194 protein-coding genes and 1 riboswitch (1 of these 195 only partly in view) are annotated in these 230,686 nt (G+C 37.9%); of the genes, 33 read left to right on the plus strand and 161 right to left on the minus strand.

Features of this window, described 5'->3' with window-relative positions; all coding sequences use genetic code 11:
* Positions 1 to 2: 2 nt before the first annotated feature.
* Entirely contained in the window at positions 3 to 971 is a 969-nt protein-coding gene (locus tag I573_RS00870) for a diacylglycerol/lipid kinase family protein (protein ID WP_016184669.1), read from the plus strand.
* 12 nt (positions 972 to 983) lie between these two features.
* On the opposite strand, the gene recD2 is transcribed toward I573_RS00870, so the two are convergent.
* The 4 genes from recD2 to I573_RS00890 all read right to left on the minus strand — a co-directional run bounded on the left by recD2 (position 984) and on the right by I573_RS00890 (position 5,687).
* On the minus strand, positions 984 to 3,425 hold the full coding sequence (recD2, locus tag I573_RS00875; protein WP_016184670.1) for an SF1B family DNA helicase RecD2: 2,442 nt from the start codon (positions 3,423 to 3,425) through the stop codon (positions 984 to 986).
* Positions 3,426 to 3,447: 22 nt separating this feature from the next.
* On the minus strand, positions 3,448 to 4,098 hold the full coding sequence (locus tag I573_RS00880; RefSeq protein ID WP_016184671.1) for a histidine phosphatase family protein: 651 nt from the start codon (positions 4,096 to 4,098) through the stop codon (positions 3,448 to 3,450).
* Positions 4,099 to 4,111: 13 nt separating this feature from the next.
* A complete protein-coding gene (trmL, locus tag I573_RS00885) occupies positions 4,112 to 4,615 on the minus strand; it encodes a tRNA (uridine(34)/cytosine(34)/5-carboxymethylaminomethyluridine(34)-2'-O)-methyltransferase TrmL (protein ID WP_016184672.1) in 504 nt (167 codons plus the stop codon).
* Between the two features lie 226 nt (positions 4,616 to 4,841).
* On the minus strand, positions 4,842 to 5,687 hold the full coding sequence (locus I573_RS00890; RefSeq protein WP_016184673.1) for a putative RNA methyltransferase: 846 nt from the start codon (positions 5,685 to 5,687) through the stop codon (positions 4,842 to 4,844).
* An 89-nt stretch (positions 5,688 to 5,776) separates the two neighbouring features.
* On the opposite strand from I573_RS00890, the gene I573_RS00895 reads away from it, so the two are divergent.
* Positions 5,777 to 6,406, plus strand: a complete 630-nt coding sequence (locus I573_RS00895) for a copper homeostasis protein CutC (RefSeq protein WP_016184674.1) — start codon at positions 5,777 to 5,779, stop codon at positions 6,404 to 6,406.
* A 42-nt stretch (positions 6,407 to 6,448) separates the two neighbouring features.
* Here I573_RS00895 and mgtE read toward each other — a convergent pair whose 3' ends face one another.
* From mgtE to yjbM, 4 genes are read right to left on the minus strand one after another with little or no spacing between them, the layout of a single operon-like run.
* Positions 6,449 to 7,813: a magnesium transporter gene (mgtE, locus tag I573_RS00900; RefSeq protein ID WP_016184675.1), complete on the minus strand. Its 1,365-nt coding sequence runs from the start codon at positions 7,811 to 7,813 to the stop codon at positions 6,449 to 6,451.
* A 15-nt stretch (positions 7,814 to 7,828) separates the two neighbouring features.
* Entirely contained in the window at positions 7,829 to 8,725 is an 897-nt protein-coding gene (locus I573_RS00905) for an RluA family pseudouridine synthase (protein ID WP_016184676.1), read from the minus strand.
* Positions 8,726 to 8,727: 2 nt separating this feature from the next.
* On the minus strand, positions 8,728 to 9,534 hold the full coding sequence (locus I573_RS00910; protein WP_016184677.1) for an NAD kinase: 807 nt from the start codon (positions 9,532 to 9,534) through the stop codon (positions 8,728 to 8,730).
* Positions 9,500 to 10,201, minus strand: coding sequence for a GTP diphosphokinase (gene yjbM / locus I573_RS00915; protein WP_016184678.1), 702 nt, complete (start codon positions 10,199 to 10,201; stop codon positions 9,500 to 9,502). The genes I573_RS00910 and yjbM overlap by 35 nt, the downstream gene beginning before the upstream one ends.
* A gap of 205 nt (positions 10,202 to 10,406) precedes the next feature.
* Here yjbM and I573_RS00920 point away from each other — a divergent pair, with 205 nt between their 5' ends.
* Complete coding sequence (locus I573_RS00920) at positions 10,407 to 10,988, plus strand: CYTH domain-containing protein (RefSeq protein WP_016184679.1); 582 nt, start codon at positions 10,407 to 10,409, stop codon at positions 10,986 to 10,988.
* A gap of 23 nt (positions 10,989 to 11,011) precedes the next feature.
* On the opposite strand, the gene pepF is transcribed toward I573_RS00920, so the two are convergent.
* The 7 genes from pepF to I573_RS00955 form a co-directional block, all read right to left on the minus strand.
* A complete protein-coding gene (gene pepF / locus I573_RS00925; RefSeq protein ID WP_016184680.1) occupies positions 11,012 to 12,823 on the minus strand; it encodes an oligoendopeptidase F in 1,812 nt (603 codons plus the stop codon).
* Positions 12,824 to 12,921: 98 nt separating this feature from the next.
* Complete coding sequence (locus I573_RS00930) at positions 12,922 to 13,860, minus strand: competence protein CoiA (RefSeq protein ID WP_016184681.1); 939 nt, start codon at positions 13,858 to 13,860, stop codon at positions 12,922 to 12,924.
* 67 nt (positions 13,861 to 13,927) lie between these two features.
* A complete protein-coding gene (locus I573_RS00935; RefSeq protein ID WP_016184682.1) occupies positions 13,928 to 14,659 on the minus strand; it encodes an adaptor protein MecA in 732 nt (243 codons plus the stop codon).
* A 209-nt stretch (positions 14,660 to 14,868) separates the two neighbouring features.
* Positions 14,869 to 15,267: a transcriptional regulator SpxA gene (gene spxA / locus I573_RS00940; protein ID WP_035020428.1), complete on the minus strand. Its 399-nt coding sequence runs from the start codon at positions 15,265 to 15,267 to the stop codon at positions 14,869 to 14,871.
* A gap of 380 nt (positions 15,268 to 15,647) precedes the next feature.
* Positions 15,648 to 17,369: an ABC transporter ATP-binding protein gene (locus I573_RS00945; protein WP_016184684.1), complete on the minus strand. Its 1,722-nt coding sequence runs from the start codon at positions 17,367 to 17,369 to the stop codon at positions 15,648 to 15,650.
* A 49-nt stretch (positions 17,370 to 17,418) separates the two neighbouring features.
* Positions 17,419 to 20,580 carry a DEAD/DEAH box helicase gene (locus I573_RS00950; protein ID WP_016184685.1) on the minus strand — a complete coding sequence of 1,054 codons (3,162 nt, stop codon included), beginning with the start codon at positions 20,578 to 20,580 and terminating at the stop codon, positions 17,419 to 17,421.
* Between the two features lie 91 nt (positions 20,581 to 20,671).
* Positions 20,672 to 21,319: a lysophospholipid acyltransferase family protein gene (locus I573_RS00955; RefSeq protein WP_016184686.1), complete on the minus strand. Its 648-nt coding sequence runs from the start codon at positions 21,317 to 21,319 to the stop codon at positions 20,672 to 20,674.
* Between the two features lie 129 nt (positions 21,320 to 21,448).
* Between I573_RS00955 and I573_RS00960 the strand changes: the two genes are divergently transcribed.
* Together I573_RS00960 and I573_RS00965 are read left to right on the plus strand one after the other, a co-directional pair.
* Positions 21,449 to 22,198, plus strand: coding sequence for a tRNA1(Val) (adenine(37)-N6)-methyltransferase (locus I573_RS00960; protein ID WP_016184687.1), 750 nt, complete (start codon positions 21,449 to 21,451; stop codon positions 22,196 to 22,198).
* Positions 22,191 to 22,466: a GIY-YIG nuclease family protein gene (locus I573_RS00965; protein WP_211213386.1), complete on the plus strand. Its 276-nt coding sequence runs from the start codon at positions 22,191 to 22,193 to the stop codon at positions 22,464 to 22,466. The genes I573_RS00960 and I573_RS00965 overlap by 8 nt, the downstream gene beginning before the upstream one ends.
* A 14-nt stretch (positions 22,467 to 22,480) precedes the next feature.
* Here I573_RS00965 and I573_RS00970 read toward each other — a convergent pair whose 3' ends face one another.
* The 10 genes from I573_RS00970 to I573_RS01015 all read right to left on the minus strand — a co-directional run bounded on the left by I573_RS00970 (position 22,481) and on the right by I573_RS01015 (position 29,761).
* The gene (locus tag I573_RS00970) at positions 22,481 to 23,695 is read right to left on the minus strand and encodes a chloride channel protein (protein ID WP_016184689.1); all 1,215 of its coding nucleotides are present in this window, start codon (positions 23,693 to 23,695) and stop codon (positions 22,481 to 22,483) included.
* Between the two features lie 60 nt (positions 23,696 to 23,755).
* Positions 23,756 to 24,319 (minus strand): elongation factor P, encoded by a 564-nt coding sequence (gene efp, locus I573_RS00975; protein WP_016184690.1) that lies wholly within the window; start codon positions 24,317 to 24,319, stop codon positions 23,756 to 23,758.
* A gap of 111 nt (positions 24,320 to 24,430) precedes the next feature.
* On the minus strand, positions 24,431 to 25,246 hold the full coding sequence (locus I573_RS00980; RefSeq protein ID WP_016184691.1) for a MetQ/NlpA family ABC transporter substrate-binding protein: 816 nt from the start codon (positions 25,244 to 25,246) through the stop codon (positions 24,431 to 24,433).
* Positions 25,247 to 25,258: 12 nt separating this feature from the next.
* A complete protein-coding gene (gene emtB / locus I573_RS00985; protein WP_016184692.1) occupies positions 25,259 to 25,930 on the minus strand; it encodes a metal ABC transporter permease EmtB in 672 nt (223 codons plus the stop codon).
* Positions 25,930 to 26,649 carry a methionine ABC transporter ATP-binding protein gene (locus I573_RS00990; RefSeq protein ID WP_016184693.1) on the minus strand — a complete coding sequence of 240 codons (720 nt, stop codon included), beginning with the start codon at positions 26,647 to 26,649 and terminating at the stop codon, positions 25,930 to 25,932. The genes emtB and I573_RS00990 overlap by 1 nt, the downstream gene beginning before the upstream one ends.
* Before the next feature lie 12 nt (positions 26,650 to 26,661).
* Positions 26,662 to 27,678 carry a lipoate--protein ligase gene (gene lplA, locus I573_RS00995; RefSeq protein WP_016184694.1) on the minus strand — a complete coding sequence of 339 codons (1,017 nt, stop codon included), beginning with the start codon at positions 27,676 to 27,678 and terminating at the stop codon, positions 26,662 to 26,664.
* 166 nt (positions 27,679 to 27,844) lie between these two features.
* A complete protein-coding gene (locus I573_RS01000) occupies positions 27,845 to 28,711 on the minus strand; it encodes a glycoside hydrolase family 25 protein (protein ID WP_016184695.1) in 867 nt (288 codons plus the stop codon).
* Positions 28,712 to 28,763: 52 nt separating this feature from the next.
* Complete coding sequence (locus I573_RS01005) at positions 28,764 to 28,976, minus strand: DUF2922 domain-containing protein (RefSeq protein ID WP_016184696.1); 213 nt, start codon at positions 28,974 to 28,976, stop codon at positions 28,764 to 28,766.
* Positions 28,977 to 28,988: 12 nt separating this feature from the next.
* Positions 28,989 to 29,207 carry a DUF1659 domain-containing protein gene (locus tag I573_RS01010; protein ID WP_016184697.1) on the minus strand — a complete coding sequence of 73 codons (219 nt, stop codon included), beginning with the start codon at positions 29,205 to 29,207 and terminating at the stop codon, positions 28,989 to 28,991.
* A 74-nt stretch (positions 29,208 to 29,281) separates the two neighbouring features.
* Positions 29,282 to 29,761, minus strand: a complete 480-nt coding sequence (locus tag I573_RS01015) for a hypothetical protein (protein WP_016184698.1) — start codon at positions 29,759 to 29,761, stop codon at positions 29,282 to 29,284.
* A 194-nt stretch (positions 29,762 to 29,955) separates the two neighbouring features.
* Here I573_RS01015 and I573_RS01020 point away from each other — a divergent pair, with 194 nt between their 5' ends.
* Positions 29,956 to 30,735, plus strand: coding sequence for a competence protein ComK (locus I573_RS01020; RefSeq protein WP_016184699.1), 780 nt, complete (start codon positions 29,956 to 29,958; stop codon positions 30,733 to 30,735).
* A 181-nt stretch (positions 30,736 to 30,916) separates the two neighbouring features.
* Entirely contained in the window at positions 30,917 to 32,539 is a 1,623-nt protein-coding gene (locus I573_RS11260; protein WP_016252700.1) for a LysM peptidoglycan-binding domain-containing protein, read from the plus strand.
* 685 nt (positions 32,540 to 33,224) lie between these two features.
* Here I573_RS11260 and I573_RS11430 read toward each other — a convergent pair.
* From I573_RS11430 to I573_RS01065, 7 genes are all read right to left on the minus strand, one after another.
* A complete protein-coding gene (locus tag I573_RS11430; RefSeq protein WP_016184703.1) occupies positions 33,225 to 33,395 on the minus strand; it encodes a helix-turn-helix domain-containing protein in 171 nt (56 codons plus the stop codon).
* Between the two features lie 176 nt (positions 33,396 to 33,571).
* The gene (locus I573_RS01040; RefSeq protein WP_016184704.1) at positions 33,572 to 34,906 is read right to left on the minus strand and encodes a helix-turn-helix domain-containing protein; all 1,335 of its coding nucleotides are present in this window, start codon (positions 34,904 to 34,906) and stop codon (positions 33,572 to 33,574) included.
* A gap of 146 nt (positions 34,907 to 35,052) precedes the next feature.
* Positions 35,053 to 35,373, minus strand: coding sequence for a DMT family transporter (locus tag I573_RS01045; RefSeq protein ID WP_016184705.1), 321 nt, complete (start codon positions 35,371 to 35,373; stop codon positions 35,053 to 35,055).
* Between the two features lie 139 nt (positions 35,374 to 35,512).
* A complete protein-coding gene (locus I573_RS01050) occupies positions 35,513 to 36,109 on the minus strand; it encodes a VanZ family protein (RefSeq protein WP_016184706.1) in 597 nt (198 codons plus the stop codon).
* Between the two features lie 129 nt (positions 36,110 to 36,238).
* Complete coding sequence (locus I573_RS11435; protein WP_016252701.1) at positions 36,239 to 46,054, minus strand: Cna B-type domain-containing protein; 9,816 nt, start codon at positions 46,052 to 46,054, stop codon at positions 36,239 to 36,241.
* 429 nt (positions 46,055 to 46,483) lie between these two features.
* Positions 46,484 to 47,584, minus strand: coding sequence for a UDP-galactopyranose mutase (gene glf / locus I573_RS01060; protein WP_016184711.1), 1,101 nt, complete (start codon positions 47,582 to 47,584; stop codon positions 46,484 to 46,486).
* 29 nt (positions 47,585 to 47,613) lie between these two features.
* Positions 47,614 to 48,669 carry a GGDEF domain-containing protein gene (locus I573_RS01065; RefSeq protein WP_016184712.1) on the minus strand — a complete coding sequence of 352 codons (1,056 nt, stop codon included), beginning with the start codon at positions 48,667 to 48,669 and terminating at the stop codon, positions 47,614 to 47,616.
* A gap of 308 nt (positions 48,670 to 48,977) precedes the next feature.
* Between I573_RS01065 and I573_RS01070 the strand changes: the two genes are divergently transcribed.
* Genes I573_RS01070 through I573_RS01080 form a run of 3 tightly spaced genes read left to right on the plus strand, consistent with a single transcriptional unit; the run spans position 48,978 to position 54,080 of the window.
* Entirely contained in the window at positions 48,978 to 50,039 is a 1,062-nt protein-coding gene (locus I573_RS01070; protein WP_016184713.1) for a bifunctional glycosyltransferase family 2/GtrA family protein, read from the plus strand.
* A 2-nt stretch (positions 50,040 to 50,041) separates the two neighbouring features.
* A complete protein-coding gene (locus I573_RS01075) occupies positions 50,042 to 52,285 on the plus strand; it encodes a glycosyltransferase (RefSeq protein ID WP_016184714.1) in 2,244 nt (747 codons plus the stop codon).
* Positions 52,263 to 54,080, plus strand: a complete 1,818-nt coding sequence (locus tag I573_RS01080) for a hypothetical protein (protein WP_016184715.1) — start codon at positions 52,263 to 52,265, stop codon at positions 54,078 to 54,080. The genes I573_RS01075 and I573_RS01080 overlap by 23 nt, the downstream gene beginning before the upstream one ends.
* Positions 54,081 to 54,244: 164 nt before the next feature.
* On the opposite strand, the gene I573_RS01085 is transcribed toward I573_RS01080, so the two are convergent.
* The 26 genes from I573_RS01085 to I573_RS01210 form a co-directional block, all read right to left on the minus strand.
* Entirely contained in the window at positions 54,245 to 54,943 is a 699-nt protein-coding gene (locus I573_RS01085; RefSeq protein WP_016184716.1) for an EAL domain-containing protein, read from the minus strand.
* Positions 54,931 to 56,022 (minus strand): GGDEF domain-containing protein, encoded by a 1,092-nt coding sequence (locus I573_RS01090; RefSeq protein WP_016184717.1) that lies wholly within the window; start codon positions 56,020 to 56,022, stop codon positions 54,931 to 54,933. Before I573_RS01090 ends, I573_RS01085 begins: the two co-directional genes overlap by 13 nt.
* A 127-nt stretch (positions 56,023 to 56,149) precedes the next feature.
* Positions 56,150 to 64,864, minus strand: a complete 8,715-nt coding sequence (locus tag I573_RS01095; RefSeq protein WP_016184718.1) for an Ig-like domain-containing protein — start codon at positions 64,862 to 64,864, stop codon at positions 56,150 to 56,152.
* 228 nt (positions 64,865 to 65,092) lie between these two features.
* Complete coding sequence (locus I573_RS01100) at positions 65,093 to 66,076, minus strand: immunoglobulin-like domain-containing protein (RefSeq protein WP_016184719.1); 984 nt, start codon at positions 66,074 to 66,076, stop codon at positions 65,093 to 65,095.
* Between the two features lie 182 nt (positions 66,077 to 66,258).
* The gene (locus tag I573_RS01105) at positions 66,259 to 66,942 is read right to left on the minus strand and encodes a CpsD/CapB family tyrosine-protein kinase (protein WP_016184720.1); all 684 of its coding nucleotides are present in this window, start codon (positions 66,940 to 66,942) and stop codon (positions 66,259 to 66,261) included.
* 120 nt (positions 66,943 to 67,062) lie between these two features.
* Positions 67,063 to 67,746, minus strand: a complete 684-nt coding sequence (locus I573_RS01110) for a CpsD/CapB family tyrosine-protein kinase (protein WP_016184721.1) — start codon at positions 67,744 to 67,746, stop codon at positions 67,063 to 67,065.
* A gap of 21 nt (positions 67,747 to 67,767) precedes the next feature.
* Complete coding sequence (locus I573_RS01115; RefSeq protein WP_016184722.1) at positions 67,768 to 68,547, minus strand: YveK family protein; 780 nt, start codon at positions 68,545 to 68,547, stop codon at positions 67,768 to 67,770.
* Between the two features lie 20 nt (positions 68,548 to 68,567).
* A complete protein-coding gene (locus I573_RS01120) occupies positions 68,568 to 69,416 on the minus strand; it encodes a hypothetical protein (protein WP_016184723.1) in 849 nt (282 codons plus the stop codon).
* Positions 69,417 to 69,448: 32 nt separating this feature from the next.
* Positions 69,449 to 70,168 carry a class D sortase gene (locus I573_RS01125; protein ID WP_245555052.1) on the minus strand — a complete coding sequence of 240 codons (720 nt, stop codon included), beginning with the start codon at positions 70,166 to 70,168 and terminating at the stop codon, positions 69,449 to 69,451.
* Positions 70,143 to 70,715: a hypothetical protein gene (locus I573_RS01130; protein WP_016184725.1), complete on the minus strand. Its 573-nt coding sequence runs from the start codon at positions 70,713 to 70,715 to the stop codon at positions 70,143 to 70,145. Before I573_RS01130 ends, I573_RS01125 begins: the two co-directional genes overlap by 26 nt.
* 269 nt (positions 70,716 to 70,984) lie before the next feature.
* Entirely contained in the window at positions 70,985 to 72,151 is a 1,167-nt protein-coding gene (locus tag I573_RS01135; protein ID WP_016184726.1) for a nucleotide sugar dehydrogenase, read from the minus strand.
* 92 nt (positions 72,152 to 72,243) lie between these two features.
* A complete protein-coding gene (galU, locus tag I573_RS01140; protein WP_016184727.1) occupies positions 72,244 to 73,116 on the minus strand; it encodes a UTP--glucose-1-phosphate uridylyltransferase GalU in 873 nt (290 codons plus the stop codon).
* A gap of 11 nt (positions 73,117 to 73,127) precedes the next feature.
* A complete protein-coding gene (locus I573_RS01145; protein ID WP_245555053.1) occupies positions 73,128 to 74,546 on the minus strand; it encodes a lipopolysaccharide biosynthesis protein in 1,419 nt (472 codons plus the stop codon).
* 39 nt (positions 74,547 to 74,585) lie between these two features.
* A complete protein-coding gene (locus I573_RS01150; RefSeq protein WP_016184729.1) occupies positions 74,586 to 75,701 on the minus strand; it encodes a glycosyltransferase in 1,116 nt (371 codons plus the stop codon).
* The gene (locus I573_RS01155) at positions 75,698 to 76,882 is read right to left on the minus strand and encodes a hypothetical protein (RefSeq protein ID WP_016184730.1); all 1,185 of its coding nucleotides are present in this window, start codon (positions 76,880 to 76,882) and stop codon (positions 75,698 to 75,700) included. Before I573_RS01155 ends, I573_RS01150 begins: the two co-directional genes overlap by 4 nt.
* A 25-nt stretch (positions 76,883 to 76,907) precedes the next feature.
* Positions 76,908 to 77,792, minus strand: a complete 885-nt coding sequence (locus I573_RS01160) for a capsular polysaccharide synthesis protein (RefSeq protein ID WP_016184731.1) — start codon at positions 77,790 to 77,792, stop codon at positions 76,908 to 76,910.
* A 1-nt stretch (position 77,793) separates the two neighbouring features.
* Complete coding sequence (locus tag I573_RS01165; RefSeq protein ID WP_016184732.1) at positions 77,794 to 78,744, minus strand: glycosyltransferase family 2 protein; 951 nt, start codon at positions 78,742 to 78,744, stop codon at positions 77,794 to 77,796.
* A complete protein-coding gene (pssE, locus tag I573_RS01170) occupies positions 78,741 to 79,217 on the minus strand; it encodes a PssE/Cps14G family polysaccharide biosynthesis glycosyltransferase (RefSeq protein WP_016184733.1) in 477 nt (158 codons plus the stop codon). Before pssE ends, I573_RS01165 begins: the two co-directional genes overlap by 4 nt.
* A complete protein-coding gene (gene pssD / locus I573_RS01175; protein WP_211213387.1) occupies positions 79,217 to 79,666 on the minus strand; it encodes a PssD/Cps14F family polysaccharide biosynthesis glycosyltransferase in 450 nt (149 codons plus the stop codon). The genes pssE and pssD overlap by 1 nt, the downstream gene beginning before the upstream one ends.
* 15 nt (positions 79,667 to 79,681) lie before the next feature.
* Positions 79,682 to 80,386, minus strand: coding sequence for a sugar transferase (locus I573_RS01180; RefSeq protein ID WP_016184735.1), 705 nt, complete (start codon positions 80,384 to 80,386; stop codon positions 79,682 to 79,684).
* A gap of 13 nt (positions 80,387 to 80,399) precedes the next feature.
* Positions 80,400 to 81,164: a tyrosine-protein phosphatase gene (locus I573_RS01185; protein ID WP_016184736.1), complete on the minus strand. Its 765-nt coding sequence runs from the start codon at positions 81,162 to 81,164 to the stop codon at positions 80,400 to 80,402.
* 21 nt (positions 81,165 to 81,185) lie between these two features.
* Positions 81,186 to 81,896 carry a CpsD/CapB family tyrosine-protein kinase gene (locus I573_RS01190; RefSeq protein WP_016184737.1) on the minus strand — a complete coding sequence of 237 codons (711 nt, stop codon included), beginning with the start codon at positions 81,894 to 81,896 and terminating at the stop codon, positions 81,186 to 81,188.
* 14 nt (positions 81,897 to 81,910) lie between these two features.
* Positions 81,911 to 82,738, minus strand: coding sequence for a YveK family protein (locus I573_RS01195; RefSeq protein ID WP_016184738.1), 828 nt, complete (start codon positions 82,736 to 82,738; stop codon positions 81,911 to 81,913).
* A 26-nt stretch (positions 82,739 to 82,764) separates the two neighbouring features.
* Positions 82,765 to 83,712, minus strand: a complete 948-nt coding sequence (locus tag I573_RS01200; protein ID WP_016184739.1) for an LCP family glycopolymer transferase — start codon at positions 83,710 to 83,712, stop codon at positions 82,765 to 82,767.
* Between the two features lie 39 nt (positions 83,713 to 83,751).
* Positions 83,752 to 84,840, minus strand: coding sequence for a hypothetical protein (locus I573_RS01205; RefSeq protein WP_016184740.1), 1,089 nt, complete (start codon positions 84,838 to 84,840; stop codon positions 83,752 to 83,754).
* A 351-nt stretch (positions 84,841 to 85,191) separates the two neighbouring features.
* Complete coding sequence (locus I573_RS01210; RefSeq protein ID WP_016184741.1) at positions 85,192 to 86,388, minus strand: 3D domain-containing protein; 1,197 nt, start codon at positions 86,386 to 86,388, stop codon at positions 85,192 to 85,194.
* A gap of 327 nt (positions 86,389 to 86,715) precedes the next feature.
* On the opposite strand from I573_RS01210, the gene I573_RS01215 reads away from it, so the two are divergent.
* Together I573_RS01215 and I573_RS01220 are read left to right on the plus strand one after the other, a co-directional pair.
* Positions 86,716 to 88,431 (plus strand): ABC transporter ATP-binding protein, encoded by a 1,716-nt coding sequence (locus I573_RS01215; RefSeq protein WP_016184742.1) that lies wholly within the window; start codon positions 86,716 to 86,718, stop codon positions 88,429 to 88,431.
* Complete coding sequence (locus I573_RS01220; RefSeq protein WP_016184743.1) at positions 88,428 to 90,179, plus strand: ABC transporter ATP-binding protein; 1,752 nt, start codon at positions 88,428 to 88,430, stop codon at positions 90,177 to 90,179. The genes I573_RS01215 and I573_RS01220 overlap by 4 nt, the downstream gene beginning before the upstream one ends.
* A 41-nt stretch (positions 90,180 to 90,220) precedes the next feature.
* Here the strand turns inward: I573_RS01220 and I573_RS01225 are convergent, their stop codons facing one another.
* From I573_RS01225 to I573_RS01240, 4 genes are all read right to left on the minus strand, one after another.
* Positions 90,221 to 92,611 (minus strand): immunoglobulin-like domain-containing protein, encoded by a 2,391-nt coding sequence (locus I573_RS01225; protein ID WP_016184744.1) that lies wholly within the window; start codon positions 92,609 to 92,611, stop codon positions 90,221 to 90,223.
* Between the two features lie 147 nt (positions 92,612 to 92,758).
* Positions 92,759 to 93,946: a glycoside hydrolase family 3 protein gene (locus I573_RS01230; protein ID WP_016184745.1), complete on the minus strand. Its 1,188-nt coding sequence runs from the start codon at positions 93,944 to 93,946 to the stop codon at positions 92,759 to 92,761.
* Positions 93,947 to 94,088: 142 nt separating this feature from the next.
* Complete coding sequence (locus I573_RS01235) at positions 94,089 to 95,300, minus strand: M20/M25/M40 family metallo-hydrolase (RefSeq protein WP_016184746.1); 1,212 nt, start codon at positions 95,298 to 95,300, stop codon at positions 94,089 to 94,091.
* A 125-nt stretch (positions 95,301 to 95,425) separates the two neighbouring features.
* Positions 95,426 to 96,295 (minus strand): YitT family protein, encoded by an 870-nt coding sequence (locus tag I573_RS01240; RefSeq protein ID WP_016184747.1) that lies wholly within the window; start codon positions 96,293 to 96,295, stop codon positions 95,426 to 95,428.
* A 210-nt stretch (positions 96,296 to 96,505) separates the two neighbouring features.
* Here I573_RS01240 and I573_RS01245 point away from each other — a divergent pair, with 210 nt between their 5' ends.
* Positions 96,506 to 96,931, plus strand: a complete 426-nt coding sequence (locus I573_RS01245; RefSeq protein ID WP_016184748.1) for a GNAT family N-acetyltransferase — start codon at positions 96,506 to 96,508, stop codon at positions 96,929 to 96,931.
* A gap of 10 nt (positions 96,932 to 96,941) precedes the next feature.
* Here I573_RS01245 and I573_RS01250 read toward each other — a convergent pair whose 3' ends face one another.
* From I573_RS01250 to I573_RS01330, 17 genes are all read right to left on the minus strand, one after another.
* On the minus strand, positions 96,942 to 97,619 hold the full coding sequence (locus tag I573_RS01250; protein ID WP_016184749.1) for a cyclase family protein: 678 nt from the start codon (positions 97,617 to 97,619) through the stop codon (positions 96,942 to 96,944).
* Between the two features lie 119 nt (positions 97,620 to 97,738).
* Positions 97,739 to 98,305, minus strand: a complete 567-nt coding sequence (locus I573_RS11550; protein ID WP_016184750.1) for a hypothetical protein — start codon at positions 98,303 to 98,305, stop codon at positions 97,739 to 97,741.
* A 43-nt stretch (positions 98,306 to 98,348) separates the two neighbouring features.
* Complete coding sequence (locus tag I573_RS11555; RefSeq protein ID WP_016184751.1) at positions 98,349 to 98,915, minus strand: hypothetical protein; 567 nt, start codon at positions 98,913 to 98,915, stop codon at positions 98,349 to 98,351.
* A gap of 120 nt (positions 98,916 to 99,035) precedes the next feature.
* Positions 99,036 to 100,004, minus strand: coding sequence for a LacI family DNA-binding transcriptional regulator (locus tag I573_RS01265; RefSeq protein WP_016184752.1), 969 nt, complete (start codon positions 100,002 to 100,004; stop codon positions 99,036 to 99,038).
* A gap of 24 nt (positions 100,005 to 100,028) precedes the next feature.
* Positions 100,029 to 103,313, minus strand: a complete 3,285-nt coding sequence (locus I573_RS01270; RefSeq protein WP_016184753.1) for a GH36-type glycosyl hydrolase domain-containing protein — start codon at positions 103,311 to 103,313, stop codon at positions 100,029 to 100,031.
* Between the two features lie 25 nt (positions 103,314 to 103,338).
* Positions 103,339 to 105,489 carry a glycoside hydrolase family 3 N-terminal domain-containing protein gene (locus tag I573_RS01275; RefSeq protein WP_016184754.1) on the minus strand — a complete coding sequence of 717 codons (2,151 nt, stop codon included), beginning with the start codon at positions 105,487 to 105,489 and terminating at the stop codon, positions 103,339 to 103,341.
* A 20-nt stretch (positions 105,490 to 105,509) separates the two neighbouring features.
* Positions 105,510 to 106,259, minus strand: coding sequence for an endonuclease/exonuclease/phosphatase family protein (locus I573_RS01280; RefSeq protein WP_016184755.1), 750 nt, complete (start codon positions 106,257 to 106,259; stop codon positions 105,510 to 105,512).
* A 7-nt stretch (positions 106,260 to 106,266) separates the two neighbouring features.
* Positions 106,267 to 107,178 carry an acetylxylan esterase gene (locus I573_RS01285; protein ID WP_016184756.1) on the minus strand — a complete coding sequence of 304 codons (912 nt, stop codon included), beginning with the start codon at positions 107,176 to 107,178 and terminating at the stop codon, positions 106,267 to 106,269.
* Positions 107,153 to 107,773: a DUF624 domain-containing protein gene (locus I573_RS01290; protein ID WP_016184757.1), complete on the minus strand. Its 621-nt coding sequence runs from the start codon at positions 107,771 to 107,773 to the stop codon at positions 107,153 to 107,155. Before I573_RS01290 ends, I573_RS01285 begins: the two co-directional genes overlap by 26 nt.
* A 70-nt stretch (positions 107,774 to 107,843) precedes the next feature.
* Positions 107,844 to 109,448 carry a type 2 periplasmic-binding domain-containing protein gene (locus tag I573_RS01295; RefSeq protein ID WP_016184758.1) on the minus strand — a complete coding sequence of 535 codons (1,605 nt, stop codon included), beginning with the start codon at positions 109,446 to 109,448 and terminating at the stop codon, positions 107,844 to 107,846.
* Between the two features lie 25 nt (positions 109,449 to 109,473).
* Positions 109,474 to 110,355, minus strand: coding sequence for a carbohydrate ABC transporter permease (locus I573_RS01300; RefSeq protein ID WP_016184759.1), 882 nt, complete (start codon positions 110,353 to 110,355; stop codon positions 109,474 to 109,476).
* Between the two features lie 12 nt (positions 110,356 to 110,367).
* Entirely contained in the window at positions 110,368 to 111,279 is a 912-nt protein-coding gene (locus I573_RS01305; RefSeq protein ID WP_016184760.1) for an ABC transporter permease, read from the minus strand.
* A gap of 202 nt (positions 111,280 to 111,481) precedes the next feature.
* A complete protein-coding gene (locus I573_RS01310; RefSeq protein WP_016184761.1) occupies positions 111,482 to 112,021 on the minus strand; it encodes a folate family ECF transporter S component in 540 nt (179 codons plus the stop codon).
* A gap of 35 nt (positions 112,022 to 112,056) precedes the next feature.
* Positions 112,057 to 112,154: riboswitch (THF riboswitch) on the minus strand.
* Positions 112,155 to 112,227: 73 nt separating this feature from the next.
* The gene (locus I573_RS01315) at positions 112,228 to 112,827 is read right to left on the minus strand and encodes a hypothetical protein (protein WP_016184762.1); all 600 of its coding nucleotides are present in this window, start codon (positions 112,825 to 112,827) and stop codon (positions 112,228 to 112,230) included.
* A 117-nt stretch (positions 112,828 to 112,944) separates the two neighbouring features.
* Positions 112,945 to 113,826: a 16S rRNA (adenine(1518)-N(6)/adenine(1519)-N(6))-dimethyltransferase RsmA gene (rsmA, locus tag I573_RS01320; protein WP_016184763.1), complete on the minus strand. Its 882-nt coding sequence runs from the start codon at positions 113,824 to 113,826 to the stop codon at positions 112,945 to 112,947.
* Entirely contained in the window at positions 113,823 to 114,389 is a 567-nt protein-coding gene (rnmV, locus tag I573_RS01325; RefSeq protein WP_016184764.1) for a ribonuclease M5, read from the minus strand. Before rnmV ends, rsmA begins: the two co-directional genes overlap by 4 nt.
* A 1-nt stretch (position 114,390) precedes the next feature.
* The gene (locus tag I573_RS01330; RefSeq protein WP_016184765.1) at positions 114,391 to 115,161 is read right to left on the minus strand and encodes a TatD family hydrolase; all 771 of its coding nucleotides are present in this window, start codon (positions 115,159 to 115,161) and stop codon (positions 114,391 to 114,393) included.
* Between the two features lie 153 nt (positions 115,162 to 115,314).
* Here I573_RS01330 and I573_RS01335 point away from each other — a divergent pair, with 153 nt between their 5' ends.
* Together I573_RS01335 and I573_RS01340 are read left to right on the plus strand one after the other, a co-directional pair.
* Positions 115,315 to 115,911, plus strand: coding sequence for a hypothetical protein (locus I573_RS01335; RefSeq protein ID WP_016184766.1), 597 nt, complete (start codon positions 115,315 to 115,317; stop codon positions 115,909 to 115,911).
* Between the two features lie 116 nt (positions 115,912 to 116,027).
* Positions 116,028 to 116,936, plus strand: a complete 909-nt coding sequence (locus tag I573_RS01340) for a metallophosphoesterase (protein ID WP_016184767.1) — start codon at positions 116,028 to 116,030, stop codon at positions 116,934 to 116,936.
* Here the strand turns inward: I573_RS01340 and I573_RS11365 are convergent.
* Positions 116,933 to 118,696 carry a metal ABC transporter solute-binding protein, Zn/Mn family gene (locus I573_RS11365; protein WP_016184768.1) on the minus strand — a complete coding sequence of 588 codons (1,764 nt, stop codon included), beginning with the start codon at positions 118,694 to 118,696 and terminating at the stop codon, positions 116,933 to 116,935. The two genes, I573_RS01340 and I573_RS11365, sit on opposite strands and share 4 nt — an antisense overlap.
* Positions 118,693 to 119,427, minus strand: coding sequence for a metal ABC transporter ATP-binding protein (locus I573_RS01350; protein WP_016184769.1), 735 nt, complete (start codon positions 119,425 to 119,427; stop codon positions 118,693 to 118,695). The genes I573_RS11365 and I573_RS01350 overlap by 4 nt, the downstream gene beginning before the upstream one ends.
* Before the next feature lie 210 nt (positions 119,428 to 119,637).
* Between I573_RS01350 and I573_RS01355 the strand changes: the two genes are divergently transcribed.
* The 3 genes from I573_RS01355 to I573_RS01365 all read left to right on the plus strand — a co-directional run bounded on the left by I573_RS01355 (position 119,638) and on the right by I573_RS01365 (position 122,488).
* Positions 119,638 to 120,258 carry an FMN-dependent NADH-azoreductase gene (locus I573_RS01355; RefSeq protein ID WP_016184770.1) on the plus strand — a complete coding sequence of 207 codons (621 nt, stop codon included), beginning with the start codon at positions 119,638 to 119,640 and terminating at the stop codon, positions 120,256 to 120,258.
* Positions 120,259 to 120,362: 104 nt separating this feature from the next.
* Positions 120,363 to 121,748: an aldehyde dehydrogenase gene (locus I573_RS01360; protein WP_016184771.1), complete on the plus strand. Its 1,386-nt coding sequence runs from the start codon at positions 120,363 to 120,365 to the stop codon at positions 121,746 to 121,748.
* Between the two features lie 95 nt (positions 121,749 to 121,843).
* Positions 121,844 to 122,488, plus strand: coding sequence for a VTT domain-containing protein (locus I573_RS01365; protein ID WP_016184772.1), 645 nt, complete (start codon positions 121,844 to 121,846; stop codon positions 122,486 to 122,488).
* Between the two features lie 24 nt (positions 122,489 to 122,512).
* Here I573_RS01365 and I573_RS01370 read toward each other — a convergent pair whose 3' ends face one another.
* The 15 genes from I573_RS01370 to gnd all read right to left on the minus strand — a co-directional run bounded on the left by I573_RS01370 (position 122,513) and on the right by gnd (position 136,989).
* Positions 122,513 to 123,445 (minus strand): CAP domain-containing protein, encoded by a 933-nt coding sequence (locus I573_RS01370; RefSeq protein ID WP_016184773.1) that lies wholly within the window; start codon positions 123,443 to 123,445, stop codon positions 122,513 to 122,515.
* Entirely contained in the window at positions 123,442 to 125,010 is a 1,569-nt protein-coding gene (locus I573_RS01375; RefSeq protein ID WP_016184774.1) for a hypothetical protein, read from the minus strand. The genes I573_RS01370 and I573_RS01375 overlap by 4 nt, the downstream gene beginning before the upstream one ends.
* 3 nt (positions 125,011 to 125,013) lie before the next feature.
* On the minus strand, positions 125,014 to 125,748 hold the full coding sequence (locus I573_RS01380; protein ID WP_016184775.1) for an ABC transporter ATP-binding protein: 735 nt from the start codon (positions 125,746 to 125,748) through the stop codon (positions 125,014 to 125,016).
* A gap of 70 nt (positions 125,749 to 125,818) precedes the next feature.
* A complete protein-coding gene (gene metF, locus I573_RS01385) occupies positions 125,819 to 126,706 on the minus strand; it encodes a methylenetetrahydrofolate reductase [NAD(P)H] (protein ID WP_016184776.1) in 888 nt (295 codons plus the stop codon).
* A complete protein-coding gene (metE, locus tag I573_RS01390; protein ID WP_016184777.1) occupies positions 126,660 to 128,963 on the minus strand; it encodes a 5-methyltetrahydropteroyltriglutamate--homocysteine S-methyltransferase in 2,304 nt (767 codons plus the stop codon). Before metE ends, metF begins: the two co-directional genes overlap by 47 nt.
* A 137-nt stretch (positions 128,964 to 129,100) precedes the next feature.
* Positions 129,101 to 129,952, minus strand: coding sequence for a MurR/RpiR family transcriptional regulator (locus tag I573_RS01395; RefSeq protein ID WP_016184778.1), 852 nt, complete (start codon positions 129,950 to 129,952; stop codon positions 129,101 to 129,103).
* A gap of 154 nt (positions 129,953 to 130,106) precedes the next feature.
* Positions 130,107 to 130,811, minus strand: coding sequence for an HAD family hydrolase (locus tag I573_RS01400; protein WP_016184779.1), 705 nt, complete (start codon positions 130,809 to 130,811; stop codon positions 130,107 to 130,109).
* An 8-nt stretch (positions 130,812 to 130,819) separates the two neighbouring features.
* Positions 130,820 to 131,458, minus strand: coding sequence for a bifunctional 4-hydroxy-2-oxoglutarate aldolase/2-dehydro-3-deoxy-phosphogluconate aldolase (locus I573_RS01405; RefSeq protein ID WP_016184780.1), 639 nt, complete (start codon positions 131,456 to 131,458; stop codon positions 130,820 to 130,822).
* Positions 131,448 to 132,524 (minus strand): mannonate dehydratase, encoded by a 1,077-nt coding sequence (gene uxuA, locus I573_RS01410; RefSeq protein WP_016184781.1) that lies wholly within the window; start codon positions 132,522 to 132,524, stop codon positions 131,448 to 131,450. Before uxuA ends, I573_RS01405 begins: the two co-directional genes overlap by 11 nt.
* 14 nt (positions 132,525 to 132,538) lie before the next feature.
* Entirely contained in the window at positions 132,539 to 132,979 is a 441-nt protein-coding gene (locus I573_RS01415) for a PTS sugar transporter subunit IIA (RefSeq protein WP_016184782.1), read from the minus strand.
* A gap of 13 nt (positions 132,980 to 132,992) precedes the next feature.
* Positions 132,993 to 133,811 (minus strand): hypothetical protein, encoded by an 819-nt coding sequence (locus I573_RS01420; RefSeq protein ID WP_016184783.1) that lies wholly within the window; start codon positions 133,809 to 133,811, stop codon positions 132,993 to 132,995.
* A gap of 19 nt (positions 133,812 to 133,830) precedes the next feature.
* Positions 133,831 to 134,337 (minus strand): PTS sugar transporter subunit IIB, encoded by a 507-nt coding sequence (locus I573_RS01425; RefSeq protein ID WP_016184784.1) that lies wholly within the window; start codon positions 134,335 to 134,337, stop codon positions 133,831 to 133,833.
* A 16-nt stretch (positions 134,338 to 134,353) separates the two neighbouring features.
* A complete protein-coding gene (locus tag I573_RS01430; protein ID WP_016184785.1) occupies positions 134,354 to 135,208 on the minus strand; it encodes a PTS system mannose/fructose/sorbose family transporter subunit IID in 855 nt (284 codons plus the stop codon).
* Positions 135,209 to 135,226: 18 nt separating this feature from the next.
* Positions 135,227 to 136,060 carry a PTS mannose/fructose/sorbose/N-acetylgalactosamine transporter subunit IIC gene (locus I573_RS01435; RefSeq protein ID WP_016184786.1) on the minus strand — a complete coding sequence of 278 codons (834 nt, stop codon included), beginning with the start codon at positions 136,058 to 136,060 and terminating at the stop codon, positions 135,227 to 135,229.
* Positions 136,061 to 136,074: 14 nt separating this feature from the next.
* On the minus strand, positions 136,075 to 136,989 hold the full coding sequence (gene gnd, locus I573_RS01440; protein WP_016184787.1) for a phosphogluconate dehydrogenase (NAD(+)-dependent, decarboxylating): 915 nt from the start codon (positions 136,987 to 136,989) through the stop codon (positions 136,075 to 136,077).
* Positions 136,990 to 137,523: 534 nt separating this feature from the next.
* Here gnd and I573_RS01445 point away from each other — a divergent pair.
* Positions 137,524 to 138,822, plus strand: a complete 1,299-nt coding sequence (locus I573_RS01445) for a trypsin-like serine protease (RefSeq protein WP_016184788.1) — start codon at positions 137,524 to 137,526, stop codon at positions 138,820 to 138,822.
* 33 nt (positions 138,823 to 138,855) lie between these two features.
* Here I573_RS01445 and I573_RS01450 read toward each other — a convergent pair whose 3' ends face one another.
* From I573_RS01450 to I573_RS01480, 7 genes are all read right to left on the minus strand, one after another.
* Positions 138,856 to 139,683, minus strand: coding sequence for a VanW family protein (locus I573_RS01450; protein ID WP_016184789.1), 828 nt, complete (start codon positions 139,681 to 139,683; stop codon positions 138,856 to 138,858).
* Between the two features lie 104 nt (positions 139,684 to 139,787).
* Entirely contained in the window at positions 139,788 to 140,177 is a 390-nt protein-coding gene (locus tag I573_RS01455) for a tautomerase family protein (protein WP_016184790.1), read from the minus strand.
* 75 nt (positions 140,178 to 140,252) lie between these two features.
* A complete protein-coding gene (locus I573_RS01460) occupies positions 140,253 to 141,266 on the minus strand; it encodes a YeiH family protein (protein WP_016184791.1) in 1,014 nt (337 codons plus the stop codon).
* Positions 141,259 to 141,903, minus strand: coding sequence for an SGNH/GDSL hydrolase family protein (locus I573_RS01465; protein ID WP_016184792.1), 645 nt, complete (start codon positions 141,901 to 141,903; stop codon positions 141,259 to 141,261). The genes I573_RS01460 and I573_RS01465 overlap by 8 nt, the downstream gene beginning before the upstream one ends.
* Before the next feature lie 91 nt (positions 141,904 to 141,994).
* Positions 141,995 to 142,288 (minus strand): rhodanese-like domain-containing protein, encoded by a 294-nt coding sequence (locus tag I573_RS01470; RefSeq protein ID WP_016184793.1) that lies wholly within the window; start codon positions 142,286 to 142,288, stop codon positions 141,995 to 141,997.
* A complete protein-coding gene (locus I573_RS01475) occupies positions 142,281 to 143,930 on the minus strand; it encodes an FAD-dependent oxidoreductase (RefSeq protein WP_016184794.1) in 1,650 nt (549 codons plus the stop codon). Before I573_RS01475 ends, I573_RS01470 begins: the two co-directional genes overlap by 8 nt.
* Positions 143,931 to 144,242 (minus strand): rhodanese-like domain-containing protein, encoded by a 312-nt coding sequence (locus I573_RS01480; RefSeq protein WP_016184795.1) that lies wholly within the window; start codon positions 144,240 to 144,242, stop codon positions 143,931 to 143,933. It abuts the gene before it with no gap.
* A gap of 175 nt (positions 144,243 to 144,417) precedes the next feature.
* On the opposite strand from I573_RS01480, the gene I573_RS01485 reads away from it, so the two are divergent.
* Positions 144,418 to 144,687, plus strand: coding sequence for a metal-sensitive transcriptional regulator (locus I573_RS01485; RefSeq protein ID WP_016184796.1), 270 nt, complete (start codon positions 144,418 to 144,420; stop codon positions 144,685 to 144,687).
* Between the two features lie 176 nt (positions 144,688 to 144,863).
* Entirely contained in the window at positions 144,864 to 146,237 is a 1,374-nt protein-coding gene (locus I573_RS01490; RefSeq protein WP_016184797.1) for an amino acid permease, read from the plus strand.
* A gap of 41 nt (positions 146,238 to 146,278) precedes the next feature.
* Here I573_RS01490 and I573_RS01495 read toward each other — a convergent pair whose 3' ends face one another.
* The 8 genes from I573_RS01495 to I573_RS01530 all read right to left on the minus strand — a co-directional run bounded on the left by I573_RS01495 (position 146,279) and on the right by I573_RS01530 (position 156,923).
* Positions 146,279 to 147,685, minus strand: a complete 1,407-nt coding sequence (locus I573_RS01495) for a glycoside hydrolase family 1 protein (protein WP_016184798.1) — start codon at positions 147,683 to 147,685, stop codon at positions 146,279 to 146,281.
* Positions 147,686 to 147,691: 6 nt separating this feature from the next.
* Positions 147,692 to 149,554, minus strand: a complete 1,863-nt coding sequence (locus tag I573_RS01500; RefSeq protein WP_016184799.1) for a beta-glucoside-specific PTS transporter subunit IIABC — start codon at positions 149,552 to 149,554, stop codon at positions 147,692 to 147,694.
* Positions 149,555 to 149,675: 121 nt separating this feature from the next.
* A complete protein-coding gene (locus I573_RS01505; RefSeq protein WP_016184800.1) occupies positions 149,676 to 150,392 on the minus strand; it encodes an MIP/aquaporin family protein in 717 nt (238 codons plus the stop codon).
* Positions 150,393 to 152,225, minus strand: coding sequence for a type 1 glycerol-3-phosphate oxidase (gene glpO / locus I573_RS01510; protein ID WP_016184801.1), 1,833 nt, complete (start codon positions 152,223 to 152,225; stop codon positions 150,393 to 150,395).
* A gap of 15 nt (positions 152,226 to 152,240) precedes the next feature.
* Complete coding sequence (gene glpK / locus I573_RS01515; RefSeq protein ID WP_016184802.1) at positions 152,241 to 153,740, minus strand: glycerol kinase GlpK; 1,500 nt, start codon at positions 153,738 to 153,740, stop codon at positions 152,241 to 152,243.
* A 164-nt stretch (positions 153,741 to 153,904) separates the two neighbouring features.
* Complete coding sequence (locus I573_RS01520) at positions 153,905 to 155,383, minus strand: AcpB/EbpR/MafR family transcriptional regulator (RefSeq protein WP_016184803.1); 1,479 nt, start codon at positions 155,381 to 155,383, stop codon at positions 153,905 to 153,907.
* A 12-nt stretch (positions 155,384 to 155,395) separates the two neighbouring features.
* On the minus strand, positions 155,396 to 156,619 hold the full coding sequence (locus I573_RS01525; RefSeq protein ID WP_016184804.1) for an FAD-dependent oxidoreductase: 1,224 nt from the start codon (positions 156,617 to 156,619) through the stop codon (positions 155,396 to 155,398).
* A 103-nt stretch (positions 156,620 to 156,722) separates the two neighbouring features.
* Positions 156,723 to 156,923, minus strand: a complete 201-nt coding sequence (locus I573_RS01530; protein WP_016184805.1) for a cold-shock protein — start codon at positions 156,921 to 156,923, stop codon at positions 156,723 to 156,725.
* A gap of 548 nt (positions 156,924 to 157,471) precedes the next feature.
* On the opposite strand from I573_RS01530, the gene I573_RS01535 reads away from it, so the two are divergent.
* Entirely contained in the window at positions 157,472 to 158,323 is an 852-nt protein-coding gene (locus tag I573_RS01535) for a MurR/RpiR family transcriptional regulator (protein WP_016184806.1), read from the plus strand.
* 42 nt (positions 158,324 to 158,365) lie between these two features.
* Here I573_RS01535 and I573_RS01540 read toward each other — a convergent pair whose 3' ends face one another.
* The 4 genes from I573_RS01540 to anmK are packed head-to-tail and all read right to left on the minus strand — an operon-like array spanning position 158,366 to position 162,877.
* Positions 158,366 to 159,454 carry a DUF871 domain-containing protein gene (locus I573_RS01540; RefSeq protein WP_016184807.1) on the minus strand — a complete coding sequence of 363 codons (1,089 nt, stop codon included), beginning with the start codon at positions 159,452 to 159,454 and terminating at the stop codon, positions 158,366 to 158,368.
* Positions 159,451 to 160,353 (minus strand): N-acetylglucosamine kinase, encoded by a 903-nt coding sequence (locus tag I573_RS01545; RefSeq protein WP_016184808.1) that lies wholly within the window; start codon positions 160,351 to 160,353, stop codon positions 159,451 to 159,453. Before I573_RS01545 ends, I573_RS01540 begins: the two co-directional genes overlap by 4 nt.
* Before the next feature lie 59 nt (positions 160,354 to 160,412).
* Complete coding sequence (locus tag I573_RS01550) at positions 160,413 to 161,714, minus strand: PTS sugar transporter subunit IIC (RefSeq protein WP_016184809.1); 1,302 nt, start codon at positions 161,712 to 161,714, stop codon at positions 160,413 to 160,415.
* Between the two features lie 17 nt (positions 161,715 to 161,731).
* Positions 161,732 to 162,877, minus strand: a complete 1,146-nt coding sequence (gene anmK, locus I573_RS01555; protein WP_016184810.1) for an anhydro-N-acetylmuramic acid kinase AnmK — start codon at positions 162,875 to 162,877, stop codon at positions 161,732 to 161,734.
* A 247-nt stretch (positions 162,878 to 163,124) separates the two neighbouring features.
* Here anmK and I573_RS01560 point away from each other — a divergent pair, with 247 nt between their 5' ends.
* Positions 163,125 to 163,934: an aldo/keto reductase family protein gene (locus tag I573_RS01560; protein WP_016184811.1), complete on the plus strand. Its 810-nt coding sequence runs from the start codon at positions 163,125 to 163,127 to the stop codon at positions 163,932 to 163,934.
* A gap of 190 nt (positions 163,935 to 164,124) precedes the next feature.
* On the plus strand, positions 164,125 to 165,216 hold the full coding sequence (locus I573_RS01565; protein WP_016184812.1) for a PTS sugar transporter subunit IIC: 1,092 nt from the start codon (positions 164,125 to 164,127) through the stop codon (positions 165,214 to 165,216).
* 33 nt (positions 165,217 to 165,249) lie between these two features.
* On the opposite strand, the gene I573_RS01570 is transcribed toward I573_RS01565, so the two are convergent.
* From I573_RS01570 to I573_RS01580, 3 genes are read right to left on the minus strand one after another with little or no spacing between them, the layout of a single operon-like run.
* Entirely contained in the window at positions 165,250 to 166,179 is a 930-nt protein-coding gene (locus I573_RS01570; RefSeq protein WP_016184813.1) for a family 20 glycosylhydrolase, read from the minus strand.
* On the minus strand, positions 166,176 to 168,842 hold the full coding sequence (locus I573_RS01575) for an alpha-mannosidase (protein WP_016184814.1): 2,667 nt from the start codon (positions 168,840 to 168,842) through the stop codon (positions 166,176 to 166,178). Before I573_RS01575 ends, I573_RS01570 begins: the two co-directional genes overlap by 4 nt.
* Before the next feature lie 12 nt (positions 168,843 to 168,854).
* Positions 168,855 to 170,144, minus strand: a complete 1,290-nt coding sequence (locus tag I573_RS01580) for a glycoside hydrolase family 125 protein (protein WP_016184815.1) — start codon at positions 170,142 to 170,144, stop codon at positions 168,855 to 168,857.
* Between the two features lie 122 nt (positions 170,145 to 170,266).
* Here I573_RS01580 and I573_RS01585 point away from each other — a divergent pair, with 122 nt between their 5' ends.
* Both I573_RS01585 and I573_RS01590 read left to right on the plus strand, forming a co-directional pair.
* Entirely contained in the window at positions 170,267 to 171,322 is a 1,056-nt protein-coding gene (locus tag I573_RS01585) for a GntR family transcriptional regulator (protein ID WP_211213380.1), read from the plus strand.
* Positions 171,315 to 173,468 (plus strand): GH92 family glycosyl hydrolase, encoded by a 2,154-nt coding sequence (locus I573_RS01590; protein ID WP_016184817.1) that lies wholly within the window; start codon positions 171,315 to 171,317, stop codon positions 173,466 to 173,468. The genes I573_RS01585 and I573_RS01590 overlap by 8 nt, the downstream gene beginning before the upstream one ends.
* A 40-nt stretch (positions 173,469 to 173,508) precedes the next feature.
* Here I573_RS01590 and I573_RS01595 read toward each other — a convergent pair whose 3' ends face one another.
* The 8 genes from I573_RS01595 to I573_RS01630 form a co-directional block, all read right to left on the minus strand.
* Positions 173,509 to 174,363, minus strand: a complete 855-nt coding sequence (locus tag I573_RS01595) for an ROK family protein (protein WP_016184818.1) — start codon at positions 174,361 to 174,363, stop codon at positions 173,509 to 173,511.
* Positions 174,364 to 174,365: 2 nt separating this feature from the next.
* Positions 174,366 to 175,742: a glycoside hydrolase family 1 protein gene (locus I573_RS01600; RefSeq protein ID WP_016184819.1), complete on the minus strand. Its 1,377-nt coding sequence runs from the start codon at positions 175,740 to 175,742 to the stop codon at positions 174,366 to 174,368.
* Between the two features lie 14 nt (positions 175,743 to 175,756).
* Complete coding sequence (locus tag I573_RS01605; RefSeq protein WP_016184820.1) at positions 175,757 to 177,199, minus strand: response regulator transcription factor; 1,443 nt, start codon at positions 177,197 to 177,199, stop codon at positions 175,757 to 175,759.
* Positions 177,174 to 178,910 carry a sensor histidine kinase gene (locus tag I573_RS01610; RefSeq protein WP_016184821.1) on the minus strand — a complete coding sequence of 579 codons (1,737 nt, stop codon included), beginning with the start codon at positions 178,908 to 178,910 and terminating at the stop codon, positions 177,174 to 177,176. The genes I573_RS01605 and I573_RS01610 overlap by 26 nt, the downstream gene beginning before the upstream one ends.
* Positions 178,903 to 179,517: a YesL family protein gene (locus tag I573_RS01615; protein WP_016184822.1), complete on the minus strand. Its 615-nt coding sequence runs from the start codon at positions 179,515 to 179,517 to the stop codon at positions 178,903 to 178,905. The genes I573_RS01610 and I573_RS01615 overlap by 8 nt, the downstream gene beginning before the upstream one ends.
* A 140-nt stretch (positions 179,518 to 179,657) precedes the next feature.
* On the minus strand, positions 179,658 to 181,124 hold the full coding sequence (locus I573_RS01620) for an ABC transporter substrate-binding protein (protein WP_016184823.1): 1,467 nt from the start codon (positions 181,122 to 181,124) through the stop codon (positions 179,658 to 179,660).
* Between the two features lie 22 nt (positions 181,125 to 181,146).
* Complete coding sequence (locus I573_RS01625; RefSeq protein WP_016184824.1) at positions 181,147 to 182,073, minus strand: carbohydrate ABC transporter permease; 927 nt, start codon at positions 182,071 to 182,073, stop codon at positions 181,147 to 181,149.
* An 18-nt stretch (positions 182,074 to 182,091) separates the two neighbouring features.
* Entirely contained in the window at positions 182,092 to 183,036 is a 945-nt protein-coding gene (locus I573_RS01630; RefSeq protein WP_016184825.1) for an ABC transporter permease, read from the minus strand.
* A 181-nt stretch (positions 183,037 to 183,217) separates the two neighbouring features.
* Here I573_RS01630 and I573_RS01635 point away from each other — a divergent pair, with 181 nt between their 5' ends.
* Positions 183,218 to 183,907 (plus strand): YjjG family noncanonical pyrimidine nucleotidase, encoded by a 690-nt coding sequence (locus tag I573_RS01635; RefSeq protein WP_016184826.1) that lies wholly within the window; start codon positions 183,218 to 183,220, stop codon positions 183,905 to 183,907.
* 87 nt (positions 183,908 to 183,994) lie between these two features.
* Positions 183,995 to 185,197 carry an MFS transporter gene (locus I573_RS01640; RefSeq protein ID WP_016184827.1) on the plus strand — a complete coding sequence of 401 codons (1,203 nt, stop codon included), beginning with the start codon at positions 183,995 to 183,997 and terminating at the stop codon, positions 185,195 to 185,197.
* Positions 185,198 to 185,234: 37 nt separating this feature from the next.
* Here the strand turns inward: I573_RS01640 and I573_RS01645 are convergent, their stop codons facing one another.
* The 8 genes from I573_RS01645 to I573_RS01680 form a co-directional block, all read right to left on the minus strand.
* A complete protein-coding gene (locus I573_RS01645; RefSeq protein ID WP_016184828.1) occupies positions 185,235 to 187,055 on the minus strand; it encodes a monovalent cation:proton antiporter family protein in 1,821 nt (606 codons plus the stop codon).
* Between the two features lie 128 nt (positions 187,056 to 187,183).
* Entirely contained in the window at positions 187,184 to 188,125 is a 942-nt protein-coding gene (locus I573_RS01650) for an NADP-dependent oxidoreductase (protein ID WP_016184829.1), read from the minus strand.
* Positions 188,126 to 188,252: 127 nt separating this feature from the next.
* The gene (locus I573_RS01655; RefSeq protein ID WP_016184830.1) at positions 188,253 to 189,257 is read right to left on the minus strand and encodes an ABC transporter substrate-binding protein; all 1,005 of its coding nucleotides are present in this window, start codon (positions 189,255 to 189,257) and stop codon (positions 188,253 to 188,255) included.
* Positions 189,254 to 190,033: an ABC transporter ATP-binding protein gene (locus tag I573_RS01660; RefSeq protein WP_016184831.1), complete on the minus strand. Its 780-nt coding sequence runs from the start codon at positions 190,031 to 190,033 to the stop codon at positions 189,254 to 189,256. Before I573_RS01660 ends, I573_RS01655 begins: the two co-directional genes overlap by 4 nt.
* Positions 190,034 to 190,039: 6 nt before the next feature.
* A complete protein-coding gene (locus tag I573_RS01665; protein WP_245555059.1) occupies positions 190,040 to 191,071 on the minus strand; it encodes a FecCD family ABC transporter permease in 1,032 nt (343 codons plus the stop codon).
* Positions 191,072 to 191,105: 34 nt separating this feature from the next.
* Positions 191,106 to 192,146: an NAD(P)/FAD-dependent oxidoreductase gene (locus I573_RS01670; protein ID WP_016184833.1), complete on the minus strand. Its 1,041-nt coding sequence runs from the start codon at positions 192,144 to 192,146 to the stop codon at positions 191,106 to 191,108.
* 201 nt (positions 192,147 to 192,347) lie between these two features.
* A complete protein-coding gene (locus tag I573_RS01675) occupies positions 192,348 to 193,742 on the minus strand; it encodes a glycoside hydrolase family 1 protein (RefSeq protein ID WP_016184834.1) in 1,395 nt (464 codons plus the stop codon).
* Positions 193,743 to 193,756: 14 nt separating this feature from the next.
* Complete coding sequence (locus I573_RS01680) at positions 193,757 to 195,070, minus strand: PTS sugar transporter subunit IIC (RefSeq protein ID WP_016184835.1); 1,314 nt, start codon at positions 195,068 to 195,070, stop codon at positions 193,757 to 193,759.
* A 149-nt stretch (positions 195,071 to 195,219) separates the two neighbouring features.
* Between I573_RS01680 and I573_RS01685 the strand changes: the two genes are divergently transcribed.
* Complete coding sequence (locus tag I573_RS01685; protein WP_016184836.1) at positions 195,220 to 195,918, plus strand: GntR family transcriptional regulator; 699 nt, start codon at positions 195,220 to 195,222, stop codon at positions 195,916 to 195,918.
* A gap of 89 nt (positions 195,919 to 196,007) precedes the next feature.
* Here I573_RS01685 and dhaL read toward each other — a convergent pair whose 3' ends face one another.
* From dhaL to I573_RS01780, 19 genes are all read right to left on the minus strand, one after another.
* Positions 196,008 to 196,595, minus strand: coding sequence for a dihydroxyacetone kinase subunit DhaL (gene dhaL / locus I573_RS01690; protein ID WP_016184837.1), 588 nt, complete (start codon positions 196,593 to 196,595; stop codon positions 196,008 to 196,010).
* An 11-nt stretch (positions 196,596 to 196,606) separates the two neighbouring features.
* A complete protein-coding gene (gene dhaK / locus I573_RS01695; protein WP_016184838.1) occupies positions 196,607 to 197,593 on the minus strand; it encodes a dihydroxyacetone kinase subunit DhaK in 987 nt (328 codons plus the stop codon).
* 1 nt (position 197,594) lies between these two features.
* Positions 197,595 to 197,993, minus strand: coding sequence for a dihydroxyacetone kinase phosphoryl donor subunit DhaM (dhaM, locus tag I573_RS01700; RefSeq protein ID WP_016184839.1), 399 nt, complete (start codon positions 197,991 to 197,993; stop codon positions 197,595 to 197,597).
* Between the two features lie 115 nt (positions 197,994 to 198,108).
* Complete coding sequence (locus I573_RS01705; RefSeq protein WP_016184840.1) at positions 198,109 to 199,734, minus strand: peptide ABC transporter substrate-binding protein; 1,626 nt, start codon at positions 199,732 to 199,734, stop codon at positions 198,109 to 198,111.
* Positions 199,735 to 199,747: 13 nt separating this feature from the next.
* A complete protein-coding gene (locus I573_RS01710) occupies positions 199,748 to 200,455 on the minus strand; it encodes a gamma-glutamyl-gamma-aminobutyrate hydrolase family protein (protein ID WP_016184841.1) in 708 nt (235 codons plus the stop codon).
* A 189-nt stretch (positions 200,456 to 200,644) separates the two neighbouring features.
* Positions 200,645 to 202,393: an ABC transporter ATP-binding protein gene (locus tag I573_RS01715; protein WP_016184842.1), complete on the minus strand. Its 1,749-nt coding sequence runs from the start codon at positions 202,391 to 202,393 to the stop codon at positions 200,645 to 200,647.
* On the minus strand, positions 202,377 to 204,134 hold the full coding sequence (locus tag I573_RS01720; RefSeq protein ID WP_016184843.1) for an ABC transporter ATP-binding protein: 1,758 nt from the start codon (positions 204,132 to 204,134) through the stop codon (positions 202,377 to 202,379). The genes I573_RS01715 and I573_RS01720 overlap by 17 nt, the downstream gene beginning before the upstream one ends.
* 260 nt (positions 204,135 to 204,394) lie before the next feature.
* A complete protein-coding gene (locus I573_RS01725; protein ID WP_016184844.1) occupies positions 204,395 to 204,784 on the minus strand; it encodes a YxeA family protein in 390 nt (129 codons plus the stop codon).
* Between the two features lie 110 nt (positions 204,785 to 204,894).
* Positions 204,895 to 205,809: a homocysteine S-methyltransferase gene (gene mmuM, locus I573_RS01730; protein WP_016184845.1), complete on the minus strand. Its 915-nt coding sequence runs from the start codon at positions 205,807 to 205,809 to the stop codon at positions 204,895 to 204,897.
* Entirely contained in the window at positions 205,806 to 207,197 is a 1,392-nt protein-coding gene (locus tag I573_RS01735; RefSeq protein ID WP_016184846.1) for an amino acid permease, read from the minus strand. The genes mmuM and I573_RS01735 overlap by 4 nt, the downstream gene beginning before the upstream one ends.
* Before the next feature lie 136 nt (positions 207,198 to 207,333).
* The gene (locus I573_RS01740; RefSeq protein ID WP_016184847.1) at positions 207,334 to 208,098 is read right to left on the minus strand and encodes an ABC transporter permease; all 765 of its coding nucleotides are present in this window, start codon (positions 208,096 to 208,098) and stop codon (positions 207,334 to 207,336) included.
* Complete coding sequence (locus I573_RS01745) at positions 208,095 to 209,018, minus strand: ABC transporter ATP-binding protein (RefSeq protein WP_016184848.1); 924 nt, start codon at positions 209,016 to 209,018, stop codon at positions 208,095 to 208,097. The genes I573_RS01740 and I573_RS01745 overlap by 4 nt, the downstream gene beginning before the upstream one ends.
* On the minus strand, positions 209,018 to 209,227 hold the full coding sequence (locus I573_RS01750; RefSeq protein ID WP_016184849.1) for a PLD nuclease N-terminal domain-containing protein: 210 nt from the start codon (positions 209,225 to 209,227) through the stop codon (positions 209,018 to 209,020). Before I573_RS01750 ends, I573_RS01745 begins: the two co-directional genes overlap by 1 nt.
* Position 209,228: 1 nt before the next feature.
* Positions 209,229 to 210,344: a helix-turn-helix transcriptional regulator gene (locus I573_RS01755; protein ID WP_016184850.1), complete on the minus strand. Its 1,116-nt coding sequence runs from the start codon at positions 210,342 to 210,344 to the stop codon at positions 209,229 to 209,231.
* Between the two features lie 133 nt (positions 210,345 to 210,477).
* A complete protein-coding gene (locus I573_RS01760; RefSeq protein ID WP_016184851.1) occupies positions 210,478 to 211,698 on the minus strand; it encodes an MFS transporter in 1,221 nt (406 codons plus the stop codon).
* Between the two features lie 115 nt (positions 211,699 to 211,813).
* Positions 211,814 to 212,335 (minus strand): PadR family transcriptional regulator, encoded by a 522-nt coding sequence (locus I573_RS01765; RefSeq protein WP_016184852.1) that lies wholly within the window; start codon positions 212,333 to 212,335, stop codon positions 211,814 to 211,816.
* Between the two features lie 174 nt (positions 212,336 to 212,509).
* Complete coding sequence (locus I573_RS01770; RefSeq protein ID WP_016184853.1) at positions 212,510 to 213,235, minus strand: DUF4767 domain-containing protein; 726 nt, start codon at positions 213,233 to 213,235, stop codon at positions 212,510 to 212,512.
* Between the two features lie 44 nt (positions 213,236 to 213,279).
* Positions 213,280 to 213,648, minus strand: a complete 369-nt coding sequence (locus tag I573_RS01775; protein WP_016184854.1) for a YccF domain-containing protein — start codon at positions 213,646 to 213,648, stop codon at positions 213,280 to 213,282.
* Positions 213,649 to 213,667: 19 nt separating this feature from the next.
* Positions 213,668 to 214,657: a DUF1002 domain-containing protein gene (locus tag I573_RS01780; RefSeq protein ID WP_016184855.1), complete on the minus strand. Its 990-nt coding sequence runs from the start codon at positions 214,655 to 214,657 to the stop codon at positions 213,668 to 213,670.
* Between the two features lie 185 nt (positions 214,658 to 214,842).
* On the opposite strand from I573_RS01780, the gene I573_RS01785 reads away from it, so the two are divergent.
* The gene (locus I573_RS01785) at positions 214,843 to 216,411 is read left to right on the plus strand and encodes a bifunctional aspartate transaminase/aspartate 4-decarboxylase (protein WP_016184856.1); all 1,569 of its coding nucleotides are present in this window, start codon (positions 214,843 to 214,845) and stop codon (positions 216,409 to 216,411) included.
* 20 nt (positions 216,412 to 216,431) lie between these two features.
* Here I573_RS01785 and I573_RS01790 read toward each other — a convergent pair whose 3' ends face one another.
* The 3 genes from I573_RS01790 to I573_RS01800 all read right to left on the minus strand — a co-directional run bounded on the left by I573_RS01790 (position 216,432) and on the right by I573_RS01800 (position 220,574).
* Positions 216,432 to 219,263, minus strand: coding sequence for an endo-beta-N-acetylglucosaminidase (locus I573_RS01790; protein WP_016184857.1), 2,832 nt, complete (start codon positions 219,261 to 219,263; stop codon positions 216,432 to 216,434).
* A gap of 132 nt (positions 219,264 to 219,395) precedes the next feature.
* A complete protein-coding gene (locus I573_RS01795) occupies positions 219,396 to 219,893 on the minus strand; it encodes an STM3941 family protein (RefSeq protein WP_016184858.1) in 498 nt (165 codons plus the stop codon).
* Between the two features lie 12 nt (positions 219,894 to 219,905).
* Complete coding sequence (locus tag I573_RS01800; protein WP_016184859.1) at positions 219,906 to 220,574, minus strand: cyclic nucleotide-binding domain-containing protein; 669 nt, start codon at positions 220,572 to 220,574, stop codon at positions 219,906 to 219,908.
* 80 nt (positions 220,575 to 220,654) lie between these two features.
* On the opposite strand from I573_RS01800, the gene I573_RS01805 reads away from it, so the two are divergent.
* On the plus strand, positions 220,655 to 221,296 hold the full coding sequence (locus tag I573_RS01805; RefSeq protein WP_016184860.1) for a YczE/YyaS/YitT family protein: 642 nt from the start codon (positions 220,655 to 220,657) through the stop codon (positions 221,294 to 221,296).
* A gap of 11 nt (positions 221,297 to 221,307) precedes the next feature.
* On the opposite strand, the gene I573_RS01810 is transcribed toward I573_RS01805, so the two are convergent.
* From I573_RS01810 to I573_RS01820, 3 genes are all read right to left on the minus strand, one after another.
* Entirely contained in the window at positions 221,308 to 221,859 is a 552-nt protein-coding gene (locus I573_RS01810) for a hypothetical protein (RefSeq protein ID WP_245555054.1), read from the minus strand.
* Between the two features lie 166 nt (positions 221,860 to 222,025).
* A complete protein-coding gene (locus tag I573_RS01815; protein ID WP_016184862.1) occupies positions 222,026 to 222,568 on the minus strand; it encodes an acyl-CoA thioesterase in 543 nt (180 codons plus the stop codon).
* Between the two features lie 391 nt (positions 222,569 to 222,959).
* A complete protein-coding gene (locus I573_RS01820; RefSeq protein WP_016184863.1) occupies positions 222,960 to 224,795 on the minus strand; it encodes a P-loop NTPase fold protein in 1,836 nt (611 codons plus the stop codon).
* Positions 224,796 to 225,605: 810 nt separating this feature from the next.
* Here I573_RS01820 and I573_RS01825 point away from each other — a divergent pair.
* Positions 225,606 to 226,109 (plus strand): hypothetical protein, encoded by a 504-nt coding sequence (locus tag I573_RS01825; RefSeq protein ID WP_016184864.1) that lies wholly within the window; start codon positions 225,606 to 225,608, stop codon positions 226,107 to 226,109.
* A 335-nt stretch (positions 226,110 to 226,444) separates the two neighbouring features.
* Here I573_RS01825 and I573_RS01830 read toward each other — a convergent pair whose 3' ends face one another.
* Together I573_RS01830 and I573_RS01835 are read right to left on the minus strand one after the other, a co-directional pair.
* Positions 226,445 to 228,223 carry a UvrD-helicase domain-containing protein gene (locus I573_RS01830; protein ID WP_016184865.1) on the minus strand — a complete coding sequence of 593 codons (1,779 nt, stop codon included), beginning with the start codon at positions 228,221 to 228,223 and terminating at the stop codon, positions 226,445 to 226,447.
* A 12-nt stretch (positions 228,224 to 228,235) separates the two neighbouring features.
* Positions 228,236 to 230,236, minus strand: coding sequence for an ATP-dependent nuclease (locus tag I573_RS01835; protein ID WP_016184866.1), 2,001 nt, complete (start codon positions 230,234 to 230,236; stop codon positions 228,236 to 228,238).
* A gap of 211 nt (positions 230,237 to 230,447) precedes the next feature.
* On the opposite strand from I573_RS01835, the gene I573_RS01840 reads away from it, so the two are divergent.
* A protein-coding gene (locus I573_RS01840) for a spr1630 family ClpXP-sensitive toxin (RefSeq protein ID WP_016184867.1) crosses the window boundary here: on the plus strand, positions 230,448 to 230,686 show its 5' portion. The gene runs 529 nt beyond the window's last position; the window shows 239 of its 768 coding nt (coding positions 1–239); it begins with the start codon at positions 230,448 to 230,450; its stop codon lies beyond the right edge, outside the window.

A 230,686-nucleotide genomic window follows, 5' to 3' on the forward strand; every position in this document is an offset into this window, starting at 1 on the left:
GCATGAAACGAATCTTTCATATCCTTGTGAATCCTGCTGCTGGCGGTGGACAAGGAGCAAAAACAGCAAAACAAATCATTTCTATTTTAAAAGAATATCGCTTCACTTATTTTCTTTACGCTACCGAATATCCTGGACATGAGCTTGAATTAACGCAAAAGTTGCTCCAAACAGAAAAAATCAGTCCTTTCCCTGTGGACGGCAACCTTGCAGAACAAGAGATCATCCCCATCTTGGTCGTCATTGGTGGAGATGGCACCTTACACCAAGTGCTCAACCAACTTCATGCGTATAGTACCCGTTATCCAGTAGCCTATATTAAAGCTGGAAGTGGAAACGATTTTGCACGCGCATTTCACTCTGCAAAAACTCCTGAAGAAATCTTTTGGGGCTTTCTAGAACGACAAGTTCCCCTAGAAGTACCGATTTTACGCTATCAAGAAGCGGTAACAAATCAAACCGGGGTCTTTTGTAATAACTTAGGGATCGGTCTTGATGGAAAAATCGTAAAGAAAGTCAATTTAAGCAAACGAAAACATTGGTTCCATTCGCTTCATATTGGAAAATTCAGCTATTTTTCTAGTATCTTAACGAGCTTTTTTCAACAGCGTCCATTCCCGATTCGCGTCGAATTTAATGGACAAGAACGGATTTTTCGTAAAACGTTACTCTTTACGGTAACCAATCATCCTTATTTTGGTGGAGGAATCGCTATTGCTCCTCATGCAGAGTTAACAGATGACACCTTTAAACTAGTCGTCGTTCAAAAAATGGCGTTTGTTAAACTTCTACACCTGTTTTATCTGATTTTGCGCAAAAAGCAACTTCGCTCAAAACATTTTAAACACTATTCATTAAAAAAATTACGCGTACTGGCGACAACGCCTCAAGATGTGCATCTCGATGGAGAATCACTTGAAGGAAAAAGCTACGATCTCACCATTACACTTACTTCACAATTATTTTGGTAAAAAAACCAATGACTAGTAGTCATTGGTTTTTTCGTATTCTTGTGGTCTCACATCCCCCATGCCGATCATGGGGTCTATCGCACGACTTTCAATTAGTTCAAGCGTTAAAATCGATTCTTTTGACTCAGATGCATAGTCTTGAGTAGTTTCTTCTACTTTATCTGCATGATTTTCAACGACTTCCTTTGTTGAAGGTGGAGCTAAAGTGCGTCCTTTTCCTTCTACTTCTAGTAAACGCTCTTTTAATGTTGTCGCACGTAAATTTGACTCTTGCTGCACACAACGGGCATACGCCTCGACTTCTCCAAGTAAAATCAATTTTTCTTTACTTCGCGTAATCGCCGTGTACAATAAATTTCGTTGTAACATACGTTGGTATTGTTGCACCATCGGCAAAATGACCATTTTAAATTCGCTACCTTGTGACTTATGGATCGTACAGCAATAAGATAGTGTGATTTTCTGCCAATCGTTACGGCGATACGTCACTTCATTTGCATCAAATTGAATCACGAGCTCATCGACTTTGTCTTCAGAATCTTTTGCATAGACGATTCCTACGATTTGACCCATGTCCCCGTTAAAGACATTGTCTTCTGGTGAATTGACCAATTGTAATACTTTGTCTCCGATACGATAGACAGTATCATTGAATTTCACTTCTTTTTTACGCCCATCATTTGGATTAAAGATTTCTTGCATCATTTTATTTAACGCATCGACTCCAGCTGCACCTTTATACATAGGAGCTAAAATCTGGATATCTTGGGCAGTAAATCCTTTTGCCTTAGCTTTTTGTACGATCTGGGCAATGATCGGCTCGATTTGGTAGGCATCACATGCAAAAAATGAGCGATCCGACTGATTTTGAGTAAAATCTTGTGGCAAGCGACCATTTTTAATTTCATGCGCTAAAGAAATCACACTTGACCCATCACCTTGACGGTAGATCTCTGTGAGTTCATATTTTGGTAAAAATGGCGTTTGCAATAAGTCGTGGAGAACTTGTCCTGGTCCAACAGAAGGCAGTTGATCTTTATCCCCTACTAGAATAATTTGCATATTAGTCGATAATGCTTTAAACAATGTATTGGCTAACCACGTATCGACCATCGACATTTCATCTACGATCAATAAACCGCCTTCCAATTCTTTAGTCTCCATCTCGATATCTTGTTCTTGATTATTTAAACCTAGTAAACGATGGATCGTTCCACTAGGAAGTCCTGTTGTTTCATTCATTCGTTTGGCTGCTCGGCCAGTAGGTGCAGCTAATAAGATTGGGAAAGTTTCACTCGTATACTGACTTGGATCCAATTCTACTTCATGTAAATGGGCAAACATATGCACGATCCCATTGATCACTGTTGTTTTCCCAGTTCCAGGTCCTCCAGTAAGCATAAAAAAAGGCGAACGGATCGCTTCTTTGATCGCCTCTTCTTGAGAAGCCCCATAGCGTATCCCTAATTCTTTTTCCACTTTTTTAAAGGTTTGATCCAATTCTTTATCCGTAAATTTGATTGCCTGTTTGCGTTTCATCAAGCGATGAATCGACTGGGCGATTCCGATTTCTGAAAAATACAAGCGTTTTTCGTAAATCGCAGTGCCTTCTTGATACACTTTTCCTTCTTCTACTAGTTCGATCAATCCATCTGCGACTTGATCGACCGACATTTCAACTGGTCGACTCGTTTCAAGTAACGAAATCGTTTGTTCTAACAACCGTTTTGCTTGAACATAGGTATCTCCTGTTTGAATCGATACTTGCATCAATTGATGAAATAAAGCTGCTTTGATTCGAGCGTTTGCATGCGGTGTGATCCCTAGTTGTTCAGCAATCAAATCGGCTTTTTTAAAACCGATCCCTTCAATATCTTCTACCAGTTGATACGGATTTTCTTGAATGATCTCCAAAGCTTCATTGCGATATTTTTGATAGATGGCAAACGATAAGCGACTTCCGAAACCATATTCCGTTAATCCTACAATAACTTGATCCATTCCATGATTCAAACGTAAGGTCTCTACGATCATATCACGCTTTTTTTTATTCAAATGTGGCAAAGTTTGCAATAAACTAGGATCTTCTAAAATTTTTTCAATTGCTTGTTCGCCAAATGCATCTACAATAGTTTGCGCCGTTTTTTTACCAATTCCAGGAAATTTATCACTTGATAAATAATGAACGATCCCTGCAGCCGAAGTCGGTTGCTCTTTTTGATACGTTTCAACACTTAATTGTTTTCCGTATTTTGGATGCTCCACTAATTGTCCATGAAACCGATACGTTTCTTCTTCTTGAACATCGCCAAAACTTCCTGTGACTACGATTTCTTTTTCACGATAATCTGCTGTGGTCTCGTCAACTTTTACCAGCAACACTTTGTAAAAATTAGTCGGATTTTGATAAAAAATAGCGGCTACCTTGCCGATAAAAACTTCTTTTTCTGGCATAGGTCTCCGCTCCTTTCTTTGATTAGAGTAATGAATCTGCACTAGTTGGATCTGACAAAAAGGAGACGTCATTCCATTTCACTAGTGTATAAGGTAATACTTTATGTTCTGTTTCTAATATCGTCAAACTATTATTGTATAAGCCACCCATGTCACGTAATTGCGATACTGGCTTGCCAATTAACGCTTGAATCGCAGCTGTCATCGACGTTCCATGACCTACGAATAAGATCGGGCCTTCATGTTGCGTCACTTTTTCAGTGATCGTATGCATCATACGTACTAACATTTCACTAACTGTTTCACCATCAAAGGCAGTAGGATCGTATTGATCTAAATGATAACGCATATTCTCAAGTGTCGGACCATATAGCAAACGCATCTCATCGATTAATTGTCCCTCCAAAGAACCATACCCCATCTCTAGCAATCCATCCTCTGCAAAAATAGGCACTGCATGTTCAAGTTGTGCTTCGATTGCTTGCGCTGTATCACGAGCACGTTTGGCGGTACTACAATAGATCGCTTCAAAAGGCACTGTTTTTAGTTCTCGACCTAGACTAGCCACTTCTTCATAACTACTTGCTAATAAAGGAGAATCCCCCTTCATCCCCTGAAAACGGCGTTCCAAATTCCACTCGGTTTTTCCGTGTCTCGTAAAATAAAGGTACATCTCATTTCTCCTTTTAATCGATTTTATCGTTTGGATAGTGGTGTGTCCGTTCTAAATTTGGAAAATCTTGTTGGCGTAGCGCTTCGTATAAAATCAGCGCTGCCGTATTTGAAAGATTTAACGAACGCACATGTTCATCGTTCATTGGAATACGTAAACATTTGTCTGCGTGTTCACGCATAAATTCTTCTGGTAGTCCTGTCGTTTCTTTTCCAAACAAGAAGAAATGATCTTCATTGTCATTAAAATTCACGTCTGAATAGGTTGCATTCGCAAATTTTGAGATCAAGTGCAATTGGCGATCACCTAAATAGTCCATAAACGCATCAAGACTTTTATGATACGTAATATCAACAGCTTCCCAATAATCTAATCCTGCACGTTTTAATTGTTTATCATCTGTTGAAAATCCTAATGGTTCAATAAGATGTAACGGAGAATTTGTCGCGGCACATGTACGCGAGATATTTCCGGTATTGGCTGGAATAAGTGGTTCAAATAATACGATATGGTTCACAAAAAAGGACTCCTTCAATAGTCAACTATGCTCAAGGCATGTGTGTTTAAAATAAAAAAAACGTACCAACTCGGTGATCAAGCACGGCGAGTCGTTACGTTAGTGAAGCTCTCTTCACTAACTTTTATCAGAACAGGATGCTGATAAAAACTAATGAAAAATGACTTGAAATTAATATATCACTCTCATGTTATTTATGCAAGCATAAAGTGAAAAAAAACAGAAATTATTTGCTCTTTTTACCGATTAAAATTTCTAAATCTATGGTTACTTTCGTTAAGGGTGCATGTTGTAGCGCTTTTTTTCGTTCTTCTGACGCGCCCCACTCTAATGGAGACATTTCTAAAATATCGAATTGACGTGCCGTTGGGATATCAAATACATAAGTCAAATGGTGTTTTTCCACTTGTTCAAATGCTTGTTCAAATTTTTCTACTACACGTTCATTGGAGTAATGCTGCTTTTTCTCATCGTCTGGGTAAAAAGCTTTTCGTAATTCATTCAAGTAAAGTGGTCCAGGAACAACTTTGATCAACTGGCCACCTGGTTGTAGTACACGATCAAATTCTTGATAATTAGAAGGAGAAAAAATATTTAATAATGTCGTAAAACTGTGATCGGCAAAGGGTAGATTCGTTAAATCCGCAGTACACCAAAAACTATCTGTTGCCTGATTGGTCGCTAGATAGACACCTTCTTTTGCAATATCAAATCCCACACCGACTTTGATGTTTGCCTGTTGGGTCAACTGGGCCAAAAAGCTTCCTTCTCCACACCCGATATCCAGGACACAAGACGGATCGATTTTTTGTGCCATTAACTCGACCAAGGGCAGGTACATGCCAGATTCGATCATTCGTCCTCTTGCTTCAAACAAATGCTGATCATAGTCACTAGCAATCGGCTTCGTTAGAAAATGAATCGTTCCTTTTTTGGATACATCAAAGCGATGCCCATTCCCACAGACTACTCCACTTTCACTTGTTGCCATCGTTTCATGACATAATGGGCAACGAAATCGGGTAGCTTCTTGTTGTAAAAACAATTTTGCCCGATCGATTTTTTTTAACATAGACTTCCCTCGACTTTCTTCTTTGACTACTTTAGCATAAATTTATGCTAAAATGCTAGACAGAACGTTAACTTTAAGGAGGATCTTTTATGATCAAAGAATTCTGTGCCGAAAATTATACACACATTCCAAAAGCCATCTATAATGGTGCCAATCGTATCGAATTATGTGACAACTTAGCCGTGGGCGGAACGACACCAAGTACTGGTGTATTAGAAGAAGCATTCCAATACACTTCTGAAAAGTCGATTCCCTTAATGGTGATGATTCGTCCTCGTGGTGGTGATTTTATTTACAACGATACTGAATTAAAAATCATGCACACCGATTTGATTGAAGCAAAAAAACTCGGTGTAGACGGCGTCGTGTTTGGCTGCCTGACTCCAAGTAATTGGATCGATGAAGAAGCGATGGAATTGTTACTGGACGTTTCTGACGGGCTACAAGTAACGTTCCATATGGCATTTGATGCGATTGAACCTTCACGACAAAAAGAAGCGATCGATTGGTTGATTGCTCATCAAGTCGACCGGATCTTGACTCATGGCGGACCTATGGATACACCTGTAGAAGAACACTTCACTAAGCTTCATGAATGGATCGACTATGCAGATGATCAAATTACGTTTGTTGTAGGCGGCGGTGTCACAACAGCAAACGCTCAAGCTGTATGTGAACAAACTGGAGCTTCAGAAGTTCACGGAACAAAAATCGTCTAAACACAATAAGGTGTGACAGAAGTCTGTCACACCTTATTCGTATTAATTCAGAAAATAACTCATAAAAATACTGGCAATATTGAAATAGATCAAGACACTCGTTAGATCACTAAGCGTTGTGATAAATGGTCCACTCGCCACCGCTGGATCAAATCCTAATTTATCCATCAACATCGGGATCAAACTTCCCGCTAGGTTAGCTACAGTAATCGCACACATCATCGCCATTCCAATCACAAATCCTAAAATTGGGTTGCCTTTCCAGATCGCTACGATCAAAAAGATCGTCACCCCTGTAATCAATCCCGTAAATAACCCGGTGATGACTTCACCTACAATCGTTTTCCAGATTCCTGCTTCTTTATTGTCACTCATCGCCAAACGACGAACCGCGACGGCTAGTGATTGCGTTCCAGCGTTCCCAGCCGTTCCAGTGATCAACGAAATAAAGACGGCTAAAATACTCGCTTTACTAACCAATTGCTCATAATGACTGATTAAAGTTGCTGTAGCCATTCCTAAGAAAAGTAACGTGATCAACCATGGTAACCGACGATTTGCCGATTTGATTGGATTTTCACTGATCTCTTCTACGTTTACCCCGGCTAAACCAGAGTAGTCGCTCGCCGCTTCATCATCGATGACATCGATAATATCATCAACCGTGACGATCCCTAAAAGGTGATCATCATAATCGGTAACAGGTAGCGCTAGAAAGTCATAATCACGGAATGTTTGGGCGACATCTTCTTGGTCATCGCCCACATGGACCGACATGACCCGTTCGCTCATAATCTCTTGAATCATTTGATCATCGTCATTGATAATCAAATCCCGCAAAGAGATAACCCCCACTAAGCGCTCTTCTTGATCGATGACATAAATATAATAAATCGTCTCCGCTACAGCAGCTTCTGATTTTAAGACATACATCGCCGAACGAACCGTCTGATTGGCTACGATCGAAACATATTCTGTTGTCATGATCGAACCAGCTGTATCGTCTTCATAATGAAGCAAGTCTTTAATCTCTGTTGCGGCTTCGGTTTCCATCAAGGTTAAATACTGTGCGACTTGCGGTTTTGGAAGAGTATTAAGTAAATCGACCGCATTATCGGTATACATCTCTGCCAACATTTCTGCTGCATAACTTGGTCGCATTTCGGCCAAAAATTCTTTGATTTCATCTTTATCTTCTTCTAATACGTCAAACATATCTGCCAATTCTTTTGGCGATAAATAGGCATAGACTAAATTACGCTGAGCCTCATCAAGAGATCGGTAAAACTGTCCTTGCTCATAAATATGCAATTCTAAAAACTGTTCACGGAACTCCTGCAGACGATTTCGTGCTAAGTCCTCTCGTAATTGTGCAAAACGTTCTTCTAATTCTTGTGTTTCATCCAATCTCTCTCACCTCGCTTAAAAAGTCGCCTGGATCAATGTCGCCATATCCTCAGGAAGTGTCTGATAAAAAGACAACGGCTCGTGTGTGAAAGGGTGTGTAAATTCTAAATGGTAACAATGCAACGCTTGACGTTGCACACTTAAATCCATACGTCCCCCATACATGTCATCCCCCACCAAAGGACAGCCAATCGATTCGAAATGTACCCGAATCTGGTGGGTGCGTCCAGTGTGCAATTTGATATCGACTAAAGCACAGGTAGACGTCTTTTTTTGTACCCAATATTCTGTTCGCGCAGGTTGCCCGTCCTCACGTACTTCGCGTTTTAAAATCGAGCGCATATCGCGTCCAATTGGTGCGTTGATTTCTTCATGGGCATTTAAGCGTGCTAATTCCCCACAAACTAGCGCTTGATAATGTTTATGTAACCTTTTTTCTCGTAGTTGTACATCTAATTTTGCATGGGCAAACCCATGTTTAGCAAACAACATCAATCCTGTTGTATCACGATCGAGTCGCGTGACAACATGAACGACTTGATTGGCATACCCTTGGCGCTTGTAGTACCCTTTCACACGATTAGCCATCGTTTGATTTGGATGGTATTGTGCTGGGATCGATGAAATATTACTAGGTTTATTGACAATCAAGAGATGTTTATCTTCAAATACAATATCTAGTGGTGCGTCATCGGCAAGCAATGTTTCGTGTTCTTTTTCGTCAGGTATAACAACCGTCACTATATCGTGTTCTTGTAAAAAATACAAGACATTTTGAACATGGTCGTTAACTAAAATCTGTCCCCCTTGAAACTTTACTTTTGCCAGTAGACCTTTAGAGATCCCTTGTTCTTTTAAGAAATATTTAATTTGTTGTGGTTCTGATTTTTCAAATGGATAACTAAACCGCATGCTTATGACTCCCCAATAAACGCATCGCGAACACGACGCCAAAAATGTGTATGACGATACGATGCAAATTGAATATTTTCATCGGCAATTTTATAATAGATCGAATCGATTTCATCTTGTTGTAAACGAAACTGATCGATCGTGATCACACATTCGTCACTTTCTTGCAAGCGAACTTCGATCCATTCGTGACTGCCAATCACCATTGGCGAACCCAGTGTTCGAAATACGCGATTGTTCAATGAGGCGATCTCTGTCAATTGGATCGCATTGATCCTTGGATGCAATACCGCTCCCCCGATACTTTTGTTATACGCTGTAGAGCCAGTTGGTGTCGCAATCGATAAACCATCTCCACGAAAACGTTCAAAGAATTCATCTTTGATATAAATATCCGCCACCATCGTCGAATCATTGCGCTTGATGGTCGACTCATTTAATGATAAAAAGTGTTTCGGCTCTTTGCCATTACGATACGTGATGCGCACATCAAGCAAAGGATAGCGGACACTCGCTTCTTGTTTGGTATTCAAAGAAGCGACCAATTCATCTAATTCATAATCGCGCCAATCGGTATAAAATCCTAAATGTCCTGTATGGACCCCTAGAAAACGCACTTGATCTAATTTATGATTAAATAAATGAAATGCGGAAAGGAGTGTACCGTCTCCTCCTACTGAAATGACTAATTCAGGTTCCGTTTGATTGATTTCATGACCGGATGCAATCAACTTTTGACTCAACTCACTCATGACTTTTAGCGATAACGGTGTTTTATTGTGGATGATCGCGATTTTCACTTTCTCCATCGTGTTCTTCCTTTCCTTGACCCAATAGACGCGCATGGCGCTCTTCAGATCCTTTTCCTCTAGCAAATAAATGTTGTGCTTCTTGGATTTCTTCTCGAATATTTGACATTTCTTCATCCAATTGATAAGCGGCCTCAGCTGCGCGACGCAACCGTTCGCCGATTTCTTCAGGAAAAACCCCTTGATATTTATAGTTTAATGAGTGTTCGATCGTGGCCCAAAAGTTCATGGCTAACGTTCGAATTTGGATTTCAGCGTAAATCATTTTTTCACCACTCACCAATTGCACAGGATACTCGATCACTAAATGATATGAACGATAACCACTCGCTTTTTGATTGGTAATGTAATCCCGTTCGATCACGACATTCATATCTTTACGATTACGAATCAATTGTACGACTTGATGAATATCTTCAACAAATTGGCACATAATCCGTAGACCAGCAATATCGGACATCTCTGTTTCCAAACGATCGAGTGGAATATTACGTAAACGACTTTTTCCTAAGATACTATCTACTGGTTTGACACGTCCAGTCACAAATTCAATCGGTACATGGCGATTTTGTTCCCGAAATTGCTTTCTGATCCCACGTAATTTTACTTTTAATTCAGAAACCGTCTGTTCATACGGTGCTAAGAATTCTTCCCAATCCGGTTGCATCAGTATCCCTCATTTCTAAATAATAGCTAGACGCTTCTAAACGAGATGCTTTTCAAGACATTCAGCTATTTCTAAAATAACATACAAGCTTATCTTATCACAGTTTCGTATAAACCTTTAGCCTTGAGAGTTGATTTTTTTGTTTTTTTACTAGTTGACGAATGATGTAGAATACAGTAAAAATAAGGCTAAAGGAGTGTCTATAATGAGCCAAGAACTAGAAATCGAATTTAAAACTTTATTAGAAGAAGAAACGTATACTCGCTTACGTCAAGATTTTCCAACAAGTACGTGTTACAAACAGACCAATTATTATTTCGATACACCAGATTTCCAATTAAAACAGCTTGGTTGTGGACTACGCATTCGTGTTTTTGACACTTATGGAGAATTAACGTTAAAATCTCCACAAACTACGGGCTTACTCGAAACTACCGATCGCTTAACACTTGAAGAACTGACCGATTATCTTGAACACGATACGATCAAACCAAACGGAGAAGTCGCGACGTATTTAAAAAAACTAGCCATCGAGGCTAACGCTGTACATTGTTTTGCTGATTTGGCGACGACTCGGTGTGAGATCACACTTGAAGAAGGCTTATTGGCATTAGACGAAAGTCGATACGGTACTAGTGGACATGATTACGAATTAGAATTAGAAGTCGATGCCAAACACGCAGATGATGAACATTTTTATGCCTTTTTAAAAAAATATAACATCGTGTATCAACCTGCTCAAAATAAGATCCAAAGGGCATTTGCGGAACGTAAAAAAAACCAATAGCCCACGCTATTGGTTTTTTCGTCTTACAAAGTTTCAATCAATGCTTCAAGCTCATCTAAGCGTTTTTCAAATACCGTAAAGGCATTTTCGATATACGCAGCTTTCGTCATATCTACTCCAGCTTTTTTCATCACGTCAACAGGGTAATCACTTGAGCCTGCTTTAAGATAGGTCAAATAATTTTCTAGAGCTTTTGGCCCCTCGTGTAAAATCTTTTCAGCTAAAGTCGCTGCAGCAGAAAATCCTGTTGCGTATTGGAACACGTAATAATTATAGTAAAAATGTGGGATACGTGACCATTCTAAACGGATCTCCGGATCTTTTGCCAATGCTTCTCCATAATATTTATGGTTTAACGCGCCATAACTTTCACTTAAAAAGTCTGCAGTCAACGGTGTACCTTTTGCATCTTCTTCATGCATGAAATGCTCGAATTCAGCAAATTGTGTTTGACGGAAAACGGTTCCTTTAAACCCATCCAAATAATGATTTAAGACATACGCACGTACCTTAGGGTCTGTTTCTGTTTTCAATAGATACTCCGTCAGTAAGTTCTCATTAGTTGTTGAAGCGATCTCAGCTAAGAAAATCGGATAATCCCCATACACATACTCTTGATTCGTACGTGTAAAGTAGCTGTGTACACTATGTCCCATTTCATGAACTAAGGTAAACAATTGGTCCAATGTATCGTGCCAGTTCATTAAAATATACGGTTTGGTATCGTATGCACCAGATGAATACGCACCGCTACGTTTGCCTTTATTTTCGACCACATCGATCCAACGAGAATGGAACGCTTCTTTAACTACCGCTAAATATTCATCACCCATTGGTGCTAATGCTTCGATTGCCTTTTCTACTGCTTGCTCATACGTATACGTAATTGGTGCTTCACCTAATAACGGTGTATATACGTCATACATGTGTAACTCGTCAACAGCCAACAAGCGTTTACGTAGTTTCATATAGCGATGCAATAATGGTAAATTTTGATTCACGACGTCGACTAAAGTATCATACACTGCTTCTGGCACATGGTTATTGCTTAACGCTGCTTGTCGTGCACTTTCGTAATGACGCGCATTTGCTTTAAAATTGTGTGCTTTCACATTTGTACTCAATGTCGAGGCAAAAGTGTGCTTGAATTGTCCGTAAACTTCATATAAACCTTTAAATGCATCTTCACGTACTTGACGGTTCGTATTTTCCATCAATTGTCCGTACACACCATGTGATAATTGTATCTCATTGCCATGTTCATCTTTGATGGTTGGAAACTGTAGATCTGCATTATTTAATACAGAAAAAATCGTACCTGGAGAACCAAAAATCTCCCCTGCACTAGCTAAAAGTGCTTCTTGTTCTGCTGGCAATACGTGCGCACGGGCAGCAACAAGCGTTTCGATATAATGACGATAGTGCTCTAATTTAGGCTCTTCTTTAACATAACGCGCAATAACATCGTCTGCTAAAGACAACACTTCTGGTTCAAACCAAGACAAACTTGCCGAAACTTGCGAAGCTAGACTGCTTGCTCGTGCATAAAGTGCTTGATACGTCGTATTGGTAGTGTCTTGGTCATTTTTTAAATGGCTGTAGACATATAATGTCTCTAATTTTCTAGAAATATCAAGGACATACGTTAACGCATCTAAAAAAGCCGTGGCGCCATTTGCTAATGTTCCTTTATATGAATCGGCCGCTTTTACTTCTTCTAAAACGACTGCATAAGCTTCTTCAAAAGCTTGATCATCGGCAAAAATCGATGTCAAATCCCAAGTGGCATGTTCTGGTACCTGTTCTCTTGTTGGCAATTGCGTTGTTTCTGACATACTGTACACTCCTTTTTTTCACTTGCTTTCTGCATAAAATGATAATCATCTCATTTACTAACAGAATACTCTCATTTTAGCACAAGAAAAAAGGTTCGTCATGAAAAAGTCCTTTTTGACAATCGAATACACTCTAAAAAAAATGCGTGCAAGACGACTTCTCGATCTAAAAATGGATAGGTCCACGATATGACTTCATTCGTCATCAGCGCGCGCCATTCAACATAGGAAGCTGCTTTTAAAAACAATATCCGATAATACAACACAGCATGTTCAAACAACAGTCCAAATGTGCTTTCTTGATAGATCCACTCTGCTAAATAACATAAATGTTGATTGTGTTGATAACATTTTCCTTGTAACTGTACGATATCTTTACGCTTTGTCGCCAATTGTTGTTGTAGCCACTCGCTATAAGAAAATCGTGAAGATCGTCGAGTGGATTTGACACTTTTTTGTTGTTGTCGTGTCAAATTAGTAGCAATTTTTTGATAAGACAATCCTGTTTCGTACGACCAGTGTACGTAGCGAAAGAGTAAAAAATGTTGATGGGTTACATCTAGACCATACAAATAAAACCCTTTTTTAGCTTCAAATTGCAAACAAGCTTTTTGTAATTGTGTGAGTTTATGTTCTGGCTGTAACGCTTTACCGAATATCCAAACCGGCTGATACCCACTGGCTAAATAGCCATAGGTTCGTTCTAAAAAACGAGGAAATGACAATGGACTACATTGAAATTCAAGTGCACGAATTTCCCACAACAAATCGGCACGTTGTTTTAATTCAGGTAAATAAACTTCTAATTGAAATTGCGGGAAAAACAGTTGCAATAACACCTTTCCGGCTAGATGTTCAGGTGTTTCTGCTTCACTGGAAATACAAGTTGCCGTACTTTGATGTGCAAAATGAGGAATAATTTTTGTGCCAAGTTTCAAAATGACTTTGGTTTGACAGACGGGACAACAATACGCTTTTTTACGATTTAAGTCGTGGTGTGCGACAATCAATTCAGATCCAAGTTGTGCAACTAGCATAAGCAATCTCCTTTTACACTTACATACGCAAAAAAAACCAAATCAATTAAGATTTGGTCTTTTTTGATTATTTTTTCGTATCCGGTGCAAAGTAAGTACGCAATGTTTCGAGTGCATCGTTTTCAATAATCAACTCGCCGTGTTCTGCTAAGACATCATCCGTGATCGATACTTTACGACCGAATTCACCTAAATGTGCTGTGTAATTGCGAATTGCTTTTTCAGATAGATCTTCATCTTCAAATTTCACTACCAAATAATACACGTGGTCCATCAAATATAGTGTTGAAGAGATATCATCGATCGTCACTTCGTTTGCCAACCAAATCGCCAGTTCAAAATTGGCAAATTCAATGACTACGGGTTTATGTTCTTTAGGCAATTTACTTTTATCCACCTTGCCTTCTTCACTATCTAGTTTTTCACTAAAGATTTTTTTGATCTCATCATCCGAAAGTTCTTCAAAAGCTTTGGTTGTGTCGATATTGTCATCGCTCTCCCACCATTCTGCTTCCGCTTCTTCTTTTTGGAAATCTTCAAATCCATCCATCGCATCTTGCGGGAGACTTTTACTAATAAACAATTCTAAGCCATCACCTTTTGGTAAGACTTGAAACGTTACGGCTTCGCTTCCTTTAAACTCATCATCAATATCTACTTCTTCTAAAATACTATAGAAAAAACTTTCAATTTCTTTTTGATTGCCTAACAAATCTAAAAAAGTGAATCCTCTAGCAGCTAAATCTTCGCTTTTAATCAATACACGTATGGTATTTTCGTTAATATGCTCCATTTCCATGTTAGCCACACCTCACTTTACCTATTTCTACTCTTAATGCCGAGTATCTTTAACTTTATTCTACCGAATCCATGCTAAATGTAAAGTAATTCCTCTTGTATTTAGTTGACAAATCGGTTCTCTTTTCCATTTAAGCATTACAGTATTTCGGTTTTTGAAACAAGGTACGAAAAAGGCAAGTGACGAGTCACTTGCCTTTTACTTAACTTTTACAAACCTGCCATCAATTGCGCTTGACGCAATTCTAATTGGCGTACATCACGCGGCAAGAAACGACGAATTTCATCTTCATTGAATCCTACTTGTAAACGTTTCTCATCGACCATGATTGGTCTTCTAAGCAATCCAGGATTTTCTTGGACTAATTTTAGAAGCTCATTCAATGGAAGCTCATCAAGATCCATGTTCAATTTTTGAAAGACCTTAGAACGAGTGGAGATAATCTCTTCTGTACCATCTTCTGTCATTTGCAAAATCGTTTGCAATTCATGACTTGTTAACGGTTCAGAAAAAATATTCCGTTCAACAAAAGGAATTTCGTGCTCTTGCAACCAAGCCCGGGCTTTTCTGCATGACGTACAACTTGGGGAAGTATAAAGTGTCAACAACGTAATCACTCCTTTATTTTGAAAAATGACGAAGTAGTTCGCCATTTCACTTTGTTGTTTCATTATACAAGATTAATCAGAATAATACTACCTCTTTTTTCGATGGCCTCTGAAATGACGAACATTAAAAACAGGTACAAACGTTATCGTACCGGGTTTATGAATAGATTAAGAGTTTTTTAAGAACTTAAATTATTTTTTAATTTTCTCATTTTAAAAAAAAATAACTTGTGTACTTAATCGCATTTAGAAAGCGTTCCCTTTGTTATTGAATCTCACTTTCAACAAAAGTTCGTACATTTTATCACGAGAGGATTTTATTCTCATTTGAATATTGTATATATGTTATTTGTTTTTAGATTATCTGTCAACTAAGTTGTCTAGGCCAACGTTCGAAATTGTGCATCGTACAGTTTTTGATAGGCCCCTTGTTGTTTCAAGAGTTCTTCATGACTGCCTTGTTCAAGGATTCCATTTGGACTGACTACAATAATACGATCAGCATGCTGAACTGTAGCCAAGCGGTGTGCAATGATCAATGTCGTACGACCATGTGCTAAAGTATCTAAGGATTCTTGGATCACTTGTTCTGTTTCGGTATCTAAAGCGGAAGTGGCTTCATCTAAAATCAAGATCGGCGGATTCTTTAAAAACATTCGTGCAATCGCTACACGCTGTTTTTGCCCTCCTGATAATTTCACGCCACGTTCTCCAATTACGGTATCTAGTCCTTGTTCCATTTGTGAGATCACTTGATCTAAATGAGCCAATCGTACAGCTTGTGAAATCTCTGCGTCTGTTGCACTTAATTTTCCATAGGCAATATTCTCTCGTATCGTACCTGGAAATAAAAAGACATCTTGTTGAACGGTTCCGATCTTACGACGCAGTGACTCTAATGTAAAGGATTGGATATCCTCTCCATCAATTGTAATCGCACCATCTGTCGCTTCATAAAAACGCGGAAGTAGATTACATAAGGTCGTTTTTCCTGAACCGCTCTCTCCAACGAATGCTACGGTCTCTCCTGCTTTGATCGTTAAGGACAGATCTTGTAGGACTTGATGAGATTCTCCATATGAAAATGATACATGATCGTAGACGATATCGCCTTTAACTGTGCTCAATTCTTTGGCATCCACACGATCAGTTACCATCAACGGACGATCGAGTTCTTCGATAAATCGTTTAAACCCAGCGATTCCTTTTGGATAGCTTTCGATCATCGTATTGATTTTTTCGATTGGGCGCACAAAGACATTAGCTAGTAAAATAAAGCTGACAAATTGTCCTGTCAACAATTCTCCCTTGATCGTATAGTAAGAACCAAATAATAACGCAAATAAATTGATCAAGCGAATAAATAAATAATTATACGAAGAGCTGACCGCCATCACTTGATAAAAACGGATCTTAGCCTGACGATAACGCTCACTCAATGCACGAAAACGTGTATTTTCAAATGGTTCATTAGCAAAAGATTGAGTCACCCGTACACCACTTACTGCCGCTTCGACTCCTGAATTGAATTCACCGATCGTATCATAGATATCGGTGTTGACTTGTGTCATTTTTTGATTAAAAAAATATAACGCTAAAATAATGAAGGGCACTAAAATGATCGTTGCGATCGCAAGTGCTGCATGCATTTGATACATTAAGAAAAACGCACCGGTCATTGTCATGATCGTAATAAAAATATCTTCTGGACCATGATGCGCGACTTCTGAAATTTCAAACAAATCGGTCGTTAAACGACTGATCAATTTCCCCGTTTTTTGATTGTCATAATACGTAAACGACTGTTTTTGTAAATGTGTAAACAATTCTTTACGCATATCTGTTTCAATATTGACTCCTAATTTATGCCCGAAATATACGACGATATATTGTAAGCCTGTATTGATCAAGTAAAATAAAAATAAACCTAAACAAGCAAGTAAAATGTAACGAAAATTATTCATCGGCATGATGCGATCGATGACAACATTTACCGACACTGGAAATGTCAACTCAAGTAAACCAGCTAAAACAGCACATCCAAAATCCAATAAAAATAATTTCCGATACGGCCGATAATAACTAAAAAAACGTTTCAACACCTAATTCCCCCTATAATGAAAACCGCAGCTAGATTCAGCTGCGGCTCTTTTATTCTTCTCCAATACTTAAAATCAAACGAATATCTTCTTCTGTCATTTGCTGCAATTGTGTTTCATTGCCTTGAATGACTTTTTGGAAGAGTTCGCGTTTTTCATTTTGTAAAGTATTCATGCGCTCTTCGATCGTTCCTTCCGCGATCATGCGCCATACTTCGACAACTTTTTCTTGTCCCATACGGTGTGCACGACCTGCGGCTTGTTCTTCGACCGCTGGATTCCACCATAGATCATATAAAATCACGGTATCTGCTCCAGTAAGATTCAAGCCAGTCCCCCCTGCTTTTAGCGAAATCAAGAATACATCGCGATCGCCTTCATTAAATGCATCGACCATCTCAATACGGTCTTTAGGCGGTGTACTACCGCGTAAGTAAAAATGCGATAAGCCGATTTCATCTAATGCTTGTTCGATAATCGTTAACATACTCGTAAACTGAGAGAACAATAATACACGACGATTGTTTTCTTTAGCCGCTAACAATAGATCCTTCACTTGATCTAATTTACCAGAACCACCTTCGTAATCGTCAATAAACAATCGTGGATCACAACATATTTGACGCAAACGTGTCAAGCCAGCTAAAATGCTGATTCGATTTTTCTTGAAGGTCGCTGAATCCATTTGATTGATCTCATCTTGCATTTGTCGTAAATAAGCAAGATAGATCGTTTTTTGCTCATTCGTCAAGCCACTATAATAATTGGTCTCGATTTTTTCTGGCAAGTCTTTTAATACAGTCGCTTTATCTCGACGTAAAATAAACGGTTGAATCATTTGCGCGATTTCAGAAGTGGCCAGTTGGCGATACGTTCCCCGATTTGGGAAAAATCCCGGCATGATCATTTGAAATAGTGACCACAGTTCATCAAGATTATTCTCAATTGGCGTTCCGCTTAAAGCAAAACGATGAGCCACTTGTAATGAGCGTAGTGCTTGTGCCGTTTTAGTCCCACTATTTTTGACCATTTGTGCTTCATCTAAAATCAAGTAGTCCAACTGTGCCACTTGGTAATGATCGATATCACTGCGCATACTAGCATATGACGTGATATAAATATCTACTGGTTGCGCCAATTGGTGTTCTCGCTCTTCCTTTGTTCCACTTACGACCATAATCGATAGCTCCGGCGCAAATTGTTTGATCTCTTGAGACCAGTTATACGTTAAACTTGCTGGAGCTACGATCAATGTACGAACCTGACCTTGTTCTTGCTTTTCAGACAACAAATAACAAATCGTCTGTAACGTTTTCCCAAGTCCCATTTCATCTGCTAAGATCCCACCAAATTGATAATGGCTCAACATTTTCAACCAACGAAATCCTGTGACTTGATAATCACGTAAAGTAGCATTCAATCCTTTTGGTAACGTAACGTCAAATTTTTCTGGATGCAATAGATCTTGTGTCATTTGTTTAAAAGAAGATCCATATTGGACGTTTTTCCCCAGTGTATCTTCTAAAAGTAAGCCTTGGTTTTTAGGCACTTTGACGACACCATCTTCTAACTCAAATCCTTGACGTAGTTGTTGCAAGACTTGAGCTGTTTCTTCAAAGGCTTCGGTTTCAAATGAAACGATTTGACCATTTTCTAGCGTATAAAATTGATCTTGTTGCAACAGACTACGTAAAACCGCATCGACTTCATGCTCACCGATTCCACTGACATCAAATTTAACCGCTAACCAAGAAGACTCTTCATCCACGGAAATCTCCGGTGTGACAAAACGTGCATCTAGATACAATTCACGCAATTTTTTCCCCATTCGTACATCGCCCATTTCGCGTAGATAGGGAATTTCCATAGTAAAAAAGCGAAATAGAGCTTCTTTTTGCGGAATCGGTTTTTCATACCCAGTCTCTGTTGCAACAAACCCTAGTTTGTGCATCCGTTCGCGCGCTTGCTGCTCACGTTTTAAATCGCGCAACACTTCTTGATGCGAATCTGATACCTGATTTTCTTGTTCGTCTGTCGAAAAAAGTGTATCTTCATAGGCAAAATGGATTTTCGCATCGATCAACTGTTTACGTTTTTTCAATAGATATGTGATACGTAAAGGAAATTCAGCTACGACTTCATGGACTTCTGGTGCTATCGTTACTTCTGCGATTTCTTCTAATAATGGCACGATTTGTCGAAACATCTCAGACAAATTCTCTTTGGTATATCTAACTTTAGGTTCATCTAATCGTTTACGCAATTGATCCATCGCTAAATAAACGGTGACTTGACGTGGTGTTAACACGTACCATGTTTGGCCCATCATGGCTAGATTGTAATGTTGGAATAACTGGTCAAACTTCTCATCTAAATGCAAGACAAATTGATCTTGATCTTTTACGACAGAAAAATGTAGCGGACGTACACCTTCGACTAATTGCGGATGAAAGAGAACTTGTTCTTTTGTTTGAAATACGCAGTCTACATTACGACACGTTTCAAGCAGCGTATGCAATTGTTCAACTGGCAATAAGAAATACTTTTTATCTAGTTTTCCTTTGACTTGGATCCCCATTTGTCCTAGTAATTGTTGGGTCTGCGTAATGTCATTAAAGTAGGACAATACTCGTCTGGTCTCTTCATCAAATACATCATGCGTTAATGTAAATGTATGTTTTTTATTCGCCACATAGCTTTTTTCTTCCATATAGACTTGTAAAAATTTAAACACATTTTTAACCACATACTGGCGTTCACCGACAAGTCCAACTTTTAAACTCACACCTAATACATCAAGTTCACTATGATAAGGATTTGTTTCTAGACCTTCGATTATGACTTCGATCGATAATTTAGGATGGTTTTTTTCTGCTTCAATATGCAAGCGACTTAATCCATTGGTAAACATGTCTGAAGTTGAAAATGTCACGGGTGTTGCTTCTTTGGGCAATTGACGTGTTTTACCTTCTTGACGCAAATATAATTCTACTGCTACCGTATGCTTACAGTAATGGTGTTCTTCCCAATAAGGACACTGACAAAAATCCTCTTCTTTAGCTGTTGCATCTAAATCTACTTGGTACAACTCGCTGCCAAGGACTTGGGCATGCCATACTTGTTGCGCAGGATCAGGGGTCACAGAAAGGACACGATCATTTTCGAGGTATTTTCTCCCCTTGGCAATGATTCGTTCTGGAATACTCCACTTCATTCGTACTACTCCTTTCGTCTACCTTATAAAAAAGATTCTCCTGATATTATACCATCTCTTGGCAAAAGAAACAGAAAAAGCCCAGTGAAAATCACTCGGCTTTGTCTTTTTTCGCTTCATTTGCTTCAATTTGATACACAAAATTCGGATCGATCGCTTGATCTAGGCCATCAAAAGCTTGTTGGATTCGGCGTTCCACTTCCATCAATCCTTGTTCATCGACTTTTTTGATATCACTAAGATCGATTGGCTCACCAAATCGTACCGTCACACGTTTTCGTAAAAATAACCCTTTTAGTGTTAATGGTCCTTGATAGACACAAGGGACGACACGAACTTTTGCCATTTTGGCGATCAATGTCATACCACCTTTTAATTCAGTAGAATGTCTTGTCCCACTTGGAAACATGATCAAACTAAGATCCGTATTTTTTAAAATTTTAACGGGTGTTTTGATCGCACTAGGCCCTGGTTTTTTGCGGTCAACAGGAAATGCATTGGCATGACGTAAGATAAACGCTAGAACTGGATTTTTAAATAGTTCGATTTTCGCCATGAACGCAAATTTCTTTGGCCGACCAGCCATCGCTAAGTACAACGGATCCCACCACGTACGATGTGGCGCAACTAAAATATAATTTTCATTTTGAGGTAGGGCTTCCTTATTCTCATAATGGGCATTGCCATTGATGATCAAAAAGACAAAGCGAACTACCCCACGCATAAATGTAAAAAACATGGGCATTTCCTTTCTCGTTTCTACCAGTAAGTATGCAAGAAATTCTTCTAGTTGACAAGTACTTTTATCGTTTCTTATTTATAAAAAACACGTTATAATGGCTAGCGTAGATTAGAAAGGAGCCAATTCATGGTAACACTTTACCCAAACGAACGAATCGACCAACTCTATGCCAATGATCGAAAAATCATTCAAAGTGATGAGGTCTTTTCATTTTCTTTAGATGCAGTCTTATTAGCCAATTTCCCACGTGTTCCAAAGCGCGGAAGAATCGTAGATCTTTGTGCTGGAAATGGAGCTGTTGGATTATTTTTAAGCCAACGGACAAACGCTCAGATCATCCAAATCGAGTTACAAGAACGTCTAGCCGATATGGCAAAAAGAAGCATCGACTTGAACCAGTTAGAACACCAAATGACTGTCCATACGCTAGATTTAAAAGATAGCTTGACCGTCGTGCCACATGATTCAGTCGATCTTGTGGTGTGCAATCCACCTTATTTTGTCGATGCACCTGATCATAAAAAAAATCCCAATCCCTACTTGGCCATCGCGCGTCATGAATTGACGACATCACTGGATCATGTAGTAAAAAGCAGTAGTCAATTGTTAAAAACAAATGGGCGGCTTGCTCTTGTTCACCGTCCAGAGCGATTTTTAGCGATTCTTGAAACGATGAGCAAATACAATATTATTCCTAAACGCGTGCAATTCGTTTATCCTAAACGTCATAAAGATGCGAATATTTTATTAGTCGAAGGCATCAAAGGTGGAAAAAAAGAAGGGTTTATCGTCAGTCCCCCACTTTTCACACACAATGAGCAAGGTGAGTATTCAAAAGAAATGCATGCGATGCTCTATGGTCCAGCAAATGAGTAATCTTCATTATTTTTATGTCTTACGTTGCAAAGACAATAGCTTTTATGCTGGATATACGATCGAGCCTGCACGACGTCTGTTAGAACACAACGAAGGACGTGGTGCAAAATATACGCGACTGGCATCCAGACGTCCACTGGATATGATTCATCTAGAACAGTTTGACACGCGCTCACTGGCAATGAAAGCCGAAGCTGCCTTTAAACGATTAACCCGAAAACAAAAAGAACAGTACTTACAAAAAACCGTTAGTTTGCCTATACCCTAGACAAACTAACGGTTTTATTTTTCAGTTAACCATGCGATTTTTTGTTGGCCATAAATACTCTGATTAAAATTAAAAGCATAAGAGAAGGCACATACAATAAAGAAAAATGGCAAGGTTTCATAGCCAAATACTTCTGCTCCAATAAAGACTGGAGCCAATACCGTATTGGTTGCACTCCCAAAAACACTCGCGTATCCCAAGGCAGCCACCAGTAAAACAGGTAATCCTAATACCGATGCCAACACGACTCCTAATGTCGTTCCAATGGCAAATAACGGCGTTACTTCGCCTCCTTGAAAGCCTGCACTTAACGTTAAAACTGTCAGCAATAGTTTGAGCAACCAATCATAGGATGTAATCGACTCAAGTGCAAATGTCCCTTCGATCAAGTTCATTCCAAGACTCGCATAACGTCCTTGGAAAAAGAGAATGATCAATCCTCCAGCTAATACTCCGACAATGAAAATACGCCATAAAGGATTTGGAAATAGTCGCTGCGTAAATGATTTACTTTGCTTTAATAAATACGCAAATAACGCTCCGCATAATCCAAATGCAATGCCACAGATCGCTAACTTGATTAACACAAGTGGCGTCAATGTCAGGTCTGGAACAATCTCAAAATGAAATTTTTCTAAGCCTAAAACATGAGACAAATTACTCGCAATAAACGACGCAACTAAAGTCGGAATCAACACTTGATAGCGCATATGACCAATCACTAGCACTTCTAATGCAAAAAAGATAGCGGCAATCGGCGTCTGAAAAAGCCCCGAGAATCCTGCAGCCATCCCAATCACCACAAATTCGCGTCGATCGATCCGTTTTGAAAGCGAGCCAAACCATTGACCAATCGTGCCCCCAATTTGAATCGCCACTCCTTCACGCCCTGCACTTCCACCAAAGAAATGAGTGATCCATGTCCCGATAGTTACAAATAATACCATTCGTTTGGGAATATCGACATCTTCTCCATGTCCTGCACGAAAAATCAAATTCATTCCTTGAGTGCTTTCTTTACCGTAACGTAAAAAGATAAACATAAATACAATTCCTGCTGGTCCCAATAACAAAGGAATCCACGGCATAAGCTCATGCGATGTCGCGATCAGCGATAGTAATACTCGGCCAAACAGCACATCTAGACCACTGACTACGACTCCAATCGCAATGCTAATGAATAATAAACTTGCCCAACGATCGATTCGATCTTTTAACAACTCTTTCACTGGATTGACCTCCAATTAAAAAAGCTGACCGCCCCCATTGCGGCACAGTCAGCTTTTCTATTATTTACTTGCGCGTTTTACGTAAGTACCTTCTGTTGTGTTGATTTCAAGTGCTTCACCAGCTTCTACGAAATCAGGTACGTTTACGACTAATCCAGTTTCCATTGTTGCCGGTTTACCAGAACCAGTTACGGTAGCGCCTTTGATCGATGGTTGCGTTTCAGCAACAGTTAACACGACAGTTGTTGGCAATTGGATCCCAATCACTTCATCACCAAAAAATTGGATTTTTACTTCCATGTTTTCTAGGATATATTTCATTTCGTTTTCCACAGTGTTTACCGGGATTTCGTATTGATCATATGTACCTAGATCCATAAAGAATGCTGTATCATCCATAGTGTATAGATATTGTACAGTATTTGTGTCGATATGTGCTTTTTCAAATTTTTCTTCTGGGCGGAATGTTGTATCATAAGTCGCGCCAGAACGCACATCGCGCAATTTCATACGCATAACTGTATTTCCTTTACCTGGTTTATGGTGACTTGCGTCGATTACTTTAATTAATTTACCGTCCTGAACAAATGTCATTCCAGCTTTTAAATCGCTTGCTGATATCATGTGAACGTCTCCTTTATGTTTAAATAGTCCTTAGTCATTGTACCAAAAAGTCCAGTATTACGCTAGTTTCATTCGCTATTTTTCACAAAAGAGCCATAATGATCATTTCGATTAAACGGCAACTAATAAGGTATCGCTATGTTGCTCTTCTAAGAATTTTTTCACAGCATCACTTGTTACCGCTTTTTTCAATGCTTTGATTTTCTCAGAATCTTGATTGTCTTCACGTGCAACAAGCTGGATTGAAAAACGGCTATCCGGTGTTTTTTCTAAAAATAGCGCATCACTTGGTTTTAAGCCGATTTTAGCAATGTATGTTGGGTAGTTATATACCATCGCCACATCTGGCTCGCTATAAGCTTCCGCTAGATTTAATAAATCAACAGACATAAATTCAAAATTTTTCGGATTAGCTACGATATCTTTGACCGTACCATTGGCACCCACGCCCTCTTTTAAGGTGATGACACCATAATCATTTAAGATCGCTAATGCACGACCTTCATTTGATACATCACTTGGCAACGCGATTTTACTATTTTCAGGTAAGGCATCGATCGAATCATAATCTTTTGAATAAAACCCAACTTTTGCATCATAGATTGGTTGTAACGCAACTAACGTAGCATTTTTTTCTTGATTGTATTTTTCCATAAATGGTTTGTGTTGCGCTAAACTCGCATCCGCTTCTTCTCCCATGACCATGTCGTTGTAGGCTACATTGTCATTGACTTGAACCAATTGAATATCCCAGCCATCTTTTTTCGCTTCTTTGGCAGCTACTTTAACGATATCTGTCATTGGGGGTGCTTGTGCAGCTACTTTAATGACTTTATCTTCACTTTTACTTTCTTTTTGATCGTTTCCACATGCACCTAATCCTACTACTGCTGCAAGTGCTAAAGCACCTAATACCCATTTCTTCATGTTTCTTTCTTCCTACTTTCTTTTATCTATTTTTCTAGCTAGTGCGTTTCCACCTAGCTGGATCACAAATACAGAGGCGATCATCCATACGATCGCGACATACATAATGCCATACTCATAACGCTGGTATCCATAGCGAATCGCAAAATCACCGATTCCACCACCACCAACGATTCCCATGACTGTCGAATAACTGACCAAACTTACAGTGGTCGTTGTAAAGGCTAAGACGATCCCACTTCTGGCTTCGACTAATAAAAAATGCCAAATCAATTGCCAACGGGTTACACCTAAAGAATCGGCTAATTGTTGTGTAGATTCAGGTAAATCTAATAACACTTGTTCGACTAAACGCGCAAAAATGGCGATCGCAACCAAACTCAACGGCACTGCAGCAGGAATAGGACCAAATGCACGTCCGACGACCATTCGTGTTACTGGAATAAGTGTCACGACCAACAATAAATACGGAAATGAGCGAATCAAGGTAATAAAAAAATTTAAACTATAATAAATTAAGGGATTGTAAGATTTCTGGGAGGGGTTTACTAAATAAAGATATACGCCTAAAGGCAATCCAATGACGAGACAAAAAAGTAGTGAGATGCTCATCATAATTGCAGTCTCTTTTAATGAGACGACTAATTCAGGCCAATAATATATCACTGTGTTCCAAGTATCCATTATAAAAACCTCGCTTTCACAGTCTCAAAGTAATTGAGTTCATTCTGTTCAGCAATTTCAACGCGATTATGAATCTCGCCTAGATACTGGCTATTTTCAAAGACAAACACACGAGTACACAGTTGTTTTACTGTTTCTAATTCGTGACTAACAAATAAAATCGTGGGGGAAAATCGTTGATGAACTTTTTTTAATAGTGTGATGATTTCGTTTGTATTGGCTTCATCTAAAGCACTCGTTGCTTCATCACAAAGTAAATACTTCGGTTGCCTTACAAGTGCTCTGGCAATCGCAACACGTTGCTTTTCACCACCAGATAATGAAGCGGGATACATCTTAGCTTTTTGTGTCAAACCAACAAAAGCAAGCAATTCTGCTACAAGTTCGGGATTTTTTTGCCGCTGTAATTTTAGCGGTAAGGCGACATTTTCTGTGACGGTCAAATTATTCAACAAGTCAAATTGTTGAAAAATAACTCCCATCTGTGCTTTTTGCTGCCTTAGTTCTTCTTTTGATAATGCTTGTACATGTTGGCCATCTAGATAGATGCGGCCGGTTGTGGGGGATTCGACCCCATTGATCAGACGCAGTAACGTACTTTTTCCAGAACCACTTTTTCCAACGATCCCTACGATTTCATGGTCTGAAATCGTAAGGTTCACCGGAGCTAGTGCTTGCGTCGTCTGATACGTTTTACTTAATTCGACTAATTCGATCATAATTTTTCTCCTTTAAGAAAACAGTAACGATAAACACTCTTCATTCGTCAAATGTAAGATATAATCTGACAAGGTCAAAGTATTCAATACATCTGAAATTGCTTGATAACGAAAAGCTTTTCCACATAATTTCTTTTCGAGCTCAGATACAGGTAAACTTCCAAAGAAATCTCCTAAAAAACGAATATGGGAGATACGGCCTTCTTTTGTTGCGACTTGAACCTCTACGATCCCAACTTTTGGAATACGTACACGATTTTTTAACTCAAAGGCTGGTGATTTCCCAAAGATCCAATCGGTATTCGCATATTTTTTACGAAATAAAGCTTCGATTTCTCGTTCATCTTCTGCAGATAGTCGCAATACTTTATCTTTGATTTTAGAAAAAGTATCTACATGGTACAGTTGCAAAATCAATTGATCGCGAAATGCTTCAGTTGTATTCGTTTGGTAATCGGGAGTTAATAACGGCTTGAGATTCGTGACATTTTTACGAACAGAGGGAGTTGCTTTTGAGGCGATTTTTTCTTTATTGACAGTGAGAATTTGTTGCAACACGTCTAAATCCACATCATACATCAATGTACCATGGGAATACGTACGATCATTTTTACTATACATCGCATTTCCAGAGAACTTTCGACCCTTATGATACAAATCATTTCGGCCACCAGCATACACGTCTTTTGCACCCATTTCTTTTAGTGCGTTTAGGATTGGTGTGGTCACACCTTGATAATCCCCAAACGTTACGTCTCCTTTGCGACTCACAAAACTAAAACTTAAGTTTCCAAGGTCATCATACACTGCACCACCACCTGAGATTCGGCGCGTCAATGTGATATTTTGTTCTCGTAGATACGTTAAATCGATCTCTTCATATACATTTTGATTACGACCGATTATAACACAAGGATTCTGTATATATAACAGTAATAACGGTTCATCTAATGGTGCATGATCCATCAAATATTCTTCTGTCGCTAAGTTACGACGAATATCACGACTAGGCATTATATAATAGCGCATAATTTCCTACTTTCTCGTTTGTGGTCCTACTATTCAAAAGAAAACACCAAACAAACTGTACTTATTATTCATTAGAACTGTATCATCTTATGTTATAAAAAACAAGCGTTTCATTCTAAAAAAACCTAAAAAAAACGTACCCCAAAATGGAGTACGTTATCAGGATCTATAAAAACTGACCGTAACTCTTAAATGTCCCTAAAGCCAAATATCCTTTACTTCCATCTGCTCGAGGTTGTTCGCCCCATAGATAGCCTTCTTGTTCATAAATATTTTGAATTCGCACCAATGCATCTTTTGGTAACAACGTAATTTCTTTTGACGTCACAGTCGGCTTCGTTCTTAGATAAATCGGTGCTTGCAAGCGAAATGTTCGCATCTGGATCCCTTCCTTTTCGTTTTTTTCTTGTGTTGATACGGTGTTCGATACAATCGGTGTTGGACCAAATAACTGTTCGAACGTCCCGTTTGTCAAACGATTTAGATCAAGTGCTCCATCATAACCAGCTAAATGTCCAGTTGACGTATATTGATGAAGGTCATATCGTGTCGTAGCTGTTGGTAAGCTACCTTCAAAAATGCCTGTATTTCGTCCGTATGTCGGCATCCAGATGGCATCGAATTTCGTTGTATCTAAATTAAACTGGCTATAAAGATGATTGGCAATATACGCACCGACTTTTTTAGCGCCTAATTGTTTTAAGGTCTGACGATACACTTCACATCCTCTACGCATATCTGGCATGGAGTGTTCTTCTACATCGAGCCACCAAAAAACTGGATCAAATGCATGTGCGCGTTCATAAAAAGCTCGAGCTTCTGCCGCCATCTGTTCTTCTGAACCACCCCTTACCCACGCATAGACTGCACAAGGAATCTGATATTTTTGGAACGCATGCAAATGTTCTTTAAAAAAATCATCTTCTTTAGTTAGTCCATACTGTACCCGAATGATCACTCCCGTGACTTGTGGTGCTAATTGTGCCATATTGATTTGATCCGGTCGTTGCCATTCACTAATATCGATTATCATAGACTGCTCCTTTCAAAAAAATCCACGTGCACTCCACACGTGGATCCTACCGTTAAAATAACTCAGTTTCAATCGTTTCAACATATTTTGCGGCTTCCGCTTTTTGATACAATAAGATCCCATCTTTCGCAAAAAGATTTAAACTGGCTAGTTTATCTGCTGCAGCTTTTACCTCTTGTGCATTTAAAGTTTCAGATGCCACACTTGGACTCCATGAATGTTTTTTCCCTGCTTCGTTTAAGAACGTCACTTGTAATTTTTTCATCTATTCTTCCTCCTATTCGTTCGTGTCTTTCAAGATTTGGTATTCTACAACTTGATATGTCCCCTGGATATCTGCCTTTTCTTTGGCTAATTCGCCGACAACTTCTGCCAAGGTCAGTAATGCTTCATCTGATTGATCTGCTCGGACATTTGAAAAATTTTGCTTCACGATTTTTTGAGTATCTTGATCCGTCATTTCGATACGTACTCCCGTTTTCTCTGTTACTTTCATTGTCAATTCCTCCTTAGTGGTTGTTGTAAGTTGCGCGCCTTACACTCTTATAAACGAAACAACTCCTGAAAATGTCAAAAGAACTTTATAAATTCTTGAAATTTTTTTCGTAAGCTTTTTCGATAGTACCCACGCATCTGACGTGATAATTCATTTCCTCCTAATAAAGCATGTAATTTTTCTTGATCTTTGCTCACTAACGTGTAATAAAATTCTTCGATCAACAGTTTAGTATCTTCTTGGATCAAGACATCTTTAGCTAACACTGCAGCCCATTCTTCTGGCTGGAGTAACTCATGTCCTTGTTTTTGTTCTTTACGTCTTAAATCGACTAATGACCATTTCAATTTACGATACAGATAAGATAAAGGGTATTCCTGCTCAAATTGTTCCATTGAAAGAAAAGAGTCTACTAATTGAACGAGTACCAGTTTCAATTCTTGCTCCCAATCTTGATAAGAAGGATTTAGTAAAAAAATCCGATTATCAGATAACACTTTATAAATCAAACGCTCATATTTTTGAATGACTTCTTCTGCTAATGTTTGTTGCATATCGCCACGTCCTTATTTTGTTTCCTCGAGGTAATTCTAGTCTACAAAAAAGGGCGAAATAGGAGTTTACGTAAATTGATCAATTTCAGATCAAATTTCTTGTTGCCGCTTCCAATTTAATAAAAAGTATGCTATTAATATAAAATAACAACAAAAATATAACATTTAAAATGTGTCTGGAGGATTATTTTGCAATGACAGAAGTATACAATAAAAATACCGAATTGAATTTTGCGATTTCCTATAATAAGTTGAAAGAGCAACAGAGTTCATCTTGGATCAATGAAGAATGGCTAAAATGTTGTATTTCTTTATTGGAAATCACCCCGTATCTTGATTTTCGCTCTGAGATCGTCGCGTTGCTTCCTTATAAAAAACAAGAAACGATATGCACACTTGTCTTATTTAAAGATTATATTCAAGTTATCGATCAATCTAGCCTTATGGTCATCAATGCTTGGCTTCAATCTTTTAATCTAGATTATGAACATTACCGAGAACTTTATTTAAGTGCTCACCCCCATAAAACCTATACGATTCCAGTAAGCAATGGACATTTCAGCTTATTCCCACTAGAAAACATCCAACATTCTACTACGATTTGGTTAAATGCCGGTCAAATCGACGCTCTCGACAAGCAAAACTATCATACCCGTATCACACTTCATAATGGATTATTTCTGGATGTCACCAAACAGATCCCTTCATTAGAACAACATATCCTACGTGCTATTCATTGTTTATTACTCTTTAGACCCATTCAAGAACTTTCCAATACAATCATCACTCAACCAACCAATTTACTAGAGTACTTAAAACTCCCCTCAACTGTCATCACCCGAAAAGTAACACGTCTGCTTCCCTTTACTTTAAATGCTAAAGAAGAAAATCGCTTCCGATTAAATTATTTTGGGATGACACAAGAATATCAACGCTATTTAGAACAAAAGCAACAAAAATACCCGTTTCTATGATAATTTGTATCAATTTATGTCATATCTTACGAAATTGTTCGTTGCTTTTTTGCTAGAAATGTTACAAATAAAAGTCAAATGGACATTTTTTTAGCAAAAGATATCATTTCGGCTTATAATGGGTGAAGATTAAGAAATCTTAAAACTTATAAAGCTTGACTTAAGGAGTGATAAACCAGGTATGAAAAAACAATTGATTGCTACAATGGCTGCTACAACGCTTGGCGGAATTACCGTCGCATTAGAGAATCAAACTGTCCGTGCTGACGAAACAATTGATGTCAATCAGACGGCAACGACTCAAACCCTGACACATACGGTTCAAGCAGGTGATACCCTAAGTGACCTTGCTAAAACCTACAGCACCACTGTCGCGTCACTAGTTGAACAAAATTCAATTCAAAATCAAAATTTAATTATTGTGGGTCAAAAATTAGTAGTTGGTACTACTACCCAATCAACTATTGAAACAAGTACACCTACTGAAACCGCCAAAACAAAAATTTCGTATACTGTACAAGCCGGTGATACCGTTAGTGCGATTGCGAATCGATTTAACGTTAGCGTCAACGAAATTGGTCAATGGAATAAACTAGCTAATATTCATTTAATTTTTATTGGTCAAACATTGACGATCGAACAAAGCGCAGAAACTCCAGCTCCGGTGGAAACTCCGGCTGAAACGCCTGTCGCAGAAACTCCAGCTCCAGTGGAAACACCGGCTGAAACGCCTGTCGCGGAAACTCCGGCTCCAGTGGAAACTCCGGCTGAAACGCCTGTCGCGGAAACTCCGGCTCCAGTGGAAACTCCGGCTGAAACGCCTGTCGCGGAAACCCCAGCTCCAGTGGAAACACCGGCTGAAACGCCTGTCGCGGAAACTCCGGCTCCAGTGGAAACACCGGCTGAAACGCCTGTCGCAGAAACTCCGGCTCCGGTTGAAACACCTACTGAAACGCCTGTCGCAGAAACTCCGGCTCCGGTTGAAACACCTACTGAAACGCCTGTCGCGGAAACCCCAGCTCCGGTTGAAACACCTGCTGAAACGCCTGTGGCTGAAACTCCAGCTCCGGTTGAAACACCTACTGAAACGCCTGTTGCTGAAACTCCGGCTGAAACGCCTGTCGCGGAAACTCCAGCTCCGGTGGAAACACCGGCTGAAACTCCAGTGGCTGAAACTCCAAAACAAGAAAATGTTGCTGTTAATGGAATTTATACGGTTCAATCTGGTGAGACAATTGGCATGATCGCAGATAAAAATGGTGTCTCTGTGGATGATATCGTTTCTTGGAATAATTTAAGTAACGTCAATATGATTTTTGTCGGTCAAAAATTAACTGTTGTTGGGACTACAACCACAGCACCTAAAGAAGAAACAACTGTGGTCGTGACACCCTCAACACCGAATCAAGACAAACCAGTAATTATTGATACGAATACAAATACAAACACACCAACAAATACGGTTGTCTCAAGTGACGCTACGTTGAATGCGTTAAATGACTTGCGTGTATCAAAAGGCTTGAATCCTGTTGTTTGGGATGCTGATCTAGCTGCTACTGCAAATGCTCGTGCTTACACGATGGCAAATAACGGCTACAATATCCCAAATGACCACTGGCGCCGTGCAGACGAAGTAATCGCCTTTTACTACGCTCCTGGTGTTCAAGTGATCAATGCTTGGTATTATGAAACTAATATGATTACTGCAAGTGGTACTGGTCACCGTGATTGGGAATTAAATCCTAATATTACACGTGTAGGTTTTGGCTACAGTGGTAACGCAATTGTTGGACATTCAAGATAAAACAAAAAAAGAACAACACCTTTTGATCAAGGTGTTGTTCTTTTTTTATACTTTAAGAAATATATGAACTAAAATAATTGCATAGCAACTATTGTTTTAAATCAGCTCGCAGTAAATGAGACATTCGGGATAAAAATAAATCTAAATTTTCCTTTCGATGTGGATATGTATAAAGCATTTTTCTAACAAAGTAATCTTGACGTAAATCTAAAACTTTCATGCTATATGGGAATAATTGCAAATGAAAAGCAGTTTTCATAAGTAGTTCAATTAATCGTTCTCTTTTCTCGTATATAATTTTATCATAAAGTAGAGTGTGTACAATGTGTGTAAATCGCTCACGATTTGTTTCTTCATTTTCTCTATACTTAGACTTTAAAAATTTATCCATACGATTAAATGTAATCTTTTCTCCAATATGACTAGTTCCTCTGACCCTACATTGTAATTGTCACATCAAAGCAAAAACATGAATATTATTAAATAATTCCGCTTCAAAAGGATAACTTGAAAATTTAAATTCGGAATAGTCAATATTTTTTATTTTTTTTAATTTTGAAGCTCCACCTAAAGCAATGATTATATTATAAATTTCTTCTTGATCTGTTTTGAACGAACTTACTATGTATGAGAATAAAAATACAATTTCTTTCAGTGCATAAACGTTATAATAAGTGCCATTATACTAATATTCTTTGTATAATTCATTGATTTCTTCTGTATATCGTTTCAAAGTTGAATTTGATAAGTTTAGCTCATTTATCAAGAATTCTGTATCCACTTCTCCCCGATTGATGTAAAGATATTCTGCTAATTGAATCTTTTTTTCAATAAATGGTTCGATAAATTTCAACATTTCATATTCCTCCTGCACTTCATTGTAAAACACTGCTTATTTTATTACAAACTATTTACATTTCATTTTTCATTTAAATTTATTTAAAATAAATGCTATTTTACTTAATATTATTAGCAAAAAACAGAATGCGCTCTTCATAACTACTTTGAAGAAGGCATTCTGTTTTATTTCGATCAAGCTGGGTAGCTCAGCTTATGTGTTGTCCGTTCCCTTAGCCAAACACTAAATTGTAAAAATTCGGTTAGTGTTAGATAATCGCTAATGATGTATTGCTTGTCTGTGGGATACGTCTCAAAAACTTCGTTAGTCAATAAAATAATATCTTGATGTGTATCCAATAACTCGAGATCTTTTAGCTTTTTGATTACGAAAGGTTCTGAAAAGAATTGGCGCAATGGTCCTAATTCTTTCACAAGAAAATCTGCGTGTTTTTCTCCTAAAGTAGAATGGACATATAAATGAAACCCATATTGCTGTTCAAACGTTAAAATATTTTCGGATACTAAAAAATAAATGATGCTGATTTCACGTTGAAACAAATCGACGTTTAATAATTGAGACATTTGCTTCATAAACGGTTCGATCATAGCCCGACGATGTGGATGCGTATGATACATTTTTCTAACAAAAAAATCTTGACGTAAATCAAAAATCCTCATTTTATAAGGAAATAGTTTTAAATGAAAATTGGTTTTGATAAACAATTGAATCAATAGTTCACGTTTCTCATACGAAACTGTATCATGACACATCGTATGTACGACATGTGAAAAACGTTGATGTGCTTCTAGCTCATTTTCTTCATACGCATTACGTAAAAGATTCGTGACGACATCGACACTTACTATCTCTTCTACACCTATTTTTTGATTGAATTGAAATTGACGTAGTAATGAGAACAAATATAAATGTTCGAAAAATTTTTCTTCAAACTGATAATTCGAAAATTTATAAAATGTAAAATCGAATGTTTCTAATTCAGCCAATTGTGCTTGACCGCCGAACTCACTCACTAATTCTTTAAGTTCGTTTGTATCTAGTCCAAATGAACTTGCTAGATAAGCAAATAACATGATTTCTTCTTGTTCATTTTTGCCTTTGATCCAATATCCATTGTCTTGGAGAATCTCCATATTGAAATGACGTAGGTCGCCTTTGATCTGCCCTAAAACTCTGGCAAAGGTAGCAGGAGCCATCAACGTTTTCTTTCGATAAAATTCACTAGACTCACCTGGATAAAATACTAAATGCCTCAATAACGCTAACTTTGCGGACTGTTGGACGAGAAAACGAATGATTTTATTTAATGCATACACATTGTAATGAATCCCATTCACGTATTCTGCTTGATATAATTCTTCAATTTCTTGTACGTATCGTTTAAACGTGGAATTCGATAATTCTAAATCTTTTTGCATGTAAACTGGATCGATTTCACCACGTTGAACATATAAATACTCTGCAATTTGAATTTTTTTGGAGATCGACGCTTCAACAAACTGTAACATATAGATCACTCCTTTGATAAAAACAAAACAACTATTATGTAATATGTTTTATTTTATACCATTAAGCAGTCATAATGTGACTGAAAACACTTTAAATAAAGCGCGTTTTTTATATCGATTTATGAAAAAAAAGAGCCTTTCCTATTCTAATGCTTACTTGTGACCTTGATTCCAATGATTCCGATAATCAATAGTCCAACAAAAAACCATGTAGCAAGCGATAATTTTTCTTTATACAGCCAAACACCGACTAAAATCGACCCCACAGCACCGACACCCGTCCAAATCGGATAAGCTAGATTCATCGGTAACGTTTTTAATGCTCGTGCTAAAAAGTAAAAACTTGCCACCATTCCAACCACAGTCGCGATACTAAATCCTAATTTCGAAAATCCATCACTTGCTTTCATTAACGTCGCCCATACTACTTCAAATACTCCTGCGATTACTAAATAGATCCATGCCATGTCTTTTTCCTCCTCAAAATAAAAAGAGCCTATTCTATTCCTCCAAAGACCTATGGGAATAGAGTAGACTCTTCGCTACCCGGTAGTAGCTTTTTATAGTTGTATGTTTACAGCCTAGATTCTAGCACACCTAATTTCTTCAGGCAACTTTTTTAGGATGTTGAATTCTACGATATCCTAACCATTTCACTAAACTATAGCCAATTGTACACCCGATAAAATTCAGCAAAATGTCACTAAACGCAAATGTTCCAACATAAAACACATATTGTAAGGTTTCAATACCTAAAATCGTGAAAAAAGCGATTACGACAAATTCCCACGGTTTTGCTTTGAATGCATATAGACCACCTAACGGAACAAAATATAATGTATTTAATACAGCTTCCATGATTGTACGTTTATCTCGAACTACAAAATCAAATAAATCAAACGAATAGGAATGATAATTACTTGCTTTTCCAAACAACACTACAAAAAGTAAAAATAAATAAATGCTATACACTAAATATAAATAGATTGCAGAAAAATAACGATATTCCCATTGTAAGAAAAATAAAAAAGCACTTAAGAAGAAAAAGAATAACAGCGTCTCTTGCGTATACGCAAATCGATCCATCGCATGTGCTAATCTTGGATAACTTACTAAAGTAGGATAAGCTAAATAATGAATAACGATAATAGATCCTACTATTGATGCAATCAGGTATATTGCCAAACGGAGTAAGCGAAACATAAAGGACCTCCTTTTTATTAGATAACTTTAGCGTATCATAGTTTAAAAACACCGACCAGTTTAGAATGTAAATTTTCAAGAAAATTAAAAAACATCTTCTCTTATAGTCTAGAGAAGATGTTTTTCATATTACTGTTGTTGACGTTTATAGAATAGTACACTCCAAATCGTCAATGCAATCGCTACAATAACCATTCCAATAATCATTAAGAAACGTTGTGTTTGTTCATTTGCTTGCGGTAACGTCTTCGCAGCATATGGGTTTACTGAAGAATTATTTTCTAACAATGAAGATGAAGTTATCCAATTTGAATCTGTTGATCCAGATTCATTTTGAGATACTTTTTCATTAGGAATAGATGGTACGACTGGTATGGTTGGTTCTGTTGGTTCTGTTGGTTCTGTTGGTTCTGTTGGTTCTGTTGGTTCTGTTGGTTCTGTTGGTTCTGTTGGTTCTGTTGGTTCTGTTGGTTCTGTTGGTTCTGTTGGTTCTGTTGGTTCTGTTGGTTCTGTTGGTTCTGTTGGTTCTGTTGGTTCTGTTGGTTCTGTTGGTTCTGTTGGTTCTGTTGGTTCAAGTTTAACGAAACCAAAGTCTAAGGTGTTATCGACTTGACCATTTTTTGTCAATTCTTTAGAAGTTGCAATCCAAGTTGAGGAATTTTCTTCACGTGTTCCTTGACCTTCAATCGTTGGCTCCAAGTTTGCTAAAGCGTCTTTTGATGCTTCTTTATCGATACTTACTTGGTATTGACCAGCTGGTAAACGATCAAAATGATAATATCCATTTTTATCTGTTTTCGTTGGTTGAACAAGATTTCCATCGATATCTTTGACAGGTTTTCCGTCCATATCAGTCAGAATCAGCACAACATCTGCGATTCCTGGTTCACCTTTATCTTGTTTACCATTTTTGTCTTCATCTAACCAGACAAAATCGCCCACGCTAACTTCGATTGGTTTTGTTGGTTTCTCTGTTTCACTTGAATCTGTTGATTCGCTCGTGCTTGTTGATTCACTTGAGCTTGTTGATTCACTTGAGCTTGTCGTTTCACTTGAGCTTGTCGTTTCACTTGAGCTTGTCGTTTCACTTGAGCTTGTCGTTTCACTTGAGCTTGTCGTTTCACTTGAGCTTGTCGTTTCACTTGAGCTTGTCGTTTCACTTGAGCTTGTCGTTTCACTTGAGCTTGTTGGTTTATCACTTTCATTTGGCTCATCTTTTTCAACTTTAACGAAACCAAAATCCAATGTGTTATCGACTTGACCATCTTTAGTCAAGTTTTCTGAAGTCGCGATCCAAGTTGAGGAGTCTTCTTCACGTGTTCCTTGACCTTCAATCGTTGGCTCCAAGTTTGCTAAAGCGTCTTTTGATGCTTCTTTATCGATACTTACTTGGTATTGACCAGCTGGTAAACGATCAAAATGATAATAGCCATTTTTATCCGTTTTCGTTGGTTGAACAAGATTTCCATCGGTATCTTTAACTGGGTTTCCGTCCATATCAGTAAGAATTAGCACAACATCTGCGATTCCTGGTTCACCTTTATCTTGTTTACCATTTTTGTTTTCATCTAACCAAACAAAATCTCCCACGCTAACTTCGATTGGTTTTGTTGGTTTCTCTGTTTCACTTGAATCTGTTGATTCGCTCGTGCTTGTTGACTCGCTTGAATTCGTTGATCCAGTTGAGCTTGTTGATTCACTTGAGCTTGTTGGTTCGCTTGAGCTTGTCGTTTCGCTTGAGCTTGTTGTCTCGCTTGAGCTTGTTGTCTCGCTTGAGCTTGTTGTCTCGCTTGAGCTTGTTGTCTCGCTTGAATTCGTTGGTTCACTTGAGCTTGTTGATTCGCTTGAGCTTGTTGTTTCACTTGAACTTGTTGTTTCACTTGAACTTGTTGTCTCAGTTGAACTTGTTGTCTCAGTTGAACTTGTTGTCTCAGTTGAACTTGTTGTCTCAGTTGAACTTGTTGTCTCAGTTGAACTTGTTGTCTCAGTTGAACTTGTTGTCTCAGTTGAACTTGTTGTCTCAGTTGAACTTGTTGTCTCGCTTGAACTTGTTGATTCACTTGAGCTTGTTGTCTCGCTTGAGCTTGTTGTCTCGCTTGAGCTTGTTGTCTCGCTTGAGCTTGTTGTCTCGCTTGAGCTTGTTGTTTCACTTGGGCTTGTTGTCTCGCTTGAATTCGTTGGTTCGCTTGAATTCGTTGTTTCACTTGAGCTTGTTGATTCACTTGTACTTGTTGATTCACTTGAGCTTGTTGGTTTATCACTTTCATTTGGCTCATCTTTTTCAACTTTAACGAAACCAAAATCCAATGTGTTATCGACTTGACCATCTTTAGTCAAGTTTTCTGAAGTCGCGATCCAAGTTGAGGAGTCTTCTTCACGTGTTCCTTGACCTTCAATCGTTGGCTCCAAGTTTGCTAAAGCGTCTTTTGATGCTTCTTTATCGATACTTACTTGGTATTGACCAGCTGGTAAGTGGTCAAAATGGTAATACCCATTTTTATCTGTTTTCGTTGGTTGAACAAGATTTCCATCGATATCTTTGACAGGTTTGCCATTCATATCAGTCAGAATCAGCACAACATCTGCGATTCCTGGTTCACCTTTATCTTGTTTACCATTTTTGTCTTCATCTAACCAAACAAAATCGCCCACACTAACTTCGATTACTTTGTGTGTATTGGTAATCATGTTGCCATCGATTGTCGTTGTATATCCTTTTACAGCTTCTTCTGTTACAGCATAATGAATCATTTTACCATCGCGATACGTTGGTAGATTTTTAAATTCTGTTTGCCAATTCTCTTCCGCGGTTACTTTACGTGTTTGCACTTCTTTATCATCTGCAAGTAAATGGATCGTGATCATTTCTGGACGAATCTGATCTAGATCATCACGGTCATCCCAAATTTTTACAACTGGTACTGAAGTTGTCTTTGGAATATGTGTATTCGTGATCGTTGTGCCATCGACTGTCATTTCGTATCCTTCAACAGCCACTTCGCTTAGCGTATACTCGATTACTTGACCAGCTTCATATTTAGGTAAATCTGTAAAGGTCGTTTTCCACTCTTCATCAGCTGTTACTTTTTGTGTAGCCACTTTTTGCCCATTTGCTAGCAACTCGATCTCGATACTTTCTGGACGAAGACCATCTTGATCATTTTCGTCTTCCCAAACTTTGGTTGCATCGACTTTCGTCATTTCTGGAACATGCGTATTCGTGATTGTTGTGCCGTCAATTGAACTTTCGTAAGAAGATACTGCTTCTTCTTTAATGGTGTAAGTAATTTCTTTGCCATCTTTGTATTTAGCTAACCCTTGAAGAACGGTTTTCCATTGCTCTTCTGCGGTTAAAGTTACTTGACCGATTTCCTCTTTATCACTAAATACCGTAACTAGGATTTTCTCAGGACGTAGCCCGTCTTGATTATTTTGATCATCCCAAGTTTTCACGATGGGTAGATCGATCGTTTCAGCATTATGTGTATTGGTGATGATCGTTCCTTCAATTGCTTGCGTGTAATCTTTGACTTCATCTTCAGTTACAGAATAGGTGATCAATTGACCATCTTTATATTCTGGAAGGTCTGTAAATGCAGTTTTCCACTCTTCTTTTTCAGTCAATTTACGAGAATCGATTTCCTCGCCATTAGCCAATAAATGAATCGTGATCTCAGATGGACGTTTGCCGTCTTGATCGTTCTGATCATTCCATTGTTTTTCTACATCAACAGTTTTTAGACTTGGACTATGTGTATTCGTAATCGTAAATCCATCGATTGTCGTCTCATATCCTTCAACAGCTTTTTCTTTAATCGAGTAACTGATTTCTTTCCCATTTTCTTTTTTAGGAAGATCTTTAAAAGTTGCTTGCCAGTTATCTTCTTGAGTTATCTGTTTAGTCGCAACTTTTTCATCATTGCCATACAATTCTACTTGAATATTTTCAGGGCGAAGACCATCTTGATTATTGGCATCATTCCAATTTTTAGTAACGTTGACCTCAGTCGTTTCTGGAACATGAGTATTTGTAATCGTTGTGCCCTCAACTGTTGCTGTATAACCTGGAACTTCTGTCACTTCTTTTGCAGTATAGTCGATCTCTTTAGCTGCTTCGTATTTTGGTAAATCAGTAAATGTTGCTTTCCAATCGGTTTTTGCTGTTACAGTTTGTTTCCCAACAGAAACATTGTTTGCAAACAGCTCTACTTCAACTTCTTCAGGACGAATACCGTCTTGATCTTTTGCATCGTGCCAAACTTTTGTCACATCCACACTAGTTGTTTCAGGAGTGTGCGTATTGGTGATCGTTGTGCCATCGATTGTAGTCGTATATGCTTTAGTTTCAGTGATTTCTTTGATCGTATACTTGATTTCTTTATCTTTTGCGGAACGTTTTTCAAAGCCAGTAAATGTTGTTTTCCAATCATCTGCTGCTGTGATTTCTTTTGTTGCTACTTGCTCTCCATCGGCAAACAAGGCAACCTCGATTTTAGCTGGACGTTTGCCATCTTGGTTATTGGCATCTTCCCAAACTTTTGTTACTGGGATATCGATCGTTTCTACATTATGTGTATTCGTGATCGTTGTGCCATTGATCGCTGTTGTATACTGAGGAACTTTATCTTCTTTTACAGTATATTGAATATCCTGTCCATTTTCTTTTGCATCTAAATCGGTAAATGCAAACGTCCAATTGTTTTCTTTTGTAACCACTTGTGAAGCAACTTCTTTTTCACCCTTCATCAAGCGGACCGTGATCGAGTCTGGACGTAAACTGTCTTGATCGTCTTTATCTTGCCAAATTTTAGTTCCTTCAACACTCGTTTTTTCTACGTCATGTGTATTCGTCAACTCAAATGTAATGTCATTCTTTTCTACTTTAGAGGTAACACTTGGCGTATACCCGTCCACTGCATCTTCTACGATACTGTACTCGATGATTTCTCCAGCAGCTTTTTTAGGTAAATTCTCTACTGTCACTTGCCAGTTGTTCTCACTAGATAATACGTGTGTTTGATCGGCTAATTTTTGACCATTTGCTAAAATATGAACGGTTACTTGATTTTTTCTTAACCCATCTTGGTTATTCGCATCATGCCACGTTTTGGCAATCGCTAATTTTGTAGTTTCTGGTGTATGGGTGTTCGTAATCGTTGTCCCGTCGATTGTGCTAGTGTAATCTGCTACAGGTTGTTCGGGTAACGTGTACTTGATTTCTTTCCCATTTTCATATTTTGCTAAGTTTTTAACTGTTGTTTGCCAGTCTTGATCAGCCGTCACTTCGATCGTTTTGACTAATGTATCATTTGCAAGTACGTCGACTTTAACCATTTCTGGACGAAGACCATCTTGATTATCGGCGTCTTTCCAAATTTTAGTAACAGGCACTTCTATCGTTTCAGGAATATGCGTATTGGTGATCGTCATCCCCTCGATAGTCGTTTCATATCCTGCTACACTTGTTTCTTTCAGTGTATACGTGATCTCTTTACCTTGCTCGTTTACTGGTAAATTTTTAAAACTTGCTGTCCAATTTTGGTCTGCTGTAACGACTTGTTCCGCAACTTGTTTGTTATTAGCTAATAATTGAATATTGATTTTATCCGGTCGGATTCCATCTTGATTATCGGCATCTTTCCAAATTTTAGTTGCTTCAAGTGTTTTCGTATCAATAGCATGTGTATTGGTTAGTACCGTCGTCATAGTCTCTGTATTTAATTCAGTATTTACTGTGTAGCCATCTGCAACCGCTACTTCTCTAAATTCATAGATATTTTGGTCTGTCCCATCATGACTTGGTAAATCCTTGATCGTTAACTTCCAGTCATTTTCTTTATCCAACGTATATGTTTCTATAATTTGCTCACTATCGTTCGATTTTTTATCATGATATTTCACTAATTGTACTTGGATTTTTGTTGGACGAATTCCATCTTGATCATCGCGATCGTCCCATTGTTTGATGACACTTGCAGCAATTTTTTGCTGTGTATTGGCCACTTCTTTGACGATCACGTTTTCTTGTTTATTCGCATATTTTTTATTGACATCCACTTTAAATGGTTCACCTGCAGTGTAGCCGATCGGCGCAGTAGTTTCTTTTACTGTATATTCACGTAAGGGGAGATTACTGATGCTTACTTCCCCATTTTTAGTGGTATACGTCCCAAATAACGTTGGGTTGTCATTTAACATATAATACAAGTCAAATGTTGCTTCATTTCCCCCTTTGATGAGCTCGTTTGAAGCACTATCCACTTTTTTCAGGTGCAATACGCCTTTTTTAGGATCCATTTGTCCATCGATACTTGCAAATGCTGTTGCAGTAATTTCTGAACTCTCGATTTCTTTTTTTTCAAAATTTGAACCCTCTAACGAAACAGTATTTGAAATTTGTCCATCTTTTGTTAAAACGACTGTGGCATAACTCAGTACTACATGTTTTGTTAATGGATTTTCAAATTCCAATACTAATGTTTGATTTTCTGTAGTCAGTGTATAATCGGTACCTAGTTCGAATTCCTTACCCGTTTCTTGATCTTTCACTACTAAAGAATCTTGTTTATAGACATGACCGTCACTGATCGTATCTGTTATGACTGCATTATTGATAACGGATAAACTATTGTTCACGTCAACTGTCCAAGTGATTTCATCACCGGTATAGGCTTGATTATTTTCAGCATTTGATGTTTTCGTTAAAAATTGTTCTGAGCGATCATATTTGATTGTACTCGTGTAAGAAGACGTTTTGCCATTTGCGATTAAGCTAGCTTTATTGGTGTACTCAGCTAATGATCGTTCTGGAACCGTCGCAGTATACGTAATCAAATACGGTTTTTCAACTGTGTCGTTAAACTCGATCGTCAGCGTATTGCCTTTTTCAGAGATTTCAGGTGTTTTAAAGCCCGTTGTCACTTGGTTGCCTTTTGTTACTTCTCCATCTTTGTTGACAATATATTCATAGACTTGGACATTTTCGATTTTCCCATCAAAACCTAACGTATCTGTAAATTGTACATTAGACCCTAAGTTTTGACGTTGATAGTTGGTATACACTTCATAGTTGATTTTACGATCAGAAGCATCTTTTAAATCAGTTGCAAATGTTCCCGATTTATAGCCACCGTTCCAAGAGTCTTCTCTTACTACTTGTGTAGCTTTAGCTTCTTTGTCAGATGTAAAATCAATTCCTGATTTTGTTTTACCAGCAAATGTTGCAAGATTGGTATACTTATTTTTGCCTGTTGGTTCGCTTGTTTGAGAATCTGCAGCTACCTTATTGGGATCAAATGAAGTCTTATAAGTGATCACTAACTTTTCATTTAATAGATTACTTGGACTAAATTCATTAAAGTTTAAAACAAAGCCATCCATAACCCGTGAGAGTTCATAAGCAGTATAGACTTTTCCGCCTTTTGTTACTGTCAAATCATTAGGTGAAAAAACTTGGCCTTTATCTACAAACGAATCTGTAATCGTCAGTGATTGCATCGCTTCACGTGTCGGATCGACTGTAATTTCCCAACCGATTGTTTGGTTCTCATAATCAATACCCGTTGCTCTTTTGGTAAATTGATTTTCTACAATGCCCACGCCTTGACTTGCTGTAGCGGTCTCCGTACCGATCCCTTCTCCTGAGATGGTTGCTTCATTCGTAAACGTTCCTTGACTAAAATCAGTGATTTCTGTTTCATACTCGATGGTTACTTTTTTTGTGCCCACCTTTTTTAAATTGATTGGAAACTGAGATTTTGTTGCATCTTTTTCCCCTTCGACTTTAACTAAAATATCTCCAGTCAACTTCAAGCCATTAGGAATCTTATCTTGGATCATTACATCTTTTAAATTTTGTTTTGCGGCATTGATCGTTAATGTCCAATGAATTTTTTTCGTATCGTAATCGACTGTCGCGTTTCCAAATTTGGTCAACAACGGTGAACGATTGATGTCTACCGTCGCTTTGGCATTATTGATCGCTGTTTGACCATCTGATAGCGTTGCTTGATTTTCAAAGCGATTGTTTTGTTGATAGACGCCATTATTTATCTGACTATAATCCACTTTTGTACGATAAGTAACGGTATAAATATCATTTTCTTCAATTTTACCTAATACTAATTTAGTTGGAAATTGATTGTTTTTACTCGAAACCGTAACCGGTTCTGTATTGTTTTTCGTAATCACTAAAGAATCTTTGACAAGCGTATTCCCCGCAGGTAACGTATCGCTTAAAATGGCATTCGTAACGCCACTACCATTACGGTTTAGGGTCAATGTCCATTCGATAATATCCTCAGTTCCATCTACTTGTTTTCCAGATTTTTCTAAAGTATCCGTACGTGTCAACTTGTCGATCGTCGATTTTACAGGAGCAGAAGTTTCTCCATTTGCTGTCACGGTTACTTGATTTTCAAATGTTGTTTTTGTACGATCATCGATCGCTGTTTCATATTGGATTCGATAGCCCGCGTACCCTTTTACGTCAGGTAAGGTGAGGTCAAATCCTTGTGCTGTATTTTTTTTCGGGGTGATCTTGATCGCTTGCCCTTCACGAACAGTCCCATCGCCACCAATAGTTAGTGGAATGACTACAAATGAAGTAGCGGCTTGTACACCAGCGGGTAATACATCTTTTATCGTTGGACTATTTACAGTAGCTGCACTTGAGTTCAGGTAGTCGATCGTCCACTTTAGATTACGTGCATTTTCCTGGCGATCGGCTTCTCCTTTTTTAGTTAACTCTGTAATCGTCGTACTAGGCTTCATCGCAATCGTCAATGTCTTATCTTGCGTATCGTGAAACGGTACTTCTTGTAACGCTTGTTCCTTAAATTTTGATTCATCGAATTCTAACTGTAATGTAAAGGTTCCATTTTTAATGTCATTTTCTTGTGCTTCTTCATTAAAGGTCAATGTCAATAATCCATTTTTTACGATATACGTCCCAACTTGAATGCCATCTACAATAACGGGTTGTACTGGAGTAGTCACTTGTTTGAACACATCCGGCAATTGATAGCTTGCGGTGTCGTTATTCACAACACCATCTTTTTGGTTTTCCGTATCCCAAGTTAAGGTTAATGCCACTTTAGAGTTTGATGTAACTTCAATCGTTGTCTCGGAGGAAACATCTTTATCGTCAATTTTCAAACTATCAAACGTAAATACATTTTCCAGTTCTTTAGGGTCACGCATGCTTGCAGATTGGACACGTGGTTGTGTTGCTTTTGATGTACTGCTTGATGTACTGCTTTCTTCTGTCGCACTTGTTGAACTAACTGTACTTTCAGGATCAGGGTCAGCTTCAGCATCTTCTTTTGGTGTAGTTTCCGTAGATGCTTGTGCACTCGTTTGACTTTCACGTGTCGTGCTTTGAACAGTTGCACTTGAGTTTGTTGTAGTACTTGAAGTCGCAACTGCATTAGAACTTGTAACACGACTTGAATCAGTTGCGACACTAGAAGCTGTAGATTCCGTAGTCACTGTTTTACTTTGATAAGGTGCACTTAAGGTCACTTCACTTACTTTAGTGTTACTTGTCAACGTAAATTTTCGATCAGGTACACGATTTGGATCCATAGTAAACGTCACGACGATTTCATTTTTAGTCGTTTTTGGTACCACTACTTGAAGTGTCGTGTTGCTTGGTTGCGTAATCGTGCCAGTTTCACTTTTGGCTGTCATGGCCGTGTTCGCCTCTAAATCTACTGTTTCATCTGTTTCTGTAGTGTTTGCGAGTGCTAAAACAGCTTTGATCTGTACTTCATTTTCTGTTTGTCCACTTTCTGTTAAGCTTTTGACAGTTACAACTGCGTTATCTTTTGTTTCCTCGACACCCTCGGCAACAACTGTTAAAGTCGGGACCAATGATTGTAACGCTAACACGATTAGTGCAAGCCAAACAGATACCTTACGTGTCTTTGTTGAATGCAATTCCATATAACTTCCTCCGATAAATATAAAATTATTGCCTGTTCTTTTTACAAAATAAAAGATCATCTATTGTTCTTCTATTTTGTAAAAAGAAAACTAAATCACAGATTTATAAGTCGTTCTGCTTTGACAATGACCAAATCGTAGCATGGAATAGCCAAAAACTAAGACACAAAAAATTCACAATTCTTTATTTTCACATACAGATTTGTGAATCGATTTTTTATAGTGTTATTTTATTCTAAATAAAAAACAATGAATATCTTATATTATCAAGTTCATCGATGATTTTAGCATAGACTTTAAACGTGCTATTTTTTTATTATATTTTTTGTTATTTTAAACTAATTTTTTGACTTTCAAAATTTATTTTTGATAGTTTTTTCTTATTGACACAAAAAAATAGACCTCGTAGCATTTACGAGATCTGTTTTTTTATTTAAATTTTCGTGCACAATGCAACGCTTGATGAATAATTTGATCCATATCACAATAACGATATAATCCTAATCTTCCACCAAATGTCACATGGGTTTGCTCTTTCGTTAAGTCAAAATATTGTTTAAACCGTACGGTATTTTCCTGATCATTGACAGGATAATACGCTTCTTGTCCAGGAGTCCATTCTAGTGGATATTCTTTTGTGAGTACAGATTGCCTTTGCGTTCCAAATTCAAAATGTTTATGTTCAATGATTCGCGTATAGGGAACACTGGAATCGGTATAATTGACCACTGCATTTCCTTGCACATTCTCACAATCTACTAGGTCATGTTCAAAGCGCAAAGAACGATATGCTAATGGGCCATATCGATAATTAAAGTACTGATCGATCATCCCGCTAAAAATAATATGATCTGCAGCAGCTTCAAGTTCTGCTTTTTGCGCAAAAAAATCCGTATTTAATTCGACTGTAATATTGGAATGATCCAACATGTTTTCGATCATTTTCGTATAGCCACCAATTGGGATCCCTTGATACAAATCATCAAAATAATTGTTGTCATACGTAAAGCGAACAGGCAACCGGCGAATAATAAATGCCGGCAATTGTGTACACGGTCTTCCCCATTGCTTTTGTGTATAACCCTTGATCAAACGCTCATAGATATCTGTTCCCACTAACGAGATCGCTTGTTCTTCTAAATTGGCTGGCTTTTTATTCCTTAAATGTGCCCGCTGCTCGTCGATCTTTGCTTTTGCTTCATCTGGCGTCACAACGCCCCACAATCGATTAAAGGTATTCATATTAAACGGCAAATTATAAAGCTCTCCACGATAATTCGCTATTGGCATATTGGTGTAACGATTAAATTCAGCAAACTGTTGCACATATTTCCAGATTTCTTGATTCGACGTATGAAAAATATGTGCACCATATTGATGCACCTGTATCCCCGCTATCTCTTTGGTATAAATATTTCCTGCAATATGATCGCGTTTTTCGACGATCGTCACATGATGACCGTTTTGAGCAAGCTCATGCGCGACGACAGATCCAAATAATCCTGCACCAACAATCAGAATGTTCATCATTTCACTCTCCAAACGAATTAAAATTTTAATTACGCCGTACGTATAGTATTTCTACCAGCATCTTTTGCTATATACATAGCTTTATCTGCACGTTGAATAATTTCTGCTACAGGTACTGTTTTCATACACTCTGTCACACCCACTGAAATCGTGATCGGCCATTGGTTGCCTTTAGAATCTAGCAAACCACTATCCATTGCAGCAATACTTATTCGTAATTCTTCTAACTCTAAAGTCGCTTGTTCAATCGTTTTCTCCTGAATCAAACAAATAAATTCTTCACCACCCATACGATAAATACAAGAATGGTTAGACGTAAACTGTTTAAATTTTGTCGTTACTTTTTTTAATACCTCATCACCAGCTAAATGTCCAAAATTTGTATTCACTTCTTTGAAAAAATCAATGTCGATCACTGCCAGATACAATGATTCTTCTTTTTGGATCCTTCTCTGATAATCCGCGTAAAATTTACGATTATTCGGTAAGGTTGTTAAATAATCAATTTCCGCTCTCTTTTTTAGCTCATTGATTCGTTTTAAAATAAATAGCAGGACAGTCATCATCGCGATCCCTGTTACAACCAGTTGAAAATAAGTCCCAACGTTGCGAAAAAGCACATGATCAAACAATAGATTCACTATGATTCGGATAACGACTGAATAGAAAATTAGTAGGACCAACTGAAGCACGTCACGTGAAATGTAACATTTTATCCACTTGAATACTGGATAAATGGAAATTAAAAAAAACAAGCTAAAAGTAAATGAACTAAAAGCTGTAGCATCGAATCCCCATAAAAAGCGAATCAATGCAATAAAAAAAATACTAGGCAAGGTTACTTTTGGGCCTAAATATTTAATGCAAAAAATATATAGTAAAAAACGATAATCGTATAATATTCCGTCGACTACAACGGAATACAGCATCAAAAAAATACCTACAGTCGTGACATAGCAAATATAAAAAATTGTTTCCAAATTAAACTTCTTCACTGGAATGCTATTTCCTTGTCGAATAAAAAAGAGGAGTAAAATAGCTAGAAGCAAGATTGCCATATTTGCTAAAATAGCTGTTGTTAACATCTCGATTTCCTTTCTATTTTTCTCTAATCTTTCTTATGATAAGTCAGATTCAAAAAACTTGCAATTTTATCTGACTTTTTTTAATTGAAACACGATTTTTTAAATCGTTTTAATTCACTGGAAAAGAAACACTAAGAATTTTTTTATTTTATTTTTATTCTACTTAATTCTATTCCTTTACAATACATACTTGCTTTATTTAAACTAACTGAATTTTCTGTAAAATTTTTTCTTTTTCTTTTCTTAGTCTAGATTTTTAGCGAACGATGGTTATAATATAGTATAGTTTCAGTTAATTAAGGGGAGAAATGGGGATTTTTATGAATGATGTATTGCTTGTAATACCTTCACTAGAACCAGATTTAAAATTAGTCCAATTAGTCCAAACGTTACGTCAAAAAGTCACGACTACCTTTCCAATTTTAATTATAAATGATGGCAGTTCATCGGACTACGATTTCATTTTTAATCAGACATTGGCATTTGAAAATGTTCGTATCGTAAAGCATGATTTGAACAAAGGAAAAGGTGCTGCATTAAAGACGGCTATGAATCAGATGCTAAATCACTATCCAGAAGCTGATTTTTTCGTTACTGTCGACTCGGATGGCCAACACTTAGCTAAAGATATTTTTGCTTGTATTCATCGTGCACGCCAATCACCTAATCAAGTTGTCCTTGGTTCAAGATATTTTGGTAAAGATGTTCCCTTTAGAAGTAAATTTGGAAATCTCTTAACAAGTAAACTGCTTGCACTGACAACAGGAATCAAGATCCCTGATACTCAAACAGGTTTACGAGTCATTCCCAGATCACTTATTCCACAATGCTTAACTGTTCCAGGTGAACGTTTTGAATACGAAATGAACATGCTCGTTGCTACTGAAAAAGCTGGATTTCAGCATGTAATCGAACCAATTGATACAGTCTACATTGAAGAGAATGCCTCATCACATTTTCGTATAGTCAAGGACTCAATAGCCATCTATAAAGTTTTTCTGCGTTACTTTTTTTCTTCAGTCTTCTCATTTTTGGTTGATGTAGGAGTATATGCTTTATTAGTCTTTTTCACACCTAACTTGTCATATCTTTCTATTTTAAATGCATCTGTGATTGCACGAGTGATTTCAGCTATTGTAAACTATTTATTAAACCGCTCATTTGTCTTCAAACAAGAAGGTTCACATAGCGCTTTGAAATACTTTGGCTTAGTCGGCGTACAAATCATATTATCTGCTACAATTGTTTTTATATTGTATACAATTTTGCCAATCGGAAAATCAGTAACATTGAAGCTAATCGTGGATAGTGCTCTTTTCTTTTTTAGCTACCACGTTCAGAAAAAATATATTTTTGTAGACAAGGAGTGATCATGATTAAACAAAATAGTTTGAAAAAAATTCTTTATTTTTCTGCATTTGTTTTCACACTAATCTATTTAACTTGGCGTGGATTATATACTTTGCCGATACAAGGTAGTTGGTTTGCTTTAATTTTTGGTATTTTACTTTGGTTTAGTGAAATTGTTTCTAATTTCACGGCAATGATTTTAGTTTGGAGCAAAAGTAAAACGAAAACAGTGCAAAAACCAATCGTAGATCCACAAGATTTTCCAGATATCGATGTCTTAATCGTCACACACAACGAGCCAGCTGATTTATTGTTAAAAACCGTCAATGCTGCTTGTCACATGGACTATCCAGATAAAAATAAAGTCCATATCTATTTATCTGACGATATGGCGCGTGCTGAAGTCGAATCATTAGCTAAGAAATTTTCGATTGGTTATATTCCCTTAACAAACAATACGGAAGCTAAATCAGGAAATATCAACAATGCACTAAAACACACATCTTCTCCGCTCGTTGCTACGTTTGATGCAGATATGATTCCTTATACAGAATTTCTAATGGAAACAGTTCCTTACTTTATTGAAAATGTACAGCAAAGACTCGAAGATGAACAAGTCAAACCTTTGGGATTTGTCCAAACACCGCAAAGTTTTTATAATCCTGATGTGTTTCAATATAATTTATTTTCAGAAGATAACATCCCAAACGAGCAAGATTTCTTTTCAAAAGAAATCAATGTGTTTAATAATGCACACGATACAGCAATCTACACAGGATCAAATACTGTTCTTTCAAGAGAGGCTATTGCTGCAGCAGGTGGCTTTCCTACAGATACGATTACAGAAGATTTTGAACTTGGAGCATTGATTAACAGCGAAGGCTATAAGAGTATTTCAACTTTAGAACCGATGGCTAGCGGCCTCACACCATATGATATCCCAAGCGTAATCAATCAACGGATTCGTTGGGGTCGTGGTGTGATTCAAAGTGTGCATAATCTACACTTATTGACCAATAAAAAATTAAGCTTGCCGCAAAAATTAATTTTTTTAAACAGTTATTTATATTGGTGGGCATTTTCAAGACGAATTTTGTATATTTTAGCACCTATCTTATTTACTGTATTCAATACTCAAGTCGTTGTGGCCAATTTTTTTCAACTGGTTGCATTATGGCTACCAAGTTATATACTGGTCCATCTATCCATGCGCGATGCCTCAAATCGTATTCGAACACAACGATGGGGCGAAGTTCAAGAAACGATTTTCGCACCATTTTTAGTACTTCCGATTTTACTGCAAACTTTTGGCATCAAGATGAAAACCTTCAAAGTAACCAATAAAAATGCTACATCTTCTAAACGAGATTTACTTTATGCACTTCCACCAGCTATCTTATTATTTTTGTCGATTCTAGGAATCGTTACCTTTAACTACGGAAAATTCGGTTCTGAAATCATGTATGGCAGTATTATCACATTTTGGTTATGTACAAATATTTTTAATCTATCCTTTTCAGTTTTGTTCTTTCTAGGTAGACCTATCTATCGTGCAAGCGAGCGTTTTTTAACTGAAATACCAATACAAGTTTTTGAAAACCAAGTTTGTTTACTTGAAACAAAAACTTATAATATCTCAGAGAATGGATTGGCCTTTTCCTCCACAGAACCTTACTATATTAAACCAGACACAGTTTTAACATTTTACCTATTCGACAAATATAATAAACGTATTAAACGACAAGGAACGATTGCTCGAGTACAAAAATTAGGCGACTCTTGGTTATATGGCGTGAATTTGGTTGAAGCAGATGAAGCGAGCTATCTAGAGTATTTATTGTTGATTTATAGCGCATATAATCACTCGCTCCCTCAGACTCGAGATCCTTGGGTAACAAACTTTGATCGATTTATCGTCAATATCAAAAATCGAATACAGCAAGCGAAGCCTAGAGCATACAAGCCAAGTTACTATCCTGCTGCTCATTTGGCAATTCCAATCCAAAATGAAGAGTTAGAATGGACATACTTCGATTATGAAACTTTAGTATTTTCAAGTACTATATCTACTACAGAAAATGTATTCCATCGCTTACACGTTGATTCATTCACGCTGATTTTAGAATTTATCGAAGAGGAAGCACCTCAACGCTATCGTTATCGAATAAAAAATATAGAAGAGCTCTATCAAGACCATCATTTTAGAACTTACATTCAAACACTTATTAAAGGAGAACAAACACATGCTGATGTTCTTGCGTATTAGTCTTTGGTTATTTTCTTTTTGGGGATTACAAAAAGGGATTCAACGATTAGGAAAAATCGACAGTCAGTTAAGTTATTTTTTTACAGCTTGCTCGATTATTTTATGTTTGTATTTTGGTGCTTATTTACAGGCGCTAGCTATTGTAGCTTACTTTTTATTGATTAGTGGTATATTGCTAGGAATTTTGGCATTTTTGGATCGAAAAAATACTATGCTTATTACGTTTTCAGTAGAAAGTAGCTTACTTTTTATTTATTTTGTGATTTTAGTTAGTGTATTGTGGAAAACGAATCTTGTTCACTACGATAATTTTTCACACTGGGCTACAATCGTTAAATTTCTAGTAACTCAAAATCGCTTACCAGATTCGATGGATACAATTATTAGTTTTACTTCTTACCCAATGGGTAGCGCGCTATTTTTATATTATACGACTAAATTCATCGGTTATTATGAACCCATACTATTAATTAGCCAAGCCTTTCTTATCTTTACTTGTTTCTATGCATTTTTTGCTTGCTTAAAAGATCGAACGCGTACATTGTTTATTATGATTTTATTTACTGGAATTGTAAGCTTCAACTATTTTAATATTGCAATCAGAATGGATAATTTACTTGTCGATTTTTTATTACCGCTTATTGCTTTAGCAAGTATTTCCGGCCTTTCAGCGCTCCGCTCTCGACCAATCATGCAAGCTATCTATTTTGTTGCGACTGTAGGTGTATTAGGTATTATTAAAAATAGTGCCATTTTTTTCGTCATACTTGTAGCGGCGTATTATCTTTATTTACACTTAACCAAAGAATCAAAATGCTCAACTAGAACTCATACTTTGTTACACTTTTTACTTCCTGTAATTGCAGCTGTATTACCTTCTAGATTATGGTCTTGGCATGTTTCGCACCATTTTACTCAGTCTAAACACCAAGTAAATCTTTCGGAATATCAGCAACTATTTCAAGAAAAAGATGCTAGTATTCGGTCCACGATCCACGAGAAATTTTTACACACAGTGTTTTCATTCGATACGCTTTCGACTCAGGGAATCATCTTGACATTTGCTTTACTGATTATCAGTTATTTTGTGATCCGACTATACTTAAAGCGCCAAACACATCTGCTCAGATGGATCGTAATCGAAGCTTTGATCGTCTTCTTTTATTATCTCGGAATCTACGCGATGTTTTTATTTTCAATGCCCACACAAGAAGCAATTGTATTGGCCGGATTCGAACGCTATGCTTCTAGTATCGTCTTCTTTTGTTTAGGATCTAGTTTATTTGTTCTAGTACGAACCTTTGATGACTTGCTTTATGAACCAGTATTTGCAAAACGCACCTATCGTAGTTTCGCCTCACTAAAAAGCAAACAACTCTATCAAATTAGTACACTATTGCTCGTCTTCTGTTCATTATTATTGATTCTTTCTGAAACAAACGGCATTTTATTCACAAATAAAACATACGATACTACCATTCCTGGACAATTTCAAGCAATCAATGCAGATACGATGGAGCTTAATCAATCACGCTATCTCGTAGTTTCAGCGGATAAATCCTCTGTTGATAGCTATTTGGTGCAATCAGTTGGAAAATATACATTATTCTCACCAAACGTCGAGGCGCGTGAAAACTTTATAATGGATGATAAAGAGTTTAACGCACTATTATCACAATACGATTATATCGTGCTATTAGATGATCATTATACATTTAATAAAATGATTGAAAAACTTATTGATCATCCACTTCAGCCAGGTGTCTATTCCGTTACTAAGCTTATAACCAAATAAAAAAATTCCCTCTATCATCAAATGTTAGAGGGAATTTTTCTATTGCTTTATCAGAACACACTTTCATTCTTTAGTATTGTAATTCATTATTGCTCGGCCTAAAAAATTGCGTGTATCTTGATTCTACAAAATTTAGCCACTTTTTCATCTTCACTTTCTCCTTACTACTCACAACTTAGGCAACTCCCTTTGCCAAATAAATATCCTTGTTGTAAGCAGATGCCTTGTTCACTTAAATATTTTGACACACAGCTTGATTCAATTCCTTCGACTACGAATTCTTTTTTATACATTTTGGCAACATGACGCCACCCTTCTAATAATGAAGCCAGGTTAGCTGGTGATAATTCTTTAAAATGTAATAACGAAAATTTTAATCGATAGACTTCACTAGCATATTGTTCAAGTAGCTGCAGATTGTTTCGTCCCGTATTGACATCATCTAAGGCGATTAAAAATCCTTGCGCTCGAATTTGGGCAAAACAGGTGTCGATTTTTTCTTGCTCTAAAAACTGTGGTTCATGCTCCGTCATTTCAATAATGACTCGTGTAGCATAAGGGGCTAAGATCTCCAAAAAATGGCGTGTCCCTTCATGACAAAATTGATCCAATTGAACATTTACTGAAACACTGATCTCTGGACACTCAATCAATTTTTGTTCAAGTGTTTTAGCATACCAAAGCATGAATGCTGAGTATTCAGTCTCTGAACGTAATAATCTATCGAATATTTGCTTAGGAAAACGGTGTGTTTCTCTTGATCGCAATAACACTTCATACTCACGTGTATGATGTTCTAGATTTTCTGAAACAAATACGATCGGTTGATATACCAAATAAAACTGCTCGTTCATTGTAGCCATTCGACTTCCCCATTTCGTGTACTAAATTGATCTGCCACAACTAATTGATTTCTTCCATTATCCTTCGCCTGAAATAAAGCTTTATCCGCTGCCTCAAGTGCCTCTGTAATTGGATTTTTTCGATTTACTGTCGTCACGCCTGCTGAAAATGTGACATGAAAAGTAGTTCCCTCTTTTGTTTTTAATCCACTATCTAATTGTGAGACTTCTTCTCGTAAAGTTTCTAATAAACTTTTGGCTTTTTCTAAGGACTTACCATAAATCAAACACGTAAATTCTTCACCACCCATTCGATAAAAAACAAATGAGTCACGTTCAAATTCTAAAAAGGCTTTGGTTACCATTTGCAAGACGTGATCACCAGCCAGATGTCCGTAAACGGTATTGACTTGCTTAAAGTAATCGATATCGATCACACTAAGAACCATCTCTTTCGTCTCACGTTTCATATCCGAAATATCTTGATAAAACCGTCGACTGTTCCGTAACTTTGTCAAAAAATCGATTTCTGAGCGTTCTTGAATCTGTACGATACGTGAAAACACTACAAATAAAATTCCAAACATCACAATACTTGACGCAACCAATACCATGTATAACTCAAAATCTCTGGCAATATTTTTATAGATGATGACGTTTAGTACTATTCTGATTGCGAAAATATACAAAATCAAACCAATCACTTGCTGGATCGGTCCAACATATTTTTTTAGAATATTGTACATGATACCGATCGTCAACATCAAAATCACACCAAAAGCCAATGCACTAAGCGAGTTCACATCGACTCCCCATACAAAACGAAACAGTGTGATCACACCGATACTTGGTAACGTGACTTTTGGTCCAAGGTATTTGATCGATAACGCGTACAATAAAAAACGATAGTCGTATCTCGCCCCAGAAACCACTACCGAATACCGCATCAATAATATTCCAACAACCGTCACCCCAACAAAATAACCAAACTGTTCTAGCGGCGCATTCACGTCTTCTAATACTTTTCCTTTTCGTAAAAAGAAAAACAATAAAATCGCCAATAATAAAATCGCCATATTTGCTAAAATAGCCGCACTCATCACAAATCCCTCCCATCGAGATCGTTACCTAATGATACAGTAAATCAGACCTAGCTACAATCATGAAAAAATAAAAATCGACCATAGCTATGAGCTATGGTCGATTTTTTTTCCTATATATTTTTAATTACTCTTTACGTTTGTTTCTTGAGAAGATCGCTAAAGCAAAACTTGATAATACAGCGAATGCGCCTGCAATCGTCGTACCGATAGAGACTTTCTCATTTGTTGATGGTAATGATTTGTAAGATGTCGTACTTGGTTTGTATCCAGTACTTGATCCACTTGCAAAAGGATTACTATTGGTAGAAGTACCTGAACCTGTATTGGTTAAGTGACCAAATCCAGTTCCGGATAATTTTGATCCAACTGTAACTTTTTGTTGTTCTCCGTCATTAGATGAAATCGTGATTTCTTCACCTAGTGTTAATGGACGGTTCAAGTTGATCACAAATTGACCTTTGGTGTCTACCGTTCCAGTTCCTAATGTTGTTCCAGTTTTATCGATTACTATAATCGTAGTACCTGGTTTACCAGTTCCACTGATTGATGTATCTCCTGTAACTGGTTTTTTCACAGTTAGAGAATCATCTTGAGCAGCTTTCACCGTTACATTAGCCACTGGACCTTTGTTGTCGCCAGTACTTGGTGTGATCGCTAATTCTTCACCAGTTTTGACTTCACGATCTAGTTCAACTGTAAAGTTTCCATCTTTATCGACAGTGCCTTCACCAAGTTTATTACCGTCTTTATCGGTTACTGTCACGTTGTCGCCTGGTGTTCCTTTACCTGTTACGACTTTATCGCCAGCAACTGGTGTTGTTGGAGTTACTTTGTGGTCTGCGGCATTGTATTCTGGTGTTGTGTCTTTCACCGTTACATTAGCCACTGGACCTTTGTTGTCGCCAGTACTTGGTGTGATTGTTAGTTCTTCACCTGGTTTGACTTCACGGTCTAGTTCAACTGTAAAGTTCCCATCTTTATCGACAGTGCCTTCACCAAGTTTGTTGCCGTCTTTATCCGTTACTGTCACGTTGTCGCCTGGTGTTCCGGTTCCTGTTACGACTTTATCGCCAGCGACTGGTGTTGTTGGAGTTACTTTGTGGTCATTTGTATTGTATGTTTTTTCTTGAACGATTTCATCAATACTTTCGCCAGCTTTGCCATCTGTTACTGCTGTTGCGGTAATCGTTTCATTTGCTATAAGTGGTCGATTGACTGAAACAGTATAATTTCCATCTGCATCCACTACAGCTGTACCTAATTGATTTCCTTTAGCATCTGTAATGACGATCGTATCTTCTGGTATGCCAGTTCCACTAACAGTCGTTGCACCTTCAAGTGGTTTTTCGATCGTCAATTGATCAGCTACATCAACGGGTGCTGATTCTTCTTCAACGATTTCTTTCGTTGTAATACCTGCTTGACCGTTCGTTACCGGTGTCACGTTGATTATTTCGTCTTTTACTAATGGGCGTACTGAAACGCTATAATTTCCATTGGCATCGACAGTACCTGTTCCAATTTGTTTTCCATTCGCATCCGTAACGACTACTGTGTCTCCTGGTGTTCCAGTTCCTGTTACTTCTGTGTCGTTTTCAATTGGTTTATCTACAACGACTTTATGTGCTTCTTCAACTGGTTTCGCTTTTTCATCAACGATTTCTTTTGTTGCGATTCCCGCTTGTTCTCCAGTCATTGGTGTTACAACGATCATCTCGTTTGCAGTTAATGGACGACTTACTGGAACTGTATAATTTCCATTTGCATCCACGACACCACTCCCAAGTTGATTGCCATTTGCATCCGTGATCACGACTTTGTCTCCAGGTACTCCCGTTCCACGTACACTTGTATCGCCTTCTATTGGTTTTACTACGGCAACTTTATGTGCTTCTGGAGTTGTTGCTTTTTCATCAACGATTTCTTTTGTTGCGATCCCTGCTTGTTCTCCAGTCATTGGTGTCACAATGATACCTTCATTTTTAACTAATGGGCGACTCACTGGGACTGTATAGTTTCCGTTCGCGTCCACGACACCACTTCCAAGTTGGTTACCATTCGCATCCGTGATCACGACTTTATCTCCAGGTACTCCAGTTCCGCTAACACTTGTATCGCCCTCTGTTGGTTTTACTACAGCAACTTTATGCGCTTCTTCAACTGGAGCTGCTTTTTTATCGACGATTTCTTTTGTCGTAGTTCCCGCTTTTTCTCCAGTCATCGGCGTCACACTGATAAGTTCATCAGCAACTAAGGGACGACTTACTGGTGCAGTATAGTTCCCGTTCGCATCGACAGTACCTTTACCGATTTGGTTACCCGCAGCATCTTTAATGATGACTGTATCACCTGGTGTTCCAGTTCCGCTAACACTTGTATCACCTTCTGTTGGTTTTGCCACAGTTGCTTTATGTGCTGGCTCAACAGGTGTAGATTTTCCATTTACAATCTCATTTGTTGGAGTTCCTTTGTTGTCACCTGTAGAAGGGGTCAACGTTACGACTTCATCTTTCACTAATGGACGATTGACTGGAATCGTAAAGCTGCCATCAGGATTTACTGTACCACTTCCGATTACCGTACCAGCTTTATCTGTTACCGTTACTGTATCGCCTGGTGTTCCAGTTCCACTAACGCTCGTATCGCCTTCTGTTGGTTTTGTCGCACTGATAACGTGTTCAGCTGGGTTGTATGTTGCCGGTTTTTCATTTGCTACAACGGTTGCTGCTGGACCTTTATTATCTCCAGTACTTGGTGTCACAGTCAATGCTTCGCCTGGTTTGACTTCACGTCCTAGATCAACTGTAAAGTTTCCGTCTTTATCCACAGTCCCTTCGCCAAGTTTGTTGCCATCTTTATCCGTTACGACGACCGTATCACCTGGTGTTCCAGTTCCGCTAACACTTGTATCGCCTTCTGTTGGTGTCGTTGGCGTTACTTTATGGTCATTTGGATTATAAGTTGCCGGTTTTTCATCTGCTACAACGGTTGCTGCCGGGCCTTTATTATCTCCAGTATTTGGTGTCACAGTCAATGCTTCGCCTGGTTTGACTTCACGATCTAAATCAACGGTAAAGTTTCCGTCTTTATCAACGGTCCCTTCACCAAGTTTGTTGCCGTCTTTATCCGTCACCACAACTTTATCACCTGGTGTTCCAGTTCCACTAACACTCGTATCGCCTTCTGTTGGTGTTGTTGGCGTTACTTTATGACCATCTGGATCATATGAAACCGTTGTATCCGTTGGTGTTCCTTTATTGTCACCGGTATTTGGTGTCACAACTAATTCTTCACCTGGTACTAATGGACGTGTGGTTGTGATAGCATAATTTCCATCTTTATCAACCGTTCCTGTCCCGATTTCTTTTCCATCTTTATCGGTTACAACGATCGTGTCTCCTGGTACTCCAGTTCCCGTTACTTCGGGTTTTGTATCCACTGGTGTCTCTACTGTTGGTTTGTGTGTATCTTGATCATACTTCGGTGTCGTTGTTGTTGGAGTTCCGACATTGGTTCCAGTATTCGGTGTCAAGGTCAACTCTTCACCTGGTTTGACTTCACGATCTAGATCGACTGTAACATTTCCATCTTTATCGACGATTCCTTCACCAAGTTTGTTGCCGTCTTTATCTGTTACCACAACTTTGTCACCTGGTGTTCCAGTTCCACTAACACTCGTATCGCCTTCTTTTGGTGCTTCTGGTGTTACTTTATGGCCATCTTTATCATATGAAACCGTAGTATCGGTTGGTGTTCCTTTGTTGTCACCGGTATTTGGTGTCACGGTCAAGTTTTCGCCTGGAACTAATGGACGTGTGGTTTCGACAATGTAATTTCCGTCTTTATCAACCGTTCCCGTTCCGATTTCTTTGCCATCTTTATCCGTTACGACAATGGTATCACCTGGTGTTCCACTTCCCGTTACTTCTGGTTTCGTATCCACTGGTGTCTCTACTGTTGGTTTGTGTGCATCTTTATCATATGAAACCGTTATATCGGTTGGTGTTCCTTTGTTGTCACCGGTATTTGGTGTCACAACTAATTCTTCACCTGGTACTAATGGACGTGTAGTTTCGACAGTGTAATTTCCATCTTTATCAACCGTTCCGGTCCCGATTTCTTTGCCATCTTTATCGGTTACAACAATCGCATCACCTGGTGTTCCGGTTCCCGTTACTTCTGGTTTCGTATCTGTTGGGGCATTCACAGTTGGCTTGTGTCCAGCTTCATCATAGTCTACTGTAGTATCGGTTGGTGTTCCAATGTTATCACCTGTACTTGGTGTCACAACTAATTTTTCACCTGGAACAAGTGGACGTGTTGTTTCGACTACAAAATTACCATCTTTATCGACAGTACCTGTTCCGATCTCTTTGCCATCTTTATCCGTTACGGTTACCGTATCACCAGCTACACCTTTACCTGTTACTTCTGGTTTTGTATCGACTGGTGTATTTGGTGTCACTTTATGCGCGGCTTTATCGTAGTCCGCTTCAACAGTAGTTGGTGTTCCTTTGTTGTCACCGGTATTTGGTGTCAAGGTCAAGTCTTCACCTGGTTTTACTTCGCGATCTAGATCAACGGTAAAGTTCCCATCTTTATCGACAACTCCTTCACCAAGTTTGTTGCCATCTTTATCCGTTACAACAACGGTATCGCCTGGCGTTCCCGTTCCACTAACTGCTGTATCGCCTTCTTTTGGTGTTTCTGGTGTCACTTTATGACCATCTTTATCGTACGAAACAGTTGTATCCGCTGGTGTTCCAGTATTATCACCTGTTTTTGGTGTAACCGTTAAGTTTTCACCTGGCACTAATGGGCGTGTGGTTTCGATAGCGTAATTCCCATCTTTATCAACCGTTCCCGTTCCGATTTCTTTTCCATCTTTATCCGTTACGATAATGGTATCACCTGCTACTCCAGTTCCCGTCACTTCTGGTTTCGTGTCGACTGGTGTTTCTACAGTTGGTGTATGTCCAGCTTTATCATAATCGACTGTTGTATCCGTTGGTGTTGCCACATTATCGCCAGTACTTGGCGTCACTGTCAAGCTTTCACCTGGAACAAGCGGACGTGTCGTTTCGACTACAAAATTGCCATCTTTATCAACTGTTCCGGTCCCGATTTCTTTTCCATCTTTATCCGTTACAGTGATCGTATCGCCTGCGACACCTTTACCTGTCACTTCTGGTTTTGTATCGACTGGTGTATTTGGTGTTGCTTTATGACCATCTTTATCGTATGAAACAGTTGTATTTGTTGGTGTCCCTGTATTGTCACCAGTACTTGGTGTGACCGTTAATTCTTCACCTGGAACAAGTGGACGTGTGGTTTCGACTACAAAATTACCATCTGTATCAACCGTTCCCGTTCCGATTTCTTTTCCATCTTTATCCGTTACGGTTACCGTATCTCCTGGAACTCCTTTACCTGTGACTTCTGGAGTCATATCGTTTGGTGTATCAGCTGTTACTTTATGACCATCTTTATCGTAAGTGACAGTCGTAGGCGCAGCGGTTCCGATATTGCCATCGGTACTTGGTGTTACTGTTAAGTTTTCACCTGGAACTAATGGACGTGTTGTTGTAATCGCAAAATTACCATCTGTATCGACCGTTCCCGTTCCGATCTCTTTTCCAGCTTTATCCGTTACCGTTACCGTGTCGCCTACAATCCCAGTACCTGTGACTTCAGGTTTCGTATCCACTGGCGTATTTGGTGTCACAGTGTGTCCAGCTTTATCATAGTCCACTGTTGTTGCAGTTGGTGTACCTTTATTGCTTCCGGTACTTGGTACCAACGTCAAATCTTCACCTGGAACAAGTGGACGTGTTGTCGTAACCGCAAAGTTTCCTTCAGAATCGACTTTCCCTGTTCCGATTTCTTTTCCATCTTTATCTAGAACCGTCACCGTATCGCCTGCTACACCGGTACCTGTAACTTCAGGTTTTGTGTCGACTGGTGTATTTGCTTTTACTTTGTGCGCATCTTCATCGTACTCGACGGTCGTAGGTGTTGCAGTCCCTTTATTCTCTCCAGTACTTGGCGTTACTTGCAATGTTTCGCCTGGATCTAATGGACGGTTTGTTTCGACAACAAAATTCCCTTGATCATCCACAAAACCTGTACCAAGTTCTGTTCCATTTTTATCCGTTACAGTGATTGTATCTCCTGGAGTTCCTTTACCTGTTACTTCTTGGACCATATCTGTTGGAGTATTAGGTTGTACAGTATGCTTCGTTGCATCATACAATACAGTCGTTTCTTCAGATTTTCCAGCTTGAGTCGTTTCTGATTTTAAATCAGGCGTCAATACCGTCGTCACTGGTGTTGCAGTCAATTTTTCATCTGCTTTCAATGGACGATTAGTGGAAACAGTATACGTACCCTCTACGACGACTGCACTTCCTAATACCTTACCTTCAGAATCTTTAATTTCAACCGTATCGCCATTTTTACCAGTACCCGTCACCACAGTTGTTTTTTCTTTTGGTTGGTCGATCGTTACGTTGTGTAAACTTTCAACGTAACCAACTGTTTTTTCTGACGCGATCCCAGTTTTTTCACCTTCACTTGTTTGGGTCGTTGGGGTCACGATCACGCCATCTTTGGCAGTAAGTTCGCGATTGGTCGTCACACTGTACGTACCATCTTCTGCAACTTTCCCTTCACCAAGTACATTACCGGCTGCATCCGTTACAGTGACAGTATCACCAGGAGTTCCAGTACCCGTTACTTTATTCGTACCTTCGACTGGTTTGTTGACGGTCACGATGTGTTGACCACTATCGTAAGCAACTGTTTGTCCTGCTTCATCACCTTTATGCGTTCCATTTGTCGTTGGTGTTGCCGTCCATTTTTCATCCAATACGACTGGTGTATCAAGAGGAATCGTATACGTACCATCTGGATTCACTGTGGTCGTTTTAGTAACGGAACCGTTTGTGACCGTGATAACATCGCCCGCAGTTCCTGTACCCGTTAATTGTGTCGCACCTTCTGCTAACGGATCGATCGTTACTTCGTGTTGTGCTTTATCATATTGTACCGTCGTATCACCTGGTGTTCCGGTTTCTTTTACGACTGTACCATCTAATTGTGTAACTTCTGTAGTTGGTGTTGCTGTAATTTTTTCATCTACATTTAATGGACGTGTTAACTTATCGATCGTGTACGTGCCATCATCTTTGACGACAGTTGTTCCTAATGTGTTTCCATCAGCATCTTTCAATGTGATCGTATCACCTTTGACTCCCGTACCCGTAACACTTGTTGCGCCTTCTTTCGTGTCACCGATTGTTGCAACATGACTTGCTTTATCAAAAGCTACCGTCGTATCAACTGGTGTTCCAGCATTTGTACCAGTCATAGGTGTCGCAGTAAGTGTTTCATCCGCAATCAATGGACGTGAAAGGTTATCGATTGTATAGGTGCCATCTGCTTTAACAACAGTAGTACCAATTGTATCTCCATTAGCATCTTTTAAGACGATCGTGTCTCCTGGAGTTCCTGTTCCAGAGACACTTGTATCTGTATTTTTAGGTTGAGTTAACGCAATCGCATGGTCAGCGGGATTGTACGCTTTAACAGTTTGCGTAGCAGGGTCACTTTCCGTTATTTTCCCAGTAACTTCGTCTGGTTTTGAAACAGCAACTGCAGTGATTTTTTCATCTTTTACTAAGGGGCGACTTAGTTCAGGTTCACCGTCTCCACCAAAGCTATACGTACCATCTTCTTTGACTGTCGTACGTCCCAGTACTTCTTTTTTACCATCCGCATCGACTCCACTACCGTAAATGACGATATCATCTCCAGGAATCCCTGTACCACTTAGTGTTTTGGTGTTTTCTACTAATGTATCGTTCAATGTTGGTTGATGTTTCGTACGATCAAACCCTTGCGTATACGTTAAAGAATCAACTTCTATCGACTGAGGATTTTTATTTCCACCGGTACTAGCTGATGCCATAAAGTAAACTGGATCCGTATTGTCAAAAAATGCAGGTAAATCTTTATTATTTATCGACCAAGTCGTCTTAAAGCCTTGATTGTTACTTTCATCATAGGTAATCGTTAACGTTTTTAATTTGGTTACATTACCATCCGCATCAGTTTGATCTTCTACAGTGTAAGAAAAAAGAATATCTCGATACATGTCTAAAGGTCTAGAAACATCCGCTGGGAAGGTTGTACCACTTTTTGTCCCTTCTGTACGATTATCAAAATTTCGTACTTCCCCAGCATCATTATTTCGAATGATGCTTCCGTAGGCTTTTGAAGCTGGATTGTAATCTGCACTATTATGGTACGTGTCTACTTTAAATCCAACAAATCCAGTGAAATTATCGATACCATCGCGTTTGTCTAGCCCCATTCCTTCCCCTTTAGAAAGTGATGACGCTGCTAATTCAGACTCAGACTTTGAAAAAAGCGGACCACGAGCAAAAACTAAGGCGATCCCGTCTCCTCCACCTTGATTATCTGCTTTAGGACCGGTATTGATTCGAGCCTTTACTGTAAACGGATGCTCTAACGAAATCGGATCACGATAAACGATAGCTCCTCCTTGTTGATCAAGATTTTCAGTCAAACGATACTCACTTTTTGCATCGGGATCGTTAGTTGGATCTGTAAGTGGCTTAGAATCTCCAATATTTGTCAGCATCTCAGAAATCTTTACAGGCTCTGTTACTGTTTTTTGCACATTATCTGCTGCATAAGCTGTAATGTAGCGTTCCCCATTTGTGACGATTTTGTAAGGTGTCATCGATAAATCCAACGTTATACCCCCAAGCATAACAGTTGTTGCGATAATCACACCAAGTTTATTCTTTTTCATAGACTTCCCCCATTAAATTTTTTTAATGCTTTATTAATTTTTACATAATAATTTTATGAAAACAACGAGATTTTTTTATATAACAAATAACATATATTATATATAAATTGCTATTTTAAAACGTTTTAAAAATAAATAAAATAACGATATAAATAGAACTTAAAATATTCCATTTCAGCACAAAAAAGCAAACGAGCATATATACACTCGTTTGCTTTTGTAGTGATACTAATAAACTTGTACTGTTGATTTTTCGATTGTTTCGTTTCCGAATTCGTCAACTTCAGAATAGCGAATATAATAGTAACCTTTTTTACTTGTATCTACTGTTCCCAATACGTTTACTTTTAAAGATTTACCTGCATAATCCTTAGCTGATACACCATCTAGTAAATCGATTGTTTCATTTACATTTACAGAATGATAAGTATCATATCTAATTTCCGGGCTAAACACCTTTGTAATTGTTACATCACGTTTGATAATCGTAGATTGGTTCAAACTATCTGTAGCAGTATACGTTTCTTTATATACGCCAGGTTTTTTCGCATCTACATTGCTTTCTAATTTGACTTTAAGTTCATTTCCAAAAAAGTCATAGGCTTTGATCTCATCTAACGGTTTGTACGGTTTTAATGTTTGCTCATAAGAAACATTATACTGAGACGTGCCATCATAGTAAGACATGCCTTCAAATACAGGAGCATTCGTCGCTAAGCCATACCACGCAATACCCTCATCTTTCCAACCTAAATTCACTAAGTTTTTATGCTCACCATCACTTAATATGTAGTTATGACTTCCAGCTTTTACATTAGGATTATATTCGCGATAAAGCGGTACTGTTTTTCTATACTCTTCCTTTGGAGAATACCAGCCAATCCCTTCAACCGACCAACCAACTTGAACCAATTCATTTTTTTCTTTAGCACTCATCGTATAGTGATGATCGCCAGCATTTTTATTGTATAAACGATAAACTGGTGAACCAGACTCTGGTCCATACCAACCTGTTCCTTCAGCACTCCAGCCTGCATTGATTAATTCTTGTTGCTCACGTTTATCTTTCGTATAAAAATGTTCGCCGCTATTTCCATTATACAAACGATACATTGTATATCCTGTTGTCTCATCTGCTGAAACAGTCATCGACACCGCTGCAAGACTCGCTAAAATCGCTGCTGTACTAAGAAATTGTACTTTTCTCCCCAAATGTATTTCCCCTTCAACTTTTTCAAAGTTGTATTGCTTTATGATTATACCAAGTTATTTATATAAAAAAACACATTTTATAAAAATAAAAAAAACAAATCATCAGACAGGGCATAGGTTTCCTGTCTAATCATTTGCTTTCGACTTATTATACACTAACCGGTAGTCATATTATGACTATCTCAACCATAATAGTAATAATTATCAGTATTTTTTTTCACGTTATTGTACACGACACCGATAACATTGGCTTTTGCCATTTTTAATAACTTTACGGATTGTAAAAAATCTTGTTTTTGTGTTTGATTTTGTCTTGCGACTAGCACTGTTGCATCTGCTTTTGCGGCGATAATTTGCGCATCGGTAATGATTGAAACGGGCGGAAGATCGTAGATAATAAAATCAAATTCTTTTTTAAATTCATTCATTAAATCAGTCATTCTTTGTGAACCTAACATTTCACTTGGATTGGGTGGTTTCGGACCACTGGTTAAAATAGATAGATTATCGATACCACTCTCGTGGACGAAGTCTTCTATTTTCTCCGTTCCTTTCCCAATAAGATTCGTCAATCCATCATGGTTCCATTGTTTAAATGTCAACGCTACAGTCGGACGTCTTAAGTCACAGTCTACAAGTAATGTCTTCTTGCCACTATCAGCGAAGACAACAGCTAAATTAGCGGCCACGGTAGACTTCCCTTCACCTGCTGCAGCAGAGGTGATGACCACCGATTGAATCGGTTGATCAATCGAACTAAATTGAATATTTGAACGGATGATACGGCACTGTTCCGCAAGTATGGAATTTTTATCAATATATGCCATTAAAGATACACCCGCTACAGGATTTATTTTCTTTGCCATATGATGTGTTCCTTTCTCAACCTTTCGAGTATGTAGTAGCATGGTTATTCGCTTACATTTTAATCTTAACATACTTCACATAGAATGCAAAAAAGCGGTCGCATTATTGCGACCACTTTTTTATCCGTAGTAATAATAACTATCGCTATTTTTCTTCATGCCGTTGTACACGACACCGATGACGTTTGCTTTTGCCATTTTTAATGAATTGACTGCTTTTAAAAATTCACTTTTTTTCGTTTGTTGCTGACGACTTACTAGTACAGTACCATTCGTTCTTGCTGCAACGATCTGTGCATCTGTAATATTTGAAATCGGAGGAAGATCGTAAATGATCAAATCGAACATTTCTTCTAATGTTTCCATCACTTCAAGCATGCGATTTGAATTCAACATCTCACTAGGATTTGGCGGTTTTGGTCCTGCTGTTAAAATACTTAATTCAGGGATATTGCTATCACGTACCACATCATGAATACTTCCATTCATATCGGTAAGTAGTGTTGAAAGCCCAATATGATTACTTTGCTTAAACGTTAGTGCAACTGTCGGACGACGTAAGTCACCATCGACTAGCAATGTCTTTTTCCCACTATCAGCAAACAGTACAGCAAGATTGGCTGCAACGGTAGATTTTCCTTCACTCATGCTAGAAGAGGTAATCGCAATCGATTTCATTTCTCGATCGACTGCACTAAATTGGATATTCGAACGAATAATACGACACTCTTCTGCTAGAGTTGAATTTTTGTTGATCATCGAAACGAGTGAAACTCCTTGTACAGGTTGTTTTTTCTTATTCATGTTTTTTCCACACTTTCCAAATTAGACTCTTGGTTCCGATCGATGTATCAACTCGTCAATAGCATCTGGTTTTCCTTTGATTTCAAATACAACAGACTTTCCAGTCACGATTTCTTTTTTACTTACTTCACTGATCACACCTAAAATAGGTAATTCAGCTTCTTCTAAAATAAAACGTTCATCTTTAATCGTCTTGTCTAAAAGCGCTAATAATAATGAACACGCGATTCCCAATACCGTTCCTAAAACAAAACCAATAGCTAGGTTTAAATTATTTTTTGGATAGATCGAGATCGTTGGAATCTCAGCTTCTGATGTAATCGTCACTTTATTAACATCAATGGCTTTTAAGACACTTTTTTGAAAGATCTCAGCCGTGACGTTGGCTACATCAGCTGCTTGAGTTGGATTGATCGATGTCGCTTGAATTTGAAAGACTTGCGAATTTTGTGACTGTGATACTTGGATCATGTTACGCAATTGATCCACACTAAGATCATATTGATAGCGACTTGCTAAGTTTTCTTGTACCCGTGACAAAATCATTTTCCCTTTGATCATATCTTTGTAAGTGTTGATCATCATAATATTCGCGCTAACATCTGATTGCAAGTTACTCCCGGTATTTGTATCGTTCTTCGTTTGCACGATCAATTCAGCTGCTGCTTGATATCGTGGAGTCAACACGAAAAATGTGATTCCTCCGGCGATCCCGGTACCCAATAGAGCGAATACAATAATCAATAATAAACGTTTCTTTAAAATCGTAAACAATTCAAAAATATTAATCGTCTCTTCCATAGTTCCTCCTCAAGCCGTAACTAACGACTCACTCTCCGTCTAAGTATTTCACTCATGATCATTGCTAACACACCCACAACTACACATCCAATCCCCAAATGAATCACTAACAATAAGGCATTTTTTAAATAGATCGTAATAAAGCTATATAGTGCTTTTGAATGGATCGCTAAATGGTCGATTTGATTGCTTTTATATAAAATAGTTGGTAGAACGATCAGCATCAGCCCTGAACCTGCAAATGTATAGGCTAAGTAACGCAAGCGTCGATGAAGATACCGACCACTGACGAGTACCAATCCAATCAGTAAAAGCAATGAGAAGATCCCACTTAAAATAATGATCATGACAAATTGTTTATTGTAGCTAATCAATTGTTTCGCAAACGTACGAAATGTTGGAATCGCTACGTATCGTTCGAATACCGTCACACTTTCATCCACGAAATGCTGGATATTCGTTTTTGTTTCATTATCTGTAATGTCTAATTTTTTTTCTTTAGCATACGTTTCGATCGATTGATTTAAATTATTGCGGATCGCATCTGTCCCAACCAATCGATACGGCACATCCGTATAGATCGCGCGAATAAATGAACTTACATTTTGTTGAACTAGATCTTCTTTGACGCTGTCTTTCACTACTTCTGGTGGAATATTACTCGCACGCGCATTGTCTTGGATATAGTCATTGATATCTTTTGTGATCTCTGCCACATAGCCAGATGTTTTAGATTGCGTGATCATATATTCCTGATTAAAAATCGTTGCTTTTAACGTGATCAACAATACTGTACTCACGATCGCGAGTGTAGCGATAAACGCTAAAATAATTCTAGGAGCACTTTGTTTCCACTTTCCTTGCGACATCCTTATTTCCCTCCATCATCCAATTGATTGCTCTAGTTCATTGATGAGTCGATCATTTTTGCTGTGACAAAAATACGATCTTGCGTCATCCCGATACTATAAATCGGATAGCAGGTATAAAGGATCAATTGCTTCCGTTCTTTCTGATTCAATTGATTTAAAATTTCTGCATCTTGATAATTTTTGATCTCACGTTTTTCTACTTCGTATGTAAACGTACCATAAGTCGTTTCCAAAATAATTTTCGTTCCCGCTTCACCCACTAGCATATGATTAAAGGTTGTATTGTTATGTGCACCAATCAATGTCGTGCCAACTTCTCCAGGATAAACCGATCCCATATACTGACCTGCACCCAGACGTAATATTTCGCGAGTATCGCCATAATACAGCGGCTCTTCAACACCTAGATCTGGAATCTTTACAGTTCCATAGTTTTCCCCACTTTTTGGATAGGTAATTGCGCTTGTAGTCTTTTTACTTGCTGTCTCTTTTTTGCTCGTTGTCTCTTTTGTTTTAGTCGTTTGAGTTGTAGTTGCTGTGGTGGTCGATGCAGCAACTTGTGTTTCAAACTTTGGCGGCTCACTCAGCATAAATAGTTCTACAGAAGAACTCACAAGCTGAATGACTGGCTGTCCGATGACATAAAGCAAAGAATAGCCAATAACCAAAAAAAGAATAGGTGCAATGATCATTGCGCCTATCCGCTTCCACCATTTACGAGAATTATGCAAGACTTGCTTTCCTCCCAATGATGAACGCTCCTATTGCTGTAAGCACTAAGCCTACTAAAACAATAAGACTATAAATATATGTTGTTCCCGTATTTTTGACTGGACTTCCTGTAGAAAATGCTGTATTGCCTTGCTTGGTTGTAATCGAATAGCTATCGACACCATCTAAACTGATCGTTAAGCCCAAAACATTCGCAGCACTTGTAATCAAGCCTCTAACTTGATTTTTAACATCTGCTGGTAATGCTTTGATTAAATCTGATAAGCTATTGATATCACTCATATCGATCGTTTGAGCCGCAATCAATGCCTTGGCTTGATTGATGGAATCGACTGTTTGATTGACTTCTGATGCAGTCAATTCATTTTGTTTTAAATGATTCTCCGCTTGTGTGATATCTTTTTGATCGAGATAAAACGTTTTGCCTCCTACAGATATTCCTGTATTTAAAGCATCTAATATACGTTGCTCATCAGCAGAAATCCCCGAATCTGCCGATACTGTCAAACCGCTTACAAAGAAAAGTCCACAGACAACAAGTAATCCAAGTATCCATTTTCTCATAAACCTCATCCTTTCAATCCCCTATTCTACAGCTAGAAAGCAGTCCATAGTAGCTAAATTATATGTCAAATTTTAACAAAAAGCAAAGAAATTTTTAATAAAAAATCAAGGATTGAAAAATTATTATAGTTATACAATAATAGGATCTACAATGGACAACCTTAGGAATCAAAAGATAATTTTGTTAGTCGGTTTACTTAATAAATTAGAGACACAGAAAAAGCAAAAAATTTTAGCTTTTTCCGTATCTCTATCAATTTACATATATATTAATCTTTCCCGAATAAATCGCGTGTATACACTTTATCTGCACTGTCTTTGATTTCATCTTCAAGACGATTTGAAACAATCACATCAGACATCAGTTTAAATTCGTTTAAATCCTTAATCACACGTGAATTATAAAAGGTTTCTTCTTCTAAAGTCGGTTCAAAGACAACAACTTCAGTCCCTTTCGCTTTCAAACGTTTCATGACACCTTGAATTGACGAATAACGGAAATTATCAGAATTGGCTTTCATCGTCAAACGATAGATTCCAACGACTTTAGGTGATTTTGCTAAAATTTGTTCGGCAATAAAATCTTTACGTGTCGTATTTGCTTCTACAATTGCACCAATAATATTACTTGGAACTTCTTCGTAATTTGCACGTAGCTGCTTCGTATCCTTAGGTAAACAATAGCCACCATAACCAAATGAAGGATTGTTATAATGAGAGCCAATACGTGGATCTAATCCAACACCTTCGATGATTTGCTTAGCATCTAAGCCACGAACTTCTGCATAGGTATCTAATTCATTAAAATAAGCTACACGTAGTGCTAAGTAAGTGTTTGAGAATAATTTGATGGCTTCTGCTTCTGTCGAATCTGTCAGTAACACTGGAGTTTCTTCATCCCAAGCATTTTGTTTGAACATATTCGCCAATTTTTGACCACGTTCACTATTTTCACCGATGACGATACGAGATGGATGCAAGTTATCAAATAATGCACGACCTTCACGTAAAAATTCTGGAGAGAAAATAATATTTTCGGTACCAAACTTTTCTTTTACTTCTTTTGTATACCCTACTGGTACAGTCGACTTGATTACAAAAGTTGCATTTGGATCAATCGCTAATGCACGCTCGATTACATTTTCAACCGTACTTGTATTGAAATAATTTTTCTTTTCATCGTAATCTGTTGGCGTTGCAATAATTAAAAATTCTCCGTGCTTTACGGCTTTCTCAAATTCAGTCGTAAATTCAAGATTTAAATCATCACGCTCCATAAATTCATGGATTTCTTTATCTTCTAGTGGAGATTCACTATTTTGTAACATCTTTATTTTTTCGTCTACGATATCATATGCAACTACATCTTCCGATTGACCTAATAATAAGGCATTCGCTAACCCAACATAGCCTAGCCCAAAAACAGAAATTTTCATTTAATTTGCTCCTTTAAATTATGTATAATTTATTATACTACGAATTTATCAAAAAGATAGCCTGTTCATATGAACAGGCTATAAATACAAGTCTATAATTTAGAAGACAATTTTTTCAAGTACTCTTTTAGTCCATCTTTAATTTCTGGGTGTTTCAATCCAAACTCAATATTAGCTTCTAGCATTCCTAATTTATCTCCAACATCATAACGTTTACCTTTGAATTCGTGAGCAAACACACGTTGAGTTTTATTTAGTTCATCTATAGCATCTGTAAGCTGGATTTCATTACCAGCACCTGGCTCTTGATTTTCTAAAATAGTAAAAATTTCAGGACGCAATAAGTAACGACCAATGATAGCTAGATCACTTGGTGCTTCTTCAGGTTTTGGTTTCTCAACAAAATGATCTACTCCATATAAATGAGGTCCTACTTTTTCATCTGGTGCAATAATCCCATATTTAGATGTATCTTCGTGAGGTACTTTCATTACAGCAAGCGTTGAAGCTGTTGTTTTATCGTAGTCATTAATCAATTGTTTTGTTAATGGAATTTTATCTTCCATAATATCATCACCAAGCATAACTACGAATGGCTCATCTCCAACAAACGCTTTACCTTGTAAAACTGCATGACCTAATCCTAAAGGACGTTTTTGACGCACAAAGTGTAGATTAATACCAGTTGTTTCTTCAACTAGTGCTAATAATTCTTTTTTATTTTTTGACTCTAAATTATGTTCTAATTCAAAGTTTGAATCAAAGTGATCTTCGATTGGACGTTTTGCTTTACCAGTAACAATTAAAATATCTTCTATACCTGAAGCTAAAGCTTCTTCTACAATAAATTGAATCGTTGGTTTATCAACGATAGGTAACATTTCTTTTGCAATAGCTTTTGTTGCAGGTAAAAATCTTGTCCCCAAACCTGCTGCTGGGATAATTGCTTTACGTACTTTTTTCATGTGATAACTCCTCACTCTTTAGATAATAATAATAATATTTTTTTATACTCACCTGTTACAAATAATAATATTGCGAAAATAATTACAAATATTACACCCGAAATCAACAAGTCAATAAATACGTTTAGAGAACTAGGTAAAATAAATTTAGTAACATATAAAACTAAAAATTCAATAAACCCTATTAATATTGGAATTCTTAATTCTTTTAGCAAAGTGAACAAATTATCATCTAACGCTAATTTCATAACTAAAGAAAAATTAACAAAATAATTAATATAAAATCCAACAGTTAAAATAATACTTAGCTTATTTAAATCATTAGTCAATATTCCAATTGAAATACTTCCTACTAAAATAATAGCTGAGAGTAATCCAGTTAAAAACAAATCTTTTGTTTTATTTCGTGATTGAAAAATTGCGCCGGTTGAAGATAATGTCATTTGTATCCATACAGTCGTTGCCAAGATTTGAAATGGAAAGACGGCTAATCCCCATTGTTTACCAAAAATAAAGTATATAATTGATTTAGAAAATAAAGATAAAAACACAGATAAAGATATTCCAATCAACGCCAAAAAACGAACAATTTTTAAATATGTCTTTTTAATAGTTTCTACATCATCTTGATAATCTGATAGCACAGGTTGCAAAACAGGATTAATTATCCCTAAAAGAACACTATTTGGCATCATCAATAATTGATACGCTTTACTATAATTTCCTAAATCAATCGGGCCTAAAAATTTACCAATTAAAATATTATCGGAATTTCTAGAAAAATAATTAATAAAATTAAAAGAGAATTGGTAAATAGAAAAGCCTAAAATTTTTCTCATAACAATGGTGTCTAATTTTTTTGTTAGTACTATACTTGCTCTAATAAAATTTAATATGAAAAATAAAAAAGACAAACCAATAGCACTAAAAACTAAGGAGTAAACTCCATAACCTTTTATTGCAAAAAATATACCAATTAACCCACTAAAAAAACTAGATAAAATTTGATTAAAATTTATAGTTTTAAATTGCTTATTCTTATTTAATATTGCAGATGGAACAACATTTAATCCATTAAAAAAAATGGCTATAGATTGTACCCAAGATAAATTTAAATATATATTATTTTGATATATTTTTGCTAAAACTATACCAAAAAAACCAAAAAACATAGACAATATAAACGCAAAAATTATAGAATAATTAAATAATATAGAAATTTCTTTATTATTTAAATTTTTATTCTGTATAATAGCTGGACCTATTCCAGCCTCAACAAGTATTTGAAAAAATAGTATAAATACTTGTACAATGGCAACTACACCATATTCAGATGGTGTAAGGATTCTAGAAAGAATTGCATTTACTAATAAATTTGTAAAAACTAAACTAAACTTACCTATAGCTGTATAAAAGAAACCATTTTTCAAACTTGAATTAATAGAAAAAACCTCCAATCTTTGGAAATATTATAAAATTTCATCCCATATATCAATTATATTTTTTATTTCAAAATCTTTTATCCTTTTTAGAGATTTTTTTTGATATTCTTTTCTTAGCGAGTAGTTATCAATTAATAGATTTATACATTTAATCATATTTTTGGTATCTTTTTTATTTATCAAAATACCGTATTCTCCATCGTTTAGAATTTCTATAGATCCTTTTTGCTCAAAAGCAATTATAGGAAGTCCAGCACTCATTGCTTCAGTTAAAACTAACCCAAATCCTTCCCATCTGCTAGTCATTAGATATAATGATGCATTTGAGTAAATTTCTCTTAGTTGTTCTTTACTTTTTTTTCCTAATAGTTTTATTGACTCATTTAAATTATTTTTTTCTATTTGATTTTCTAACCATTTTATATCTTGTGGACTACCATCTCCAACCAAATTAATTTGCCAATTATCAGGTATTTGCTTTGAAATTTCAATCAAATAGTCTAGTCCTTTATGTCGTATATCTATTCTGCCGACCATTAATATAATATTTTTATCTAAATTTGATAGTTTTATATTATCTAAAGTCAAAGGATTATAGATTTTAACTACATTATTTGAAAAATGTGAATAGTCTTGTTGATCTGAATTTGTCAAAACAACTAATTTATCAGCAGACTTCATACAATTAATCAATAATTTACGACTAATAGAAAAATAATCATTTAAATATTTTTCCGAATTATTATGCATCCACATTAATACATTATAAATTTTATTATCAAACTTATTAGCAAATAAAAGAGCTGGTCCGTTGAGTACCACTGTATTTATACTATATTTTTTCATGAATTTTTTTAATTTAAATATTTGATAGTTTCTAACAATGTTACTATCCTTCTTCATAAATTTTTTGAATATAAAATTAATTACTTTTAAAAGCAATACAAAATATTTATCTAGATTATTTTCTCCATATACCAATGCTACTTTATGGCTTACTTTATAAAATGAAACTTTTTTTTGCAAAGAATATATAAATATTTGGTAACTAGAATTTTCAGACAATTCATTTGCTAAAGTCACATTAACATTTTGTAGTCCACCCATATCCAATCTGTCTAACACAAAAATAACTTTCTTCAAATATACTCACGCTTTCCTATACTAGATGTCTTTTTAAATATCAGCCCCAACTGTAATAATAAAGGATTTATGACTACATTGAACATTACAGATTGCGAAACTGTAAAAAGAAAAATTAAAATTGTAAATAAAATTATTTGTTTATATTTATTATATATTTTAAATTTTTGCAACAATACAAAAGATACAACCATAAAAATAAAAAAACTAAGCAGTCCTTGTAGTAAAATCAAATGATCCCAACCATTATCAACAAAATTATAAAAATATCCTACATCTGATTTTGTCAAACCATTAGAGAATAAATAATTACTATTACCAAAAAATTTAAACGGTAATTGTTTCCATAAATTCGCAGAATATATCAGTCTTCCAGTTGTGAATTCACTAAGCTTTTGAAGAGTAAGTGAACTATAATAAAATTTTCCAGTTAAAACTGATATTATTGGTATTGAAATTAGTAAAAATATATTAAATCTGTAGAAAAAATTTACAATATTACGTTTTGTAAAAATTTTAATAAGTAAAGGAATACAATATATAATTAAAGTGACAAATAATTCAGATCTAGTTTTAGTCACTAAATAAGCAAAAATACTAGCACCAATTATTAGCATTGCATATTTAATTTTTATTTTATCCGAGATCAGAATGTGAAGCATAGCAATTACTCTTATGATTCTTCCAAATATCATCAAGCCATAAAACCCCATGCTATTACGTTCGATGCTATTATTTCTAAATCCTTCTACGCTATTTTCTATAGTACCAGTAAACACTAACAATACTACAAAAATAGTTCCACAAATCATTCCCCACATAATTGATATATATATTTCTTTTATATTGTCTCCGAAAACAAATGCTAAAAAAAGTATAAAAAAGAAATTGATGTAGCTCCCATGGATAAACTGGTATACATAAAAAAATAAACTTAACAAGATAAATAGTATAACTTGCTCTTTGAAATATTTATTTAAGTTCTCAAATATTGATATTATACCCACAAAATATATTAAAATAGTTATTATACTATTAAAATGCTTTGAAAAATCTATAAAATTCTGGCCAGAATCATTTATAAAAGATAATATTTGAAAAAAAGAATAAAAGAAAAATAATATGCACATTATCTTATGGGTAGGTAGCTGTTTAGTTTTTACGAGTTTGGTATTTTCCAATTTGTGTACTACTCCTTAATCTAATTTATCGCTGTAAAAATACTTTAAAAAAAGAATTTTCATCTTTATTATACTTTAAATAGTCGTGTTTCAAATTTAACTTGAAAACATTAGATGACAAATTATCGATATCAACAGGAATATTAGCCATTAAATGCTCATCTAATTTATAAACATCTTTTCCACAGGGCTCAATATTATCAATCATTTCTTGAAACTTACCAATATTATATTTATAAGCAATAGCATAAAAATAGTCTATAAGAAAAAAATTAATTAATTCATTCTCAATTTCCCAATAATAATTAAACATATCTACCATAAAAGATTGTACAACCAAATTACTATTTGAATACTGTATAAAACCTCTCCAACGGCCTTTCGAAACATATTTACCTTTAAAAAAATCATAGCCGCTTAATGTCCAATATTTTTTTTCCGATATTTCAACAAAATTAAAATCATTTAGAAATATTGTAGCATCCAACCATAAGCCACCATATTTATATAATAAATTAACTCTAATAATATCGGATAACTGTGTTAAAGAAATAATTCCTTTCGATACTTTATCCAAAATACTTTCCGGTATATCAATATATTCTAAATAATTTTGTTCAGTAATAACAATTATATTGTCTAAATATTTTTTATTGTTCTCAAAACACTTTTTAACTAGTGGAGGAAATTGTGTTTCTCCTTGCCACCACATCATCCAAGCAATTTCTTCTTTAAAAATACTACTATTATTCAAATATAAATCAGTATTTTGATAATCATTTATTATTTTTGCACATTTTGACTCTAGGCTGTTTAGTATTTTCTCATGAAATCTATTATGTAAGTATTCACTTTTAAAAAAACGTCTAGACTTATCAAAAAAATTATAGTACGCATATTTGTTCGTCATTTTATTCACTTCTCTTATACATATTGTTATTTTTAAAAAAATTACGTATTCTTTCAAAATCTTTAAAGCGCACTAAAGACATGCCATTCTTTAATCCTAAAAATAAAATTTTAAATGAAAAACGAAGTCCAAATCTATATCTTATTAATGATAAAGCAAAAAACTTTGTAATTGTCTCTTTAACATTAGAAAATTCTTTGGATGTTAAATTCTTTTTATAAAAACTATTAACACGAATATTTACAAACAAATTAACTAAAAACCTTTCTTTACTCATTTTTGTCGTTAAACTATTATTGTTATAGTCCCAACTATAAATAATTTCATTAGACACAAAGATTTTTCTGGCTAAATAACCAGATTTTGCTGCAAACATTCTGTCATTACTTACAATAGTTTCTTCAAAAATAATACTATTATCAAATAAAAAATTTCTATTATATATTCTAGACCAAACAACTGGTAGCTTATACCTTAAAGACAAATCATTCTTCTGATGAAAATAATCCGAAAAATATTCAGCATAACCGTCGTGCCGATTACCTACATTATTATTCTCATCGGTAGAAGTTGGTAAGAAATAAATCATATCAAAATTTGTATGTAAAAAAGGGAATATAATCTCGTTATATCCTGGAATAAAATGATCATCACTGTCAGCAAAAATAACCCAATCTTCTTTCGAAAGTCTCAATCCTATATTTCTACATGATCCAGCTCCTTTATTAAGACTATTATTTTTTACAATTTCTATTTGTTTTTGGGGATAATTTCTAGCTATATCAAGAGTTTCTAAGAATTCTTCCATGTTAGAGTTATCATCAACTATGATAACTTTAATGAATTGATTATTTTCTAAATCTATAGATTCAAGCATCTTTTTTATATTTTTAGATGAGTTATAAGTAGGTATTATGATGCATAACTTATACTCGCTATGCTCTTTACTCATAATAATGATTCTACTTCCTTTCTAAAATTAGCAATGAATATTTTATGGTTAGATTTGAATATTTTAGAGCTTGTATTCTTAGTAATTTTTTCTTCAAGATAATCTAAATTTTCTATAAACTCTATATTATAACCCTTATCATTTATATTTTTAAGGAATTCAAGTTGATGATTATTAACATGTTCTCCATATTCAAATTTTCTAGGGACAACAATTAAAGGCTTATTTTTTAATAGCACACTAAAAAAACTTGACGGCCCTCCATGTGTGATTATTAAATCAGCATTTTCTATAAATTCATTCATTTCTTTATAATTTAAAAATTTTCTATAGTTACAATTTTTAAGTTTATAATCTGAATAACCAGTTTGAACGAAAAACTCTACATCCGGCATGCTCGCACTAATTTCATCTATTTTTTTTAAAAGCCTATTAAATTGTTGTTCATGTGTACCAACTGTAATAAATATCACTAAAATATCCCACCTATATTTTTTGAATTTTTATATATTTTTTCCAATTCCTCCCATTGAACTAGAAATTTATCTGTTACTGGTTTTACTAGTTTACCCGTAAGTGTCGGAGAGTCAATTCTATCAAAAACTTCCAGATAAACTGTCTTTGCACCAAATAATTTTCCTATATAAAAAAATGGTACAGCTACAGCAGCTCCTGAAGAAATTATCAAATCCGGTTTTTCTTTTTTCAATACTTTTATTGCTAACATAGTATTTTTGAATAAATTTTTTATGTTTCTATTTGTAGGAAAATAACAATAATATTTTTTCTCGTATTCTAAGACACTATTTGCATCATCTTTATCGAAAGTAACCCAAAATCTATCATATTCTTCCCAAAAATCTTTTAACAAATAAAGATGTGTCAGATGCCCTCCACTGGATCCAACTAAACAAATTTTTATATCTTTCTTCATAAATTAATAAGCTCCATTCGGTTTGATCATCATCAATACAGTTTTAAAAATAATTACAGTATCATTTTTTAAACTTAAATTTTCTATATATTTGATATCTAAATTTACCATTTGATTAAAACTGAGACTATTACGTCCACTTACTTGCCATAAACCAGTGCATCCAGGTTTTACAAATAGACGCTCTTTATCATGTTCCGTATAATGTTCTACTTCTCTGACTAACGGTGGTCTTGGGCCAACTAAACTCATATCCCCTTTTAAAACATTCCACAACTGGGGAAGTTCATCAATACTAGTTTTGCGAATGAATTTACCAATTTTGGTAATTCGAGGATCATCTTTCATTTTGAACATAGCACCTTCTATTTCATTAAGGCTTAATAATTCTGCTAACTTTTCTTCTGCATCTATGCACATAGATCTAATTTTGTACATTTTAAAAGGTTTACCATTTTTCCCTACACGAATTTGAGAAAAGAAAATTGGACCTTTAGGTTCCTCAATCTTCATTAAAAATGCAACAAATAAAATAATAATTCCTGCAATAATCAATCCAAAAAAACTACCTACTACATCTAATACACGCTTCATAAAAAAAGTAGTTCTTTTTGCGTATAATTTTTCTAAATTTATAGATTGAAATAACTCTGTATTGATCTGATTAACTATATCAATTTTAGGAACACTTATCTTAGATTCTTCCATTTTTTTCATCTCCTTAAAACCAACCAAACTTTTTCATTTTCAATTCACTATGACTAGGGTAAATTATAGAATCACCATTTACGATATCTTTTGCAACTTGCTGCATTTCAGTAACAACTTCTTTACCAAAATCTTTTTGAATTTTTTTATACGCTTCTTTAAGATAAAAATTACGTTTATGTACACCATGGGCATCTGAAGCAACCATCTGAACTAAGTTATGTTCAACCATTATTTTTGCTGTTCTTTGAATTGATTTACCAAACACACCTATATAGCTTGGTGCGGTAAGCTGTGCTAAACATCCCATATCTAAAAAAGGTATCAATAAATTAGGATTCTCTCTAAATTTAGCATTACGCTCGGGATGAACAATAATAGGTACTTTACGCATTCCACGAAGTTCAAAAAATAATTGCTCTGTATAGGCTGGAATATCTAATGTAGGAAACTCGATTAAAATGTATCTATCTTCAATATCTGTAAACAAAATTCGATCATTTTTAATTTCATCTATCAGTGTACCTGTAATACGAACTTCTTGACCTTCAAAAAGCGTTAATGGCAAATTACGCTTATCAAGTTCTGCTTGTAAATTTGCCACTTGTTCAATAATTGATATTTTAGGATTCGTATACTTACCATTATTGTGATGTGGCGTACATAAAACATGCGTAATTCCCTGATCTATTGCTTTTTCAGCCATTGCAATACTTGCATCTAAATTTTCTGCACCATCATCGATTCCTGGTAAAATATGACAATGTAAATCAATCATTTTAACACTCCGCTTTCTATTTTATGATCCGTAATAGTAATATCCTTGATCTGTTGCATTTTTTGCACCATGATATACAGCACCTAATACATTAGCATTTACCATACCTAATAAATCACGTGCTTTATAAAGTGATTCTTTTCTAGAAACATCTTCACGAATAACCATTAATGTACCATCTACCTTTGATGACATAATTTGTGCGTCAGTTACTGCTACAATTGGAGGCATATCAAAAATGACAAAATCATATTCTTCTCTTAACTCTTGTAATACTTGCTCCATACGTGATGAACCTAGTAACTCTGAAGGATTTGGTGCTTTAGGTCCGCTCGTTAGCACATGCAAATTTGGAACCGTTGTTTCTTGAACTAAATTGACAAGCTTTTCTTTTGTACTTAACAAGTTACTAAATCCAGCATTATTTATTAAATTAAATGTTTTATGCACTGTAGGTTTGCGTAAATCAGCATCAATTAATAATACTCTTTGACCAGAATTTGCAAAAACTACCGATAAGTTTGCTGAAGTTGTTGATTTCCCTTCACCAGGTCCAGACGAGGTAATTACTACTGTTTTTATCTCATGATCTGAAGAAGAAGCAAAACGAATATTTGTACGAATTGTTCGATATTGTTCTGAAATAGGAGATGATTGATCCATTAATGTAATTAATGCTACTGGATTTGTCGTTTCTTTATTTCGTTTATTCTTTTTTTGTTTTTTTGCCATTATTTCTTGTCCTCCTATATTCTTGAACGATTTCTTCTAGTTGATTTTGTATTTTTTTCTTCTACAAGGTTTTCGTTAACTATATTTTCGCTTGTCGTTGCTTTCCTAGTACTTAACTGCGTAGCAGCTAAATTTTTAGCTTTTTTAATATAATTTGCAATATCTTTTTCTGAGACTTCTGGTACTGTACCTAAAATTGTAAATCCTAATTCTTCTACAATAAATTGTGAATCCTTAACAGTTCGATCCATCAATTCAGCAATCATCGCAAATACCATCCCTAAGCCTATACCAACCAACATTCCAAAAATTAAAAATAACTTATGATTAGGTGAAACAGGATCAGTATCCACTACTGCATTTGAAATAATTGTTATACGATCTACATTCAATACATCTTTTGCGTTTTCTTTAAAAATATTTGCTACTGTATTCGCAATGTTTGCTGCAGATTTAGCATTTTGACTTAATGATATAATTGAAAACATCTGCGAATTTTGGTTTTGAGCAATCGAAATGGAATCTTTTATCTCTTCTGGACTCATTTTCATATTGTAGTCACTTTTAAGTCTATTTTCTACTTGATTTAAAACTAAATCACTTACTATAAAATCTTTATACGTATTAATCATTTGAAGATTACTATTTACATCATTTACATTCGTATTTTCAGTTTGAGGTAGTGTAACAACTAGTTGCGCTTGTGAACTATATTTCGGCGTAATAACAAAGAAAGTTATTGCTGCAGAAACTCCTATGCCAACTAATCCCCAAAAAATTATCATTTTAATTCTTTTTAATAAAATAGAAAAAAGTTGGTTTAAATTATATGTTTGGTCCATTTTTTAACGTTCTCCTCTTAATTGAATTATTCCATAATATCTAATTGCTTATCTAATTCTTTTTTGACACGATCACGTTCAGCTTGAGAAACTTCTTGATAAGATACTCCATCTTTCATGAAGCCTTCACCTTGTAATTGATCCATCTCAATTTTTCTGAACGAATCACGATATTTTTGAGCTAAGCTTACCATTTCGTCGAAACTCAAATCAGTTTGAATAGCATCTCCTAATGAATCTAGTATACTCTTATATCTAGTCACATTATTAATATCAATCGCTTTATCGGCAATTGCGGCAATAACTTTTCGTTGACGTTCTTGACGACCATAATCTCCACGAGGATCCTCATAACGCATACGAGAATATTTCAAAGCTTCCTCGCCATTTAATTCAATTTTCCCGTATTTAAATGTTGATCCTTCATAAGTAAACTCAAGTGTATTGTTAACTTCAATTCCACCGATTTCGTCTACGATTGTTTGAATCCCAGCCATATCGATTGAAATATAATGATCGATTGGTACATTTAGTAATTTTTCAACTGTATCCATAGACATTGCCGGCCCACCAAATGCGTAAGCGTGGTTTAATTTATCTTGTGTTCCATGCCCCACGATTTCAGTATAGGTATCGCGTTCTAAGCTGACAATACGAGTAGATTCTTTTCTTGGATTAACCGCGACAAACATCATCGAATCTGAACGACCTTGATCAATTCGTCCAAGATCTCCAGTATCGATTCCCATTAATAAAATACTAAAAGGATCGCCATCTTTTACTTCAACATCACGAGTTGGGTCAATTTTATTTTTGCGATTAACTTCATGATAGGTTTTGTCCGCTGCACCTTTAACATCAAAATATACTTTCGCGCTTACTCCACCAACAATTACTACAAGAGCAATCACGATGCCAAAAACCGTCCACATGATTTTTTTTCCAAGAGAACTTTTTTTACTTCTTCGTGCCATGATTCTTCTCCATTCTTTTTATAGTTACTTGATCTAATATTAAGAAGCTTGATTAGTTGCTTGTGTATCTTTTGCGCCATCTACTGCTGCACCTTGAGAACTTGTGGGTGTCTCAGAAGATGGTGTTGTTTCTACTGGTGCTTGTGATGACGGCGTCGTACTTGGTGTCGTCGGTTGTACTGGTGTTACCGGTTGTTGATAACTTGGTGTTGTCGGTTGTTGATACGTTGGTGTTTCTGGTACATACACCGGTTCTTCATAAGTTGATTCTGGTGTTTCTACAACTGGTTCCGTCGATTCCACCGTACTCTCAACTGTACTTTCAACAGTTTGTTCGACTGTACTTTCGACAACAGGTGCTGCAGCTAGTGCCAATTGGTTTGCGATTTCAGTGGCTGACGCCGCTAATTCTGCTTGAACTTCTGGGTTCTTCACTTTTTCGATCTCGACTACCAGATTCGCCTGAGCTTCAGCTGTTGCTTGTTCGCTGATGACACCGTTAGGCAATAATTCTTCGATCGTTTTACGAATCGATTTGATTTGATTGATTTGGTCTGTCGCACTCTTTAAATACTGATTCAAGATCTTAGTCCAGTCATCGTCTGATAAGTTTTTCATTTGCTCTTTGGCATTATTGACGGTTGTGTCTTTGATGTCGGCTTTAATATAGGCATTCTCATCAAATTTTTCCCAATCGGTAATCGGTTCACTAAATAGATCTGTTGTTGCATTTTGTGTAGCCAATTTCTTTTGGGCGATACTGATTTGTTCGCCTAATTCTGATTTACTTTGATTAAAGGCTTCGATCTGTTGCGTTAGTTTCTTATCTTTGACATCTAAGCGACTGTTATCTGCTTTGATATCCGATAATTTTTTAGACACCACGTCGATTTGTTCTTTCGTTAAATCTTTTTTCAAAAAAACTTTTTTGTCAGAAGAGTATAAGCCATCCACTAGTTTTTGGACTTCTGGTAATTGTTTTTTCTCTTGATCGATCAGTGAAATCACATAATCCACATTTTGTTCATTTTGACGGTCCGCATTGACTTTATATCCTACTGCCACCACTCCGACTGCTACGATTCCAACTGCGATTACTCCAATAGTAGATTTTACATTTTTTGCCATAAGATGGGCTTCACTCCTATATCTGCTGTGTTTTTTTATTTATGTATCAACTCTAGTGTTACTATGTTATGTAAATCATAATTTACACAATCACAATAAGACTACAGAATTATTCAAAAGAAGTCAAAACTTTTTCGAAAAAAATAGATTTTCAAGTATTTTGTTCGAATATTGGGAAATTTTTAGAATTTTAGTGGTTTTTGTCATCAATTTCTTTGAAGTTTAAGATGGTTTTGACTCGCTAGGTAAAAGAAAAATATATTTCGTTATTTTTTCATATTTTCTTCACATTTATTGCTTGAAAAAAGTACCTGGCCACATGGGCCGGTACTTTTTAGTATCATGTCTACGTTAATTTAAAATCGTTACTTTCACATTGAATTTACGTCCCCAAGCTGTACATTGCTCCACTGTTGGGAAATGGACGTCGATGATATTGCCTTTGATCGCCCCACCTGTATCGGCGGCGATCGCTGTACCATATCCTTCAACATTGACGATCGACCCAATTGGGATCACTGAAGGATCTACCGCGATCACTTGAGGATTTTGTCTCAAGTCGATTCCGTTAAAAGTAAAATTCGAGCTGCCTGGTTCTGCGCGAGAATATGCGGTGGCTTGGACATACACGACTTTACCGTTTGTTGCGGGCGTTTCAGTCGCAGGTGTCTCTGTTGGCGTACTCGTTTCGGCTTTTGGTGTTTCGGTTGGTTTTGTTTCAGTCGCTACCGTTTTTGTTTCTTCTTTTGAAGTTTCGGCTGTTGCTTGTGCAGCTTTTTCACTAGCTTTTTGGGCAGCTGCTTCTTTTGCTGCTTGTTCTTTTTGCGCTTCTTCTGCTTGTGCTTTGGCTTGAGCTTCTTGTTCTGCTTTTTCTTTAGCCGCACGTTCTGCTTCTGCTTTAAGTCTTGATTCTTCTACTAGTTTGCTACTTGCGATCTGTGCAAGTTGATCTTGCTTGTCTGCTAGTTCTGTTTGTAACGCCGCGACTTTTGTATCAAGTGTTTGTGCTTTATCGGTTAACTCTGCTTGATTGGCTTCAAGTGTTGTTTGCGTCGTTTGTGCGTCTTCTTTCAAGTCTTCAAGTTTTTGTGTTGCTTCATTTAAACTGTCGATCGTTGCTTTTTCAGATTGTTGCATCACCGTAATGGCATAGACTCCGTTAACGAAATCTTGGATACTTTTTGCATTCAGCAACATTTCAAGTTTGCTTTCACTTGCTTGATTGATTTGGATACTTTTCAAGCGCTCTGCGACAACTGCTTTACGTTTTTGAACGGTTTCTTGTGTTTTTTGGATATCGGTCGTTAACGTCGCAAGCTTTTCTTGATTGTCTGCAATCTGTGTTTGTAAGTTTGTTACTTGTTGATAGGCGTCGTTGACTTCTGTTAACGCTGCTTGAACCTCCGTACTAATTTCTTGGCTTTGTTTTGTTACTTGTTCTTCTTGTTGGTTCAACGTGTCTAATGATTCCGCTTGAATCATCGCTGGTGCAATTAGTTGAATCCCCATTACCGTAATTACACTCGCAAGCAAATGTTTTCGTTTCAAACAGCCCGACCCCTTTCATTTCATATCTCTTTGTTATTTTATACCGGTTCATTTCTAACGTTTCCTATTATACCCAATGTTTCACATCTATATATGACAGAATTTTTACAGATTATTACGTTTTTGTGTATTTGATTTCAGTCATTACCAATGAACAGGTTTTCTTAGATTTATTTCATGTCACTGACATCTTAACGTAACATAACCGTATTTATGCAAACTAGGTTGAAATCTTTCTTTTATTTACATTTTTTAGTACACTAAGATTAGCGTTTTTCTATTGCACTATTATAATAGAAGAAAAACTTTATTTTTAGGAGGTTTTTTATGTTTGAATTGTTCGCCCATGCGCGAAATTATCGCAAGCAGCTGATACTAGGACCCTTTTTTAAATTCTTAGAAGCTGTCTTCGAATTGATCCTGCCTTTGCAGATGGCTCGTTTGATCGATGCTGGGATTCGACAAAATGATTGGAACGAGGTCATGCGCATGGTCCTTTGGATGGTCGCGATGTCAGTCATTGGGCTAGTTTGTGCTGTTATTTGTCAATATTATGCTTCGATTGCGTCACAAGGATTTGGTACGGAGTTACGGAATCAATTAATGAAAAAAATCAATACATTATCACATGATGAGTTGAATCAATTTGGTACGGATACCTTGATCACTCGTATGACCAATGATATCAATCAATTGCAACTGGCCCTTGCCATGTTGATTCGGTTAGTCGTTCGTGCTCCTTTTTTAAGTATCGGTGCAATCATTATGGCGTTCTACATCGATTGGCAAACTGGATTACTCTTTTTGATCGTCTTGCCGATTTTTTGTGTGATCTTATATTTGATCATCTCACGCTCTGTACCGTTATATAAAAAAGTTCAAGAACGTTTGGACCGTTTAAATGAATTGGTCAGCCAAAATTTAAGCGGAGTTCGGGTGATTCGTGCCTTTTCACGTACGAAAGAACAAACGACACAATTTAATGAAGCCACTGATTCACTAAACCGTGTGTATTTACGTGTAGGGAATCTTTCTGCTTTATTAACACCTGCGACTACGATGTTGATGAACTTTGGGATCATTATTTTGTTCTATCTAGGTGGACTTAAAGTCAATAGTGGAAATCTAGAACAAGGTGAACTACTTGCTTTAGTCAACTATATGAATCAAATGTTACTTGCATTGATCGTTGTCTCAAACTTAGTCTTGATCTTCACTCGTGCAGCAGCTTCTGCCAATCGTGTCAAAGAGATCTTGAGTGTTGAGCCAAGTATCGTATCGACTACAGATACAAGTGCCAAAACGAGCTTAGCTGGTGGTGTCGAATTTAAAGAGGTCGATTTTCGTTATGGTCCAAAATATGGCCTTGCGCTAAAACAGATCAACTTTACCGTAACACCAGGTACGACTGTGGGGATTATTGGACCTACAGGGAGTGGAAAATCGACTGTTACCCAATTGATCCCACGTTTTTATGATACAAGTCGTGGCCAAGTCTTACTGGATGGGATCGATGTGCACGATTTTACATTAGAAACCTTGCGCAGTGAGATCACTATGGTGCCACAAACAGCAGTGCTATTTAGCGGGACGATCCGCGAGAACTTGCAGTGGGGGAAAAAAGATGCCACGGATGACGAATGTTGGGAAGCATTGACGATCGCGCAAGCACGTGAATTTGTTGAAGGCTTGAAAGACGGATTAGATACTCAAATTTTTGAAGGCGGAAAAAACTTCTCTGGTGGTCAGCGTCAACGCTTGACGATCGCACGCGCCATTATTGCGAAACCAGCTATTTTGATTTTAGATGATTCCTTAAGCGCCTTAGATTATCAAACGGATCTATTGTTACGTAAAGCATTACAACAATTAAATGGTACTGTCATCATCATTTCACAACGCGTACGATCGATCCAACAAGCTGAACAGATTTTAGTGATGGATAGTGGGGAGTTGCTTGCTCAAGGAACTCACGAAGAATTGATGGCGACATCTGTTGAGTATCAAGAAATCGTTGCATCACAAGAGGAGGAAACGGAATGAATGCGAAAAAAACCGATTGGACGGCGTTTCGCCAGTTCCTTCCCTATTTAGGAAAATATAAATTAGAAAATGGACTTGCCATCTTACTTGGAATCTTTAATGGTTTAAGTGCAGTCTTGATGAGTTTAGAGATTGGGCGCGCGATCGATCAAATGATCGGCAAAGGACAAGTCGATTTCCGTGGGTTAACACGTGAATTGATCTTCTTTGCGATCTTGATTCTGATCAATGTGATTAGCCAATGGTTGATCCAACGTTTAGGTAACCGAGTGGCCTATGGTGCAGCCAAAGATCTACGTGAAGAAGCCTTTGAACATTTGAATCGTCTGCCACTACGTTATTACGACCAAGAGGCACACGGGAGTATCGTCTCTCGTTTTACTAACGATATCGACGCGGTATCCTTAGCGGTATCGAGTGTCTTTAATCAGCTGTTTTCAGGTGTTTCGGTCGTGATCTTAGCTTTATTTTTAATGTTTCGAATGAGTACGACGCTAGCAATCGTTGTTCTTTTATCGACACCGATCATTTTCTTTGTCAACTGGTCGGTCGCAAAAGCATCGCAAGCCAACTTTGCCTCTCAACAACGTATCGTAGGTGATGTGTCGAGCTTTGTCACCGAAATGGTGGGCAATCAAAAAATCGTGAAAGCCTTCAATCGTGAAGCAGTCAATCAAACCAATTTTGAAACGATCAATGGTGAATTAAATGTCAAAGGACAAAAAGCTCAGTTCTCTTCTTCTTTAACGAATCCCTTGTCACGTTTCGTGGATCATTTAGCCTATGTGGCTGTCGGTGGTGTTGGTGCTTATCTGATGCTTTCTGGCAATACACTGGTGACGATCGGGATCATTTCAAGTTTTACGATTTATGAAAGTCAATTTACAAAACCTTTTATCGAGATCTCTGGGATGATCACACCGATCCAAACCGCTTTAGCAGGTTTGCGTCGGACGTTTGATCTATTAGCAGAGCAAGAAGAAAGTGTTGAGCCTGTCGTAGAGATGGAGATGCCTTTAAAAGGTGAGATCACCTTTGATCACGTAGACTTCAGCTACGTTCCTGAACAAACATTGATCCAAGATTTTAATTTTGTCGCAAAACCAGGCGAAACGATCGCAATCGTTGGGAAAACGGGTGCTGGAAAATCGACATTGGTCAACTTACTGATGCGTTTTTACGAAGTTACAGCAGGTACCATCTCAATTGACGGTACACCGATCGATCAAATGAATCGTGATCAGTTGCGCCAAGATTTTGGAATGGTCTTACAAGAAACGTGGTTATTTGATGGTACCCTTTATGATAACTTAACGTACGGTAATCCAAATGCTTCTGATGAACTGATCGAACATGCATTAAAGAAAACTTATATGCATGAATTCGTCGAACGTTTGCCGCTTAAATTAGATACTCCGATTGGACATCAAGGGTTGAAAATCTCTGACGGACAACGTCAATTGTTGACGATCGCGCGTACGATGATCAGCCAACCGACGATGTTGATTTTAGATGAAGCCACAAGCTCGGTCGATACGTTGACCGAGAAGAAAATTCAATCGGCCTTTTTAGAAATGATGAATGGTCGGACTAGTTTTGTGATCGCACATCGCCTATCCACGATTCGCAATGCCGATAAGATCCTTGTTATGGATTCTGGTCAAATCGTTGAACAAGGAAGCCATGAAGAACTTTTAGAACAAAAAGGCTACTATCACGATTTGTATCACGCACAATTTCAATCGTAATATGAAAAACCACCGTTCGAGATACGAACGGTGGTTTTGTTTTATCTATACAAATCATCTACTGCAGCAAATGAATAAGCGTACTGTGTGTAGAATCCAAAAATAGCATTACCCACTTGATTGATAAAAAAATTATCAATATAGATTCCGCCTGTATACCAATTAAAATCTTCAGTAACATTTCGCAGATGTCCCCATTTATCATCATTGTCAATAGATATATATTCTTCTAAAATCAGTTTAAAGAAACTATCTGCCAGAGCTTCTGGTGTCACGTCTTTATTAGGTCCTCCTACTAGAGGTCGAGGAAACAAATTTTCACCACTACCATTATTATGAAGAAACAGTGAGCTAAGTTTGTCTAACGCTTTATCAGAAGTATGATTCATTTTTATATGTGAGTTCATCGCATGTTCGTAGCTATACGCATTTTGATCTTCTGAGATTCCTGGTGCTTGTAAAGATTTGAGATCTAATAATAATCGATATTCGTTGATATTTTGTAGCATTCTCGCACGATAACGTCTATTCACTTCTTTTATACCGGTTAATTGACTATATTTTTCTGGTCCAATATATATTTTTTTCGGATTTTGTTCTAGCTGAGCATAAACTGTTGCGATCGTTTGATTTTTAGTTCGATATTCATTGTTGATGATTTGTGAAATCGTAGTAAAGTTTGCATATTTTTGATCAGTAACTATTTTAGGTATTCTTAATAAAGATGAGTGTGCTGCTTGAGCGATTTGAGTTTTAGAAAGAGTTTCATAGCTATTATTTTGTGCGCTGGATAATTTTTCTTGTGCTTTAGCTTGAGCAACCAGCTGATTGATTTGGGCAATCGATTTTGCATTATTGATTTGATCTGTATAGGCTACTTTTTTGGCATAGTCAAAATTGACTGCATTTACGCTCGTAACCGCCTCTTTCTTTGCGGCTTTTAACGCTTGTTCTTGTTTTGCCGCTGCCTCATTTTGATCAGATTGTGCTTGTGCATTCGCTACGATTTGATTCACTTGTTCAACTGATGTTGCTTGATTCAATTGCATTGTATAAGTCGTTTTTTGTTCATTAGTCAGGTTCATACGACTTAACTTTTCGATTCCTGAAGCTTTAGCATCCCCTAAGCGCTGGGCTTGTTGTGCTGCAGCTGTATTTTTATCTGATTGTGTCTTTGCTTCCGATACGATTTTAGTAATTTGTCCACTTGAAGTTGCCCCATCGAGTTGATTGGTGTAGCTTGTTTTTTGAGCATTCGTCAAGTTTAAATTGGCTACTGTATTTTTACCAGCACTTTTGGCTTCTGCCAATTGTTGCGCTTGTTGTGCGGCTTTCGTATTTTGATCAGACTGCGTTTGTGCATTGGTCACTATTTTCTTGATATCGGCACTTTTTTTCGCGTTATTGAGTTGATTGATATACGTGTTTTTTTGTGCAGCCGTCAAATTCAATCCATTCACCTTGGTGATAGCCTCTTTTTTCGCAGTGGCTAATTGTTGCGCTTGTTGTGTTGCCGCACTATTTTTATCTGATTGTGTTTTAGCAGCTGCACTTACTTCGTGCACTTGCGCTACTGTTTTCGCACCTTTGATTTGATTGATATATTGATTTTTTTGGGAAGTCGTTAGTGTGAACTCATTTAATTTCGAAATAGCAGATTCTTTGACGATCTTCAATTCATTTGATGGATTTTCTACTTTTTTAACGGTGATCTTACGTGTGACTGTCGTCGTATTTTTTTGACCATCTACCGTACTATAAGTCAACGTATAGACACCTGGTTTAGCTAAATCTACTGAACCACTTACTTTTATTGATAAGCTATTCCCTAGAAAATCTTTTGCTGCTACTCCTTTTAAAGGATCGAATTTTTCCGCCGATTGCTCCACAGTCGTATCACTTGCACCGGTTAAAGTTGGCTTTACTGTCTTCATCCCATACCAAGCAACTCCCTCATCTTTCCAACCCGATTGGATCAACATCGCTTGCTCTGCACTATTTAATGTGTAATTATGACTTCCTGCTTTGGCATTCGTATTATAAGCACGATAAAGTTTTACTCCTTGGCTGTTTTCTGAATACCAGCCAATCCCTTCGTCTTTCCACCCCACTTTCACTAAAGAATCCTTTTCAGATTGATTCAATGTATAATGGTGATCACCTGCATTTTTGTTATACAAACGATAGACTGGTGACCCTTTTGAAGGTGCAAACCAACCGATTCCTTCATCTTTCCAACCTACTCTAACCAATTGCTGCTGCTCTTGTGTATTTTTGGTATAAAAATGTTCGCCATTATTTGGATTATACAGACGATACATTGTATATCCTTTGACTTCGGCTGCTGAGGTCGCTTCAGCTAAATCCAATACGCCAAGCATCATAAGCGATGTAGTCAAACCAACTCCTAAAATTTTTGCGCTCTTTTTCATTATCTGTTCCCCCTTTAATCAACTAAATAACTATTGAGAATGTCACTCCAATCATTATTTTTCAAATTATAGCATGTGAAGTATTCACATTATGAATAGATTCTATCCAGACAAAAAAAGAAGCACAGCATTCACTGTACTTCTTGCTTAATTCGCTAATAATCCTAAATCTTGTTTCCATTGTAGTACACGTTTAACGGAAGCATCTAATTGGCTTTCAGGATAATCGCCATTTTCAACTGCTGCGATGACGACTGGGATCTGTACGTCATAACTTGACGACATCACCAAATCATTTCCTGCTTGCAGCGCTTTTAATCCTGCTTCATCTTGCGAGATAAAGTCGGCAAGTCCGGCCATGTCCATATCATCTGTCATGATCACTCCGTTAAAATGCAACTCCTCACGTAAGATTTTATGCACTACAGGTGAGATCGATGCCGGTTCTGTAGGATCGATACTTGATACGATATTATGACTAACCAAAATACTATCTGCCCCGGCTTCGATCCCCTTGGCAAATGGGACAAAATCGACTTGGCGCAACTCTTCTAGTGAACGCGTATCCGTGACGATCTCTACGTGTGAATCACGATTGTCGCCATAGCCAGGAAAATGTTTCAAAGTCGAACCAACTTTTTCTTCTTTCAAGGCTTTCGTTACTGCGGCAACATAATCCGCTGTTAATTGCGCATCTTGGCCAAGCGTGCGATCATAGATAAAGGCTTGAGGATCTGTGGCGACATCTGCGACGGGAAATAATCCTGCATTGATGCCATAACTTCTAAGCGTATCTGCTTTTTGCTTCGTATCTGAAACGATCGCTGGAATCCCACCTTGAGCATAAAGCGTTTGTGGTGAAGCAAATGGTTCGGTTACGAGTTGCGGATTGGTACTTAAACGACTAACCAATCCACCTTCTTCGTCTGAACCGATCAGCATCGGAATCTTACTGGCTTGCTGGTAACTTAAAATCTTATCTTTTAATTGACGTTCCGTTAAGCCTTGAACATCGCGGCCAAATAAAACATAACCACCTAGATCATATTCTTTGATATCTTCGATTTGTTGGACATCCGGTACTCGTGCAAAAAATAACTGTCCGACTTTTTCTTCAACCGTCATCGCCTGTATTCGGTCATCGATCGTTTTGGGTTTTGATTCACTGCTAGTCGTCGTCGTTTCGCTACTGCTCGTACTTACGACTTGACTTGATTCTGTAGTGGGTGTCGTTGTTTGATCTTCATGCATAAAGTACCACATTCCTCCAATCAAAAGGACAAACACCAGAACGAAACTCATAAATATAAGTGCTTTGATTCCATTTCCTTTCATGTTGCTCTCCTTTATTCTTGTTTTCCCTACACTGCTTTCGGGTTTATTATACATGACAAATGCACACAACGCTACAACACAAAGAAACGAAATGGCCGATTCCATCTCGTTTCTTTGTATTCTTTTAGCTTATACTTGATATTTATTCAAAGAAGCGGCGCATAATTTGTTCATATGCATCGATAAATTGTAAATACGTATCGACATAAACAAACTCATCGACTTGGTGCGCACTGGCATTTCCTGGTCCGCAAACTACGACATGGATATCTGGGTTGTATTCGACAAAACGTGAAGCATCCGTTCCACCTGCTACTCCAATGATCGGTACCGATTCTCCGACTGCATCTTCAACGATCATTTTCGTCAATCCTACGATTTTCGCTTTTGGATCACTTTTCACTGGAAATGAACTTTGTAAAATGTGTAGCGATAATTCAGCAGCTGTCTGTTGATTACAGGTTTCAATCAATTCCGTCAACTCTTTGATCAACGTCGTATTGTGCACTTCTGGGATCGTTCTGATTTTGGTCGTCATACTAGCAAATTCAGGTACAGAGTTGGCTTGTTCACCACCACTGATCAAGGTTACAACAGGCGTCATCGGTCCTAAGATCGTATCTTTTGTTGTGATCGTATCAAAGTATTCTTGTTGTTTTTGATAATAGTACATTAATGAGTCGATGGCATTTTTTCCAAGTTCTGGCATCGAACTATGTGCGGCACGTCCTTTTGCATGTACTTCGTAGGTCAAGGAGCCTTTGTGGGCAATAAAGATAAACCGTTGTTCAACATTGCCTTCTTTTTTCACTAAGCCTTCTGGAAGTGGCATTTTTAAGACGACTTCACGACTTTCACCACTTGGTTCACAAACGACCAATGAATCGATATCTTTAGCATAGCCTAATTCTGCAAGCTGTTGCGCACCTAATAAGCCTAGCTCTTCTCCGATCGTGGCCATTAAACGGATCTTTCCTGGAATTTTGACATTGCTTGTTTTTAAATTGATCATCGCCAAGACGGCCGCCATAAGTCCAGATTTCATATCGGTCACACCACGACCAAACATGCGGCCATTTTCAATCGTTGCCGAAAAAGGAGGATAGGTCCAAGCAGATTCATCACCAGTCGCCACCACATCCATATGGCCATCAAAGGCTAAAACAGGACCGTTCCCTTCACCGATTTCCGCAATCAAATTGATTCGTTCAGGAGCATATTCGATTCGTGTCGTGTCGATCCCATACTCAGAAAATAACGCCTCTAAATAATCAGCAACACGTTTTTCTTCCCCATTTACGGTCTCTAGTCTTACGATGTCTTGTAGTCGTTGAATCGCTTGTTCTTCTCTCATTTTCTCAACATCCTTTCTCAAAAAAAGCTTTCGATTCCATTATAGCTTACTTTGTGTTTTTTTGCTCAAACATAACAAACGTCTTGCAAAATTGTTCGAAAAAAAGAACAGCACAGCAGCTGTTCTTAATAATCGATTTGTTCCATGATCCGTTTGATGCTAAACCCTTTACCATGGACTTCACTTGCATTCATCGACACAATAAAGGCTTCATTATCGATAGCCAGTAGATGCTCACGGATCATCGAGTAATCCCGTTCTTTGATCGTAGTCATCAATAAGGTTTTAGGTGTTTTATCAAATCCACCTTCGATCGGGATTCGTGTGACCCCTTTATCTAGCTGTTCGAGTAACGCTTGTTGCAATAATGGTGCTTTTTCACTGATAATCAGCATGTTTTTGTATCGTCCAAGACCCGTTTGGACAGCATCGACGACACGTCCGATTGAAAACAAGCAGATCAATGAATACAATACGATTTCAGTATCAAATACGATAAATGCCGTTAAGATCACCAATCCATCTACGATCGACATCGCTGCACCGATGGGGATCTTCGCATATTTATGGACGATCTGTGAAATGATCGCCGTTCCACCTGTTGATGCTTCTGCTCGAAAAACAAAACCTAACCCAACACCTGTGACAACCCCACCATAGATCGTGGCTAAAAATAAATTATCCGTTAATGGGGCAATCCCTGAAGTCAGCCAAACAAAAAACGGATAGCTCATGCTACCATAAATCGTTTTTAATCCCGTTTGTTTTCCTAAAAAAATAAAGCATAGGACCAGTAGCGGGATATTAATCATATACAGTACAAAAGCAATATTCCAATTAAATAGCGCATGCAAGACGACAGCTAATCCATTCGCTCCACCTGCTACCAGTAGGTTTGGTAGTAAGATCCCATTGATTGAGATCGCTAAAATAAATGCACCGATCGTCACTAAAAAGATCTCGCGAAACCGCGTATTTTCCATTAATTTTTTCATCTAATTCCTCCTTGATTTCTGTCTTTAGGCAAAGAAAAAAAGAAATCCGCTTCTAAGACAGAAGGATTTCTTTTATTTATAGTGCTTAAGTTGTGTTGCCTAATGATTTCATTCATATCTTAACTGCTTTTTATGCCTTTGTAAACAGCTATTATGCGACTCTTTTAAAATTCTCACGAAACATGCTACACTGGTTACTGGAGGTGTTTTATGGTCACCAAAATGAACCCAGATCAGTTAGAACGTGTTTTGACTATTTGGCTAGCAACCAATCAAACGGCACATGACTTCATCGATCCAACTTATTGGAAACAGCAACTTCCTACTGTTCGTGAAGCGATGAAGACCGCGGAAATCTATGTTTACCAACAACAAGGAGAAATCGTAGGCTTTATTGGACTAGTCGATGGGGATATTGCTGGTCTCTTCGTCTCTTCAAGTGTTCAAAGACAAGGGATCGGTCACACCTTACTAGCAAAAGCTAAAACGATCGCGCCATCCTTAACACTAGCGGTCTATGCTAAAAATCAGCAAGCCTTTCGCTTTTATAGTAAAGAAGGCTTTATCGTCATTGGAAAAAGTCAAGATGCCGCGACTGGCGAATATGAATACCAAATGGAGTGGACGAGTCACTAGTCCACTCCATTTATTCTGAAAGCTCGGCTAAAATCGTACATGGTCCACTGTCGATTCCCTTAATGAGTAAAGGCAACGCATAGACACGTTCGATATTTGTCAACTCTTCGTCTAACTTCATATCTTCGATCAATAAAATCGCACGCTCGTCTTCTCGTCCTAAACCTAAAACCGTTTGATGAAAAGCTACTCCATGCGGTTCCATCGTTTGTCCCCCACCTGCAGAAGGCAGATCCATCCCGATCGCACGTAAGTTTTCAAACGTCATAAAATACTCACCCGCATCTTGGGTAAATCCTGGGTTATGTTGACCATAGCGATGGGCATCGCTACGATAACGATAAAACCCTGTTCTTACAATCAAAAGATCCGCCTCTTTGATGATTTCTTCAAATGGCTCTAGATCTTGTTTAGTGATCAATTCATCGTCCTGTTTTTCTAAATCGATCACACGAACCGTTTCGTAAACAAACGTTTCGATTGGATATTCCCATAATTGCTTGCCATCTGGATTAAAATGATTCGCTCCATCCATATGCGTGCCACTATGATTGACCGACATATGGAACGATTGATTGAATTTGTCTCCTTTATCCGTTGAAGAATGCGGCCAAATCATGACCGGCGGATTGTCGGTAAATCGTGGCGTGTCGACACCAAGCGGATAAGATAATGCGATACGTTTCATAGTGCATTCCCCTTTCTTTTTTTCAAAATAACATGAGGATTTAACATTCGTCAAACCATATCCTTGTTATTTTTAAACAATAAAAAAACAAGCAGCAATCTGCTTGTTTTATAAGCCTTTTATAGTAGTTTAATAAAGATACTAGCAATCACGATCGACGTGATCGAAACAGTCGCAAAGCCAGCCACTAACATTTTCGGCATCAAATGTGCCGTAAGGTATTCGGTTTCTTCTTTAGTTTCAGCTACTTCTTTGATGACATCATTCGTTAAGATATAATCAGCTGGAAATCCAAATAACGCGGTCAAAGCGGTGGCAAGCGCCATCTCTTTACTATAGCCAAAGAATTTATGTATCAAGCGTGTCATGATCCACATGCCCAAGATCGCTAAGATCATCAAGGTGAAGATCTGTGGAATAAAATGGAACAAAGTACTTGGTGTCGTCGTACTTAATTGTGAGAAAATATAAGCCGTCAAACCATAAATTAACCAATTGAAGACACCGGCTTTTTGCAACACATTGGTTTCGAGTAAGCCAAATTGACTAAATACGATCCCCAATAGTAAGCATAAAATGTTTGCGTTCACCGCATGTTGCAAGAGAATCGAGAGCCCATTGGCCAGTACGATCACAAGACCAACACGGGCTAAGGCAAACGCAGGCGTTCGATATTGTTTTGGCAACGTATCGATCCATTTGACTTTTTCTAGTGGCGTCGCGTCGATCTCAATTGTTTGTTGCTGTGCTTGTTTGGTTTTGAATTCTGCTTTTAAGCGTTTGCCTTCTTTTTTTTAATAACATCGCAGTGATCGGATATCCCAATAATCCATGAAACATCAGCATATAGATCGGTAGCGCTGCTAAGGTGTCTAGATTCATCGCTTTTAAATTATCCGACATCAATAATGCGGCAACTAATCCTCCAACTAACGGTGGGACTGAGGCAATCACCGTACGAAAATCAAAAATCATCGTCCCGATCGTTAAACACAAAGCAATCGTCCCACAGACACCTAATAGTGCGATCACGATTGCTTTCCATTGGTCGACTAATTGACGTAGATCCATTTTTGTTCCTAAATGCACAAGTGTCAAAGGCACACAAATTTTAGCAAAGGTCATTCCAAATCCGACTTGCTCCACTATATCTTTTGGAAAAAACGTCCAAAACCCTAAAACAAATAAAACGGCTGTCATAAACAGTGAAGGCACGACAGCTTTGGTTTTTGTTGATGCCCATTCTCCAATAAATAGCATGCTCATAATCAAGGTAAAACTAACAAATAATCCCATAAAATTCTCCTCTCCAAAATTCGAGCATACTGGATTTTTTTCTATCCGTCAATACTTTGTGAAAAATCACATTTGTTTTATAAAAAAAGCTGCACCATCCATTTTGGATGTTGCAGCTCGTTAATTTCCTGATCGTGACGTTCCTCGTTCGATATAGGTCGTATAGATCCACTCAGATTCCGTTGCTTCTTCTTGTAGTAATTTTACGATTTTATTGGCAGCCAACATTCCCCAGCGATGCTGAGAATACGCGATCGTCGACAATGCAGGTTGCAAGTATTTGCCAATCTCGATATTATCAAATCCAATCAATCGAACCTCTACACCCAGTGTCAGACCGAGTGTCTGAACATAATTGACGATCCCGACAGCCATTTCATCATTGAATGCAAAAATATCGACAGGCAATGTGGGATTTGTATCGAAAATCTCTTTGGCCACAGCATAACCAGAAGCTTCTGTAAATTCTCCTGCGAAGCATTCATACTCGATACCATAAAGATCAAGTTCAGCAGTACTGGCTGCTAACCTTTTTTGGCTATCATAAGCTTTTTTAGGTCCTGTGATCAAAAACAATTTTTTCGTATCTAAATGCGAAAATTGCTCGATGGCAAGTGTAGCACCACCTTTATTGTCTAACAAAATACTTCTGATTTCTGGATGTTCGATCTCGCGGTCTAACACGACTAATTTGTGTCCACGTTCGGCATAGTTTAAAATCGTTTGTGTCTTAAAGGTCCAATCTAAAACGATCGCTCCATCGATCATACGCTCAGGTAAAAACAACTGCGATTTATTCCCGCTACAAACAATCATTTCATACCCTTGTGTCTCAAGACCTTTCTTGATACCATCGAGTAATTCACCATAAAAACTACCACCATAATCGGTTAAATAGACTCCGATAATATCCGTTTGTTGACGTTTTAACGTCCGAGCAGCCATATTCGGAATATAGTTCATCTCAGCCGCGATTTTCATTATTTTTTCTCGTGTTTGTTCTGTAATTTTAGGGTTGCCATTTAGCGCATAAGAGACGGTGGAGATCGACACTCCAGCTGCTTGCGCGATATCTTTGATTCCTACCATGACTGCTCCTTTCTTGACGATACTTTAACTATAGATTTCGATCATACTTTGGTCATGAATCAGCTCGTTGATCGTATCATGTGCAATGACGATCCCACCTAAGCGGTATGGATTATTTTCACGTGTCGTCTTGACTTCTTGTTGATCGATCACAACTTTTTTCTCATGGCCACCGATATGGAAGACGATTGTTACATCTTTATCTTGTAAACGATACGTTAGCCGTAACCCATCTAATTCTGTAGGTAATACTGGATCAAATACATAATGATCAAAAAAGACTCGAATGCCTAATACATTGGTGATCAATTGATTTAAGTAGATCCCTGGACCACTTGAATAAACACGCCATCCACCTTTGACCGCAACTTCACCGGTTTTTAATTTGGCAAAATGATCTTGCGCATCATATCTTGTGTTAAAGGCGCCATCTGAACTACTAAAATACGCATTCGATTGACGCAGTGCCGCATGGGATACTCGATCACGCAGCCCAATCGGATTGATCGTATTCAACCCTTTCCACGTTTCACCTGCTTCACCGATTTTTGCCATCGCTTCTGTAAATCGGATATGTGCGTGGACATATTGCAATCCGATCTCACGACCAAAATTGGCTGCTTGTTCCGCTCGTTTAAAGTGATGACTCACACCACCTTGATAATTTGCAGGACGGTTCATCAACCGTACACCATCTGGGAAATACAAATGCTCTTTGATCGTATCAAGATGTGTCGCTACTTGTTTGGGCGTCAAGATTTCTGCGATCATACTGCGTGTCATTGGCAATAATCGGTAATGGATACCCGTTTTTTGATCAGTAGGATGAATCATGTATTCTACTTCATCTTTTGTTTCCATGTAAACAAATCCAGGGATCGTATCGTCTTTTAGCATGTACGTATCAAAGTCAGCTAAGATCCGCGCGCTTAATGCAAGCAGCTCTTGTCCAACTTCAGGACGTGTTGCTTGTAACAAGGTACCGAGCTTTTTGATCACTTGATACGTCAAGGCGACCGTCCAACTACTCGCCATATTCTTTTTCAAACGGCTATCATAAGGCTGCAACGTATCGTCCCAATCTCCGTCACCATAGCACGATAGCGCGGTTCCCGGTAAAAAGTTTTGTTCGATATAATGGATCTCTTTTTGGAGATGTTCAAATAATGAAGCGGTTTGTTCCGTCTTCTTGAACGTTTCTCGATCAGTGTATGAAATCTGCTTATCTAATATACTAAAATCTCCCGACTTTTCCAAGTAGTCTGCGACAACTTTCATCGGCCAAACAATGACATCTCCATGACTCTCATCGGCTTTTTGCTCTTCATAGCGGTCGAACATAAACCATTGTGGCCAATTGCCATCGTCTTCAAATTGATTTTCAAATATATGGGTAATGATCGAAGCTACGACGTCTAAGCGATTGGTCGCTAAGAAAAATTCAGTCGGTCCTTGCGAAACATCTCTTGTTCCCCACGCTGCACCACCGTATTGCTCAAGTCCATGCGGAGAAAGGTAATGAATCAACATATCGAGAGTGTACCAACGCGTCAACAGATTCATACTCGTCACGTCAATTGTATCATGGAATAGCTCAAAGCGATTCAATAGTTCGCTGATCGTCGCCACCATCGCAGCTTCTTCTTCTTTAAAGGTCGTCATTTGCTTAGTAAAGGTGCCATCTAAACTTCCTTCGATCATTAATTCAAGCTGCGCTTGCTCTTTAATGACAAAGACGAGTTGTTCCGTTTTTGCAAGTGGCTCCACCAATAGCGATTCATTGGTCAATTCAAATGAATGATTTATCGTCATCTGATAAGCCAATTTAGGATACTTCGCTGTGATTACAGATTGTTCACTTGGCCTGATTGTAAGCGACTGTCCTTCTTGTTCTAAACGAAACGTTGGTTCTTCTTCGGCTGCGTCCATCAAGATATGATTGGTGATAGCAAACGTATAGGTCTTTCCAGATTCACTTTCGATTACTGTACGGATCTGATGATGATTTACTGCTGTAAATGTAGTGATTTTGATACAGTCATCCGCAAATGAATAGTACCAAGTTGCAGAATTCAAGCCCATTTCAAATGCCGAAGGAAGTGTTAGCATCCGCCACTTTTCACCGTCTTTGAGATAGATCCGCTGTCCAGAATGTTTTAAGCGATTGAGTGAATTACGGCTGTTGCTCATCAATTTATTCATCGAAGTATTGCCTAATACGATTTGTGAATTGAACAAGCCATACATATAAGTTGTCGTACTCATAACTGGATGGTCTACGTCTAAATCGATTCCACTTAATAAGATATGCCCCGTTGCGCGTTCCATCGCAAGCTCTTTATTTTTTAATACCACATGGCGCTCTTGTGTCGTAAAGAACGCTGCGATCTGTCCGTCGTCTAAATATTCTTCTTTTGCTTTGACTGGAAAGCGCTGATCGACCTCTTCTTCAGTCCATCTACGTCCTACTAACGGTCGTCCAATATGAGAATGCATCTTTTCATTGGTACTCGTCGCCTCACTAGACACAAGTCGTTCGTATAGTGGCGTTACTGTTTCTATTGTAAAGATCGGTTGAGTAACTGCCGCTTTATGATCCGCCACAAACGCACCGTAAAAGATTGCAGTAACTGGTTTATCTAGTGTGTACTCGATGGTTTGTAGTGCAATATAAGCAAATTCATATTGATAGATTTCGTTATCTAGATATTCTTTTTGTAAACTGACAGGCTCATCTGTTTCTTCATAGCGTGTGCCGAAAAATTGATAACCATCTGTTTCAAATCCTACAAGCGGTGTAAGTGCACCCAATTCCACAACTGGAAATTGACCATCTTGCGGTTGATTTTGTCTAGAAGTCACGGTAATCTGCTCATTTTGTTTCGTCACAACATGATCGACATATTGTGACATATACGCTTCATTTGATCGTACAGCACCTTTTGAAGCATTTCCGAGATCTTGACCCAAAATGATATCGACTGCTTGTCCATTTCCCGACAAGTCGACTGTCCAAAACCAAGTCTCTTCTTCTCCTAAAGCAAACGTGACACGATACGAGATCCCTGCTGTTTCTCCTGACCAATGAAATGAGGTCTCTCCTGTTGAAAACGTACTTGGTGAAGTCGTTCCGATCAACGGAATAATCGTATAAGGATGTTGCTCTTTGATTCGTAAATAAAGTTGCGTCACACTTCCATCTAGTGGCGTGCCATATAGTTGGTTGATCATAATATCGTCCTGCGTTAGAGTATACAGTTCTCCTGAATCTAAAAATTCAGCAGCTATCGTTTTGGTTAGTCGTTGCATCGTCTCTTCCTTTCTTGTCGGTTGATTAAACAAGTGTGAAACTTGTTTTCACGCCTTCTTGACTATTCGGTGCGATCCAAACGTGGAATTCTCCAGGTTCTGTCGACCATTCTTGATTGGAGTGTACATAGAACAATTGATCGGTCGTCAACTCAAAACGAACGGTTTGACTTTCTTGTGGTGCTAGATCGATTTGAGTAAATCCTTTTAGTTCACGAACTGGACGCACGACTTTGCCGACGATGTCCCGAACATATAGTTGCACTGTTTCCCGACGTTTGTAGTCGCTGTGATTTGAAATCGTGGCTTCGACTGTGATCGTGTCACCTAATTGAACCGTATCTTGATGTACGATCGTTTGGCTATACGTAACCTCACCGTAACTTAATCCGTATCCAAATGGATAGCGTGGTTGATTCGAGGCATCTAAATATTTTGATACATATTTTTCATTTGGATCACCTAAGTAAGGACGTCCTGTATTGTCGGTATTATAAAATACAGGGACTTGACCTACATTTTCTGGAAATGACATGCTTAGTCGTCCTGAAGGGTTGTAGACACCAAACAAAATATCAGCAAGCGCGTTTCCAGCTTCCGTTCCTGGGAACCAAGCTTCTACGATCGCATCCGCTGATTGAATCGCAGTCAAATCAAGTGGACGCCCATTATATAATGTGACGATCAAGGTTTTTGCGACCGCACGTACTTTATCAAATAATTCTAATTGTGCTTGTGGCAAGCGAATATCCGTTTGACTTGAAGCTTCACCACTCATCCAATCTTCTTCTCCTAATGCTAGAATAACGACTTCTGCTTCTTTAGCTAAACTAACCGCTTCTTCAATCGCTTCTTTTGAAGGGGCGAAATAATCGAACGCTTCTGTTTGTGTGTGGACCTGTTTGGCATAATGCTGCACACCTTGTGCTAAGGTCACCGCTTCTTCTTTTTTACCTTGCCATGACCAAACACCTAATACATCATGTGACTGTGCAGCTGGCCCCACTAACGCAAGTGTTTGGTCTTTGCGTAACGGAAGTGTTGCATGTTCATTTTTTAATAATACGATCGAACGACGAGCTACATCACGCGCGATACTACGATGTTCATCTGATAAAACATGTTGCGCTTCTAGTGCTTCATCTGCACCACGGTAAGGATGTTCGAACAAGCCTAAATCATTTTTCAATTCTAAGATACGTAAAACGGCTTCATCCAACATCGCTTCTGGCACTGTTCCTTCTGTAATCAATTCTTCTAGATAGCCGGTATAACAATTGGTCATCATTTCGATATCCACTGATGCTTGGATCGCAAGGCGCGCGGCTTCTTTTTGATCTTTTGCGACACCATGTGGGATCAATTCTTGTACAGCACCCCAGTCAGAAATCACCACGCCATCAAATCCAAATTCACCACGCAATACATCACGAAATAGCCATTCATTTCCAGTTGCCGGTACGCCATCTACCGTATTAAACGAAGTCATCACCAGTTTTGCTCCAGCATCGAGTGCTGCTTTATATCCTGGTAGATATTGATCACGTAATTGACGTTCAGACATATTCACCGTATTGTAATCACGACCAGCTAACGCCGCACCATACGCCGCAAAGTGTTTGACACAAGCAGCGACACGCATGAAATCATGTTCAAGATCGTCTCCTTGGTAACCTTTTACAAAAGCTTCTGCAAAACGAGCATTTAAAAATGGATCTTCACCTGTCGATTCCATTACACGACCCCATCGTGGATCACGAACAAGATCGACCATCGGAGAAAATGTCACGTGTAAGCCCGATACAGCAGCTTCTTTTGCGGAGACTTCTGCCATTTGTTTGGCTGCCTGTAGATCCCAACTACTTCCCAAACCTAATGGAATCGGGAAAATCGTCCGAAACCCATGAATAATATCTGCCATGAGTAACGTTGGGATATGCAATCGATTGTTTTCCATATAAGTTTTTTGGACTCGGATCGCTTCTTTTGCACCTGAGATCCCTAACGTTGTACCTGCATGATTGACAGTATCTTGTGTAATATTGAGCTGTGCCATTGGTCCAGTTTTTGCTTCTGCTTTTTCTGAGTAAAAATCAGCCGCTAACTGCAATAACTGATCGACTTTTTCCTTTAGGGTCATTTGTTCTACTAAATTGACTAATTGTTCTTTTTTCATCTATTTTCACCTATCTACTTTTATTTTTTGATTTCAAGTGTAGCCACGACTGGAAAATGATCGGATGGAAAACGTCGATCACAAGAATCCGTGATACATCCCACTTTTTTGATGGCACAGTTTTTCGTATACACATAGTCGATTTCTTCTAAATCAGACCACGGTCGGTTATAATCGAAATCTTGGAATGTGCCTTTCGGTCCGTAGTAGTGCGGCGTCTGCAGTTTTACATCCGTAAACCCTTTCAATAAGGAATGGACTCGTTCATTTGGCGTAGCATTGAAATCGCCCAGTAAAATCGTGGGATAGTCTGCGATTTTTTCTTGTAATTCATGCAATAACACACGCATTCCTTCATAACGAGCACTTTCTGAAATATGATCAAGATGGGTATTGATCACCAAAAACGGTTGTCCATGTTCTTCATAAATGACCCAGATCGCGATTCGTTTACACCCTGCTTTTGGATGGATACTCGATCGATCCGGTGTATCAGATAACCAAAAGAATCCTTGATCTCGAATCGTAAATCTTGGATGGGACAACAAGGCCAAACCTTCATCGCTTCCATCTCCTTCACGCTCGTAATAACACATGTGATAAGGTAATTTTTCTAATGCTTGTTTTTGATTGGCGCGTACTTCTTGGACACCGATAATATCCCAGTGATGAAAATCAAGTAGCGCACAGACATGTGGGGCACGCGTTTGCCAGCTCCACTCGCCATCTGCTGTTGTGTCTAAACGAATATTGTATGTTGCGATCTGCATCATTCATTCACTCCTGTGTGATTTGATTGATTTGGTTGATTTCACGTACGAGTTGTTTCACTCCGCCGCCTTCATGTTCTTTTTTCCAATATACACGTAACGTTTTTGGTGACGTGATCTTGCGATACGCATGGAAAAAGTCAGCCATCGGACAAACCGGATCGTGGCTTGCAACACTGATACTGACGGGGCAAGTGATCAAATCAGCGAGATACTGTAAATCGAAATAACTTAGTTCATGTTCGATCGTTTTGCGCTGATTAGGATAGTAAGCCAAGAAGCGACCGATCACACCATAGGAACCTGTTTCCTCTAAGACGCGATGATAGATATTCGCATGACTTGGTACATCGGCAAAGATCCACTTTGGCACATCCGGCAATAAAGCACCAAGTAACAACACGACTCCGCCACCTTGAGAACCACCGCGAAAGATGATCTGTGTTTGATCTACTTCATCGCGCGTTGTCGCAAAATCAACTAAGCGCAACTGATCGGCAAGCAAACGTTTAAAATAAAAATCATGGTGATCTAAGATGCCACGTCCAAATGGTTCGGGATGAGAGGTAGTTTGATATGGCGCTTGATCTAGCGTCTTGCCACCTTGAGCTCGATTGTCGATCACTAAGCAGGCATAGCCCATTTGTGGCCAGTGGATAAATTGAAACGGATCTTCGAGTGTAGTCCAATAGCCTAAACTTTCAATGATCACTGGAACCTGTTGAGTAGTTTTGGGCCGTAAATAAAATCCATAGATGGTTTCTTGATAAAGACCTGTAAACGTCAAAGTAAAAACTTCAACAGTTGGATCGCTCGTTGATTGTTTGGTTAGGGTGTATTCTGGTTCAATCTCGGCCACTTCTTGTTGGACTGCTTTCCAAAAAGCTAAGATTTCATTTTGGGTTGCCGTCAACTTCATCACGCTCCTCTTTGACTACGACGCGTTTAAAGAAAAAGACTTGTGTATAGGCGATTGCGCCAATGCCGATACAAATAAATAAGTATAAATTGATTTTATTGAATACAAGCAAGCCAATGACAGGCAGTACTACTAAAATAATCGCATTGGCTGTGCTGCTTAACACAAAATAAATACTTTCTTTTGCGGTTTGCTTTAAGTCAAAATCATATAAACTATCGATTAAGATAAACATCATCGAATACAATGTGGCAAAGGTAATCAAGATAATCGAAAGGATACTTAAATAAGTGGAAATCTCCATCAAACTATAAACGATCCCTAATACGATCAGCGTGTAAACGACGAGTAAGCCATCGAGTGCTAAGCCACGTTTGAACTGTTTTTTGAAGATAGTTAAGTAAGTTTTGATCGTTGGAATATCTCGTTCTTGATACAACCGGTCACATGTCTGGTAAAGTGCGATCAACGCAGGACCAAGAAGCACGATAGTCAGTGCGGGAAATAAGAATAAGAAACTCAGTAAAACTAAATCGGCTAGAAAAGAAAATACACGATAGTACCATCCTTCGTATGCAAAAAATTTATTGATCATCCTAAACAAAGAGGAAAGGATCCGAATCGCTCCATCCCTTTCCTCTTCTTCCCGCCTTTCTATCTATTGATTATTTTAATTTTTCTCTGTTTTCTTGCATTTTCTCTGATTTGACTTTCTTCACAGCATCCCATTTATTGTTGTCTAAGAACGTTTTGAATTCATCTAATGTACTGTCGAATTGTTTTTCATCTTTTGCACGAATCATTGAAATGACTGTACTATTTAATTTCGTTTCGATCGCACTGTTTGAGCGTGCCTCAGCTGTACCTGCATCTGGATTGATATTTTCCACGATAAAGTGAGGTTTTAATTTCCCAACACCCCAATCTTGCATTTGCGTCAAGGCATTATCTGTTTTGACTTTCATCGCATTCACACGGTCGTTATTAAAGTAGTTGAAACGGCTGATTCCATATTTTTTGTTGTATGCATCGTTATCTGATTTTTCTAAGTCTTTCACTTCTTGCAAGTAATCGATTTTGCCGTCTGCATTGTATTCATATGTCACACCTTCAACTCCGAATTTCGTTAAAATCTGACCTTGTTCGTCGATTAGATACGTAAACAATTGTGTAACTTTAGCTGGGTCTTTCGCATCTTTTGTCACATAGTTGATCAACCAACCAGAGATACCAGTTTGATTCAAAGTAGCTTCACGGCCACTTGTACTTGATGGACCATCGATCGCAACGTATTTCGTACCTGAATTTTTATTGAATTCAGCGAAGTTTCCACCTTGACCACTTGTTCCTGCTACTAGCATCGTAGCGTATTTCCCTTGTTTGACTTTTTCATCAAATGTTGGCCCATCATCGGTAAAGCTATCATCACTGATCTCGCCTTTACGATAGACTTCATTTAACGTACGTAACCATTCGATGTATTCTTTGTCCACATTACGGTCATAGTAATTGCCATCTTCATCTTCTAGTGGCACACCCAAGAAATCTTGTAATTTATCTAAGAAAGGACCCGCTTTATCGCCGACTGTTGTAAAGCCAAATGGAGTCATATCTGGGTATTTTTTACTGATTTCGTCCATCACTTTTTTGAAATCTTCTGGTGTCGAGACACTTGGTTTCCCTAGAGCTTCATAGACATCTTCACGAATCACGAAATTATCGTTTACTGGAATATTGCCACTATCGTAATCGGCTTGAGTATTTGAGTAGTTTGGATAGCCATACGTTTTGCCATCATCTAATGAATACCATTTGAATGTATCTTGATTGGCTACTTCTAATAGGTAGGGATCATATTCTTTGGCTAGATCATTTAATGAATAGGCCCAAGAGTTAGCTTTTTGTGCTGCTTGACTTGATTTATCCATCAACGTTACGATATCTGGCATATCGCCACTTGAGATCATCGCGTTTAGTTTTGCATCATCTCCTGATAAAAATTCGATATCGATATTCAAATCTTTTTTGATTTGAGCTGTCGTCACATCTTTACCAAAAGGTAGACTTGTCCAATCTGAATTGATATACCAACGAATCTTAGTTGGTTCTTTTTTTGTATCTAATTTCCAAGCTGGTTGGGTTTTATCTAATTCATAACGATCTTTGATTGAAAAATCGGGTGTCGCCGATTCTTTTTTATCTCCATTCCCACAAGCAGCTAACCCCAAAACAGCAATCCCCAACATCATCCCACTTAAAACTTTTTTCATCACGATCCCTCTTTCTAAATTGTTTTTATTCTTTTACCGCACCAGCCATCATGCCGCCGATGAAGTGTTTTTGTAATAATGGGTAAATGACTAAAATTGGTACGGTAGTAATGACGATCGTTGCCAACTGAACTCCCCTAGTGGTTGCTTGCACGACATAATCCGTACTTCCACTGTCGGTCAACGAGCTTAAATTTGATTGCACAATGATTTCATAGATCTTCATTTGCAGTGGATACAAGGATTGTTTCGTGACATATAATTTCGTTGTCATAAAGTCGTTCCATTGACCTACACCGTTAAATAAGATGATCGTCGCTAATGCAGGTTTCGTTAATGGTAAGAAAATCTTATAGAAAATTTGAAATTCGCTTGCACCATCGATTTTAGCTGATTCTTCTAATGATGGCGGAATCTCTCTAAAGAAGTTCATTAAAATCACGACATCATAATAGCTAAATAACGCTGGAATGATATAGACCCAAAACGTATCCAGTAACCCTAATGATTTGATCAATAGGTAAGTCGGGATCATCCCACCACTAAAGTAAAGGGTGATGACCCCCATCGTCGTATAGATACTTCTACCGACTAAACGTTTTTTACTTAAGCCATACGCGACGACTGCACAAAACAATGTATGTGTCAGAGCACCGATCACAGTTTTTAATACAGAGATCATAAACGCTCTTGGAATACTAGAATCCGAAAATACACGGCGGTAATTTTCTAAAGTAAATCCTTTCGGCCATAATACAAGTCCATTACCAGCTAGACCAGAACCTGATGAAAATGAAGAAACCAGAATATTCCAGACTGGAACGATGATCACCAAGGAAAATAAAATCAAGATCAACGTATTAAAAAAGTAAAACCATTTGTTTTCTTGCTTTCGTTTTTTTATCACCAAAGTCCCCTCCTATAAGATAACTGATTTCCCGTCGTTCATTTTGCGTGTTACGCGGTCTGTGATGACCAGTAAGATCACTGAAATGATCGATACGCCAAGACCTACTGCCGTTGCATAAGAGAAGTCCCCTTGTACTAGACCCATTTTATACACAAATGAATTGATGACTTCTGAACGATTTTGGTTTTGCGTATTCATCAAAACTAAGGTTTGATCTAAATTCGACCCTAAGATTCCGCTTACATTTAAAATCAAATTTAACGAAATGATCGGTGTCAATAATGGCAACGTAATTTTTCTGATTTGTGTAATTTTAGTTGCACCATCGATGCGTGCTGCTTCATAAAATGTTGGATCGATTCGAGACATCCCAGCTAGATACAAGATCGTCCCCCAACCCACTTCTTTCCATAAATCCGATAGTACAGCGATCCACCAATATTCATTTGGATTCAATAAATGGTTGACGCCTTTATCCATCAATCCTACTGACATAAAGATTTGATTGAAAAATCCATCTGTCGACAACCAAGAAATCATCATTCCCCCTAATACGATCCAAGAAAAGAAATGGGGAATATATGAAACGGTTTGAATAAATTTCTTTAAACGACCATCACTCATTTCAAAAATCATAATCGCTAAGACGATCGGAATAAAAAATCCTAAGCCTAACTTCAACAAACTAATGGCCATCGTATTTCTCACGGCCTCCCAAAAGAAACTGTCCTGCATAATGATTTTGAAATTCTCTAATCCGACCCATTCCGCAGATGAAATCGTATCGACAACCGTATAATTTTTAAAGGCGATAATGATTCCATAAATCGGAATATAGTTGAAGACGATCATGAATGCGACCCCTGGTAATATCATCCAGTGTAGTTGCCTTTGACTATAGAACTCTTTCAACTTATTCATATATTTTTTCCTTTCTATCTTGCGATAAGATTCGTATTGAAATCTAGTGAAACGTTTCTACAATTTGTAGTATATATGCCCTAAATATAAAAAGCAAGCGTTTTCTTAATTAAATAATTCAAATATTTTATAGAAACGTTTCTACAGAAAGCTTTTTTATATGAAAAAAAACCACTCGCGGATGTTCGAGTGGTCCTTGAAATTATGAATTTAATTTAATAGCGGCACGTCTGACGATACGATCTAACGTCGTGACACTTCCAAAGAAGTACACTAGACACGTTTGGATCGGGAAAAAGATGACCGTTTTGATCAAACGTGGTCCCCAGATCACCCAACTAAATAAGGGTTGACCATACATGATCGACAACCAAATGGGTGTCAAACAAAGATTGATCACTAGGGTAATCGTCAATACACAACCTAATGCGCGTTTTAGAGTCACTGGTTTTTGATAGAAAAACCAACCATAGATGGCGCCAGCTAAAAAAGCATTGAATGTAAATCCGATAAAAAATGAGGACTTAGCAAATAGTGCCATTCCTAGAAAATCAGCTAATACACAGCCGATCCCCGTCCACAAAGGACCAAATAACATTCCCATGATCATCGTGGGAACGAATGAAAAACTGATCGTTAGAAATTGCGTTTCAATCCCTAACATTTTACCCAAGATCGCGATCAGTGCAATCAAGATCCCCATCAAGGCGATCATTCGGGCATTTAATTTCTTGGTGTTCATTTTAGCATCTCCTTAGCGAGTTGCTACACATGATATGCAGCGAATGCGAAGACAAAACCGCGGATCTTCATCCTTCGTCCAATAGGCAACATCCCATCCTTTTGGCACTTAACGCTTTATCTCCTACTCTGATTTTTGTGAAGTGACTTCACACGTTTACTATACCACGCGGTGTTTTGAACAACAATCGTTTTTTCACAAGTTTTCTATTTTTTTTCGAGTGTAATTTCAGAAAACGTTCGGCTTTGTGCTTTCGCTTTGGCAAAAACTGGAATATAAAAGAGACGACTAAGATTTTTTGCAATAAAGAAAGCTAACGTGAAATCGATCATACTATGTAAGATCCCTCCCACGCCCAATAGACCAAAAAGGAAGCCAAAGAAATTTTGATCAATCGTTGCTCCACTAATTGAACCTGTCGCATAAAATGCCCATACCATCGCTACTTCGGCTACAGCATGAATCATCGCCATCACAAAATTAAATAATTGAAATTTTACTGGATGCGCGACAGTTTGCGGATACCGTTGAAGATAAAAGGCACCGATCGTAGCAAAAACAACATGCGTCAGTGCTCTAGCCGCGATAATGAATGGTGTCGTAACTAAAAATCCAAAAGTAGTTCCCAGTGCGACTGCGATTGCCATCGTTGGTGAAAAAAACATCGCAAGCATGACAGGTACATGACTAGCTAAGGTAAATGAAGCTGGGCCGATCACGATTTTTGGCATCATCATTGGAATCAAGATCCCCATCGCAATCAGTAATGCACCAATTGTCAATGAACGAACAGAACGAGTTTTCATACAGTACTCCTTTATGTGTCAAGACACGTTTGATAATTTGATTGTACCAGAATAGTTCCAGGTGTCAAGACACTTATTTAGAATAAAAAAAGACCCTACAAAAGTAAGGTCACGTCTTTATTTTAAAGCTTCCATTGTGTTACTTAAGCGTGCAAATTCTTCTAAACTCAAGGTTTCGCCACGTCTTGAAGGATCGATTTGCGCTTCATCTAAACTCTTTTGCAACCAAGCTTTTGTAGCCTCGTCTTTGCCATAATAACTTTGTAAATTATTCCATAACGTTTTGCGGCGTTGTAAAAATCCTGCTTTCGTTAATTTAAAGAACGCTTTTTCGTCAGTTACCTCAACAGCAGGCGTTTCACGGCGTGTTAATTTTAGAATCGCTGAATCCACATTTGGTTGTGGAACGAATACCGTTTTTGGTACGATAAACGCGACTTCAGCATGCATATGGTATTGCACAGCGATCGAAAGCGAGCCATATGCTTTTGTTCCAGGTTTTGCAGAAATGCGGTCTGCCACTTCTTTTTGCATCATCACGACCATTTCAGCTACATTCGCTTTTGATTCTAAAAAATGCATCATGATCGGAGTCGTAATGTAATACGGTAGATTCGCAACGACTTTGATTGGTAACTCCTCTTTAAATTGCTCCTTAAAAACAGTAGCTACATCGACTTTTAAAATATCTTGATGGATAACTGTTACGTTGTCATAAGGTGATAATGTATCTGCTAAAACTGGGATCAAACGGTCATCAATCTCAAAGGCTAGGACTTGATGTGCATTTTGTGCTAGATGCTCTGTCAACGCCCCAATTCCAGGTCCTACTTCGACAGCATTCGTGTGCGTATCAATTTCAGCTGCTTCAACGATTTTGCGTAAAATATTAGGATCAGTTAAGAAATTTTGTCCTAAACTTTTTTTAAAGGTAAAGCCATGTTTGGCTAAGATCTCTTTTGTTCGAGATGGTGTTGCGATTTCGCGATATTCGTTCACAAATTTTCCTCCACTTGTTTCATTGCGTCTTTAAACGTTGCTTCATCGATTCGAAACATCGCCAAGCGCTTTTCTAATTGTTTGCCATTCGTATAGCCGATCCGCAAAAGATCCCCTAATGCTTCACGACGTTCTTTGGCTTTATCTCCTGCAATCAGACCATACGCCATCAAAGTGGCGCGATCGATCCCTACAGCTTCATCTTCTGCTACTGGCGTGACAACTTTTCGTAAGGCCTCCAAAATCGCCTCATCGCTTGCATGCTCGACGCCTAAACTCCCGCCTTTTTTCTTGGGTACAGCTTGATCACGAGGTAAAAAAGCATGCTTGGCATCAGGGATCTCTGCCATGATCGTTTTTCGAATCTTTTCACCAGAAAAATCTGGATCCGTAAACACGATCACACCGCGAGTTTCTTGTGCATGCGCGATTCGTTCTAAGATTTGATCATTAATCGCTGAACCGATCGTTTCAATCGTATCGACTTCTAGTACTTGTTGCAATCGTCTCGTGTCGTCTTTTCCTTCGACTACGATGATCTCTTCTACTTTTAGTTTCCCCATTTTACTCACCGATCCTAAACAAACGACGCGCATTTTGAGTCGTTTGTTGGGCTACATCCTCGACGCTCATCTCACGTAAGGCAGCGATCTCATCCACTACATATTTCGTATAGCCTGGTTCATTGCGTTTACCACGAAATGGAACTGGTGCAAGATACGGCGCATCGGTTTCGACCAATAGACGCTCAAGTGGCACGACCTGAGCTGCTTCTTTTACTTCAAGTGCTTTTTTAAACGTCACCACACCACTAAATGAAATATGCATCCCTAAATCTAAAAATTTCTTCGCCCACTCGCCATCACCACTAAAACTGTGCATGATCCCACCGATATCTTGGATATTGGCTTCTTTTAAGATTTGATAGGTATCTTCCATTGCATCACGTGTATGGATACTGATTGGCAAGTGAAACTCTTTGGCGATTTCGATCTGGCGTTTGAATACTTTGGCTTGAACTTCTTTAGGATCTTCCATCCAATAATAATCTAATCCGATCTCACCAAGCGCTACAACTTTTGGGAGCGTTAATTGCTCATATAGTCGTGTTTCAATTTCTTTTGTATAACTTCCAGCTTCTGTTGGGTGCCAGCCAATAATGCTATAGATGTTTTTGTGATTTCGGCTTAGTTCAAGTGATTTCTCGATCGTTGGCGTATCAAATCCCACAACAGCCATTTGCGTTACGCCTAATTCTGTTGCGCGGACGATTGTTTCTTCGATCTCATCTTGGAACTGTTCAGCATTTAAATGAGTATGAGTATCAAAAATCATATGTGTTCCTCCTTAATTCTCTTTCATACAATAGCATATTTTTCAAGATTTCTAAATGGAAAGCACTGATTTTTACTGAAAACTCAGACTTAGGCACGAGGTTTTGAGATTAGGTTTACCGTATACTATCTATAAGAAATGGGGGATGTGAAGGTGCAACAGTTGATCAAACAATTACGCACACGATTCAAAACACCACAAACCAAACAAGAAGTTCGTACGAGTGCTAGTTATTGGTGTTTATTTGGTTTATTTACTTTACTTTGTCTTACATCACTTTGGGGAAAATTAGTTGTTATTCTCGCCTTTTTGGCGATTGCAGCGCTTGTCAATGGGCCCGTCTTATTTGTATTCGGCTTGATCTACACCGCTTTATTCAGTCTATTTCCACCACTAGCATTTTTATTTAGCTTGATTCTATTGATTCGAGAATGTTTTTTCTTCGTTCGCAATTGGCGCTTTGGGATATTCGCGACTTATTTTTATGTCATGCCTTTTCTCTTTACTTGGCTTTTACATCAATCAACTTATCCAGCTAGCGTAACGAAATGGAGTCTATTACTGATCAGTTTAGGTCTTTTTTATGGACTGTCCGAACTTGTGTATACGCGTTCTAAAAATAGTTTAGGTCTTTTATGGAGTGTTATTTCTTTACCTTATGATACGGTCTTGTTTGTGATTCCCAAACGATTTTCAACTCGTTTCTCTCGACAAAAGCATCTTTCCCCGGTACGAAAGCATTTTAAATAATATATGTAATTTTTTAGCAATCAAACGAATCTTTTTTGTTTTGTTCGATTGCTTTTTTTGTGATTTTCGCCTATTCTAAGGTTATCTATTAATTCTAGTTAAGGAGCGCTTCTTGCATGATCTTCTTTTATTTTTGTCTCCTTCTGCTCGTAGGTTTTCTAGTGTATATCTTTTTTATCGAGCCAAGTCGCTTGCTTGAAACACATTATTTTATCCGTAAAGATAAGAAAAAAGTGTTGGATATTACAAGCGCGGCCGATCTTTATCAAGGAAAAACTAGTATTGTTCTCGCGCAGATCAGTGATCTTCATTTTTCGCGGTGGTATCCACCACGCAAGCTAAATCGTGTGATCAAACAACTTTTAGTAACAAAACCAGATATGATCATCTTTACCGGTGACTTGATCTCAAATTACGCGCATTGGCCTCAACGTAATACGAAAAAATTAGTTGAGAAACTAAAAAAATTACATGCTCCTTTAGGAAAGTTTGCGATTTTAGGCAATCATGACTATGCGCATGACGGACAATATTTTGTTCGTGAGATTTTTAAAAAGTCTGATTTCCAATTGCTCGTTAATGAACAAACTTATTTTACAAATGACCAAGTCTCTCTGACAATCGTAGGACTAGATGACGCAATCAAAGGTCATCCAACTTACAAGTATCAACAAACTTTTGCCGATTGGCATATCTTACTCACGCATGAACCAGATAGCGTTGAAGTCATCCCGCATATCGAGCGCTTTGATCTAGTAATGGCCGGCCACAGTCACGGTGGACAGATTCGCTTGCCGCGCTATCGTCCTACTCACAAAGGTTCAACAAAGTTCACACATGGTCTTTATCTCCTTGCAGAAAAAACTCTTTTATCTGTCAATACCGGTATTGGCATGACTGCGATCCCTGCACGATTAGGGGTACCACCTACTGTGACATATTATCATCTAGAAAAAGAAGAAAAAGCTGCCGTGTTAGTGCCAAAGAAAAAAGTAATGTCTAGAAAAAAAAGTGAACGAGATTAATCTCGTTCACTTTTTTGTGTTAATCCTTTCGCAATCTGATTTAGATTCCATTCCATCATCGCATAGTAACTGTCTCCAATTTCTCCTTTTGGGGCAATCGAATCGGTGAACAACTCGCTATAGATCGGTTTATTGGTTTGTGTTGCGATACTTTCCATCGGCTTTTTCGACACACTCGTCTCAACAAAGACAACAGGTACTGCACTATCTTTTAGACGATCGACTAAAGATTGAACTTGTTGTGGCGTGCCTTCTTGTTCAGTATTGATTGGCCAGATATACGCAAACGGTATGTCATATGCTTTTGAAAAATACTGAAAAGCACCTTCACTCGTCACGATCAAGCGATTCTCTCTAGGGACTTGCGCCATTTGTTGTCGAACCTGATCGTCTAGTTGTTGCAATCTTTGATTATACGCTTGCGCATTTTTTTGATAAGCTTCTTGATGTTCAGGATCTTTTTGGCTTAAAACACGCGCGATCTCCGTAACATATTTTTGACCATTTTCAAGTGCTAGCCAGGCATGTGGATCTAATTTATCGGATGTTTTTTCATTTGTACCATCGATGTATAATGGCTCAACAGTACGACTTACCGCAAAGTAATCCTGATTTTGTTGTTTGTTTGTCGTCTCCATCAATTTTTGGAACCAACCATTCCCACCCGCTTCCAAATTTAAACCGTTATAAAACACGACCTCAGCCTCACTGACCTTGCTGATATCTTCTGGTAAAGGTTCATGCTCGTGAGGGTTTTTCCCTACCGGAACCATCGAATGGACATTTACGTGTTCTTGACCAACTTGATTGACAAGATCATATAAGATCGAATTGGTAACCACAACGTTCATCTGATCTTCTTTCATCGTATCTGAAGAAAAGAAAAACAAGCTACCCATCCCTAAAACTGCAGCACTCACACCTACACTACGATATACACGGGCATACTTCAATTGGTGCTTCGGCGAGAATAAAAAGGCGAGAACAAATTGTGCTGCCGCAAACAATACGATACTTGATCCAGCTGATAAATTATAAACATACCCAATCCAGAGTCCAAAAAACGAAGCACTAGCACCAAATAATGCCGCGAGTGCTAACATATAATGCAGTCGTTTACTGAATAAAAAAGCTGTGGCTGCAGGTGTGATCAACAGCGAGACGACTAACATCGTTCCAACGCTTTGCATCGCGGTAATCGAGACGACGGTTAACAGCATCATCAATAAATAATGAAACCACTGAACTTTTATTCCGGCCGCTTTTGCCATCATCGGATCAAAAGACGTCAAAAATAATGGACGGTAAAAGAGACCCAAAACGAATATCACAACAGTTGCAATCAAGATCGTCTGCCACATTTCAGTTTTGGTAACAGCTAAAATATTTCCAAACAACACATGAAATAGATCTGTCGAACTATTGGAAACACCGATCAAAATGACTCCTAAAGCTAAAAAACTACTAAAGGTGATCCCGATCGCTGTATCTTGTTTGATCACGCTTTGACTGGAAATCGACGAAATCAAAAATGAAGCGACTAAACCAAAGCATAGTGCTCCCCAGAAATAAGAGATGCCAAAAATATACGATAACGCTACTCCTGGTAATACTGCGTGTGAAATTGCATCCCCCATTAAAGACAAGCCTCTTAAAATAATAAAACAGCCCAACACTCCAGAAACGATCCCGATCGCAAGTGCGGTTACTAAAGCATGCTGTAAAAATTCATATTGCCTCAACGCGTCAAAAAAGATCATTTCATTTCCTCCTTTCTTTCCAAAATAATGGTTTGAGTGCCGTAAGTTTTTGTAATCCACTGCGGAATGAACGTTTCTTTTGTAGGACCATAGGCAATCAGCTGTTTATTCATCAATACGACTTGGTCAAAATAATCATCGACTTTACCTAGATCATGATGAACAATAAAAATATACGTTCCTTGATCGCGTAAGTCGCGTAACACTTCCATGATCAAATGTTCACTTTGACGATCGATTCCAACGAAAGGTTCATCTAAAAAAATCACTTTGGCTTGTTGTACTAGAGCTCGTGCGACTAGTACTCGCTGAAATTGACCTCCTGAGAGTTCACCGATCTGACGAGATGCAAATTCTTGCATCTCAACTTTTGCTAATGCAGTAAATACTTTTTCCCATTCATATTTTGTGATGCGCTTATAAAATGGGCGATGTGGATATAGACCAAGCGACACACATTCTGCTACTGTGATTGGAAACGTGCGATCGATCTCGGCTTTTTGCTCGACATAGGCAATCTCTTTGCGACACTTGTCGATTGGTTGTGTATCGATCAAGGCTTTTCCACTAGCGGGGATCAGCTTTAATATCCCTTTGATAAAGGTCGACTTCCCTGCCCCATTAGGCCCTAAAATCCCAATCAAAGCTGGGTGTTCAACTGTAAGTGTGAGATGGTCGACTGCTGGTTCTCCTTTGCGATAACTGACACAAAGATCGTTTATTTGAATCATAACTTCCCTCTTTTCGATTCTTTTTTATTTTTAGGCTTGCCTAAACTTTTGATTTAGTATACCTTTATTTTTTTATTTATTCAAGTATTCCTGAGGTATTTTAAAAATACTATAAAAAAGTAAGAGCTTATTTATTGTAAGTCATAAAAAAATAGTGTATGCTAAATTCAGTTAAAAAATTAAAGATTAAGAATAGGTGGAATAAATTCTATGAAAAACGTATTAGTCGTAAAAGGAAACAACCGTCCAGATGGAACTTCAACTGCAATGTATAACACATTTGTAGAAAATTTAGATGCAACAAAAGTAAATATCGATACATTTGATGTATTCGCTCAAGATATGCCTTATATCGGTCAAACATTATTTGATGCTTTTGGTAAAATGGCGACAGACAAACCATTTACAGATGCTGAACAAAAATTAATGGATATCCGTGAAATCGTACAACAAAAATTCTCTAAAGCAGACGTAGTCGTATTTGCTTTCCCAATGTGGAACTTAACGATCCCTGCTGCGTTACACACATTTATCGATTACATTTTCCAAGCTGGATACACATTCTCATACAACCAAGATGGAACAATGAACCAATTACAAGCGGGTAAAGAAATTATTCTATTAAACGCTCGTGGTGGAATCTACTCTTCTGGTGATGCAGTTGCAATGGAAACTGCTGTAACTTACATGGAAAAAACATTCGGCGGTATGTTCGGAATGAACATCACTGAAGAAGTGATCATCGAAGGACACAATGCTGACCCTTCTAAAACAGCTGAAATCGTTGAAAATGGATTGAACCGTGTAGCTGAAGTAGCAAAATCTCTATAATCGAATCGATCAATAAGCGCTAGAAGCTTCTAGCGCTTATTTTTTTGTTTTCTTTACGATTTAGCGTACACTAAACTAAAACCTATCATATCGGAGAGTGACTTATGGATATCCCAACTATTGTGGCACAGCAAAAAATATTTTATTCTACCAATCAAACACGCCCGTTAGCTTTTCGCTTAACACAATTAAAAAAACTAGAACGTGCGATCTTAGCCTATACCGATCAACTCTACCAAGCATTTGAACAAGACTTACATAAATCGGCTTTTGAAACCTATGCAACTGAAATCGGCTATGTTTTACAAAGTATTCGACAAACTCGTAAAAAATTAGCTCGCTGGATGCGTCCAAAAAAAGCAAAAAATCCAACTTACCTCTTAGGTGCTTCGAGTTATTCGATTTTTGAACCTTTAGGAACTGTTTTGATCATTGGTCCGTTCAACTATCCCTTTCAGCTCGTGATCGAACCTTTGATCGGTGCAATTGCCGCTGGAAATACTGTGATTATCAAGCCTTCTGAATACACACCTCATGTCACAAACGTTTTAAAAGACATGATCCATTCGATCTTTGAGCCTGAATTTGTCGCTGTAGTCCCTGGTGCAATCGAAGAAACGACGACTCTTTTACACCAACCAGTCGATCATATCTTTTTTACCGGTAGTCCTGCTGTAGGAAAAATCGTCATGAAAGCAGCAAGTGAACGCTTGATTCCAGTTACGCTAGAACTCGGCGGAAAAAGTCCGGCTATTGTAACCCAAAGCAGCGATATCCAGACAGCTGCTGAAAAAATCGCATGGGGAAAATTTTTAAACGCTGGTCAAACTTGTGTCGCTCCAGACTATGTACTCGTTGAAGAAACCATCGCACATGATTTTACACGGGAATTAACCTTGTACTTACAAAAATTTTACGGTCTTGAACCAAAAGAAAGCCCAGATTTTGGTCGCTTAGCTACTGAAAAACATGCTTCACGTTTTGTCGACCTCCTACAACATACTACTGGAAAAGTGATCTTAGGTGGAGAAATCGATGCGCCTTCTCGCTATGTAGCGCCAACGATCGTCACAGAGCTTTCATTTGAAGATGCGTTGATGCAAGAAGAATTATTTGGTCCGGTACTGCCGATTCTCACGTATAGACAATCACATTTTGAACAAGATGTCCTTCATCCGATTCAACAACGTGAAAAACCGTTAGCCTTATACTTATTTACAAAAGAGAAAAAAGAAGAAGATCTTGTCTTGGCTAATCTAAGTTTTGGTGGTGGTGTCATCAACGATACTCTCCTTCATTTAACGAATGAATATTTACCATTTGGTGGGGTCGGACAATCTGGGATGGGCCATTATCATGGACATTATAGCTTTTTGACCTTTTCACATCAAAAGGCGATCGTCAAAAAACGCGACTTGCCTAAACTGTCGATGCTCTATCCTCCTTATACAGATAAAAAGTTTGCTTTGGTCAAAAAATTTATGAAATAAGTTAAGTTTTTCTTTTTTTCAAAGTTTTTCTAGACCTTCCTCTTAAACTTCTTTACTATATAAAATGAGACTATAATTAAAGGAGCGAATTTCTTTTGGCACTGATCGATTTTATTATCCATATCGATGCGCATCTTTTGGCATTGGTCAATCAATACGGCTGGGGTATCTACCCCCTATTATTTTTAATTATTTTTGTTGAAACAGGTGTCGTCATTTTCCCATTTTTACCAGGTGATTCCTTACTGTTTGCAGCTGGTGCACTTGCGGCAGTCGGCAGTAGCGTGTTACACTTGCCTACTTTGTTTCTGACTTGTGTCGTTGCTGCGATCTTAGGTGATTTACTCAACTACTGGTTAGGCCGAACATTTGGATTAAAAGTATTATATGATGGAAAATTATCACGCTTTATCCGGCAAGAAGAAGTTGAGAAAGCCGAGCATTTCTTTAATGAAAAAGGAAAGCATACGATTTTTATTGGGCGTTTCTTACCTTTCGTGCGTACATTTATCCCCTTTATCGCAGGAGCAAGTCAGATGAGTTGGCGATTGTTTAGTTTTTACAATATCGTCAGTGCCATTTGTTGGTCAGCGATTGGATTATTTGCAGGATATTTCCTTGGTTCGATCCCATTTATCAACGAACACTTTTCAATTATCATGATTGGTATTATCCTAGTATCACTTGTTCCAATCCTTGTCACCGTATTTAAGAATCGCAAAGTAAAAACAAGTAAATAAAGCAGCAGCCAATCGGCTGCTGCTTTATTTTTTAGCAAAGTGTTGTACGACAATGGTTTGAGTAGCTGTTTGCGATACTCCGATACCAAGATCTGTATACTTAGTTGATTCCATCGTTTCACGATGACCTTGCTGACTATTGGCTAACGTGTCGATCGCCAATTGCGCGGTTTGCTTCGCAGTTGATTGCGTGGGGATGATCGCAATATTTTCAGCCATCTCTGTAAATTCTGGATGATTTAATTCTTGATAGATCGAAACAAAAGACTGACCATCTGGACGAAGATGCGCTGCTAATTTTTGTTGATCCTCTACACTCGTATCGTACTCTGAAAGCTCACGACTTCTTAAAAAAGCGCCTTGTGCTAACTCGACTTGAGGAACAAGCTGAAAAAGTGCTCGTGTTGCGCGATAAGCTTTAACTAAGTCCAACGCATCTTGTGCGATTTCTTGTTCGAGTTGTGTTGGTGTTAGGGTTAGATCTTGCTTGCTACTATACCAAGCGACTCCTTCGTCTTGCCACCCTAATTGACACAACTGATCGATCTCTGCTTGACTTGTTGTATAATGATGGGTTCCTGTTTTTGCATATGGATTGTACGCGCGATACACAGCTTGACCCTTTGAAGCGGCATACCATCCCACTCCTTCATCTTGCCAACCAAGTGCTACTAACTGAGCTTTTTCAACTTCCGACACGGTGTAATGATGATCTCCAGCTTCTTTATTGTATACACGATATACCGGCAAACCTTGAAGCGGTGCATTCCACGCCACTCCTTCTGCTTGCCATCCTAAGTCCACTAGCATTTGTTGTTCTGTTATCGAAGCGGTATAAAAATGTTCGCCACTATTTGGATTATAAAGTCGCTGCATCGCAAGCACAGAGGACGCTTCAACCGATAATGGCCAACACATACATACAAGCAGACAAACTCCAAGATGCCACTTTCTCATACTTTTTTCCAATAGGTTAAATAGAAATACCCGTGTACGCCACTTGCGACGATTAAAAGTAGTAAGAGCAAACCCAAGGGAATCAAAAACGTCGTGCTTATCATCATGAGCCAAACCGTCCCACCAATGATTAGCCCACCCCCGACTAATCCTCCAAATTGAAGCAATAATAAGCCAAACGTCCCAGATCCTCTTGAAAATAACTGTGTTAAATCTGTCCAGTGACTTGAAAACAACCGAAAATCACGCCAAAAATAGACTTGAGAAAAGACAGAACTTCCTAAAATCCCACCAAGAATAAAAGCTATCCATAGACTAAGACTCATATGAAATAAGAAATAAGCCAACGTGGCTAAAATAAACGTCAAAATACTTTGAACGATAAAGCCAAATAAGAATTTTTGGCGTAGATAATAACGAATCGAAATCGGAGTGGCATGGATATAAAGATAATTTTCTTTATCTAAAGACAATAAAATTGCGACTAGAGATAATGGTGTCGTCACCAGATAGCTAAGCAATACTCCGCCATAAAATAGGGTCACACTATACTGATTTCCAACCCCACTAAGATTCCAAACATTACTAAATCCAAAACTAAAAAAGAAGATAATTGGAAACACAAGTGAACTAGAAAATACTTGTAACAATAAATTAGGATCTTTAATCAGCTGCAGATTATAAGACCAAAGTAATTTCGTAAGACTTTGTTGTTGTTTGATCTTACGTGTCGGATTTCCTTGGATCGTCGAGATTTCAATCAACTCTTCGTAAAACCGTGGAAAAATGAAAAAGCGAAAAATCAATAGTAAACACGATAACAAACCAATTAATCCAATCAATGAATACAAACTTGCCAAAGATAAGACTTGCGTCGTTAAACAAAATAAAGGCAAAAACACGACCAATGCTGGTGCTCCGTTTGTAGTTTCAAGCGCATCAGATTGATTTAAGACCAAAACCCCTACTATTACCAACCCGGTCGTGATAAATAATAGCGCCGATGTTACGATTTTTTTGTGTTTTTTATAAAAATGCGTTCTAGCTAAACTAAATACAAGTAAACTCGAAATCAAATATAAAAACAATAAACAAAGCAAAAATAATACGAGTGCAATCAAAACTGCTAGAATAAGCGGCACCTGTGCTTTAATACCGCTTAATAAAAATAAAACAAAAATAGGTAATAAAAAAGGAACTACTGTCAGACTAACTACGATCAGCTTTGCACTAAAAATCGCGCGTGGTGTAAACGGTAAAGGCAAGTATGCCGGTAAATCTTTACTCTCTAAAAAGACATTTATGATCGCATTGATCGTTTGTGATAATCCAAGTACGCTAAATAGCGCAACGAAATAAGTAAACAATTGCGGTTGCTTAGAAAAATCAGTTTGGATCATGATCAATCCATATACGACAACGAAAATAACAGCAGATAAAACATATTGTGATAAGATCGACCGAATCAAAGGCGTACCTGACTTGCCTTTCAATCGTCCTTTTTGTGTGACTTGTGGATTGGCAAATAGCAAATTCACCCGAATCAATTCTTTTAATTGCCTCATGATCTACACCTCACTTGCTTGTTCTTGATGAACGAGTGAAAGATAAATCGTTTCTAACGATTCATTTGGATGTAAGGCAAGTAGATCTGTGACTGTTCCATCGTATAACAGTTTTCCTTGTTTTAAAATCGCTAAACGATCACATAACTGTTGCGCACTTTCAAGTACATGCGTCGAAAAAATCACAGTCTTCCCTTTTTGGACATGGAGTTTCATCATTTCTTTTAAATCAAAGGCAGCTTGAGGATCTAAACCTTGTAGTGGTTCATCTAAAATCCAGATATCAGGATCTGAAAGCAAGGCCCCAATGATCATCGTTTTTTGGCGCATTCCATGTGAGAAACTGGCGATCGTTTCGGTTTGATGTTCTTGCATCGAAAAACGAGCCGTCAATTCCACTAGACGTGTCGCAAATTCTTCTTGAGATACGTCATAGGCCGCAGCCATTAGCGACCAATATTCATACGCGGTCAATTGTAAAAAAAGATCTGGTGAATCAGCGACATAACCAATCTGTTTTTTGATCGCTTCACGATGTTCAGCTAAAGGCTTCCCATCGATTATGATCGACCCAGATGTCGGATGTAAAATACTGACCAACATTTTGATCAAGGTCGATTTTCCGGCACCATTATGTCCTAATAATCCATAGATCTCACCATTTTTGATGGTTAAGTCTAGACTATCGAGTGCCCGTTTACTGCTATAGTGTTTTGAAAGTTGCTTGATTTCAATCATCGAAACTCCCCCTTTTTCTCTATATTCTCATACTCAAGTTCGATTTGCAAAACAACCTAAACAAGCACCACTACTCTGCAATCAGAGTAAGTGGTGCTTGTTCAAATAAACTGCGAGTGGCTTCACGGATTCGTTTGGCCACATATGGATTATTCATGGTATAAAGATGGATCCCATCCACTCCTTGTGCAACTAGATCGACGATTTGATCGACCGCGTATGCGATCCCCGCATCGCGTATCGCTTCTGGATTGTGTTCATATCGTGCCATCATTTTTAAAAATTTCTCAGGTAAGGTCACATGCGACATTTTTGCAATGCGTTCGATTTGTTTTTTATTTACGACTGGCATGATTCCAGCTTGGATCGGGACATCGATGCGTGCGAGTGCACAGCGTTCTAAAAAACGATAAAAATACTGATTATCAAAAAATAATTGCGAGACCAACTGATTCGTTCCAGCATCGACTTTTTCTTTTAAAAAGCGAATATCTTCAATCGCATTGCACGCTTCCACATGCGTTTCAGGATAACAAGCACCAATAATATTGAAGGATCCGTGTTCTTTTATGAACTCAACAAGTTGAGTCGCATGTTCAAAATCGCCTTTTGGTGTTTGCCCGGGGAGAATATCTCCTCGAAGTGCTAAAATATTCTCGACCTTTTTGGCTTGTAATTGATCCAAGATCAGCTTGATTTCAGCTTTAGTAAAATGGACTGCTGGTAAATGCGCTACACTAGGAAGAAATTGTTCCTCTTGGATTTTTTGAGCGATCTCGACAGTTTGTAAATTTTTAGCCGAACCTCCTGCTCCTAGTGTCACACTAATAAAATCAGGTTGTTGTCCTTTTAGACGATCTAGTGTCGTGTAGATCGTCTCCAGTGAAGAATTCGTTTTAGGTGGGAATACTTCATACGAAAAGACGGTCTTTTCTTGAAACAAGTGATCGATTCGCATCGAGATCCCTCCTTTTTTGTTTTGCTGCTGTGACTAGATGACGTAAACTTTCATAAGTTTCGGCTTCATTTCGAGTTTTCAAGCCACAATCGGGATTGATCCACACTTGTTGGACCGGTAGCTTTTCTAAAATCTTTTCAATCGTATGCTCAATCTCTGCAACAGTCGGGATTCGAGGAGAATGGATATCATAAACGCCCGGTCCGACTTGAGTTTGAAAGTCTTGTTTTCTTAAAGCATCTAAAATATCTAAATTGGAACGTGACGCTTCAAATGAAATCACATCAGCATCCATTTGATCGATTTCTTTAATAATATCGGTAAACTCGCTATAACACATATGCGTATGGATCTGAGTTTTTGCTTTGACTTTACTATGAACTAAACGAAATGCTGGAATAGCCCAATCTAAATATTGACTATGCCAATCACTTTTTCGTAAAGGTAATTTTTCACGCAATGCTGCTTCATCGATCTGGATAATCTGGATCCCGTGTTTTTCTAAATCCAGTACTTCAGCTTGAATCGCTAAAGCAAGCTGTAGCGTCGATTCTTTTAAGGAGATATCTTCTCTTGGAAAGGACCAATTCAAAATCGTCACTGGACCAGTCAACATTCCTTTTACTGGTTTGTTGGTTAGCGATTGGGCATAAACCGATTCTGCTACACTTAATGGTGCTTGACGGTAGATATCTCCCCATATGATCGGCGGTTTCACACAACGTGTCCCGTAAGATTGAACCCAAGCTTTTTTTGTAAACAAATATCCGGCCAAACGTTCCCCAAAATATTCAACCATATCATTGCGTTCAAACTCACCGTGGACCAATACGTCTAAGCCAATCTCTTCTTGAAAAGCGATACAAGCTGCTGTTTTCTCTTGTAATTTTTGTTGGTACGCTGATGCAGACAATTCACCTTTTTTGGCTTTCGCTCGCCATTGCTTGACTTCTTTGGTCTGAGGAAAAGAACCAATCGTCGTCGTAGGCAATATTGGAAAATCAAACGTATCACGTTGAATCGCTGCACGCGTTGCTAAAGCTGGTAAGCGAGTGAAATCTTGTGCGTTTAAAGAGTTGATCGCATGTTCCACTGTTTGATTTTTAACAAAACGTGTTTGTGCAAATAAGCGTTGATTGTGCTGAAGCGCAGTCTTATCTTTAGTTGTTAAAATCGTTTTTAATTCCTGAAGTTCCGTTAATTTTTCGATTGCAAACGCGAAATGTGCCCGTGTCGTATCCAAAAGATCAGGTTCATTTTCTAAGGTATACGGTACATGTAGTAAGGAACAAGATGTAGACAACACGACTTGTGCTTCTTTTTGTAGTTGCTCGATCGTGTTAAGCGTCTGTTGGTACTGATTACGCCAAATATTCTTCCCATTGATCACACCGGCAACTAAAATCTTATCTTTAGGAAACCCATTTGTCTGAACCAATTCTAAATTTTTACGTCCTTCGATAAAATCTAAACCGATCCCTGCTACTGGAAGGTCAATCAATGTCTGATACAAGTCTCGTACATCACCAAAATAGGTTTGTAATAAGACTTTAGGTTGCAATTTTCCGCTTAATAAGTTCTCGTAAAGACGTTTTATCTCCACTTGAGTATGGTCTTCAAGGTCAAATACAAATGCCGGTTCATCTAGCTGAACCCACTCACATCCCAGATCATGGATGATCGTGAATATTTCTTGATAGGCTTCAATTAATTTTGGATAGAGGTCTTGAGCTTGTTTTTTGCCTGTATACACTGCTAAATTAGCTAAAGTATAAGGCCCTACGATCGTTGGTCGTGGTGTGATCCCTAATTGTTGTGCTTCTTTGATTTGTGCGACTAGACGTGACGCATCTACTTTGATAGTAACGGTATCTTCGATTTCAGGCACCATATAATGATAATTGGTATTAAACCATTTTTTCATCGCTAATGCGGTCACATCTCCACGCTCTCCTTGATACCCTCGTGCCATTGCAAAATAGGTCTCTAGCTTGGAAAGATTCAATGCTTGATATTTTTGTGGAATCAAATTAAACAATACCGCCGCATCTAACACCGTATCAAAAAAAGAAAAATCGCCACTTGGAATCCAATCAAGTTGTTGTGTTTGTAAGGTATTCCAATGGGTTTGACGTAATGTTTTTGCAATCGCTTCTAGCTGTTCTTCCGTAATTTCACGACGAAAGTATTCTTCTGTTGCAAATTTTAATTCTCTATTTGCTCCTACTCTTGGAAATCCGACGATGGTTGTTTGCATGTTATTGTCCCCCTTTAAGATCGTGTTCATACTGTACCATGAGGATTTTCTATAGGATAAGTCTTATTTTTTATGACTATATATAGATTAAAACTATATTAAAGCAAAAAAACTAGCTTCCCGAATAGGAAACTAGTTTATGTCGCTTTTAATTTTGCGATTCGTTTACGAACTTTTGCCATCGATTCTTTTGAGGCTTTTTTACGCTCAAACATTAAAATAACATATAGCGAATCTAAAATACTCAACTGCGCGATTCGTGAAGATAAGGCTTCAGAACGAAATTCAGTTTCTTCTGCAATCGACACAAATACAGCGTCTCCTAATAAGGCTAACGGCGATTGACTCGAACTCGTTAAGACGATCAATTTCGCTCCTGCTTCTCTTGCCGCTTTTGCAATCTCGATCGTTTCATGTGAACGTCCCGTATGCGAAATCAAGATCGCACAATCACTTGGCTTCATCAAGGAGGCTTCCATCAACTGGATATGGTAATCCGTACTGTGATGCACGCGAAGTGGGGCACGAAGAAATTTATGGTAAGCATCTGTTGCTACGATCTCTGATCCTCCAACACCAAAAAAATAAACAGCTTCGGCATCTTTTAGATACTCTAACGCTTGTTCTAATGCGACTTGATCCAAAAATTTCCGAGTATCCAATAACGTCGAAATATTCGTATCAAAAACTTTTTGGGCTTTGGTTAATAAGCTATCGCTATCGTAAATATTTTCATGGATCGTGATTTCTGTCTCGCTACGTCCTTGTGTCAATAATGCTAATTTGAAATCCTTGAATCCTTGATACCCAATTTTACGTGTAAATTGAAAGATCGTTGAAGGAGCGATCTCCAAAGTTTCTGATAAATCATTGATCGAATTACTTCCCACTACGACAGGATTTTCTAAAATAAAGTCTGCTATTTTTTTTTCTTTTTCACTTAAATTCGTATACATCGATTTGATACTTAATCGAATGGAATCACTCATACTTTTCCTCCTGTTCCTATAGCCCATCCTATTTGATAGTTTGCTATTGCTAGCATTGTAACCAAGTTCGTTCTAAAGGTCCAAGATAACGATAGTTTTTTAAAATAAGAGATACAAAAGTTCTACGCGACGGTAAATCTTTTGTATCTCTTATTTACATTATTTGACGAAGATAATCAGTCGCTTGAGCTAGCGTATCAAACACAAACGTTGCGGATGCAGTGGCTTTTGTAAACTGGGTTTCATCGACTAAATGCTGTCCTTGATATTGCGGAAGATCGGTGATGTCATCTGGGATCAACACAGACGCGATCCCAGCGTTTGTAGCAGCTTGAATGCCCACGATCGAATCTTCAAAAACAAGTGCATGCTCTTTAGATTCACCACTTTTAGCGAGTGCAGTCAAAAAAATCTCTGGATCAGGTTTTCCTTGCTTCACTTCTTCTCCACTTACAACAGCGTCGATGTAAGATGTCACGTGCTCCATTTCTAAATAGCGCATGATCTGACTGTTTAAATTCGAAGATGCAACAATGACTTTGATCTGTTCTGATCGCGCATACTCCAATAAAGTAAACAAACCCGATTTTGCATAGACACGTTTTTCTTGTTGCAACAAGGCTTCTTTTGCTTGGATCATTTCTTGACGCCAGTCATCTATCGGTTGATCGACCCCATAGAGCTGCTTCATTTTGACTAAAATCTCAGGATGTGTTCGTCCTGTTAAATCATAATACACATCGTGAGTCATTTGATAATCATACAGTTTGGCAGATGTGAGGTAGGCTCTATAGGCTAATCGTCCAGTTTCAAACATCAAGCCATCCATATCTAAGATGAATACTTTAGGTTTTTTCATCGATCCTCCTATTTTTTAGCTGCTTCGACCAACTGAGACAATTGATGAAGACCGTGATCGGCTTGAGACAATACATGATCGGAAACAATGAAAGAGCCACCTACTGCCACAACACCATCTGTAGCTAAATAGTCTAAGTAATTGCGTTCATCGATGCCACCTGTAGGTACAAATCCGATATCGTAAAATGGACCACGTAAACTTTTGATTGCTTCTAATCCACCATAAAGATGGGCTGGGAAAAATTTCACAGTCGATACGCCATAACTAACGGCTAGCTGAATATCTGAAGGTGTGGCGACTCCTGGATAAATCGGAATGTCGACTCCGCGTGCATAGTCCAATACTTCAGGTACCACTGCAGGTGATACTAAAAATTGAGCGCCTGCGTGAACGGCTTCTTGTGCTTGCGCAAGTGTACGAACGGTGCCAGCCCCAACAAGGAGACGGTTACGCTTCGCTAAATACGCGATCGCATCCATTGCTTGACTGGAACGAAGCGTGATCTCGATGATCGGCAATCCGGCTTGAATCAAGACGTCTTCTAATTCATCTAACTTCGTTAAATCGTGAGGCGTATATAAGGGCAATAGTCGGTGGTGTTGGATCGCTTCTGCTATCGAGACTGTTTTTGATTTAACGAGCATCGTGATCTCCTCCTTTTAAAATCGCTTCATGTAATCCTTGTAAATAACTGATCCCTAATGCACGATCATACAATCCATACCCTGGCATCGCGACTTCATCCCAGATCGTTCGGCCATGATCTGGGCGAATCACACCATCGAATCTTGCTTTGACTAACGCTTCCATGATGGCATACATATCCAAAGACCCTTCTGTTGATAAGTGAGCCGATTCTTTGAATTTTCGTTCACCTAAATACGCGACGTTTCGAAAATGGACAAAGTGAATCCGATCGCCAACAGATTCAATCATCTGAACTAGATCATTCGCAGGATCTGCACCTAGTGAACCGGTACAAAAGGTTAATCCATTGTATGACGAATCGACTAAGCCAAGGATCGTTTGTAGATCTTTTAAATTTTTTGTGATTCGTGGCAAGCCAAATAATTCCCATGGTGGATCATCCGGATGGATTGCCATCTTCACGCGGACTTCTTCACACACTGGAATAATCTTCATTAAGAAATAACGTAGATTTTCCAAAAGGTCAGCTTCTGTCACGTTTTCGTATAGTGCAAATAATGCATCGAATTTTTTTAATCGCTCTTCTTCCCATCCAGGTAATTTAAATCCTTTTGATTGACTATGAATCAGCTGATACATTTGACTTGGTTCCATGTGATCGACCACTTTTTGATCGTAGACTAACGAAAAGCTCCCATCTTCATTCTCATAAAATAGATCCGTTTTCGCCCAACCAAAAATCGGTTTAAAACTATAACAAATCAAGTTGATCCCACATGAAGCAAGATTACGGATTGTTTGGATATAGTTCTCGATATACTGATCGCGCTCATCTGTTCCAGCTTTGATTGCATCATGGACAGCAACACTTTCGATCCCTAAGACCGTTAAGTTTTTTTTCGCTGCTTGTGCTTGTAAAGTTTTGATCTCATCGATCTCCCAGACATCACCTGGTAATTTATTCAAAAGTGTGCCAACTACCCCATTGATTCCTGGAATTTGAGCCACATGTTCAATCGGAATCGAATCTTGTTCACCGTACCATCTAAATCCCCACTGCATCGTCTCTCCTCCTTTTAAAATCCATCCTCTTCGCTCTCGTCTTCAGCGATTTCTTCAAAATGCGTGATTCCTGAAATTGCTTGCTCAACAAGCAAATGATACACCTCTGCACTTTTTTGACCCAGATATTGTTGGTTGATTGCTTCGATCACCATTGGCAAATTCACTCCACTGATTAGATGAAGATTTGCTTTAGTCGTTTCGTGTAATTGACGACTGACCAGTAAGGTTTGGTTATATGGGCTTGCACTGGCAAGATCCGTTAATACCACGACACCTTCTGGTCCATCAACTGCTTCGATCGCTTCTTTGATTGTCTCTCCTAATGCTGTAATATCGTCTCCTTGATACAAGTTGACGGTTTTAAGTTGTTGTGTGGGTCCGACAACGACTTCTGCCGCGTCTTTTAATCCATCACTTAACGTGCCGTGGGTGGCAATTACGATTCCAATCATATTTTAGTCTCCTCTATGAGATACACCAAGTGACAACTTGATGCATATTTTCCATATTTAATCGACGATCTTTTAGTCGTTTTTTAGGTAAGTAATAGTGTTCGTTTTTTTGTTGTGCTGCGAAAATATAAGTCAACTGCCCTTTCGTTGCTTGTTGTTCTACACGATGTAATGGCGCATGTGCACCGATACTGTCTAAATAGATCCATTTAGCCTGTGGATTGATGACTTGGTTTTCATATAAACTTTGCGGACCATAACACCCACGATCAAATAAAATATACGCGATATCTCGTTTATTTTCTTGACTCATTTCTAAAATCGCTAAGATCGAAGATGTATTGCGGATGAGATTTTTCCTTACCGCACTGCCTTTTGTTACATAGCGTAAAATCAAAAAGTACAGTCCAAATCCGCCTACACTCAGCCAAGTGATTGGGGAAGAAAAGTCAAAAGCATGTGGGGCAAAGCGCGTATACGCAAGCGTTAACAAAATACCGATCAGCAACATCAAGAAACTCACGCCATATAAATAGGTCATCGTCTTTCGGGCTTGTTTTTTCGTATCAAAAAAAGTATAGGCTCCAAGTGATTCCATCGGTGTATCGTAATAGGTACAAATAACCGTTTTCGCCGTTTTGACATCTCCAATATAGATATCTCGTTGGATCTGAGTGTGATTGGATTCCATCACAGCGACATCTTGTCTAAAGGAAAAGACGTCTTTTAAAATCGCTTGAATAAACCGTTGCTTTTTTTGCTCACTTTTACGTGAATTGTAAATATATTGATATCGAAATACCCAGTCTTGAAATCGTTCGCTCGTCCCCATATGCTTCACCTATAACTTTCTATAATCCAAATTGTTTTAAGACATCTTGTAAACTTGATTTTGATGAAGAAGGTGTGGCTTGAAAATAAATATCCTCTACACCATAATCATCATGTAATTCTTTTAAGCGCAATGCATCCTCTTGATTCAAATAAACTGATTTTGTCACAAGAACATCTTTCTCCGCATCTTTTTGTGCAATGCCCCCAACATTCAATTCTTTCATTGGTAAACCATGTTTGACTAGTTCATAGATGGTTTTAACCGTTTTCGCAATCAAAATACAGTTGTACTCTTTAAATTCATATTCATCCCAATAAAATTCTGCCTTTTCTGGTGTTACAACGATCGTTTTTTGACCAGTACGACTACCCGCATTTTTATATAGTTCTCGCATAAATTTATCTTTCGCTACGACATCGTCGACGACAAAAATCGAATTGACCCCATTTTTTTGTGATAAAGTCACCATTACTTGACCATGAATCAAGCGCTCATCCACACGTGCTAATATAATTTTCCCCATTTTCATTCGCTCCCTTTTATAAAATCCCGATGCCAGCTAAGACGATCAAAATCGCAGTTAGCCACAATAATGCTTTCGTTACATTCAATCCTTTTTTCGTGTAGTACAGATACACACCCATTACAACGACTAACGGTAAAATCCCTGGCATGATCTGATTTAAGATATCTTGTACGACAAATTCTCGACCTGAGATATCAAATTTTAAACTCGAGGTGACTTTGACATAATTTCCAGCGAGGACACCCATCATAAACAACCCTAAAACCGATAGCATCTCGATTGCCGTTTGTACACCAGCACTTTGCATCAAACCTGATGCATTTTGTCCCATACTAAATGCTTGTCTAGCAAAGAAAGCGCCTAGCACCATTTGATAAATCGAAAAACATAAGAATGGGAACAATGCACCTAACGGACTTCCCTGTTGTGCCCACGGAACCGCGATGGCAATAAAGATGTATTGAACTGTACCAGAGTCGATCGCATCGCCGATTCCAGCTAATGCACCCATTAATCCGGCTTTGGTGTTGTACATCAAATCATCTTGCATCAAGATTTCAGTTTCTTCATGTTCTTCTTGTGCGCGTTGTTGTTCCATAGAAGACATCAAGCCTGTGATCACACCGCCACCCCAACTTAATTGGGTATTGAAAAAGAGTAATTGACGTTTATACGCTGCACGTAAGGAATCATCGTCTTTATAGATTTTCTTTAAAATCGGCATCATCGCGTAAAGCAAGGACGGTGCGAGATAGCGTTCGAATGAGTGTGGAATCTCATTGGCGAAATACCATCTTAAGTAGGCTTTCGTCACATCTTTTTTTGTGATTTCTTCCGGTGCTTGTACATCTGTTGTGATCGTTTTCATTTTTGATATCCCCCTTTATTAGAACCCGTCGTCATAGTCGTCATCGTCATCAAAACTCGCTGCGTTCGGATGGGCAACTGGTGGTGTTGTTTGATTGTGTTTACGTGCTTGGATAAAGATCAACGCGATCAATGTTCCAAAAATCGCATAGGTCACCATCGTGATTTTTAACGATGCAAATACGACGCTACTAAAGTAAGCTAGGAAGAAAAAGACTAAGAAATCTTTACGTCCAATCACATACACGGTCGTTGCGATCCCAATTGCTGCTAATCCCCCACCTACGACTTCTAGAATATGAATAACTACGGTACCTTTTAGAGCATTGATGACGTCTGCGATCACTGGTGCTCCAAAAAAGAGTGCAATAAAAATCAAGGGAACAAAAAGCGCAAATGAGGCCAGTGTTGGGTACAAAATAATCGACCGCTTGATTGCTTTAGTATTTAATTCTTTTACCGCTTTGTCCGTATATTTCCCTAAAAATGTATTGATAAAGAAGCGTACTTGATAGAGATAACTTCCCAGTAAACCTACCGGAACCGCCACAGCAATCGCGGCTTCTGGTTGAAGATTTCCTAATAAGGCTACCGGTACGGCAATCGCTGCGGCAACAGAAGGTTCTGCTGGCATTGAACCACCTGGAGAAAATACGCCCATATAGATCATTTGCAATGCAGCCGTCACGATCATTGCTTGCGCTACATCGCCCATGACGATCCCTACAAATAAACCGGTCATCATCGGTGAAAAACGTAGATTAAGCGAAGCGCCTCCTCCTAGCCAACGTGACATGATCCCTGCTACCCATAATGCGATCAATAAACTTTGTACAACTGTCAATGTTTCCATATCCTCGTTCCCCCTTAAATGGATCTGTCTACTGGTGCTCTATGACTATCATGGCCCCCAAAGCCATTACGTAGCGCTGAAACAACTTTAGCTGAAAATGGTTCAGGTTCTTGTGAAAGATTTCGGGCAAACAAACTTAATGCAATAACGGGAACAGAAAGATTCATTTCAAGTGCCGTTTCGACAGTCCATTTGGCTTCACCTGAAGCGGCGACAACTGGGCTAAATTCGGTCAATTCTGGATCATTTTTAAATTGCATCTCCATCAGCTCCATTAACCAACTTCGAATGACAGAACCATGATTCCACACTTTCGCAACTTGTGTTAAATCAAAATCATAATCGCTTTTTTGTACCACTTGAAATCCTTCTCCAATAGCTTGCATCATGCCATATTCAATGCCATTGTGGACCATCTTCAAAAAGTGACCGCTTCCATTTTCACCTGTATAAAGATATCCATCTTGACAAGCGAGATCTCGAAATAATGGCTCTAATTCTTGAAATGTTTCTTGATTGCCACCAATCATGAGACAAGCATTGTTCCGAGCACCACTGATACCTCCAGAAGTTCCACAGTCCAAATACCCTAACTGTTTTGTTGAAAATAATTCGGCTCGACGGATCGAATCTTTATAAAATGAATTTCCCCCTTCAATCACGATATCGTTTTCATCCAATTCCTCACTCAATGTCAGGACGATTTTTTCTGTGATCTCTCCTGCTGGCAACATCAGCCAGATGACACGTTGGTTCGTAAATGAGGCTAAAAATAATGGCAATGTCTCAAATGTTGGAATACCTTTTGCTTGAATCGCTTCACAGACTGTTGGTGAAGTATCCATTCCTCTAACCGCATATCCTTGGTCATGTAAATTCGAGGCGATATTCGCCCCCATTTTTCCTAAACCAATAATCCCGATCTCCACGTGATCCCCTCCTCGTTTATATACTCATTATACAAAAAAAACTTTTATTGTAAACGTTAACAAAAAAACTTTTTTCGATAATTATGGATTCTATAACTAAATATCCTACGTAAAGAAAACGTTTTATTTTATTGAGAATACCTCATTATGCTTTGTATGCCTTTTTAAATGTGTATCGGTTTCCATACTGCTAAAAAAATAAATGACACGTTCTTCCTCTATAAAATAATGAAAAAAACGGTTTAAATTATTTTTTTGTATCCTATACGCACTTTTTCATTCGTTATTTTTTTCACTAATTAAAGCGCACTAAAATCAAAAAAAATTGAACCTCAACTATAAGATTTATTTTGTGAAAAAAATTGAAAAACCCTCTTAAAAATGCTATAAATTAAGTGAAATATAGATAATGAATTTTATATAATCATAATTATTTTAATAAAAATAATTAGCTATCTGAGTAAAAAAAGCTTTAATTTGTTTTAAATTGAACAAATACGATTTGTTGCTCCGCTTTGAAAGGAGGCGTTAAAGATGTCGAGATATTCTCAAGTCAAATGGCTCGGATTATTTAGTTTTCTTTTTATTCTATTCACTGTTTCTACAGTTGTTGCAGATGACCAAATGATGATTACAACCAGTCAACATGAAACCTATTACTTACCTGAATCTGCTGCCACTTCTTTGCCTCCTCAAATCGGAACATTGATCACTGATGATACTATGACCCTAACGCCTCCAACTGGACTAGATGGAAGTCTACTTTATCCTTTACAAGAAAACGCGTCTTCAATAGCAGAGAGTATACTAGCAACTGATGAGCGCACGCACATCACAAATACAGCGACATACCCTTATAGTGCAACTGTATTTATTACCGCAACCTTTTCAAATGGAGCTACTTACATTGGAAGTGGCGCAATGGTATCAAGCGATGGTGTATTAACAGCTGGGCATATGATCTATAGCGCAGCCAATGGTGGTTGGGCTACAAATGTAACGATTTACCCAGGTCTAAACGGAACAACAGCTCCTTTTGGTAGTGCAAAATCGATAAAATTATTTTCTGTGACGGAGTGGACAAATAAACAAGACCCCACACAAGATATCGGTTTGATTCGTTTGGACCGTCCGATTGGATATAAGACCGGATGGTTTGGTCTTTCTACATCAGCTACTCCTAATGAAACAGTTCAGACAACTGGTTTTCCAGCTGAAAAAGGTGAAACGATGTGGAAATCAACTGGTAAGATCGATACGATTGAAAATAGTCGGATCTACTATGATCTTGATACAACTAGCGGTCAAAGTGGCAGCCCAGTTTATAATGCTAATCGAACTCTTTTAGCGACACATACCTATGGCGGAAGCCAAGTAAATTTTGGCACTCGTATCAATAGTACGGTTTTAGCTTGGATCGAATCTGATACGCATCATTATGTTGCGAATTTTCGATTGTATAATCGAAATTCTGGAGAACATTTTTTTACTACAAATGCGACTGAATATCAGGCCTTAGTGAATTTAGGTTGGCGTGCTGAAGGTGTTGCATGGTTTGCTGCAGCAACAGGAGACGAGGTCTATAGACTATATAATCCGAATTCTGGAAAACATTTTTATACAAAATCTGTAACTGAAAAACAGTACCTTGTACGTCTTGGTTGGCATGATGAAGGTGTTGCCTATCATGTAGTGGCTAATGGTATTCCTGTTTACCGTTTGTACAACAAAAATGATGGAAGACATTTTTATACCAGTAGTTTGTATGAACGCAATAGTCTCGTCCAATTAGGTTGGCGCGCTGAAGGCGTTGCATGGTATGGTTTAGGATAAAAAAAGACTTCGAGCGAGTTGCTCGAAGTCTTTTTAAGCGAGTACTTTTACTTCTAGATCAGAGGTGTCATACATGACTTTTGCATGATTTTTTTTGATCAATGTTTTAGCTACTTCATTTCCTGTTTTTTTATCAATAACACGTTGATAGATTTCACTATTGCGGTAAACGATTCCTGCTTCTTCACTAAAAAACTCATTTTCAACTTGGATATGGTATTTGTAGTCTAACGGTCGTTCTGAACGAATTTCACCATATAAATATTTTTCATCGACATAGGTAATCAATTGGAACGTTTGATCCGTGTTATTTTTAAAACGGTAATCAAAATAATTATACACGATCGAAGTTCCTGTCCCAAAAGGCACTTTACGACCAAAATCAGGGAACATATCTACCCCATCATGATGATGATGTTCTACGATCTCAAGTGGTGTATGCAGTACCATCCAGTGGATCAAATTCGTAAACTGGCACATACCACCACCGATTCCAGAACTCGTTTCTTCTTCACGACCAACTGTCAACCCTTCTTTATATCCTAACTTCGCACTACATTCTCCAACTAATTGCCAAAATGAGAATGTTTCACCCGGTTGAATCGTAATATGATTTACTTTAGGTGTAGATAAAGCAAGATTGATGGCTTTATTATCTTGTAAATCACTACGAACATTTCCTAATTTACGTCGAATCAAGGAATTATGCTTGTAAACCACATTAGGAAGGACATCTTCACGAAACGTATGCGCAAATCGGTGTTCCGATTTACGATCGCGGATTTTTTTTAATAAAATATTTTTCTTGACTGAAATTTGATACGTAAAGGGTGAGATCTCACAAAATAATTTTCTAGGCATATAGTCACTCTTTTCTTCTTTGATTCTTTAAGTTTAACATAATTATTATTTACTGATACGAAAAACAAGGATTTTTGTAAGTCTATACAAAAATCCTTGTGTAGTTATAGATCACCGGTTAAAAACTGTGCTTCACCAAATCCAAACGACCAATCTGCATCACTATTCTCAAAAATCGAGATCAACACATCTTTACCTTGAATCCCTAATTCTTGTTCTAATTGTGTGACGACGCCTTTATAAAATTTAACTTTATCTTCTTTGGCACGCGGTCGACTAAACACTTGAATCGAAATACGATTTGCAGTTCGCTCAAAACCTAAACCTGTATCTTCCAAAATCAATTCATCTTGACTATGTCGTGATAAAATCTGATAACGATCACCTTTAGGAACTTTAAAAACATCGACTACTTGATGATGGATCACATCTAAAATTTGTCTTGTCGTCTCTTTTGTAAAGGCTTCTGTCACATCTACTCGAATTAATGGCATCACGATCGCTCCTTGTCATTTAATGCATTTAGTTTACCATATTTTCAAAAAAAACATAGTAAAATTCCTTTTGTTTTACACTGGAAACACAACTAAAAACAAGAGAGCTGTTACAGTTTGGACTCCACCTACAGAAAGACCATAAAACAAGAATCTTGGACCTTCTTTGATAAAACGACGTAGATCCAAACGCAATCCAATCGCAGCTAACGCAGTTGTTTCAAACCACGTACTTAAGAAATGTGCGACGGCTTCAAAGCTAGAAGGTAACGTAATAAAACTGTTCAAGATACACACGATCAAAAATCCTGTCACATACCAAGGAATTGGAAATTTTTTCGTACGTTTTTTTATTTTTGCTTCAGTTGCATGAGAGGTAGCAGTAGCTTGCGCCATTTTTTCAAATATAGCAACTACAACGACTAATAAGATGATACGCAAAATCTTGAACAACATCGCGTATTGCACAACTGATGGATCGATCAGACTTGCTCCAGCGACCACTTGTCCAACCGATTGCAAGGTCCCGCCAATCAGCGCACCTTGAGCCAATACATCTTTAGGGAAAAAACTCGTTCCTAAAAACGGTAGCGTCAACATCATGATCGTTCCTAATAAATTCACCAATGTAATGATCTGTCCTTTTTCTTGATCATCGGCTTTGATGGCTGGTGCAATCGCTCCGATAGCAGATGATCCACAAACTGCATTTCCCCCTGCCATCATCATACTCATTTTGCGATTAAATTTAAATGCACCACCTAGATAAAGCGTACTTATAATGACAACGGTCATCATCACAAATACAAAAATAAATCCTCGAACGCCTAGTTGCGCAATCGTTTGAAACGTTACGGTAAATCCTAGTAATACAACAGAATATTCTAATAACCGGCTTTCTGAAAATTTTGTTCCTGCTTGAAGTATCGGTTGTTTAAAAACCGTATTTCCTAAAACGATCCCAAGTAAGATCGCAATCGTTGCGCCACCTAATGTCGGAAAAAGCAAAGCAAGGCTTTTAGCTAAGATCGCTACACCCACAGACAACCCTAACCCAGGTAAAATTTTTTGAATCTCTGTTTTAGTCATAAGGCACCAACTCGATTTTTTCAATAATTTTTTGTGCGATCACATAATGACCAGCTGCCGTGGGATGTACCCCATCATCGCCTGTATAATAGCGGGCAGTCGTTTCTAGTGCAAGTTGTGTAAAATAGCCATCTAATGCGATAAATTCACATGAAAATTCTTGAGCGAGTTTGCGGATCACTTGGATTTTAGGATCAAGAGACACACGCCAAGCTGCACGATCTTGTGGTTCGTGAAGTAAGAACGGTTCTAAAATCAGAATATTTGACGTTATCGCTTGCATACGTGTCAATAATTCACGGTATTCTTTTTCAAATCGAATCGTTTGCTTGAGATCAGCAAAATCTGCATCGTCTACATGATGCCAAACATCATTGATTCCAATCAATAAGATGATTGCATCCGGCTTTAACGCGTCACAGTCTGAATCAAAACGTTCGATCAAGTCTTGAATTTGATCGCCACTGATCCCACGATTGATACACGTTAGTTCATAAGTAGGCGCCATAGCTTGTAGTGTCGCATTTACGATAAAAGGAAATCCTTTACCTAGATCCAAAGCATTTGATCGATCACGTCCAGCATCCGTGATACTATCTCCAAAAAATAAAATACGTTGTCGTTTTTCTAGTTTCATACATATCCTCCTTTATCCTCTTCGTGTCTATTCTAGCACTCCTTTAAGCGTAAAAAAAGAAGATCTCTATTCAAGATCTTCTTTTTACTTACTACTCTAATTTTCCTTTATATGCAGATGTTCCACCCATCACATTGATCACATCAAGTCCTTGATCAGCTAAATATTCACAGGCTTTAGCAGAGCGACCACCTGATTGACAGATGACATAGTATTCTTTTTCGGGATCTAGTGTCGCACTTTGTTGCGCGAGTTCACTTAGGGGTTGATTGATTGCAGTAGGCACATGACCATTTGCATATTCATCGCGTTCTCTTACATCGATAACGTTGAGTCCTTTTTTTAATTCTTGGTCAAATTCTGGCATTGAGATTGATCTATACATAGTCTATTTCCTCCGGTTTCACTGTTTGATAAAGCGCAAAGGCGCCATCTAAATTTTTAACGTGTAGTCTTGCTTGTTTTAGCATACGCTCTGCAATATAACTACGTAATCCACTATGACAGCTTACGATATAGTCTTTTGTTTTGTCTAATGTTTCGATTTTTTCACGCAACTCATCTAACGGGATCTCAAGCGCATGTGGAAATCGGCCATTCGCAAATTCACTAGGATTACGCACATCAAGTAATACTGCACCATTTTTTACTTCACTAGCTAACTCATACCATTGAATCGACTCACTGATCCCTTCAAGTTGATTCATCGCCACGTATCCTAGCATATTGATTGGATCTTTTGCCGATCCAAATGGCGGCGCATACGTAAATTCTAACTCAGGCAGATCAAATACGGTCAACTTGCCTTTGATTGCTGTGGCTAAACTGTCGATTCGTTTATCTACTCCTTTTTGTCCGATACCTTGTGCCCCATAAATGACGCCAGTTTCCGCATCAAAAATTAGTTTTAATGTAATATCTGTTGCTCCTGGAAAATACCCCGCATGGTCTTTTCCAGTAACATGTACGACCTTAGTTGCAAATCCTGCAAGTTTCGCTTGGCGTTCACTTAGCCCCGTCGAAGCAGCTGTTTGATCAAATACACGTACGATCGCCGTTCCAATGCTTCCTTGATTTTTACGCTGCAATCCTGAAAGGACATCGGCAACTTGACGGCCTTGACGATTTGCTGGTGACGCTAGCGAGATCAAGGCATCTGCACCTGTAATTTGATTTTTGACGATGATCGCATCCCCAACGGCATAAATATCAGCTTGGCTTGTTTGATAATCTTCATCGACTAGAATACCACCGCGCATCCCTAATTGAACACCCACATCTTTTGCTAAGTCACTTGCAGGGACGACACCTACTGATAAGAGCGTTAGATCCGTATTTAGTTGTTTGCCTGACGCCAGTTCAATAAGGCGACCTTTTTCTAAAAAGGCGACTGCCGAATCTGAGGTCAATACGGTCACGCCTTGTTTTTCTAGTTCCTTCTTGATATAAGCTGCCATTTCTTCATCTAATGGTGGCAATACATGGGGAGCTTGTTCCACTAAGGTCACTTTGATACCACGTTTGTGTAGATTTTCTGCCATTTCCAGACCGATAAATCCAGCTCCGATTACGACTGCTTCTTTTGTTTCATCGGTGATTCCGCTCATCAATTGATCTAAGTCAGGAACATTACGCAAACTATAGACATGTTCAGCTGTAGTTATGCCTTCAATTGGTGGAATAAATGGCTTTGCACCTGGAGATAAAATCAATTTATCGTAACGTTCTGTAAATGTTTCTTCACCATGACGCACCAGTACCGTATGCTCGATTGGATCGATTTTGAGTACTTCATGCTCTGGCCGAACATCAAGATCAAAACGTGATTTTAGATTTTTTGGTGTTTGAACCAATAACTTATCGCGTGAATCGATTTCACCTGATACATAGTATGGCAATCCACAATTAGCAAACGAAACGTAAGGACCTTTTTCGAATACAATAATTTCGGCTTGTTCATTTAATCGACGTAAACGAGTGGCAGCTGACATCCCGCCGGCTACGCCTCCTACAATAATGACTTTCATTTATTTCCCTCCAATTACTTTTCCAGACCATTGATTCATACCCCCACGGATATTCGTTACATCATAGCCTTTTTTCTTTAGTTGTTTGGCTGCTTGCTTACTGCGCATGCCAGATTGACAGATCACATAAAGTTCGTTTCGATTGCCTTCGTACTGCGCAATTTTACTCAAGGGGACGTTTTTAGCTTGACGGATATGTCCTGATTTAAATTCATTAGGACTACGAACATCGAGTAGTACCACCTGATTCAAATTTTGGTTTGCAAGTTCAGTCGTTGAGATACTCTTAACTTTAGTAAATAATGAGAACATTTATTTCCTCCTCTAATCACTTTTAAAATACCTTATAGGGTATTTATAAACTATTCTACTTTTTCTGTCAATCAATGTGATCAGCTCAATAAATCCTTTGAGTGAATAAAATTTTTGACTTCTATACATAGGTGGGTATAATCATAAAAGAACGAATAGAAAGGTGGAACGCCTCATGAAAGTCACTCCTGAAGAACAACGAAAAATTTTGAATCGTCTAAAACGAACTGAAGGCCAATTGCGCGGCATTCAAAAAATGATCGAAGATGAAAAAGAATGCATCGACGTGATTACTCAGCTAAGTGCGGTACGTTCAAGCATCGACCGTACGATGGGATTGATCGTCGCTGAAAATTTAAAAGCTTGTTTGGAACAACCAGCAGACGATCCTAGCGAACAAAATGCTAAAATCCAACAAGCGATTCAAATGATTATGAAAAAATAATGTTATTTTCGTGAAAATGAAATAGCGATAGATATCCTATGATAACAGTTGATACACATGTTATTTTTAACTCTATTTTCGTTGTCTTTTCAATTACTATGAAAGATATCACTTGTAATTTCTGAGAAATAGATTAAAATATAATTATTGTACTTTTTTTAAGATAGGATGATAAGATGACAGAAGAAAAAAAATCTCTCGATCGGGGATTAAAAAATCGTCACGTGCAATTGATTGCACTAGGTGGCGCGATCGGAACAGGACTTTTCCTTGGATCAGGACGTTCGATCCAATTAGCTGGACCATCGATTTTAATTGCATATGCTGCTGTGGGAGCGATGTGCTTTTTGATCATGCGTGCACTAGGGGAATTGTTACTGTCAGATACTTCAAAACACTCATTTATTGACTTTATTGCCAAATATCTTGGTGTTAAAGCAGCGTTCGTAACGGGTTGGACCTATTGGTTTTGCTGGGTCTCGATCGCAATGGCTGATTTGACTGCGACTGGAACATATGTCCGGTATTGGTTTCCCTCAATCCCTGCTTGGTTACCTGAAGTTATTATTTTAGCTTTATTGATTGGATTGAATCTCGTTGCCGTTGCACTGTTTGGCGAATTAGAATTTTGGTTTTCATTGATTAAAGTAATCGCGATCATCGCCTTGATCGTAACGGGTATCGTTTTGATGATCATCGGGTTTAAAACCTCTAAAGGAACGGTGAGTTTAAGTAATATCTGGAGCTATGGTGGCTTTTTCCCAACTGGTGCAAGTGGCTTTTTAAAATCCTTCCAGATGGCGACATTTGCCTTTGTAGGGATCGAATTAGTCGGCTTAGTTGCAGGTGAAACTAAGGATCCGGAAACGGTAATTCCAAAAGCGATCAATAGCTTACCGATCCGTGTGTTACTGTTTTATATCGGTGCCTTGGCTGTGATCATGTCGATCTATCCATGGAATTCATTAAATGCTGATCAAAGTCCTTTCGTAGAAGTCTTTGCGGATATCGGCGTAGCGGCTGCGGCAACGATCGTCAATTTAGTCGTGTTAAGTTCAGCAGCTTCAGCTTGTAACTCAGCGATTTACTCTACTGGACGTATGTTGCATTCGCTATCACGAGAAGGAAATGCACCAAGCCGTTATTCAAAATTAACTCGTCATTATGTACCTGCGGCGGCGATTTTCTTTTCTAGTGCCGTTATCTTGATTGCGGTCATTTTGAATTTCTTTATGCCGTCACAAGTCTTTACGTTGATTACAAGTATCTCAACGATTTGTTTCTTGTTTATCTGGTTTATGATCGTCTTTGCTCATTTTAAATACCGTCAATCAGAAAAACAAAAAGCAAAAGGGAAACCAAAAGAAAAACGCAAATTTCCAATGCCTCTATTTCCTTATACTAGTTATTTGATCGTGGCCTTCTTAGCATTTATCGTTTTTGTATTGTTCTTACAAGGCGAAACCAGACAAGCCTTGTTCTTTGTTCCAATATGGTTCATTGCTTTACTGGTGATCTTCGAATGGAAAATCAAACCTAAATTTAAATAAACAAAAACCCGAATCGAGTCTTCGATTCGGGTTTTTTATTCTTAAAGTTTTGTACCATTACTATGGATTACTTGTTGGTACCAATAGTAACTATCTTTTTTGATTCGACGTAATTCTTTCTCATCCTCGTCTGTACGATCAATGTAGATAAAACCGTAACGTTTTTTAAACCCTTGATGAGAACTTAAAAGGTCCATTACCGACCATGGGCAGTATCCAAATAACTCAACACCATCTTCAATCGCTAAACGACACGCTTCGATATGTTGACGTAAATAGTCGATACGGTAATCGTCATGCACTTTATCATCTGCGGTTAATTCATCCGCAGTGCCTAGTCCATTTTCCGTAATAATCATCGGTAAGCGGTATTTTTCATAGTACTCATTTAACACTAAACGTAGTCCCATTGGATCGATCTGAGCGCCATACGTCGATGCTACCAAATTAGGATTGGTTTCGTGTTTGAAGTAGCCATAAAGATCAAAATCGATCTCATTGACTTTTGTTCCAAATGGATGGGCTTCATCTTCTGGCAGATGACTGACAACGAGTGTCCGATAGTAATTCACCGCTAAATAATCAGGTTTTGCAGCTTTTAAAACGGCTTCATCTTCTGCTTCTCGTTGCGGTGCAATGTTTGCTTTTTCTAAATAATGTTCATAATATCCAGGATATCGGCCATACGTGTACATTTCTAACGCATAATTTGTTTTAAAGTTATCATTCATCCGCGCAGCCCAAACATCTTCAGGACGATTCGAAGCCGGATACGTCATGGTAGACGAAACAGCTGGCCCAATCTTACTATCTGGAAGAAGTTCATGACAAAGATTCGTAACGCGAGCATGTGCAACAAACATATTGTAATCCATCTGTGCGCGTACCTTTTCGATTTCTTCGACGGGTACTTCATACATATTCATCCGTTCTGGTACACGAATCATTAAGTTTTGTTCATTGTTGATCTGCCAGTAATGTACTTTGCTACCAAATTCTTGAAAACAGATTTTTGCATAACGTGTAAAAGCGTCGATACAACGACGATCTGCCCATCCGTTGTATTGTTCCACTAGTGCATAAGGCAAATCAAAATGATACAGCGTGACCATTGGTTCGATATTGTGGGCAAGTAATGTATCGACGACATGATGATAAAAATCAAGACCCGCTTGATTGACGTTCCCATCACCATCTGGAATGATTCGTGCCCATGAAAATGAAAATCGATAGGTCTTCATTCCGAGTTCTTGCATCAATAGGATATCTTCTTCAACATGATGATAAAAATCACTAGCCGTCGTGGTATCCGCTTGTAGATGTGCTCGCTTTTGGGCATTATGGTCGGCTACCGTTTTGCCTTTCCCATCTGTTGCAAATGCACCTTCGATTTGAAATGCTGAGGAAGAAGCTCCCCATAAAAAATTATCTGGAAATTGTGTGTTCATAATAGCCTACTTTCTAACAGTTAATGCAATATCTGTCGTGTTTACTTGTGTTTGTTCTGGTAATTCGATCATTGAAAAATCTTGTGTATTCGTCACAATCACGATCACTGTCTCATCATATCCTGCTTCTCTAATAACTGGCATGTCTACATGCAATAAAGCCTCTCCTCGTTTCACTAGATCTCCTTGTTTGACCAATGCTTCAAAGCCTTGTCCATTTAATTCTAGTGTATCGATCCCTACATGGATCAACAACTCTACTCCGCTAGCTAATTTCAATCCAATTGCATGACGTGTTGGTGCTAAAGTCATGACTTCTGCATTTTCTGGAGCATAAATCGTGGTTTTATCATGATTGGCTTTGATTCCAAACCCTTTACCCATCGCGCCACTAGCAAATACTTCATCTGGTAAAGTAGACAGGGCTACAACTGTTCCGCTAGTTGGGGTCAATAAATCGACTGCCTCATCACTAGCTAAGATACGATCTGCCATATCTTCTTCAGGAATATCTTCAAAACCTAAGATTACAGTCAATAAACATGAACCAAAAAAGGCGATCGCAATTCCTAAAAGATAGCATACGAAGGCTTTGGTACCCGCACCTGCATAAACCGGAATCGTTAGTAAACCTTGATTAGCAAAAGCCGTTCCATATGATCCACCCCATCCCATCAAGGCCCCACCTAATGCACCACTAATCACGGCATAGATCATTGGTGTTTTCAAGCGTAAGTTCGTTCCGTAGATCGCAGGTTCTGTGATCCCAAACAACGCCGTGACGGTAGCAGAAGCCGCTACCGTTTTTAATCCTTTATTCTTAGAACGTAAAAAGACTCCAAATGCGGCGCCGGCTTGTGAGAAATTGGCAGCGCCGGCAAAAGCTAATAGATTTTGTCGACCGGTTTGGGCAACATCGTTGATCCCGATTGGAATAATCGCGCGATGTGCACCAAAAATAACCAAGACACACCAAATTCCACCAATAAAACCACCAAGTAAAATCGGACTAATTCCCATTAGTTGATAATATGCCCAGTTGATCGCTTCTCCAATGTAGATCCCGATCGGTCCAAACACAATCAGTGTAGCTGGGACCATAACTAGCAATGAAAATGTCGGCACTAAAATAATTTTCAGTACTTGTGGAATCACACGGTCAAAGAAACGTTGTACATATGCCAAACAAAATACCGCAATCAAAATCGGAATCACCGAAGACGTATAACTTGCTTTGGTTAGATTTAATCCAAATAATGTAACAGCTCCTTCTCCTGTCATCAATGTGACGATCGCAGGGTAGCAAAGAGTTGCCCCAATGATCATTGCAATAAACTCATTTGTTTTAAATACTTTAGCTGCAGCATAACCTAAAAAGATCGGCAAGAAATAAAATAATGCATCAGATGCTGCTAATAAAATAACATAAGTAGTATTTGTCGTGATATCCGTATTATAAAATGATTTCATGATCATCACAACTACAGCTAAAATCCCTTTTAACATTCCAGATGCGGCGATCGCCGGAATAACTGGCGTAAAAATAGCGGCCACGGTATTTAAAATCTTCGTCCCGATTTTTTCTTTCTCCTTCGATGATTCTGGAGTATTTTTTTGAGTTGATAGCATCGGTTCTAATTCTTGAAATACTTTATCTACATCTTTTTTTAGGACTACTTGATATTGACCATTGCTTTTGACTACCGATAAGACATAAGGTAGCGCTTCTAGTTCGGTCTTTTTTGCTTGTTGCTCATCATCTAAATAAAAGCGTAATCGTGTAAAACAATGCGTAACTTCTTTGATATTTGAACTTCCCCCAACGAGTTTCAAAATCGTCTGTGCTTGTTCTTGATATGTATGTTCCATTTTTTCCCCTCTTTTCTTTAACTGTTAACTGTTCTATCATACTAAACCTTGGTCAAGACTAGTTAGCATTTTGCCTACAAAAAAAGAAGTGGAGTACTCCACTTCTTTTTTGATCTTTAGATTAAATCATAACTTGAAATAACAAAACGGCTACAACAGCACCTAAGATCGGTCCAACAATCGGTACCCATGAGTAAGCCCAATCAGAACTTCCTTTGTTTTCGATTGGTAAAATAGCATGCGCGATTCGAGGTCCTAGATCACGAGCTGGGTTAATCGCATAACCTGTTGGTCCACCTAGTGAAAGACCCGCTGCTAAAATCAATGCACCAACAGCAAAGACATTCGCGCCACCTAAAAATTCTGTTTGGGTGAAGGTCAATAATCCTAAAATCAATACAAAGGTCCCAATCGTTTCAGCAATCACATTAGATGGATAGTGACGAATCGCAGGTCCGGTAGCAAAAGTTCCTAAAATCGCACCTTGATCTTTGGTTTCTTTCCAATGAGGCAAGTACAATAACCAAACTAAAACTGCCCCAACAATTGCACCGGCTACTTGAGCGATCACAAAGGGTAATACTAAATGCCAAGGAAGTAGTCCTGTTAAGGCCATCGCGACAGTTACTGCAGGGTTTAATTGCGCGGGTCCCATAAAGCCGACCATAAAGACAGCGATCGTTACCGCCATCGCCCATCCCATTGCAATCACGATCCAACCTGAATTTTGCGCTTTACTTTTATTTAGATTCACAGCAGCACATACACCGTCTCCTAATAAGATCAGAATCATTGTACCAATAAATTCGCCTACGATCTGAGTCATTTCGCCGCTCATTTAGTTTCCTTCTTTCTTTAGATGAATTAAATCAGAATCATCGATTATACGTTGCAGTTCCATAGTGTAGTGCTCTTTTTGTGTAGTATCCCAGTTAAAATATTCACTCATGGCTTCAATTACAGGATGCTTGATTTCATCTAAAGTTTCGCGTTGGAACCATAAATGATTGGTCCGGCGAACAAGATAATCTGCAGGTGTTAAGACCATTTCGTGATCTAATCCATACCGCAAACAAATCGCTTCTGCTACAGAAAGATCTGCTTTGAATAAAGGGTGTTGATCGATATAAGCAAAAACGTGTTTTGCATTCGTTCCGTAAAAATCGGCAATGTAATGTGCTTGTTCTTCAGGTAATCCTTTTTCAATCCCTTCTTGTGCTAGACGTGAAAGTTCTTCGTTGACACGTGTCGCATCAAAGTCCCCACCTGAAACCGGATAGTGTGCAGAATCAACTGGTGTTACATTTCGTTGATGTTCTTCTTCAAATAATGAGACGATTAGTTTCAAGGCACCTAATGCCATTTTACGATAGTCTGTAATTTTTCCACCTGCTAAAGTGATCAGTCCATCTGCTTCACGTTCTAATTTACTTCCACGTGAGACGCTAGAAGGTGCTTTTTCTGCACGATTCATTTCAAGGTTTTTCAACACGCGTTCTACATCACTTCTTGTCGCTTCATCTTGTTTGAATGACGCAATCGTGTCCAAGACTTTTTGGAAACTACGGTCTGAAATCGAACCATTATCCCCACCGTTATAATCTGAACCTGCATTATCTGTTAATAATGGACGCAATCCTACCCAACTAGATTCGATATCCGCTAACGTAATATTAGCTGTAGGATAGCGATAGTTGATGACTTCTAATAGATAATCCACGTCTGCTTGTGTAATCTCAGGATCAGTATAATCACCGGTGTAATCGGTATCTGTTGTACCAAAATAGGTTTTATTTTCGCGTGGAATCGCAAATACCATTCGTCCATCTTGTTTGCCCGTATCAAAATACGTTGGTTGCGGAACAGGTAAACGCTTACTATCAATCACAAGGTGAACACCTTTTGTTGGACGCATTTGAGGTACGACCGCACGTTTAAAGTTGAGTTGACGAATCTTATCGACCCAAGGACCTGTCGTATTGATGACATAATGCGCTTTGATCTCAATTGTTTCTCCACTTAATTCATCACGTGCTTTAACTCCGATGATTTGATCTGCTTCGTATAAGAAACCAGTGACTTTGACTTTGCTAACGGCTAATGCGCCATCTGCTACGGCTTGTTTTACATTGTCGATAACCAAACGGGCGTCGTTGTTACGGTAATCTAAATACACACCTGCGCCTTGCAATCCTTCTTGTTTGATATACGGTTCACGTTCTAATACTTCTTCTTTTGTCAACGTGTAGTTGGCATACTCACTCCCCGTTACATTAGCTAATTGATCGTATAGATCCATCGCCACTTTAACAGAAAACATATCAAACGTCGTCGTTCCTTCATCGTCATATATCGGAAGTAGCATTGGATCTGCCTTAGGAATATGCGGTGCAATACCTTGGATCACAGCTCGCTCACTGACTGTATCGGACACCACTTCAACATCGAAAGTTTTCAAATAACGAATACCACCATGAACTAATTTAGTGGAACGAGAAGACGTTCCTTCTGCAAAATCTTGCATCTCAACTAATCCTGTTTTCAAACCAGAAGCGGCGGTCTGTAACGCCAGACCCGCTCCTGTAATCCCACCTCCGATGATCAGCACGTCCATCGTATCCTGCTGTAAAGTGGCCAACATTTCTTTACGCTCTTTTATTGAAAAACTCATTGCTTCTCATCCTCCTTATGGTTTAAATGTACGTGTTGCTGCTACGGCTTGTTTCCAACCACTATATAATTTTTCGCGTTTTTCTGTGTTCATTTCTGGTTCAAATAATTTTCCTGCTTCGTAGAATTCACGAATCTCATCTGTATCTTTCCAATAACCTACTGCAAGTCCAGCTAAGAATGCTGCACCGAGTGCTGTCGTTTCTAAATCATGTGCACGTTGAATCGGCGTATCTAAAATATCCGATTGAAATTGCATTAGGTAGCTATTATTTGCTGCACCACCATCGACTTTTAAGACCGGGATCTTGATATTCGTATCTTGTTGCATCGTATCAACGATATCTTTTACTTGGTAAGCAATCGATTGTAACGTTGCTTTGATGATGTCATTTTTAGTCGTTCCACGTGTTAACCCAAACATCGAACCTCGTGCTTCTTGATCCCAATAAGGAGCACCTAATCCAACAAATGCTGGAACAACGTAGACTTCATCTTGATTGGTCGCATGGCGAGCGGCTTCTTCTGAATCACTTGATTTTTCAAGCATTTTTAAGCCGTCACGTAACCATTGAATCGAAGATCCCGCGACAAAAATACTTCCTTCTAACGCATAGTAGACTTTTCCATTAATGCCATATCCAATCGTTGTTAATAAATTATTTTCAGATAATTGTGGCGTCTCACCCGTATTCATCACGATAAATGAGCCTGTACCATACGTATTTTTGACCATTCCCGGTTCAAAAGCCATTTGACCAAACAATGCTGCTTGTTGGTCTCCAGCCATCCCTGAGATTGGCACTTCACTGCCATAGAAATGGAAGCCTTGAGTATAGCCATAAATCTCTGAATTGGATACCGCTTTAGGCAACATGACTTTTGGAATAGTCAATAGATCTAAAATCTCTTGATCCCAGTCAAGTTCATGTAAATTAAACATCATCGTACGACTCGCATTCGAATAATCGGTAACATGCACTAAACCATCCGTCAATTTCCAAGTCAACCATGAATCGATCGTACCAAATAATAGTTCTCCATTTTCAGCTCGCTCTTGTGCGCCTTCGACATGATCTAAGATCCAGCGTACTTTAGTAGCAGAAAAATACGCGTCAATGATCAATCCAGTTTTTTTATGGAAAAAGTCACTATACCCATCTTCTTTTAACTGATTGGCGATTCCGGCTGATTGTCTTGATTGCCATACGATCGCATTATAGATCGGTTTTCCCGTCGCTTTATCCCACACAACAGTCGTTTCACGTTGATTGGTGATCCCAATACCTGCAATTTGCGAAGGCTTGATTCCAGATTCGATAAATGCGCCTGCGATAACTGATTGGACAGAGTTCCAAATTTCATTCGCATTATGTTCTACCCAACCTTCATGAGGAAAATATTGGGTAAATTCTTTTTGCGAACTTCCGATTTGTTGTCCTTTTTTATCGTAAATAATCGCCCGTGAACTTGTTGTCCCTTGGTCAATCGCCATAATGTAAGTTGGTTCTGTCATGTGTGATTCCTCCTATAATGTAATCGTTTTCTTTTCTATATCCGTATCATACTGTAAAGTGTAAAGCATCGACCATCAAAATAAAATCGATTTTCTTATTTTTTGACAGTTTCGATAACTTACGTAATAAAAAACGGACTGATCACACATCGATCACTCCGTTTTTAAGTGCGTTCTAATCGAATCGATTCGATCAATTGGCTGATTTTTTGTAGATCATACGTTGAATCAAATTCAGATACGGCATACCAATAACGCGGTTCTTCTATCAAATAAGTTGGTTTAGGTCGTGGTGAGATCACGATATCCACCACACGATTGGCTTGATAACGTTCTACCTCGACACCTAATAAAGGTTTCAATTCCATTTGTACCAATTGGAAAAATAAAAAACGATAGATCGGCAATTGTTCAAAGTCTAATCCAATTGTAATGGGTTGAACACTAGAAAACTCAATCATCGTTAAAATACTTGCATAATTCACTAATAAAAAATCTTGCAAGCTATTGTTTGGGTGATGCTCCGGAGCCAGCTGTTCAAATACGATCGTCATCATTTTTTGTAACAAACGACTTCGTTTGTGGCCAAGCAATCGCCGTTGAATCGTCAATAGATTTTCACGATCATACATTTCAATTTTCCCCATGAAAAAGTATACTTCATGATCAACTTGGGCTAGTTGATACCCTACTTTTTTTTCTAGCTCGATTGAAAAACGTTTAGGTCGATAATCCACTAAGATCGTCTCACGCAAATACAGATCCAAACGCGCAGTAGGCAAGCGTTTGCTTCGAGAAAGATCATACTGATAAAAATCTTCTTCTCCTAAAATCTCAAATGAAATCACAAAGATATACAACATGATCGCTTCATAAATATTATTCTCGATCGCGATCCGACTAAGGTATAAACTCATAAAGCGATCGATTTTCTTATACCATTCATCTTCTAAAAATGGTCGAAAAATCATAGCTAAACGCTCAAAATTTGGATTCTTTGCTAGCCAACGTTTTTGAGTCAAATACCACCATAAAGTGATTTTTTCTTTTTGTGTTCGTGAAAATTGGCAATCCAAAGTACGTGAGAGTGCCCGAATAAATGGATCATAATCTGGTATCGTCAAAAAAGAATCTAAAGTACAATAAGGCATCATCAAAGAAAACAATTGATAGTACACATAACGGATCTGCAACTCTTCACCTTGTAACTCGCCGTTTTTGATTTGGACTTGGAATTCTTTCAAAATGACATTTACTTCTTTGATTTTACGAAAAACCGTCGACTCACTCATTCCTAAATGATTCATGAGTTGGACTGTTGTGAATGTTGGATGAAGTAAAATAAATTGTAGTAACTGAAAATAACTACTCTGTTCAATCAAATACATCATGACCATCTCTAAATTGATAGTTGGTGAAAAGTCAAGTTGTATAGTGTAGTCTCTGTATGTGATCGAATAGTACTTTGTCTCCTTTTTTCCAAGTTGCTCGATATCTTTAAGATACTGCTCGAACGCTGTCTTTGAAAGTCCTGTTGTTTCACGTAATGCTGTTAATGTAATCTGACCACCAGACAATACGATTGTGCGCAACATCTGGACATAGATCGCTTCTTTTTTTTCTAAAAGCACATCGATCTGCATCATCTCTCTCCTTTATATCATCTTGCTTAAATGTATAAGCCATTCATCTACTACTATCGCATCGTCTACTCCTTGATAGGCCCATTCTTTTACTTGTATCGATACTTCTTGAGCAACTAATTGAAGCCCTAATAGTCGACGTGTTTTTTTATGAAACACAATCTTCAAAAACGTAGTAGCGGTCAGTTTAAGCGATTTTATCGCGACAGGATAGTCGACGAAAATCGCTTCTTGTTCAAGCAAGCCTAACGATAGATAATCTACACCAAAAAAGTTACCCTCAAATGGACGGATACTTCCTATATCTTTTTGTATCAATCGATGTAGATTCTTTGCCACTACTTCGGCTGTGCGTCTAGCATTTTCAATAGACGAAATATACAGCTCTTCTTTGGTTGGTCTGAATTTGACATGAATCGCATCTCCAATCGCAAATACATCCGTTTGGCTCGTTTGCAAGTAGTCATCTACCCAAAGCGTTCCATCAGTATTTTTCGCAAGATACGTTGTCAATTCTTGTGTCTCTGGCCGCGTATTTACAGCTAATAAAACTAAATCTGCTGATTGAGTCGTATTTGCTGTTGTAACCTGATATCCTTTTTCTGTTGGGGTAATCTGTTCTACGGCTTGACCAAATAAACAGTCCATTTGATTGGCTTGTAAAAAACGGGTCAAAATCGGTGTCATATCTTCATCAAAGTAACGGGCCAATGGGCGTTCATTTCGTTCATATATCGTTATTTTTTTTTCTTGTTTTGCCAAAGCAGATGCAAATGAAATCCCGACAGCACCTGCTCCTACTATAGCAATAGAGGAGGCTTGTTTAATCTTATTGTAGATTTCATGTTGGTCTTTCACAGATTTGTACAACCATTGTGTTTGAAATGTTTCATGTGTTCCAGCTAAACGTGAGCGTTGAGTCGAACCAGTCGCAATGATCAATTTATCAAATGGCAATCTCGTGGTATCCGATAACTCCACTTCATGATCACGTAACCGTTCACATTTTGTCTCAAGGAATACTTCAATCTGATACGTTTTATTGATTTCTTCTTGAAGGACTAACTCGTGACTCGTAAATTGCTGTTGCTCAAGTGAAAAAAAAAGTTCTCTTGGCAAATGCCCTAAATGAGCTTGCTGCTCGATCAACGTAATCTGTGCATTCGGATACTCTTGTCGACAAGCTAGTGCTGCATTCACGCCCGCAATCGAGCCACCTACGATGATAATGCGCATCCTCTCGCCTCCTTTTTGTTCATCATACCATAACTTGAACAGCCAAAAAAGAAAACAAAAAAAAGAAGATCTCGTAAGATCTTCTTTGAAAAGTTCGTTTTAATTAAGCTTTTACGATGTTTGTAGCTTGAGGTCCACGTTGGCCTTCTTCGATATCAAAAGTCACTGCTTGACCTTCTTCTAAAGTTTTGAAACCTTCGCCTTGGATTGCTGAGAAGTGTGCAAATACATCGTTGCCATCTTCAGCAGTGATGAAACCGAAACCTTTGTCTGCGTTAAACCATTTTACTGTACCGTTATTCATGAATATTTCCTCCAAAAATTACACCTATGTGTATTAAATTTGTAATGACAACAGACGTGTAAATCGAAGTGCATATCATCTAAAAACGATAAACAATTTTTCACATATCGAAGTATTACTTATTCAATGTATCACACTTTCTACTATAGTGCAACCCTTTCTTTTATAGAACAAATAGGTTAATCGGTTCCATTATCTTTTTGTCAATCTTTTCTCTCATTTGATAAAATGAAAAATTATGAAAACATTCGTTATTTTTTATGTAATTAAATGTAATTTACGTGATATCTTCTATCGTTTGTGAAAAAAATTCTATATTTTTCGATCCTTTTTTCTCTTATTTCACAACCTCTCTTTTCCTAGTATGTAGACAAGCTTTCTCGCTATCCGTCTTAAAAGTCACAAGAATATTTCAAATTGGTTTGTGTGGTAATAATCAATCGTACGTTATTTAAATTCTTACTTTTCCACCACAAATCAGTACTCAAAATATCTTTGAATTTTGAGCTATGGTATAATAAAGATAATCTGTAGAATGGAGAATGTTTATGAGCGTATTTCTTAGGATGGAGAGTTTTAAACGGACTCTTTCAAATTCAGAAGAAAAAATTTATGATTTTGTTTTTGCGCATCCTGACCAAGTCGTCAAGATGACAGCTAAAGAAATTGCGGATGCTTCTGGAGTTAGCGCACCAACGGTTGTTCGCTTTTCAAAAAAAATCGGCTATGACAGTTTGACTGATTTTAAAATCCAACTATCCACTGAACTTCAAACAAGTAAAATCCAAACGACGAATTATAATGATGTCGATCCCAATGATTCGTTTTATTCTATTAAAGAAAAAATTAGTTCTAATGCTCAAATCAGTTTAAATGAAACGACAAGCCTTCTTGATGAAACGGCTTTTTCAAAAGCGATCACACTGTTAGAGCATGCAGACGTTTTATTTTCTTTTGGCGTCGGCGCTTCAGCTCTAAGTGCTCAAGATATTGTACATAAATGGTCTAGAATCGGTAAAGTCGTTTGCCAAGAACACGATTTGCATATTTTACTTCCACAACTCATCAACTGTAAACAACAAGCCATTTTACTAGTAGTATCGAATTCTGGAAAAACACCAGAATTGCTTTACTTGGCTCAAGCCGCACAACAAGCAAAAATCCCAATCATCACCTTGACTCAATTTGGTCCAAATCCGCTAGCTGATCTAGCAACGGTAAGTTTACAAACTGCACGACCGACAGAATCGATCAATCGTAGTGCGGCTACGACTTCTTTGCTTTCGCAATTTCTAGTAATCGATACGCTTTTCTATCTTTTCATTAGTCACTTCCCACATTATCAAGAAGCGATCACAACTAGTCGAGAGTTGATTCATGATTTTAATCAGTGGCACTAAAAAAACAACTAGAGATAAATCATTCTCTAGTTGTTTTTTTGATTATTTTTTGATTAATTGGAATTTGGTCCAAGGTTTCATAAAATCTAATAGTATCTGCTCTTCTTTTGGAATATACGCAACTTGATTTTTGCGCGGATCCTCATGATCCGTCAATGCGATTTGCAATTCATTTTTATATTGCCCAAATGTATCATTCCCAATTAAAATCGCACCACGTTCAAAGGCATGTGCATTGTCTTGTGCTGGATTTTCTTCTTGTTTGTACAAGACACGCACTTGAGTCGAACGAACCACTAATGCATTGCTATCTCCTCTACGGTAATGATTGGCATCTTCTACGATTTTAGTTTCTAAATCATTCCATGAATGCGTCGGCACGACACCGATCGTCAATTTATAACGATCAACTGCGGCCATCGCGCGTAATTCTTCTTCACTTGCATAAGCATTTCCGATAATTACGGTATCGATTAGGTTCGTTGCAAATAAAATCCGTGTTTGAAGTTCCATAGGTAAATGACGACATAATTCTAACGTCGGTAAGCCATCCGAAACTTCCCAAGGCCCCATCGTCGCTGTTTGACTTGTGACAAATGCGGCTGTTTTTAAGCCGAATTTTTTGAAACGTTCGCTACATTTTACAAAAAAATCAAATTCTAAAGCAGTTCCTTCTTGAGGATAAAAATTATGACAGCCGTATAAATAAGGTAGATTCGGCTGATAAGACACGATGTTTTCTAGATAGGCAACGTCATTACTCATATTTAATTCAATCGCCAATTGATATGGATTATAACTGATCAACGATTCTTTATTGCCGTCAAATCCTTGATCCAATCGAATACCATCTGCTCCTAATTCATAGAAAAACGTCAAATCATCATATGAAATCTCAAGTTCATGAAAGATACGTGGTGAAACATCTAGAATCGTTTCAAAACCAAGTTCTTTGGCAATATTGATAATAAAAGAAAATTTCTGTTTGACCTTTTCTTTTCCTTCCGTTACTTCTAGCATGCTCATAAACAAGCGCGTATATCCTAGTGAAGCGGCTAATTCTAAATAAGCTTGATCTTTTTTTGGATCACTATGATCTGGATAAATCGAAATTCCAATTTCTCGTTTCATGATTGTTCTCCTTCTTGTTCATAAAATAGTCGCCAAGCTGCAAAAGGGCTTGGGTGTTGTGTTGCGATCTTTAGTGGATAGCGACAATGATTTATTAAGCTTTGTTGTACGATCGGGTTTTTTTCGACCACACTACCATTAAACGCACAATTTAGTTTTCGTGATGTAGTCCAATTTAAAGTTCCCCATTGATTGATCATGTCTGCCAATGCTTCTCCAGCTTGACACAGGACCTCATGACAATAGGTAAATCGGTCTTGATATTCCCCAAGAAATCGAGCTGCTTTGGCGATTTCTTGTCGTTCACTTTGGTAAAAGGTTCGAATGGCTTCTTGAGCACTGTCTTGGTGTGACCACTCTAAAAAAGCACGTTGCCAGTCATTTAGTTCCGTTTGACGATCGATCGTTTTCGTCAATTCACGATATACCTGTAAAGATAAGGCATACCCACTTCCCTCATCGCCTAATACTGGACCCCAACCACCGATTTTACTCCACTGTCCATTTTGATACCCTACTACTACAGAGCCAGTTCCTGCAATCACTAAAATGCCTGCTGCTACACCATTTCTGGCTAGATACGCTAATTGTGCATCATTATAAAGATGAAAAGGGATCTCTGATGTAAAAGGCATCGCTTGCTTGATTCGTGTCGTCATTTCTTGCTGATTATTCGCAGCACTTAATCCAGCTAGTCCAATTGCGATCCCTTCGCAATCAGGACCTAATGCTTCGTAAACCAATCGTAGTGCATAGCTCAGTTCGACAATCGTTTCTTCAGGAAATAGTAAACTGTTTCCTGGTCCAACAACTTGTTCAAAACAGCATGTTTGATCTAGTGTATAGGCTTTGACTTTTGTTGCGGTTCCGCCACTATCGATTCCCACTACATACTTCATACGCTCACCTATTTCTAAAAGCCAAGAAAATATCTTTCTTGGCTTTTTGGTTTTCCTTATTAAGCTTGAGTTGCAGCCATTTCTTTTTCTTTATCCAATTCATTTTTATCGTAGATGGCAACGAATGGATAGTAAATGATAATGGACAAGACAATCAAGATGACATTCAAGACGATCGCGCGCCAGTCACCACCTGTGGCTAAAAAGGCTCCAATTGGCCCAGGCAATGTCCAAGGGGCATTTACACTTACTTCATTAACTAATCCAAGTGAAGTAACAGTCCAAGCAATGATTCCATTTACGATTGGAGCAATAATAAATGGAGGAATCAAAATTGGATTCAAGACGATTGGTGTACCGAAAATCAAAGGTTCATTGATATTGAAGATCGCTGGGATCAAGGCAGTTTTCCCTAAAGTCGAGCCATATTTTGACTTCGTTCTGAAGGCTAATAAAATCGCTAATCCAATGGTTGAACCTGCTCCACCGATCCAGATAAACCATTGGTAAAATGGTTCTGCAGCAATATGAGGTAAAGCTGTTCCATTTGCTACGGCAGTTGTATTGCCTTCTAAAAGTTGTAACCATAATGGACGTGCTAATGATCCAACAATCGATGCTCCATGAATCCCAAATGACCAGAAGAATGTTGTTAAGAAAACGATGAAGATCACACTTGGTAGTGAATCTGCAGCTTTGACTAATGGACTAACAATCGTAGAGACTAATGTATGCCAATCAAATCCTAAGAAGTACGTAATTGTTCCCATACCTAAAATAATGATCAAGGTTGGTGTCAAGGCTTCAAATGAACGTGCAACAGCTGGTGGCACTTGATCTGGCATCGTGATTTTGAATTTTGATTTATCTGTAAAGCGATAAATCTCAACAGCAATGATCGACGTAATGATCGCAACGAACATTCCGCCCCCACCTAAGTTGGCCATTGGCAATACAAATCCAGTAACCCCTGCTGCGTCTTGAGCTTCTGCTGGAATATTTACCGGCGTAAATGTCAGTAAGAATGCCGTCGTTGCTAAAATCCCACCAGATAAACCATCTAGTTTGTACGACTTCGCTAAACTATGACCAATCCCAAATGCAGCATATAAACTCATCACATACATCGTCATTCGGTAAGGTAACAAGATCGTTGCTGCATGTGAAGATAAGAATTGCGTGATTCCCCAACTTTGCGGTAATGGTGGGAAAGCAATAATCATAAAGAACGATGATACGATGATCAATGGCAAGGTTGCAATGATCCCATCACGTAATGCGCGTAAGTGACGCTGATTGGCTAGTTTTTCCATCGGCCCAGCCAAATGTTGCTCTACAAAAGCTGTAAATTTGTCTAACATAGTAATATCCTCTCTTTCTAATTATAAGGTTTTGGGGTGATCTTACCTAAAATTACAGGTCGTTTCGCACCGGTTACAGAACAAAAATTACTTGATTTTCCAGTTAGTGTGGCATAGCCAAGTAGCGCAAATGCCACGGCTTCTTTGGAATCGCTTGAATACCCGAATTGCTCTTGTACCCAAATCGAACAATCAGTTAGATAATGCTGCAAACGTTCTTTTAAGAAATCATTATGTGTTCCACCACCAGCTAAAATAATTTCAATTTCATCTTTAGAATAATGCGGAAAAATAAATCGCTGATAATGTGTCGCAATACTATATGCTGTAAAATCGGTAACGGTATACACTAGATCTTCTGGTGGATAAGCTTGATATTGATCGATCAAGGCTCGTACAAACTCTTCACCAAACTGTTCTCTTCCCGTCGACTTCGGCGGTTCTTGCATCAAATAAGGATGTTGCTGTAATCGTTGGGATAATTCTGGAATTGCTTTGCCTTTTCTAGCGGTTTCCCCTTTACTATCGTAAGGCTTTTTATAGAAATGATCCATCAATGCATCGATAATCATATTCCCAGGACCGGTATCAAACGCAAATACATCTTCTATCGAACCTTGTTTGGGTAGGACCGTTACATTTCCGATCCCGCCAATATTTTGCAACAAGCGTGTATGCTCATTTGAATGGTAGAGTAAATATTCTGCATAAGGTACAAGTGGTGCACCTTCGCCTCCTGCAGTAATATCCATCACACGAAAATCGTCGACTACTTGTGTGTCTAAGCCATAAGCGATGACAGATGATTCTCCAATTTGCAAGGTGCTAGAACATACTCCGGTTTTCGCTTTTGGATCATGCCAAATCGTTTGTCCATGACTAGCGACAAAGGATAATTCCTCAGCTGTTTTATTTGCTTTAGCTAATACTTTTTGGCACGCTTCTAAACTTAATTGACCCAGTTCCATATTCAATGAACTAATCAAAGGGGTCGTAGAGTCTTTTGGATGACAAGCTTTTTTGATACGCTCTTTTGTCTCTTTTGAAAACTCTTGTGTATCAAATGCCAATTCATGGATTTCAAAAGGACCTTCAACGATATCTACCAATACTGCATCGATTCCATCTAGACTTGTACCAGACATCAAGCCAATCGCTAACATTTTCTTCCCTCCTTTTCTTCAAGATAACGGTATCATTTTTTTAAACTACACAAACAACAAAACGAGTTGCATTTGTGTTTTATGCTCTCATTTATTGTCGAGTTTAGTATAGCATACGCTTTCTTTTTTTACAACGATATTTCACAATATATTTATAAAAAAAGAAATAGCGTTTCAAATAAAACAAAATTCTCCTTTAATTTACATTTATTTGCTACACTTACTATATGATAAGGAGGCGGATTATATGGAGTACGTTACATTAAATACTGGTATTCAACTTCCAGTTATCGGAAGCGGGACGAATACTTTTGGGAAAGTTGATCATCAATATATGGGTGAGATCAATGATGATACAAGTGAAATTTTAGATGCGATCGCACTTGGCTATCGTCATTTTGACACGGCGATCATGTATCGGAATGAACGTGTTGTGGGAAAAGCACTAAAAGAATCCGGTCTTGACCGCAAAGAATTTTTTATCACATCAAAAATCCCTGGTGAAGAACAGTACTACCGTGATGAACAAGCTGTTCATGAAGGTGTGCAACAAAGCTTAGCTGCGCTTGATACCGACTATATCGATCTTTATTTGATTCACCACCCTTGGGACAATAATGATCAAATCGCATTGGTCTGGCGCGTGTTAGAATCTTACGTCGAAAAAGGCATATTAAAAGCGATCGGCGTATCCAACTTTTCACCTGAGCAATTGGATGCTTTGATGAAACATAGCACCATTAAACCTGCAATAAACCAAATCGAGTCTCATCCTGGAAAATGGAATCAAGAATGGATCGATTTTTGTCTTAATCACCACGTCGTACCGGAAGCTTGGGGACCATTGACTCGTGTAAGTGACGAGGCAAAACATACATTATCCATGATTGGCGACTATTACGGAAAAACTTGGGCTCAAGTCATTTTGCGTTATCAATTAGATCAAGGTGTCGTAGTAATACCAAAATCACATCACCACGGCCGTCAAAAACAAAATCTAGAATTATTTGACTTTGAATTAACACCAAAAGATCGTGAAACGATTGCGACTCTCTAAATCTAGTATCTCCTACTACTTGACGTAGTGGGAGTTTTTTTCTTGTTTTCTCTATATCTTTTGCAATATTTAGAAAAATTTAATTTTTTTTGGAAAAAGTGGTTGAAACTTTCATTTTTTTACGATAGAATCATATCAATTCAAATTGTTAGAAAATTTAGAATATACAGAATGTTAGGAGGATTTAATTATGGAAGCTAGTACAACGAAACAAATGACGAAAAAAGAAATCGTCAAAGACCATGTCTACAAAGTCTCAGCGGGAATCTCAAATGCGGTGTTGGTTACGTTAGGTATTGGATTGTTATTTGAAACCATCGGAAAATTTACTGGGATTACTGAGATTACACAAATCGGGACACTAGCGAAATTATTACTTGCTCCAGCATTTGGTGCCGGAATCGCGTATCAGCTTGGGACCAATACCCTAGTTGTATTTAGTTCCATGATCGCCTCGACTGTCGGTGCCAATTCTGTTTTCTTTACACAAGGTTCGATCGATAGTATGACGATCACCGGTCATGCAGTCTCCCAAGCAGCTGGTGGTGGAATTTTTACAACAGGACAGCCGATCAGTGCGGTCTTGGCTGGATTGATCACCGCTCTTGTCGGAAAATGGTTGACTGGAAAAACACCTTTAGATATGATTTTAGTTCCTTTTGGAAGTTTACTTATCGGTGGCGTAAGCGGAGTATTACTCGCTTACGTGACGACTCCACTTCTACTAGGATTGAGCGAAATGATTGCGAGTACTGTTCATTATTCACCTGTTTTTGGTTCAATGGCTGTCGCACTCGCTTGGAGCATCTTACTCATGACTCCTGCTTCATCTGCTGCACTTGCGATCGCCCTTCAACTTGACCCTGTTTCTTCTGCAGCTGCCTTGATTGGCTGTACGTGTCAATTTGTCGGATTTACTGTTATGAGTTTTAAAGACAATAAGATCGGTGCTAATATTGCACAAGGATTGATCACACCAAAAGTTCAATTTGCCAATCTTACTTTACATCCGCAAATGGTGATTCCACCATTTGTGGCGGCAATCATTTGTGCACCAATCGCAACCGTTGGCTTTAACTTCCAAACGAGTTTTGAACTTGCTGGCTTAGGATTAAACTCCTTGATCGCTCCATTGAACCTTTGGGCTACTGATCCTCGTTCATTTATCATCTATCTATTTGTGGGAATTTTCCTTCCAGCTGTGATTACGTACGGACTTTACTTTGTAATGGTTCGTGTGGGTTCAGCTAAACGTGGTTACTTAAAAATTGAAGTACAATAATCAAAAAGCAGTGGTCAAATCGACCACTGCTTTTTATTTTGTCGCAAGTTCTGTGAGTAAAGGTGTAATTTTCGTTAAAATCATATCTTCATCTAATGCCTCTGGATGATCACCCCATATCGAGAAATAAAATCCTTTCGAACGATGTGTCGTATCCCATTGTTGCTGGGCAAATTTAGCAGGCGTAAAGTCCCTTAACTTTTCTACACTAGGATAGGTATATCCTGCTGCTTCTCCTAACACAAAGTACAAATCATTGTCATTGTAATTGAAGAGAGGATGATGATGTTCTAAAAATGTATCAACTGGCGCCATTTCTTTATGCCACCGTGTCCAATACGCGATTTCAATCGAAGACTTTAATCGATTTTCTGTTTTTTTTCGATAGCAGCCATCATTCCAAATTCGTGCTCGTTTTCCTTTTTGCTCAACAACTTCCGCCAAATCATTGATGTAATCGACTTGATTGGTCGCACTAAGACATGTTTGAACACGCGAAGGCAAATAAGCTACACGATCCCAGTCTATAACTTCATCACAGCCTAGATGAAACACCGGGCTATCTGAAAAGAGAGTGAGCACTTCGGTAATCAATGATTTGATATGCGCGACAAATCTAGGATCTGTGATATCTGCAGCGCATTTGATCGACTCATCCAAACGAAACTGTGGGTACACACGTAAAAAATGTTGTAAATGCCCAGGACTATCTAACTCTGGGATAATCGTGATCTGTTTTTGTTTTGCATAACGTTGAAACTCGAGAATCTCAGCTTTGGTAAAATGATCAGCCGAAACTAATTCCGGGCATACGTCACTTTCGATTCGATACCCTTCATTATCTGAAAAATGAAGCTGTAGATGCGTAAAATGAGTCAGCTCCATCACATCGAGTAATCGAAAAATAAAATCAGAGGAATATACTTTACGCGCACAATCTAAAACAACTCCTCTTTCCATCATCGATCAGCTAGTGTTAGGATTTGATACGGTCCTAATTCATTTGATAATTCGATTGGTTGCTCTAAAAGATTGACGGTTTGAGTCAATGCTTCACCTTGTTTTTCGACAGTATACGAAACCGTATGATCACTTAGATTATAACCTCGAACGATCAGAGCATTATCTGCCTTGCGACGTTTGACTGCTGTCAACTCAAATACTTCTTGTGGATTAGAAAGATACGTTCCATTTATTGGCCATGTACCCGATGACGTTAACTGACGAGCTTGCAATGGAATTTGAGCCGCATGGGCTACTTTATACGTCTCATAGCGGGTATCAGGAGTACCATGCACTTGAAGGCCATAATGAAATACTTGTTCACCTAAACATTGTGCTTCTGGTGTAGCAAAATAGCCCCAGTCTCCCAATTCGCCCACACTTCTTAGTAAAGTCAGCGCAATCGTTGATCCCACAATCTCATATTCATTCAAACCATAGTTTGAAACCGTCACACCAAACGCTTCATCGTGAAGATTTACAAATGCATGTTGATGTTGAGGATTGGTCGGATTTTCCCATTGTGGACTCACCTTATTTGGACGTACGACTGTTTCATAGATACTATCTGCCTCATGGATCTCACTTAAGATCGTAGTATCAAACAATACACGCAAACGATGGTCTTTGATCGTATTGTCAACTTTTGTTTCGACTTCTAAAGATTTCGTTTGTCCATGCATCGTAATCGTTGTTTCAATCACATAGGGTACACAATCTGCACTTCGTTTTGCTTTGCGCTCTCTGAAATCAACAATTTTAAGCTGTTCTAGTAAGAGACGTTCATCGGCTGAAACAGGTAACTGCATTTCATGGATCAGTTTGATTTTAGCTTGTACAGGTGTATCCTCAACAATCTCAACGCGATGCGGAAATGCTGTTGAAAGGTAAGCTTGATCGTGTTCTGGCTGTCTGAAAATATACTCATTTGCGATATCGCCTACGTCTTCAAATATCAATTGATCGGTTAATGTTCGACCGACGCTTTTATCTACAAACGTTAAGGCTCCATTTTCTTGGATCTCAATACGCACATGTTCATTTTCTAAGCAACAACCAGCTTGTGTAACGAAAGAATGGGTATTCGCTGTTTGTTGACCTTCAATCAATGCGAAGCTTTGCCAAGAAAATGGTGCTAATTCAGTCGTTTCAAGACAAACTGTGACATATTTTTGCATATACGGTACACGGAACCGATCTTTTGGTAGATCGTAGCCAAAGCGGATTTTTTCCGCACTGATCGTTGCGTTGATTTCTTGTCCTTTCGCATCGATCACGGTATAGGTCTTTTTGTCTTGTGCTTCTAATTGTTCGTACCCAATCGACGGATACGCTTCTTTAAATAAAATGCGTTCAAGTTCCACATCAAGTGTGACGATATCATTTTTTAACACATTACTTGTATTCCAAACAGCAAATGGACTACTCGATTCAGGAAAATCGCTCGTATCGATCGCTTGATTCAGTACGTCTAACGATTCCTTCACTAAATAGTTCCCCACTGCTTCTGCTTTTTCAAAACGGGTAATCATTTCACGATGGACTTCATCGACAGAACACCCACAAATACTATCGTGAGGATGATTTTGCATCAAAAGTTTCCACGCATAATCGATTTGATAATGAGGGTATTCCCCGGTTAGCTCATATGCCATGGTCGCAAGTGGTTCAACTAGATTTTCTAATAACCGACTGACTTTAGTGTTCCACTGTTTGAGATATACTCTTGCGGAAGCTGTATTGGCTAATGTAAACCATCCATCGGTTTCTTGACTCGTTAACTCGCCAGTAACTGTACTTAATGCTTCAGGCAAATCTTGTTTTACAGCTTCGATGTAGTCTTTAAAGCTAGCATGAACAAATTCATAATCAGGATATAATTCATTTGCCAAGAAAATTGCTTGTGTGACATCTTTTTGAACTGGCTGATGGTCAACACCATTCATCATCAATAAATGTGGTGTGGAGGCAAAACGTTCCACTTCGGCTAATTTTTGATCCCAAAACGCTCGAGCTTCTGTTTCAGTTGTAGGAATTTCATTACCATTACTATACCAATTTGCAAATAGAATCCCTAAAATCTCACTGCCATCTGGGCCTTGCCAGTGCATCTCAGAAAATTGTGAGGTATAACTTTCAGCTGCTAAGACTTCGTTATCAAAACCAATTGGCTTTACACCACGTCCAAACGCCGCTGTATCCAGATTTGCTAGTTTCATCAATTGTGGTGTCTGTCCCATATTCCCAAACGTATCTGGAAAATAACCTAATGGGACAGCTTGACCAAAACGTTCACACTCTGCATGTCCAATCAACATATTACGTACATTTGATTCTGAACTGATCAAAAAGTCGTCTTGCAAAATGTAAAATGGACCAATCTGTAACTTTCCCTTAGCGATGGCTTCACGTACTTTTGTTTCATTCTCAGGACGAACTTGCAAGTAATCGTCTAAAATAATCGTTTGACCATCCAGATGAAAACTATGAAAATCTGGATCAGTCTCAAATAATTCCAAGAGATCATCCATCAATTCAACTAGGCGCATATGATGTTCCTCATACGGCAAATACCATTCACGATCCCAATGACTATGGGATAAAATATATACTTTTTTCTTCATTTGATTTACTCCTTATTTTTCTACTCGAATATCAAAGTAATCCATTACCAATTCACAAAACATCATATTTGCCCAAGAGAACCATTCTCTTGTGTACTGTGTTGGATCGTCGACATGAAATCCTTCATGCATCAAGTGAGTCCCTGCATCGGTTGCCACGAGTTGATCTAAAATCCGTTTTTTCTCCGCGCGATCATCAGTCGTCATCCCTTCCATCGCCAGTGCAATCGGCCAAACATATTCTTCTGGTGTATGAGAAGAGCCGATTCCTTTTGCATACGTCCCTTCATAATAATAAGGATTTTCTTTACTTAATAATGTTTTTCGCGTACGAAGGTAAAGCGGATCATGCATATCTTTATAACCTAGATACGGTGCTGCGATTAAGTTAGGAACATTACTATCATCCATCAATGATGCATTGCCTAATCCATCGACTTCGTAAGCATATACCGTTTCACCAGCTTTGTTTTTTGTTAAGGCATGAGTAGCGATCCCTTCTTCTAATTCTGCTTTTAAAGTAGCCGCACGTGTTGCAATCGATTCATCTGACAAGACTGTTGTAAAAATCTCTTCGATATAGCCTAAAATCACGACTGCAAATAAATTAGACGGAACTAAGTAGCCGTACTCACACGCATCATCACTTGGTCGAAAACCAGACCACGTCATTTTTGTAAATCCTACCGGTGTGCCTTTTCCATCATTGACTAACGTATCTTCTTTGCGTGTCGTATCTCGCTCAAAACGATAAGGCGATGTTTCATGATGTTGCTCAGTTTTAAAAACGGTTAAAATTTTCTGAACTCCAGTGACGAATGCTTTATTAAATTGATCGGTTCTGCCCGTATTCTTATAAAGTAAATACGCTAATTGAACAGGATAACATAAAGAATCAATTTCATATTTTCGTTCCCAGATCCAGCCATTCATTTGGGTGTGATCGCTTTGGTGACCTGCATGATTATCAGATTCATTAAACGCATTTGCATAAGGGTCAAGATTGATATACGAAAATTGTTTTTTGACTAACCCACTGATCATCGCAGCTAAATCATCATCTTCTTTTGCAATCACAAGATACGGTCTCACCTGTGCAGTAGAATCGCGAAGCCACATTGCTGGGATGTCACCTGTTAATAAAAAGGTCGTTCCATCCTCGTGACGTTTTACTGTGGTCAATAAAGTATTGGCAAATGCAGCTTGAAAATTTTCTGCCCAATGTGCATGCTCCTCGCCACATAAAGTGGTAATCTTTTCCATAAATTGAACTACTGATTTTGGAACTTCTTGATACGCCATAGTTAGTTTCCTCCAATTTGATATATCATTTAAGGCGATTATACGAGATATTTTTTATTTTGTCTACGCTTTCATTAATAAAATTCTTTACTTTTGACGAAAATTAGATAAAATATAGTTAAATGATATATCAAATAAAAGAGGTGATACGATTGGCTGCATTGTATGAAACGATTTTAAATGATTTAAAAGAAGCCATTTTAAGCAAAAAGCTCCCACCAGGAAGCAAGCTTCCAACTGAAATGCAGCTCTCAACGGACTATCAAGTGAGCCGCATTACATCAAAACGCGCGTTAACCGAGCTTGAAAATTTAGGATTGATCGAACGCACAAGAGGTCGCGGAAGCTTTGTAAAAGCACAAGCACCTAAAGCAAATCAAACAAAGCGGATCTTGTTTTTACTCCCGTTCTATAATGATCTTTCTCTAGGAAACTTCACAGAAGGATTACTTCCTATATTGCAAGATGCTCAATATGATCTATTGATGACTGATTTTACTTATTTGACTTCACATGATTGCACGAGTATCCAGACAGAATTTTCGGGAATGATCTATTATGCGACGAAAGAACAAGATCACTTAGAATTATTGATCGAGCTTTCTTTAGCTGACTTCCCAGTCGTCATCTTGGATAAAGAACGTGCCGATCTTGATTTTCCAACAGTCATCGCCAATAATTTAATTGGTGGATTTGAAGCAACAACTTTACTTCTAGCGCAACAGCACCAACGAATCGGCTATTTAACCAATAGTCAACCCTTACCACAGTCGACGATGCAACGTTATCTAGGCTATCGAAAAGCGGTAAAAGATTCTTTCTTTCTAAGTTTAGAAGAACTTCCAACATTGGAGAATTTTTTAGCACTCCAACAAGAAAAGCAGATTACAGCTTGGGTCTGTGAAAATGATTTGATCGCCATCGAAGCGATGCGACAGTTAAAAGCAGTTAAAATTTCAGTTCCTGATGATATCTCGATTATCGGATTTGATAATATCCAAGCCGCTGCATTAGTAGATCCAGCATTGACCACGATCTCTCAAAATTTTGATAAAATCGGCTATACTGCAGGACAACTACTTTTAGAATGGATCACAACAGGACAAAAACCTAGCTCACAAAAAATCGACGTTACACTTATTACAAGACACTCAACAAAGGAGATTTCTCATGACTAATCACATTACACAAATCGATACTCGCCATGGAACAGCCAATCAATATAGTTTTTCTCACGGTAACTGCCTCCCTTATACGGGCGTTCCTTTCGGGATGAATTACTTCGCTCCACAAACCACCGACCAAAAAGGAAGTTGGTGGTTTCATCCAGAAGATCATACATTTCAAGGCTATCGCTTGACGCATCAACCTAGTCCTTGGATGGGTGATTTTAGTCATGTACTCATGACCCCTGTCGGAGAAGCGTTTAGTGAACTTTCATTATTCCATACTCAAAGTTCTTACCGTCCTAGCGAAGCTACATTTTTACCTTATGCACTTAAAATCCACCAATTGCGTTACAATATCACCTCGTCGTTAGTCCCTAGTCGTTATGGTGGAATTTTAGAAATCGACTACGATGCTCAAAATCAAGCTGGCTTTTTAGTAACACTAGACGGCTATTTAGCTCATGAACAACTCAATGCACACGAACTTCGTGTCGAATTTTCAAATTATAGCGATTGTGAAGATAAATCTTTGACATTTTTTATGCATTTTCATTTTGAAAACGCTATTTCGACGATTAAAGAACATGAACAAGAATCTCAGCGCTTCTTATGGATCCAATTTGAGTCCACTAAAACCCAAACGATCCACTTTGGAACTTCGTTTATTAGTCGTGCACAAGCAAAACTCAATCTCACTCGTGAACTAGATCTGACACTGGCTGATTTTTATGAAGCTGCAAAAATGGTATGGCAATCGTATTTTGATCGGATCGAAGTTGAACATACTGATCCAGAACAAACCAAAACATTTTATCATACGCTTTATCGGATGTTTTTATTCCCTCAAACCTTTTATGAATATGACGAAACAAACCAAGCCATTCATTACGATACATTCAACCAAGCTGTGAAGCCTGGTGTCTTATATACGAATAATGGCTTTTGGGATACGTATAAAACTGTCTTTCCTTTCTTTTCACTTATCGCAAAAGAAGCGTATGAAGAAATGCTTGAAGGCTTTTTAAATAGTTATCGTGATACTGGATTTTTACCTAAATGGTTGTCTCCTGACGAACGTGGCATGATGCCTGGTACATTGATCGATGCTGTCATTGCCGATGCAGCAATGAAAAATATTCGATTAGATCTGTTACCTGAATTCTTTGAAGGGATGAAAAAAAGTGCGTCAGTTCAAAGTGAAAAAGCAAATTATGGTCGCCAAGGAACACTGGACTATTTGGAATATGGATATGTACCAAATGATTATCACGAGTCTGTGAACCATACTTTGGATTATGCTTATAGTGACTTTTGTATCAGTCAAGTTGCAGGGATTTTAGGAGATACGACTGCCCAAAATCAGTATCAAGCACAAGCGAAAAATTATCGTCATCTATTTGATCCAGAAACTGGATTTATGCGTTCTAAAGATCGTAATGGCACATTCCGTGAAGAGTTCTCCTCGATTCGTTGGGGCAAAGACTATGCAGAAGGCAGTGCATGGCAAAGTAGTTTTGCCGTTTATCAAGACTTTAAAGGACTGATCGACCTTTACGGAAGTGCAGAAGCCTTTAGCGAGAAACTTATAGCCTTATGCAACCAAGCACCACGTTTTGATGTCGCTGGCTATAATTTTGAGATCCATGAAATGTCTGAAATGGCTGCGATCGAGTTTGGTCAAGTCGCGATTTCCAATCAGCCAAGTTTCCATCTTCCTTATCTATTTGCCTACGCTGGAAAACCTGAAATGGCGCAACCGATGATCAAACATCTGATGACAGAATGTTTTGATGCAACCTCTCATGGTTATCCTGGTGATGAAGATAATGGAAGCATGTCAGGTTGGTATGTCTTTAGTTCCTTAGGATTCTATCCGGTAACACCTGGAAGTAATGAATTTGTAATTGGAATGCCTTTAGTCAAACATGCCGTGCTTCATTTATCAAACGGTGAGACACTAACGATCAATGCAACACCGAATCAAGTCCAACACGTCTTCATCGACCATATCGAGTACAACAAACAACTCCATCATAAGACTTTTTTCACTTATGACCAATTGATGCAAGGGGGTACGATCGACTATACGCTTGGTATCGTCCCTCACCCTAGAGCCTATGCTGCAAATGAATTGCCATTTTCATTATCAAACTAAAAAAACTCTTCCAAAATGACTGTCATTTTGGAAGAGTTTTTTAATGCTGTTGTAAAAAGTGAAACGCTGCACCGAAAAGATTGGCTTCATTTTGATACTGACAGGCAACGACTTCGGGCATGATCGCTTCAACAGTTTGCGCCTTCAAGCGATTGTATAAACGGATCTTGATCTCATCGATGACTTCTTCTTGAGCAGAAATCCCTCCACCAATCATGATCATCTGTGGATCGATCGCCACTTGAAGATTATATAAAGCACAGCTGATATCTTCATACATTTGATCTAATAGCTTTCGCGCGACAAGGTCTTGATTATTGGCACGACGGAACAGTTCCTTTCCATCGATCATATCTCCTGTTTCTTGGCTATATAATGCCGCACGATTTACAGCGGTTGCGACTTTACTTAAGGTTTCATTTTTATTTGGTAGCATCAAGCCAAATTCTCCGGCAAATAAGTGCGCGCCTTTATATAATTTGCGGTTGATAAATAACGCACCACCTACACCGGTTCCAATTACGACAAATAAGCCATGTTCAATCGTTTTACCCGCTCCAATCTCCATCTCACAGATCCCTGCACAATTGGCATCATTTTCGATCGTAACAGGAAGTGAAAACGCCGCTTCCAGTTCATCAAAAATCGGACGAAAATGAATGTAAGGTATGGCACTTAATCCTTCGATTTGTCGCGTCTTTTCATTCACTGCTCCGGGAGCACTAATCGCAACCCCTGTACATTCAGGAAATTTTTTGACGTACTCCGTGAGCTCATGTACAAAGCTTTCATAATTATCCGGTGTGTTAAACGACGTTTGATTCATTAACTGCTCATGTTCAAATACTGCACATTTAATCGATGTTCCTCCAATATCAAATACAACTAATGACATTCTTACTCCTCCTCAAACCCATTTTGTTGGCTCACTTGTTTGAACCATTGACCACTCTTTTTTAAGATACGTTCTTGAGTCTTTAAGTCGACACGATAAAATCCATAGCGATTTTTATAGGCATTCAGCCATGACCAACAATCTATAAACGTCCACGCATGATAACCAAAACAATGACTACCTTCTGAGATTCCTTTATGCAAGTAAGCTAGATGTGTCTTCATAAACTCGATACGATACGTATCATCCAGTTCTTGATCGTGTAAGAATCGTTCCTCATCGGCTACGCCCATTCCGTTCTCACTGACAAACCAAGGGATGTTTCGATACTCATCACGCATCATAATCGCGACATCATAAATCGCTTCAGGATAGATTTCCCAGCCTCGATAAGGATTGATCACCTTTTCAGGCCAATCATACGCAGCATACAGATCTTCAGGCATTTTTGCAGGCATATTCGGTGCAAGAGGCGCTTGAACGCGTCGTGGGTGATAATAATTTAATCCAATAAAATCCACGATCCCCTTAGCTAGTAATTCTCGATCTGTTTCTTTTGTGTTCGGAAGTAACTCATGTTGCATCAATAGATCAGGTAGTCCATCTGGTACATGCCCAAATACAGCGGGATCTAGGAAACTTTTTGTATTGAAAAGATTAGATATCTGTGCGGCTTTTTGATCATCAGCTTGCGCACTTTTAGCATAACTAGGAGTAATATTCAAAATGATCCCAATTTTTTTATTTGGCAATACTCGACGAAAAGCTTCAACGGCTTTGGCATGTGCTAATAATGTATGGTATCCCACTTGGATCGCTTTTTTGAAATCAACTATCGCTGGATAATGATACCCGTAAAGATAGCCACATTCTACATGAACGAGTGGTTCATTGAATGTAGTCCAATAACTAACTAAATCACCAAAACACTCAAATGCCGTTTGCGCATAAAAACCAAAGGCGTCAATCGATTCTCTAGCTTCCCACCCCCCTTTTTCCATTAACCACATCGGCATATCAAAATGAAATAAGTTGATAACAGGTTCGATGTTCTCCTGATGAATCGCTTCAAAATACTCGCGATAAAACGCAACTGCTTCTGGATTTAGTGTCTTACCATCTGGTAGCAAACGAGCCCACGAAATCGAAGTACGATATGAATTGAATCCAATCTCTTTCATTCGTTTACAATCTTCTTTGTAGTGTGTATAAAGCATCGAGGTATCGGTTGGCCCCACTTGGTCATAAAATAATTCTGGTTGTTGTTCAAACCAATAGTCCCAAGTCGTTGCTGTTTTTCCAACACTTAAACTTGCACCTTCTGTTTGCGGAGCTGATGTAGCTGCTCCCCACCAAAAATCTTTAGGAAATGTATACATCCTGTACCTTCTTTCTATTCTTCAATGAATTCATATTCGATCGTCTGATAGTGTTCACGAAATTCTTTTGGTGTTAAGCCTGTTAATTTTTTGAACATTTTCGAAAAATAAGTCGTGTTGTTGTATCCGATCGCATCAGCAATTTCATTGATATTTTGATTGCTATTGAGCAATAGTTCTTGAGCTTTTTTGATGCGTACTTGATTTAAATATTGCGCAAATGTTACTTGCATCTCTTTTTTAAATACTTGACCGATATAAACGACATTCAAATGAAGTTCATCGGCAATCAACTTTAAGGTCAGTTCTTCTTGATAGCGTGCTTTGGTAAGTGAAATGATACTTTGGGTTACTTCTGAAAATACTTTTTTGGTTTTTTTATGATACAAGGCAATCAACGTTTCTTCCAGTAACGTGCGCAACTGATAGACCGTATCGCTCATGCGGATATGCTGGATCATGTCATCATAAAACTCCATGATTTGAGCTGGGAATTGACGTAATAAGTCATTAAAAATCAAAAAAGCAATAAATTTTGTATCTTCTGGTGGTAATTGTTTTTGGATCACTTCATCAAAAATATGTTCTAATTCGTGTTGGATCGTATGGTAATCGCCGATCATCAAGGATTTATTAAAAGCTAAAAATGAAAATTCTTCATCGATCGATCCAGTCGTAAAACCTGAACGACTGGGCAATAAGTCTGGATAAAAGCGAGCCAATTGTTCTTTTTGGATAATTTTTTCATAGCTCTCATACACATTTTCCCAATCAGATACCGTCTCACCGATTGCTAGGTGCTCATATTGACTAAGTCGTTGTTTTTCTTGTTGCGTGATGTCTCCGATCCATACACAAACTAAGCGATTTTGTTGCAGTCGATAATATTCTTGATGACAAGAGACGAGGGTTTCCACAAAGCGAGCCAATGTCGCCTCATCACTTTCGATCCCTAAAACAGTAAATGGACCTACTTGTTGTTTTGGATCTGGAACCAGTCGTAAAAACTCCGCATCATTTAATTCATCCTGAATCCAACGGTGAATCGCTTCAGCACGTTCATGTTGATCTTTTTGTACTTTTTGATCGAGCAGCCTTTTAATATGAGCCACCTGTTCATATAATTCTGTGCGATCCACAGGCTTGACTAAATAATCGACGATCCCTAGTTTCATCCCTTCACGGACGTAATCAAATTCTTGATATCCAGATAAACACATGATCTCGATTGCAGGATCAAGCTGTTTGATCTGTTCAATCATTTCTAACCCACTCATCTCGGGCATCGTAATGTCGCTTAAGATAAATTCTACTCGATGATCGACTAAATACTCCAAAGCTTCTTTAGCCGAACGTGCCGTTTTGACGATCGTAAAGCCCAATTCTTGCCAAGGGATCAATTGTGTCAATCCCTCTAAAATCATATATTCATCATCGACTAACATCGCGCGGTACATACGGTTCAACTCCTTTTATCGTCAAAGTAATCGTGGTGCCGATTTGTTCTTCTGATTGGATCGTCATAGTAAAATCAGTTCCAAAATGATGATACAACCGCTGATACACATTGCCCATCCCGATCGACGTCGTATTTTGTTTCGTCAGTTGTGCTTGGACAGCCTGTAATCGCTCTTGGCTCATTCCTTTACCGTTATCTTTGATACGAATCACAACTTCTTGATCTTCGCGAAAGGCTTTGACACTGATTGCATTGTCGGTCCTTGTGTAGTCGATACCATGGACGAAATAATTTTCAATCAACGGTTGAATACAAAATTTCGGCAGATAGATCTCGGTTAATTCAGGTTCGATATCAAAATGATAGGCAATACAGTCCGGATAGCGCATCTGATAAAGATAGACGTACTTCTCACAAAACGAGAGTTCTTTTTTTAAGGTCGTCATTTTTTCTTGTTGTGTGTTATTTCGCAGCAAAGCAGCAAACGCATACACAACATCTGCTAATTCTAATTGTTGTTTACTCACTGCATACATCCGGATATACTCTAACGTATTGTATAAAAAATGAGGATTGATCTGCGATTGTAGTGCACGCATTTGTGCATCTTTTTCTTGAATCTCTAATTGATAATTGTCTTTGATATAACGATCTAAACTTTCGATCATCTCATTGATTTCCTCTGATAGATCAAGTAGTTCACCTTGCATCATATCTAACTCGATTTTTTGTGTCAGATCTCCTGTGGCGACTTGGTGCATCGTTTGACCGATACGTTGGATTTGAAATAGATAATGTTTGAACGTTCGTTTTAAAATCGTCAATAAGATTACAATCAAGATCAATGCGACTATGCTGATCTGTAGAAAGACTTGACTATTTTTTTGCCAAATAATCCGTTTGCTTCCCAAGATAATAAATGAAAAGTCGCGACTCGTTTGTTTATCGATCACATCATAATCTTGTGCGATGATAGCTGGGATCTGACCTGTTTGTTGATAACTGGTTTCCAATTGTTTGGCTGCTTCTTGTTTGATAAAGCGTTGGCTTTTAAAAATAAATTGATCCGTTCGGTCGACAATAAAGGCATCGATCCCTTTATAAGAAGCGGCTTGTTTGGTCTCACCAAAAACTGTTCGTTTTGAAAACACGGCTGAAATCTTCCCTAAACTCGTCCGATTAAACGGATCCATGATCATTCGTGTCATCACCAAACCATCTTGTTTTGGTACTTCACCCGTCGCTTTTTTCCCATTGGGTTGCTTTCGATCGGCCATCAAAAATCCTGGAGAATCATCTAATTGAACATACAATCGTTCAAGATCTGGAAATGCTGTAAAAAATCCTGCAACTTTACTTGAGAGTCGGTTATCCATCTGCGTTTTTTCCCAATACTCTTGGGTATAATCAAAATAAGCAGAGGAAGACAGCGTCAAGTACTGGCGAATATTTTCGATTTCTTGATTGCCCCCAGTCAATTCCGTATAGATATAACTCATTGTATTTTCTTTATCGACTACATAATTGGATAAACGATCTTCTAGGAGAGACATTTCTTCTTGCATCTTCTTTTGATTCATCTGTGCCATAAATACGCACAAAATGATCGCAGTGGAGACGATCACCCCTACGATCACAAAGCTATAGATCTGCATCAAGCGATTCATCAAATAGCGTTTTTTAAATAGACGAGTATATGGATTAGGCATGAGAATCAAGCTTTCCATCAATCATTTGGCGAATATTCTTTGTAGCATACCCACTCCAGACTGCGACAAGCGTCACACTCAAAAAGACTGCCAAGCCTTTAAAATACCACGTTAAAATCGCGATACTTATTAAACCAATCACCACTTTTAAGAATGTAGCAAAATGATAAAACACACTGATCACAGCTAATTTAAGCAATTGAGAAAATGGAATCTCATAGGTCGACTGATAAAGTGTCATATAGAGATACGTCACATTGACTAAGAGTAATGTCGTCAATAAAAGCAGATCGATCATCAACCAAATCAACCCTTGTAACTGAATGGAAAGATACAGGTTATACCCTAATAACAACGTAAAACTTGTCGCCAACCAATAGCTTTGGTTTCCGATTTTAAAATTCAGTTTAAACTGAGTAAAAAAGCGTTTGAACGTCAACTCTTGATAACTCATCCCATATTCATTCAAAAGATCACTTAATGCTTGAAACGCAGGACCAATCCCAAATACGATCCCTCCAATACAGGTACAAACTAAAAAATAAAGGTTTAATTTGATCATCGACCATGCGACATAAAATAAACGTTGAATTCCACTGCTGACCATTTGTCTTCCTCCTTTTATCTGGCTAAAACGGTGCATAAGTTAGCCTACAACATCCTATAAGATAACGTTTACATCGTTTTGATTATTGTAGCATATTTTTAAAAGAAAAAGTGGCAAGTGTCAAACTTGCCACTTTCTTCTTATTTACTCGTTGAGATAAATTCATCTAATTGTGTTTGCATTTCTGTTTGGACTTTTGACCAACCTGCTTTTTCTAGATCAGCATTTAGTTTTGGTAATGTTTCATCTGGATCTACTGAACCTGTATTTAGATTGGAAGCATAACGGTTCATGACATTTGCGATATTGGATAATTCAGTTTTTACTTTATCCGTTTTGAAGTTGAACCCTAAGATTGGAGATTCTTTCGCCTCTTCAATACTTTTATCGCGTTCTTTGATCATTTCGTCTGTAATCGATTCTTGTGTATAAAGGATCATGTTGTTTCCAGTATTCCAAGCAGACATATGTGTATTTGGTTTGTATCCATCTAACACTTTCAAACGATCATCGCCAACTTTTTCCCATGCTTCTCCTTCAACACCCCATACTAAGCCATTTAATAATTCTGGATCAGTATTCAATAAGTTTAAGAATTCGACTGATTTTTCTTTATTTTTAGAGGTGTTTGATACAACAAAGTTTGCCATTTGGGCTTGACTAGTCGTTTTTAATTGTGGTGTCAACGGACGTGAAGTCAATGGTTGGTTTGCAGCGTTTGTTAAGATCGTATCACCGTAATCCATTGGTCCTTGTGTTTCTTCACGCATCAACCAAGTATTTCCTTCTAATGGGTAACTTGTCGAACTTGTTGCAGCATCTGTTGGGATCAATCCTGCTTCATACCACTCGTGTAATGTTTTCAATGTTTTTTGATGTTCTTTATCTTGATATTGATTGATGATCTTTGGTGTCCCTGTTTCATCTAGTTTCACTGCAAAAGGATAATCTTTTCCTAATGGATAGTCAAAATTTCCTGAGGCTTTAAAACTTTGTCCAATTGCAAATGCGGCAATATTTGGTTCTTTTTCATGGAATTGTTTTAATACTTCTGTTGCTGATTCGTATGAACCATCGACTTTGCTGATATCTAAATTATATTTTTTCACGTATTGATCATTAAAGGTTAATACTTGTTGGCCCCAGGCATTTCCATATACTGGAATCGCATATAATTTACCATCGACCATATTCCCTTTTTTATACATCTCTGGTAACTCATCCATATACTCTTTTGCATATTCTTGAGATAGATCGGTTAAATCGGCAAAAGCTCCTTTTTGAGCATTTGCGACATATTGTGAAGAAAAGGCAATATCGTATACTTCACCTGAATTGATGATCGTTGGCATTTTTTGGTCCCAATCGCCCCAGCCAATATATTGTAGATCGATCGTCACACCGATTTTATCTTTGATTCGTTTGTTGGCAATTTCCATCAACTGATCGTAATTTTCCGGCTTATCCCCGACTTGATACATCAGAAGTGTCGTATCGCCACCATCTGATTTTTTGTCATCACTTGACTCTGAACTGCCACATGCTGCTAATCCTGCTGTTAGTAACCCAGCAGTTGCTAGACCTAAAACTTTTTTCCAGTTTTTCATATATGCTCCTCCGTTCATTTTTTTATTCTTTTACGCCACCGATAGTTAATCCACCAACAAAATAACGTTGGAAGAAAGGATACGTCAAGGCAATCGGTAAAGTAGAAACCACTACGATCGCCATCCGAGCAGACTCACTAGGTAATGCGGCAAGACCACCTTGGATCTGTGCACCCATGCCTGCATTTTTTGCTAAATAATCTAGATTATTTTGGATCTTCATCAATAAATATTGTAACGGAACTAAACTATCTTTTTGAATATAAAGTAACGCATTAAACCAATCATTCCAGTACCCTAATGCCGCAAATAAACTAATTGTGGCAATCCCTGGTACTGCAAGTGGCAACACGATACTCATAAAGATGCGCATCTCACTTGCCCCATCGATTCTAGCCGATTCAATGATACTATCTGGAACAGTTTTGATAAAGAATGTGCGCATGACCAAGATATTAAATGGTCCTAAGGCTAAGGGTAAAATCAATGCCCAAATCGTATCTTTTAAGAAAAGTAAGTTGCTTACGACTAGATACGTTGCCACGATCCCTGGTGTAAATAACATCGTGATCAATGCAAAGATCGTAAAGAATCTACGAAATGGGAAATTTGATCGTGAAATCACGTAAGCATAAAGTGATGTCATCGAAGCATTCACTAATGTTCCGAATACGGTTACAAATACAGTGACGCCAAATGCTTGGAAGATTTTTTTACTCATCTCACCAGCAAAGATATAGCGATAGGCTTCAAAAGAAAATTCTTTTGGCCAAAAACGATAGCCCATCTCTACTAATGATTGTTCACTAGTTACAGAGATCATGATGACGAAAATAAAGGGAAGTACACAAGAGATCGCAAACAGTGCAATCATAATATTAAACAAAATATTCGCCGTCGAGTTGAAGGAACGGACTTCTACTTTGTTGATTTTTTTCTTTGTTGCCATATTTTCCTTCACTCCTTTTTAGAATAATGCTGAATCTGGTTCTAAACGACGAACAACTAAGTTTGTGAGTAACAATAAGATTGCGCCGACTGCCGATTGATAAAGTGCTGCAGCTGCTGTCATGCCGATATCTCCAGTTGCAATCAAGCCGTTATAAATATAAGTATCCAATACAGAAGTTACGTTGTATAATGCGCCAGATTGTTGCGGTAAATTATAGAACATCCCAAAATCTGCCCTAAAGATTCCACCGATATTTAAAATCAGTAAGACGGACATCATCGGTACGATCTGTGGAATCGTCACATGCTTGATCTGTTGCCATTTACTTGCTCCATCGACCATTGCTGCTTCATAATATGTAGGATCGATCCCCATAACGGAAGCATAATAGATAATACTGTTATACCCAAGACTCTTCCAGACATTCATGATGACAAAGATCAATGGCCACCAAGTTGGGTCGGTATACCAATTGATCGGTGTCTTTCCTGCCCCACTTAACCATTGATTAATGATCCCTTTATCTGGACTTAAGAAAGCGTAAACAAAATAACTGATTACGACCCAAGATAAAAAGTAAGGTAATAAAGACATCGTATGGTACACTTTGACCATTTTTTTATTTCGTAATTCACTCATAATAATAGCAAATGCGATGGCAAAAAAGAGGTTAAATGCTAAAAATACAATATTATACAAAATCGTATTTCGTGTGATCAACCAAGCATCAGAAGATGAGAATAAAAACTTGAAGTTCTCAAATCCGACCCAATCACTATGCCTTAAACTATCAATAAAGCCATTTGGTGAAATCCGAAAATCTTTAAATGCCACGATATTGGCAAATACTGGAATATAGAAGAAAAAGATAAACCAGATAAATCCTGGTAAAGCCATTAGAAGCAATGCTTTATAGCGCCATACATTTTGCCAAAAGCCAGCCTTTTTTTTCTTTTTCATTGTGTCATCTCCTCTCACAAAGAATCATAACGCTTTCAAAGAAAAAATAGAATAAACAAATTTAATCTATCCCTAAACAAAATAAAGATTATTATGCTATAGTGCATAGTAATTGCTGATAACTTCATTTACACTAAATAAAGTTTCGAAAACTAATCGAGTTTAGAAAGGAAGACGGAAGATGAACAAAAAGATCTTGATTTTTGATCTAGATGACACCTTATTGGATTTTAAAGCAGGAGAAATAAAAGGCTTGAAAAAGGTCTTTACTCGCTTTGCACAAGCTGACCTAAACTATCACGAATGGTTGACAACCTATCACAATGTCAATCAACTCGTTTGGAAAAAAATTGAACAAGGAATGGCGGCTAAACCGCTACTTGATACTCGTTTTTCAGATACCTTTTCAGCGTTTGGACAACGAATCGATGGTAAAGAAGCAGAAGCGTATTATCGTTTGCAACTAGATCAAAATGATGCCATGATCCCCGGCGCTAAAGCCTTGATTCACACATTAAAAGAAGCAGGCTATCTCTTGATTGCGGGAACAAATGGCAAAACAAGCACACAATATCAGCGCTTAGCTGCAACCACACTAGACCGCTACTTTGATCATATTGTGATTTCCGATGAGATCGGTATCGCGAAACCGCATCCCGATTTTTTTGCGTATATCTTCAAATTGTTACCAGAATATGAACGCTCTGCTTATGTCATGATTGGCGATTCGTTACGTTCGGATATTTTAGGAGCCCAACAAGCAATGATCGATAGTATTTGGTTTAATCCAACACATGCTGAAAACCATAGTGCGATCATGCCCACTTTCACTGTCAGTACACTAGCTGAATTAGCAACACTTCTTGCATAATTGAAAGGAAAAATAAAATCCATTTTCATGAATTTTTTTACATTTTGCGTTAAGATAAGGATATCCTAGATTCAAGGAGGAATCGTTTTGTATCGACTCAAACATCTGTCTATGTGGCAGAAAAACTTGATCGTCTTATGGTTCGGAGTCTTTATGACAGGGATCGGAATGAGTGAGATCATGCCATTTCTTTCTCTTTACATCGATGAACTTGGTACCTTTACGCAATCACAACTGTCTTTATATAGTAGCTTAGTGTTCTCCGCAGCATTTCTCGTTATGGCCATCGTCTCTCCGTTTTGGGGGCGTTTAGCGGATAAAAAAGGGCGGAAATTGATGCTCTTGCGTTCTGCACTTGGTATGGCCATCGTATTTTTCAGCATGGGATTTGTCACAAACGTTTGGCAACTATTATTGCTTCGGGCATTACAAGGTGCATTTGGTGGATTCACCTCAAATTCAAATGCATTGATCGCCGTTCAAGCTCCTCGTGAAAAATCTGGACAGGCCTTGAGCATTTTGGTCACAGGAGCGACAGCTGGTACCCTTTTAGGTCCTTTGATTGGTGGAACCTTGGCGAGTATCTTTGGCTACCGGTTATCTTTCCATATTACAGGGATCATTATGTTTTTAGTCTTCTTGCTTACTTTATTTTTAGTAAAAGAAGATGTCGTGACCAAAAAAGCTGAAGAAGCGGTCGTGATTTCCCAACCAAAGTTGTCTTTAAAACTAGTCTTACATCAAAAAATCATTTTGGCTCTGTTTATTACGACATTAAGTGTTCAATTAGTGAATATGGCGATCAATCCGATTTTAAGTCTTTATGTCAAAGAATTATTGAATGGTCATCAATCCGTTACATTTATTGCCGGGATCGTTGCGGCGATGCCGGGAATTTCGACCATGATCGCAGCACCTTTGTTCGGTCGTTTAGGTGACCGGATTGGAACCAATAAAGTGTTGATTTTCGGCTTTGCTCTTGCAGCGGTCACGTTCTTGCTCACAAGCTTTACTCAGTCGATCACGCAACTGATGATATTACGATTTTTCACCGGGATTTCAGATGCTGCGCTGTTTCCTTCGATCCAAAGTTTGCTTACTAAGAATACTAAAAAAGAAAATACTAGTTTGATCTTTTCATACAATCAAAGTTTCCAATCGATCGGTAGTGTTATCGGGCCTTTGATCGGGGCGTTTATCGCAAATCTATTTGATTATCCTGCGATTTTTGTTTTCTGTAGTCTATTGATGGTTTTAAATTTTATCGCATTGGCGAAACAAAAAAACTAAAAGACTTGGACAAATTTGTCCAAGTCTTTTAGTTTTTTTAATTTCGTACACTTAATTTATTTCGCAGTGCACCTACTGTTTGTTTATTCCCCGTAAAGATCAGATGATCACCATATTCGATGATCGTATCTCCACGTGGAGCAATAAATTCACCATAACGATAAATCCGACTGATCGTAATTTCTTCGATCATCGGCATATGTTTTAAAGCGATTCCCGTATAGCGGCGATTGCTTACAGTGACTTCATACAATCCTGATTCAGTATCATTTAACATCTTCAATGTCGATGGTGAATCAATCATTTCCCGTAATAAACTAATATTGACATCAAAGGTATTAAATAATTCGACACCTTGTGCTTTTAATTTATCATATCGAGTATTTTCTAAATCATGTGATTCAAAGCGAACGATGATTCGCGGGACGTTATACGCTAAAGCTGTTTTAGCGATTTGATAATTGATTTCATGATCGCGATAAGCCAGTACCAACACTTCAGTATCAAATACCCCTTGTTGCGCTAACGACTCTTCACTTAGATCGTCCAGTAAAGTAACGTCCTCAAGTGCATTATGGAACGTTTGATAATTTTGTTGATCATCGGTCACCATTTTAATATCGTACCATCCTTTAGACAATTGTTGTGCTACTGGAATCGTCAATACATTCAATCCAACAATATGCAGTGAGGTATTGTGGACTTCTTCTGGCTCAGGTCGGTACAATTTATTGAATATAATAGGAGAAACGATACAGCTTAAGACAGCTGCTAGTGTAAATGCTCCTGCTTGCTGATGCGTAATTTGATCTAAGGATACCGCTACTTCAAGTGTGGGTAAGACCAACGTAATCGTCGTTGCCGATAAAAAGATACTCGCTAAAGCATTAGATATTTGGAATTGTTTACGAAAAACAAAAAACAAGCCTGCTTTAGCCACAATAAATCCGACAAACAATAATGGAATTAAAATCAAAGATTGTGGATCTTGCAATAAACTCCGCAATTCAAGATTCGCTCCTGTCATAATGAAAAAAATCGGAATAAAAAAGCCATAACCAATCGAAGTCAATTTTTCTTGTGTCGCTTCACTCGGACTTAATAGCTTCATCACGATCCCTGCTAAAAAAGCTCCTAAAATATTTTCAGCACCTACAGTTTCTGCAACGGTAACGAGCGTAAAGACGATAAAGAAAGCTAGGCGGATATCTAGTTGCGTCGTTGTTTTGTTGATCCGTTCAAAGAAATGATAGATCCCTCTAAAGCGCATCAACAAAATGATTGCGACTACAAAAATAATCAAAATCAGCCAAATTTGTTTGCTATCGCCTCCAGTTAATGCAGCATAGATAGACAATGCGAGCAAGGGAACCACTTCACCTAAAACTGCGACTAAGAGTAACGTTTGACCATAGGGTTTACTTAATAATTCTTTTTCTTTTAAGGCTGCGATCACAACACCTAATGCGATCGTTGAAAAAAGGATCGTCGCAATCACGATATTATCAAATAATCCTGTTATAAAAAGACCCCATCCGATCAAACCAGAAAAAATTAAAATCATTATAAACGACAAGACTGCGGTTTTAACTGGTGAAGGTTCGGATTTGTCGTCTCCTTTTTTCGCTTTAAATAAATCAAAATCGATTTCCATCCCCGATAAAAAGATCAAGATAACTACACCTAATCCAGAGAGCATCGATAGACTATCGCTTTCACCGATTAACGATAGTCCGGTTTTTCCGATAATAATCCCCACTACGATTTCAGCAATCGCCGTTGGCACTGCAGTAATATTAAATCGCGCCATCGCTAAGGGGATCATCAATGCTGCAAATAAGACAATTAATAATGACATGTTTTTCACCTACAATTTACTTTTTCATTTCGTACATGTCGTCCATTATAAGCTATTTGAAAACAAATGAAAAAGTTTTTACTCATTTTCATAAAAAATAGCCATCACTTGATGGCTATTTGAACGTGTTATGCTTTTTCAATGACGATTTTTCCTACTGCATGATGTGTTTCACTTAATGCATGCGCATCATAGATTCCTTGACGTGTTAAGGGGAAGGTTTCGCCAACCACACTTTTTAGTTTGCCTTCTTCCATTAAATCGCCTAATTCTTTCAATTGTTTGCCGTTTGTGTCTAACCAAACTGCTTTAGCATGAATGCCTTTTTCTTTTGCTTTGTCTTCATCTTCGATCGACAAGATACTGATCAAATAGCCACCTTCTTTTAAGATGTCCATACTATTTTTTTGTACATCGCCACCCATGGTATCTAACACCATGTCGACTTCTTTAGCTACATCTCTAAAATCAGTTGAACGGTAATCGATCACTTCATCGGCACCTAAAGATTTTAACAACTCATGATTTTTCTCACTTGCCGTTGTGTATACATACGCTCCTTTAGCTTTTGCTAGTTGAATCGCATACGTTCCTACACCACCAGCTCCTGCATGGATCAAAACTTTTTGGCCTTCTGTTACATGACCATGATCAAATAATGCTTGATAGGCAGTCAAACCAGCTAATGGTACCGCTGCAGCTTCATTGGCACTTACGCCTTTTGGTAATGGAGCCAATAGATGTTCATCAACAATCGTATGTTCCGCATACGTACCAAAACGTGTTGTATCTGGGCGTGCGAAAATACGATCGCCTACTTTCCATTCTGTTACGTCATGACCAACTTCTTCGATCGTTCCAGCAACATCCCATCCTAAAATAATCGGGAAATCCCATGGGAACATTTGCGCTAAATAGCCTTCACGTAATTTCCAATCGATCGGGTTGATCGATGTTGCATCAACAGAAACTAATACTTGTTTTCCACCTAACTCTGGTAAAGTGACAGTTGCTTCTTCTAATTGATCTTTGCCACCATATTGATTGATGACGACTGCTTTTGTTTGCATCTTCTAAATCGCTCCTTTTTTATGGTTACGTCTTGCTTGATTGTTTATATTGTATACAATAGATTCTTTTTTGACAAAAGAAATGCATTAAAAAAACCGCAATGACCAGGGTCACTACGGTTTGAGTTTACTTCATTTGTTTGACTAAAGCTTCCATACCTGTAAGAGATTGGTAGCCATAACCAAACAGGTAATTATAATCGACTGCATAAACTTTTTTATTTTTAATGGCTTGCATACTTGATAATTTAGGATTTTTATATAACGCATCGATTACTTGTTGACCGGTAACACTATCTTTGATCGTCGACCAATCGCCAACAATGAGCACTTCTGGATCTGTTTTGATCAACGTTTCTTCACTCACTTCACCAGCTTGATCTTTAAAGACATTGTCTAATTTGATCATACTAAAGAGATCATTAAAGAAAGGTTCATCGTGTGCGCTATAAACAGACACTTGACTAGGATCACTCATATGAAGATAGGCAAACGTTTGGTTTTTTTGATCTTTTACACTGTCTTTTAATTTTTCTTCACGTGCTTTGATTTCATCAGCAAATGATTTTGCGGCCTCTTCTTTATGGAAGATTTTCCCTGTATTTTCGATATCTTGATAAACAGAATCAAAAGTCGCTCCGGTGATCGAAGACTCTAAGACATACGTTTTCACACCCATATCATTCAAGGAATCGACCGTACCAACGCCCCAATCTTGATTATCAAACAAGCCCCCACGACCATAGATCAAATCAGGATCCACACTTAAAGCAGTCTCTTTTCCAATATAGCTATTGCCAAGGTCCTTTAAGGTATTAAATTCTTTTTCAACGCTTTGATCTGCTGCACCAAATGTTGCCCCGACACCAGCGATTTGATCTTTCAATCCTAAATGCAACAACAATTCAGCTGCTGGACGTGTATTGGCAACGACTTTTTTTGGTTCTGCATCAAAGGTTTCTTTTTTCTTCGTCCATTCCGTGCCCCCTTCTGCACGGGTATAATTCTCAATCGTCACAGGATATCCGCTAGCTTGTTCGCTAGAATTCGTCGTAGCGTTACTTGTTCCACAAGCACCTAAAAATACAACGCCAAGGCCCAATCCTAATAATAATCCGATTCGTTTCTTCATCTTGTATTTTCCTCATTTCTACTATAATAAAAACCTAATCCATTGGTGATCGGATGACGATATACTTGACACTTCACGCCATACAATTCTTCTACTAAAGCTGAAGTCAACACTTCTTCAGGTGTCCCCTTGGCTACAACTCGTCCATCTTTTAATGCGAAAAGATAATCACAGTAATGTGCGGCATCTTCTAGATCATGTAAGGCTGCTAAGACCCCGATCCCTAATTCTTTGACCGTTTCTAAAATCTCTAAATGATACCGAATATCTAAATGGTTGGTCGGCTCATCTAAAATCAAATATTTGGGTTGTTGGGTAATCGCACGTGCCATCACGACACGTTGTTTCTCCCCACCTGATAGCGATAAGAAACTACGATGACGATAGGTTTCAAGTCCAGTCTTTTCTAGTGCTTGCGTTACGATCTGTTCATCCTCAGCATTTTCTCCTTCTAAAAATCCTTTATAAGGAGTGCGCCCCATAAACACGATCTGTTCCACCGTTAAATCAAAACTCAGTTCATTAAATTGACTCACTACGCTCAACTGTTGTGCTACTTGTTTTTCATGGCTATTTAGTAAGTCTAGTTCGTTTAATCTAATGGTACCGCTATCTGGTTTTAAAGCTTTGTATACCGTTTTTAGCAAGGTAGATTTGCCACTACCATTTGCCCCAATCAAACCGACAAATTGTCCTTTTTTTGTTTGTAAGGAAACATCAGATAAGATCTTTTTTTGTCCTAAAGTGACGTTTAACTGATTGATTTCTAGTTCCAAGATCGTTTACCCTCCAAACTGGTATTGCTTTTTCACAATAATATAAATAAATACTGGTGCACCGATAATTGCTGTAATGATTCCAATCGGAAGTTCCACACCCGTTAAGATCGAGCGCGCGAACAAATCTGCCCAAATCATAAATAGTGCACCCGATAAAGCAGATAACGGGACTAAAATACGATGATCTGAACCCACAAATCCACGAACGATATGCGGAATGATCAAGCCAACAAAGCCAATCATGCCAGAATTTGCGACAATAATACTCGTTAATAGTGCTGAAAGCATCATATAGATCTTACGATAAAAGGATAAACGGATTCCTAACGTAACCGCGACTTCATCGCCTAATAACATCGTATTTAACACACGTGCTTGTAATAAAAAGTAAAGTGTCAAGAGGCAAACAAATGCAGCGACTAAAGGCAGTTTACTCCAACTTGCAGACGCTAAACTTCCCATCGACCAAAAGGTGACCGATTTGATTCCTTCTGCATTATTTGCTAAATAGACGATCAAATTCGACAAGGCCCCGCCAAGTGCACTAATGATCAATCCTGATAATACTAACTTAGTTGACGTCATCTTACCCCCTACTGCAGCCAATACAAGCACGAGTACGGTGGCAATCAATGCACCTACAAAAGCGCCAAAGGCTACACCAAATTGGGCAAAAAAGGCTGAGCTACCAAATCCAATCAAAATCGCAAAAGTAGCCCCTAATGAAGCTCCTGATGAGATTCCTAAGATGTAAGGATCTGCCAGTGGGTTTTGCACTACCGCTTGCATCACGACACCACTAACCGCTAGACCCATTCCAACTAAAATCGACAGAAAAATTCGTGGCATGCGTAAAAACCACACGATATTTACAGTTGAATCCGGCAGTCCCTCAACAGACCCAATCCATCCACCACTCAACTTATAGACTAGGATCTGATAGATCTGCGGTAATGTAATCTCTGCTTGCCCATTAGCCAATGCAATCCCACTTGAAAGAAATATCAACCCTAACGCAATCAAGCTAAGTACGATCGCGCGTTGGACTAGATGACTAGAAAAACTGGTCTTACTCACTTACCGCCCAACTTTCTTTTAGCATTTCCTGATTTTTCTCATGGAATTTTTGATTATGAGAAGAGACCATGGCTTGCTTTGTACTTTCAGGTTCCAGATACAGTTTGATTTGATTTACAGCTTGTGCGGCATCTTGGAAGGCCCCCGCTAATAAATTGACTTTGCCTACACATGAATGGATATCTCCAGCGGCAAAAATACCAGGAATATTAGTTTTTGTCGGTTCTTCACATAATAGATAAAAATCATCTTGACGTGTAAACTGAAAATCTAGCGTATCCAGTAGATCTGCTTCTCGATCGTATCCATGCTGGACCAATACATGATCACAAGGTACATATTGTACCGCTTTGGTTTTGGTGTGACGCAAGTTCAACATCAACGGTTCTTGGAAATGTGGATCGATCGATTCGATCACGACATTCGTGAATACTGTAATATTGGCTTGCATTAATTTTTTGATTTGTGCTTCATGTGCTTTCAATGCTTCTCCTCGGTAACACACGATGACATTTGCACCATAGTCTTTGGCTTCTAATGCATAATCGACTGCACCATCTCCGCCTCCTGAAACGACTAATGTTTTATTGAAAATCGCGTGTTGATCAGGAAATTCATAATGGATATACGCGCCAATTTGCTTTTGAATAAAACAGGGCAATTTTTGTGGCGAGATAATTCCACCTCCGATTGCAAAAAGAACCGTTTTTCCTAAATAGGTCTTGCCATGTTGGTCTGTCAACAAGAAATTCGTGTCTTGTTTGACCATGGTGGTAATTTTGGTGTCTAAAAACACATCTGGAGCAAATGTTAATCCTTGTTCCACTAATTGTGCTCTGACTTGTTTTCCTTTTGTAGGGGGTAATGCACCAATATCCCATACCATTTTTTCAGGATAAAAGCTTAGTTTTCCTCCTAATTCAGGTTGTGCCTCAAAAAGTGCGACTGAAAGATCACGTAATCCGGCATAAAAACTACTATATAATCCAGCGGGTCCTCCGCCAATAATCATCACATCATATACTTGGTTCATGGTCTTGCCTCCATTTCTCCATTATCAATTGAAAATCATTCTCAATTACATAAGGTCATTATAGACAACTCTGTTTTATTTGTAAATCCTTGTTTTGAATAAAAATTAAATTTTAATAAGAAAAATCTCATTTTATTCTCGTTTACTACGGATTTTGAGCATTTTTTTTGCCAAATAAAAAAAGAGAGGAATTCCTCTCTTTTACTCTAATTGACGTGTTTCGATCAAGTTTCGATACCAATAGGCTGATTTTTTTAACGAACGTGCTCGAGTCTCATCTACTTCGATACGAACCAATCCATAACGATTTTTAAACGCGTTCATCGGGGACACACAATCGGTAAAGGCCCAAAGCATATACCCTTCACAATTTGCTCCTGCTTCTACTGCACGCAATAGTTCCGCTAAATGTTCACGAATGAATTCGATACGATAATCATCTTGCACGATTCCAGCCTCATTAAGATACTGTTCTTCATTTTCTTGTCCCATTCCATTTTCGCTGATAAACCATGGAATATTCCCATAATTTTCTTGAAGATACATGGCGAGATCATACATGATCGTGGGATAAATCTCCCATCCGCGAGAGCGATTCATACGTCTTCCTGGTAACTCGAAGGATTCATAATACATTTCTGGATGAAATGGAGTGGCTTCATTCCAAGCAAAACGTGGTGCTTTTACTCGTTTGGGATAGTACTGATTGATCCCTAAAAAATCACATGTATGTTGTTTGATGATCTCGAGTTCTTCATCTGTTGGATCAAAATAGATGTTATGTTCTTGGCATAATGTGATCAATTCTTCCGGATATTCACCTAAAACCATCGGATGGAAAAAGACTTGGTTAAAAAATAAATCATACATTTTTGCTGCGTGGACATCCGCTTTTGACTGTGATCGAGGATATACCATCTCAGGATTTAAGACACAACCAATTCTACCTTCAAATTTTCCTTCTTTAAATACTGCGATCGCTTTAGCAGAAGCCAATGTTTTATGAAAATTCCATAACATCCATTTCTTCGTATCTTGTTCGTGCGGCCAACGAATCGCATCTAAATAACAACGAGTTTGAATCACGATAGGCTCGTTAAAAGTAAACCATTGATGAACCCGATCGCCATAGCGTTCAAATACGATCTTAGCATAATCGGCATACCAATCGACTACTTTTTTTGAAGACCAACCATCGTACTGTTCCATATAATAAGCTGGTAACTCGTAATGTTCTAAGCACAAGATGGGTTCAACTCCTACTGCAATCAATCCATCGATCACATGATCCATATGTGTGGCATAGGCTTCGTCTACGACCAATTGCTCATAGTCCGTGAAAAAACGTGCCCAGTTGATCGAAGTTCGATAATGGGTCAAGTTGATTTCTTTCATCAAGTCGATATCTTCTTGATACTGTTGCATAAAATTAGTCGCAACATCTGGTCCTTGACCATCATGCCAAACAAATTGTTCTTCTTTAAACCACTTGTCTAAATAAGAATCTTGTTGTTCTTTTTTTCCAGACCAGCCCTCGGTCTGCCAAGCAGATGAAGCTGCTCCTAAAATAAATGTGTCGGGAATTTTTTTTGTCATGTCGTTACTCCTTATTATGCGACTTCAGTCAATGTACGATTGGATACTTTTACAAATGGTAGATAGATGATGATCGAGACTAGAATACAAATACACTGTGTGATCACAGCACCTAGATCACCAGCTGTTGCTAGATAGGCATTGATAATTGGTGGCATCGGCCAAGGAACCATCACAACTGCTTTTGCTGCAAATCCGATACTTGTAGCGATGTACCCAATCGTCCCTGTGATCAGTGGGACAAATACAAATGGAATCGCTAAAATTGGATTCAACATGATCGGCATCCCAAAAATCACAGGTTCATTGATATTAAACAACCCTGGAACAAATGATAATTTTGTGATCTCACGCATATCCGCCCGTTTTCCAGTAATAAAAATCGCAATCAATAATCCAATCGTTACACCAGATCCCCCCATACTCATATACATATCCCAAAACGGCATCGTAATAATATTGGGTACGTCTTTTCCAGCTTCAAAAGCTTCTGTATTCACGGCAATCGCGGCAAGCAGCAACGGTTCACGAATCGGTTTGACCATTTGATTGCCATGAATCCCAATGACCCAAAAAATTTGAGCAATAAAGACAAGAAGTAAGATGCCTGGCAATCCTTGAACGACTCCTTCTAATGGTCGTTGGATGATGTTGTAAATAATATCATAGGCGTATAAGCCTGTTAGCGCGTGAATGATGAAGCCTAATGCGGAGATCGCTGTAATCGTTAAGATCGTAGGAAACAAAGCAGAAAAACTCACTGCAACGTTAGCTGGAACAGTATCCGGCATTTTGATTTTTAGTCGTTCTTGACGAGACAACCACGAATACAATTCAATCGATAAAATCGCAACAAACATTCCCAAAAACAATCCTTTAGTATCGGTATATTGTTTGGCTAAAACATTAGTCACTAAAACATTTCGCTTTTCTTCAGTTAAAAAATCATATGTCGTAGGATTCACAGAAAGATAGGCCATTACTGCCACGATACCTGGGAATACACCCTCGATTTTATTTAACTTAGCCAATTCGATTCCAATTAAAAAAACAGCATAGATCGTTAAAAAACTTAAGGTCACATAACTGATCGAACTAGCGATCGGTTTTAGATCTGCTAAAAAACGTAAAGCGGAGATTCGTGCTAATCCATTTTCAGAATCGAACACCATTGCGGAAAATAGTGTACCAAATGCACCAGTAATAATAACTGGTATCAATGCCGCAAATGCGTTTTTGATCACCATGATGTAACGCCAAGAATTGATTTTTGCTGCAACATTTCCTAATACAACAGATAACTTATCTAAAAAACTCCCCTGTGACATATCCATATCTCCCATCGTAATAATTTAGGTTGTAAACCTGTTTACAACTTTAAATTAACGTATTATCATCGTAATGTAAACGCTTGTATTTGTGAAAAAGCGTTAGTTGTAAAGGTTTAAGTTTACAACTTAATAAAGGAGACAGACGCATGCCTTATTTTCAAGAAATCGCACATGAACTTAAACAACAAATTTTAGCTGGAACATTCAAAAAAGAAGAACGTTTACCTACTCAACAAACTCTTGCGCACACTTATCAAACGAGTCGTGTCACGATTCAAAAAGCATTGAATCTCTTAAAGATCCAAGGATGGATCACAACGGTTAAAGGCTTGGGTACCTTTGTCGTCGGCCCAAATTCGATTTACGATTATGAACCTGCTTTTTCACGAGGGATGACGTATAAACTAGGTCACTTAGGCGAATTGACCACGAAATTGATTTCGTTTGAGATCAGTACACCAAATGAACTTGAACAAGAAAAATTAGTATTGAAAAAAGATGAATTGATTTATGATATCGTACGTTTACGTATTTTCGAAGGCGAGCCACTTGCACTTGAATATACCACTATGCCGGTCGCACTAGTACCTGATCTAAATATGGAAATCTTAGCTCAATCAATTTATCGACATCTTACCCAAACACTAGGCCATACGATCGGCAAAACTCATCGTAAAATCAAAGCCGATCACTGTGACGCGTACGACAAACAATATTTAAACTGTGCACCACACGATCCAATCTTGGAATTTGAACAGGTTGTCTATCTTGATTCTGGGATTCCATTTGAATATTCTCAAACACGCCATCGTTACGACAAAGGAGATGTTTCCCTTGTTTTTTAATAAAAAAAGGAGGTATGACAGAAATCTGTCACACCTCCTAAAAAATGAATAAACAGTGGTTTCATAAGTAGCTCTTTTTATCACGGCCTCTACTTGATCAATGTTTCAAATAAATAGCCACTAGATTGCGCTCCAGGATCGATATGGCCAATTGCCCGTTCTCCGAGATAAGAAGCGCGTCCTTTCTTGGCAACCAGCTCTTTTGTATGATGGACATAGGCAGTGATTTTTTCTTCAGTCAACTGATTTTCTTTCAACTCTTCCACACAAGGCCACCACACATCTAGCATCGTTTTTTCTTCTAATTCTGCTTTACCACGTTTTTTTATCCCCAATGCACCGGCTTCTAAAACAGCTGCTAGTTCTGCCGTATCGAGTGTCTCATACGCTTTACTTGCTTGCGCCATCGCCATGAATGCGGACCCATACAAAGGTCCTGATGCCCCACCGACTTTAGAGATCATGGCCATCGCCATAGTTTTAAAGACATCAGCAATGGATTCAGGTGCTTTTTTTTCTTTTGCGTCTTGGTACGCTTTGACTCCACGCGCCATATTGTTTCCATGATCCCCATCTCCGATTGGCGTATCCAGATCACTAAGTACTTGTTTATTTTGCTCGATCACCTCAGTAAAACGGTCAAGCCAAGCTTCAATTGTTTCCATTGTATAGTTCATCGTCTTCCTCCTCACCACGCAATCGTTGTAACCTGTTCTTCTAAAGCATCCACCCATTCTGGATGTGTCGTCACATCAAGCATGGTCAACGATAATCCTTGCATCTCAATCGAAGTCATCAAATTTCCAACCTTGGTAAAACGCACGTGAATAGCATGTGTTGCACATAGATCAAGGACATCGTTCATAAACACAAATTGTTCCATCAACGGTGTCCCTCCCATTCCATTGACTAATAGTGCGATTTCTTTTGGCGTTTCTTCATAAGCCTCAAGTAATTTTGTGACCAATTCTTCAGCTAGTTCTTTTGAAGGTTTGATTTTTTCTTTGCGATACCCTGGTTCGCCATGAATACCAACCCCATACTCGATTTCATCTTCTGCCAATTCAAATCCTTTATGACCAACTTCTGGTACCGTAGCTGCCTCTAATGCGATTCCAATCGTTTTGGTTTGAGCAACTACCTCTTCACCAAGTGTTTTTAATTCTTGTAGTGAACGCTTTGCTCTAGAAGCAGCTCCAAGAATTTTATGAACTAGAACCGTTCCGGCTACACCACGTTTCCCAGCAGTGTAGGTACTATTTTCTACCGCGATATCATCGTCGACTACTACCGTTTCCACTTCGATATCGTCCATCTCTGCTAATTCCTTTGCCATATCGAAATTTAAGATATCTCCAGTATAATTTTTTACGATCAATAACACACCCTGATTCGCATTTGCTGCTTTGATTCCTTCTAATACTTGATCTGGCGTTGGCGAAGTAAAGACATCTCCCAGTACCGCAGCATGTAACATGCCGTCGCCAACAAATCCAGCGTGGGCTGGCTCATGACCACTACCACCTCCTGAGACTAATCCTACTTGCTCAGAAGACTTCACTCGGGCAACAACTCGGGTATCTTCTACTCGGGTAACGATCTTTGGATAACTTCGTACAATCCCACTGAGCATTTCTTCTACGATTTGATCTGGTGCATTGATAATTTTTTTCACACTAGTTCCACCCTTCTTTAGTCGATCGTTTGGCTTCGGTTATAATTTGATCGATATCTTCTGAAATACTTGCCGTAATCGCTGCAGCAAATGCCCCTTCAACTAACGGTGCATCGACTAAGTGATAATGTATTTGGCGTTCTTCATCAAGCATATCAAAGGCTAACTCGGCATTTAAGACTGCGCTTCCGATATCCGCAAATACGAAAAATTCCGTCTCTGTGGAGGATGCGTCAATTGCCTCCAAAATTTTAGTTGGATCTGAACCTAAATCACCAGATTCAGTCCCTCCTAATGAATGAATCACTACATGATCTACGGTGTTCATGTCTTCAATCATTTCTTTGATTCCATCGGTAATTTGTTGACTATGCGAGATCAATAAAATTGCATAATGCATTTTCCCACCCCTTTTTTGATAACGTTTACATTTCTATCAAAAAAACATACCAAGCAATCATCTACTTGATATGTTTAGTATAACAAATATTAAGATACTTGTGTATCAAAGGAATTTATTCGACATACGCCAAACGATACGATACCGTACGACCAAATGGGTAGATTTGTAAGTCTTTCAATTGATCACTTTGTAGATATGCAACTGCACCTTGGTATAATGGAATCACTGCTGTATCAGTTTCTACCAATTGTTTTTCTAGTTCTTTCAATTTATCCCAACGTGCTTCTGGATCATTGGCTAACGTCGTACGTGCCTCTTCTAGTCCTTGATCGTAACTTTCGCTAACATAACCAGAAGTATTCAATCCACCTTTAGAATCATAAAATTCTAAGAAGTTGATTGGATCCGCATAGTCTGGTGTCCAAGTTCCAAACGCGATATCAAAATCTCCTTGTGTTTGTAGGTCTAAACGATTTTGTAACGGAACAGATTTCAAATTAATTTTTAGTCCAGGTAAGTTTTGTTCAAGCTGACCTTGGATAAATTCGATCGTTTTCTTCGCTGCTGCCGTATCCGCAGACAAGACTTCTAATGTAATCTCATCTTGACCTAACTCTTGTTTAGCTTCTGCCCAAAGTTTTTGTGCTTGCTCTACATTGTAAGGCAATAAGTCGCCATTTTCTTTACGGAAATCCTCACCAGTTTTTGGATCTTTTGCAAAATTAGCTGGAACAAATCCATTCAAAGCGGTCGAGCCATCTCCTAGAATATCTTCAGCGAATGCTTTTTTATCGATGGCTTGCATGATCGCTTGACGTACTTTGACATTTCCTGTGACTTCACGTTTTTGGTTGGCACTAAGATAGCCAACTAATGATTTTGGAACGTAATGTGCATTTTTATTGTCTTTATATTGTTTGGCATACGTATCAGATAGCGTAGTAAAATCAAGTGCTTGGGTTTCAAATAAATTGACACCTGTTCCAACTTCTTTTACTACTTGAACATCGACTTCATCTAATTTTACATTGTCCGCATCCCAATATTTAGGATTTTTGACTAATTTCCAAGACTCATTCGTTCCTGTCCAATCTTCGATCACAAATGGACCATTACCAACAAAGTTTTCTGTCGTCGTTCCATATGATTTGCCTTTTTCCTTCGCAAAAGCAGCATTTTTAGGCATAAATGGTGTGCCGACTAACACTTGATCTAAATACGTAATCGGACTTTCTAATTCGATTTGAAGTGTTTTATCATCAAGTGCTTTTACGCCTAATGTATCGACCGATGCTTCACCACGACGAATCTTGCTAGCATTTTTAAAAATATCCATTCGGTTACTACTGCTAGACGCGTTCGCTGGATCAACCACGTATTGATACGCATAAACAAAATCATTTGCTGTCACTGGATCACCATTGCTCCAGGTCGTATCTTTTAATTTAAACGTATACGTTTTTCCATCTTCGCTTACTGTTGGCTTTTCAGCTGCCAATGCAAGTTCTGGATCACCATCTTTATTGGTACGATACAACCCTTCTGTTACTTGGCCGATCATATCTGAACTATTTACATCACTGTACTGACCGCTATCTAATGTCGACAATTCCCCAGGTGTCGAGACTTCGATCACTTGTTTTGTATCTGTTGTACTTTCTTTTTTATTTCCTGTCGTACTGCATGCTCCTAATAATAACGTTGCAATTGCTAAACTGGCCACTAACCGCTTTTTCATTTTTTTCCCCCTATTATAATTGATTTACAACATAATCAAATGTCTGCATTTCTTGCGCTAAGACTTCATACGCAAAATCTGGATGCCATTGTACACCTAAAATACGATGTTTTTTTGCTTCGATCCCTTCCACGATTCCATCTGGGCTCCATGCCGTTGCCGTAAATGGGGCAGCGACTTGATCCACCGCTTGGTAATGAAACGAATTGACATGTGTTCGTTGACCATAAATCAAACGTAACGTACTTTTTTCTTTTGTTTCGATTTCATGGGTTGGGATTTCTTTTGGTACAGGAGTTTGCATATGCATGATATGATCAGATTCGATTTTTTGCAATAAATTCCCACCTAAAGCAACGTTGATCAGTTGCATCCCGCGACAAACTGCAAAAATCGGTTTCTCTTGTTTTAACGCCTCATCGATCAACGCTAATTCAAATTCATCTCGTGCTAAATAGCTATGATCCATCTCAGTCTCCAAAGTTTGACCGTAAAATTTAGTCGACACATTTTGTCCGCCTGCTAAAACCAGTTTATCGATCTGACTAACATAATCTTTTGCATCCTCTGGTTGACTGATCGGCAGCAACATCGCCAAACCACCTGCTTTTTGTACGGCTTTGACATAACCTAGCGGCGTATATGCGATCGGCATATGGTGCAACGTCGTTCCTGAATCTTGGATCTCATTTGCTGCAATTCCAATCAATTGTTTTCTCATGTACCTTCATCCCTTTTACGAAACAAATAGTGCGTTAGACCATTCATTTTTTTCTTTCTTATTATTGTAATGTAAATTTTATGAAAAGCCTATTACATTTCACTCATTTAGTGATATAAAAAAATTATCACGATCACTTTGTTTACGCAATCAATCTTACTTGTGTACTCGAATAAACGAAAAAATGGCTTATAATTGCTCGGCTTGCATCTGATACATTTGGTGATAGATTCCATTTTGCTCTAATAAATGAAGATGGTTCCCTTGTTCGACGATTCGGCCTTGATCTAATACAAAAATTTGATCTGCATCTTTGATCGTCGACAAGCGGTGCGCGATCATAAACGTGGTCCGCCCCTTTTTCACCACATCCATCGCTTGTTGAATCATATGTTCTGTTTCCGTATCCACGTGACTTGTCGCTTCATCTAAAATCAGGATTTTTGGATCGACCACTAAGGCACGCGCAAAACTGATCAATTGGCGTTCTCCACTTGAAAATTCATTTCCCTTTTCTACTACTGGATGGTGGATCCCTTTATCGTAACGCTCGATTAATTCGCTTGCACCGACTTGTCTTAGTGCCTCTTTGATCATCTCATCTGTGATTTCCAAACGATTCATACCAATATTACTGGCGATCGTCCCTGTAAACAAATACGGATCTTGCATCACGATCGCCATCGCTTCACGGACACTTTGGCGATTACATCTCGCGATTTCTTGATCGTCGATAATGATTTTTCCTTTTTGGGGATCATAAAATCGAAATAAAAGATTTAAAATACTCGATTTTCCAGACCCTGTGTGTCCAACTAAAGCCACTGTCTCACCTGGTGAAACATGAAAATCGATTTGGTTTAAAATCATATGCTCATCGCTGTAGCCAAATGTGACATCTGAGAATGTGACGGCTCCTTTTTTGATAAAAAACGGGGTCGTTTGTTTACTTTCGGGATCTTGATCTGCAAATTCAAAAATCCGTTTTCCAGCTGCAAGCGATTGTTGAACATTGGTAATCGTCTGGACAAAACCATCGATTGGATCAAACAAACGATTGATATAGTCGATAAATACATAAAGAATCCCTGCAGATAAGGCCATGCGCCCACCTAAAAATTGCGCACTTAACGTTGTGATCACAAGTAGTATCGTGACGTTTCGCAACAACGCACCTAATCCCCAAGCGACTAATGAATCTAGCAGTAAATACTTTCGTCCAGCTAAAAACCATTTTTGAACCGTTGCTTTAAATTCAGTATAGAGCTGATTTTCTTTTTGAAATGCTTGGATCACAGCGATTCCTTGAACAAACTCGTTCAATTGACCACTGATCTGAGAAATATATTCACGCATCGCCAAATTATAGCGTGAAGCATATTTTGTATACAGATGCTGCCAAATGATCAGAATGGGAATCAAGATCAACATCGCCGAACCTAAAATACGATTAAGTAAGATCAAGGCTATAAACGCACCAATGATCTGAATAAAATTGCTTAGTAAATTACTGATCACACTAACGTAAAAATTCCCTCGTAACACTTCTGTATCATTTGTGATCCGTGCCACGACTTTTCCTGAAGGCATTTGATCAAAGTATGAAATCGGCAAACGGTGCATATGTGAAAATAAATCATTCCGCATCCGTTTGACGATTCGGTTTGACATTTTACGTAAGAGTAGCAAACTATTATAGCGCAAAAGTGAGCCGATTAAATTTAATAAAAAATAACTCATCAATAAGACGATCAACAAGTCGCCATTTAAATTCCCTGTCTGATAAGCTGGTGTCATCACTTGATCGATCAACTGCTTTGCGATCATAGGTGAATACAATTCAAGTGCGGTCGCAAGCGTCAGTAAACTTGCCCCCAGCCAAAAACGTTGTCGATGATACTTGATGTAACTTAGAAGACGCTTACTCGTTTGGATCATTCGCTGTCTCCTCCTTAATCTGTTGATGATAATACTGATTTTGATACCATCCTGGTGTATGAATCAGCGTTTGATGCGTACCCATCTGACTGATACGACCATCATCTAATACGATGATCTTATCGGCTTTGGTGATAGCAGATAAACGATGGGTCACGATCAATGACGTTTGTTTGCCTTCCACAAGTGTCTCCATATTTTCAATAATTTGCTGTTCAGTTTTAGCATCTACTGCAGATAAAGCATCATCTAAAAGCAATACTTCACTTTGTCGTAAGAAAGCCCGGGCTAAAGACAACCGTTGTTTTTGCCCACCAGATAATGACACCCCTTTTTCACCCACTAATGTTTCGAGTCCTTCTGGCATGCGTTTTACATCTTCAGCAAAACTAGCTAACTCAAGCGCTTGCCATAGCTGTTCTTCTGTTGCCAAAGCATCGCCAAACAATAAGTTTTCACGAATCGAACGAGAAAACAACGTATGCTCTTGTGGAACTTCAGCTAATTTATCTCGTACATCGCTCATCTTGTAAAGGGTCAAATCTTGCCCGTTTAGTTGCGGAATCTGATGAGAATAAGGATAGCGATGGCCTAGTTGGCGTAGCAATGTCGTTTTCCCACTTCCGGTTTTTCCAACGATCCCTACGATCTCGCCTTTTTTGATAGTGAGATCGATTCCTTTTAATACCAATCGTTGCGTATTCGGATACGCAAACTGAAATTGTTCAAATCCAATCGTTTCGATTTGATCCAATGATTCATGACCAGGTGCTTCTAGATCATCTTCTGTTTCTAATACTTCGTTGATGCGGCGCCAAGAAGCCGCTCCTTGTTGCATGACATTGATCAAATCACCTGCAGAGATCATCGGCCATACGACCATCGTCAAGTAGACTTGAAAAGAGACCATCGCGCCCAATGTAATTTGCTGACGCGAAACAAAAAGGGCTCCAAAACCAAAACTCAAGACAAAACTAATCGCTAAAATCGTCGTGATCAAAGGACCAAATCGTGAATCGATCTCTGATACGATATCGTTTTTTTGTTTGGTTTGTTCAGTCTTCTTTTCAAATATCGCGGCCGTTTCTTCTTCCATACCAAATGCCCGAATCACACGTACACCATCGATCATCTCGAGTACTTCGCTGTTCATTTCAGAAACCGAGCGTTGGGCGTCCGTAAAGGATTCATCGACTTGAGAACCCCATTTAAAAATAAAATAAGCTAAAACTGGCATAGGGATCAACGCAATCAATGTCAGTTCCCATGAAACGGTCACAGCCATCATGGCTAAAATGAAAAAGAGATAAACACTCGTATTGAAAAAGACCATCAAGCCATAGCCAACTGTCATTCCCATAACTTGCACATCATCGCTTGAGCGCGTCATCAAATCACCCGTACGAAATTTTTGATAGAATGGTGCATTCATCTTTAAAAAATGATCCATCAAATTATTGCGCAATGTTTTTTGTAAATCATAAGAGCCAATAAATAAATAAAAATTCCAAATAAATCCCGACACATAAGACAGTAAAATGGCACCTAAAAACAGACCAACATACAACCATAATAAAGGAAAGGTTAAACTTTTTTGAATGATCCCATCAATAAACAACCGCAATAAATACGTAGGCGCGACCGTCATCGCACTTGAGATCAACATAAATAAAAAAACAATGGTGTAACGCCACTTGTGTAACTTGAAATACTGCATCAACTGTTTGATAATATACGTCATTTTTCTTCTCCAATTTCTCTTGATTTTACACAAAAAGACTCTGCCCTCAATTGGACAGAGTCTACAGGTATCTACAAAACATCCTTGTTTGCTATACGTGTGAACTTTGAAAGTCAGGGGGTAGTATACAGAAAATTAAATTTGTGTTTTGTTCGCTTTTAATAACTTTTTTCATGATTAAAACCCCTTTCTTACGAATTCATTTCGTATATTTACAAACAATAGTCTACCTTTAGTTGGAAAAAGAAGCAAGTATTTTCTTAATATTTTTTTAATTTTTCTAATGCTGCGCGCGGTACTTCTTGTTCTGCTACTTCTTCATACGTGATGACGTGTGCGCCCTTGTGGATCAATTTCAAATAATGATCGACTTTTAATACAGATAATCCACTAAATTCGATTGGCCGTGTTTTTCCATTTTCAAAAACAGCTTCTTGATGATACGCAGCTGTGCCGTAACCATTTACGGCAACAGGTTTGGTTGTTTTGACATAGCTTTCCGATTTTGTCACAAAAGGATTGAGTTGATCGACGATATTGACCCATTCTCCTGTTTTATCTGCTGTCACGTATTTTAATCCCACTAGACCCACACTTAAAAACGCAACGCTTGCTAAAAGTGTGATCACCCATTTTTTGATTGTTTTCATTCCCAGTTCTCCTTTATGTTTTATACACTTTCAGTATAGAAAAAATGAAAAAAGAATACATCGTTCTTAAGTACGAAAAAAACGCTTGGCGTATGCGCCAAGCGTTTTGTTTAATGAAATGTTTGAGATAACCAGTTGATTTCACGAGTCGATGTACAACAGCAACCACCAATCAATTGACAGCCTAATGTATGCCAAACTTTTGCTTCAGTTGTAAACATTTGCTCCGTTTGGTGGGCATGTGACCAGGTTTTCGTGATTGGATCATATACTGCTCCCGAATTAGGATAAGCTACAAATGGTTTATGTGCTGTATACTGCCCTAAATGCTCCAATGTCGGCGTAACGAGTTCTGGTTGAACACAATTCACACCATAAGCCAAGACATACGGCGACGCTTCTAACAAAGGTTGTACTTCACGTAACGGCGTCCCGTCACTTAAATGTGCTTGATCTTTTAACGTCAAGGTCACCCAAACCTTGATTGCATCGAGTTCTTCAAGTAGTTCTAACAATGCACATAATTCGGTATAATCCGGCATCGTCTCACAAGCTAAAAGATCTGCCCCGGCTTTGATCAATAGTTCGATTCGTTCTTTATGAAAAGCCTTTAGTTCTTCTTTTGACTTTCCATAATTTCCACGATATTCTGATCCATCTGCTAAATAAGCCCCAAATGGACCCACTGATCCTGCGATAAACATATCATGTGTTACCGCCGCACGAGTGCGCGCGATTTTCGCTAATTCAACTGTTTCAACGATCAATTCTTTTGCTTTAGTCGCCGTGATCCCTAATTTTTCAAATCCTGCGATCGTCGCTTGATAACTGTTAGTGATCGCAACGTTTGCTCCCGCTTCAAAATAAGCCTGATGTACCGCAATGACTTTTTCTTGATCTTCCATCAACGCCTTAGCTGTCCATAATGGATCATTTAAGTCTAATCCTTGTTCTTCTAGTCCTAATGACATGGATCCATCGATCAACACGACTTCTTCATTATCTAAAAATGTTTCAAATTTCATGCTTGTTCTCCTTCCAACGTATTTTCGGCTTTTTTTCTAAAAAAGAGTTGATAGTACAAAAAGCAAAGAATCGTAAATGGAATGCCAATAAGCAATGCGATCCGTTGGTTTGGATCAAACGCGATTCCAATAATGGAGACGATACACACCACGATCACGGCCCAAGGTAAAAATGGATACCAAGGAGTTTGATAATTCAAATCTTCGATCGTATTTCCTTTAGCTAAAAACTGTTTCCGAAAATTCAATTGTGACCATCCAATACTTAACCATACCATCACCACTGCAAAAGCTGAAATTGAAACGAGGGCTAAATACACTGTATCAGCCGCAAAAATACTTGAAAACAATGACAATAATCCACCAACTAACGTTAAGATCAATCCGTAAACTGGCAATCCACGTTTCGATAATTTCGCAAAACGTTTTGGCAATGTCCCCGCTTGCGCCAATGACCAAAGCATACGTGAGGCAGCATAGACACCAGAGTTCGCTCCTGATAATACGGCGGTGATCAACACAAAATTCATGATATCTGCTGCATATGGAATGCCCATTTGTCCTAAAATAAAGGTAATTGGACTTTCATCAAGATTTGCAGCCGATTTTGGTAACAACGCACCAATGATCAAGATCGTTCCAATAAACAAGATAATCAAAATTAAAATCGTCCGGCGAATTGCCCGCGGAATATTTTTACTGGGATTTTCTGTCTCTCCTGCCGCAACTCCAATTAGTTCCGTTCCAGAAAAAGCAAAATTAGCCGATAAAATCGCTAAAAATACAGCTCCAGCACCTTTAGGAAACCAGCCATCGACCGTTAGATTTTTAAACATCGGTGCAGTTGTTTGTCCTTCGATTGGAACAAAGCCGACGATCCCTGCGATTCCGATCACTAAAAATAACGACAACGCCAATACTTTTACTAACGACATCCAAAATTCACTGATTGCAAACCAACGGATATCTATAATATTTGAACAAAAAATAATGACCATAAATCCGACACACCATATCCAGATCGGGACACTAGGGAACCATTTTTGCATCAAAATCGCCATTGTGATCAATTGTGATCCTAACGCTACAGTCCACGTCAGCCAATACAACCAAGCCACCACAAATCCCGCTCCCGGATGAATATATTTAGTCGCATAGTTATGAAAAGAACTCGTACTTGGCTCATGCACGGACAATTCTGCCAAACACATCATAACCATGGTCACCAGTCCTGCTCCAATTAAATACGCAATGATCGTACCGATCGCTCCAGTCGTTTCGATCAAATATCCTGAACTCAAGAAAATCCCAGTTCCAATGACACCACCTAGCGAGAGCATAATCAAATGCTTCGCGCTCATTTTACGAATAAATGATTCTTGTTCCATTTTCCCCACACCCCTTAAACAAATTTAGCATGGTCATGACCATGCTAAATCTTGGCTTGATGCCATTTTTATTGTCCATTATCTCCAAAAGCATAGGGGTTGTCAATCTCTCTTTATGAAAATCTCTTGAATATTCTCACAATTTACTTTTTTTCAATACAAGTACCGTCCCATAAATAAATAAGACCACACTTATACTAGTCGTAAGCAAAGGACGGATCCATACTGTTTTTGAAACTTCCCCCGTACGTAAAGGAGCGCTTTGTGTGAGTAATGCTAAAGGGGAATAACTTTTTCCTTGATCGAAAAATTGAATCAGGTATAAACAAATCATGACCAATACGACACCTAAGATCCCACCAAATGATTGTTTAGAAAGTGCAGATGAGAAAATCAAAACTGCGCTCAAAAATAATCCGAATGCTAAGATGCTAAATCCAGCAAGAAGCGGATGCGGGCTATACTCATCAGGAAAATAATAGACAGTATAGCCATACGTTACGCTAAACGATAATCCAATCGCTACACACCAACATATAAGTACTGTAGTAAATTTTGCCAAAACATACTGACTTCGTTTCAACCCCTTGATCATCAGGGGTAATAATTGATGTTGCTGGATTTCATGTTGGATGATTTGGCTAAATAGCAATGCAAATAAATACAACCCGATTTGCGTAATATTTTTATCAAATTGCGCCCAAGAATCTAAAGAAGTCGGTTTAGGCATCGTATTTGCGACTTGCTTCCCTAGTGTATTTTCTATGATCAGTGGAGTTAATTTAGCAGTCAATGGATTCATGATACCCATTACAAAAAATAAACTGATCAATAAAACAAATTTTTTCGTCCGCCAAAGTTCAACCGCTTCTTTGCGTGTAACGATCCACCACTGTCTCATGCTGTAACCTCCAAAAATAATTGTTCAAGCGATGATCGACAAAGTTGATAACTCTCAAAATACAACTGATGCTGCTGAACAAATGCTAAAAACCAACTTAAAAACTGTTCACTCGTCGTTTGATAAGATAGTGAAACAACTTGTTCATTCTGTACGCTCTTTATATTCTGGCTATCAAGTGTTTGTAAAGCCAGTTCCCATTGTTTGATTTGTGTCGTGGGTATAAGGACTTCCACTCGCTTTTGTTGATGGGCCTGTTTTAATTGTTGAAGATTCCCATGACAGACAATTTTGCCTCGATCTAACATCGCGACTTGATCACAGATCCGTTCGACATCTTCTAAAATATGAGTGGAGAAGATCACCGTCGTATGTGGACTTAAAGAAGCCAATAGCATCAAGATCTCTTCGCGGCCTTTAGGATCTAATGCAGAAGTGGGTTCATCACAAATTAAAATCTTGGGATCTCCCAACAGTCCTTGAGCGATCGCTAAACGTTGTTTCATCCCTCGTGAATATCCTTTGATTTTTTTTCGATCACTATCTAAACCGACTGTTGCCAATAATTGAGGAATTTGTTCTTTAAGCTGACGTGTTTTCATCCCAGAAATTTGCCCACAAAGCGTAAGGTATTCTGTCGCTGTTAAATAAGAATAAAATGTTGGAACATCTGGAACATAGCCAATTTCACCAAGCGCATACGTATAACCAAAAGAAATCGCGTGATCCAATACGTCGATCGTCCCCTTATCTGCGGCTTCTAACCCCAAGATCAAGCGCATCGTTGTGGTTTTTCCTGCACCATTTTTTCCTACAAATCCAAAAATACTGCCTTTAGGGATCGCTAACTCTAATTGATCTAAAATCGTCGTGTGGCCATAATGCTTGGTTACCTGTTGTAAAGTGATCACTGAATCCATCAGTCTTCCTCCCGACCAAACACAAAGTAAAGTATTGGACCTATCATTTGAAGAAAAATGACGATCATTAACCAACTCCATCGATTCAAAAAGCGGTAATGTGTTTGCTTAAAAACACTCACTACAGCCGCAATCATCAGTCCAAATTCTAAAAGCAACAAAGGAATAAATAAAGGGAGGTTCTCAAAGAAAAACTGTGTGTTTGACATATTATTGACCTTCTTCCATCAAATTAGTTAAAGTAGCTCTTATTTGTTTCATCTCAAGTAACGTGTCGTAAAGTGAAAATTGTTCTGAATGTAGGACTTGCTGGAGATCACGAATCGCTAAGTCTTGTGCGCGTAACGTTTGGTTTCCTAGAGCTTGTGCCGTCAGCCAGTCGGTTACTCGATCAAAATAGTCATCTCCTGAAAAATCAAAACGAAGTCCCTCTGCTGAAAGAAGATGATCGAGCCGTAACAAACTTTGCTTTATCGCTGTAGTATCATGAAATGCAACTTGTCGCATCAATCCACTCAGATAGACATTCAATACAAGTGCTGGATTTAATCGCTCGATATCAAATATGTCGATTATTTGGATAAACCGATCGAGTGTTTGCGCGACGATCTCACTAGTTTGTGCAACATTGATATAGCTAACCCCTGTTTGTAAACACATCATCATCTGCTGATAAATGCTGCACTGTGCCACTTCTACTGCAGATTCTAACTCTTGTTTGTGCTGAAATGCTGACACGATCAAATGATCCGTTGGTAAAATCGGTGTGATCGTATTTCCTAAAAGTGTTAAGACAGCATCGTGGTCGCCAATCGCCAAATCGCAATAGGCCTCTAACGTTTTTGCCTCGATCACAAGATGGATATCATGTGGATGTTGCTGAACTTGTTGAAATAATCTTTTAGCATATTCAATATAATCGATTTGTGGACTCGTTGTTTGTTTAGGTAAACGATCACTGTGGTTTAAGATCAAAATCCCCACTTGCAATAAGAACGCTTCACAAGAGTAATATTTTTTGATTAATTCTTCAATCGTTGCCCACGTTGTTTGACTATCTTCGGTCTGCAAACTTTGTTTTAAAGAAAAACAGATCCGTTGAATCTCTTGTACAGAAAGTTCCGGCTCATAACTTAACAATTCATCGATCGTACAATGAAAATAAGCCGCTAGAATTGGTAAAAGTGTAATATCTGGATAAGTTTGACTACTCTCCCACTTTGAAACAGCAGCTTTGCTAACTCCAACAAAATCCGCTAGTTGCTGTTGTGTCAGCTTTTTTTCTTTACGTTTGAGTTGGATCACGGTTCCTAAATTTACTTTCATTTGTTTCACCTCTTCTTCTTTAGTGTAAGAGGCTTCTTTGAAAAGTGCAACGGAGAAAAAGTTAACTTGTACTGTCAAAAGTTAACTGAAAAGATACAAAAAAACACACCCGCAATAACGGGTGTGTCAAAAATCAAATCAATGGATCTTCATGTAAGGCTTGAGTCAATTCAGCTTCTGCTTCTTCATTCGTTAAGAAGAACTTACGGAAGACGATCAACAATACGATACCTAGTAATACCATAAAACTAGCTAAATAAAACGCATGTGCACCACTCCAACGTTCAGCAATGCGCCCAGCAATAAATGGTGCTAGTGATCCACCAAAGAAGCGGATAAAGCTATAACTAGAAGAGGCGATATTTCGTGGAATATCTGGAATCTCCATCGCAACAGTCGTCATTAATGTATTGATGATCCCTTGGAAGAAACCTGCAATGATCAATGCCGTGGCTACCATACTAGAAGATTCTGCTCCAAATCCAATTGCGGCTAAACAAATAAAGAAGCCTACCATCGCAAGAATGATCGTCGCTAATGTTCCGATTTTGCGCTCGATTCGGGTTGCTAAAAAGATCGACGAAATCGCAAGTAACACGCCCCAACCAAAGAAGGTAAAGCCTGTTTGTAATTCAGTAAAATCTCCCATTAAAAATGGCGCATAGGCTAATAATGTAAAGAACCCAAAATTATACAGTAATGCAATTAATCCTACCCCACGCAATTTAGGTTGTGCTAAAGCTTTCACCCCTGCAAAAAATCCTACATGTGCTTGTTTTTCAGAAGTTTCTTTTTTCTCTTTTAAGAAAACTGTAATGGCTAAAAATGAGATCGTCATCAATGTCGCCACACCAATAAAAGGAAAACGCCAAGACATCGACCCTAGCGAACCACCTAATAATGGTCCAATCGACATTCCAAGTCCCATTGCGGCTTCATAGATCATGATTGCACGTTCAGTTTGTCCAACTAAAATCGTCACGATCGCCGATAGTGCAGTTGAAATAAATAGCGCATTCCCAAATCCCCATCCAGCTCTAAAATAAATCAAAGCATCGATCGACTGCGACATCGCGCCTAATGCAGAGAAAAGTACAATAATGACTAACCCTGCCATCATCGTTTTTTTAGCACCGATTCGACTCGAGATAAATCCCGTAAACAACATAATAATTCCTGTAACCATCAAATAACTTGTAAATAATAACGTCGTTTGTGCAGGTGTTGCTTGTAATTCGTGCGCGATTTTATTTAAAATCGGATCTACTAATCCAATCCCCATAAACGCGACCATACTTGCAAAAGCAACCACCAATGCGGCTTTTGGTACCGCGGTTTTTTTCTGTGTATCCATAAATGTGTTCACCCTTTCAGGAAACTATCGTACGCTCATTTTCACCAAATGTCAATAATTACATATTTTAAAACAAAAAAAGAATGAATCGATTCAAATGATCGATTCATTCTTTTTAACGTAGATAGGCCTCGATTTGTTCTCTCGCCCATTCACACCACACGACTTCTTCTTTACACAATCGAATCTTACGATTGATCACCAGCATGCGACTAAATTCTTTTTTACGGTTTTCACCTAATTCTTCGACCGGCACGTATAATCGTTGGTATTTTTCTAAAAGATTTAGATAATAAATTTTACGATTATCGATCAAATGCTGTACTTGCGAATCGTCGATCAAAGAGAGTGCATATAATTTTGCTAAAAACTCATCTTTTTGGGTAGGAGGCTTATTTTCTTCCAGGATCCAAGGCTTTAAGCTGACTTTCCCAGCTTCAGTGATTGCATAGATTTTTGTTTTGCCATCTGGCGTATCCACGATCTCAATCAGACCTTCTGAGCGTAACTTTTTCAGTACTGGATAAATTTGACTATGATGGGCTTCCCAAAATAGCTGGAGATATTGCTTGATCTCCTGTCCAGACAACGATTTGCGTACTAGCATTGCCAACACGACATAGCTAATCGTACTCATGGTAAATTCCTCCTTATGCTAAATTCCCCTTCATTCTACAAAAGACTTGTAAGATTTGCTAGTTTTTTCACTATGTTTTAAGAAAAATATAGAAATCTAGACCAATTAATAGAAAAAACTTTACTTTTCAAAAAAAAAAGAAAAACTGTAGCTACCGTTACAGTAGCCACAGTTTTAATTTACGATAGTTGCAAAACCATTTCTTAAATCACTATTTTCTGTTTCCGAAACATGTAAATAATTCTCAGCATTTCCTTGATTTTGCATGGTGATCAATACATAAGGTTGACCATCTTTGATCGTAAAGAAATAAAAATGCTTTTTAAAATCGGGTTGTGTAGGCGCATCTGAATAAGTCGCTACAACAGCATACTCTCCACTTGATGCTTGACCAGTCTCTGACCATTTTAATGTGATCGGTGTATTATTTAAGGCTGCTTGAAAACCACCATTGCCATTTTTTAATGCAGAATCAGGTAATTGTGCTCCATAAAAATCGACATTGTTTCCTGGAGTATATGCTTGATAGCTCTGTTGCATCACAGTCCCCCAACTTGCCATAAAAGTAGCTAATTCCTGGGCTTTTTGAGCGTTCCATTTTCCTGTTACTGGAGCAGTAGTCGAGCTAGAGCTGGTCGATTCTTCGCTCATTTTTTGGATATTTGCGTCACGACTAGTCGTATCTAGCGTAGATTCCGTTTTCGAATCCGTACTGGTTTGGTTTGTAGTTGAGTCAGAAGAATCAAAACTGATTTCTTCTAATGCAATCGATTTTTCAGTCGTGGTACTGGTGGTACTCGTACTCATTGTTGTGCTTTGTGTTGTAGTTTGCTTTTGTTGACAGCCAGTCAATACACATCCAGTACTTACCACCATCAGACCTAGAATCCATTTTTTCATCGATTCGCTCCTTTATACTTTTTTTTAGTATAACACAATCTTGCTTAGCGAATCGTTCGAATCTCTGCGCCAAATGGAGTCAACGATAAACGGGCTAACTTTAACGATTGTGTTGCAAAAGGGATTCCGATAATCGTGATCATCAATAGTACAGCACTGATCAAATGACCGATCGCTAAAGGAATACCTGAAAAAATCAACCATAAAATATTTAATAGTAACGAAGTTCCAGAATCGTGATAGACCACAACTTTCCCAAATGGTGCTAAAGAAAGTGAAGCAAATTTAAAACATTGTAATCCGATCGGAATTCCAATAATGGTAATGCACCATAATATTCCAGCAAGACACCATGAGAACGCTCCGATCAATCCACCAAAAATCATCCAAATCAAATTTCCTAAACAGCTCATCGCACACCCCTACTTTTCATTATTGAACAATCGATTCTTCTGTCGGTTGTTCGTCATTTCCACCAAACATTCCAGTGATCGAAGACCAGATACCACTAAAGAAATCTTTGATTTTGGTCCACAATCCTTTTGATTTTTCTTCGATTTGTTGTTTTGCATTGCTTAAATCCAACTGGTTGACAAAATCACTTAAAATATTGTTTTCTTTCATCGAATCTACGACTGACGTTAACTCATTTAATTGATCGCTCGTGATGATATCTTTCAATCCATTATTGGCTAAAGCATCTTCAACGGCTTGCTTGATATCTGCTTGAGTCAGGTTTTCTCCTTTTGCCGTTTGTTCGGCTAAAGTCGTTTTTGCTTCTTCTTGGGCTTTATTCAATGCTTCATCTGAATAGCCTGCTTTATCTTTGTTTTGTTCGGTAATTGTTGCCAATACTTCCATTTCATCTTGCGCGACCTCGACACGTTTTTGATCGATAATCCCACCAGATTCTTCAACGATTTTATACACTCCAGCTAAAGCACCCGATCCATCGATCGGTACTGCTGAAGCAATCGTTAACTTGGCATCACTGATTCCAGCTGTTAACGCAGCATTTTGGTATTGTGCGGCTGTGATCTTGGTAATATTTTCAGGTGTGGCAATATCAACTGTGATCCCATCATTTTTATCTGCTGTTTGCATTCGAACTGAACTATATACTGCCCATTGATCGGTAAACCCATTTCCTGGTAAGTATTTGACTAGATCAGCACCTGTCGTTTTATAGATCGGCGTTTCACCTTTGATCCCTAATTTATCTAAAGTATATGTTTCTTGTTCGCTTGTTAGCGCGTTTCCAATAGCTACAGCATTGATCTGCAATCGTTCCATCCCGCTAGCTTCTGAGGTTGTGGTAGTCGATGTAGCCGTCTCTTGTGCTAGCACTTGTGGCGCCATTGTTGTCACTTGCGTTGTAAGTAATACGGCAGTTGCCATTGTAATCATGATTTGACGTTTCATTCTGATATCCTCCGACTGTATTTCTCTTTTCTTATTCTTAGTGTACTATACTTCTATTTTCCTCGCCTACATCTTATGCCTGATTTTACTGAATCTTTCTTTTTGATTGATAGACCAACGTGACAAGTTTATTAGTTGATAAACCGATTTCAAACCTCTAGACTAGAAGAAAAGGAGGGATTTTGATGGATAATAATGAAGAAAAGCAACTTGAATCTTTGGGCGCTTTTGAGATCAGTGATCGTCTGATCGCCCTTGCAAAAGAAAAAGCAACACAACCTTTTTTTAATGCTGGCCGTGGTAATCCAAACTGGGTCAATGCTCGTGCACGATTAGCCTTTAATCGCTTGGTGGAATTTGGATTAACGTATGAACAATCAGATGATCGTGAGTTGGTGATGGTGCCTACGACGAATATGACCGACGCATTTTTAGACTTTCTAACAGCATCCAAAACCGATCAATTCTTATTACAGTCATTACTTTATGTAGAAAAAACATTTGCTGTATCAAAAGAAGCCATTCTACAAGAATGGCTTCAAGGTGCTTTAGGTGACAATTATCCTGTCCCTAGTCGAGTATTGCCGATCAGTGGACAAATCATCTCCACCTATTTGAATCAAGTATTGATCAAAGATCCAACATTGACAAACGATACACTCGTCTTCCCAACAGAAGGAGGTACAGCAGCAATCGTTTATATTTTCCAAACCCTTAAAGAAAATTTTCTATTGCAAAAAGGGGATAAGATCGCCATGAACACTCCGATCTTTACTCCCTATTTACAAATCCCTAAACTAGAAGAATATGAATTAGTCGAAATCGATGTAGCTGCGACAGAACACAACAACTGGCAATTTGATCCAAAAGAACTCGATAAACTACTAGACCCAACAATCAAAGCCTTTTTTATCGTCAATCCATCAAATCCTGGAGCGAAAGCTTTTTCAAAGGCCGCATTAGACAAGTTACAACAGATCTTGATCCAACGCCCTGATTTGATGATCCTAACCGATGATGTATACGGTCCTTTTGTGGAAGATTTTCAATCTGTTTATGCCATCGCACCGCACAATACGTTGTTGGTCTATTCTTACTCTAAATTATTTGGTGCAACCGGTTGGCGTTTAGGTGTCATTGCTGCACACAAACGCAATGTTTTTGACGATCTATTGCAGACATTATCTTCTGAACAAAAACATGCTCTTCATAAACGTTATGAGATCGTCACGACAACACCAGAATCATTGGCGTTTTTAGATCGTATCGGTGCCGATTCACGATCTGTTGGCTTGTATCATACTTCAGGTCTTTCAACACCACAACAAATCATGGAAGTCTTGTTTAGTTTGACACATCTACTCCATTTAACACACGATCCTTATGTCGCCGATGCACGACAGTTGATCGCCACACGTTATCATGACTTGATGCACGCCTTGCAACTAGCAGAAGACGAAGATCCACTCAATACGAAATATTACACGCTGATCGATGTGTATCGATTGGCTGAAACTAAATACGGAACAGCTTTTGCAACGTATCTAAAAGAAGCGTTCGAGCCTATCGATTTTCTATTACGACTTGCACAAACAGAAGGTGTTATTTTGATGGATGGTGTAGGATTTGGGACAAAAGCTGGCGAAGTTCGTGTCTCACAAGCAAATTTAGCAACCGAACGCTATGAAAAAGTAGGCAAACGTATCTTGAGTGTTTTAGATGACTATTACGCACAATACAAAAAAAACCACTAGCTTCCTAGTGGTTTTTTATTTTATAAGCCGTAGACTTCAATTCCATAGATTCGTGCTGCTGAATCTGATCCTTGTGTTGGTTTATCGATTACGATTCGAACATAACGTGCTGTTTGTGGAGCAAAATGGCTTGTTGCTACAGCGTCTTCATTGCTAATCGTACGTGAAACAGGGGTAAAAGTTTTACCATCCGTGCTTGTTTCAATCGTAAAGGCTTTAGTGTTCATATCCGCACCTTCACCACCAGCTTCGGCATTTTTTAATACGACTTGTGAAACGAGCACGTCTTTACCAAGATCTAAAGTAATGTCATGTGGCGCTGCTCCAGTGGCACACCACTTCGTATCGTCTTTACCATCGACAGCAAATTCTGGTGCTTCACCATCATTTACAAAGGAAGAGGCTTCTGTCTTCACATTTTGCGAAACAAGTGGCACACCATCTTTTGCTTTATCCGTCACTACGATATATTTCTCTTGTGTTTCGTTGGCTTCACCCATTTTATTTTTAGCCGTCAACGTTACTTTATATTCTCCGGCTTTATCATAAGTAACTGTCGGATTTTCATCTGTACTCTCTTTGACCGAGCCCCCTTCAAATGTCCAATTCAAACTATCCGTATTTGAAGACGAACGATTTTCAAATGTTACCGTTTCTCCCGGTGCAATCAATGTTTTGTCTGCGGTGAATGCAGCTTTCGGCTCACGTGTATCAGGCCAATCGAGCGTAAGTGGCGTAGATGCTTTGCTTCGTTGGCCAAAGTAGTCGACTGCTACAATCTCAAAATCAGTTTTATTTGTATCATCATTACGTTTTAATCCATTAAGATAAGCATTTTTTGCTGGAGTTGCCTGTAAGAACGTCTTTGTCCCATCTTGGTTGATTCGATAGATCTCATATTTATTGATACGTTCTGCATTTTGCGCATCCCATGTCATCCGAACGCCAGCATAATTACTTTCTTCCTCATCAAAAATTGCTTCTTCAATCGCTGCATCCGCAATTTTAGCTAGATTTTTTTCATTTTTCGGTAATAATGCTAACTGTCCTAAACGTAATTCATACGTATCACTACTTTTTTCTGAAGTAATCTCATAAGATAGCGTTTGGATCGTTTTGCCAACGTACGAACTTAGGTCATACTCTACGGTTGTCCACATGTCCCCAACTTGATGATTTCCTGCGATCGTCTCTTTTTGACCATCATCAAATGTTACTTGAAGCGCAAGTGTTGTCGCTTCTGATGCTTTGGCAGTCGTTGTGAGTGTCATTTCTTTTTCGATCGGTACTTGCATTTGATACAATTTCAGCGTATTCGTTTGTTTGGCTTCGATGTTGCCACGTAATTTCAGCGAGTTGCCGCCTTGATACGCATCTGCATAGTCGATCGATATTTTTAGATCATTCCCATCCCCTTGATCCATAATATAGCGATAGGTCGGCATAATATCTTGCAATCCACGGTTGTTCCAATGTGCTTCAGAAACTTTTTGTCCATCGATAAAATAATTATAGCCATTTCCTAAATTGAAATTCGTTACGAATGGGGCTTGTGTAATTGCCGTTTGTTCCACAGCATAAGTCGAGATCCCTGGCCAAGTGCTATCTTTTTTAACAGTTGATTTCGTTGGATCGCCTTCACCATTGACCCAGAAAATCGATTCTTTACTTTGGAAATCTTCTGGTCCATTAGCTTCTGAATATGTCCAATTTGGTGCATATAACCCTAAAGAAGTATACGGACGATTGTTTTCATCCGTAAATAATTGCCAATCTACAGGTGTCATATACCCTTCTGCTTGCACATCGATTCCGGCATACAAATCGTATGGATCGATATTGTTTTCTTTGGCTAATTTCTCAGATGATTTTAGTAATTCTTTGGGACCTAACTTTTCAGTATTCCACCAAAAATTCAAAAACATCTCATCTGCGACTGGTTCCATATTGGCATCAACTAGATACGATTTATTTTGTTCGGTCAAGGCATTTTGCCAATCCATTTTGCCATCGCTTGTCATCGAATCATACCACATCACAGTATGGTCATTCGAGGCTTCTTTTAACTGCTTGATAAATGCTTCCATTTTTTGTGCATGTTCTTTAGTCAATTGTTCTTCTGCAGGTTTGCTTTCTTTTTTTGCGACACCATTGGCCACATCATCGAAACTTTCGACTTCATTGTCTGTCTCTTGATTGATAAACCAGCCATCAAAACCATATTGAGTGGCCACTTCGACCAATTTATCAACCATTGGGAATTTTCCATCTTTGTCTTGAACTAAAAATTCATCTAGCCATTCGATCTTCCCGCCGTGAGCTGTTTGTGGAAAAAAGATCGTCCCTAATACAGGCACTCCATTTTTATGTGCCGCGTCGATGACATCTGGACTTGGTGGAACGATGATTCCTTCCCCAGAAGAGCCTCCCCAGTAGACAAGTTCATCGATATATTGCCAATAAGAAAAAACATTGGCATCAAAAGTATTACTTCCATAGGGTACATTGCCGCTAGTACTGCTATTCATGATCGATAAGGCAACGACTTTCATGTCCTCATCTTGTGTCTCATTGACTTTTGCTAACTCTTTTTTGTCGACACGTTTAGCTAAAGGAACGGTACTCACATTATATTTCGCATTTGGATCTTTAGAAAAATCCCATTCTAGTAGTTCGTTTGGAAACCAATAGGAAGATTCAGTTTGATTGTCCATCGGGCGATCCACTTCTACTTTTTCGGTCATTGCATATGCGACTTCTTCAGCCGTATTCTGTTTTGTGTAATACACACCCGCTCCAACTGCTCCTAAGATCAATGTTCCAAATAACGCATATTTCGTGTACTTGTTCATTTTTTCGCTCCTTTATCTGCTCTCGATTTGTTTTACGACGCTAAAAAGATAACGCTTTCAAAATGAATCATAACATCATAAAAAAAGGAATTCTATATACAAAGTATAGAATTCCTTGAACAGATTAAAGGTTTAACGATACCGCATCCAATATTCTTGTAATTTTTCATAGATTTCTTGAGTCGAAAGATATTTCGCATGCTGAACGGAGATTGCGATCGTTCCAAACCCTAATCCTTCGTTTACTTGTTGCAATAGCGTACGAACTTTTGTCGTGACCATCGTCTCATCGAGTTGTAACTTAATCAACTCTCGTCCCATTAAGGTTTCCGTCTCGATATTTTGAATGCTGTCCCAAGAGATCACGACTTCTTGCATCGAAAAAGGATTCGAATGATCATACAAGCCTTCTGGAGTTAAAATCAATAGTTTCTCTCCAATAAATAATTGCTGGATGATCACAAACTCTGCTAAACCAAAGAAAATGATCCCGATCAATCCGATCCACATATAGCGATTGTCTCCAATAAATAACACAACCGTACTCAACAATAACATGATCAAACCTAAAAATGACAACCAAAGTTGCTTTTTGCTACTTTGATACACAGTAAACGTTTCTTTGGGCATTCCATCTCCTCCTTATGCTCGTGATGCTTTATAAGCGTGTAACGCGTTGTGATCGACTTGATAACTTGTCTGATTTTTCGAAACGATCCCAAGCTCACGAAATTCTTTAAATGTATGGGCTAAATGACGATAACTCACGCCTAAATATTCTGAGATCTCTGATTGTTTCTCAATGATCTCACCTTCGACAGTATGCTGCAATAGAAATTCGATCAGCCGATCACGCAATTCAAAGTTTTGATTGACGGAAAAATGATCCATCCTCAAAATCAATTTACGTCCAATATACTGGCCGATCTTTTGTAAAAAACGCGGATCTTCAAATAGAACGGATTTTGCATAAGCCATGGGAATCGCTAAACAAATCACCTTAGAACGAGCTTTAACATCTTTTGTTTCTTCTTTTGAGATCTCTGCTTCAATAAATCCTAGTTCACCAATAAAATCATGTGGAGTCAAAAATTGGATCAATGTACGTTTGCCATTGGCTTCGGTTTTCAAGATCTTAGCTGATCCTGAAACAAGATAAAATAGATCCGTCATTTCATCTCCTTGGCGATGGATGTATTCTTTTGCTTCAAATTCCATTAGACTACTTTGGTGTAAAATCTCCGGTGTAAATAGTGGATTTTCTGTTAATCCAAATGTTTCACGTGCAGCTAAAAACGCAGTACGTTTCATTTAATCTCCTCCAAACATGAGATATCTCCTATTTTTATTATAGCATGTGCGCGATACTAGAAAAAACAGGAGGAATCACGATGAAAAAAAATTTAGTTTGGTCACTATTTTATTATATTTTAAGCGCCTTTGGCATTAGCTTAACGATCAAAGCATTTATTGGTGTCAGTAGCTTTAATTCGTTAAACGTGACGCTTTCCACATTTAGTTCGATCAAAGTCGGCACGATCACGACGATGATCAACCTGAGCTTTTTCGTCCTTTGTATTCTATTGGATAAAAAAAGAACGCTCTCTTCTTATCTTACCATGTTGGTCACCGTTTTACTCTTTGGAACAGTCATCAATCTATTTGTCTATGGACTCCTTGCTCCTATGACAGTCAGTGCATATCTCCCACGTGTCTTTTTATTTAGTATTGGCACGTTGATCGGTGGATATGGAACCGGAAGAGCATTGGGACTAGGAACATTGAAATTTCCGATCGAACAATTTTGTTTGCTCCTAGCAGAAAAAACGAAACGAACCTTTTCGTTTTACCGCTACAGCATCGATATTGTCTGTATCGCACTTTCTCTACTCCTTTCTGTTGTGTATCAATTACCGATCGCTGTAAGAGAAGGTACGATCATCAGTCTATTCTTACTATCCTTTATGATTTCATTTGCCAAAGACTTGCCTACACCTTTAGTCTTTCGTCCAAAAAAACGTCTAGAAAATTAAACTAGACGTTTTTATTTAAATTTATTTTGACGTCGTTTCAATGCCAGCTCATAAATAAATTCCATCATATACGCCAAAAGCAATCCATAAGCATACATAAAACACGCGATCACGATTCCAGCGAGTAGACTTCTATCTCCCAATAATCCTTGCCCAACAAATGGAACGGGTCGTCCCCACAATAAGATCGTGACCGTCAGTCCAGTAAAGGTCGCCGGTAGATATTTTGGCAACTTGTTTTGAAAAAAGATCAATGCTCCTGCGCATAATGAAAAAATCAAAAAACCACCATCAATCAGATTCAATGTAAAAAAGGAAAGAGAATCTGCGAAGAAATACCAAATCAAATTGGAGATCTGCCCCCAAAATAACCCAACGACAAAAGAAGCCCAAAGTTCTAGACAAATCACTTTATTCATGGCGACATTTTTTAAAAAATAGGCTTGTAACGCTAAAAAACTGATCCAAATAAACTGGCCGATGGAAAACGTCCCGATCAATAAGATCCCGACAAAGTTTACCAGAGCCACTATGACACAAAGCAACACCGTATTGCGCATCATCCACCCCACCTTTATTAGAAACCGCTATCATTTATAAAAACCAATCGATTTTTCCAACACGTAAGTTACTCTTTATTATACCAAGAAACCCGTCTTGACACACTATCAAAGCTGTAAGCTAAAAAATAGACGAACACCGAAACAGTCGGTCGTCCGTCTATTTTTATTAGTCTTTCATGCCTTCATCTGACCAGGGAAGGTCTGTCGAAAGTTGCGCTGCGAAGGCTTTGTACGCATCGCGCTCTGCTAGTCGTGCCGTACGACGCGCTTCGTAGCCACCATGCACCAATTTTTCTTCTTTAGTTTCCGGTACAACTTTTGGTACCGTAAAGACCGTCTCTTCATTCATATGAGATGGCACAGCTACAAAGGTCGTAAAACATGTTGCCGCAAGATAGCGTTCCCCTGTCACCAAGTCCTCACCGATGATCTTGACAAAGACTTCCATCGACTTATTGTGCGCTCCGGAAACATAGGATTTCACACAAACCGAATGATTGGCATGCAGCGGTTTTAAAAAATTCAAATTATCCAAAGATGCCGTCACCGCACCTCTACGACAATGACGACTTACTGAGATCGATGCTGCATCATCGATCAACGTCATCAATTTCCCACCAAATAAAAACCCAAATGGATTCAAGTCAAACGGAAAAATGCGGTGTGTTTGAATCACACGCGATTCCCGACAAAATTTTGTATCTTCCACAATTTTCACCTCGGATATATTGTAGCACTTTTGGAGGAAAAGTACTGAATGGAAGTATACATAAAGAAAATATACTTAAAAAAAGACAGACCTTTACTAATTTACAACAAAACAAAAAAGCTAGAAAACTCATCTCTCAAGGTTTCTAGCTTTTCTCATATCTCTAATCCACTGATCCTTCCATTTAAAACCTACTATTTTAATAAGTAGAAATAAGTCTATTTATAGCGGTATTATGCTATTTATGATGTTTAATCATGTAACTAAATATCATTAAAAATTATGCAATGCACTTATATTTGCACTTACAAAAAAACACCAACGGCAATTTTAAAAAATAATGTATATTCAATTTAATAACTCCCATTAAACTTGAAGAAATATCAAATTACTAGCTCAAATGTTCTATGAGTTCTTCTAATGATTCCTTTAATTGTTTAATTTTAAAATTATCTATTTTCCCTAAATCGCTATTAGCCAATTTTTCATTTATTTCTGATAAAAATAACTTTACATCTTCAACTTCTTTCCCGTGAAAATCTTTTGAATTGCTTATGTTTAAATAATTTTCTCGTATATACTGCCAAAGTATATCTGCTTTATTCATTTTTTTCACAATGTATTCGTCTATTACATTCATGTTTAGCATAACTTCAAATATATTTATATTAGTTGAGAGTGTGCTACGTTTATATTTTCGTACTTCTTCGTGATTATCATCAAATAAATTAATTATAAAAACTTCTGCTTTCTTTTCATATTTTTTATTTTTAATTTTTTCAAATTTTTCAAATAAATCAGGATTTTCCACTTTGATATTTGTAAAACCACTAAGAAAAAATATATCTGCTACATTTTCGTTAATCTCTAAATCCTCAGAATTATAAGTATTCAACATTTTAGTTTCAATAGTTTCTAAATAATCATCTTCTAGAAACATCAAATTTATATTTTTAAAGTTATACAATAAGGAATAAACACTCAGTATTTCCTCAAATTTTAATTTATCTTGTTTAATATCTTCTAATAGGCTTTCTTGAATTTCTTTCACTTTTTCATCATCATAACGCCTAAAATTTCGTAACTCATCTAACTTACTCATTTCTGGTGATTCAGGGAAAAATGCTCTCATCCATTTTTCAACGTAATCATTCTTATCCATATAGCCTAATATAATATATTTGCTAACATCTTTTGAGTAATAAATATTATCATCGAATTCTTTATAGCTATTATGATACTTGTTAATAATACATTCCCGTATTGTTTTTTCTTCGTCTTTTGGTGTATATATCAAAAAATTTCGATTTTCCATTATTCCATTTAACAAGTTAAAATTTTTTTCAGTAAGATTTCCTAATTTATATTCAATTGTTATCACAAAAATATTGAGAAAAATACTTTTTTTTATTTTATTTTTTAAGTTAGGTTCTAATTCATTAATTTTTGACCGTAGTTCAGATTCAATAAAATCAAAGCTTGTAAGTATTGAAAAAAGAGTTCTCAGATTTAATACTTCTTTATTCTTTAACTCATACTGAGATAGTAGTAGATTTTTTATCCATTGACTGTTTTCTTTGATAAATTGATTTCTATGATTTTTAAAAATGAGATTTTCTATATCTGAAATGTTGTGTTCAAATTTTACTGTTCGAGATATTAATTTTTCTTTGATTTTTTGAAATTTATCTGAATTTAAGATTTCTAAACTATTAGATATAAAAACTACTTTAAATTTCATATTCTCTAAAATTTCATTCAATATAAATCCTAATAAGTCATTTAAATCTATTTTATTACTCAATCGTTCTAAATCATCTATGAATATAACTAAAACTTGATTATTAATAGAATTTTTCAAATAATTATCTTTATAAGTTTCTATAATTAAGTCTGTAATCGAACTAAAAGATTTAAAATTATTATTGTATATAAAATCAGAAATTTTTTGGAATTTTTTATTTAATTTATTTATAGAATCCCATATATCTTTTTTTTCACTTAATACTGAAATTATTTGGTAAAACAATTCTTTTTTTAATTCCTCCAGACTACTGAAGCCGTAAACAGAAAAATAAACAACTAAATTTTCTTGTTCTTCTAATCCTGGTATAATGCTATTCTTTATAAAAAAAGTTTTTCCAGTTCCCCATTTACCATCAATTTGAAGTGCGTAATTTTCTTCATTTTGGAGATAGTTTTTTATAATTTCTTCTAAACGATTCATATTTTACCCCTTTATATATTTTCCTCTTGTAATTCTACTATATTAATTATATCCTAAAAAATATAGCGTAAAATATTTTTTGTAAAATTAAGATTAATACATAGAAATTTTATAGTAGGATTTTCTCATGACTAGTTTTAATACAGAAATTATAAAAACCTATTCAATAAAGGTAATTTAGATGAAATATTGGTAGGATTATTTAGAACGAGTAATTACCTCATTTCCACAAGCAAAACTAGCTGCTTTTTTAGACTACGAAAAATATGATCGAAATGGATTCAATTCAGAATATTCCTATAATGGAAATTATTAACGGACATTTCAAACAGAATGTAGATTGGAAAAAATAATGATACGATTTTTTATAGATACATAAAAAAAGATGTCCCTACTGCTTTATATTTATAGAGATGAAGAAGGAAAAAGTTTACCGTAGAAGAAGGAATTTTAAAACTAAAAAACAAGTACAAATAATACTTGTAAAGCTGCTAGAGGATATAAAAAAACGGATTGCATAATAAATATAACGTTTTAACAATGAACGTAATGAGCTGTATTATCCATACATCGCAAATGACTGATTGAAATATCTAACAAAAAAGTATGGTTTACCAAGAATTACACCATGCAATTTCATACACACTCACACCATTTTGCTGCTGAAAACTGGCGTGCCTGTCGAACCCTTGGAACATACGGACGTAAAAATCACTTTAGAAATTTGCTCTCATGTAATGCCTGAAGAAGCTGAAAAAACAATCAATAAGTTTCCTAACTTTGTTGTTTTTTAAAGGAGAAATATGATAAATGTTAAAAAAAAATATATTGATTAAAAATAGAAATAAAAACACAACAATCAAAGCAAATGACGCTCAACAGAAATTGATAAAAAAAAATGAACACCTAACTTTAAAAGCAAAAACTGCTCAAAAAATATATAATCGTTCAATATTTTATATTATTATTTATTTTATCGGAATATTTATTATTTCGTTTTTTGATGATAATAACTTCATTTTTAAATTCGGAAGTATCGTTTTTACAGCTATTGCTATACCATCAATTCTTTCACTTAATTCAATTTCTTTTGATTTAATGAAAGAAGTTGATAATGAAACTATATGGAAAGAGAATAATATTAATGGTATCAGTCATTCAAGTGAAAAAAATAATGAAGAAATCAATCTTTTGAAAAACGCGATAGAAGAACTTTCTCAAAGCAATAAAGTATTGAAAGAAAATTTAAATGTTATAGAAAAACAGTCACAACGATATATTTATAAAACTAAATCACACAGAAAATACAGATAAATACCAGTGCACATACTTTTTCATAGACCTCACCTGATAACAGACACAACAAAAAAGCTAGCAACCTCATCTCTCAAGGTTGCTAGCTTTTTCTCATATCTCTAACCTACTGACCCTTCCAGCAAAAGGCTAGCTTTTTCCAGAGCTTCTGACAAGCTCTAAACGTTGGTATAACAGCATTCTACTTTTTCAGCGAATACTGCGAAATTCTAGTAATTTTTGTCAATTGTAGTTAGTTTTGATTTAGTTTCAAGCTGTTTTAACTAGAAAAAAATGGATATTTTGTAAAATTTTAGTAAGACAATTGCGAGCTGGAATAGATACTAATGAATTTTTTAAATATTCTGTTTTAATAATTTCCAAAATGGTGAAGGCTCCTTCTCAATTCGATACGGATTTCCATATCTACTGATACCAGATATGGCTTTTGATCTAACTAAATACACTACTCTCTTAGCTCTAGTTAATGAGACAAAAAAAACTCTCAGATCTTCTTGATATTCTTGACTGCCTATCGCATGATTGTAATAGGGAAAACTTCCTTCTTCCAGACCAAGAATAATGACCACCTCAAATTCTAATCCTTTAGAACTATGCCGAGTAGAGATAGTTACCTGGTTATCCAAAGCTGAGATGTATCCAAATTGACTAACTGTATAATTTTCTAAAACCTCATCCTTAATAACTTGTCTGACGAATTCCTTTACATCATTAACTTCATTACTGTGCGGAGAACAGGACAGCACAGTAGATAAATCCAGTTCTACAAAAATTGCTTTAAGCCACTTCTTAAAACTATTTTTATTCAATTTACTCTTTTCTAAACTCTTAAATAGTTTCATTTTTTCATCAAAATCACGTATATCTTTATTATTTATAAATAACCATTCGTCAGATATATCGTTGAAGTTCACTTTGTTATTACCTGATAAATATAGACAACATTCTTGTAACCATAGCACAAATTTTAATTTTAAAAACGATAATCCTTCTCTATAATAGGCAATACCTTCTTCATCTAATGCATTGGAAAGATCATCTAATTGATTATTGTATCCAACTAGAATACAGATTTCTGAAGGGGAAATATCATTGGCAATACACATTGGAATTAATTGTTGAGCAACTAATTTATACTGTTGCTCCATGCCAACCTCACATTCGAAAAAATTGATTTTTGCAGGTTTCTCATTATTTATTCCAGATACGTACTCCCTATCATCCCAGTCTAATGTCTTCAATACAGAATCAATTAAAAATTGATCACTTCTGTAATTTGTGGTTAAATTTATTCTTTTCATGTCCGGATGATCATAAAGCTCTAAAAAATAAAATGGCAAAGCACCTTGAAATCTATAAATTGATTGATCAGGATCACCTACAACAAAAAACTTAATTTTAGTTTTTTCAAGAAACAATAAAACAATCTCATGCAATATTTTCCCTAGGTCTTGGTATTCATCAATCAAAATCCATGGGAATTTTGCTTCTAAGCATTTAATAATATATGGATGTTCCTCCATTAGACGAAGAGATTCACTTATAATTAAATTGAAATCACAAAGATTTTTTTCTAACATTTTAGCTTCAAATAACAAACATAGTTTCTCTAGTTGCTTATCTTTATTTATATCTACTGAACTACGTGAACCATACATTTCATTTCTATATTTTTCAACATTTTCTAAAGTATATTGTTTTGAAATAGCTAATTCATTTTTAGAAACTCTAAATATTTCGTTTTTTTCCTTGTCATTAATAATTTTAATCGGAAAATTTATTCTTGTGTTATACATTTTACCGAAGGGAATAAGGATTTGTGAAATGCAAAATCCATGAACAGTTGAAAGAATAACTCTATTGGATTTGCTTACACCTAACTCTCTTAATTTTTGAGTAAAATTCTTCACCGCAGAATTACTGTATGTTAAACAAACAATTCCTCTAGGTTCAACAATTTTTTCCATCAGTAACAGTTTTAACTTTACCGTTAAAACTGTTGTTTTACCACTGCCAGGTCCTGCTTTAATTACAGCATTAGAGTTTGCTAATAGTGCTTCGTACTGATTTTTATCTTCTTTTATCTGGGATAGTTTTTCAAAATATTTAGTCATTAAAATACTCCCTTAAACATTTTCGACAATATAATTTATAGCCTTTTCAATATATTCTGGTACCATTTCTGGAGAAATGTCTAATGATAATCTCTGAGCAAACCTTCCCTTACCAATTTTAGATGTGGTGCCCTCTATCATTTTTAAACATTCGTCAAATCTTTTATTGTCCAGATGGTCTTTGAAATTACTTTTATGATTATCCCCACCTGCGGTTAATTCATTAAATAGGTTCCAGACATTATCTTTGTCAATAGCATCTAAATTTTCAAAAATGTCTATTTCTAAAGTATAAAAACCGATAAAGATACCTTCTTTGTTTAAGGTAGCTTCTAAAGCTTTATCATCAAGGGTATCAACAGCCTCTGAAAACATCCCTATATCTTTTACAAGTTGTCTCATTCTTTCCAATCCATCATAAAACTTGTTTGCTCCAGTAGGTGTGTTATATTCCATTTTATGAAAAGTAGATATTATCTTTTTTTCACCATTTTCTATTTTCTCTTCTTGGAAATAGAAATCGCCATCAGTTATTATTGCAGTTGGCATTTTTAGTGCTCTTAAAAATTTATAATATGGTTTAAAATTAGTTGAGTTTATATTGCAGCAAATTATCCCATGTTTATCAAGATCTTTTTCCAACACTCTAGAGAATTCCGGAATTAAGTATTCTTCTGCAACTCCCTCTACTAAGAGAATACCTTTTCCAAAGTACAGTTCTCCACGTTTTACGTCAATATATCTTTCTAAATCTTTTTGTTCTCCATCAGTAAAATTTAAATTTGCTGTGCTGTTTATCAAAGTACCTTGACTACTCTTCCTCAAATGTACGATGCTATTTATCGGTGCCACAGAAGTAATATGAGGAGAATGTGTAGTCATAAGCATTGAGACATTTCTATTAAATATATCTTTGTAAATCGTGCGCTGCATCGCCGGATGTAAATGAGCTTCTGGTTCCTCAATAACAAGAATTGAGAAACCTTGAAAATTTTTATTTTTATAATTTTCATCCATGAAGGTATACAGTTTTTTATAGTCTGCTTCGGAAATTTCAGAATCTATTATACGTTTTCCATTAGAAGTAATTTTGTAAAATTTATCAATGATCAGCTCTGTATCATCTTCTATAAGAGTATTATATTGTTTTTCAGAAAGTATGCTAGGAACTGTATTATCTTCTAAAGAAAGCAGAAGTAGTGATATATACAAAAGATTATTTATTCCAAGACTTGTATCGTGTAGTCCTCTTGCGCTCTCTCCTAAAACAATTTTCAAGAAATTTAGTAACTTAGTGGGAGCAATATCCATAGTTTTAAATGATACTGGCAAATCAATTTGGCTATTCACTACTGCACCAAATCTATCGTTGATTGAATCTGTTAGATACTTTAGTTCATCCATATCTAACAAAGAACTTGTAGCATTATCTAATTCCTCAGATATAGTTTCTAATTCTTTAGCGTCTATATCATAGTCTTTAAGTAATGCTTTTATAGGCGATTTCTTATTGTTGCGAATATCTTTTTCCACATCTCTGATGGGAGGAATTACTTTCATATTCAAGAATCTACGTTCATTATGACCAAAATTTAGTTCTTTGTTTTCTCCTTGAAAAATTCGGTATTTATATTCAGTATTTCCAATTGAGTCAACTTCTGGATAAAATTGATAAGTAATTCTAATAGTATCTGGATTATTACTAACTGTTGCACCTGATAAAATAGTCAAAAGTTTTAAATTATTTTCATAGTTTCTTAATTCAATCTCAATTTCAATAATTTCATTGTTCTCGAAAGGTGATTCAAGCCCCTCAAAAAAATCGATTTCATTTAGATACCTCTCTTCTTCGGACAGAGAAGGATCTAAAATTAATTGAATTGCTCTAATAAAATTGGTCTTACCAACATTATTTTCACCAATAACAATTTGTTGCTTTTCCAAGTTCACAGATACATCTTTAAAATTTCTAAAATTTTTTATTCTTACTTTTGAAAGATATGGATTACTCACTTTATTTTCCTCCTAAGAAAATTATTGTTCACACTTATTTAGTATATCATCTACCAGTTACAACTGTTATCGGTAATAAAGATTGAAACAGGGTCAATAAGTTTGTATCTCAGCACATTAGATTTATTCACTTTAAAAAAAAGCAAAAATTAATGTTTTTACTTTAAAAATATTATATACTAACAGAGACAAATAGATTGGAGGCTTATATATGGATGAATTCAAATTAGACAAATCAATTAGTAAAGCGATTGTTGATGGTACATTAAAAGGTTACTTACAATACCTTGAAGAACGGAGAAAGAAAAAGGATTCAATGAATGTCAGTGGTGCTTATGCTTGGACAAAAGGAAACCACATCGATGACCAAGTCTCAAAAGTTGGAAAAAATCATAATGTTCAGTTTAAAATTGAAAAAGCTGGATACACATGGGAATATTTACAATTTAC

The sequence above is a fragment of the Enterococcus sulfureus ATCC 49903 genome (assembly GCF_000407605.1).
In the GTDB taxonomy this organism is placed as follows: domain Bacteria; phylum Bacillota; class Bacilli; order Lactobacillales; family Enterococcaceae; genus Enterococcus_G; species Enterococcus_G sulfureus.

Bases quoted from the DNA above. Each gene is read 5' to 3' on its own strand.
- I573_RS01245 (WP_016184748.1), top strand. From the start codon at position 96,506: ATGGTCACCAAAATGAACCCAGATCAGTTAGAACGTGTTTTGACTATT.
- I573_RS01720 (WP_016184843.1), bottom strand. From the start codon at position 204,134: ATGACGTATATTATCAAACAGTTGATGCAGTATTTCAAGTTACACAAG.
- I573_RS01080 (WP_016184715.1), top strand. From the start codon at position 52,263: ATGCTGATGTTCTTGCGTATTAGTCTTTGGTTATTTTCTTTTTGGGGA.
- lplA (WP_016184694.1), bottom strand. From the start codon at position 27,678: ATGCGCTATTATATAATGCCTAGTCGTGATATTCGTCGTAACTTAGCG.
- I573_RS01310 (WP_016184761.1), bottom strand. From the start codon at position 112,021: ATGAACACCAAGAAATTAAATGCCCGAATGATCGCCTTGATGGGGATC.
- I573_RS01620 (WP_016184823.1), bottom strand. From the start codon at position 181,124: ATGAAAAACTGGAAAAAAGTTTTAGGTCTAGCAACTGCTGGGTTACTA.
- I573_RS01540 (WP_016184807.1), bottom strand. From the start codon at position 159,454: ATGAAACGAGAAATTGGAATTTCGATTTATCCAGATCATAGTGATCCA.
- I573_RS01685 (WP_016184836.1), top strand. From the start codon at position 195,220: ATGCCTTATTTTCAAGAAATCGCACATGAACTTAAACAACAAATTTTA.
- I573_RS00930 (WP_016184681.1), bottom strand. From the start codon at position 13,860: ATGCTAGTTGCACAACTTGGATCTGAATTGATTGTCGCACACCACGAC.
- I573_RS01350 (WP_016184769.1), bottom strand. From the start codon at position 119,427: ATGATTCAAATAAACGATCTTTGTGTCAGTTATCGCAAAGGAGAACCA.
- I573_RS01360 (WP_016184771.1), top strand. From the start codon at position 120,363: ATGGATATCCCAACTATTGTGGCACAGCAAAAAATATTTTATTCTACC.
- I573_RS01785 (WP_016184856.1), top strand. From the start codon at position 214,843: ATGGATAATAATGAAGAAAAGCAACTTGAATCTTTGGGCGCTTTTGAG.
- I573_RS01110 (WP_016184721.1), bottom strand. From the start codon at position 67,746: ATGAATAAGAAAAAACAACCTGTACAAGGAGTTTCACTCGTTTCGATG.
- I573_RS01195 (WP_016184738.1), bottom strand. From the start codon at position 82,738: ATGGACCAAACATATAATTTAAACCAACTTTTTTCTATTTTATTAAAA.
- I573_RS01810 (WP_245555054.1), bottom strand. From the start codon at position 221,859: ATGATGCGCAATACGGTGTTGCTTTGTGTCATAGTGGCTCTGGTAAAC.
- I573_RS01285 (WP_016184756.1), bottom strand. From the start codon at position 107,178: ATGAAGTTGACGGCAACCCAAAATGAAATCTTAGCTTTTTGGAAAGCA.
- I573_RS01455 (WP_016184790.1), bottom strand. From the start codon at position 140,177: ATGCCATTAATTCGAGTAGATGTGACAGAAGCCTTTACAAAAGAGACG.
- mmuM (WP_016184845.1), bottom strand. From the start codon at position 205,809: ATGAAATTTGAAACATTTTTAGATAATGAAGAAGTCGTGTTGATCGAT.
- I573_RS01680 (WP_016184835.1), bottom strand. From the start codon at position 195,070: ATGTCACAGGGGAGTTTTTTAGATAAGTTATCTGTTGTATTAGGAAAT.
- I573_RS01795 (WP_016184858.1), bottom strand. From the start codon at position 219,893: ATGCCCAAAGAAACGTTTACTGTGTATCAAAGTAGCAAAAAGCAACTT.
- I573_RS01165 (WP_016184732.1), bottom strand. From the start codon at position 78,744: ATGAGTAAAGAGCATAGCGAGTATAAGTTATGCATCATAATACCTACT.
- I573_RS01820 (WP_016184863.1), bottom strand. From the start codon at position 224,795: ATGAATCGTTTAGAAGAAATTATAAAAAACTATCTCCAAAATGAAGAA.
- I573_RS01770 (WP_016184853.1), bottom strand. From the start codon at position 213,235: ATGAAAAAATGGATTCTAGGTCTGATGGTGGTAAGTACTGGATGTGTA.
- I573_RS01480 (WP_016184795.1), bottom strand. From the start codon at position 144,242: ATGTTCTCATTATTTACTAAAGTTAAGAGTATCTCAACGACTGAACTT.
- yjbM (WP_016184678.1), bottom strand. From the start codon at position 10,201: ATGCAACCGGATTGGGAAGAATTCTTAGCACCGTATGAACAGACGGTT.
- I573_RS01520 (WP_016184803.1), bottom strand. From the start codon at position 155,383: ATGCAGATCGATGTGCTTTTAGAAAAAAAAGAAGCGATCTATGTCCAG.
- I573_RS01710 (WP_016184841.1), bottom strand. From the start codon at position 200,455: ATGAGAAAACAATTGATTGGAATTGCAGCAAATGAGATCCAAGATTCA.
- I573_RS01005 (WP_016184696.1), bottom strand. From the start codon at position 28,976: ATGAAAAAATTACAAGTGACGTTCTTAAACGAAGCAGGGAAAAAACAT.
- I573_RS01235 (WP_016184746.1), bottom strand. From the start codon at position 95,300: ATGAGAGAAGAACAAGCGATTCAACGACTACAAGACATCGTAAGACTA.
- rnmV (WP_016184764.1), bottom strand. From the start codon at position 114,389: ATGGGGAAACTAAAAGTAGAAGAGATCATCGTAGTCGAAGGAAAAGAC.
- I573_RS01765 (WP_016184852.1), bottom strand. From the start codon at position 212,335: ATGAGTACGATTAGCTATGTCGTGTTGGCAATGCTAGTACGCAAATCG.
- I573_RS00980 (WP_016184691.1), bottom strand. From the start codon at position 25,246: ATGAAGAAATGGGTATTAGGTGCTTTAGCACTTGCAGCAGTAGTAGGA.
- I573_RS01095 (WP_016184718.1), bottom strand. From the start codon at position 64,864: ATGAAAAAGAATAAACTTGGTGTGATTATCGCAACAACTGTTATGCTT.
- dhaL (WP_016184837.1), bottom strand. From the start codon at position 196,595: ATGAACTATACAATGGAAACAATTGAAGCTTGGCTTGACCGTTTTACT.
- I573_RS01595 (WP_016184818.1), bottom strand. From the start codon at position 174,363: ATGTCATTAGTTGTATTTGATATTGGAGGAACATCGATTAAATGTGCA.
- glpO (WP_016184801.1), bottom strand. From the start codon at position 152,225: ATGAGTTTTTCAATAAAAGAGCGTAAAGAAATGTTGGCCACTTTACAG.
- I573_RS00960 (WP_016184687.1), top strand. From the start codon at position 21,449: ATGGTAACACTTTACCCAAACGAACGAATCGACCAACTCTATGCCAAT.
- I573_RS01505 (WP_016184800.1), bottom strand. From the start codon at position 150,392: ATGAGCGGCGAAATGACTCAGATCGTAGGCGAATTTATTGGTACAATG.
- I573_RS01775 (WP_016184854.1), bottom strand. From the start codon at position 213,648: ATGAGCTGTTTAGGAAATTTGATTTGGATGATTTTTGGTGGATTGATC.
- I573_RS01225 (WP_016184744.1), bottom strand. From the start codon at position 92,611: ATGAAAAAGAGCGCAAAAATTTTAGGAGTTGGTTTGACTACATCGCTT.
- I573_RS01635 (WP_016184826.1), top strand. From the start codon at position 183,218: ATGAACAAAAAGATCTTGATTTTTGATCTAGATGACACCTTATTGGAT.
- I573_RS01120 (WP_016184723.1), bottom strand. From the start codon at position 69,416: ATGTCGCAAGGAAAGTGGAAACAAAGTGCTCCTAGAATTATTTTAGCG.
- I573_RS00920 (WP_016184679.1), top strand. From the start codon at position 10,407: ATGAGCCAAGAACTAGAAATCGAATTTAAAACTTTATTAGAAGAAGAA.
- uxuA (WP_016184781.1), bottom strand. From the start codon at position 132,524: ATGCAGTGGGGATTTAGATGGTACGGTGAACAAGATTCGATTCCGATT.
- I573_RS01825 (WP_016184864.1), top strand. From the start codon at position 225,606: ATGTTAAAAAAAAATATATTGATTAAAAATAGAAATAAAAACACAACA.
- I573_RS00905 (WP_016184676.1), bottom strand. From the start codon at position 8,725: ATGCGGTTTAGTTATCCATTTGAAAAATCAGAACCACAACAAATTAAA.
- I573_RS01270 (WP_016184753.1), bottom strand. From the start codon at position 103,313: ATGCAACGACTAACCAAAACGATAGCTGCTGAATTTTTAGATTCAGGA.
- I573_RS00965 (WP_211213386.1), top strand. From the start codon at position 22,191: ATGAGTAATCTTCATTATTTTTATGTCTTACGTTGCAAAGACAATAGC.
- I573_RS11430 (WP_016184703.1), bottom strand. From the start codon at position 33,395: ATGTTGAAATTTATCGAACCATTTATTGAAAAAAAGATTCAATTAGCA.
- I573_RS01655 (WP_016184830.1), bottom strand. From the start codon at position 189,257: ATGAAGAAACGAATCGGATTATTATTAGGATTGGGCCTTGGCGTTGTA.
- I573_RS01615 (WP_016184822.1), bottom strand. From the start codon at position 179,517: ATGGTCAGCAGTGGAATTCAACGTTTATTTTATGTCGCATGGTCGATG.
- I573_RS01580 (WP_016184815.1), bottom strand. From the start codon at position 170,144: ATGGCGTATCAAGAAGTTCCAAAATCAGTAGTTCAATTTATGGAAAAG.
- I573_RS01000 (WP_016184695.1), bottom strand. From the start codon at position 28,711: ATGATAATCGATATTAGTGAATGGCAACGACCGGATCAAATCAATATG.
- I573_RS01265 (WP_016184752.1), bottom strand. From the start codon at position 100,004: ATGGTAGGAATCAAAGATATCGCGCAAGCAGCTGGAGTGTCGATCTCC.
- I573_RS01135 (WP_016184726.1), bottom strand. From the start codon at position 72,151: ATGAAAATTTCTGTTTTTGGGCTAGGCTATGTTGGGTTAGCGAATGCC.
- I573_RS01755 (WP_016184850.1), bottom strand. From the start codon at position 210,344: ATGAAAGTAAATTTAGGAACCGTGATCCAACTCAAACGTAAAGAAAAA.
- I573_RS01015 (WP_016184698.1), bottom strand. From the start codon at position 29,761: ATGCAACAAACATTAGCAGAAGAAGTCATTCAAAAATATGAGCGTTTG.
- I573_RS00990 (WP_016184693.1), bottom strand. From the start codon at position 26,649: ATGATCGAATTAGTCGAATTAAGTAAAACGTATCAGACGACGCAAGCA.
- I573_RS01475 (WP_016184794.1), bottom strand. From the start codon at position 143,930: ATGAAAGTCATTATTGTAGGAGGCGTAGCCGGCGGGATGTCAGCTGCC.
- I573_RS01330 (WP_016184765.1), bottom strand. From the start codon at position 115,161: ATGATTTTTGATACTCATACTCATTTAAATGCTGAACAGTTCCAAGAT.
- I573_RS01280 (WP_016184755.1), bottom strand. From the start codon at position 106,259: ATGCAGATCGCAACATACAATATTCGTTTAGACACAACAGCAGATGGC.
- I573_RS01230 (WP_016184745.1), bottom strand. From the start codon at position 93,946: ATGAAAGGAAATGGAATCAAAGCACTTATATTTATGAGTTTCGTTCTG.
- I573_RS01275 (WP_016184754.1), bottom strand. From the start codon at position 105,489: ATGAAAAAAGAACAATTAGTCAATTTAGTAGAACAAATGACCCTAAAG.
- recD2 (WP_016184670.1), bottom strand. From the start codon at position 3,425: ATGCCAGAAAAAGAAGTTTTTATCGGCAAGGTAGCCGCTATTTTTTAT.
- glpK (WP_016184802.1), bottom strand. From the start codon at position 153,740: ATGACAGAACCAACTTACATTATGGCGATTGACCAAGGGACAACAAGT.
- I573_RS01575 (WP_016184814.1), bottom strand. From the start codon at position 168,842: ATGAAGAAAAAAGTATATATTTTATCCCATAGTCATTGGGATCGTGAA.
- I573_RS01750 (WP_016184849.1), bottom strand. From the start codon at position 209,227: ATGTCAAACACACAGTTTTTCTTTGAGAACCTCCCTTTATTTATTCCT.
- I573_RS01405 (WP_016184780.1), bottom strand. From the start codon at position 131,458: ATGCTCGTTAAATCAAAAACAGTCTCGATAGCAGAAGCGATCCAACAC.
- I573_RS01185 (WP_016184736.1), bottom strand. From the start codon at position 81,164: ATGATTGATTTACATTGTCATATTTTACCAGGAATCGATGATGGTGCA.
- I573_RS00895 (WP_016184674.1), top strand. From the start codon at position 5,777: ATGATCAAAGAATTCTGTGCCGAAAATTATACACACATTCCAAAAGCC.
- I573_RS01290 (WP_016184757.1), bottom strand. From the start codon at position 107,773: ATGATCAATAAATTTTTTGCATACGAAGGATGGTACTATCGTGTATTT.
- I573_RS01585 (WP_211213380.1), top strand. From the start codon at position 170,267: ATGATATATCAAATAAAAGAGGTGATACGATTGGCTGCATTGTATGAA.
- I573_RS00890 (WP_016184673.1), bottom strand. From the start codon at position 5,687: ATGTTAAAAAAAATCGATCGGGCAAAATTGTTTTTACAACAAGAAGCT.
- I573_RS01550 (WP_016184809.1), bottom strand. From the start codon at position 161,714: ATGTTAGACAAATTTACAGCTTTTGTAGAGCAACATTTGGCTGGGCCG.
- I573_RS01305 (WP_016184760.1), bottom strand. From the start codon at position 111,279: ATGAATAAGTTGAAAGAGTTCTATAGTCAAAGGCAACTACACTGGATG.
- I573_RS01380 (WP_016184775.1), bottom strand. From the start codon at position 125,748: ATGATTGAAATCAAGCAACTTTCAAAACACTATAGCAGTAAACGGGCA.
- I573_RS01490 (WP_016184797.1), top strand. From the start codon at position 144,864: ATGACAGAAGAAAAAAAATCTCTCGATCGGGGATTAAAAAATCGTCAC.
- I573_RS01090 (WP_016184717.1), bottom strand. From the start codon at position 56,022: ATGAGTGCGGCTATTTTAGCAAATATGGCGATTTTATTATTGGCGATT.
- I573_RS01670 (WP_016184833.1), bottom strand. From the start codon at position 192,146: ATGAACCAAGTATATGATGTGATGATTATTGGCGGAGGACCCGCTGGA.
- I573_RS01085 (WP_016184716.1), bottom strand. From the start codon at position 54,943: ATGGCTACAATGAACGAGCAGTTTTATTTGGTATATCAACCGATCGTA.
- I573_RS00955 (WP_016184686.1), bottom strand. From the start codon at position 21,319: ATGTTTTTTACATTTATGCGTGGGGTAGTTCGCTTTGTCTTTTTGATC.
- I573_RS01610 (WP_016184821.1), bottom strand. From the start codon at position 178,910: ATGCCTAATCCATATACTCGTCTATTTAAAAAACGCTATTTGATGAAT.
- I573_RS00910 (WP_016184677.1), bottom strand. From the start codon at position 9,534: ATGGAGAAAGTGAAAATCGCGATCATCCACAATAAAACACCGTTATCG.
- glf (WP_016184711.1), bottom strand. From the start codon at position 47,584: ATGATGAACATTCTGATTGTTGGTGCAGGATTATTTGGATCTGTCGTC.
- I573_RS01565 (WP_016184812.1), top strand. From the start codon at position 164,125: ATGGAAGCTAGTACAACGAAACAAATGACGAAAAAAGAAATCGTCAAA.
- I573_RS01180 (WP_016184735.1), bottom strand. From the start codon at position 80,386: ATGGAAGAATCTAAGATAAGTGTTCCTAAAATTGATATAGTTAATCAG.
- I573_RS01705 (WP_016184840.1), bottom strand. From the start codon at position 199,734: ATGAAAAAGCGGTTAGTGGCCAGTTTAGCAATTGCAACGTTATTATTA.
- I573_RS01525 (WP_016184804.1), bottom strand. From the start codon at position 156,619: ATGCGCATTATCATCGTAGGTGGCTCGATTGCGGGCGTGAATGCAGCA.
- I573_RS01115 (WP_016184722.1), bottom strand. From the start codon at position 68,547: ATGGAAGAGACGATTAATATTTTTGAATTGTTTACGATTTTAAAGAAA.
- I573_RS01605 (WP_016184820.1), bottom strand. From the start codon at position 177,199: ATGTACCGCGCGATGTTAGTCGATGATGAATATATGATTTTAGAGGGA.
- I573_RS01070 (WP_016184713.1), top strand. From the start codon at position 48,978: ATGGGGATTTTTATGAATGATGTATTGCTTGTAATACCTTCACTAGAA.
- I573_RS01495 (WP_016184798.1), bottom strand. From the start codon at position 147,685: ATGAACACACAATTTCCAGATAATTTTTTATGGGGAGCTTCTTCCTCA.
- I573_RS11555 (WP_016184751.1), bottom strand. From the start codon at position 98,915: ATGGGATTATTTGTTAGTTTTACCTTGATTATGAGCATGCTATTTATT.
- metE (WP_016184777.1), bottom strand. From the start codon at position 128,963: ATGCAAACAACCATCGTCGGATTTCCAAGAGTAGGAGCAAATAGAGAA.
- I573_RS01800 (WP_016184859.1), bottom strand. From the start codon at position 220,574: ATGAAACGTACTGCGTTTTTAGCTGCACGTGAAACATTTGGATTAACA.
- I573_RS01600 (WP_016184819.1), bottom strand. From the start codon at position 175,742: ATGTATACATTTCCTAAAGATTTTTGGTGGGGAGCAGCTACATCAGCT.
- I573_RS01650 (WP_016184829.1), bottom strand. From the start codon at position 188,125: ATGCAAACAAAAGCAGTCGTCATCAATCAATATGGTGGCAAAGATCAA.
- I573_RS01315 (WP_016184762.1), bottom strand. From the start codon at position 112,827: ATGAAAACTCGTTCTGTTCGTTCATTGACAATTGGTGCATTACTGATT.
- I573_RS01375 (WP_016184774.1), bottom strand. From the start codon at position 125,010: ATGAGGCAATTAAAAGAATTGATTCGGGTGAATTTGCTATTTGCCAAT.
- I573_RS01250 (WP_016184749.1), bottom strand. From the start codon at position 97,619: ATGAAACGTATCGCATTATCTTATCCGCTTGGTGTCGACACGCCACGA.
- I573_RS01590 (WP_016184817.1), top strand. From the start codon at position 171,315: ATGACTAATCACATTACACAAATCGATACTCGCCATGGAACAGCCAAT.
- I573_RS01715 (WP_016184842.1), bottom strand. From the start codon at position 202,393: ATGATCCAAACGAGTAAGCGTCTTCTAAGTTACATCAAGTATCATCGA.
- I573_RS01400 (WP_016184779.1), bottom strand. From the start codon at position 130,811: ATGAAAAAACCTAAAGTATTCATCTTAGATATGGATGGCTTGATGTTT.
- I573_RS11435 (WP_016252701.1), bottom strand. From the start codon at position 46,054: ATGGAATTGCATTCAACAAAGACACGTAAGGTATCTGTTTGGCTTGCA.
- I573_RS01040 (WP_016184704.1), bottom strand. From the start codon at position 34,906: ATGTTACAGTTTGTTGAAGCGTCGATCTCCAAAAAAATTCAAATTGCA.
- I573_RS01010 (WP_016184697.1), bottom strand. From the start codon at position 29,207: ATGAAAGTAACAGAGAAAACGGGAGTACGTATCGAAATGACGGATCAA.
- I573_RS01630 (WP_016184825.1), bottom strand. From the start codon at position 183,036: ATGAAAAAGAAAAAAAAGGCTGGCTTTTGGCAAAATGTATGGCGCTAT.
- dhaM (WP_016184839.1), bottom strand. From the start codon at position 197,993: ATGCATTATGCAATTTTATTGATCTCGCATAGTCAACAAATTACCGAT.
- I573_RS01205 (WP_016184740.1), bottom strand. From the start codon at position 84,840: ATGGCAAAAAATGTAAAATCTACTATTGGAGTAATCGCAGTTGGAATC.
- pepF (WP_016184680.1), bottom strand. From the start codon at position 12,823: ATGTCAGAAACAACGCAATTGCCAACAAGAGAACAGGTACCAGAACAT.
- I573_RS01430 (WP_016184785.1), bottom strand. From the start codon at position 135,208: ATGAAAACGATCACAACAGATGTACAAGCACCGGAAGAAATCACAAAA.
- I573_RS01075 (WP_016184714.1), top strand. From the start codon at position 50,042: ATGATTAAACAAAATAGTTTGAAAAAAATTCTTTATTTTTCTGCATTT.
- I573_RS01295 (WP_016184758.1), bottom strand. From the start codon at position 109,448: ATGAAAAAAGTTTTAAGTGGGATGATGTTGGGGATTGCTGTTTTGGGG.
- I573_RS01560 (WP_016184811.1), top strand. From the start codon at position 163,125: ATGGAGTACGTTACATTAAATACTGGTATTCAACTTCCAGTTATCGGA.
- I573_RS00950 (WP_016184685.1), bottom strand. From the start codon at position 20,580: ATGAAGTGGAGTATTCCAGAACGAATCATTGCCAAGGGGAGAAAATAC.
- I573_RS11260 (WP_016252700.1), top strand. From the start codon at position 30,917: ATGAAAAAACAATTGATTGCTACAATGGCTGCTACAACGCTTGGCGGA.
- I573_RS11365 (WP_016184768.1), bottom strand. From the start codon at position 118,696: ATGATCTTTTTTGACGCGTTGAGGCAATATGAATTTTTACAGCATGCT.
- I573_RS01240 (WP_016184747.1), bottom strand. From the start codon at position 96,295: ATGAAAAAATTAATGGAAAATACGCGGTTTCGCGAGATCTTTTTAGTG.
- I573_RS01420 (WP_016184783.1), bottom strand. From the start codon at position 133,811: ATGGGGACGAGCGAACGATTTCAAGACTGGGTATTTCGATATCAATAT.
- I573_RS01675 (WP_016184834.1), bottom strand. From the start codon at position 193,742: ATGACAAAAAAAATTCCCGACACATTTATTTTAGGAGCAGCTTCATCT.
- I573_RS01805 (WP_016184860.1), top strand. From the start codon at position 220,655: ATGAAAAAAAATTTAGTTTGGTCACTATTTTATTATATTTTAAGCGCC.
- I573_RS01105 (WP_016184720.1), bottom strand. From the start codon at position 66,942: ATGGCAAAGAAAATAAATCCTGTAGCGGGTGTATCTTTAATGGCATAT.
- I573_RS01740 (WP_016184847.1), bottom strand. From the start codon at position 208,098: ATGAGACAGTGGTGGATCGTTACACGCAAAGAAGCGGTTGAACTTTGG.
- I573_RS01745 (WP_016184848.1), bottom strand. From the start codon at position 209,018: ATGGATTCAGTGATCACTTTACAACAGGTAACCAAGCATTATGGCCAC.
- I573_RS00870 (WP_016184669.1), top strand. From the start codon at position 3: ATGAAACGAATCTTTCATATCCTTGTGAATCCTGCTGCTGGCGGTGGA.
- I573_RS01645 (WP_016184828.1), bottom strand. From the start codon at position 187,055: ATGTCATTATTAATTGTCTTATTTGCAGCATTGATGATCCCCTTAGCG.
- I573_RS01020 (WP_016184699.1), top strand. From the start codon at position 29,956: ATGACAGAAGTATACAATAAAAATACCGAATTGAATTTTGCGATTTCC.
- I573_RS00880 (WP_016184671.1), bottom strand. From the start codon at position 4,098: ATGTACCTTTATTTTACGAGACACGGAAAAACCGAGTGGAATTTGGAA.
- I573_RS01470 (WP_016184793.1), bottom strand. From the start codon at position 142,288: ATGTATAGATCAATCTCAATGCCAGAATTTGACCAAGAATTAAAAAAA.
- galU (WP_016184727.1), bottom strand. From the start codon at position 73,116: ATGAAAAAAGTACGTAAAGCAATTATCCCAGCAGCAGGTTTGGGGACA.
- I573_RS01500 (WP_016184799.1), bottom strand. From the start codon at position 149,554: ATGGAACATACATATCAAGAACAAGCACAGACGATTTTGAAACTCGTT.
- I573_RS01760 (WP_016184851.1), bottom strand. From the start codon at position 211,698: ATGGATACACAGAAAAAAACCGCGGTACCAAAAGCCGCATTGGTGGTT.
- I573_RS01190 (WP_016184737.1), bottom strand. From the start codon at position 81,896: ATGGCAAAAAAACAAAAAAAGAATAAACGAAATAAAGAAACGACAAAT.
- I573_RS00935 (WP_016184682.1), bottom strand. From the start codon at position 14,659: ATGGAAATGGAGCATATTAACGAAAATACCATACGTGTATTGATTAAA.
- metF (WP_016184776.1), bottom strand. From the start codon at position 126,706: ATGCGAATCGATCACTTGTTTCAAGAAAAGACCGTCTTTTCGTATGAA.
- I573_RS01215 (WP_016184742.1), top strand. From the start codon at position 86,716: ATGTTTGAATTGTTCGCCCATGCGCGAAATTATCGCAAGCAGCTGATA.
- I573_RS01465 (WP_016184792.1), bottom strand. From the start codon at position 141,903: ATGAAACTAGAAAAACGACAACGTATTTTATTTTTTGGAGATAGTATC.
- I573_RS01790 (WP_016184857.1), bottom strand. From the start codon at position 219,263: ATGAACAAGTACACGAAATATGCGTTATTTGGAACATTGATCTTAGGA.
- I573_RS01425 (WP_016184784.1), bottom strand. From the start codon at position 134,337: ATGGGGAAAATTATATTAGCACGTGTGGATGAGCGCTTGATTCATGGT.
- I573_RS01355 (WP_016184770.1), top strand. From the start codon at position 119,638: ATGAAAAACGTATTAGTCGTAAAAGGAAACAACCGTCCAGATGGAACT.
- I573_RS01460 (WP_016184791.1), bottom strand. From the start codon at position 141,266: ATGACTAAAACAGAGATTCAAAAAATTTTACCTGGGTTAGGGTTGTCT.
- efp (WP_016184690.1), bottom strand. From the start codon at position 24,319: ATGATATCAGCAAGCGATTTAAAAGCTGGAATGACATTTGTTCAGGAC.
- I573_RS01160 (WP_016184731.1), bottom strand. From the start codon at position 77,792: ATGACGAACAAATATGCGTACTATAATTTTTTTGATAAGTCTAGACGT.
- I573_RS01535 (WP_016184806.1), top strand. From the start codon at position 157,472: ATGAGCGTATTTCTTAGGATGGAGAGTTTTAAACGGACTCTTTCAAAT.
- I573_RS01735 (WP_016184846.1), bottom strand. From the start codon at position 207,197: ATGGAACAAGAATCATTTATTCGTAAAATGAGCGCGAAGCATTTGATT.
- I573_RS01130 (WP_016184725.1), bottom strand. From the start codon at position 70,715: ATGAGAAAATGGATACTTGGATTACTTGTTGTCTGTGGACTTTTCTTT.
- I573_RS01725 (WP_016184844.1), bottom strand. From the start codon at position 204,784: ATGAAAACAATCAAAAAATGGGTGATCACACTTTTAGCAAGCGTTGCG.
- I573_RS01045 (WP_016184705.1), bottom strand. From the start codon at position 35,373: ATGGCATGGATCTATTTAGTAATCGCAGGAGTATTTGAAGTAGTATGG.
- I573_RS01570 (WP_016184813.1), bottom strand. From the start codon at position 166,179: ATGATGGAAAGAGGAGTTGTTTTAGATTGTGCGCGTAAAGTATATTCC.
- I573_RS01485 (WP_016184796.1), top strand. From the start codon at position 144,418: ATGAAAGTCACTCCTGAAGAACAACGAAAAATTTTGAATCGTCTAAAA.
- emtB (WP_016184692.1), bottom strand. From the start codon at position 25,930: ATGGATACTTGGAACACAGTGATATATTATTGGCCTGAATTAGTCGTC.
- I573_RS01545 (WP_016184808.1), bottom strand. From the start codon at position 160,353: ATGAAGTATGTAGTGGGAATCGATAGTGGCGGAACCGCAACAAAAGTC.
- anmK (WP_016184810.1), bottom strand. From the start codon at position 162,877: ATGTTAGCGATTGGCTTGATGTCTGGTACAAGTCTAGATGGAATCGAT.
- I573_RS01395 (WP_016184778.1), bottom strand. From the start codon at position 129,952: ATGAGTGATTCCATTCGATTAAGTATCAAATCGATGTATACGAATTTA.
- I573_RS01445 (WP_016184788.1), top strand. From the start codon at position 137,524: ATGTCGAGATATTCTCAAGTCAAATGGCTCGGATTATTTAGTTTTCTT.
- I573_RS01530 (WP_016184805.1), bottom strand. From the start codon at position 156,923: ATGAATAACGGTACAGTAAAATGGTTTAACGCAGACAAAGGTTTCGGT.
- I573_RS01370 (WP_016184773.1), bottom strand. From the start codon at position 123,445: ATGAGAAAGTGGCATCTTGGAGTTTGTCTGCTTGTATGTATGTGTTGG.
- I573_RS01435 (WP_016184786.1), bottom strand. From the start codon at position 136,060: ATGGAAACATTGACAGTTGTACAAAGTTTATTGATCGCATTATGGGTA.
- I573_RS01050 (WP_016184706.1), bottom strand. From the start codon at position 36,109: ATGTTTCGCTTACTCCGTTTGGCAATATACCTGATTGCATCAATAGTA.
- I573_RS01830 (WP_016184865.1), bottom strand. From the start codon at position 228,223: ATGACTAAATATTTTGAAAAACTATCCCAGATAAAAGAAGATAAAAAT.
- I573_RS01340 (WP_016184767.1), top strand. From the start codon at position 116,028: ATGATCTTCTTTTATTTTTGTCTCCTTCTGCTCGTAGGTTTTCTAGTG.
- I573_RS01200 (WP_016184739.1), bottom strand. From the start codon at position 83,712: ATGGCACGAAGAAGTAAAAAAAGTTCTCTTGGAAAAAAAATCATGTGG.
- I573_RS01415 (WP_016184782.1), bottom strand. From the start codon at position 132,979: ATGATTGGAATCGTAATTGCCACCCACGGCACGTTAAGTGATGGATTA.
- I573_RS01450 (WP_016184789.1), bottom strand. From the start codon at position 139,683: ATGCCTAGAAAATTATTTTGTGAGATCTCACCCTTTACGTATCAAATT.
- I573_RS01065 (WP_016184712.1), bottom strand. From the start codon at position 48,669: ATGTTAACAACAGCTATTTTAGCAAATATGGCAATCTTGCTTCTAGCT.
- I573_RS01780 (WP_016184855.1), bottom strand. From the start codon at position 214,657: ATGAAACGTCAAATCATGATTACAATGGCAACTGCCGTATTACTTACA.
- I573_RS01625 (WP_016184824.1), bottom strand. From the start codon at position 182,073: ATGGCAACAAAGAAAAAAATCAACAAAGTAGAAGTCCGTTCCTTCAAC.
- I573_RS01220 (WP_016184743.1), top strand. From the start codon at position 88,428: ATGAATGCGAAAAAAACCGATTGGACGGCGTTTCGCCAGTTCCTTCCC.